General features: G+C 41.7%; 184 protein-coding genes, 1 tRNA gene, 3 pseudogenes, 2 riboswitches and 1 other annotated feature (1 of these 191 cut by a window edge). Of the genes and pseudogenes, 128 read left to right on the forward strand and 60 right to left on the reverse strand.

Features of this window, described 5'->3' with window-relative positions; genetic code table 11:
• The 6 genes from SB660_RS11170 (at nucleotide 1) to tsaD (ending at nucleotide 3,958) form a co-directional block, all read left to right on the forward strand.
• A tRNA-Asp gene (locus SB660_RS11170) sits at nucleotides 1-71 on the forward strand.
• Between the two features lie 274 nt (nucleotides 72-345).
• Nucleotides 346-1,323, forward strand: coding sequence for a thiamine-phosphate kinase (gene thiL / locus SB660_RS11175; RefSeq protein WP_410582563.1), 978 nt, complete (start codon nucleotides 346-348; stop codon nucleotides 1,321-1,323).
• A gap of 22 nt (nucleotides 1,324-1,345) precedes the next feature.
• Entirely contained in the window at nucleotides 1,346-1,813 is a 468-nt protein-coding gene (gene tsaE / locus SB660_RS11180; protein WP_410582809.1) for a tRNA (adenosine(37)-N6)-threonylcarbamoyltransferase complex ATPase subunit type 1 TsaE, read from the forward strand.
• Complete coding sequence (gene tsaB, locus SB660_RS11185; protein ID WP_169057220.1) at nucleotides 1,794-2,483, forward strand: tRNA (adenosine(37)-N6)-threonylcarbamoyltransferase complex dimerization subunit type 1 TsaB; 690 nt, start codon at nucleotides 1,794-1,796, stop codon at nucleotides 2,481-2,483. Before tsaE ends, tsaB begins: the two co-directional genes overlap by 20 nt.
• Nucleotides 2,484-2,508: 25 nt before the next feature.
• On the forward strand, nucleotides 2,509-2,937 hold the full coding sequence (rimI, locus tag SB660_RS11190; RefSeq protein ID WP_003214231.1) for a ribosomal protein S18-alanine N-acetyltransferase: 429 nt from the start codon (nucleotides 2,509-2,511) through the stop codon (nucleotides 2,935-2,937).
• Complete coding sequence (gene tsaD, locus SB660_RS11195; protein ID WP_306011773.1) at nucleotides 2,930-3,958, forward strand: tRNA (adenosine(37)-N6)-threonylcarbamoyltransferase complex transferase subunit TsaD; 1,029 nt, start codon at nucleotides 2,930-2,932, stop codon at nucleotides 3,956-3,958. The genes rimI and tsaD overlap by 8 nt, the downstream gene beginning before the upstream one ends.
• A 271-nt stretch (nucleotides 3,959-4,229) precedes the next feature.
• Here the strand turns inward: tsaD and abc-f are convergent, their stop codons facing one another.
• Complete coding sequence (gene abc-f, locus SB660_RS11200) at nucleotides 4,230-6,152, reverse strand: ribosomal protection-like ABC-F family protein (RefSeq protein WP_169057222.1); 1,923 nt, start codon at nucleotides 6,150-6,152, stop codon at nucleotides 4,230-4,232.
• Nucleotides 6,153-6,291: 139 nt separating this feature from the next.
• On the opposite strand from abc-f, the gene moaC reads away from it, so the two are divergent.
• Genes moaC through tatC form a run of 4 tightly spaced genes read left to right on the forward strand, consistent with a single transcriptional unit; the run spans nucleotide 6,292 to nucleotide 8,430 of the window.
• Entirely contained in the window at nucleotides 6,292-6,783 is a 492-nt protein-coding gene (gene moaC, locus SB660_RS11205) for a cyclic pyranopterin monophosphate synthase MoaC (protein WP_180309483.1), read from the forward strand.
• Between the two features lie 15 nt (nucleotides 6,784-6,798).
• Nucleotides 6,799-7,452: a redox-sensing transcriptional repressor Rex gene (locus SB660_RS11210; protein ID WP_012009076.1), complete on the forward strand. Its 654-nt coding sequence runs from the start codon at nucleotides 6,799-6,801 to the stop codon at nucleotides 7,450-7,452.
• 27 nt (nucleotides 7,453-7,479) lie between these two features.
• Complete coding sequence (locus SB660_RS11215; protein ID WP_058015564.1) at nucleotides 7,480-7,659, forward strand: twin-arginine translocase TatA/TatE family subunit; 180 nt, start codon at nucleotides 7,480-7,482, stop codon at nucleotides 7,657-7,659.
• Nucleotides 7,660-7,665: 6 nt separating this feature from the next.
• The gene (gene tatC, locus SB660_RS11220; RefSeq protein ID WP_410582567.1) at nucleotides 7,666-8,430 is read left to right on the forward strand and encodes a twin-arginine translocase subunit TatC; all 765 of its coding nucleotides are present in this window, start codon (nucleotides 7,666-7,668) and stop codon (nucleotides 8,428-8,430) included.
• A 42-nt stretch (nucleotides 8,431-8,472) separates the two neighbouring features.
• Here tatC and SB660_RS11225 read toward each other — a convergent pair whose 3' ends face one another.
• The 3 genes from SB660_RS11225 to SB660_RS11235 are packed head-to-tail and all read right to left on the reverse strand — an operon-like array spanning nucleotide 8,473 to nucleotide 10,078.
• The gene (locus tag SB660_RS11225; protein ID WP_410582569.1) at nucleotides 8,473-9,096 is read right to left on the reverse strand and encodes an NUDIX hydrolase; all 624 of its coding nucleotides are present in this window, start codon (nucleotides 9,094-9,096) and stop codon (nucleotides 8,473-8,475) included.
• A 56-nt stretch (nucleotides 9,097-9,152) separates the two neighbouring features.
• Nucleotides 9,153-9,347 carry a YdiK family protein gene (locus tag SB660_RS11230; protein ID WP_058015561.1) on the reverse strand — a complete coding sequence of 65 codons (195 nt, stop codon included), beginning with the start codon at nucleotides 9,345-9,347 and terminating at the stop codon, nucleotides 9,153-9,155.
• On the reverse strand, nucleotides 9,344-10,078 hold the full coding sequence (locus tag SB660_RS11235; RefSeq protein ID WP_410582571.1) for a CPBP family intramembrane glutamic endopeptidase: 735 nt from the start codon (nucleotides 10,076-10,078) through the stop codon (nucleotides 9,344-9,346). The genes SB660_RS11230 and SB660_RS11235 overlap by 4 nt, the downstream gene beginning before the upstream one ends.
• A gap of 230 nt (nucleotides 10,079-10,308) precedes the next feature.
• On the opposite strand from SB660_RS11235, the gene groES reads away from it, so the two are divergent.
• Entirely contained in the window at nucleotides 10,309-10,593 is a 285-nt protein-coding gene (groES, locus tag SB660_RS11240; RefSeq protein WP_003214120.1) for a co-chaperone GroES, read from the forward strand.
• Nucleotides 10,594-10,648: 55 nt separating this feature from the next.
• Complete coding sequence (gene groL / locus SB660_RS11245; protein ID WP_034320371.1) at nucleotides 10,649-12,283, forward strand: chaperonin GroEL; 1,635 nt, start codon at nucleotides 10,649-10,651, stop codon at nucleotides 12,281-12,283.
• Between the two features lie 473 nt (nucleotides 12,284-12,756).
• On the opposite strand, the gene SB660_RS11250 is transcribed toward groL, so the two are convergent.
• A complete protein-coding gene (locus SB660_RS11250; protein WP_180310827.1) occupies nucleotides 12,757-13,269 on the reverse strand; it encodes a DUF3231 family protein in 513 nt (170 codons plus the stop codon).
• A 706-nt stretch (nucleotides 13,270-13,975) separates the two neighbouring features.
• Between SB660_RS11250 and SB660_RS11255 the strand changes: the two genes are divergently transcribed.
• A complete protein-coding gene (locus SB660_RS11255) occupies nucleotides 13,976-14,392 on the forward strand; it encodes a hypothetical protein (protein WP_410582574.1) in 417 nt (138 codons plus the stop codon).
• 45 nt (nucleotides 14,393-14,437) lie between these two features.
• On the opposite strand, the gene SB660_RS11260 is transcribed toward SB660_RS11255, so the two are convergent.
• Together SB660_RS11260 and SB660_RS11265 are read right to left on the reverse strand one after the other, a co-directional pair.
• A complete protein-coding gene (locus SB660_RS11260; protein WP_180309479.1) occupies nucleotides 14,438-14,905 on the reverse strand; it encodes a hypothetical protein in 468 nt (155 codons plus the stop codon).
• 320 nt (nucleotides 14,906-15,225) lie between these two features.
• Complete coding sequence (locus SB660_RS11265; RefSeq protein ID WP_169057230.1) at nucleotides 15,226-15,900, reverse strand: hypothetical protein; 675 nt, start codon at nucleotides 15,898-15,900, stop codon at nucleotides 15,226-15,228.
• A 210-nt stretch (nucleotides 15,901-16,110) separates the two neighbouring features.
• Between SB660_RS11265 and SB660_RS11270 the strand changes: the two genes are divergently transcribed.
• The 3 genes from SB660_RS11270 (at nucleotide 16,111) to SB660_RS11280 (ending at nucleotide 17,839) form a co-directional block, all read left to right on the forward strand.
• Nucleotides 16,111-16,479, forward strand: a complete 369-nt coding sequence (locus tag SB660_RS11270) for an RlpA-like double-psi beta-barrel domain-containing protein (protein ID WP_003213878.1) — start codon at nucleotides 16,111-16,113, stop codon at nucleotides 16,477-16,479.
• Between the two features lie 73 nt (nucleotides 16,480-16,552).
• The gene (locus tag SB660_RS11275; RefSeq protein WP_410582577.1) at nucleotides 16,553-17,602 is read left to right on the forward strand and encodes a WD40 repeat domain-containing protein; all 1,050 of its coding nucleotides are present in this window, start codon (nucleotides 16,553-16,555) and stop codon (nucleotides 17,600-17,602) included.
• 114 nt (nucleotides 17,603-17,716) lie between these two features.
• Nucleotides 17,717-17,839, forward strand: a complete 123-nt coding sequence (locus SB660_RS11280; protein WP_257474570.1) for a hypothetical protein — start codon at nucleotides 17,717-17,719, stop codon at nucleotides 17,837-17,839.
• Here SB660_RS11280 and SB660_RS11285 read toward each other — a convergent pair.
• The 3 genes from SB660_RS11285 to gabP all read right to left on the reverse strand — a co-directional run bounded on the left by SB660_RS11285 (nucleotide 17,819) and on the right by gabP (nucleotide 21,498).
• Entirely contained in the window at nucleotides 17,819-18,193 is a 375-nt protein-coding gene (locus SB660_RS11285) for a carboxymuconolactone decarboxylase family protein (protein WP_058015553.1), read from the reverse strand. The two genes, SB660_RS11280 and SB660_RS11285, sit on opposite strands and share 21 nt — an antisense overlap.
• A gap of 288 nt (nucleotides 18,194-18,481) precedes the next feature.
• Nucleotides 18,482-20,011 carry a multicopper oxidase family protein gene (locus SB660_RS11290; RefSeq protein WP_061406972.1) on the reverse strand — a complete coding sequence of 510 codons (1,530 nt, stop codon included), beginning with the start codon at nucleotides 20,009-20,011 and terminating at the stop codon, nucleotides 18,482-18,484.
• 98 nt (nucleotides 20,012-20,109) lie between these two features.
• Nucleotides 20,110-21,498: a GABA permease gene (gene gabP / locus SB660_RS11295; RefSeq protein ID WP_180309476.1), complete on the reverse strand. Its 1,389-nt coding sequence runs from the start codon at nucleotides 21,496-21,498 to the stop codon at nucleotides 20,110-20,112.
• Nucleotides 21,499-21,980: 482 nt separating this feature from the next.
• Between gabP and SB660_RS11300 the strand changes: the two genes are divergently transcribed.
• The 5 genes from SB660_RS11300 (at nucleotide 21,981) to guaA (ending at nucleotide 29,075) form a co-directional block, all read left to right on the forward strand.
• Nucleotides 21,981-22,880: a cation diffusion facilitator family transporter gene (locus SB660_RS11300; RefSeq protein WP_044141457.1), complete on the forward strand. Its 900-nt coding sequence runs from the start codon at nucleotides 21,981-21,983 to the stop codon at nucleotides 22,878-22,880.
• Nucleotides 22,881-22,983: 103 nt separating this feature from the next.
• Complete coding sequence (locus tag SB660_RS11305; protein ID WP_410582581.1) at nucleotides 22,984-23,946, forward strand: AAA family ATPase; 963 nt, start codon at nucleotides 22,984-22,986, stop codon at nucleotides 23,944-23,946.
• Between the two features lie 101 nt (nucleotides 23,947-24,047).
• Nucleotides 24,048-25,133, forward strand: a complete 1,086-nt coding sequence (locus SB660_RS11310) for a DUF58 domain-containing protein (RefSeq protein WP_410582583.1) — start codon at nucleotides 24,048-24,050, stop codon at nucleotides 25,131-25,133.
• Nucleotides 25,134-25,142: 9 nt separating this feature from the next.
• Complete coding sequence (locus SB660_RS11315) at nucleotides 25,143-27,347, forward strand: transglutaminase TgpA family protein (RefSeq protein ID WP_410582585.1); 2,205 nt, start codon at nucleotides 25,143-25,145, stop codon at nucleotides 27,345-27,347.
• A gap of 186 nt (nucleotides 27,348-27,533) precedes the next feature.
• Nucleotides 27,534-29,075 carry a glutamine-hydrolyzing GMP synthase gene (guaA, locus tag SB660_RS11320; RefSeq protein ID WP_211063803.1) on the forward strand — a complete coding sequence of 514 codons (1,542 nt, stop codon included), beginning with the start codon at nucleotides 27,534-27,536 and terminating at the stop codon, nucleotides 29,073-29,075.
• Nucleotides 29,076-29,155: 80 nt separating this feature from the next.
• Here guaA and SB660_RS11325 read toward each other — a convergent pair whose 3' ends face one another.
• The 5 genes from SB660_RS11325 to SB660_RS11345 form a co-directional block, all read right to left on the reverse strand.
• Nucleotides 29,156-29,641, reverse strand: a complete 486-nt coding sequence (locus tag SB660_RS11325) for a YbaK/EbsC family protein (RefSeq protein WP_410582587.1) — start codon at nucleotides 29,639-29,641, stop codon at nucleotides 29,156-29,158.
• 15 nt (nucleotides 29,642-29,656) lie between these two features.
• The gene (locus SB660_RS11330; RefSeq protein WP_410582589.1) at nucleotides 29,657-30,739 is read right to left on the reverse strand and encodes a helix-turn-helix domain-containing protein; all 1,083 of its coding nucleotides are present in this window, start codon (nucleotides 30,737-30,739) and stop codon (nucleotides 29,657-29,659) included.
• Nucleotides 30,740-32,401 carry a 2-isopropylmalate synthase gene (locus SB660_RS11335; protein ID WP_410582591.1) on the reverse strand — a complete coding sequence of 554 codons (1,662 nt, stop codon included), beginning with the start codon at nucleotides 32,399-32,401 and terminating at the stop codon, nucleotides 30,740-30,742.
• 56 nt (nucleotides 32,402-32,457) lie between these two features.
• Nucleotides 32,458-32,723, reverse strand: a binding site (T-box leader).
• Nucleotides 32,724-32,966: 243 nt separating this feature from the next.
• Entirely contained in the window at nucleotides 32,967-33,854 is an 888-nt protein-coding gene (locus tag SB660_RS11340) for a helix-turn-helix domain-containing protein (protein ID WP_410582593.1), read from the reverse strand.
• A gap of 372 nt (nucleotides 33,855-34,226) precedes the next feature.
• Nucleotides 34,227-35,444 (reverse strand): MFS transporter, encoded by a 1,218-nt coding sequence (locus SB660_RS11345; RefSeq protein WP_058015546.1) that lies wholly within the window; start codon nucleotides 35,442-35,444, stop codon nucleotides 34,227-34,229.
• Nucleotides 35,445-35,663: 219 nt separating this feature from the next.
• Between SB660_RS11345 and SB660_RS11350 the strand changes: the two genes are divergently transcribed.
• Nucleotides 35,664-36,107 carry an Lrp/AsnC family transcriptional regulator gene (locus SB660_RS11350; RefSeq protein ID WP_144525949.1) on the forward strand — a complete coding sequence of 148 codons (444 nt, stop codon included), beginning with the start codon at nucleotides 35,664-35,666 and terminating at the stop codon, nucleotides 36,105-36,107.
• Nucleotides 36,106-36,445: pseudogene (locus SB660_RS11355) on the forward strand (GNAT family N-acetyltransferase); the annotation flags it as partial. The gene SB660_RS11350 and the pseudogene SB660_RS11355, both read left to right, overlap by 2 nt.
• A gap of 113 nt (nucleotides 36,446-36,558) precedes the next feature.
• On the opposite strand, the gene SB660_RS11360 reads toward SB660_RS11355, so the two are convergent.
• From SB660_RS11360 to SB660_RS11385, 6 genes are all read right to left on the reverse strand, one after another.
• Nucleotides 36,559-37,386 (reverse strand): hypothetical protein, encoded by an 828-nt coding sequence (locus tag SB660_RS11360; protein WP_410582596.1) that lies wholly within the window; start codon nucleotides 37,384-37,386, stop codon nucleotides 36,559-36,561.
• Between the two features lie 17 nt (nucleotides 37,387-37,403).
• Nucleotides 37,404-38,132, reverse strand: a complete 729-nt coding sequence (locus SB660_RS11365; RefSeq protein WP_410582598.1) for a CPBP family intramembrane glutamic endopeptidase — start codon at nucleotides 38,130-38,132, stop codon at nucleotides 37,404-37,406.
• A gap of 95 nt (nucleotides 38,133-38,227) precedes the next feature.
• Nucleotides 38,228-38,638: a hypothetical protein gene (locus SB660_RS11370; RefSeq protein ID WP_058015543.1), complete on the reverse strand. Its 411-nt coding sequence runs from the start codon at nucleotides 38,636-38,638 to the stop codon at nucleotides 38,228-38,230.
• A 5-nt stretch (nucleotides 38,639-38,643) separates the two neighbouring features.
• Nucleotides 38,644-39,096: a LytTR family DNA-binding domain-containing protein gene (locus tag SB660_RS11375; protein ID WP_410582600.1), complete on the reverse strand. Its 453-nt coding sequence runs from the start codon at nucleotides 39,094-39,096 to the stop codon at nucleotides 38,644-38,646.
• A 5-nt stretch (nucleotides 39,097-39,101) separates the two neighbouring features.
• Nucleotides 39,102-39,662, reverse strand: coding sequence for a GNAT family N-acetyltransferase (locus SB660_RS11380; RefSeq protein ID WP_410582602.1), 561 nt, complete (start codon nucleotides 39,660-39,662; stop codon nucleotides 39,102-39,104).
• Between the two features lie 4 nt (nucleotides 39,663-39,666).
• Nucleotides 39,667-39,852 carry a Fe3+ hydroxamate ABC transporter substrate-binding protein gene (locus tag SB660_RS11385; RefSeq protein WP_410582604.1) on the reverse strand — a complete coding sequence of 62 codons (186 nt, stop codon included), beginning with the start codon at nucleotides 39,850-39,852 and terminating at the stop codon, nucleotides 39,667-39,669.
• A gap of 179 nt (nucleotides 39,853-40,031) precedes the next feature.
• Here SB660_RS11385 and SB660_RS11390 point away from each other — a divergent pair, with 179 nt between their 5' ends.
• Nucleotides 40,032-40,577 (forward strand): sigma-70 family RNA polymerase sigma factor, encoded by a 546-nt coding sequence (locus tag SB660_RS11390; RefSeq protein WP_410582606.1) that lies wholly within the window; start codon nucleotides 40,032-40,034, stop codon nucleotides 40,575-40,577.
• A complete protein-coding gene (locus SB660_RS11395) occupies nucleotides 40,546-41,991 on the forward strand; it encodes a DUF4179 domain-containing protein (protein WP_180309466.1) in 1,446 nt (481 codons plus the stop codon). Before SB660_RS11390 ends, SB660_RS11395 begins: the two co-directional genes overlap by 32 nt.
• 18 nt (nucleotides 41,992-42,009) lie before the next feature.
• Here SB660_RS11395 and SB660_RS11400 read toward each other — a convergent pair whose 3' ends face one another.
• Entirely contained in the window at nucleotides 42,010-43,197 is a 1,188-nt protein-coding gene (locus tag SB660_RS11400; protein ID WP_410582608.1) for an MFS transporter, read from the reverse strand.
• Nucleotides 43,198-43,298: 101 nt separating this feature from the next.
• On the opposite strand from SB660_RS11400, the gene SB660_RS11405 reads away from it, so the two are divergent.
• From SB660_RS11405 to ablB, 22 genes are all read left to right on the forward strand, one after another.
• On the forward strand, nucleotides 43,299-44,195 hold the full coding sequence (locus SB660_RS11405; RefSeq protein WP_410582610.1) for a LysR family transcriptional regulator: 897 nt from the start codon (nucleotides 43,299-43,301) through the stop codon (nucleotides 44,193-44,195).
• A gap of 1,074 nt (nucleotides 44,196-45,269) precedes the next feature.
• Complete coding sequence (locus SB660_RS11410; RefSeq protein ID WP_410582612.1) at nucleotides 45,270-46,121, forward strand: hypothetical protein; 852 nt, start codon at nucleotides 45,270-45,272, stop codon at nucleotides 46,119-46,121.
• 70 nt (nucleotides 46,122-46,191) lie between these two features.
• Nucleotides 46,192-46,944, forward strand: a complete 753-nt coding sequence (locus tag SB660_RS11415) for a S8 family serine peptidase (RefSeq protein WP_410582614.1) — start codon at nucleotides 46,192-46,194, stop codon at nucleotides 46,942-46,944.
• A 7-nt stretch (nucleotides 46,945-46,951) separates the two neighbouring features.
• Entirely contained in the window at nucleotides 46,952-47,755 is an 804-nt protein-coding gene (locus SB660_RS11420) for a hypothetical protein (protein ID WP_410582616.1), read from the forward strand.
• A gap of 20 nt (nucleotides 47,756-47,775) precedes the next feature.
• Nucleotides 47,776-48,327: a hypothetical protein gene (locus tag SB660_RS11425; RefSeq protein WP_288160829.1), complete on the forward strand. Its 552-nt coding sequence runs from the start codon at nucleotides 47,776-47,778 to the stop codon at nucleotides 48,325-48,327.
• Nucleotides 48,328-48,555: 228 nt separating this feature from the next.
• A riboswitch (purine riboswitch) is annotated at nucleotides 48,556-48,657 on the forward strand.
• A gap of 144 nt (nucleotides 48,658-48,801) precedes the next feature.
• Nucleotides 48,802-50,127 carry an NCS2 family permease gene (locus tag SB660_RS11430; protein WP_410582619.1) on the forward strand — a complete coding sequence of 442 codons (1,326 nt, stop codon included), beginning with the start codon at nucleotides 48,802-48,804 and terminating at the stop codon, nucleotides 50,125-50,127.
• A gap of 218 nt (nucleotides 50,128-50,345) precedes the next feature.
• Nucleotides 50,346-51,146, forward strand: coding sequence for a hypothetical protein (locus SB660_RS11435; RefSeq protein WP_339165092.1), 801 nt, complete (start codon nucleotides 50,346-50,348; stop codon nucleotides 51,144-51,146).
• A gap of 408 nt (nucleotides 51,147-51,554) precedes the next feature.
• Nucleotides 51,555-52,109, forward strand: a complete 555-nt coding sequence (locus SB660_RS11440; RefSeq protein WP_024424505.1) for a DUF2179 domain-containing protein — start codon at nucleotides 51,555-51,557, stop codon at nucleotides 52,107-52,109.
• A complete protein-coding gene (locus SB660_RS11445) occupies nucleotides 52,106-52,306 on the forward strand; it encodes an NETI motif-containing protein (protein ID WP_012009137.1) in 201 nt (66 codons plus the stop codon). Before SB660_RS11440 ends, SB660_RS11445 begins: the two co-directional genes overlap by 4 nt.
• 79 nt (nucleotides 52,307-52,385) lie before the next feature.
• A riboswitch (purine riboswitch) is annotated at nucleotides 52,386-52,487 on the forward strand.
• A gap of 169 nt (nucleotides 52,488-52,656) precedes the next feature.
• Nucleotides 52,657-53,145, forward strand: coding sequence for a 5-(carboxyamino)imidazole ribonucleotide mutase (gene purE / locus SB660_RS11450; protein WP_058015578.1), 489 nt, complete (start codon nucleotides 52,657-52,659; stop codon nucleotides 53,143-53,145).
• Nucleotides 53,138-54,280, forward strand: a complete 1,143-nt coding sequence (purK, locus tag SB660_RS11455) for a 5-(carboxyamino)imidazole ribonucleotide synthase (RefSeq protein WP_410582622.1) — start codon at nucleotides 53,138-53,140, stop codon at nucleotides 54,278-54,280. Before purE ends, purK begins: the two co-directional genes overlap by 8 nt.
• Nucleotides 54,277-55,572, forward strand: a complete 1,296-nt coding sequence (gene purB, locus SB660_RS11460; RefSeq protein WP_058015533.1) for an adenylosuccinate lyase — start codon at nucleotides 54,277-54,279, stop codon at nucleotides 55,570-55,572. The genes purK and purB overlap by 4 nt, the downstream gene beginning before the upstream one ends.
• A 72-nt stretch (nucleotides 55,573-55,644) precedes the next feature.
• Entirely contained in the window at nucleotides 55,645-56,367 is a 723-nt protein-coding gene (gene purC, locus SB660_RS11465; protein WP_061406993.1) for a phosphoribosylaminoimidazolesuccinocarboxamide synthase, read from the forward strand.
• Nucleotides 56,360-56,614 (forward strand): phosphoribosylformylglycinamidine synthase subunit PurS, encoded by a 255-nt coding sequence (gene purS, locus SB660_RS11470; protein WP_003214349.1) that lies wholly within the window; start codon nucleotides 56,360-56,362, stop codon nucleotides 56,612-56,614. The genes purC and purS overlap by 8 nt, the downstream gene beginning before the upstream one ends.
• Nucleotides 56,611-57,294 (forward strand): phosphoribosylformylglycinamidine synthase subunit PurQ, encoded by a 684-nt coding sequence (purQ, locus tag SB660_RS11475; RefSeq protein WP_058015531.1) that lies wholly within the window; start codon nucleotides 56,611-56,613, stop codon nucleotides 57,292-57,294. Before purS ends, purQ begins: the two co-directional genes overlap by 4 nt.
• The gene (gene purL / locus SB660_RS11480) at nucleotides 57,278-59,509 is read left to right on the forward strand and encodes a phosphoribosylformylglycinamidine synthase subunit PurL (protein WP_339165098.1); all 2,232 of its coding nucleotides are present in this window, start codon (nucleotides 57,278-57,280) and stop codon (nucleotides 59,507-59,509) included. Before purQ ends, purL begins: the two co-directional genes overlap by 17 nt.
• Complete coding sequence (gene purF, locus SB660_RS11485; RefSeq protein WP_339165100.1) at nucleotides 59,485-60,915, forward strand: amidophosphoribosyltransferase; 1,431 nt, start codon at nucleotides 59,485-59,487, stop codon at nucleotides 60,913-60,915. The genes purL and purF overlap by 25 nt, the downstream gene beginning before the upstream one ends.
• 95 nt (nucleotides 60,916-61,010) lie before the next feature.
• A complete protein-coding gene (gene purM, locus SB660_RS11490; protein WP_061406996.1) occupies nucleotides 61,011-62,051 on the forward strand; it encodes a phosphoribosylformylglycinamidine cyclo-ligase in 1,041 nt (346 codons plus the stop codon).
• Nucleotides 62,048-62,617, forward strand: a complete 570-nt coding sequence (purN, locus tag SB660_RS11495; protein ID WP_339165102.1) for a phosphoribosylglycinamide formyltransferase — start codon at nucleotides 62,048-62,050, stop codon at nucleotides 62,615-62,617. Before purM ends, purN begins: the two co-directional genes overlap by 4 nt.
• A gap of 15 nt (nucleotides 62,618-62,632) precedes the next feature.
• On the forward strand, nucleotides 62,633-64,171 hold the full coding sequence (purH, locus tag SB660_RS11500; RefSeq protein ID WP_058015526.1) for a bifunctional phosphoribosylaminoimidazolecarboxamide formyltransferase/IMP cyclohydrolase: 1,539 nt from the start codon (nucleotides 62,633-62,635) through the stop codon (nucleotides 64,169-64,171).
• A gap of 12 nt (nucleotides 64,172-64,183) precedes the next feature.
• Nucleotides 64,184-65,458, forward strand: a complete 1,275-nt coding sequence (gene purD / locus SB660_RS11505; RefSeq protein WP_410582627.1) for a phosphoribosylamine--glycine ligase — start codon at nucleotides 64,184-64,186, stop codon at nucleotides 65,456-65,458.
• Nucleotides 65,459-65,788: 330 nt separating this feature from the next.
• Nucleotides 65,789-66,634 carry a putative beta-lysine N-acetyltransferase gene (gene ablB / locus SB660_RS11510; protein ID WP_339165105.1) on the forward strand — a complete coding sequence of 282 codons (846 nt, stop codon included), beginning with the start codon at nucleotides 65,789-65,791 and terminating at the stop codon, nucleotides 66,632-66,634.
• Here ablB and SB660_RS11515 read toward each other — a convergent pair.
• Nucleotides 66,629-68,287: a PucR family transcriptional regulator gene (locus SB660_RS11515; protein ID WP_339165107.1), complete on the reverse strand. Its 1,659-nt coding sequence runs from the start codon at nucleotides 68,285-68,287 to the stop codon at nucleotides 66,629-66,631. The genes ablB and SB660_RS11515 overlap by 6 nt on opposite strands.
• Before the next feature lie 190 nt (nucleotides 68,288-68,477).
• On the opposite strand from SB660_RS11515, the gene SB660_RS11520 reads away from it, so the two are divergent.
• Genes SB660_RS11520 through SB660_RS11535 form a run of 4 tightly spaced genes read left to right on the forward strand, consistent with a single transcriptional unit; the run spans nucleotide 68,478 to nucleotide 72,462 of the window.
• Nucleotides 68,478-69,842: an aspartate aminotransferase family protein gene (locus SB660_RS11520; protein ID WP_410582630.1), complete on the forward strand. Its 1,365-nt coding sequence runs from the start codon at nucleotides 68,478-68,480 to the stop codon at nucleotides 69,840-69,842.
• A 12-nt stretch (nucleotides 69,843-69,854) separates the two neighbouring features.
• On the forward strand, nucleotides 69,855-70,541 hold the full coding sequence (locus SB660_RS11525) for a CoA transferase subunit A (RefSeq protein WP_339165111.1): 687 nt from the start codon (nucleotides 69,855-69,857) through the stop codon (nucleotides 70,539-70,541).
• Nucleotides 70,517-71,182 (forward strand): 3-oxoacid CoA-transferase subunit B, encoded by a 666-nt coding sequence (locus SB660_RS11530; protein WP_180309454.1) that lies wholly within the window; start codon nucleotides 70,517-70,519, stop codon nucleotides 71,180-71,182. Before SB660_RS11525 ends, SB660_RS11530 begins: the two co-directional genes overlap by 25 nt.
• Nucleotides 71,183-71,196: 14 nt before the next feature.
• Complete coding sequence (locus tag SB660_RS11535; RefSeq protein WP_410582632.1) at nucleotides 71,197-72,462, forward strand: peptidase; 1,266 nt, start codon at nucleotides 71,197-71,199, stop codon at nucleotides 72,460-72,462.
• Between the two features lie 35 nt (nucleotides 72,463-72,497).
• Here SB660_RS11535 and SB660_RS11540 read toward each other — a convergent pair whose 3' ends face one another.
• A complete protein-coding gene (locus tag SB660_RS11540) occupies nucleotides 72,498-72,719 on the reverse strand; it encodes a YgaP family membrane protein (RefSeq protein WP_058015517.1) in 222 nt (73 codons plus the stop codon).
• Between the two features lie 124 nt (nucleotides 72,720-72,843).
• Here SB660_RS11540 and SB660_RS11545 point away from each other — a divergent pair, with 124 nt between their 5' ends.
• Both SB660_RS11545 and SB660_RS11550 read left to right on the forward strand, forming a co-directional pair.
• A complete protein-coding gene (locus SB660_RS11545) occupies nucleotides 72,844-74,586 on the forward strand; it encodes an adenine deaminase C-terminal domain-containing protein (protein WP_410582635.1) in 1,743 nt (580 codons plus the stop codon).
• A gap of 549 nt (nucleotides 74,587-75,135) precedes the next feature.
• Entirely contained in the window at nucleotides 75,136-75,450 is a 315-nt protein-coding gene (locus tag SB660_RS11550; protein ID WP_058015515.1) for a YerC/YecD family TrpR-related protein, read from the forward strand.
• A 116-nt stretch (nucleotides 75,451-75,566) separates the two neighbouring features.
• Here the strand turns inward: SB660_RS11550 and SB660_RS11555 are convergent, their stop codons facing one another.
• Both SB660_RS11555 and SB660_RS11560 read right to left on the reverse strand, forming a co-directional pair.
• Complete coding sequence (locus SB660_RS11555; protein ID WP_180309452.1) at nucleotides 75,567-76,076, reverse strand: DUF3916 domain-containing protein; 510 nt, start codon at nucleotides 76,074-76,076, stop codon at nucleotides 75,567-75,569.
• Between the two features lie 101 nt (nucleotides 76,077-76,177).
• Nucleotides 76,178-77,758 carry an FMN-binding glutamate synthase family protein gene (locus SB660_RS11560; RefSeq protein ID WP_180309451.1) on the reverse strand — a complete coding sequence of 527 codons (1,581 nt, stop codon included), beginning with the start codon at nucleotides 77,756-77,758 and terminating at the stop codon, nucleotides 76,178-76,180.
• Between the two features lie 140 nt (nucleotides 77,759-77,898).
• Here SB660_RS11560 and SB660_RS11565 point away from each other — a divergent pair, with 140 nt between their 5' ends.
• A complete protein-coding gene (locus SB660_RS11565) occupies nucleotides 77,899-78,129 on the forward strand; it encodes a hypothetical protein (RefSeq protein WP_058015512.1) in 231 nt (76 codons plus the stop codon).
• Here SB660_RS11565 and SB660_RS11570 read toward each other — a convergent pair.
• On the reverse strand, nucleotides 78,110-78,523 hold the full coding sequence (locus SB660_RS11570) for a DUF2283 domain-containing protein (protein WP_410582638.1): 414 nt from the start codon (nucleotides 78,521-78,523) through the stop codon (nucleotides 78,110-78,112). The two genes, SB660_RS11565 and SB660_RS11570, sit on opposite strands and share 20 nt — an antisense overlap.
• Before the next feature lie 272 nt (nucleotides 78,524-78,795).
• Here SB660_RS11570 and pcrB point away from each other — a divergent pair, with 272 nt between their 5' ends.
• The 19 genes from pcrB (at nucleotide 78,796) to SB660_RS11665 (ending at nucleotide 128,405) form a co-directional block, all read left to right on the forward strand.
• Nucleotides 78,796-79,488 (forward strand): heptaprenylglyceryl phosphate synthase, encoded by a 693-nt coding sequence (pcrB, locus tag SB660_RS11575; protein WP_058015577.1) that lies wholly within the window; start codon nucleotides 78,796-78,798, stop codon nucleotides 79,486-79,488.
• A gap of 57 nt (nucleotides 79,489-79,545) precedes the next feature.
• The gene (gene pcrA / locus SB660_RS11580) at nucleotides 79,546-81,768 is read left to right on the forward strand and encodes a DNA helicase PcrA (protein WP_410582640.1); all 2,223 of its coding nucleotides are present in this window, start codon (nucleotides 79,546-79,548) and stop codon (nucleotides 81,766-81,768) included.
• Nucleotides 81,769-81,812: 44 nt separating this feature from the next.
• A complete protein-coding gene (ligA, locus tag SB660_RS11585) occupies nucleotides 81,813-83,819 on the forward strand; it encodes an NAD-dependent DNA ligase LigA (RefSeq protein WP_410582642.1) in 2,007 nt (668 codons plus the stop codon).
• 15 nt (nucleotides 83,820-83,834) lie between these two features.
• Nucleotides 83,835-85,022, forward strand: a complete 1,188-nt coding sequence (locus SB660_RS11590; RefSeq protein WP_061418215.1) for a CamS family sex pheromone protein — start codon at nucleotides 83,835-83,837, stop codon at nucleotides 85,020-85,022.
• 133 nt (nucleotides 85,023-85,155) lie between these two features.
• Entirely contained in the window at nucleotides 85,156-86,355 is a 1,200-nt protein-coding gene (locus SB660_RS11595) for an MFS transporter (RefSeq protein ID WP_257474566.1), read from the forward strand.
• Nucleotides 86,356-86,446: 91 nt separating this feature from the next.
• Complete coding sequence (locus SB660_RS11600; RefSeq protein WP_410582645.1) at nucleotides 86,447-90,916, forward strand: amino acid adenylation domain-containing protein; 4,470 nt, start codon at nucleotides 86,447-86,449, stop codon at nucleotides 90,914-90,916.
• The gene (locus SB660_RS11605; protein ID WP_410582647.1) at nucleotides 90,913-92,454 is read left to right on the forward strand and encodes a serine hydrolase domain-containing protein; all 1,542 of its coding nucleotides are present in this window, start codon (nucleotides 90,913-90,915) and stop codon (nucleotides 92,452-92,454) included. The genes SB660_RS11600 and SB660_RS11605 overlap by 4 nt, the downstream gene beginning before the upstream one ends.
• A complete protein-coding gene (locus SB660_RS11610) occupies nucleotides 92,417-93,397 on the forward strand; it encodes a C39 family peptidase (protein ID WP_058015508.1) in 981 nt (326 codons plus the stop codon). Before SB660_RS11605 ends, SB660_RS11610 begins: the two co-directional genes overlap by 38 nt.
• The gene (locus SB660_RS11615) at nucleotides 93,394-94,104 is read left to right on the forward strand and encodes a thioesterase II family protein (RefSeq protein WP_410582649.1); all 711 of its coding nucleotides are present in this window, start codon (nucleotides 93,394-93,396) and stop codon (nucleotides 94,102-94,104) included. Before SB660_RS11610 ends, SB660_RS11615 begins: the two co-directional genes overlap by 4 nt.
• Nucleotides 94,101-94,958 carry a 3-hydroxyacyl-CoA dehydrogenase family protein gene (locus SB660_RS11620; protein ID WP_180309444.1) on the forward strand — a complete coding sequence of 286 codons (858 nt, stop codon included), beginning with the start codon at nucleotides 94,101-94,103 and terminating at the stop codon, nucleotides 94,956-94,958. The genes SB660_RS11615 and SB660_RS11620 overlap by 4 nt, the downstream gene beginning before the upstream one ends.
• A gap of 14 nt (nucleotides 94,959-94,972) precedes the next feature.
• Nucleotides 94,973-96,028, forward strand: coding sequence for an HAD-IIIC family phosphatase (locus tag SB660_RS11625; protein WP_410582652.1), 1,056 nt, complete (start codon nucleotides 94,973-94,975; stop codon nucleotides 96,026-96,028).
• A 27-nt stretch (nucleotides 96,029-96,055) separates the two neighbouring features.
• Nucleotides 96,056-96,325 carry an acyl carrier protein gene (locus tag SB660_RS11630; protein WP_003214412.1) on the forward strand — a complete coding sequence of 90 codons (270 nt, stop codon included), beginning with the start codon at nucleotides 96,056-96,058 and terminating at the stop codon, nucleotides 96,323-96,325.
• Nucleotides 96,312-97,454 (forward strand): acyl-CoA dehydrogenase family protein, encoded by a 1,143-nt coding sequence (locus SB660_RS11635; protein WP_410582654.1) that lies wholly within the window; start codon nucleotides 96,312-96,314, stop codon nucleotides 97,452-97,454. Before SB660_RS11630 ends, SB660_RS11635 begins: the two co-directional genes overlap by 14 nt.
• A 19-nt stretch (nucleotides 97,455-97,473) precedes the next feature.
• Entirely contained in the window at nucleotides 97,474-106,563 is a 9,090-nt protein-coding gene (locus SB660_RS11640; RefSeq protein WP_410582656.1) for an amino acid adenylation domain-containing protein, read from the forward strand.
• 20 nt (nucleotides 106,564-106,583) lie between these two features.
• Complete coding sequence (locus tag SB660_RS11645) at nucleotides 106,584-109,253, forward strand: non-ribosomal peptide synthetase (protein ID WP_410582658.1); 2,670 nt, start codon at nucleotides 106,584-106,586, stop codon at nucleotides 109,251-109,253.
• A complete protein-coding gene (locus tag SB660_RS11650; RefSeq protein ID WP_410582660.1) occupies nucleotides 109,246-113,751 on the forward strand; it encodes an SDR family NAD(P)-dependent oxidoreductase in 4,506 nt (1,501 codons plus the stop codon). The genes SB660_RS11645 and SB660_RS11650 overlap by 8 nt, the downstream gene beginning before the upstream one ends.
• An 18-nt stretch (nucleotides 113,752-113,769) precedes the next feature.
• Nucleotides 113,770-121,002, forward strand: coding sequence for an SDR family NAD(P)-dependent oxidoreductase (locus SB660_RS11655; RefSeq protein ID WP_410582662.1), 7,233 nt, complete (start codon nucleotides 113,770-113,772; stop codon nucleotides 121,000-121,002).
• Nucleotides 120,995-127,405, forward strand: coding sequence for an HAD-IIIC family phosphatase (locus SB660_RS11660; protein WP_410582664.1), 6,411 nt, complete (start codon nucleotides 120,995-120,997; stop codon nucleotides 127,403-127,405). The genes SB660_RS11655 and SB660_RS11660 overlap by 8 nt, the downstream gene beginning before the upstream one ends.
• Entirely contained in the window at nucleotides 127,398-128,405 is a 1,008-nt protein-coding gene (locus SB660_RS11665) for a phosphotransferase enzyme family protein (protein WP_061407032.1), read from the forward strand. The genes SB660_RS11660 and SB660_RS11665 overlap by 8 nt, the downstream gene beginning before the upstream one ends.
• A gap of 42 nt (nucleotides 128,406-128,447) precedes the next feature.
• Here SB660_RS11665 and SB660_RS11670 read toward each other — a convergent pair whose 3' ends face one another.
• The 3 genes from SB660_RS11670 to putP all read right to left on the reverse strand — a co-directional run bounded on the left by SB660_RS11670 (nucleotide 128,448) and on the right by putP (nucleotide 132,305).
• Entirely contained in the window at nucleotides 128,448-129,854 is a 1,407-nt protein-coding gene (locus SB660_RS11670) for an alkaline phosphatase (protein ID WP_339165152.1), read from the reverse strand.
• 113 nt (nucleotides 129,855-129,967) lie between these two features.
• A complete protein-coding gene (locus tag SB660_RS11675; protein ID WP_050945740.1) occupies nucleotides 129,968-130,660 on the reverse strand; it encodes an MgtC/SapB family protein in 693 nt (230 codons plus the stop codon).
• A 163-nt stretch (nucleotides 130,661-130,823) separates the two neighbouring features.
• Nucleotides 130,824-132,305, reverse strand: a complete 1,482-nt coding sequence (gene putP / locus SB660_RS11680) for a sodium/proline symporter PutP (protein ID WP_339165154.1) — start codon at nucleotides 132,303-132,305, stop codon at nucleotides 130,824-130,826.
• Between the two features lie 398 nt (nucleotides 132,306-132,703).
• On the opposite strand from putP, the gene gatC reads away from it, so the two are divergent.
• Genes gatC through gatB form a run of 3 tightly spaced genes read left to right on the forward strand, consistent with a single transcriptional unit; the run spans nucleotide 132,704 to nucleotide 135,910 of the window.
• The gene (gene gatC, locus SB660_RS11685; protein WP_003213898.1) at nucleotides 132,704-132,994 is read left to right on the forward strand and encodes an Asp-tRNA(Asn)/Glu-tRNA(Gln) amidotransferase subunit GatC; all 291 of its coding nucleotides are present in this window, start codon (nucleotides 132,704-132,706) and stop codon (nucleotides 132,992-132,994) included.
• 14 nt (nucleotides 132,995-133,008) lie between these two features.
• Nucleotides 133,009-134,466, forward strand: coding sequence for an Asp-tRNA(Asn)/Glu-tRNA(Gln) amidotransferase subunit GatA (gene gatA / locus SB660_RS11690; protein WP_050945742.1), 1,458 nt, complete (start codon nucleotides 133,009-133,011; stop codon nucleotides 134,464-134,466).
• A gap of 13 nt (nucleotides 134,467-134,479) precedes the next feature.
• Nucleotides 134,480-135,910 carry an Asp-tRNA(Asn)/Glu-tRNA(Gln) amidotransferase subunit GatB gene (gatB, locus tag SB660_RS11695; protein ID WP_061407034.1) on the forward strand — a complete coding sequence of 477 codons (1,431 nt, stop codon included), beginning with the start codon at nucleotides 134,480-134,482 and terminating at the stop codon, nucleotides 135,908-135,910.
• Nucleotides 135,911-136,092: 182 nt separating this feature from the next.
• Here gatB and SB660_RS11700 read toward each other — a convergent pair whose 3' ends face one another.
• On the reverse strand, nucleotides 136,093-136,938 hold the full coding sequence (locus SB660_RS11700; protein ID WP_058015495.1) for a TetR/AcrR family transcriptional regulator: 846 nt from the start codon (nucleotides 136,936-136,938) through the stop codon (nucleotides 136,093-136,095).
• Nucleotides 136,939-137,069: 131 nt separating this feature from the next.
• Between SB660_RS11700 and SB660_RS11705 the strand changes: the two genes are divergently transcribed.
• Nucleotides 137,070-140,270, forward strand: a complete 3,201-nt coding sequence (locus tag SB660_RS11705) for an efflux RND transporter permease subunit (RefSeq protein WP_339165157.1) — start codon at nucleotides 137,070-137,072, stop codon at nucleotides 140,268-140,270.
• A gap of 82 nt (nucleotides 140,271-140,352) precedes the next feature.
• Here SB660_RS11705 and SB660_RS11710 read toward each other — a convergent pair whose 3' ends face one another.
• A complete protein-coding gene (locus SB660_RS11710; protein ID WP_339165159.1) occupies nucleotides 140,353-141,306 on the reverse strand; it encodes a nucleoside hydrolase in 954 nt (317 codons plus the stop codon).
• Between the two features lie 181 nt (nucleotides 141,307-141,487).
• On the opposite strand from SB660_RS11710, the gene SB660_RS11715 reads away from it, so the two are divergent.
• The 3 genes from SB660_RS11715 (at nucleotide 141,488) to SB660_RS11725 (ending at nucleotide 148,472) form a co-directional block, all read left to right on the forward strand.
• Complete coding sequence (locus SB660_RS11715; protein ID WP_058015492.1) at nucleotides 141,488-142,396, forward strand: diacylglycerol kinase; 909 nt, start codon at nucleotides 141,488-141,490, stop codon at nucleotides 142,394-142,396.
• A gap of 60 nt (nucleotides 142,397-142,456) precedes the next feature.
• Nucleotides 142,457-143,842 (forward strand): 23S rRNA (uracil(1939)-C(5))-methyltransferase RlmD, encoded by a 1,386-nt coding sequence (rlmD, locus tag SB660_RS11720; RefSeq protein WP_339165161.1) that lies wholly within the window; start codon nucleotides 142,457-142,459, stop codon nucleotides 143,840-143,842.
• Nucleotides 143,843-144,086: 244 nt separating this feature from the next.
• Nucleotides 144,087-148,472 (forward strand): NACHT domain-containing protein, encoded by a 4,386-nt coding sequence (locus tag SB660_RS11725; RefSeq protein ID WP_410582671.1) that lies wholly within the window; start codon nucleotides 144,087-144,089, stop codon nucleotides 148,470-148,472.
• Between the two features lie 142 nt (nucleotides 148,473-148,614).
• Here the strand turns inward: SB660_RS11725 and SB660_RS11730 are convergent, their stop codons facing one another.
• Together SB660_RS11730 and SB660_RS11735 are read right to left on the reverse strand one after the other, a co-directional pair.
• Nucleotides 148,615-149,184 carry a hypothetical protein gene (locus SB660_RS11730; RefSeq protein WP_339165165.1) on the reverse strand — a complete coding sequence of 190 codons (570 nt, stop codon included), beginning with the start codon at nucleotides 149,182-149,184 and terminating at the stop codon, nucleotides 148,615-148,617.
• A gap of 57 nt (nucleotides 149,185-149,241) precedes the next feature.
• Entirely contained in the window at nucleotides 149,242-149,724 is a 483-nt protein-coding gene (locus SB660_RS11735) for a hypothetical protein (RefSeq protein ID WP_339165166.1), read from the reverse strand.
• Nucleotides 149,725-150,074: 350 nt separating this feature from the next.
• On the opposite strand from SB660_RS11735, the gene SB660_RS11740 reads away from it, so the two are divergent.
• From SB660_RS11740 to SB660_RS11750, 3 genes and pseudogenes are all read left to right on the forward strand, one after another.
• A complete protein-coding gene (locus SB660_RS11740) occupies nucleotides 150,075-151,211 on the forward strand; it encodes a response regulator aspartate phosphatase (protein ID WP_339165168.1) in 1,137 nt (378 codons plus the stop codon).
• A gap of 406 nt (nucleotides 151,212-151,617) precedes the next feature.
• Complete coding sequence (locus SB660_RS11745) at nucleotides 151,618-152,589, forward strand: tRNA dihydrouridine synthase (protein ID WP_339165170.1); 972 nt, start codon at nucleotides 151,618-151,620, stop codon at nucleotides 152,587-152,589.
• 110 nt (nucleotides 152,590-152,699) lie between these two features.
• Nucleotides 152,700-153,149 (forward strand): annotated as a pseudogene (locus tag SB660_RS11750) (SMI1/KNR4 family protein); the annotation flags it as partial.
• Nucleotides 153,150-153,281: 132 nt separating this feature from the next.
• Here the strand turns inward: SB660_RS11750 and SB660_RS11755 are convergent.
• Nucleotides 153,282-154,046: a MurR/RpiR family transcriptional regulator gene (locus tag SB660_RS11755; protein WP_268497721.1), complete on the reverse strand. Its 765-nt coding sequence runs from the start codon at nucleotides 154,044-154,046 to the stop codon at nucleotides 153,282-153,284.
• Nucleotides 154,047-154,194: 148 nt separating this feature from the next.
• Between SB660_RS11755 and SB660_RS11760 the strand changes: the two genes are divergently transcribed.
• The gene (locus tag SB660_RS11760) at nucleotides 154,195-155,784 is read left to right on the forward strand and encodes an alpha-glucoside-specific PTS transporter subunit IIBC (protein ID WP_410582674.1); all 1,590 of its coding nucleotides are present in this window, start codon (nucleotides 154,195-154,197) and stop codon (nucleotides 155,782-155,784) included.
• Nucleotides 155,785-155,801: 17 nt separating this feature from the next.
• Nucleotides 155,802-157,127, forward strand: a complete 1,326-nt coding sequence (locus SB660_RS11765) for a 6-phospho-alpha-glucosidase (RefSeq protein WP_268497719.1) — start codon at nucleotides 155,802-155,804, stop codon at nucleotides 157,125-157,127.
• 115 nt (nucleotides 157,128-157,242) lie between these two features.
• On the opposite strand, the gene SB660_RS11770 is transcribed toward SB660_RS11765, so the two are convergent.
• Nucleotides 157,243-157,614: a hypothetical protein gene (locus tag SB660_RS11770; RefSeq protein ID WP_024718616.1), complete on the reverse strand. Its 372-nt coding sequence runs from the start codon at nucleotides 157,612-157,614 to the stop codon at nucleotides 157,243-157,245.
• A 182-nt stretch (nucleotides 157,615-157,796) separates the two neighbouring features.
• Here SB660_RS11770 and SB660_RS11775 point away from each other — a divergent pair, with 182 nt between their 5' ends.
• Together SB660_RS11775 and SB660_RS11780 are read left to right on the forward strand one after the other, a co-directional pair.
• Complete coding sequence (locus tag SB660_RS11775; RefSeq protein ID WP_268497718.1) at nucleotides 157,797-158,234, forward strand: Rrf2 family transcriptional regulator; 438 nt, start codon at nucleotides 157,797-157,799, stop codon at nucleotides 158,232-158,234.
• A gap of 65 nt (nucleotides 158,235-158,299) precedes the next feature.
• Nucleotides 158,300-159,214, forward strand: coding sequence for an NAD(P)/FAD-dependent oxidoreductase (locus tag SB660_RS11780; protein WP_169057295.1), 915 nt, complete (start codon nucleotides 158,300-158,302; stop codon nucleotides 159,212-159,214).
• Between the two features lie 10 nt (nucleotides 159,215-159,224).
• Here SB660_RS11780 and SB660_RS11785 read toward each other — a convergent pair whose 3' ends face one another.
• A complete protein-coding gene (locus SB660_RS11785) occupies nucleotides 159,225-159,425 on the reverse strand; it encodes a hypothetical protein (protein ID WP_323641426.1) in 201 nt (66 codons plus the stop codon).
• A gap of 113 nt (nucleotides 159,426-159,538) precedes the next feature.
• On the opposite strand from SB660_RS11785, the gene SB660_RS11790 reads away from it, so the two are divergent.
• Complete coding sequence (locus SB660_RS11790) at nucleotides 159,539-160,186, forward strand: DUF3885 domain-containing protein (protein WP_410582678.1); 648 nt, start codon at nucleotides 159,539-159,541, stop codon at nucleotides 160,184-160,186.
• Between the two features lie 32 nt (nucleotides 160,187-160,218).
• Here the strand turns inward: SB660_RS11790 and SB660_RS11795 are convergent, their stop codons facing one another.
• Nucleotides 160,219-161,547 (reverse strand): 6-phospho-beta-glucosidase, encoded by a 1,329-nt coding sequence (locus SB660_RS11795; protein WP_410582680.1) that lies wholly within the window; start codon nucleotides 161,545-161,547, stop codon nucleotides 160,219-160,221.
• 199 nt (nucleotides 161,548-161,746) lie between these two features.
• On the opposite strand from SB660_RS11795, the gene SB660_RS11800 reads away from it, so the two are divergent.
• The gene (locus SB660_RS11800) at nucleotides 161,747-162,478 is read left to right on the forward strand and encodes a MurR/RpiR family transcriptional regulator (RefSeq protein WP_180309425.1); all 732 of its coding nucleotides are present in this window, start codon (nucleotides 161,747-161,749) and stop codon (nucleotides 162,476-162,478) included.
• Nucleotides 162,479-162,495: 17 nt separating this feature from the next.
• On the opposite strand, the gene SB660_RS11805 is transcribed toward SB660_RS11800, so the two are convergent.
• Nucleotides 162,496-163,695, reverse strand: coding sequence for an MFS transporter (locus SB660_RS11805; protein WP_410582682.1), 1,200 nt, complete (start codon nucleotides 163,693-163,695; stop codon nucleotides 162,496-162,498).
• Between the two features lie 145 nt (nucleotides 163,696-163,840).
• Here SB660_RS11805 and SB660_RS11810 point away from each other — a divergent pair, with 145 nt between their 5' ends.
• Nucleotides 163,841-164,320 carry an aminoacyl-tRNA deacylase gene (locus SB660_RS11810; protein ID WP_058015478.1) on the forward strand — a complete coding sequence of 160 codons (480 nt, stop codon included), beginning with the start codon at nucleotides 163,841-163,843 and terminating at the stop codon, nucleotides 164,318-164,320.
• Nucleotides 164,321-164,353: 33 nt separating this feature from the next.
• Here the strand turns inward: SB660_RS11810 and SB660_RS11815 are convergent, their stop codons facing one another.
• The gene (locus SB660_RS11815; protein WP_061407054.1) at nucleotides 164,354-165,262 is read right to left on the reverse strand and encodes a LysR family transcriptional regulator; all 909 of its coding nucleotides are present in this window, start codon (nucleotides 165,260-165,262) and stop codon (nucleotides 164,354-164,356) included.
• A 103-nt stretch (nucleotides 165,263-165,365) separates the two neighbouring features.
• Here SB660_RS11815 and SB660_RS11820 point away from each other — a divergent pair, with 103 nt between their 5' ends.
• Nucleotides 165,366-166,565, forward strand: a complete 1,200-nt coding sequence (locus SB660_RS11820) for an MFS transporter (RefSeq protein WP_410582685.1) — start codon at nucleotides 165,366-165,368, stop codon at nucleotides 166,563-166,565.
• Nucleotides 166,566-166,629: 64 nt separating this feature from the next.
• On the opposite strand, the gene SB660_RS11825 is transcribed toward SB660_RS11820, so the two are convergent.
• Together SB660_RS11825 and SB660_RS11830 are read right to left on the reverse strand one after the other, a co-directional pair.
• Nucleotides 166,630-167,709: a DUF3900 domain-containing protein gene (locus SB660_RS11825; protein WP_012009211.1), complete on the reverse strand. Its 1,080-nt coding sequence runs from the start codon at nucleotides 167,707-167,709 to the stop codon at nucleotides 166,630-166,632.
• Nucleotides 167,710-167,907: 198 nt separating this feature from the next.
• On the reverse strand, nucleotides 167,908-168,057 hold the full coding sequence (locus SB660_RS11830) for a DUF1540 domain-containing protein (RefSeq protein WP_003213883.1): 150 nt from the start codon (nucleotides 168,055-168,057) through the stop codon (nucleotides 167,908-167,910).
• A 354-nt stretch (nucleotides 168,058-168,411) separates the two neighbouring features.
• On the opposite strand from SB660_RS11830, the gene rfbF reads away from it, so the two are divergent.
• From rfbF to SB660_RS11855, 5 genes are read left to right on the forward strand one after another with little or no spacing between them, the layout of a single operon-like run.
• On the forward strand, nucleotides 168,412-169,176 hold the full coding sequence (rfbF, locus tag SB660_RS11835; protein ID WP_169057302.1) for a glucose-1-phosphate cytidylyltransferase: 765 nt from the start codon (nucleotides 168,412-168,414) through the stop codon (nucleotides 169,174-169,176).
• A gap of 4 nt (nucleotides 169,177-169,180) precedes the next feature.
• Nucleotides 169,181-170,152 (forward strand): GDP-mannose 4,6-dehydratase, encoded by a 972-nt coding sequence (locus SB660_RS11840; RefSeq protein ID WP_041816148.1) that lies wholly within the window; start codon nucleotides 169,181-169,183, stop codon nucleotides 170,150-170,152.
• A gap of 12 nt (nucleotides 170,153-170,164) precedes the next feature.
• Entirely contained in the window at nucleotides 170,165-171,076 is a 912-nt protein-coding gene (locus SB660_RS11845; protein WP_306011825.1) for a putative nucleotide-diphospho-sugar transferase, read from the forward strand.
• A complete protein-coding gene (locus tag SB660_RS11850; protein ID WP_410582689.1) occupies nucleotides 171,073-172,263 on the forward strand; it encodes a glycosyltransferase family 2 protein in 1,191 nt (396 codons plus the stop codon). The genes SB660_RS11845 and SB660_RS11850 overlap by 4 nt, the downstream gene beginning before the upstream one ends.
• Entirely contained in the window at nucleotides 172,264-173,193 is a 930-nt protein-coding gene (locus tag SB660_RS11855; RefSeq protein WP_410582691.1) for a putative nucleotide-diphospho-sugar transferase, read from the forward strand. It begins immediately after the preceding gene.
• Nucleotides 173,194-173,228: 35 nt separating this feature from the next.
• Here the strand turns inward: SB660_RS11855 and SB660_RS11860 are convergent, their stop codons facing one another.
• The gene (locus SB660_RS11860; protein WP_410582693.1) at nucleotides 173,229-174,467 is read right to left on the reverse strand and encodes an MFS transporter; all 1,239 of its coding nucleotides are present in this window, start codon (nucleotides 174,465-174,467) and stop codon (nucleotides 173,229-173,231) included.
• 134 nt (nucleotides 174,468-174,601) lie between these two features.
• A complete protein-coding gene (pbp4, locus tag SB660_RS11865) occupies nucleotides 174,602-176,641 on the reverse strand; it encodes a penicillin-binding protein PBP4(5) (RefSeq protein ID WP_410582695.1) in 2,040 nt (679 codons plus the stop codon).
• 259 nt (nucleotides 176,642-176,900) lie between these two features.
• Between pbp4 and SB660_RS11870 the strand changes: the two genes are divergently transcribed.
• Nucleotides 176,901-178,316, forward strand: coding sequence for an SLC13 family permease (locus tag SB660_RS11870; protein ID WP_410582697.1), 1,416 nt, complete (start codon nucleotides 176,901-176,903; stop codon nucleotides 178,314-178,316).
• Nucleotides 178,317-178,321: 5 nt separating this feature from the next.
• Here the strand turns inward: SB660_RS11870 and SB660_RS11875 are convergent, their stop codons facing one another.
• On the reverse strand, nucleotides 178,322-178,666 hold the full coding sequence (locus SB660_RS11875; protein WP_061410220.1) for a hypothetical protein: 345 nt from the start codon (nucleotides 178,664-178,666) through the stop codon (nucleotides 178,322-178,324).
• 92 nt (nucleotides 178,667-178,758) lie between these two features.
• Between SB660_RS11875 and SB660_RS11880 the strand changes: the two genes are divergently transcribed.
• The gene (locus SB660_RS11880; protein WP_058015468.1) at nucleotides 178,759-178,986 is read left to right on the forward strand and encodes a hypothetical protein; all 228 of its coding nucleotides are present in this window, start codon (nucleotides 178,759-178,761) and stop codon (nucleotides 178,984-178,986) included.
• Here the strand turns inward: SB660_RS11880 and SB660_RS11885 are convergent.
• Complete coding sequence (locus SB660_RS11885) at nucleotides 178,967-179,446, reverse strand: Hsp20/alpha crystallin family protein (RefSeq protein ID WP_058015467.1); 480 nt, start codon at nucleotides 179,444-179,446, stop codon at nucleotides 178,967-178,969. The genes SB660_RS11880 and SB660_RS11885 overlap by 20 nt on opposite strands.
• 65 nt (nucleotides 179,447-179,511) lie before the next feature.
• On the opposite strand from SB660_RS11885, the gene SB660_RS11890 reads away from it, so the two are divergent.
• The gene (locus SB660_RS11890) at nucleotides 179,512-179,769 is read left to right on the forward strand and encodes a hypothetical protein (RefSeq protein ID WP_012009223.1); all 258 of its coding nucleotides are present in this window, start codon (nucleotides 179,512-179,514) and stop codon (nucleotides 179,767-179,769) included.
• Nucleotides 179,770-179,775: 6 nt separating this feature from the next.
• The gene (locus SB660_RS11895; RefSeq protein ID WP_058015466.1) at nucleotides 179,776-180,009 is read left to right on the forward strand and encodes a hypothetical protein; all 234 of its coding nucleotides are present in this window, start codon (nucleotides 179,776-179,778) and stop codon (nucleotides 180,007-180,009) included.
• A gap of 36 nt (nucleotides 180,010-180,045) precedes the next feature.
• On the opposite strand, the gene bcaP is transcribed toward SB660_RS11895, so the two are convergent.
• On the reverse strand, nucleotides 180,046-181,437 hold the full coding sequence (bcaP, locus tag SB660_RS11900; RefSeq protein ID WP_058015465.1) for a branched-chain amino acid transporter BcaP: 1,392 nt from the start codon (nucleotides 181,435-181,437) through the stop codon (nucleotides 180,046-180,048).
• A 185-nt stretch (nucleotides 181,438-181,622) separates the two neighbouring features.
• The gene (locus SB660_RS11905) at nucleotides 181,623-182,696 is read right to left on the reverse strand and encodes a tetratricopeptide repeat-containing glycosyltransferase family 2 protein (protein WP_058015464.1); all 1,074 of its coding nucleotides are present in this window, start codon (nucleotides 182,694-182,696) and stop codon (nucleotides 181,623-181,625) included.
• Nucleotides 182,697-182,829: 133 nt separating this feature from the next.
• Between SB660_RS11905 and SB660_RS11910 the strand changes: the two genes are divergently transcribed.
• From SB660_RS11910 to SB660_RS11920, 3 genes are all read left to right on the forward strand, one after another.
• Complete coding sequence (locus SB660_RS11910) at nucleotides 182,830-184,713, forward strand: ABC-F family ATP-binding cassette domain-containing protein (protein WP_410582701.1); 1,884 nt, start codon at nucleotides 182,830-182,832, stop codon at nucleotides 184,711-184,713.
• A 162-nt stretch (nucleotides 184,714-184,875) separates the two neighbouring features.
• A complete protein-coding gene (locus SB660_RS11915; protein WP_061407069.1) occupies nucleotides 184,876-185,301 on the forward strand; it encodes a MerR family transcriptional regulator in 426 nt (141 codons plus the stop codon).
• A gap of 56 nt (nucleotides 185,302-185,357) precedes the next feature.
• Nucleotides 185,358-186,548, forward strand: a complete 1,191-nt coding sequence (locus tag SB660_RS11920; RefSeq protein ID WP_410582704.1) for an MFS transporter — start codon at nucleotides 185,358-185,360, stop codon at nucleotides 186,546-186,548.
• Nucleotides 186,549-186,594: 46 nt separating this feature from the next.
• Here the strand turns inward: SB660_RS11920 and SB660_RS11925 are convergent, their stop codons facing one another.
• Nucleotides 186,595-188,148 (reverse strand): ABC-F family ATP-binding cassette domain-containing protein, encoded by a 1,554-nt coding sequence (locus SB660_RS11925; protein WP_061407071.1) that lies wholly within the window; start codon nucleotides 188,146-188,148, stop codon nucleotides 186,595-186,597.
• A gap of 152 nt (nucleotides 188,149-188,300) precedes the next feature.
• Between SB660_RS11925 and SB660_RS11930 the strand changes: the two genes are divergently transcribed.
• Nucleotides 188,301-189,443, forward strand: coding sequence for a DEAD/DEAH box helicase (locus SB660_RS11930; RefSeq protein WP_410582706.1), 1,143 nt, complete (start codon nucleotides 188,301-188,303; stop codon nucleotides 189,441-189,443).
• Nucleotides 189,444-189,476: 33 nt separating this feature from the next.
• Here the strand turns inward: SB660_RS11930 and SB660_RS11935 are convergent, their stop codons facing one another.
• Nucleotides 189,477-190,481, reverse strand: a complete 1,005-nt coding sequence (locus SB660_RS11935) for an NADP-dependent oxidoreductase (RefSeq protein WP_058015459.1) — start codon at nucleotides 190,479-190,481, stop codon at nucleotides 189,477-189,479.
• Nucleotides 190,482-190,589: 108 nt separating this feature from the next.
• Nucleotides 190,590-190,979 carry a YfmB family protein gene (locus tag SB660_RS11940; RefSeq protein WP_058015458.1) on the reverse strand — a complete coding sequence of 130 codons (390 nt, stop codon included), beginning with the start codon at nucleotides 190,977-190,979 and terminating at the stop codon, nucleotides 190,590-190,592.
• 221 nt (nucleotides 190,980-191,200) lie between these two features.
• Here SB660_RS11940 and SB660_RS11945 point away from each other — a divergent pair, with 221 nt between their 5' ends.
• The 12 genes from SB660_RS11945 to SB660_RS12000 all read left to right on the forward strand — a co-directional run bounded on the left by SB660_RS11945 (nucleotide 191,201) and on the right by SB660_RS12000 (nucleotide 207,356).
• Nucleotides 191,201-191,548 (forward strand): YflT domain-containing protein, encoded by a 348-nt coding sequence (locus tag SB660_RS11945; RefSeq protein ID WP_058015457.1) that lies wholly within the window; start codon nucleotides 191,201-191,203, stop codon nucleotides 191,546-191,548.
• A 972-nt stretch (nucleotides 191,549-192,520) separates the two neighbouring features.
• Entirely contained in the window at nucleotides 192,521-193,177 is a 657-nt protein-coding gene (locus SB660_RS11950; RefSeq protein WP_058015456.1) for a class I SAM-dependent methyltransferase, read from the forward strand.
• 278 nt (nucleotides 193,178-193,455) lie between these two features.
• Nucleotides 193,456-194,181: a GTP cyclohydrolase II gene (locus tag SB660_RS11955; protein ID WP_058015455.1), complete on the forward strand. Its 726-nt coding sequence runs from the start codon at nucleotides 193,456-193,458 to the stop codon at nucleotides 194,179-194,181.
• Between the two features lie 33 nt (nucleotides 194,182-194,214).
• Nucleotides 194,215-195,018 (forward strand): formylglycine-generating enzyme family protein, encoded by an 804-nt coding sequence (locus SB660_RS11960; RefSeq protein ID WP_169057314.1) that lies wholly within the window; start codon nucleotides 194,215-194,217, stop codon nucleotides 195,016-195,018.
• 4 nt (nucleotides 195,019-195,022) lie between these two features.
• On the forward strand, nucleotides 195,023-196,780 hold the full coding sequence (locus tag SB660_RS11965; RefSeq protein WP_410582710.1) for a WD40 repeat domain-containing protein: 1,758 nt from the start codon (nucleotides 195,023-195,025) through the stop codon (nucleotides 196,778-196,780).
• Nucleotides 196,781-197,056: 276 nt separating this feature from the next.
• Complete coding sequence (gene ribD / locus SB660_RS11970) at nucleotides 197,057-198,142, forward strand: bifunctional diaminohydroxyphosphoribosylaminopyrimidine deaminase/5-amino-6-(5-phosphoribosylamino)uracil reductase RibD (RefSeq protein ID WP_410582712.1); 1,086 nt, start codon at nucleotides 197,057-197,059, stop codon at nucleotides 198,140-198,142.
• A 111-nt stretch (nucleotides 198,143-198,253) separates the two neighbouring features.
• Complete coding sequence (locus SB660_RS11975; RefSeq protein WP_410582714.1) at nucleotides 198,254-200,635, forward strand: exosporium glycoprotein BclB-related protein; 2,382 nt, start codon at nucleotides 198,254-198,256, stop codon at nucleotides 200,633-200,635.
• 142 nt (nucleotides 200,636-200,777) lie between these two features.
• Nucleotides 200,778-202,373, forward strand: coding sequence for an ATP-binding protein (locus SB660_RS11980; RefSeq protein ID WP_180310826.1), 1,596 nt, complete (start codon nucleotides 200,778-200,780; stop codon nucleotides 202,371-202,373).
• 3 nt (nucleotides 202,374-202,376) lie between these two features.
• Nucleotides 202,377-203,075 carry a response regulator gene (locus SB660_RS11985; protein WP_180309407.1) on the forward strand — a complete coding sequence of 233 codons (699 nt, stop codon included), beginning with the start codon at nucleotides 202,377-202,379 and terminating at the stop codon, nucleotides 203,073-203,075.
• A 2-nt stretch (nucleotides 203,076-203,077) separates the two neighbouring features.
• Nucleotides 203,078-204,055 (forward strand): tripartite tricarboxylate transporter substrate-binding protein, encoded by a 978-nt coding sequence (locus SB660_RS11990; protein ID WP_410582717.1) that lies wholly within the window; start codon nucleotides 203,078-203,080, stop codon nucleotides 204,053-204,055.
• A 191-nt stretch (nucleotides 204,056-204,246) separates the two neighbouring features.
• On the forward strand, nucleotides 204,247-205,545 hold the full coding sequence (gene citM / locus SB660_RS11995; RefSeq protein ID WP_410582719.1) for an Mg(2+)/citrate complex secondary transporter CitM: 1,299 nt from the start codon (nucleotides 204,247-204,249) through the stop codon (nucleotides 205,543-205,545).
• 179 nt (nucleotides 205,546-205,724) lie between these two features.
• Nucleotides 205,725-207,356, forward strand: coding sequence for a M14 family metallopeptidase (locus SB660_RS12000; RefSeq protein ID WP_410582721.1), 1,632 nt, complete (start codon nucleotides 205,725-205,727; stop codon nucleotides 207,354-207,356).
• Between the two features lie 145 nt (nucleotides 207,357-207,501).
• Here the strand turns inward: SB660_RS12000 and SB660_RS12005 are convergent, their stop codons facing one another.
• Nucleotides 207,502-207,987 (reverse strand): phenolic acid decarboxylase, encoded by a 486-nt coding sequence (locus tag SB660_RS12005; RefSeq protein WP_025206914.1) that lies wholly within the window; start codon nucleotides 207,985-207,987, stop codon nucleotides 207,502-207,504.
• Between the two features lie 112 nt (nucleotides 207,988-208,099).
• On the opposite strand from SB660_RS12005, the gene SB660_RS12010 reads away from it, so the two are divergent.
• Both SB660_RS12010 and SB660_RS12015 read left to right on the forward strand, forming a co-directional pair.
• A complete protein-coding gene (locus SB660_RS12010; protein WP_410582723.1) occupies nucleotides 208,100-208,657 on the forward strand; it encodes a PadR family transcriptional regulator in 558 nt (185 codons plus the stop codon).
• A gap of 104 nt (nucleotides 208,658-208,761) precedes the next feature.
• Nucleotides 208,762-209,868, forward strand: coding sequence for a nitric oxide synthase oxygenase (locus SB660_RS12015; RefSeq protein ID WP_410582725.1), 1,107 nt, complete (start codon nucleotides 208,762-208,764; stop codon nucleotides 209,866-209,868).
• 28 nt (nucleotides 209,869-209,896) lie between these two features.
• Here the strand turns inward: SB660_RS12015 and SB660_RS12020 are convergent, their stop codons facing one another.
• Entirely contained in the window at nucleotides 209,897-210,169 is a 273-nt protein-coding gene (locus tag SB660_RS12020; protein ID WP_169057323.1) for an acylphosphatase, read from the reverse strand.
• A gap of 122 nt (nucleotides 210,170-210,291) precedes the next feature.
• On the opposite strand from SB660_RS12020, the gene SB660_RS12025 reads away from it, so the two are divergent.
• The gene (locus tag SB660_RS12025) at nucleotides 210,292-210,942 is read left to right on the forward strand and encodes an MOSC domain-containing protein (protein WP_410582727.1); all 651 of its coding nucleotides are present in this window, start codon (nucleotides 210,292-210,294) and stop codon (nucleotides 210,940-210,942) included.
• Nucleotides 210,943-210,983: 41 nt separating this feature from the next.
• On the opposite strand, the gene SB660_RS12030 is transcribed toward SB660_RS12025, so the two are convergent.
• The 3 genes from SB660_RS12030 to map form a co-directional block, all read right to left on the reverse strand.
• Entirely contained in the window at nucleotides 210,984-211,121 is a 138-nt protein-coding gene (locus SB660_RS12030) for a YflJ family protein (protein WP_003214303.1), read from the reverse strand.
• A 134-nt stretch (nucleotides 211,122-211,255) separates the two neighbouring features.
• On the reverse strand, nucleotides 211,256-211,417 hold the full coding sequence (locus SB660_RS12035) for a hypothetical protein (protein WP_003214360.1): 162 nt from the start codon (nucleotides 211,415-211,417) through the stop codon (nucleotides 211,256-211,258).
• Nucleotides 211,418-211,539: 122 nt separating this feature from the next.
• Entirely contained in the window at nucleotides 211,540-212,289 is a 750-nt protein-coding gene (map, locus tag SB660_RS12040) for a type I methionyl aminopeptidase (protein WP_008341769.1), read from the reverse strand.
• 187 nt (nucleotides 212,290-212,476) lie between these two features.
• On the opposite strand from map, the gene nagE reads away from it, so the two are divergent.
• Nucleotides 212,477-213,841: an N-acetylglucosamine-specific PTS transporter subunit IIBC gene (nagE, locus tag SB660_RS12045; protein WP_410582730.1), complete on the forward strand. Its 1,365-nt coding sequence runs from the start codon at nucleotides 212,477-212,479 to the stop codon at nucleotides 213,839-213,841.
• A gap of 18 nt (nucleotides 213,842-213,859) precedes the next feature.
• Here the strand turns inward: nagE and SB660_RS12050 are convergent, their stop codons facing one another.
• Nucleotides 213,860-214,618 carry a DUF817 domain-containing protein gene (locus tag SB660_RS12050; protein ID WP_410582732.1) on the reverse strand — a complete coding sequence of 253 codons (759 nt, stop codon included), beginning with the start codon at nucleotides 214,616-214,618 and terminating at the stop codon, nucleotides 213,860-213,862.
• Between the two features lie 194 nt (nucleotides 214,619-214,812).
• On the opposite strand from SB660_RS12050, the gene SB660_RS12055 reads away from it, so the two are divergent.
• Nucleotides 214,813-215,316, forward strand: a complete 504-nt coding sequence (locus tag SB660_RS12055) for a DoxX family protein (protein WP_061407092.1) — start codon at nucleotides 214,813-214,815, stop codon at nucleotides 215,314-215,316.
• 45 nt (nucleotides 215,317-215,361) lie between these two features.
• Here the strand turns inward: SB660_RS12055 and SB660_RS12060 are convergent, their stop codons facing one another.
• Nucleotides 215,362-215,949 carry a YjgB family protein gene (locus tag SB660_RS12060; protein ID WP_410582734.1) on the reverse strand — a complete coding sequence of 196 codons (588 nt, stop codon included), beginning with the start codon at nucleotides 215,947-215,949 and terminating at the stop codon, nucleotides 215,362-215,364.
• Nucleotides 215,950-216,049: 100 nt separating this feature from the next.
• Entirely contained in the window at nucleotides 216,050-218,029 is a 1,980-nt protein-coding gene (ltaS, locus tag SB660_RS12065; protein ID WP_410582736.1) for a lipoteichoic acid synthase, read from the reverse strand.
• Nucleotides 218,030-218,608: 579 nt separating this feature from the next.
• Between ltaS and SB660_RS12070 the strand changes: the two genes are divergently transcribed.
• The 7 genes and pseudogenes from SB660_RS12070 (at nucleotide 218,609) to SB660_RS12100 (ending at nucleotide 227,107) form a co-directional block, all read left to right on the forward strand.
• Complete coding sequence (locus tag SB660_RS12070) at nucleotides 218,609-220,267, forward strand: pyridoxal phosphate-dependent decarboxylase family protein (protein ID WP_180309400.1); 1,659 nt, start codon at nucleotides 218,609-218,611, stop codon at nucleotides 220,265-220,267.
• 31 nt (nucleotides 220,268-220,298) lie between these two features.
• Complete coding sequence (locus SB660_RS12075; protein ID WP_410582738.1) at nucleotides 220,299-222,023, forward strand: methyl-accepting chemotaxis protein; 1,725 nt, start codon at nucleotides 220,299-220,301, stop codon at nucleotides 222,021-222,023.
• Nucleotides 222,024-222,154: 131 nt separating this feature from the next.
• A complete protein-coding gene (locus SB660_RS12080; RefSeq protein WP_058015720.1) occupies nucleotides 222,155-222,541 on the forward strand; it encodes a DnaJ family domain-containing protein in 387 nt (128 codons plus the stop codon).
• A gap of 164 nt (nucleotides 222,542-222,705) precedes the next feature.
• Complete coding sequence (gene treP, locus SB660_RS12085) at nucleotides 222,706-224,142, forward strand: PTS system trehalose-specific EIIBC component (RefSeq protein WP_003213824.1); 1,437 nt, start codon at nucleotides 222,706-222,708, stop codon at nucleotides 224,140-224,142.
• Nucleotides 224,143-224,157: 15 nt separating this feature from the next.
• Complete coding sequence (treC, locus tag SB660_RS12090) at nucleotides 224,158-225,858, forward strand: alpha,alpha-phosphotrehalase (protein WP_410582741.1); 1,701 nt, start codon at nucleotides 224,158-224,160, stop codon at nucleotides 225,856-225,858.
• 19 nt (nucleotides 225,859-225,877) lie between these two features.
• Entirely contained in the window at nucleotides 225,878-226,606 is a 729-nt protein-coding gene (gene treR, locus SB660_RS12095) for a trehalose operon repressor (RefSeq protein ID WP_012009259.1), read from the forward strand.
• A 66-nt stretch (nucleotides 226,607-226,672) separates the two neighbouring features.
• A pseudogene (locus SB660_RS12100) lies at nucleotides 226,673-227,107 on the forward strand (terpene synthase).
• A gap of 39 nt (nucleotides 227,108-227,146) precedes the next feature.
• Here SB660_RS12100 and SB660_RS12105 read toward each other — a convergent pair.
• Nucleotides 227,147-230,686, reverse strand: partial view of a multifunctional 2',3'-cyclic-nucleotide 2'-phosphodiesterase/3'-nucleotidase/5'-nucleotidase gene (locus SB660_RS12105; protein WP_410582743.1) — the 3' portion only. The gene runs 744 nt beyond the window's last position; only the last 3,540 of its 4,284 coding nucleotides appear in the window; its start codon lies off the right edge, out of view — the gene reads right to left on this strand; it ends in the stop codon at nucleotides 227,147-227,149.

A 230,686-nucleotide genomic window follows, 5' to 3' on the forward strand; every position in this document is an offset into this window, starting at 1 on the left:
GTAGTTCAGTTGGTTAGAATGCCTGCCTGTCACGCAGGAGGTCGCGGGTTCGAGTCCCGTCCGGACCGCCATTTTTATGACTTGTAAACGAAAACGTATAGTTTCGTTTTTTTTTATGTCTTTTTCTTTTCATACGTATCCAAGATACATTGAATGGGTTTGTGTTTGGCTACACGTTATGTAAAAAAAGATAGATCACTTCAACCCAGCCTGGTTTTTTCATACCAGGCTTTCTTTATATCATTTTTAATTGAAACTGAAACTCATATTGGCTTACACTAATACTAATTATGTCTGACATCGTGTCTATTCAATCAATTGATTGCATGAAGGGGCTGTCTTTTTATGGATGAATTTGATCTTATTCGCCGAATTACACCAAAAGAAACACATCAGCGTTCTTTAATTATGGGCATCGGAGATGATGCAAGTGTTTATCAACCTCATTCACATTGTGAAGAGGTCGTTTGTGTTGATACAATGGTGGAGCATGTCCATTTTCGCTTTGATTTTTCCACACCTTTTGAGATTGGCTTTAAAGCACTAGCGGTCAATGTCAGTGATATCGCCGCAATGGGAGGAACCCCAAAGTATTATCTTGTATCAATTGCGATTCGGCCTCATGGTGATGAGACGGTCGTTTCAGCTCTTTACGAGGGAATGAAAGCACTCGCTGATACTTATCAAATGGATTTGATTGGTGGAGATACGGTGGCCACTCGCAGTGACTTTGTCATTACAGTAACGGTCATTGGCGAAGTACCAAAGGGAAAAGCTTGTTATCGTCACAGTGCTCAGACAGGAGACGTCGTCTTTGTCACAGGTGAGCTGGGTTCATCAGCTGCTGGCTTATCACTTTTAATGAACGAAGTAGCCCCTCCCAAGGCAGTCGACACAGCTTTTTTTCTTGAGCGTCATAAAAAGCCTCAGCCACACATTGCTGCTGGTCTCATTTGCTCAAGCTTCCCGCGGGTCGCCTTGAATGATGTGAGTGATGGATTAGCGAGTGAGCTGAATGAGATAGCCGAAGCGAGTCATGTGACGATAGAAATAGAAACAAACAAGCTCCCCATACATCCAGTTTTACCAGTGCTGCGTAAAGACTGGCTGGAATGGGTGTTATTTGGCGGGGAAGACTTTGTATTAACTGGTACGATTCCAGAGGCTGATTGGGAAAGCTTTGAAATGCAATGCAGAAAAGCACACATTTACATCACCCGTATTGGACAAGTCAAAGGTGGCCAAACAGCAAGTGTTCTATTAAAAGACAATGAACAGCAAACAATGTTAACGAAAAAAGGATATAATCATTTTAAGAAATGAGGTGACATCCACAGTGAAATTAATGTGGACGACAAAAGGTGCGGATGAGACGAAACGAATTGCCGCTGCATTGGCCAAACTTGTGATGCCAGGCGATGTTTTGACATTAGAAGGGGATTTAGGCGCAGGCAAAACGACTTTTTCAAAAGGTTTTGCAGAAGGCTTAGGGATTACCCGTATCGTCAACAGCCCTACCTTTACGATTATTAAAGAATATACCGAAGGCAGACTGCCACTTTATCATATGGATGTGTACCGCATGGAAGATGCGGAAGAAGATATCGGGCTCGAAGAATATTTTGAGGGCGAAGGTGTATGCTTGGTTGAGTGGGCACATCTCATTGGACCTCAATTGCCTTCCTCCTATTTGAAAATAGAAATACTAAGAACAGAACGTGAAGAAGAACGTCATCTCACGTTTAGTGCAAAAGGGGACCGCTATGAGGCTCTTTGTAAGGAGATGAAAGAATTTGACCATACTGGCAATTGATACGTCAAACCATACACTAGGAATTGCCCTTGTCAAAAATTCCACAGTGATTGGTGAGAGCATTACGTATTTAAAAAAGAACCATTCCGTCCGAGCAATGCCGACTGTTGAGGCATTGATGAAAGAATGTGGTGTAGCCCCAAGTGAGCTATGTAAAATTGTTGTAGCGAAAGGACCTGGTTCCTACACTGGTGTTCGAATCGGTGTGACCATTGCAAAAACACTCGCATGGACGCTGTCTATTCCGATATCGGCTGTTTCGAGTTTAGAAACACTTGCGGCAAATGGTCAATACTTTGATGGATGGATCTCACCACTATTTGATGCGAGAAGAGGACAAGTTTATACTGGACTATATACGTTTGAAGAAGGAAAGATCCAAGAGATCAAACAAGACCAAAATATCTTGCTCACGGATTGGCTTCATGAGCTGAAGCAGACAGGAAAGCCTGTCCTATTCCTTGGACAGGATGTGCATCTTCATGAAGAGAGCATTCGCTCCATTTTAGGAGAAACGGCTGTGATAGCAGAGGGAGCTTTTCATAACCCAAGACCTTCAATGCTTGCGTTTTTAGGGGCAGATCGTCCTGCTGAAGATGTCCATCAGCTTGTTCCTAACTATATTCGTATGGCAGAAGCGGAAGTGAAATGGCTTGAAGGACAAAAATAATCTCAACATAACCGAGATTCGAAAAATGACGGTAGCGGACATTCCAGAGGTGTATACGATTGAAGTGCATTCGTTTACTGCCCCTTGGAAAAAAGAATCATTTGTCTATGAGATTCTTCATAACCAGTACAGCCATTATTTCCTCATTGAAGAAGATGAGCAGCCTGTTGGGTATTGCGGGGTCTGGATCGTCATGGACGATGCACAAATTACGAATATTGCGATTCTCCCTGAGCATAGAGGAAAGGGTTACGGGGAAGCATTGCTGCGATATGTCATGGAATTTTGTAAAGAAAAAAAGACAGATCATCTTTCTTTAGAGGTGCGGGTTTCAAATACACCTGCACAATCCCTTTATGAAAAGCTTGGTTTCAGACCAGCTTCTATTCGAAAGAATTATTATACGGATAATGGAGAAGATGCATTGGTCATGTGGGTGAATATAAATGAATGAACAAACAGATCGATTCATATTAGGTATAGAGACAAGCTGTGATGAAACAGCTGCATCTATTGTGAAAAATGGAAAAGAAATAGTAGCGAATGTGGTCGCATCACAAATAGAAAGCCATAAACGGTTTGGCGGAGTTGTGCCAGAAATTGCTTCAAGGCATCACGTGGAGCAAGTCACCATCGTGTTAGAAGAAGTAATGGCACAGGCGAATATGAGCTTTCAGGATTTAGATGCCATTGCTGTCACAGAAGGACCAGGCTTAGTTGGTGCCCTTCTGATCGGTGTCAATGCAGCCAAGGCACTGAGCTTTGCCCATCAAATTCCTCTTGTTGGTGTCCATCATATTGCGGGGCATATTTATGCAAACCAACTTGTAGATGAATTGCAGTTTCCGTGCTTGGCTCTTGTTGTCTCTGGTGGACATACTGAGCTTGTGCTAATGAAAGAGCACGGCTCTTTTGAGGTGATCGGAGAAACATTAGATGATGCGGCAGGAGAAGCTTACGATAAAGTGGCCCGGACGATGGGTCTTCCGTATCCAGGCGGACCTCATATTGATCGGTTAGCACATGAAGGAGAGCCAACGATTAAGCTTCCTCGTGCATGGCTTGAAGAAGGTTCCTATCACTTTAGCTTTAGTGGATTAAAATCAGCTGTTATTAACACACTACACAATGCATCTCAAAAAGGAGAAACAATTGCTCCAGAGAATTTGGCAGCAAGCTTTCAAGCAAGTGTCATTGAGGTGCTTGTTGGGAAAACATTAAAAGCGGCTGAGGCCTATGGCGTCAAGCAGGTTGTCCTAGCTGGTGGAGTCGCTGCCAATAAAGGACTGAGAGAAGCCTTAACGACAGCACTCACAAAGCTTCCTGACGTGAAGGTCATCATTCCACCGTTATCTCTTTGCACAGACAATGCAGCCATGATCGCTGCTGCTGGAACCATTGCGTTTGAAAAAGGTATAAGAGGCGATATGGCGATGAATGGCCAGCCGGGCTTACCGCTTGTCTCATATGAATGAAAATTCCTGTGGATACACAGGTTTTTTTCATTTTTAATGAAAGCGATTTATTCACATGTAAACGTGATATATCCACAATTATTAGAAAATTTCGTTTTAAAATGAAGTGTATGTGCACAAATATGGTCTTTCATGTGGATATGTGATTAAATCTCTGTGGATAAAGTGGATAAGTCCAATTTTTAAAAGAATAATAAAGAAGTTATTGTGGATACTAATGTGGATAATAAATTTTCACTAAAAGAAAAAAGAGCACCCATTAGGGCACTCTTTAAGATTCGGATAGCTCTTCCCACTCTGCGAAAAGGGATTCCAGCTCTTGATGAAGCGTATCATTTTCTGTTTGAATGTTTTGGACCTTCTCGTGATCTTGAAAAATGGCAGGATCACATAGAAGCTCTTCATTTTCACCAAGCTTCGCTTCAATGTTAGCAATCCGCTCTTCAATTTCCTCGATTCTGCGCTGCTTTTGTCTTTCTTTCTTTTTCAGTTCTTTTTCTTCCGCATAAGAAAGCTTTGCCGTTTCAACGGGCTTTGCTGCTTGTTTTTTAAGCGCCTCATTTTCTTGAATCGCCTCAAGCTCTAATTGTTCATTTTTCTTTTCAAGGTAGTAGTCATAATCACCGAGATACTCTTTTGTTTCTGTTGGCGACAGCTCGAATACTTTCGTTGCCAGACGGTTGATAAAATAACGGTCATGCGAGACAAATAAGATGGTTCCTGGATAATCAATCAGTGCATTTTCTAGAATTTCTTTACTATCTAAGTCCAAATGGTTCGTAGGCTCATCAAGTATCAGGAAATTGGCTTTTTGGAGCATCAGCTTTGCCAGGGCAAGGCGCGCTTTTTCTCCGCCGCTTAATGCATGAACGGGCTTTAAGACGTCGTCACCGGAAAAGAGGAAGTTCCCTAAACATGTCCGAATTTCTTTTTCATTCATATGAGGATAGTCATCCCAAAGCTCATTAAGCACTTTTTTGGAGGATGTCAGTTTGGCTTGTTCTTGGTCATAGTAGCCGATTGTGACATGAGATCCAAAGGTGATGTCTCCTTTTACAGGCTTTAATGTGTTCGTTAACGTTTTTAAAAGGGTTGATTTCCCGATTCCATTAGGACCAATGAGTGCTACGCTATCCTCGCGTTTGATCTGAAAAGAAAGAGAGGACAGAAGCGGTGTTTTTTCATCATAACGAATGTCGAGATCATGTACTTTCAGCACATCATTGCCGCTTTGTCTCGTAATATCAAAATGAAAGTTTGCCGATTTTTCATCACCTAATGGCTTATCTATACGATCCATCCGTTCCAGCTGCTTGCGTCTGCTCTGAGCGCGCTTTGTGGTTGATGCTCTGGCTAGGTTGCGATCTACGAAATCTTGAAGTTTTGAGATTTCTTCTTGCTGCTTTTCGTAAAGCTTCATATCGCGCTCTAGCTGCTCAGCTTTCAGATCAAGATACTTACTATAGTTGCCTGCAAACTTTTTCATAGCAGTTCTTGAGACTTCATATACATGATTCACCACTTTGTCTAAGAAGTAGCGGTCATGGGATACGATCAGAATGGCGCCTGTATAATTTTGCAAATACTGCTCCAGCCATGATAAGGTATCAATATCTAAATGGTTTGTCGGCTCGTCCAGAATTAAGAGCTCCGGTTTCATTAATAAGAGCTTTCCAAGTGCTAGACGGGTTTTCTGGCCGCCGCTTAAGGATTGAACGGTTGTCTCATCTTCAAAGTGACTAAAGCCGAGTCCATGAAGAATGGAGCGGACGTCTGCTTCGTATTGATAGCCGCCTTGATCTTTAAATTCCTGCTGCAGCCTATCATAGGTTTTCATGAGGGAATCAAGCTCCGAACTTGTGGAGGAAGCCATTTTCTCCTCGATGGTTCTCATCTCTTGTTCCATCATTTTCAAATGATCAAAAACCGATAATAATTCGTCTTTTAACGTACGTGTAGACGTCACATCGGTATGCTGTGCTAAATAGCCAATCGATAGGTCTTTCGGTTTGATGATCTCACCTTGCTCGTAAGACAATTGACCGGCGATGATTTTCAAAAGGGTGGATTTGCCTGCGCCGTTACGACCTACAATGGCAATCCGATCCCTTGCTTTCACTTCCAATTTTATATTCGTTAAAACGGTATCAGCACCAAACGATTTGGACAGCTGATTCACTTGTAGAATCATCATGTAACTTCACCTCTGCTATAATATGTTAAGTGTAGCTTATCAGCAGTAAACCGGCAAATGATACATACAATCGCCATATTCAAATGAAAGACAGATAGGAAAAAATAGTGTATCATTTGAGTGAGGGAGCGTTGAAAAGATGAGTCAATTTAGCCACTTTAACGAACAGGGAAGAGCAAAGATGGTCGACATTAGTGACAAATCGTCTACCGTGAGAACCGCCATTGCTGTTTCAAGTGTTCGTATGATAAAAGAAGTGTTTCATAAAATAGAGCAACGTGAAATTGGAAAAGGCGATGTGCTGTCTGTTGCACAGGTTGCTGGCATCATGGCAGCAAAGCAAACATCTACCATCATTCCAATGTGTCATCCGCTTGCACTAAAAGGTGTGGATATCTCCTTTGATTGGGAGGAAGACGGAAATGCGCACATTCTGAACATACAAGTACAAGTGAAAACAAAAGGAAGTACGGGTGTGGAGATGGAAGCGCTCACTTCTGCTTCAGTATGTGCACTGACTGTTTACGACATGTGCAAAGCGATTGATAAAGGCATGATCATCGGTCCTACCTATTTAATTGAAAAGACAGGCGGGAAAAACGGTGATTTTCACAGAGCATCTGATATTTAAGTTGGAGGACCTTATATGAATATAGATCAGTCAAAAATTCCACAAGCGACAGCCAAACGTTTGCCGCTATATTACCGTTTTTTAAAAAATCTGCATGCATCAGGAAAACAAAGGGTGTCATCAGCAGAGCTTAGTGATGCAGTCAAAGTGGATTCTGCTACCATTCGCCGAGATTTTTCGTACTTTGGTGCACTTGGGAAGAAAGGGTATGGCTATAATGTCGATTACCTATTGACCTTCTTTAGAAAGACACTTGACCAAGATGAAATGACCAATGTCATGCTCATCGGTGTCGGGAATTTAGGGACTGCATTTTTACACTATAATTTCATCAAAAACAATAATACAAAAATTTCAATGGCTTTTGACGTCAATGAGAGTAAAATAGGAAGTGAGATAGGCGGAGTGCCTGTCTATGATTTGGATAAGCTTGAAGAGCATGTTCAAGAGGTAGGAGATATTCCTGTTGCCATTTTGACAGTACCTGCCGTAGCAGCTCAACCCATTACAGATCGTTTGATTGCCCTTGGCATCAAAGGGATCCTTAATTTTACGCCGGCCCGATTGAATGTGCCGGAACACATTCGAATTCATCATATAGATTTGGCGGTTGAACTTCAGTCTCTTGTGTATTTCTTAAAGCATTACTCTATTACACAGGAGGATTGACGAAAAGGGGTAAAGGGGGTGGAGCAAATGGGTCCGATTGGTCCTGGAAGTTTGGTTCTGATTGCGATTGTTGCGCTCATTATTTTTGGGCCGAAAAAGCTTCCTCAATTAGGAAGAGCAGCAGGAGATACATTACGTGAATTCAAAAATGCCACAAAGGGTTTAGCTGATGATCAGGAAGAAAGTAAGAAAAAAGAAGATCAGTAGAATAGGATGAGCTTCATGAATGTCAAAGATATGCCGCTTATGGAGCATATTGTGGAACTGCGAAAACGTTTAGTGATCATTGCGATGTTTTTTGTCGCCTTTATGGTGGCTGGTTTTTTTCTTGCTAAGCCGGTCATTGTGTATTTACAAAATACCGATGAAGCGGCCACACTGACACTAAATGCATTTAAGCTCACAGATCCGCTGTACGTGTTTATGCAGTTCGCATTTGTCATTGCTTTGATTTTGACGTGTCCCGTGATTTTGTATCAGCTTTGGGCGTTTGTGAGCCCCGGTTTATATGAAAAAGAAAGAAAGGTGACACTTGCTTATATTCCGATTGCACTGCTTTTATTTTTGAGCGGTGTGGCTTTCTCTTATTTTATTTTGTTTCCGTTTGTCGTTGATTTTATGATACGGATGTCGAATGATTTAAATGTAGAGCAAGTCATTGGGATTCATGAGTATTTTACATTTCTGATGCAGTTAACACTTCCATTTGGCTTTTTGTTTCAGATGCCAGTTGTGTTGATGTTTCTCACAAGACTTGGCATCATCACACCGATGTTTTTATCAAAAATACGGAAGTATGCCTATTTTGTCCTCCTTGTCATTGCCGCACTCATTACACCGCCAGAGATCGTTTCTCACCTCATGGTTACTTTGCCGATGCTCGTTTTATACGAAGTGAGTATCGTCATTTCGAGAGTGACCTATCGCAAAATGCAGCAAACAGAGACAGAGGAGAAAGAAAGTTATGATGTCACATAAAGAAGCATCGTGATCCAAAAAAGGGTCACGATGCTTTTTCTATTATGAAAGGAATTGATTGATCGCTTGAAATAGATGCTGATAATAGGAAGGCTTATGCGGTACAAAATCTTGTATACAGACTACTCTGCTTTCCTCACATCGTTCTCCGGTTTCATCAATTTCAAAGCCCTCCAGCTGCATGTTTTCACATTTTCTTGTGAAAAGCTGCTGTGCATCCATTAGCTTTGCTCTGTAAAGTCCAGCGACTTCTTCTTTTTGTAATTGAATGTTCATCTGCTCTTCTTGATGGACATAAAGATAGACATGGCAAAATTCACGATCAGTCAAATCGGATAGATGGATTTCATCCTGTATAACTCCTGCAAAGGTCAAATCCTCAAAAGGTATAGTAAGACCAATCTCTTCTTCTACCTCTCTCATACCGTCAGAAGGCTGTTCATTTGCAAGAAGGTGACCTGCTGCGGTGATATCAAAAAGAGAAGGGAAATCCTTTTTGGCGGGACTTCTTAGCTGAAAATAGAGATACATGGTGTCATGTTCCTTTTTGAGAAGCCAGAAATGAAAGGTTTCATGCCAAAGGCCTTGGGCGTGGATATCTGATCGTGCAGCGACTCCAATCGTTTCATGCTGCTCATTTAAGATGTTCAGTTTTTCTTGTTCCATGAAAACTGGTCCTCCATAAAAAAACCATTTTCCATGTTCGGAAAATGGTTTTTGATTTATTTTTGCTGCTGTTTTTTAAGTTTAACAGAGAAAGCAAACATTTTGAGCGAGATATTAATATTATAGGCCGCAAACACCATCAGCAAAATGCTGTAAAATGACCACATGTCACCTGGATTTTGAATGGCCATATAGGTGAAAGCCACACCTACGGCAAAATAAATGATGCCCCATACAACAGGGTTTCTCATGAGAAAAAGCCTCCAATAATCATTTGCATTGTTTGAGATTGTTCTTCAATCATTTTTCTTACTGGCTCAATCTGCACAAGAATAACGAGCGAGTTCATCAGCATATGAGCACCGATTGGAACAATGATTCGTTTTGTTTTCGCATATAAAAAGGCAAAGGTAAAGCCCATTGCGGTATAGAGCAAGATGTGGGGAAAATCATTGTGTACAGCAGCGAAAACCACTGAACTGACAAGTGCTCCAATGAAAAAATTCGTTTTTTCATAAACCACCCCAAAGATGATTTTTCGAAAAATAATTTCCTCTAATATCGGTCCAATCAGGGCGATGACGATCACAAGCCATGGAACTGCATCCATAATGGCTAAAATGTTTTGAGTATTTTCGGATTCTCGGCCAATGCCAAATGCATATTGTTCAATCGCCCCCGCAATTGATTGTGCTAAGAGGGAAAGAAAGAAACCGACAATGATCCAAACGATTGCCGCGCCGGTTGAAACCGGTGCTTCATTTCGAAGTGAAGCTCTTGGTACAGTCCGAAGGATGAGCAGAATAATGATTAATCCGACACAGAAGCTGATGATTGTCCATGTACCTGACAATTTAGAGAGCTCTGCTTGTGTCATCGGTGTCTGAATGTAACCTAACCACTTCATGATGAACACATAAGGAATCGCAGAAACCTGCACCAATATATACGTTAAGATGATATACCAATATTGTTTTTTCAAGTAACGAAAACCCCTTTACTAAAAGAACTAGATTTATTGTAACACAAGTCTTCTTTTTCGATGAAAAGGAAAGAATCTGAGTTGAAAAAAGATCATGAAAGCGTAAAAATTTTTAAAGGTTTTTACTTGAAATTACAGAAGACATTCTTTATTATAATAAATGTGTTAGCACTCACTGGTGATGAGTGCTAAAAAAAGACTACATATAAAAATTGAGGAGGTTGTTTCTTATGTTAAAGCCATTAGGCGATCGCGTAATCATTGAACTCGTTGAATCTGAGGAAAAAACCGCTAGCGGTATTGTGTTACCGGATTCTGCAAAAGAAAAACCGCAAGAAGGTAAAATTGTTGCAGCAGGTTCAGGCCGTGTACTTGAAAGTGGTGAGCGCGTTGCGTTAGAAGTAAACACAGGCGACCGCATTATCTTCTCAAAATATGCAGGCACTGAAGTGAAATATGAAGGCAAAGAATATTTAATCCTTCGTGAGAGCGACATTTTAGCTGTTATTGGTTAATCACATAAAAAACATTGAGATACATTTTTAAAAAGACTGAGGAGGTTTCGTTATTATGGCAAAAGATATTAAGTTCAGTGAAGAAGCACGTCGCGCGATGTTACGTGGTGTAGATGCACTTGCAGATGCTGTAAAAGTAACTTTAGGACCTAAAGGACGTAACGTGGTTCTTGAGAAAAAATTCGGTTCTCCACTTATCACAAATGATGGTGTAACGATTGCAAAAGAAATCGAATTAGAAGATGCATTTGAAAACATGGGTGCAAAACTTGTGGCTGAAGTTGCAAGCAAAACAAACGACGTAGCTGGTGACGGTACAACGACTGCAACAGTTCTAGCTCAAGCGATGATCCGTGAAGGTCTTAAAAACGTAACAGCTGGTGCAAACCCTGTTGGCGTTCGTAAAGGGATCGAAGAAGCAGTGAAAGTAGCACTTGAAGGCTTGCACGAGATTTCTAAACCAATCGAAGGTAAAGAATCAATTGCTCAAGTTGCGTCTATTTCTGCAGCAGATGAAGAAGTGGGAAGCCTAATCGCTGAAGCAATGGAGCGTGTAGGTAACGACGGCGTGATTACAATCGAAGAATCTAAAGGGTTCACAACTGAGCTTGAAGTGGTTGAAGGAATGCAGTTTGACCGCGGATATGCTTCACCATACATGGTGACGGATTCTGATAAGATGGAAGCAGTTCTTGAAAATCCTTACATCTTAATCACGGATAAAAAGATCACAAACATTCAAGAAATCCTTCCTGTACTTGAGCAAGTTGTACAACAAGGAAAACCATTGTTGATCATTGCTGAAGATGTAGAAGGCGAAGCACTTGCAACACTTGTTGTGAACAAACTTCGTGGAACATTCAACGCAGTGGCAGTAAAAGCACCTGGATTCGGTGATCGTCGTAAAGCAATGCTTGAAGACATCTCTGTTCTAACTGGCGGAGAGTTAATCACAGAAGACCTAGGACTTGACCTAAAATCAACTGAAATCGGTCAGCTTGGCCGCGCGTCTAAAGTCGTTGTGACTAAAGAAAACACAACGATCGTAGAAGGCTCAGGAGATTCTGCTCAAATCGCAGCACGCGTCAACCAAATCCGTGCGCAAGTTGAAGAAACAACTTCTGAATTCGATAAAGAAAAATTACAAGAACGTCTTGCAAAACTAGCTGGTGGCGTCGCTGTCATCAAAGTTGGTGCTGCAACTGAAACAGAACTAAAAGAGCGTAAACTACGTATCGAGGATGCCTTGAACTCAACTCGTGCAGCAGTTGAAGAAGGTATCGTATCCGGTGGTGGTACAGCACTTGTGAATGTATACAAAAAAGTCGCTTCAATCGAAGCAGATGGTGACGTTCAAACAGGTGTAAACATCGTTCTACGTTCTCTTGAAGAGCCAATCCGTCAAATCGCTCACAACGCAGGTCTTGAAGGATCAGTCATCGTTGAGCGCTTGAAAAACGAAGAAATTGGCGTAGGCTTCAACGCAGCAACAAACGAATGGGTAAACATGATCGAAAAAGGAATCGTTGACCCAACAAAAGTAACTCGCTCTGCACTTCAAAACGCAGCTTCTGTTGCAGCAATGCTTCTAACAACTGAAGCAGTCGTTGCTGACAAACCAGAAGAAGGCGGCTCAGGCGGCGGAATGCCGGATATGGGCGGCATGGGCGGCATGGGCGGCATGATGTAATAAGGGTTTCAAAACCTTGTTATATCAACGCCTGAAATGATAATATGCTTTTCTTGTCCAAGGATTTACCTCGTTTTTAATAAACAAGGCAACCTGTGACAAATAAGCTAACTATAGGAGAAGGTCTTTCATCAGTTTGCTAACTGTTGGGAGGCCTTTTCTTCCATATTACCAGTCTTTTCAGTCTAGATATTCATCGTTGTAGTCCACCACGTGCTACAATTGCAAGGACGAAGCTGCTATTAATGTTTAATACAGTAAAGTGAGCTTTTAAATCTGAGAAGATATTTTAGGGAGATTAAAGGAATGATCTTCTAGGGCTAGATGATATAGGGACAGAGACAATCGATGGAAATAGTAAAATTTTGAGGCTATAGAGAGAAGGAGAGTTTTCATTTTGTAGAAAGTTCAAGGCTTAGCAAGAAAAGAGTAAACCCTAAAGGTCTACTCTTTAATGTTTATTCATCATATGATTAGCAATCTTCTGCTTTGCTATGATGAAGAGGTGGTGGAATTAACCATCCTTTTTCTTTATTAAGTCTAAGGGCTTTTGCTCCAAATGCTGCCTTTTGAGTATGAAACTGTCCAAACATCATAGCAATGTCTTCTCGAATGGATTGCCCCATAATTGTGCTACACGATACTAATCCTGACGCAATGTTCGCCGAAAGACCAGCGGCTATTTCTGGATCTTGAAAACGTGCTCCTACTGGAATATCGTCTATACAAGCTTTAGGTCGTTCAGGAGGTGTTGGAGGTAAGCCAATTCCATTTTCTTTTAATAAAGTTTCAATTTCTTTGATTTCTTGTTGCGCACCTTGAATAGCTTCTTCAATTAATTTTTGTAAGTCTTCGTCACCTGCATGGTTTAAGTGGGTTTGATAACCAGCAACTAAACCTTTAGCTACCATCAAGTAAGACCATGTACCAAACACTTCACCATAGTGCATAGGTTCATCCGTTGGATTTCCACTTAAAATTCCCATTGTCATCCTCCCTAATTGTAAAATATTCATTAAGCGACCTCCCTTTCTTGACGATTGGTCACCTTTTTATAGTTCCTAAATTAAACCATGATATTCATCATTTTAAATGTTGGTTGTCAAAAGTATAAATTCTAATTTCAACCTATGTGGACTTCTTACGAATAGTGGCTAATAAAACTGGAGATGATGTTATGAAAGAGGAAGGGAACTGTAGATTTAGCAAATTAATTATAAGGATTTATTTAAGCAGTTTTTTCAAAAACCAAGATTAGGTCGATATTTAAGCCTTGGAGAACGCGAAGACTTTCTATCAAAAGCTTGGGCTTGTTCAGTCAGGGGTACTCGCCTTCATTATGGGGAAGGAGAGCAAATGAAAGGCATTGTAGGCTCTAAGATCATCATTGATAAAGTTTAGGCTGCCTTTAAGCTAAGCCAAAATCGCCACGAAAAGGATTAGCTCACATCATTGAAAAGATGAAGCAGAGGGTGGAGTGGAAATGGCTGAGGCGATGAAAGAAAGGTTATAGGAAGTATGAGAAAAGCACTCTTATGATCAAGAATGCTTTTTTGTTTTGAGAGAAATGAGATACCTTGGCTTAGAATGTCACATTTTCTTTAAAATTACATAAAAAAATCCACTATTTCCATAAAAAATCAGATCGATTCCTTATAATAAAAGTATCTGAGAAATGGGGAGTGAGTCGAGATGGACCAAAACTTGCTGCAAATGAATCAAGTGAGATCAGAGGATGAATTAGCGATTGTGAATATATCTTCTACAGAAATTGGGGCGCTGTCAAAGGAAGCGGCTGAGCGGATTTTACAATTGAAGGATACGGATAATATTCATCAACTGATGTATGTTCCGATTGAAAAGAAAGCAGATTTGCATTGGCTGATTCAACGTGTTGGACAGGCATTAGAAGTTGAGGATAACGATATCGTTGCGCTTGAATTGGCTGATTTGCTCTATTTCTTTGTCATTCCATTTTATAAGGAGTATATTTTGAGGGAACGTCATTTGTATGAGTGTATAGATGATTTGTTGGTACGATTAGCATCATGGGCTCACTCAGATATTCACACACTGGTCGATGCGATGAGAGACGATTTGTTTGTATAAACTTGAAAAAAGCTTGTAGAGCGATCCTCTACAAGCTTTTCTAAATTACTGTGCTCTTTCCCAAGTGATCTTTGTTTCATTTGTTTTTTTCGTTCCTTTTGCCAGCACTTTACCGTTTTCTTGTTTCACGGTGATGTTTAGGTCGTAAAAGGAATAGAGGGCGCCAAGGCTGTCATTTTCGGGTTTGTGCAGGTTGTTTTCTTTTTCAGTTGATGCCCCAATGGCCAGCGTCTTGGCAAAGTTTAAACCGATGACTTCAGCGTAATCACTATTGGTATCAGAAGAAGCTGTTACATGTAAAGAAATGACTTTTTTCTGTTGATCAACAGTGATATCAGTGTCTTTTATAAGTTTAGACTGCTCCATCACTTCTTTCGTTTCTTTTTGAATGCGTTCATTAATCGTTGGAAGTGCCTTCGTTTCTGTTTTTTGTTCGTTTGCCGTATTTGAGCAAGCTGCTAGCATGAAGAGACTTGCAACTAGGCTCATGAAAACAAGTAGACTTTTTTTCACGTTCGTTCTCCTTTTTTCTTCGAAGTATGTATGTTTATGTTACCACGAATCCTTGATTTGATTAAAAGAGAAGTGTTGATATGCTGTGAACAATAAAAAACACCCAAAAAGGGCGCTTCAGCGTGTAGACAAACCTTCGCATTCGTTGTCAGGTCTGCGCTCCGGTGCTCACGAATGTCAAATTCGCTCCGCTCCGATGCTCGTCCTTCCTAGACTTCAAAGGTTTTCTATCACGCTGAAAAGAAAACAAAGGGCTAAAATAAAGTTCATTTTAGCCCTTTGTCAACAATCTGAAGCACCCAAAAAAGGGCGCTTTTTTCTTATTGTGCTGAAAGGCTTGTACTTAATGGAACAGAAGAAATGACGGTGAATTTAGGAGCCGCAGCACCAGACTCTAAATTTTTACGTAAAAGCGATGATTTGATGGATCCATCCCATTTTTTATAGACGCTTCCTGAAGTATTTGCACGAAGCTGTACATTTGAGAAGCTTGCTTGTGAGTAGCTGTTTGTTCCATTATCTTGTACACCGTGTACCATCTTGACGACATCGAGGTTTTTCAGACGGCTAGGGTTGTAAACAGGCTGTTTATAGCGCAATGTCCCATTGACGTATAGTGACACTGTGCCATCACCATTATTGATGAGCTTTAAGTTGACGCGTGCGCCATCCTTAATGCTCTTATCGTATTCGCTGTTCCAGTATTTGCTGCCGCCTTGTGAGCCGCTGCCCAGAAAGACCTTGTAGCCAGAAGACGTTTTTGAAATACCGCTCTCTACAACGGCAGAACCGAGGCCGAGATACCAGTCCGCATAGCCATTTTTAATGGTAGCTGTTTTCGGTAGTACAATATCAGCTGAGATACCCGACCATTTGGCCTCATCCGTTTGTGTCACAATCGCGCCGTGACGTGGGCTAGCTGCAGATGCTGGGATAGTTGATAGCATCAAAACAAAGGTCAAACTTACACTCAAAACGATAAACCACTTTTTCATGAAAACTCCTCCTTATAATGGGTTCATTTTTATTATATAAAATCAAAAGGGGGGATCTACTTACAATTTTATGGATGGTTTTGGTAGTAATTATGAAAAAAACCGGTCATAAAGTGGTCAACTTGTATTCGAATTGTAACGTGTCTGTAAAATAAAAGGGTGCATCTTCATGTATAATGAGTTCAGAAACCAAATACGGAGGATTTTTTAATGAATAAAAAGCTTATCGCGACAATCGTAACAGTAGCTAGTTTATTTTTGGCGTTTAGTTTCTCACATGGAGCAAGTGCAAAAAAAGTAAGCGGCAATATTACTTGGTATAATGGTGTCGGTAAAAAAGGCGCAGATGGAAAAAAACTCGGTCATTGGGATGCAGCAACTAAAATGGGATTTGACGTACCGAAAAAAGGTACAAAATTAAGAGTGACAACTAAAGCGAAACCACATAAAGTGATTACAGTATATAAATATGATGTAGGTAGAATGCCAAACGCTGTATTAGACGTTAGTCCAAAAGCATTCAAAGCACTTGGGTATAAAACAAGTAAAGGTGTCGTAAAAGGACATTACACTTATTAATACATAGGCATGCAAAGAAGCGGGAAAAGTTCATTTTCTGGCTTCTTTTCTTGTAGAGAGGGTCTGAAAGGCAATGAAAAAATCAACATGGTGGATCATCACGGTCATCGGAGTCGCAGTGATTGCGGCCGTCATTTTCTTTATGATGAAGCCGGATCAAGAGACGAAGCATGCGGGAAAAGTGAAAACAAATCAGGATGCAAAAGACGAATTACTCGTTTCATTTACAGATCAACAGTTAAACAATACGTATTATCTGCATGACCGGGCGCTTCATACGGAGAAACTGACAGCATATCCTTCGATTGCTTATGATTCTACGAAACAGCTTTTATATTACACGTATACGGATGAAGACACGCAAAAAGTGAGTATTCGAGAACTGAATGTAAAAACGGATGAAGAAAAAACGTTATTTACGAGTGATGATTCCATCGACAGTATGAGGCTGTCTGGAGACGGGAAACAGTTATATCTTAGATATAATAAGGATTCTGGGGAACAATTTTATGTCGCTATGTTTGATGTCAACACACACAAAGTGGATGTATTGTATCCAGAAAAAAGCAAGGATGACACGGTAAGTTCTTTTGCATATGATCCGGCGTCAAATCTTCTGGCAATCCAGCATTATTCGTTAAAAGAAGATTACAAGAAAACCGACGAAGCGAATGAAAAGGGAAGAGATCCTGAACCAACGACCATGAAAATCACCCTTCAAACAGGCGCGAAGGGGAAGCGAATTGCACGCATCTCGCAAACGATTAATGATATTTCATTTTCACCAGATCATAAGACATTGATTTATACAGAAGTGAAGGTGCGAAATGAAAAAGAAGTATCCTCTATTAAAATGCTAGATGTAGAAACAGGAAAACAGGCAACACTTGTTAAGAACAGTAAGGATGTGCATATTTTAAGTGCCGCACAGCCGCAATTTTCTACGGATGGGTCTTCTGTTTATTTCTTAGGTGTTGCTAAAAACGCAAAGGAATTAAAGGATGACACCGGACGAAAAGCAAAGGTAAGAACGATTTTTGAATACGATATCAAGAAAAAAACAGTGGAAGCCGCATGGGAGAAGGATGGCGGGATTGTTAACAATTTCACTGTCAATCGATAAAAGGTACGTTCAGTTATTTTTATATAACTGGACGTTTTTTTATTTTGACGTTTGACATGTTGCAGAAATTGAGGAATTTATGTAAGGAAAATCAGTTTTTAAGGTGGGAAATGTGTGGTATTTTCGTATTTTGCTTATGTGACAGAGGAAAAGAAAGAGAGTAATATGAATGGACATAAAAAACGAGAGGACAGATGGCTTCTCGTTTTCACTGATTTATTTGGTGTTATTGTCTAATAAGTTTTGAAAGATAAACAGGGCATTAATGGAGTGAGGGAATCCAGCAACTTTTGTACAGTGCTTAATAATCTCCATGATCTCTATGACAGAAAGTCCGATATGTAATGCTTGTTCAAAATGAGTCTTTAATTCTTCATCACAATCGCCTTTTGTAATGAGGGCAGATAATGTGCTGATGGCCTTTTGTTTTTCATCTAATATGAAGTGGTTGAATTCTTTTTGTTCACCGAGTTCAATTGTTAGCTGTTCAATATTTGACCGAATGCTCTCGTTTTTCTGAATTGAAAGCTTCTCTATGTTACCTGCCGCTGTTTCTTGTGTGATCTGGCAAGTCTCTTTTTCTTCATTCAAATTGAACTCCTCCGTTTTTTATCGCAATTTTCCATTTGTTCGTTCATTGTGGCAAATGTGCCTTTTGATAGATGCAATGGGTATATAGTAGTATTATCGGTTTGCTGCGTCAACTTTTTAAGTGTTGAATGTACAAATAAATGCCATTTTAAGTCATGCTTTGTTTTATTTTAGAATGCTTCAATGAAAAGGAAGGAAAGGGCTAATATATCGCTGTCTGTTAGCCCTTCGTAATGATTTACTTAATACATGTTTTTACGTATGTGACGGAGGATCGGTTTCATGTTACTAAATAATATCCATCGGCCGCATCATGTCATAATCTTCGTGCTCTAATATATGACAATGCCACACATACCTGCCGCTGTATGGAACAAAGCGAGCGATGATTCGAATGACTTCACCGGCATGCGCTTGAATGGTATCCTTGTATCCTTGTTCATGTAAAGGAGGGGCTTCGTTCGGTCCTGTATACACAATGTCCCCTGTCGATTGATAGACCTCTGTATCAAATGGTCTTCTGTCTATCACCCTAAATTGAACAAGGTGTAAATGAATGGGATGTGTACCCCTTGTTGGATTGACGATGGACCAAACCTCTACACTGCCCAGCCGAGGATTTTCCGTGACGGGGTCATTCCAAAAATGGTTATCCAGCAATAAAATGGGGCGTCCGTATTTATCCTGTGTACCCGTAAGAGTGAGCGTGCGCTCTTTATCAGCTCGACTAGGCCGGAGCGGTGGAAGCGGTTTGAAAATAGGCCTTAATGTTTTAGGCGCTCTTCCTTTTAGCGGACGTGTGACTTTAAATTGCATGATGTTGGCATCTGTTTCAGGATTTACTTCCTGTCCGCAGCCGGCTTTATTTTTAAGGATAATCGTTTTGTTTTCGTAAGCTGAAAAATCGATGATGACATCAAATCGCTCAGCAGGAGCAATGCTAAAGGATTGATGGTGAACAGGTCTTGGCAAAAAGCCGCCATCAGATCCAATTTGCAAAATCGTCGCATCGTTGTCTAGATGCAGCTCGTAAGTTCTTGTATTGGATGCATTTAAAATACGAAAACGGTATTTTCGTGGTTCTACTTCTAAATATGGCCATACTTTTCCATTGACCAAAATGGTTTCTCCGCAAAAGAAGGGCACGATGGACGGATCTGGTAGGTCACTGTCTTCTGGCGTGTTGTTTGGTCTGCTTGGATAAAACAGAGAGCCATCCTCCTGAAACGTACGGTCCATAATCATTAAAGGAATGTCATAGTCATCTTTCGGCAGCTCTAAGGACTTTTCAAATGCATCTGAGATCAAATAAAACCCAGCTAAACCGGCGTACACATTTAGTCGTGTCAATGCCATCGCATGATCGTGATACCACAATGTGCAGGCTTGCTGATGATTTGGGTATTCGTACACTTCTCGTTCAAAGAAGGGGCCGGTTGCTTCAAAGTCTCGTGAAAACCAAGCCTCTGGATAGCCGTCACTGCTTGCTGGTGTGACACCTCCATGTAAATGAACGACGGTTTTGACTTCTGGTTCATCATGATGGCCTTCGTGAATGGTGTGATCGACCGGTAGAAAATGCTTAAGTGGCAATTTGTTCATCCATTTCACTTTGACTTTTTCATTTCGATTCGCATGAATGGTTGGACCAGGCAAACTGCCATTATAGGTCCATAGTTTGGTTGGGGGCAGGTCTCTATGAACTTTTAGAAATACCTCCTCCATAGCAATTTCATAATACGTTTGTCTTGGGTTCTTTTTGATGGGCTCCGCAACTTCTGGAATTGGCAGCTCATCAACAAATTTTTCTAGGTTCATGTTGTCTAATCCTCACTTAAAATCCAATTTGATACAGTATAAGTGCGGACATCAAAATAGGTGAATAAAATAAAAAAACCCGCTTTTCAGCGGGAACATTACGGATGTTTATTTTCAAGCGCTGCATTTGCAGGCACTTTTTTATTCGGTTTAAAGATGAAATAAGCAGCAAGCACACCGAAGGTAATGATACTCGTCAAAATGAGCTGTGGTCTCATTGATTCGATAAACAGCATTGATGCCAAGATGGCGCAAATGACCAAAATGGTAAAGTACGTGAGATATGGGAACAGCCACATTTTGATTTTGAGCTGTTCTGGATTTTCTTTTTCGATTTTACGGCGCATTCTTAATTGTGAAACAGCAATGACCAAGTAGACAAGTAGGGCAATCGCGCCGGATGCATTGACTAAGAACAAAAAGATGGTTTCAGGATAAAAGTAGTTCATCATGACGGCAATGTAGGAAAAGAAGGTGCCAGCAACTGTAGCCGCTACAGGAACACCACGTTTGCTGATTTTCATAAAGCGTTTCGGTGCTTCGCCTCTTTCTGCCAATGAATAAAGCATTCTGGACGTTGTGTACAATCCGGAGTTTAAGCAAGATAGAACGGCTGTTAAAACAATGACGTTCATGACTTGAGCGGCTGATGGAACCCCGATGTATTCTAATACCGCCACGAACGGGCTTGTTAAAATACTTGCTGAATTCCATGGAAGCAGGGTGACAACGACAGCGATTGATCCGACGTAGAATATGATAATACGCCATACAACAGAGCGGGTAGCTGTTGTCACAGACTTGACCGGGTCTGCTGATTCTCCGGCCGCTATTGCCACAATCTCGGTTCCCATGAAGGAAAAGATGACAACGACAATTCCGAGTAAAACAGAGCTGAATCCATTTGGAAGGAAACCGCCGTTCCCCGTTAAATGAGCAAGACCTACAGTATGATGACCACCAAAACCAAAGATAAATGCAAAACCGATGAGTAGAAAGAGAATAATGCTGACGACTTTTATTAATGAGAACCAATATTCAAATTCGCCAAAAGATTTAACAGAAAAGATATTTGTTAATGTTAAGAGGATCGTGAGGATAAGACTTGTGAGCCAAACAGGTGCATCTCCATACCAATACTGAATAATGGCAGCACCAGCAATGGCTTCGATGGCGATGACAATCACCCAGAAGAACCAATAAAGCCAGCCGATTGTAAAACCGGCCCATGGACCGATGGCGTCGCTCGCATATTGTGAGAAGGAACCGCTTGTTGGATAGGCGCATGCCATTTCTCCAAGCATTCTCATAATAAAGATCACGAGAAGTCCGGCAAAAGAATAGGAAAGAATGGATCCAGGCCCTGCAGAATGAATGACAGCGCCGCTACCAACAAATAGCCCTGCGCCAATAACCCCAGCAATGGAGATCATTGAAATATGTCTTGTTTTAAGATTTTTTTGAAGACCGTTTGTCATGTTGGACATGTCTTTACCTCCAAACATTTCTCCTTATAGAGAATTTGTTTTTAGAATATTTTAAATTTTATCACACTGAATTGTCATTCAGCATTGGACAGGTTATCAAACTGACATTTCAAACCTCTTAACATGATGTTAAAAAGTATAAAGGATTTGAGAGATTATGTTCCCTCTTTTTCCTCTGTTCATTCTTAAAAATAGCATAAGATCGGATGAAGAGAAGTTGTGTCTTAAAATAAAATTTTTCTGACAATTTACTAGTAAGAGTGATATTGCCCATATGATCCTCGCAGAGTGAATTGGAAAAAGGTTGATGGGAGTAGGTCTTGAGGTCAATTGACCTTATAAAAATAAGTTTACTTAGGTCAACACATTTCTATGTAGCCTATTTTGCTGACACAAGCGAATCATGTTGCTGTAGACCCACACGGGCTTTGCTTTGTAAGATAAATAATAGAAAAGTGATGTGTGAGGAGGCGCGGTTCGACATGGAGCGCTATAACGAATTAAGACAAGGTGAAACAGGTGCTTGGGTCAGCATCATTGCCTACGTGATCTTATCTGCGGTGAAACTTCTGATTGGGTATACGTTTCATTCAGAAGCCCTTTCGGCAGATGGATTGAATAATACGACGGATATTATTGCATCCCTTGCAGTGTTGATTGGACTTCGTATTTCTCAAAAACCGCCTGATGAAGATCATCCATATGGTCATTTTAGAGCAGAGAATATTGCGTCTCTTGTGGCGTCCTTTATTATGATGCTTGTTGGACTTCAGGTTCTGCTGAGTGCAGGCCAGTCGCTCTTCTCGTCTGAGCATCAAACGCCTGATATGATCGCAGCTTGGACGGCAGCAGGAAGTGCTGTGGTGATGTATGGTGTGTATATTTACAACCGCAATCTGTCCAAACGGATCAATAGCCAGGCTCTTCATGCAGCAGCAGCTGATAATAAATCAGATGCGTATGTGAGTATCGGAACATTTGTAGGGATTATCGCCTCTCAATTTCAACTGGCATGGATTGATACGCTTGCAGCGTTTGTGATTGGCCTCATTATTTGTAAAACGGCGTGGGAGATTTTCAGAGATGCCTCTCATTCGTTAACGGACGGTTTTCATATAAAAGACATGTCCAAATATAAAGAGACCATTGAAGCAACACCTGGGGTGGGCGATTTGAAAGATATTAAGGCACGGTATCTCGGAAGCACGGTTCATGTGGATGTAGTAGTGGAGGTCGAGCCGCACTTGAACATTGCAGAAAGCCATGATATTGCAGATGAGATCGAACGTAGAATGAAGAAGGAACATGATATTCTTCATTCTCATGTTCATATGGAGCCAGCAGGTGAGCCAAAAGAAGAGAAGAAGTCTTTTCCATCGTGAGAAGGCTTCTTTTTTTCTACGTGTTGATGTTATATGCAATTGCGCGTTGTATGGTAAAGTTAGACTATATGAAATTTAACGGAAACGTGATAGGAGGATCAGGATGGCATTTGATGAACCAATGCATTCAGATTTTAAAAAAATCGTAGATAACATCAATAAAGTCATGGTTGGGAAGAAAGACATTGCGATATTAAGCCTTGTTGCGATTTTGGCGAAGGGGCATGTGCTGCTAGAGGATGTGCCTGGTGTTGGAAAGACGATGATGGTTCGTGCTTTGGCAAAATCGATTGGCTGTGAGTTTAAGCGAATCCAATTCACTCCTGACCTTTTGCCATCTGACGTAACAGGTGTGTCGATTTATAATAAAAAGACAAATGAATTTGAATTTAGGCAAGGACCCATTATGGGACAGATTATTTTGGCTGATGAGATCAACCGGACCTCTCCAAAAACACAGTCTGCATTGCTCGAAGCGATGGAGGAAGGCAGTGTCACAGTGGACGGAGAAACAATGCTGCTTGCTGATCCTTTTTTCGTCATGGCTACGCAGAATCCAGTCGAATATGAAGGGACTTATCCACTGCCAGAAGCACAAATGGACCGTTTTTTATTCAAGCTGCAAATGGGGTATCCGACCATGCTGGAAGAGCTGGAGGTACTCAACTTGCAGGAAAAACAGTCCCCGATTGATACGCTCCAAGCAGTGATGACAAAGGATCATATCCATGCGCTGCAGCAAACGGTTCAGACCATTCATGTGGATGCATCCATTAAAGAATATATTGTGGAAATTGCACAAGCGACTCGTCAGCATCCATCTGTTTATCTAGGTGTGAGTCCAAGGGGATCGATCGCCCTCATGAAAGCGGCTCAGGCGTATGCACTGTTGAACAGGCGAGATTATGTGATTCCTGATGATGTACAGTATTTGGCGTCTTATACATTACCGCATCGAATGATTTTGACATCAGAAGCGACGTATGAAGGGAAGAAGGCGGAGACACTGCTGCGACAAATGCTTGAGCAAATTGGCGTGCCAGTTCAAAAGTCGATGAGTCAATGAAATTAGGTCATCGTTTCGCTTTTACATTATGGTTACGGGTGATGATGCTCATCATTCTCACTGCCGCAGTCTTTTGTTATGCCATGTTTCAGGGAGGATTTGTGAGTTGGTTCCTTTTTTATGCATTTTTACCATATGCATTGTATGCTTTGCTGTTTGCGCTCGTTCCGCTGAGAGTGACAGCGAAAAGGACTTTACAACAAGCTCACTTGAAGGCGGGAGACGTGCTGCCTGTTGACCTTGAAATCAAGCGGACAAATCTATTTCCATACGTTTACGTCTTGATTGAGGATGATCCGCCAGACACCTTTCATTTACAGGAACAAATTGAAATGAAGCAAATACTGTTTCCTTGGTTTCGGAAAACGTGGCGTTTTTCCTATCAATTGAATGATGTCATGCGCGGGGAACATCATTTGTCAGCAGTTCGAATCAAAACGGGTGATATGTTTGGTTTTGTGGAGAAAGAAGTCATCATCCCGTTAGAAAAAAAGCTGCTTGTTTATCCGAAAATGCTCGATCTTCAGGTGGAGTCTGCTGAGTCATTGAATGAAAATGGAGGCAAAGCGGTTCACTCGTGGTTAAATGAACCGACCCATGTGACAACAGGTGTAAGGGAATATCAGCAAGGCGACCGTTTTGCCTGGGTGGACTGGAAGACGACAGCTAGAAGAGGCCAGCTGATGACGAAGGAGTTTGAACAGAATCAAACAAAGGATCTTGTCATGTTTGCTGATTTTACCGATGAAGCGGTTTTTGAGACCGTCGTGTCTATTGCAGCGTCTGTCCTCCAATCGGCAGTGAAAAAAGGGGTTCCGGCAGGCCTTGTCCCACTTGGTGATCAGCGTGTCTTTCGAGTGGATCAAGGAGAATCTCATTTGCAGGACATGCTTTACTTTTTAACAAGGGTGCAGCATCATCCTTCTCGCGTACTCGAATATAAAGCGTTCGCGGCGCGTGAGTACCAATACGCTGGAAAATATGTCATTACGGGTCATCTGCATGAAGAGCTTGCTGCGAGCCTCTTTGGAAATCGACACAGAAAGAACATCACTGTTCTTTTAGTGAAGAGAGCCGTGGATCGATTCACGACAAAAGAAAAACAGCTTGTAGACCGGCTCAAGGCATCTGGAATATGCACGACCGTTTTATTTGAAGACCGGCTGCACGAAGGAACTGTGAGGTGACAAACATTTATGCTGCATACGCATCAGCGGCAAAGCCGTTTTGAGTTGTTCATCTATTATGCTGTAGCATTCCTGCTGCTTTGGGAGTGGCTTCGACCGCTTCAAGATTTTACAGAGACGAGTCATACGTCTTATTTCATCATTTTTATAGGGCTTACATGTTTGTTTACATTCTTTCGTTTGAAGTGGTATGTGACGTTTCCTATTTGTACCGGCTTGATTTTGCTCGCCTTATATTTGATTTTTTATCAAGCAGAGCCAAGCTATCCGGCTCCATTATTTGCTGATATCAAAGATAATATCACCTTGATGAGCACAGGCATGTGGAGTGACATGTATCCCTCCTTCCGCACATTATTGTTTTATATTTTGCTATGGCTGCTTGTCTACTTGCTGCATTATTGGGTGGTCTATCAGCAGCGTATCTTTTTCTTTTTACTTATGACGATTGTGTATGTCACGATTCTGGATACGTTTACGCCATATGATGCAACCTTTGCGATCGTTCGTATTATGGTGTTTGGTTTTTGTTTGCTTGGGTTGCTGTATTTCGATCGACTGCGTTCGACTGAAGGCATTCGGGTATCACAGAAGGCGCGTCTAAAGTGGTTTTTGCCTATGCTGGCGCTCGTTCTTCTGTCAGCGACACTCGGCGCTTCTTTACCAAAGTCTGATCCGAAATGGCCTGATCCTGTCCCATTTTTTAAGGCGGTGACGAATCAAGATGGCTCTGCCGGACAGAATAAGGTGGGATATAGTACAGATGATTCATCGCTTGGCGGACCATTTAGTGAGGACCGCACACCGGTCTTTAAATGGAGCGGGAAGGAACCCTCCTACTTTCGTGTCGAAACAAAGAGCATCTACACCGGAAAGGGCTGGGAGGATGCCTCAAATGATACGAAACCTACGCGGCTAAAAGAGGACAGTGTACCGAATCGCTGGTTTACCGAGCGTGTAAAAACAGAGATGCACGAAACGAGAGTCGATATGGAATCGAATTATCGTTTTAATCATGCCGTCTATCCGATTGGGACAATCACACTGACGCCAATGGAAAACATTCCGCTGCAAATGATGGGGAAAACGGAGAAAATCGTCCCATCCATTCAAAATCCGCCGAAAAATTTAGGGAACTACCAAGTCACCTTTTTGTCTCCTACATTTATCCTTGAGGATTTGCAGAGAATCAAAGTACCGACAAAGAAGCAGGTCAATCAGGAGGTTGGCCGTGAATACTTACAGCTTCCTTCCTCATTGCCAGAGCGTGTGAAAACATTGGCAAACAGCTTAACGGAAACGAAGGATAATATGTACGATAAGGCTAAAGCGATTGAGGATTACTTAGGATCTGCGAAGTTTTCATATGAAACGCAAAATGTTGCTGTGCCTAGTCGTCAAGAAGATTATGTGGATCAATTTTTGTTTGATACGATGATCGGCTACTGTGATAACTTTTCAACCTCTATGATTGTACTGCTTCGTTCCATTGGGATTCCGGCGAGATGGGTGAAAGGGTACACGTCAGGTCAATTATATGAAACACAGATGGATGGAAACAATGTGTATGAAGTGACCAATAACAATGCGCATTCATGGGTAGAGGTGTATTTTCCAAATAGAGGCTGGGTGACCTTCGAACCGACAAAAGGTTTTACGAACCCAGAGACCTTTACAAATGAATCGGCTTCAAGTGATCAAGCAGATGATGATCAAAAGGAAGAAGATCAGTCTAGCTCCGATGCAAGCGAAGATCAGCAGGCCGAACAGCCGCAGCAGCAGGAGACAGCGCAGACGGCTGAACCAAAGAAACAAACAGCGCAAGCGAAGCCTAATATGGTACATGTTGGTTCAATCCTGGGTTTTGCGGCAGGAGCTATGATCCTTCTAGGCTTGATAAGCTGGATGCTTTATCGATTCAGAGCAAAATGGCTGCCATTCTTTATTGTGAGAAAGGTGAAACGTCTGCCAGAGGAGGAAGCATTCTTCTATGCGTATGCTGCGCTATTAAAGCAGCTGAAGCGCAGGGGAATTGAGAAAAAACCTGGCATGACGCTAAGAGAATTCGCTTCTTTGATCGATGACAGGGATGGAGATCATCGGATGTCAGAGCTGACGCAGCTCTATGAACGGGCACTCTATCGAAGAGAGGATGCGTCGGTGCTTTGGGGGCAATCCGCAAAGTTATGGGAAAATTTAATAAACAGGAGATAGTCTTGACCCCGTACCTTCCTGTTGTTAGAATAGGTGAATATTAAAACCTTCTAAAATACATGAAATTGAAGCGTTCGGATGTGAGTCTGGGCGCTTCAAAAGCGTGATTCACACTGAGAGCAGGTTTTCTCCTCTCATTTTTTCTGTGCGTTTATAAAAAACTATATTGGACATAGAGGTGACACCATGACAAATTTAGTAAATGAAATGATTTTGGTTCTAGACTTCGGCAGTCAGTACAATCAGTTGATCACACGCCGTATTCGTGAATTTGGTGTGTACAGTGAGCTTCATCCGCACACTTTAACTGCTGAAGAAATTAAAGAAATGGCGCCTAAAGGAATCATCCTTTCTGGCGGACCAAACAGTGTTTATGATGAAGGATCTTTCCGCTGTGATGAAAAGATTTTTGATCTAGACATTCCGGTTCTAGGCATTTGCTACGGCATGCAGCTTATGACTCACTATTTAGGCGGGAAAGTAGAAGCAGCTAGCCAGCGTGAATACGGAAAAGCAGATATCCACATTAATGGAACGCCTGCTTTATTCAAAGACCTTCCGACTGATCAAGTCGTTTGGATGAGCCATGGTGACCTCGTTGTTGAAGTACCAGAAGGCTTTACAGTTGATGCAACAAGTGCACATTGTCCAAACTCAGCGATGAGCTTAGCTGAGAAGAATTTCTATGGCGTTCAGTTCCACCCAGAGGTACGTCACTCTGAGTACGGAAATGATCTATTGAAGAACTTTGTCTTCGGCGTATGTGAGTGCGATGGCAAATGGTCAATGGAGAACTTCATTGAAATCGAAATGCAGAAAATCCGTGAAACAGTAGGCGACAAACAAGTATTGTGCGCACTAAGCGGCGGTGTAGATTCATCTGTTGTGGCGGTATTGATCCACAAAGCCATCGGCGATCAGCTGACATGTATTTTCGTTGACCACGGTCTTCTTCGCAAAGGCGAAGCAGAAGGGGTTATGAAAACATTTAGCGAAGGTTTCAACATGAACGTGATTAAAGTAGATGCGAAAGATCGCTTCTTAAACAAGCTAAAAGGTGTGTCTGATCCTGAGCAAAAACGTAAAATCATCGGTAACGAATTCATCTATGTATTCGATGACGAATCGGACAAGCTAAAAGGAATCGACTACTTAGCACAAGGAACACTTTATACAGACATCATTGAGAGTGGTACAGCAACGGCACAAACAATCAAATCTCACCACAACGTTGGCGGTCTTCCAGAAGACATGCAGTTTGAATTGATTGAGCCTTTGAACACGCTATTCAAGGATGAAGTCCGTGCCCTAGGTTCAGAGCTGGGTATTCCTGACGACATCGTCTGGAGACAGCCATTCCCAGGTCCAGGACTAGGTATCCGTGTACTAGGTGAAATTTCTGAAGAAAAACTAGAAATCGTCCGTGAATCGGATGCAATTCTACGCGAAGAAATTGCCAACTTCGGCCTTGAGCGCGACATCTGGCAATACTTCACGGTTCTCCCAGACATCCGCAGCGTAGGTGTCATGGGTGACGCAAGAACATACGATTACACAATCGGTATCCGTGCTGTTACTTCGATTGACGGTATGACGAGTGACTGGGCAAGAATCCCTTGGGATGTACTTGAAAAGATCTCCACTCGTATCGTGAATGAAGTGAAGCATGTGAACCGCGTGGTGTATGATATTACGAGTAAGCCGCCTGCTACGATTGAGTGGGAATAGTTATAATAGAGCTAGAAACCTTTGTGTATCAAGGGTTTCTAGCTCTTTTTTATTTTTAATTGCACTTTCTCCTTCCGTTTTTAATGTGTTAATGAATCGTTCCATCCTTTACACACATCAATCCATTGTGAATAACCGGAGTATTTTTCTAATTGTTTGATTGTGAGTTCAATAGCGCTGTTACTGCTCCCGCAAGCCGGATAGACTGTCTCAAAACGTTTGAGTGAATGATCTAAATAAACAGATACGCCATTCTTTATAGCAAAAGGACATACTCCACCAATTTCATGACCGACCAAGTCAACGACCTCATGAGGAGAAAGCATTTTAGCTTTTGTTTTAAAATATTCCTTGAATTTTTTGTTATCAACTTTTGCATCACCAGAGGTCACAACTAAAATAGCTTGTCTATTTACTAGAAAGGAGAGTGTTTTTGCGATTCTTTCAGGTTCGCAGCCCAATGCAGAAGCAGCTAAGTCTACGGTTGCACTAGATACTGAAAATTCCTGAATCCGAGTATCCATATCATATTGTTTAAAATAATCTTTTACTTTCTTGATCGACATGATGATTTCTCCTTTTTATGAGTATTGATTTGAAGTTTGCTCGACTTTATTATTTAAACGATATTGATGTGGTGTTATGTGAAACTTTTTCTTAAATAAACGAATGAAATGCTCTACATTTTGATAACCAACAGCTGTCGCAATATCATCTATTTTTAAATCACTACCAGTGATCATTTGGCAGGCTTTCTCCAATCTTATTTCTTGTCGGATCTCACTAAATGATTTGCCAAGTTTACGAGCTATATATTTTGACAGATACGATTGTGAAAGGTTAAATTCCTCTGCCATCTCTTGTATTGTTATATGCTCACAACATTGCTGAATATATTGGAGCATTTGAATCATACGTATATCACTATATTGTTTGACCTGATTTACGTTCATATGACTTGGTTTGAATCTTAATAAGAGACATAATAAGATCTCAAACAAATTATTCATAATCAACTGGTAACCAGGAAACCGATTGTGATTTTCTGTAAATAGTTGAAGAGAGCAGTCTAGCAAATTTTTATCCAAGCGACTATGGAAAATAAGAATATGTTTATTTTCTTTTATATACAATGCATTCAAAAAGAACTCTGATATGACATGATTGCCTTTTAACATTTTAAAAAACACTTTTTGAAAAGTACTTTTACGGATCATGATTTGGATTGCGATTGTATTCTCCATTACAATTGGCTTGTGTATTGTGTCAGGTGGAATAAAGACAATATCTCCTGATTTTAAAGCCAATTTTTTATCTTCCACTTCTACATACATCTCATTTTCTAGAACATAGATCATCTCAAAAAAATCATGGATAGCCGACAATTGAGGCATAAAACGGCTATACTTTCTCACTTCGATATCATTCTCCTGACCTAACCACATGGTATCCTCTTTTTCAAATTCGTTCTGCCCTTTTAGCAAAAATTCTTCTATATATATTTGTTTATGCATGAAATTGTTTTGATCATAATCCTTCAAAAATAATTGCAATGATTGATTGTCATGCTTTTTCTGCTGGTATTGTTGATAAAAGATTTCTTGCTCGTTATATTCTCTTAAAAATCGCATTGCTTCATGTTTTTCAAGTTTATCTTTTTCCATCTACATCCAAACCTCTAGTCTATTTACTGCAACCACCAGGGCCTTCACTGTTGCTTCTATAATATCTTGATCAATCCCAGCACCCCAATGCATTTTTCCTTGATATGAAATACCAATCTGTGCACAGGCTTTTGCTTGAGAATCCTTGCCCAAAGAATTCTGTTCATAGACTTCCAAAACATACTCGAGATGAAAGTGTGCTTTTAACGCATGACTGATTGCATCTAAACTTCCAGTGCCAGTTCCTTGTATTTCAATTTGTTGATGATCTCTCAGCAAAGTTAAGGTGACTTCCAGCTTCTCTCCTTTATAAAATTGATAATCAAGCAGCTGGAAATGAGGGTGGAAATCAACATACTGCTTTTCAAAAACATGATATATTTCTTCGACAGACAATTCCCTATTTGTCTGATCAGATACTTTCTTTGCTGCATATCCCATGGCTTCATTCATTTGATAAGGAAGTTGAATGCCATAATTTGTTTCTAGTATATAGCCTATGCCACCTTTTCCAGACTGGCTATTGATTCGAATCACATCCGTTTGATAATTCCTCCCCAAGTCAACTGGATCTACTGGGATATACGGAACGTCCCATTTATCAACATGATTTTCCTTTCTATATTTCATACCTTTAGATATCGCATCTTGATGTGACCCAGAGAATGCGGTGAAAACCATTTCCCCAGAATAGGGCTGCCTCTCAGGAACAGTGATTTTTGTTAGTTTTTCATATTTTTTACGAATCGCTTCTAGGTTATTGAAATTCAATTTTGGATCATAACCTTGTGAATACATATTCATCGCCAAGGTAATCAAGTCAACGTTCCCTGTACGTTCACCGATACCAAATAATGTACCTTCGACTCTTTCTGCGCCAGCCAGAACACCAAATTCTGCATCACTCACCCCAGAGCCGCGGTCATTATGAGGATGAACAGATAATGTCACACTGTCTCGGTAAGACAGATTTTTGTGTATATACTCAATCTGACTTGCAAAGATATGAGGCATTGAATATTCAACTGTTGTCGGAATATTGATGATTGCTTTATGAGTTGGTGTCGGTTTCCAAATATCTAAAACACTCTTACATATATCTAACGCATAATCCACTTCTGTTCCTGGAAAGCTTTCAGGACTATATTGAAAATAAATATCGCTTTCTGTTTTTTCGGCCAGTTCTTTTACTAAAATAGCTCCATCAATTGCAATTTGTTTAATTTCATCTTTTGATTTCTTAAATACTTGTCTGCGCTGCGCTTCTGAAGTCGAATTATATAAATGAACAATCGCTTTCGGTACCCCCTTAATGGCTTCGAAGGTACGGCGGATAATATGCTCTCTCGCTTGCGTGATCACCATAATCGTGACATCGTCTGGAATCATATGTTGATCAATCAGTGTCCGTAATAGCTTAAACTCCGTATCAGAAGCAGCTGGAAATGCGATTTCAATTTCTTTAAAACCTATCTCTACTAGTAACTGGAACATTTCCAATTTTTCTTCTAAGTTCATAGGAATAGGTAATGCTTGATTTCCATCCCGTAAGTCCACACTGCACCATATCGGAGCACTTTCTAATGTTTCGTTCTTGACCCAATCATAAGTAAGGTTCGGTGGCAAAAAGTATTTCTTTTCGTATTTTTTGTGGTTAAACATCATCGATTCCTCCTGTAATTGGAATATAAAAAAAGCCTATCATCTCCAAGATTTAACTTGGAGACGAAAGACTTCTTCTTACGCGGTACCACCCCTGTTTCATGATAACCATACATTATCATGCCCTTATTCGGATACAGATTGTTATATCTTATATCCTTCCCATATAACGGTGGGGTGCCGACCTTAACTACATCAATCCTTTTTCATTTCGCTAAGGCTACTCTAAGGTGAGTTCCCTGCCTTTTTGTAATTGCTTCTCATCAACCAGCAACTTTCTGAAAACATTTCGGCAAGTACTATTCCTTATCATCGCATTCTAATTTTTCTGATTTTTTCTATTATACCAAGTTTACAAAAAAGAGATAGTGGTAGGGATATCTTTTTTAATTGATTTTTTTTGTCCTATGGGTGTCTTATCTTCATTTTACTTCTGCTTTAATGTGGTATCCTCTTCACCAAATAAAAATCCGAGGCCACAAATAAAGGTAAGTGAATTCACAGCGAACAATAAAATCGCACCAATTTTTTTCATGGCAATCAATCTCCTCTTCACTTCAGTCTGTTAGCCTTCAAAATTTAAATTCACTGGTTCATCCTCTAAATGATCCACAGTATTTTGTTCTGTCACTGGCACACTTTCATCTACAATTTTAAAACTAAGTTCGTCCATCCAAATTTGACCTGGGCCTTGTAGTAATATGCCAAACGCAATGACTTCACTTTTTACTGGAACATCTAGTACGACACTAAAATGATTCCATCCATTTGTTCCTGTAATGGGACGGTTCATCATGTTGTCAAACGCAAGAACTTCACCTGAAGAATGGTCAATCCTCATCCATAAACCAGCTGAGCCTTTCACATCTTCGCTTTTAACAAAAGCAGAAAATTGAAGCCGTTCTCCTCGATAACGATCAGACTTAATTTGCTGCATCAATGTTGCGAAACCTCCAGCTTTTTTATCTTTTGATTTTAAATAAGCGGAGTTAGTCCCACTGTGTACAATTTTGTTATCCAAACCTGTTTCATAGTCAGATGGGGTATCCCCCGTCATAATCCAGCCAGTAGGTGTGTTCTGATGATCAGCCATATTTGTTTCCTCCTCATTAATCACATTTCTTAATAATTTCCGATAACGTGCGGGTGACATGTCATATATCTTCTTAAAGGCTCTAGTGAAGGATTCCTGAGAACTAAATCGATACTGCAATGCGATGTCAATCGCCCGTTGGTCTGTATGAATTAAATCCTTCGCCGCTTGGGTCATCCGTCGTTCCCGTATATAATCAACCACTGACTTCTTAATCACTTTTTTGAACATACGATGAAAATGAAACCTAGAATAACCAGCATGTTTCGCTAGAGTTTGTAGCGGTAAATCGTCTTTTAGATGTTGTTCAATATAATTCAATGTTTCTTGAATCGTTTTTTCATGTTCTTGATAGGACAATCGAGCACCTCCTTGCTTTACGAGTTTAGTATAGCGGAAATCATCTTTTAGAAACTTGACTTTTTGTGCTATGTTGCAAGATCAAAGAACGGGGAAAAGCATTTTAAGAAATAAATAAGAAAATTTTGTACCTTCCTGTTGTTCGTATAGGTGAATATGAAAGCCATCTAAAATACATGAAATTGAAGCGTCGGATATGAGTCTGGTCGATTCAAAGTGTGATTCACGCTGAAGGCAGGTTTTTTCTCTTATTTATTCTGTCAAAACGATATGGAACAGCAACGTAGGCATCTAAATCTCAATCGTATCGTAAATGAAGAGAAGTATATGAACCGATATGAAGGTGAAGCCACTTACTGAAATAAGAGGATTCTAACTCTTTTTCGTTTTTAAAGGAAATCCATAAACATTTGCACGAAACACTACTAGTAATCCAAGTGCAATGAGGAATACCATGACCAATGGAATAGAACTTACGTCAAATGATTCCATCAGAATGGCTCCAATTGCACTCCCGCCGCCAATAGCCAGGTTCCAAACAGTAACAAGCATAGATTGAGCAAGATCAGTACCTTGTTTCGCATGATCTGCTATTGCTGTCTGTGTGAGTGTTGCTGCTCCCCCAAAGGTTAATCCCCATAAAGCAACCGCAACATAAATGATTGCAGGCTGACTAATTCCGATACCTAACGCTAATGATGCCAATCCAAACCCAGCAAGACTCATTAAAACCAAAGTACGTAATATTCGTTCAATGAATATACCTATCATCCAGATTCCAATTAAAGATGTAACGCCAAAAATGAGTAAGACCAAATCAACCCGCTGGGAAAGGCCTGCTTCTGATAGATATGGTGCAATGTAAGTATAAAGTATATTATGGGAAAGTACCCAAGCCAACACAACAAATAGAATGGGACGAACACCAGGAGTAATAAACACCTTGAATAGGCTCGTTCGCTTTTCTGAAGTTTGTCCAGGGAAGTCTGGTATTTTCCAGAAAATCCATAAAATTGATAATACAGCTAGTAATGACATGATACCAAAGACAGTTCTCCAACCAACAAGGGAGCCAAGAAATGTCCCAACAGGTAGACCAAAAGCTAATGCAAAAGAAGTACCAATCATAGCTATAGCCATAGCTTTACCTTTCAATGACTTCGGTGCCATCAGCCGTGCGTATCCCGCTGTCATTCCCCACAGTATTCCCGCCGTTACACCCGCAAAGAAACGAACGATTAGAGTTAAAGTCAGACTAGAAGAAAGGGCTGTAATCGTGTTAAATACAAGGAATCCAGTCATACATAAAAGAAGCAATGGTTTCCTACGCCAACTTTGTGTTGCTGCTGTAAGTGGAATAGCTGCAATGAGTGAGCCCAAAGCATAAGCCGTAACAAGTTGACCTGCTAGGGATTCTGACACACCAAGTCCTTCACTGATCGGTATCAATAGACCTGCTGGCATTGTTTCCGTAAGAACACATATGAATCCAGCCATAGCAAGTGCAATTAAGCCAGCCCAAGGTAGACGTTCTGAAGGTGATGTATAAGGTTTTTGATTTGGTTTAGTTAAATTAAAATGGTTATCCATTTGTAAAAGCCCTCCTGATTAGTTAATGAAATCAATTATACTAACAGGTAGTTGAGTTTTACATATGATAATCAAGGTATTAGTATGTATTTAACTTTGAAATTAAGGAAATTCAATGATATTGGTTTTGAATTATTATATAATGATTTTTAGAGCTTATCATTCTAAATAGTTATGGTGAAATGTCAGTATCATCTAATGATATGGAGGGATTATTACATGGATAGTATTGATAGAAATATATTAGAGTGTTTACAGTCAGATGCTAGGTTGTCAATGACTTCCCTTGGAAGATTGATAGGGCTGTCTCAACCAGCAGTTACGGAAAGAGTGAAAAGATTAGAAGAGCAAGGGGTGATAAAGGGGTATAGTGCTGTCATTTCAAATGAGAAAATTGGAAAACCCATAGTGGCTTTTATCCTTTTCCGAACCACCACATGCAATCATTTTGTTGATTATTGTAAGGAGGCTTCACAAGTAGTAGAATGTCACCGAATTAGCGGAGAATTCAATTATTTGATTAAAGTAGTAGCCGAATCTATAAGGGATCTTGAATTATTTGAAAATGAGAGTATGAAGTATGGGAATTCCACTACATTGATTTCCTTATCATCACCCATAGAAAGCAAACCTTTGATACCAAATTTAATAGAAAATATTTAAGGACAAGCCTCATATGCTAGCTGGCATAATCGAAACAACGGACTTCAATCAAAAAATGAATGCGGTGACGATTGGTTATTTCTTGGCGGAGGAATATTGGGGTAAGGGCATTGCAACAGAAGGGGGTCCCTAAACTAGTGAAATTTATGTTTGAAGAGATTGATATCAATAGAATTCAAGCGGAGGTCAAGCCGGCAAACGAGGTATCAAATAAAGCCCTTTTGAAAAATGGTTTTATCAAAGAAGGGCTGCTTAGACAAGCTGTTTTATGGTCTGGCAAAGAGGTTGTTGATTGGGAAATATATAACATAATAAAAAAAGATTACATGAGTGAATAAGCACGGTAACATGATGTTAAGTATATCGGCTTTTTGTTATGATCTAATTTTTCTGTTTTTCGGACCTCCTTTTAGAAAATAAAAAAGCGAACACTGAGCTCGCTCATTAAGGTTTATTTCATTTCGTTTGAAAATCGAATTTGTTTATCTTTTAGTTCATTATAAAATGTGAAATGTTGTAACTTCAATTCTTCACAGACTTTTTTGATGATCCATTTGCCTCGTTCTTCAATCCTAAGATTTACTTTATGTAGGTACTCACTTAATTCTTGTTCATTTTGAGGTTTTAAATGATTGTAATTTCCTATGCTATCAAAATGTCCTTTCCAAAATTCACTCACTGTCCATTCTTCATCATTATTCACATAAGGTTGAAGGAAATATCGTTCGACGAACTGTTTCCAACATCCTAATGGTTGAAAGAATTCAAAAAGTGAATACATCGTCACATCCCAATAATCTTGAGAAAATAAATAACGACCCGAATTCATCCAATGTGGTAATACGGTGAAATTTCCAATGCAGTGGGTGGAAGTAGCGAATTTTTCAAACTCAAGTTTGAGATGACTATCCGAATTTATTTTTTTAGAATGATTGAAAGTCGTAATGAACGAATTCATTGTTTCTCCACGGAGCAAATTGTGACGATCTAAAGAAAGCTGAGATTTAGGCTTTGGCTCATATTCCGTGCTCCAAAGTAATTGATAAATATAAAAAGGTTCTTTATCACAGTCAGCTTTGCGACCAGCTTTTTTGGTGACATTACAGATCCCAATTTCTTTGAGTTTACGACTTTTATAATCTAGTATTAACTCAATTGATGATTTATCTTTTGATATCGGTTCTTTGATATAACTTTGTTTAAAATCCCATTCCCATGGCTTGGTTTCAAGTTCTTCGCATTTTTCAAACCAGCCTTCTATCCATGTGTTTTTCTTCATTTTTTCTCCTCTTTTCCTTATCTAGCGAACACTTTTTCCATTCTTAATCTTCTCCACAACACCACCGCAAGCACAAGCAAGATGACACATTGAATGGATAGTAAAAGCATTTGCATTCCAACAGGCGTATTTCCACTTGTCATTTGATCCACGATATTATGCACCGCGTGCCACATGATGACCCATTGCAGGCTGTTAGTGAGTGCCACAATTTCAGCTGCAACGAATCCAAATAAAAAGGCGAATAAGATTTGTGCCACTGTTAATGTGAGGCTTTTTCCGCTTAGTAGATTAGCAGAATGACCAAGGCCGAATAGTACGGCAGATCCCCAGATGGCGGTACTCAGATTGATCTGTTTTAAATATTGGAACAGGATGCCTCGAAAGATTCCTTCTTCAAACAGACCGACACACACCATGAAGAAACAAAGTGCTATAAAGGAAGAAAGGGTTAGATCCTTATTTAATCCAGCAATAAATGGAATGGCCTCGATGATAAGGATGGGAAATATCCACATACCAAGAGACCCTTTTCGAAACCCTATTTCTTTCAAGTGAAAACGACTTTTTTGAATAATGAATAGAAGTAAAAGACACCCAGCCAGCATCGCACAGCCATTGATGAGATAGATGTTCGTTGGATCGGTTACTTCTTTGATGGATATATAGACGCCTGCACTTGTTGGGATGATTAAAGAAAACAACAGTAGAAGTACTGATTTTCGAATGATTGTGATTGGTTTCATGTTTTGATTCCTCCTCTAACGTCAGAATAGTGGAATCAAGCAGAAGTCACAATTAAATCTTCCTAACATGTCAATATTTAGCCCTAAGATGCACTTTAAGATGTTGTTCGTTTCTTTCGCTGCTTTAAAAGTTCGTTGATTTCCTCAGCAGTTGCTTGATCTTTTTTATACAATAGGTACTTCATCAAAAAGAATAATGCCATGACCACAAGGAAATTCACGATGAACGAAAGGAGACTGATTTCAGCGCTGACGATGATGATGGTGGTCATAATCATACACATCACAAGGACGATATATAGAATTTGTTGAAAAAGAATCCGTTTATGACTGTACGTTTGTTTTGGATATAGCAAGAAGGTCAGGGCGCTTGAAAAAAAGGAACTGAACATGATGGCTTGTAAAATATAGATGGGCATCGTTCCAAACGTGAAACAGTAAATCAATACGAGTGCAGTAAAGATCATACAAAATGTGATCAAAAGATTTGTGATATAACGTTTCATCCTGTTCACTTCCTCCGTAACCCAAGCTTCTCTTTTAATGCTTGAATATAAAAACGTGAAATCATCACTTTTTCTCCATTTGTCAGGTTTGCTTCGAAACGGCCGCTCGTTTTAGGAGAAATAGCCGCGATATAATCAATATTAAGAATCATCGATTTCGAAATCCTGACATAGTCATGCGCCTCAAGTTGCTCTTCGAGTTCAAATAACTTTTCTTTTATGAGAAACACCCCATCTGTCGTATACAAAAACGATCTTTTATCCACGCTTTCTATATATAAGATGTCGTAATAATAAATCTTTTTCGTGTTTTCTTTCTCAGGATCTTTCGCTAGGAAGAAGGGGGCTGATTGCTCCACTTGCTGGACAAGCTTTTCAATCGTCGAACTAAGCTCATAAATGTGAAAAGAAACATATTCTGATTGCGGCTTTTGAATGAAATGAATATCCGTTTTCATTTGTTTTATTCGTAGTCCTTCTTCAAAATCGCATACATATACACATCATCAAACCCATTCTGACCAAAATCATACTCTCTCAATAAACCTTCTCGTACAAAGTCAATCTTCTCCAATAATTGAACAGAGGACGTGTTTGCTGGATCAATGATGGCTTCAATCCGGTTCAGGTTCATCTCCTGAAATCCATATCGTAACACCGCAGCAATCGCTTCCTTCATGATGCCTTTTCTCCAATGATCGTGGTGTAATTCATAGCCAATTTCGGTGCGGTAGTGCTGTTTTTCTAGATTGAGAAAGCCGCAGCTGCCGATGATCGCAGGATCTTCTTTTAAAGAAATGCCCCAGCGGATGCCTGTTTGTTCTTTGAAGATATTGTCATACCACTTGATTTCTCCTTTTGTGTCTTCGATGGATTTATGAGCATCAATGCCCATGTAGCGGCACACGGTTTCATTGGATAAATAGATATGCATATCCTCAGCGTCTTCGATCGTTGCTTGTTTTAAGATTAGTCTTTCGGTATGTATGGTTGGAAATGATTGTGGAAAGTTGATTTTGTTCATTTGGTTATCCTCCATGAGATGTCTTTTGTTCTGTACATGCCTGACAATAAAAAACCCCTTCATTTCTCAGCCAAGCCTTCACCTCTGTCATTCCTCTTCTCTTTGGATAGATCAGCTTAACGTACACTTCTTCGTTTCCTTCTATCTTTTTCTTACAGCTAGCACACGTGGGTTCTTCGAATCGAAACAATCGACATACTCCTTTTTGTAGATATTTCTTCCATTATATCAAAAGTTCAAGTTGCACTTTCGACTCCAATCTTCACTTTCTCTATTTTTATCCGACATATGCTAAGTAAAAGAAATTTCCGTTTGTTGAAACCGTTTGAGAGAAAGCTTGCTCTAACAGGTGTAGGAGGTGTGAGTGAGATGAAGCATGTGCGTCTAATTAAAAAAGCACAAAAAGGGAATGTCCCGGCATTTGAGAAATTAATGCTGATGTATCAGGAGCGTTTATATAAAACGGCTTTTCTCTACACAAGAAATAAAGAGGATTCGTTAGATGCTGTTCAGGAGACGGTATTTAAAGCGTTTAAGCATCTATCTGGCTTGAAAGAACCAGCTTATTTTTCTAGCTGGCTGACTCGGATTTTGATTCATACAATTTTTGCGATGAAGAAAAAGCAGCAAGATGTTGTTCCGTTTGATCAGCAGCACGAAAGCGTTGAGCGGAATGATTTTCTGGAAGACAAGCTAGATTTAAAACATGCACTTGATGTGTTAGACGAGCAATACCAGATTGTGATTCAGCTATTTTATTTTCAAGATTATTCGATTTCGATGATTTCTAAACAGATGGGGTTGCCTGAAGGAACGGTCAAAACTCATTTGTATCGAGCAAGAAAGTTATTAAAGCAAACGTTGGAAAAGGAGGAGAGTGTCGATGGAACGAAAAGAAATGAAAAAGCTTTATGATGAGATTGAAGTACCAAAGGTTGAAGTAACCTCTGCAATTCGCCAAGCAATAGGAGATGTGAAAGCGGAAAAGAAAAGACGTTGGTTCACATGGAATTGGAGAACGCCAATATATTCTGTCATCATACTAATCGTTCTTTATTTTTCATCAGGCTTCCTTTTTCCTTCTCTTAATACAGCGATGGCACGTGTCCCGATTATTGGACAGTTTTATATGATGTTTCACGATAAAGTAGGAATGTCTCTTTTTCAGAGTGATTTGGTGAAGCACGTCAATGAGGGGGCTGAATCAAGAGGGGTTACTGTGAAAGTAAACAGTGTGTACTATGATGCAGGGCGGCTTGTTTATACGTTTACTGTGGAGAATTTCCATACAAAAGAAGATGTTGTATCGTTTAGAGTGAATCCAGAAAAAATCGATGGAAACTTTCAACTGAATTTTGATAAAACAGAGTTAAAAAAATTAAAAGATGGCCGCTATGTTGGGCAGACGGAAGTCTATACAAATGGACAAACGATCAAACAAGGTCAACAAGTACCGCTTGTTATTTCGAAGATTGGGGATATTGTAGGAAATTGGCGCTTCAAGTTACCTGTGGTCAAGCAAAAAACCACTTTATTAGCGGGACAAAAAGACGTGTCTATTTTAAATGGACGTTATCAAATAAGAAACGTAAAGGTAGAAAATGGAGTGAATGGCTCTGCTATTCAATATGCCATTGATTACAATGGTTTTGCCAAAGATGATAAAGTCAGTATAGATGGAATGAAAGATAATTTAGGAAATGAGTATCAGCTTGAGATTGGAACCGTTTTAAGAAAGAAACAACTGACTTCTGACAAAACTAGAAAAGATCATTTGACGATTTTGAATCAACCGATTAATCCAAAGGCGACTGAATTGACATTTTACACGGATGTGAGAAACGAACGAGAATACAGCCACATCATTCCTCTTCAGACAAAGCTGCCTATTCAGTTCAAAACAAAACACCATGGCATCGGAATCAAAATCAATAAGATAGAGCAAAAAGACCGTTCTGTGATCGTTGATTATCAATTTACTGGAGTAGATCAAAAAGAATTAGATCAGGATGTGATGGAGAATATAGGTGAATTCATTGGATTAGGCGATGTTGAAAAGATGAAATCATGGCCCGATCCACAAGCAGACTATGAAAGCGGATATTACTTGAAGGGGAACCATGCGAAAGTGACGAATTTAAAGACAGCTTCCATGCAATCCACCTTTGAATTTGATGATAAGAATCTAGAGACTTTATCATTAAACCATTTTTCTTTTAAAGAATATGGTCTTTATCTTGATTTGTCAGAACTGAATATGTTGGCACCGCACAAAGAAATAAAGGTAACCATTCCAGTCAAAAAAGAAACATCAAAAGCTAGTCAATAAATAAAAGAGCGAACATGGTTATACATGTTCGCTCTTTGTCTGCTTTTGGACCAGCCGATGACGATGGAACGAGTACCGAATCAACATGAATGCGACAAAACTGGCTAAACCGCCAATCCAGCTTAAGTTCGTGACATTTGTATATTGTATAATCACACCGCCCATTGACGATCCGAGCATCATGCCGATATTCATAATCGCTGTATTAAAACTCAGCACGGTTTCTGATGCTTGGGGTTTTAGAGAGATGAGGTAAAACTGTTTCGCCGGAGTTGTCGTCCATGTAGCGATGCCCCATATGGCAAGCGTAATCAAGATGCTTATTGTAGAGAATTGCGTAAAGAATATGGCAAAGAGAGCGAGCATCTGGATCATGATGCTGATCGAGATGGTTCGGCTTGGTCCCCATTGATCAACGGCGAAGCCGCCAAATCGTGAGCCTATAAAAGCAGCGATTCCTAAAATGAGTAAGGCGATACTTGTCATTTCAAGAGAGAAGCCAGCAGTCTGTCGTAATAAAGGCGAGATATAAGCGAATACCATTGTGTAGCCTAAGATCCAAAAGACGGTCGTGGCTAATCCGCTGATCACCCTGCGATCTTGAAGGAGATGTAATTGCTGCTTCAATGGCAGATGTGAATGTCCCTCCATGCGTGGCAGTAATTGATAAAGCAGTAGTAAAAGACAAGCAGTACCTAGTGCAATGATGAGAAAAATATAGTGCCAATCCACATGACCTGATAGAAATGTGCCAATAGGGACACCAAGTACGAGTGAAACGGTAAAACCAGTAATGACCGTTGCCATCGCACTTCCCTTTTTTTCTGGAGGGGCGATCTGCGCTGCATAATTCGTGGCGACGACAATATATAAGCCGCCACTCATGGCCATGATGACTCGGGATAGCAGGAGCAGCACAAAGTGTTGACTAAAAAAGGCGACCACATTGCCTAAAATAAACACAAAAATAGCCGATAACAGAACCTTTTTTCGGTTCAATTTCGATGTTGCCATGACTAAAAAGAGAGCACCTACTGCATAAAAGAGAGAGTAAATGGTGATAAGCTGCCCGGCAGCAGGAATAGAGATGTTTAAATCAACAGAAATCATATCAAGAATGCCTGACACGACGAATTCTGACGTGCCTGTGACGAATGAACCGACAGCTAAAAGAATAATCAATAGCTGATAGGATGTGTTTTTCATTTTTGAACCCTTCCTTCAATTTGATACGTTGTATTTAGTTTAAATTCCGTGCTAACATAAGTAAAATTGATGTTTTTCATGAAGGAGATGAGGGAATACTCATGAGCTTTGTTCGCTTTGATATTATCGCAAAAGTGGTCGAGCTTGGCAGTTTTACCGCAGCAGCTGAAGCATTAAATATGACGCAGTCCGCGGTAAGTCATGCGGTGGCGAGTTTAGAAACGGAGTGGGGGGTGTCCTTATTCATTCGTGATCGAAAAAAGGGCATCATGCTGACAGATATTGGTCAAACGCTTCTCCCGCATATTAGAGAAGTGTTAAATAGGGTGGAGAAGATCCAGCAGGAGATTGCGTTAACGAAAAATATCGAAACGGGCTTGATTCGTATCGGAACTTTTGCCAGTGCATCAGCTTGTTTATTGCCTAAGCTGCTTGTGAGCTATCAGAAAAAGCATCCGAAAATCGATTTTAAATTTTATGAGGGAACGTATGAAGAAATATTGGAGTGGTTAGACTCTGGCATCATTGATGTTGGTTTTGTTGTGAAAGGTCATGCAGATGAAGCCTTTGACTTGCTGCCGCTGATCAAAGATGAGATGGTGGTCGCCTATCATCCAAATCATCGTTTTCACCAGCAGTCCATTGTAGACATCACAGATTTGGCGGATGAACCATTTATTATGCCGACTGGCATGTATCAATCACATGTAGAGGATATTTTTTCTGAGGCTCAATTGAAGCCAGCTACTTTATTTGAAGTACACGATTGTACGACCATTGCTCGTATGGTTGGGGAAGGGCTTGGTGTCACGATAGGTCCTGAGCTGTTTTTAAAAACGCAGCAGCTTGTGCACATTCGACAGTTGAATGTCTCTCATCATCGTGAGGTTGCGCTCGCCTGTCCGTCTCTCTCCCAAGCTTCTCCGGCAGTGAAAGAGTTTTTTCGTGTAGCTGAAACGGTATTTGCAAAAGAGAAGGATTTGGGGAAGGGTGTATAAAGAACTAGATGTGATTTTCCAAATTCGTGTAATAAGACGAATGAAGCGGACATTTCTTTGAAAAATTTTCGCTTTTCGTATTGTGTTTTAAAAATGAAGTTGGTATTTGAATCAATAGACATAGAATTAAAAAGAAGAAGGAAACATTGTTCGACGAACTTTTTCTAGAAGCGTAATTATTGAAAGAATTCAAGTGGTAACATCTCAATAAACTTGAGAAAATAAATAAAGACCCGAACTCAACTAATGTGGTAATAGTGAAATTCCATTACATTGGGTGACAGTAGGGGATTTTTTAAACTTATGATTGATATGGATATCAGAAGTTTGTTTTTTAGAATGATTAAAAGTAATAATAAAGAAATTCATTTTTTCCACAGAGCAAGTTTTAACGATCGAGATAAAGTTGCGGTTTAGAATTTGGTTCATAATCAGTGCACCAAAGTAATTGCTGAAATAAAAAGGTTTGTTATCACAGTCAGCTTTGGGATCAGCTTTTTTTGTGACATTACATATTCCATTTGCTGGTCAAGCTTATCAATCGAATTAAGCTAAGCAACATAATCTGAATGCGGATTTATAAATGAAATAAATATCAGTTTTCATTGATTTTATTTGTAATCCTAGTATTAATGCCACTTTGGTGGCACGCGGTTTCATTTTGATAAGTAGATGTGCGCTTGTCCTCAGTATCTTCGATAGTTGCTTGTTTTAAGATCAGTCTTTCAGCATGTGTCGCTGGAAAAAGATTGTTTATCCACTATGCGATGTTTTTTGTTCTGCACATGCATGCTTTACAATAGAAAATTCCTTCATTCCTCAGTCAAGCCTTTATTTTTGTCATTCTTCTTTTCTTTTTGGAGGGATTTCTTGAATATAAAAATATTGATGGTAAATTATAATAAATTATATTGTTGTAATCCTTATTTTTATTAAGCGGATTATTAAAGTAATACGTGATAATATACATAGTAATCAAAGTGAGATAATATAGATTTTATTTAAAATTTACCCAAATAATGTTGTTTTTTCAAAAAAATGATGATATTGTAGATTTAAAAATGTGAGGTTAGTATGATTAAAAAAATTCATTATGTTATTGAAGCGTGTTTATTAGTAGTTGTTCTAATTTTAGGAGGGATGATACTTAAAAATTATAAAAAAGAAAATCAAGTGGTAGCTAAAATAGGCGAGGAAGAATTAACAATGAAAGATGTTCAAAAAAAATTGCTAGGCAAACCCTATGATACAGCAGTTGATAATCTTATCAACTCTAGTTTAATTGATCAGCAATTCATAAAAGAAAAAGGCGAAATAGCGGATAAAGATAGAATTCTTCAGTTTCCTTACATAAAATTAGCTGATTCTACAAAAAAAAACCTATCTGACAAAGATACAAAAGAATATGTAGATGAATATCTCAAGGTTAAATTCCTAGCTCAAAAATTTCAGTTAATAACAGAGGAAGAAATTGAGAATTTTTTGGAAGAGGAAAAACAATCATTTGGGACAAAGATTTCTAAAATAAAGGTTTTTGAAGGAGAGCATAATCAACTTTCGGAGTTTGAAAGTGAATTAGAGAAAGGGAAACAAATAAACAAAATAGCTGAAGATTTAGATATAAATGGAGAAAATGAAGAAGTTTTTTCTAGTTATAATGAATATGGAATAGATTTCACCGAAATGAAGCAAGGTGAATACAAACATAATATGAATGATTCGAATATTAGTCATGAATCATCGCATAACCACGGTAGTAAACATCAAATTATATATTTATACAAAACTCAAAGTGTAAATAAAAATTTATATAATGTGAAAAAAAACAAATCAATGATATTAAATGTTTACTTCAGTAAAAACTATAATAATATTCGTGCTAAACTTTTAAATAATTTAATGAATAATTATGATATCAAAAAGTAAAATATTTTTTTTTATATTTGTATTATTTGTTGGTAGTATCGTCTATTTAAGTTTTAATGAAAGAGATTTAGTGAAGTTAAAAAAAACTCAAAAAGTTGGTGGGATTGAAAGTCTTGAAATGCCTAGTTGTGAAAATGAGGAATATATCAGAGTTGCAATTCTAGATACACTTAATAGTATAGAAGGAATTAATTATGCTGATGAAATAAATATAGATACTTCTCTAAAAAGCAAGACACATTCTGATGAGATATTGTCTATTGTAAGTTCTCTCACAACAAAAAATACTAAAATTGATTTATTTGTTATATCAGATGAAAAAGGAAAAATTTCAAAAGATTTGGTTTGGGAAAATTTAAAAACAATTCTTGGTAAAGACTATGATGTTGTGAATATGAGTTTTTATTTAAAATCTGGAGATTTAAAAATTGATCAACTCTTAGAGCAGCTGTATAACAAAAATGTCGCACTTGTAAGCTCTTCTGGAAATCAAGGTCTAAAAAAAAATAACTACCCCTCATCTAATACAAAAGTTTTAAGTGTTGGAGGCATAAAAGATACAGGAGAAAAGTGGATTAATTCAAATTATGGTTATATAGATTTTGTTATGCCTGTTCAAATTAAAAGTTATATAGATGGAGAGCAAATAGAGGGAACTTCTGTTTCAGCTGCTATTTTAACAGCATTTATAGCTAATATGAAGAATTGTTTTTTCATTAAAAACAATACTGAATTATATAAAAAATTAGTAGTTCTAGCAGGAAAAACAGAAAGAGATTCACAGATTGGTTATGGTCAACCGAATTATAAAAATATGAGGTGAAGTATGTATGTCTAAACTTAAGTTTTTAATATTAATTATATTTTTATCAGGATTGTTTTTACCGCTAAATGTAAACGCAGAAGAAGTAAATGGAGTAGAATTAAAAGTTAAAAAAATTGTTAAGCAAATTCTACCTATTGAAGAAAGTATGCCAGAGTCTGTTATTAAAACTTATACTGATGGTGGATGGAGCTTAAATGAAGATTTAAAACAATTAGAAAGAGTAGTGACTTATCAAGGTGAGGAAATTGAAGTTGATGGTGAAAAAGCAAAAACTGATTCTAATGGAGAAGCTGTTTTTGAACTAAATGATACAGAAGATGTTGATGTGTCTGTTAAAAATATCCTTACAAGTGATGTAAAGACCAAGTCAATTGAAATTAATAAACAAAAAAACGAAACAGTTATTTATGAAAATGTTGACTTAACTGGTATAATAAAGAATATGGGGGGCGAAGAAGAGTCAATAGAAGAGCAGGTAGAAGGAGACGGTGAAGTACAAATTGGTGGACTGAAAAACGGACAAAAACCTAAGCGTGGAGCATATGTACATTGTAATAGGTTTAATGGATTTACTGGAGATGGTAGATATTACAGTAAAACGAAGCATCCTGTTAAAGCAAACATCAATTTTTTTCAAAGTGATTGTGATGTAGCATTAGCTAGAAGTTTTAAATGTTTAAAAGATTATACCAATAGCCCTTACTGCTCGACTAAGAATAAAAGTACAGCTGGAAAATGTTCTCCTAATATTGCTAAGCATTCAAGACTCTATCATAAACATACAGGTTGGTTCTCACCTAGTAAATAACAAGGAGGAAGATCAGAATTTTGGGAGTTTTTATTATTACAGGTTTAGTATTAATATTTTTAATTTCTTTTATGTTTTTTAAGAAGTTTTTAAGTTTGAAATTAATTTCAATAATAAGTGTTTTGTTTTTAACAATAATAATTGTTCTTTATGTATTATTTTTTGTGAATTTTCATTCAGTATCTCTTAAAGACGAATCATTAGGCGGTTTTAAAATTGGGCAAGAGATTGATAATCATATACTTAAGAAAAGTGATCAATTTTCATCTGATAATGAATTCGTATATTCAAAAAAGGGGGATGAGGATTTTTTAGTAACATCTAATAAAGATGATAATATAATCTCCATTACTAACCAATCACAAGACCAAAAAATTAAAACATCTAAAGGTATTAAGATTTTTGATACGTTTCAGGATGTAATAAAAATGTATGGGAAAGAATACAAAAACCTTTGGTTTGTAGAAGGGTATGAAACAGGTATTCAGTATCAAGATAAAGATGAACAGCTTCTCCTAGAATTTTTCTTTAATGAAGATAAATTGTACCGTATTGAATTAATTAAAAAGTGATGCGCTAAATTTTTGAAATAGTATAGCTTGATTTTTTTCCTGTTAGAAAGTTTATCTTTTTTCATGCTTTCTATGTTTCTTAGCAATTTCGAATATTTAGATAAGAAGTAACAAGAACTAGATGTGATTTTCCAAATTCGTGTAATAATACGAATGAAGCGGACATTTCTTTGAAAAATGTTCGCTTTTCATATTGTCTTTTAAAAATGAAGTTGGTACAATAGACACAGAAATCAAATAGATAGAAGTCGTATAATGGCGGGGATATGGCCCGCAAGTTTCTACCAAGCTACCGTAAATAGCTTGACTACGTCAATTCACACTCGTTTGATATAAATCATGCATTGTTCTTGTTTTATGTCATCGTCTGAATTCACATATGTAGTCAAGCGTCCCAAAACTGTTGGGGCGTTTTTTATTTGACTTGTGAATGGGGCAGACTAAAGCAAAAGGACATGAAGGGAGTCAGTTGGCTTGAAACAGTTTTTTCAATTTGATGAGTTAGGAACGAATTACCGCAGAGAAATCATCGGTGGTTTAACCACATTTTTGTCGATGGCTTACATTTTGTTTGTCAATCCGATCACACTTGCTTTAGTGTCGGTACCGGATTTTCCAGATAAATTACGAATTGATCAGGGCGCTGTCTTTACTGCGACGGCGTTAGCCTCTGCCACAGGGTGTATTCTGATGGGGCTGATTGCCAGGTATCCAATTGCGATTGCCCCAGGTATGGGCTTGAATGCCTTTTTTGCCTTTTCGGTTGTTCTTGGCATGGGCATCACATGGGAAGCAGCACTTTCTGGTGTATTTGTTTCAGGATTGATTTTCGTTGCCCTTTCTTTAACAGGTTTCCGTGAAAAAATCATCAATGCCATTCCGGCTGAGCTAAAGCTGGCGGTTGGTGCAGGTATTGGTCTATTCATTACGTTTGTCGGTCTGCAAGGCTCTGGCATAATTGCCAATAACGATAATACGCTCGTTTCCATTGGGAACATTCATAGTGGTCCTGTCTTATTAACGGTTTTTGGTATCGTGGTGACTGTCATTTTAATGGTTCTGCGAGTGAATGCAGGTGTCTTCATTGGGATGCTTGTGACAGCTATTGCAGGAATGATTGTTGGTCTTGTCCCAGTACCGACGCAAATTGTGGGAAGTATTCCAAGCTTATCTCCAACCTTTGGACAAGCCTTGATTCACTTGCCAGACATCTTCTCGATTCAAATGCTTGTCGTGATTTTAACGTTCTTATTCGTTGGGTTCTTTGATACAGCAGGAACGCTTGTGGCTGTTGCAACCCAAGCTGGTTTAATGAAAAATAATGAGCTGCCGCGTGCAGGAAGAGCACTTCTAGCGGATTCATCTTCAATTGTTGTAGGTTCTGTTCTTGGAACATCGACGACAACATCTTATGTTGAATCTAGCTCAGGTGTTGCTGCTGGTGCGCGTTCAGGATTTGCAGCTGTCGTGACAGGTATTTTCTTCTTGCTTGCGATGTTCTTCTCACCGCTTTTATCCATCGTTACATCGAATGTGACAGCACCTGCTTTAATCATTGTTGGTGCACTGATGGTCGCTCCGCTTGCGAAGATTGCATGGGATCGTTTTGAAATCGCCGTACCAGCATTCTTAACGATGATTATGATGCCACTCACATACAGTATTGCAACAGGGATTGCGGTTGGCTTTATTTTCTACCCGATTACGATGATCTTTAAAGGGAAAGCCAAAGAAGTACATCCGATTATGTACGGATTGTTTGTGATCTTTATTCTCTACTTTGCTTTCTTAAATCATTAATGGTTCGCCTGAAACAGCAGCTCATGGAGCTGCTGTTTTTTTGTTTTGCCCTAATTTTCTTGCCATTTTAAAACCTCTGATGCCCTTTAGCCGTCTATTCGTATGAACGTCAAGGAATCTTGACTGAACAGAGAGACTCCGCTACTTTAAGAGGAGTCATCCTTACAGGTCATTCGTATGAGCCTGTAAGGATTGTGCTGGATAGGAGTTGATATGAGATGTTAGAAAAAGATGAAGAGCAAAGTACATCAGACGTAAAAAATGAAGAGCCATCAATAGATCAAGAAACGAGACAATCCCGTCTTAGCAGAAGCGCCGCAAAACGTGGAAGAACGTCGAAAGTAAAAGCGGCAGCGGATGATGAGCGTTCTACCATTCAGCGCATGCTGCAAGGTGTAGGAGGCGCGTTTAAGCGCTATGGCTCATATGGACTTGCGATGTTAAAATCACCGAGCCGGGCCATCAATCAAGCGGAAACATTACGGATGAAGTACGCCTGGATCTCGATTGTGTTATTCAGCGTGTTTTTTGCTTTAGGCAACTATGTTCAATTAAAGGCGTCAAAGACTCGTTTATTAGGCTTTGGCATTCATTACTCTTTTGGTGACGCCTTTTTGAGGGTAGCGGTTTTTACACTCATTCTGCTCACATTGATGATGCTGACCGTCTGGTTACTCGGAAAATACATGTTAAAAGGAAACATATCACTGAAAGAAGTGATCATGAAGTTTGGTGCCGCACTTGTACCGGTTTTGGTTTTATCGATCCTTTGGCTTGTATTTGCCATGCTGAATATTCCATATGTGACGGTCATTTTATCTGTGATGATGTTTTTTGGTCTCCAGTTGATTGCGGTCGTGCTGTTTCGCTCAATTCAATCGGAGCATGAAGCGGTGCGCGGTGATTTGATGTATGCCGGCTGGATCTTTTTATTGGTGGAGCTTGTCATCATTGCATTGCTCTGGGGCATTGTCGGAGAGTATTTGATTCCTTCACTTGTGCCTGTTCGATTTGGATAATACACAGACTGAAAACCTCCTTTTATGAAAAAGGAGGTTCAGCGTGTAGACAAACCCTCGCATTCGGTGTCAGTCCTGCGTGCTGGTGCTCGCGAATGTCAAATTCGCTCCGCGCCAGTACTCGTCCTTTCTAGACTGCAAAGGTTTTCTATCACGCTGACAAGGAGACAAAGGGCTAAAATCAAGATCATTTTAGCCCTTTGTCAACAATCTGAAACCTCCTTTTTTGAAAAAGGAGGTTTTCATGTTGAGAAGAGGAAAAAACGGGTAAACTCTTGGTAACAAAGACCACCGTTCTTGTCGAAAGATATATGTGTTTTTCTCGCGCAAATTTGATTGTATCAAGGTATGTTCTCTAGTAGAATATGGGGTGCTTTATTTGATTTTTTAGTGCAGGGGGTTCGAATCGTGCTTCAACAACTTTTATCCAATGCGTTTACCATGGTTTTGATCATTTTAGTGATTAATATTGTCTATGTCTCTTTTTCCACCATGCGTTTGATTTTAACAATGAAAGGCAGACGGTACGCAGCAGCTTTTGCTGGTACGATTGAAATGCTGATTTATGTGATTGGATTAAGTATCGTACTTGATAACTTAGATCAAATCCAAAATGTCATTGCGTATGCGTTAGGTTATGGGATGGGGATCATTGTCGGGATGAAAATTGAAGAGAAGCTGGCACTTGGCTACACAACTGTTAACGTGATCACAAAAGAATTAGATGTCGATCTCCCAAGGCAATTGAGAGAAAAAGGATATGGTGTCACCAGCTGGGTAGCAGGCGGTCTTGAAGGAGACCGGACAGCATTGCAAATTTTAACACCGAGGAAATATGAACTGCAATTATATGAAACGATTAAAACGCTGGATTCAAAGGCATTTATCATTTCATATGAGCCCAAATCGATTCATGGCGGCTTCTGGGTGAAGGCTGTGAAGAAAAGGAGAATTAAAGAATGACCGCAAAACCAAAGAAGAAGAAATTCTATGTGGAAGACAACATGACGATCGATCAAGTGTTGTCCCAGATGGCAGCGGAAGGCTACTCGCCTGTCCGACGAATGGAGGAGCCCATTTTTCAGGAAAAGAAGGAAAATGGGTCGATTCAGATCATTCCGATTGGGAAAAAAATCGTATTTGAAGGAAAAATAGTCTAAATCCGAACATTAAAACGACGACTTCATAGATTGTTCGATAAATCCGTTGACATCATGAACATCCGTTGTTAAGATAAACATGAAATCAAAACACGAACCTCATATAATCTTGGGAATATGGCCCATAAGTTTCTACCCAGTTACCGTAAATGACTGGACTATGCAGGATAGTGAACAAAACTGACATGGCGTTTCAAAAGCGAACAGCGCTTACCATGGCCCGGTTTGTGTTGCTTCCTAACAATGCAATGCAAATCGGGCCTTTTTGTTCGGCGTTTGACAAGCTGCTTAGGTTTGGGAAGCGTGTCAAACGATACAAAATCGAATATCAGCTTAAAGGTGGGGACAAAATGAAGCCGCTTGTAGGTGTCATCATGGGAAGTACATCTGATTGGGAAACAATGAAAAATGCGTGCGATATCTTAGAGGAATTAGACATTCCCTATGAAAAACAGGTAGTATCCGCACATCGGACACCTGACTTGATGTTTGAATATGCGGCAGAAGCAAGAGGTAAAGGACTAAAAGTCATCATTGCCGGTGCTGGAGGCGCAGCACATTTACCGGGGATGGTCGCAGCAAAAACGACACTGCCGGTCATTGGTGTGCCCGTACAATCAAAAGCACTAAATGGGCTGGATTCCTTATTATCCATCGTTCAAATGCCAGGCGGTGTACCAGTTGCGACAGTGGCGATTGGCAAAGCCGGTGCAACAAATGCAGGCCTTCTAGCCGCACAAATGATTTCAGCTTTTGATGAAACAATCGCTGCTCGCCTTGAGGAAAGAAGAGAGCAAACAAAACAGACTGTACTAGAAAGCAGTGATCAGCTTGGCTAAGCAGACCATTTTTCCAAACGCAACCATCGGTATTATCGGCGGAGGACAGCTTGGCAGATATATGGCCGTCAGCGCAAAGCAAATGGGGTACCGGGCAGCTGTATTAGACCCAGTCGCACAATCTCCCTGTGGACAGGTTGCTGATACAGAAATCACAGCTGCATATAGTGACCTGGATGGAATCAGACAGCTCGCAGAAATCAGCGATGTCGTGACATATGAATTTGAAAATATTGATTACGATGCACTTAATCAATTGAAGGAAGAAGCCAATTTACCGCAAGGAAGTGAACTTCTTCTTTTAACGCAAAATCGTGAAACGGAGAAAAAAGGGATTGTAGATGCAGGCTGTGAAGTTGCGCCTTATCGCATCGTTCATGATGAAAAAGAGCTGGAAGACGCAGTAACCGTACTTGGTTTGCCAGCCGTTTTGAAAACATGCAGAGGCGGCTACGACGGAAAAGGGCAGTATGTGATCAAGGAAAAAGGACAGCTTCACGAAGCATCTGAATTGCTTACACATGGAACATGTATTTTAGAAAGCTGGGTCCCATTTCAAATGGAGCTCTCGGTGATCGTCACTCGTTCTATTCACGGGGAGATTGCGGTATTCCCAGTCGCTGAGAACATTCATAAGCACAACATTTTGTTCCAGAGCATTGTGCCTGCAAGAGTTGATGAAAGCATTCAGGAGAAGGCAAAAGTGCTGGCAACGACACTGGCTGAAAAGCTGGGGCTAGTGGGTACACTTGCTGTAGAACTGTTCCTGACAAACGAAGGAGAACTGCTCGTCAATGAACTGGCGCCTCGCCCGCATAATTCTGGTCATTATACGCTCGATTTATGTGAGACGAGTCAGTTTGAACAGCACGTTCGCGCGATATGCGGTTTACCGCTTGGCGGCACAGCCCTTTTGTCAGAGGGCATGATGGTGAACTTATTAGGCAATGAAGTAGACATCCCAATAGAGCATCCTGAGCTTCTCAAAGAAGCGAAGCTTTATCTATATGGAAAGCATGAAGTAAAAGCCGGCCGCAAAATGGGGCATATGACATTTATGAAACAGCTTGATGATGAATGGATGACAAACATCACAAAGATATGGACTGAAAGAGATGGAGGAAACGGGAAATGATCGAACGTTACGCACGACCAGAAATGTCAGCAATCTGGACAGAGGAAAACAAATTTAATGCATGGCTTGAAGTAGAAATTCTCGCTTGTGAAGCTTGGGCAGAGCTTGGTGTTATTCCAAAAGAAGACGTTGTGACTATGCGTAAGAATGCAAGCTTTGATATTGATCGTATTTTAGAGATTGAACAAGACACGCGCCATGACGTGGTTGCCTTTACGCGTGCTGTATCTGAATCTCTAGGAGAAGAAAGAAAGTGGGTTCATTACGGGCTAACATCTACAGACGTAGTGGATACGGCGCTTTCATATCTATTAAAGCAGGCAAACGATATCTTGCTCAAGGACATTGAGAGATTTGTTGACATCCTAAAAGAAAAAGCGAAAGAGCATAAATACACTGTCATGATGGGACGTACACACGGTGTACACGCTGAACCGACAACATTTGGCCTGAAGCTTGGTCTTTGGTACGAAGAAATGAAGCGTAACCTAGAACGTTTTAAACAAGCAAAAGCCGGTATCGAATTTGGTAAAATTTCTGGGGCTGTTGGCACATATGCGAACATCGACCCGTTTGTTGAGCAATATGTATGTGAGAAGCTTGGCATCAAAGCTGCACCAATCTCCACCCAAACCTTGCAGCGTGATCGTCATGCCGATTACATGGCTACTCTTGCACTCGTCGCAACAAGCATTGAGAAATTTGCTGTTGAAATCCGTGGTCTTCAAAAGAGTGAAACACGTGAAGTAGAAGAGTTCTTCGCAAAAGGACAAAAGGGATCATCAGCAATGCCGCATAAACGGAACCCAATCGGTTCTGAAAATATGACGGGAATTGCCCGCGTCATCCGTGGATATATGCTGACAGCTTATGAAAATGTACCACTTTGGCATGAGCGTGATATTTCTCATTCGTCTGCTGAACGCATCATTTTACCAGATGCAACGATTGCACTGAACTACATGCTAAACCGTTTCTCAAACATTGTGAAAAACTTGACGGTCTTCCCTGAGAACATGAAACGCAACATGGACCGCACACTTGGCTTGATTTACTCACAGCGTGTTCTTCTTGCATTAATCGATACAGGCATGGCACGTGAAGAGGCATATGATACGGTTCAGCCAAAGGCAATGGAAGCGTGGGAGAAGCAAGTGCCATTCCGTTCATTAGTAGAAGCGGAGGAAAAAATCACATCACGCTTAACACCTGAACAAATCGCTGACTGCTTCGATTACAACTATCACTTGAAAAATGTCGATATGATTTTCGAACGTCTAGGTCTTGTGTAAGAAAAGGGCCACCTGCTTGTCAGGTGCCCAATCCTGAAAATTGCCAACATTCAAATTAGGAGGCCAACCTGAATGACTGTGAAACAAGAACTTCTCTACGAAGGCAAAGCGAAAAAAATCTATCAGACCGATGACGAGCAAATTTTATATGTTGAATATAAAGACTCAGCGACAGCATTTAACGGCGAAAAGAAAGCTGAAATCGAAGGCAAAGGCAGACTGAACAACGAAATTTCAAGCTTAATCTTTCAAATGCTGCATGAGAAAGGGATCAACAATCACTTTGTGAAACGCCTTTCTGAAACAGAGCAGCTCATTCAAAAGGTACAGATTGTGCCGCTTGAAGTGGTTGTGCGAAATGTGGTGGCAGGCAGTATGTCAAAGCGCCTTGGCATTCCAGAGGGAACAAAACTGGATACACCATTGATCGAGTTTTACTACAAAGATGATGCACTCGGCGATCCGCTCATTACAGAAGATCATATTCGCATTTTACATGCAGCGACACCAGAGCAGGTCGAGGAAATGAAACAGATCACAAGACAAGTCAATGAAGAGTTAAAGCAAATCTTTTCAGACTGCCATGTGAATTTAATTGATTTCAAGCTTGAATTCGGAATAGATCACGAGAATCGTATTTTGCTAGCTGATGAGATTTCACCTGATACGTGCAGGCTTTGGGACAAAGAGACAAACGAAAAGCTTGATAAAGACGTGTTCAGACGAAACCTGGGCGGCTTAACAAATGCATACGAAGAAATTTTCAAAAGACTTGGAGGCCATAAACATGTATAAAGTGAAAATTTTTGTCAGCTTAAAAGAGAGCGTTCTTGATCCACAAGGAAGTGCCGTGCAGCACGCCTTGCACAGCATGTCTTATCAGGAAGTAAAGGATGTCCGTATCGGAAAATACATGGAGCTTGTCATTGAAAAATCAGATCGTGATTTAGACACAGTCGTCAAAGAAATGTGCGAAAAATTACTGGCCAACACGGTGATTGAAGATTACCGCTATGAGGTGGAGGAGGTTGTCGCACAGTGAAGTTTGCAGTGATCGTCTTGCCTGGCTCTAACTGTGATATCGATATGTACCATGCGATTCAAGATGAGTTAGGTGAACAAGTTGAATATGTATGGCACGACGAAACGAGTCTAGACGGATTTGACGGTGTACTCGTACCAGGCGGTTTCTCTTATGGGGATTACTTAAGATGCGGTGCGATTGCTCGCTTTTCAAACATCATGCCGGCGGTGAAAAAAGCAGCTGCGGAAGGAAAGCCTGTTCTTGGTGTTTGTAACGGGTTCCAAATTCTTCAGGAGCTTGGCATTCTTCCAGGTGCGATGAGACGAAATAAAGACTTAAAATTTATCTGTCGTCCAGTTGAACTCATTGTAGAGAACAACGAAACGCAATTTACAAGCGGCTATCTAAAAGGCGAATCCATTTCGGTTCCTGTAGCGCACGGTGAAGGAAACTTCTACTGTGATGAAGACACTTTAGCGAAGCTTATTGAAAATAACCAAATCGCTTTCACTTACGGAGACGATATTAACGGCAGTGTCAATCGAATTGCAGGTATTACGAATGAAGAGGGCAATGTACTCGGCATGATGCCGCACCCTGAGCGCGCGGTGGATTCATTACTAGGCAGCGCAGACGGACTTAAATTGTTTCAATCTATCGTGAAAAATTGGAGGGACACTCATGTCACTACTGCTTGAACCAAGTCACAAGCAAATTAAAGAAGAGAAATTGTATCAGCAAATGGGATTGAGTGATGAAGAATTCGCTTTAATCGAATCCATTATTGGCAGGCTGCCAAACTACACAGAAACGGGTATTTTTTCTGTCATGTGGTCAGAGCATTGCAGTTATAAAAACTCAAAGCCTGTTTTAAGCAAATTCCCGACAAAAGGAGAGCATGTTCTTCAAGGTCCAGGGGAAGGCGCTGGAATCGTTGATATTGGAGACAACCAAGCGGTTGTATTTAAAATCGAATCACATAACCATCCATCTGCGATTGAACCGTATCAAGGAGCAGCTACTGGTGTCGGCGGAATTATCCGTGATGTATTCTCCATGGGTGCGCGTCCAATTGCTGTACTAAACTCTCTTCGTTTTGGTGAACTGACTTCACCGCGTGTGAAGTACTTGTTTGAAGAAGTAGTGGCAGGGATCGCAGGCTATGGAAACTGTATCGGAATTCCTACAGTCGGCGGAGAAGTTCATTTTGATCAAAGCTATGAAGGCAATCCGCTCGTGAATGCGATGTGTGTTGGTTTAATCAATCATGAGGACATCAAAAAAGGGCAGGCAAAAGGTGTCGGCAACACGGTGATGTATGTTGGTGCTAAAACGGGACGTGACGGTATTCACGGTGCAACATTTGCGTCTGAAGAATTTTCTGATGAATCAGAAGAAAAACGTTCAGCGGTTCAAGTCGGTGATCCATTCATGGAAAAACTTTTGCTTGAAGCGTGCCTTGAAGTCATCAAAAACGATGCGCTCGTTGGAATTCAAGATATGGGAGCGGCTGGCTTAACAAGCTCAAGTGCGGAAATGGCGAGTAAAGCAGGATCTGGGATTGAGATGAATTTAGACCTCATTCCGCAGCGTGAAACAGGCATGTCCGCATACGAAATGATGCTGTCTGAATCACAAGAGAGAATGCTTCTAGTCATTGAAAAAGGCCGTGAGCAAGAAATCATTGATATTTTCGAAAAATACGATCTTGAAGCGGTATCAGTCGGTCATGTGACAGACGATAAAATGCTTCGTTTACTCCATCAAGGTGAAGTGGTGTGTGAGCTTCCTGTTGACGCTCTTGCAGAAGAAGCACCGGTTTATCATAAGCCGTCAAGTGAGCCTGCATACTATCGTGAGTTTTTAGAAACAAAAGTGGAAGCTCCAGCGATCACAGATGCAGCACAGACATTAAAGCAGCTCCTTCAGCAGCCAACGATTGCAAGTAAAGAATGGGTCTATGATCAGTATGACTACATGGTTCGGACAAATACCGTCGTTGCACCGGGCTCTGATGCTGGCGTTTTAAGAATCCGCGGAACGAAAAAAGCCCTAGCGATGACAACAGATTGTAACGCGCGCTATCTCTACCTTGATCCAGAGGTCGGCGGGAAAATCGCCGTCGCAGAAGCAGCACGTAACATTGTCTGCTCAGGCGCTCGTCCGCTAGCAGTGACAGATAACCTAAACTTCGGTAACCCAGAGAAACCAGAAATTTTCTGGCAAATTGAAAAGTCTGCTGACGGGATTAGCGAAGCTTGCCGCACGCTAAGCACACCAGTGATCGGTGGGAACGTCTCTTTATATAACGAATCAAGTGGAACAGCGATTTACCCAACTCCAGTTATTGGGATGGTTGGTTTGGTTGAAGATACTGCTCATATTACGACTCAATCGTTCAAGCAGGCTGGCGATGTGATTTTCGTCATTGGTGAGACAAAAGAAGAATTTGCAGGCAGTGAGCTTCAAAAGATGACAGAAGGCCGTATTTACGGAAAAGCACCAGAAATTGATTTGAACGTAGAGCTAGCGCGTCAAGAAGCTTTGCTAGCTGCGATTCAAAACGGTCTCGTTCAATCAGCACACGATGTGTCTGAAGGCGGACTTGGTGTAGCACTTGCTGAAAGTACATTTGGAACTGACGGACTTGGTGCAGATATCCAAATCGATTTAAACAGCGAAGCTTCATTATTCAGTGAAACACAGTCACGTTTTGTTGTCACAGTGAAACCGGAGCACCGCGAAGCGTTTGCTGCGGCTGTCAAAGATGCGAAAGAAGTTGGAACGGTGACAAATGATGGTGTGTTTACTGTCAAAAATCAAGAAGGACAACAATGGATTCATGCAGCGGTCAACGAGCTTGAACGTGCATGGAAAGGAGCGATCCCATGCTTGCTGAAATCAGAGGCTTAAATGAAGAGTGTGGTGTCTTTGGGGTTTGGGGACACGAAGAAGCCCCGCAAATCACATATTACGGATTGCATAGCCTTCAGCACCGAGGACAAGAAGGTGCGGGAATCATTGCAACAGATGGTGAGAACCTGACGTCACACAAAGGCCTTGGACTGATTACGGAAGTCTTTCAAAACGGTGAGCTAAAGGATTTGAAAGGAAAAGGTGCGATTGGACATGTTCGGTATGCGACAGCAGGTGGAGGCGGCTTTGAAAATGTGCAGCCCCTCTTCTTCCGTTCGCAAAACAATGGCAGCCTTGCCCTTGCTCATAATGGAAACTTAGTGAATGCAACGCAGTTAAAGCAGCAGCTAGAAAACCAAGGGAGTATTTTTCAGACCTCTTCTGATACCGAAGTGCTGGCTCATTTAATTAAGCGCAGTGGGCATATGGAATTAAAAGAGCAGATCAAAAATGCACTGTCCATGCTTAAGGGAGCCTATGCTTTCTTAATCATGACGGAAACAGAAATGATCGTGGCGCTTGATCCGAACGGTTTACGCCCGCTTTCACTTGGTATGCTTGGGGATGCTTATGTTGTCGCTTCTGAAACTTGTGCATTTGATGTTGTCGGTGCCACGTATTTACGTGATGTGGAGCCTGGCGAAATGCTGATTATTAATGATGAAGGCCTCAAATCTGAGCGCTTCTCGATGAACATTAACCGCAGCATGTGCAGCATGGAATACATTTATTTCTCAAGACCTGACAGCAATATTAACGGTATCAATGTGCATAGTGCGAGAAAGAATCTTGGCAAAAAGCTTGCTGAGGAAGCACATGTCGAAGCAGATGTTGTGACAGGTGTACCAGATTCCAGTATTTCTGCAGCGATTGGATATGCCGAAGCAACAGGTATTCCGTATGAGCTCGGATTGATTAAAAATCGTTATGTCGGCCGGACATTTATCCAGCCGTCTCAAGCATTGCGTGAGCAGGGCGTACGGATGAAACTGTCTGCTGTACGCGGTGTAGTCGAAGGAAAGCGTGTCGTGATGGTGGATGATTCCATCGTACGCGGGACAACAAGCCGCAGAATTGTCACGATGCTAAGAGAAGCGGGTGCGACGGAAGTCCATGTACGTATTAGTTCACCGCCAATCGCACATCCATGTTTTTATGGGATTGATACATCCACACACGAAGAGCTAATTGCGTCATCTCATTCAGTGGAAGAAATTAGACAGGAAATCGGTGCAGACACCATTGCATTTTTATCTGTAGACGGTTTAATGGACGGGATTGGCAGAAAGTATGATGATCCGCAGCGCGGTCAGTGTTTGGCATGCTTTACTGGGAAATACCCGACTGAAATATATGAAGATACGGTTCTTCCGCATGTGAAGGAAACGGTCCTGACGAAATAATCGAATAAAGGAGCAGCAGTCAAGATGAGTTGATATGCTGCTCTTTCATTCTGCCGAAAATACATGGAAAGCAGCAGCTAAAAGGAGTGAATGGGATGTCAGAAGCATATAAAAACGCCGGTGTCGACATCGAAGCAGGGTACGAAGCCGTCAAACGAATGAAAACACACGTTGAACGTACAAAACGAGCAGGTGTTATGGGCGCTCTAGGTGGATTTGGCGGTATGTTTGATCTATCTGAGCTGCCATACAAAAAGCCCGTTCTTGTTTCAGGAACAGATGGTGTCGGAACGAAATTAAAGCTTGCCTTTTTAATGAATAAACACGATACGATCGGCGTCGATGCCGTGGCCATGTGTGTCAACGATGTGCTTGCACAGGGGGCAGAACCGCTCTTTTTCTTAGATTACTTAGCCGTTGGAAAAGCAGATCCGGTAAAAATTGAATCGATTGTCAAAGGTGTGGCTGACGGATGTGAGCAGTCTGGTTCAGCACTTGTCGGCGGTGAGACAGCCGAAATGCCAGGTCTTTACACAGAAGAAGAATATGATATTGCTGGTTTTTCGGTAGGTGTCGTTGAAAAGGACGAAATCGTGACAGGAAACAGCATCAAAGAGGGACATTTGCTTATTGGACTCAGCTCAAGCGGAATTCATAGCAATGGATACTCTCTCGTTCGTAAAGTCTTGCTGGAAGACGCTGGTCTTGATTTGCATCAAACGTATGCACCTTTTACAAGACCGCTCGGTGAAGAGCTTCTTGAACCGACAAAAATTTATGTGAAGCCCGTTCTCAAACAAGTAAAAGCCGGCAAAGTTGACGGCATGGCACATGTAACAGGCGGCGGTTTTATTGAGAATTTACCACGTATGCTGCCTGAAGGTCTTGGCGTTGAGATTGATAACGGCTCATGGCCAGTACCACCCATTTTTTCCTTTATTCAAGAAAAAGGTCAGTTAAAGGCAGAAGAGATGTTCAACGTGTTTAATATGGGCATTGGCTTTGTCTTAGCTGTAAAAGAGGACGATCTTGTTAATGTGATTAGAGAGCTTGAACAGGATGGAGAGAAAGCATTTCTCATCGGACGTGTTCAAAAAGGAGAAGGTGTCACATTCGGCGGTGGAAGCCTCTCATGAAGAAGTTTGCGATCTTCGCCTCTGGAAGCGGGACGAACTTTCAAGCCATTATAGATACGTTAAAAGAAGAAAAGTGGCAGGCTGAGGCCGCCATTGTGATTTGTGATAAACCGGGTGCAAAGGTGCTGGAGCGTGCTGAGAAAGAAGGCATTCCCTCCTTTGCTTTTACCCCGAAGGCTTTTCCAAATAAAGCCGCTTTTGAACAAACGATCATCGAACAACTGAGGCTTCATGAAGTAGAATGGGTTTTCCTTGCGGGGTACATGAGACTGATTGGTCCGACATTACTTGAAGCATACAGAGGGAGAATCGTGAATATCCACCCATCCTTGCTGCCAGCCTTTCCAGGTCTTGATGCCATCGGACAAGCCTATCAAGCAGGCGTCAAAGTGGCAGGCATCACTGTCCATTTTGTCGATGAAGGGATGGATACAGGTCCGATTATTGACCAAGCCGCGATTTATATTGAACAAGGTGAAGAGCTTGAATCAATTGAAAAAAGAATGCATGAACTAGAACACACACTATATCCAAAAGTGATCAAATCACTTTTAGAATTATCTTAATGAGGTGACGAAGGCATGACGATCAAACGCGCATTAATCAGTGTTTCCGATAAAACGAATCTTGTACCTTTTGTGAAAGAATTAACAGAACTTGGTGTTGAAGTCATTTCAACTGGAGGTACTCATAAGCTTCTTCAAGAGAATGGCATTGATGTCATTGGGATTTCTGAAGTCACTGGATTCCCTGAAATCATGGACGGACGACTCAAAACGCTCCATCCGAACATTCATGGTGGATTATTGGCAGTGAGAGAAAACGATGAGCATATGGCACAGATTGAAAAGCATGGCATTCAGCCGATTGATCTTGTTGTCGTGAATCTCTATCCTTTCAAAGAGACGATCTCAAAAGACGATGTAACGTATGAAGAAGCAATTGAAAACATTGATATTGGCGGACCGGGAATGCTTCGTGCGGCATCGAAAAACCACCAAGACGTCACAGTGATTGTCGATCCTCGTGATTATGATACAGTCGTTCAGCAAATCAAAGAAGGCGGCGTGTCACTTGAGAAAAAACGTGAGCTTGCGGCGAAGGTATTCCGTCATACAGCTGCTTACGATGCCCTCATTGCGGATTATTTAACGAATTTTGTTGGCGAAACAGAGCCAGAACAGTTCACCGTCACGTTTGAGAAAAAACAATCCCTTCGTTATGGAGAAAACCCGCACCAAGCGGCGACTTTCTATGAAAATGCTCTTCCAAGCAAAGGTTCTTTAGCTACTGCAACGCAATTACATGGAAAAGAACTTTCCTACAACAACATTAAAGACGCAGATGCAGCTCTTCAAATCGTACGTGAATTTACGGAGCCAGCGGCTGTTGCTGTAAAGCATATGAACCCGTGCGGCGTTGGTACAGGAGAAACGATTGCAGAAGCATTTGACCGAGCATTCAAAGCAGATGAAACTTCTATTTTTGGCGGCATTGTGGCGCTTAACCGTGAAGTAGACAAGCAAACGGCCGAGGTGCTGCATACGATTTTCTTAGAAATCGTCATCGCTCCATCGTTTAGCCAAGAAGCGCTTGACGTGTTAACAGCGAAAAAGAACCTTCGTCTATTAACATTAGATGTAGAAGCAGATCTTGGGAAAAAAGAAAAGCAACTGACAAGTGTTCATGGCGGACTGCTTGTGCAGGATATTGATACGTATGGCTTAGAGGAAGCAACGATCTCTATTCCAACGAAAAGAGAACCTACAGAAGACGAATGGAAAGACTTAAAGCTTGCATGGAAAGTCGTCAAGCATGTGAAATCAAATGCGATTGTTCTCGCGAAAGATCAAATGACAGCAGGCATCGGCGCTGGTCAGATGAACCGCGTCGGCTCAGCAAATATTGCGATTGAGCAAGCAGGTGAAAAAGCGAAAGGAAGCGCACTAGGCTCTGATGCGTTCTTCCCAATGGGCGATACAGTGGAAGCTGCTGCAAAGGCAGGCGTCACAGCGATCATCCAGCCAGGTGGTTCCATTCGTGATGAAGAATCAATCCAAAAAGCAGATGAATACGGCATCGCCATGGTCTTCACTGGCGTTAGACATTTCAAACATTAAGGGGATGACAGTGTGAACGTATTAATTATCGGCAGAGGCGGAAGAGAGCATACCATCGCATGGAAAGTGAACCAAAGTGAACTTGTCAGCCAAGTATTTGTCGCACCCGGCAATGATGGAATGACAGATGCTGCGAAGCTTGTCCCAATCGACGAAGGTGATCATGAGGCATTAATTCATTTTGCAAAAGACAATGAAATCGGCTTAACGATTGTCGGTCCAGAGGTTCCTTTAATTGCAGGTGTCGTCGATGCATTTGAAGAGGCAGGTTTAAAGGTATTTGGTCCAAATGCAAAAGCCGCAGTCATTGAAGGCTCAAAGGAATTTGCAAAAGACTTAATGAAAAATTATGAGATCCCGACAGCCGCTTATGCCACCTTCACATCATTTGAAAAAGCGAAGGCATATGTGGAAGAAAAGGGTGCCCCAATTGTCATTAAAGCCGATGGTCTCGCAGCAGGAAAAGGCGTGACAGTCGCAATGACACTTGAAGAGGCGATCAGCTGCCTGCATGACTTTTTAGAGGATGAAAAGTTTGGCGATGCGAGTGCATCTGTCGTCATCGAGGAATTTTTAACAGGTGAGGAATTTTCATTGATGGCCTTTGTCAATGGAGAAAAGGTGTACCCAATGGTGATCGCGCAAGATCACAAACGTGCATTTGAAGATGACAAAGGACCGAATACCGGCGGGATGGGCGCTTATTCACCAGTTCCGCAAATTTCAGATGAAGTCGTCCAAAAAGCGGTGGAAGATGTCGTCAAACCGGCGGCTCGCGCAATGGTGCAGGAAGAGCGTCCGTTTACAGGCATTTTATATGCAGGCTTAATGCTTACGCCAGAAGGCTCAAAAGTCATTGAGTTCAACGCACGCTTTGGCGATCCTGAAACGCAGGTGGTTCTTCCTCGTCTTGAATCAGATCTAGTTCAAGTTTTCCTCGATATTCTAGACGGAAAAGATGTGGACTTACAGTGGAAAGACACTGCGGCTGTCAGTGTAGTTCTTGCATCAGAAGGATACCCTGAGGACTACGCAAAAGGTACGCCAATCGGCGCTTTGCAAACGACGGTGTCTGATGTCGTGACCTTCCACGCAGGAACAAAAAAAGAAAACGATCAATTCGTCACAAATGGCGGCCGTGTAGCGAATGTGACCGCATTTGACAACACATTTGAAGCGGCAAGATCAAGAGTGTATGAAGCGGTTGAAGAAATCATTCAGCCAGGTCTATTTTATCGCCGTGACATTGGCGCCCGTGCGCTGAAGGCTGCGGGGAAATCCGTTTAATCAAAACACCTTTCTATCTGATGAGATGGAAAGGTGTTTTTTGTTCATGAGAAGGGATGCCGATTGAATATGAAGAAGTAGTATGGGATCACGAATAGATATTGGGAGGAAACATGGAAATCATAGCATTTATTATCTTTGCAATCGTCATACTTATTTTATTTCTCATAACTATAAATAACGTCATGTTGATTGCCATTAAGCAGAATAAAATGAAAAAAGCCTCAGCCATTAGCTATATGATCATTTCAATTTTTTCTGGCATTGCTATTTCTTCATTTCTAATTTGGACATTCTTTATTAGCTGATTCATAGGAAAGGAATGAGTATATGGTGCAATTGAAGGAACTTGCGAACGAGCGTTTTTCTGCCTCGATCTGTATTGATTCATTTAATGAGCGAATCCGTTTGGATGACTACAGCGGCAGGGTGCGGGATGTGATTCAGTCGGTTCTAAAGGAAGCGGCGGACTGTAAGGCTTCTAAGGTCATTGTGAAAGTAAGACGTGAGCATGTGCCGCTTTTTTTAGAAAAAGGCTTTCGGCTTGAAGGGGTGTTTTCTCATTATTTCTTTGGAAGTGACGCTTACGGTATGTCGCTTTTTCTCACTGAGGATCGAATGAACAGTTCGTATTGGCTGGAGGAAGATGAGATCGTCGCATCCATTCAAGCAAAAGTAATCAAAAAAGACCAAGGCACATGGCAGGATGAGTATGTGATGAGAAAAGCCGATCCAAAGGATATTCACAAGCTGGCAAAGCTCTATGATACCGTCTTTGAAACGTACCCTACGCCAATGAACGAGTCAGATTATATTCAAAAGGTAATGGAGGAAGGGACCATTTTTTATGTTGTTGAACATGAGGGACACATTGTGAGTGCAGCATCCGCTGAGATCAATGCGCCGTATGGTCATGCAGAATTAACAGACTGTGCGACCCTTCCTTCATATAGAAAACTAGGATTCATGCATCATTTGATTCTAGCCCTTGAAAAAGAACTCCAGTCGATGCATATCTATGTCTTTTATTCTCTTGCCCGTGCACTGTCCTATGGAATGAATCAAGTATTTTATCAGCTCGGGTATACGTACACTGGGCGCTTTCAAAACAACTGCTATATTTTTGACAAAATGGAAGATATGAATCTATGGGTCAAAACGCCAAATGAATCATGAAATGGTTCTCATCTGATCAAGCAGACCAGATAGGCGGTACGCCATGATACTAAGCTGCAGCTTCATCCGATCATCAGTGGATTTGAGGCTGCAGCCTGTTCTCGTTTCAATTTGTTTCAGCCGGTAGCTTAACGTATGTCTATGAATAAATAATTCTCCCGCAGATTTTTGAATATTTTCATTGTGCGCCAAATACACTTCGAGTGTATGAATCAGGTCAGCCCCTTGTTTTTTCGTATATAGCAACGGACTTAACAGCTCCACGTAAAAATCATGCAAATTCATACCCGCTTCATTCATTTCAAGAAGCATCCCATATAAGCCGAGCTTTTGATAATGAATGATGCTCTCGTCTGTTTTTAAAAGCGGAAGAAGCCTAGCTGCATACTGCGCTTCCTTCGCGCTTTTTGCAAAGAGACTGATCTGGTCATAGGCTCTCCCGATACCAATGACAATCGGATGGACGGGGAAAAAATAAGACCAAGTGCTCCGGCATTCCTCTGCTGCGCGATACCACTCCGCTTCTTGAAACGCTTTTTTTCCTGCTGGTGTTAGGACAAAAATGGAATCGAGCCTTGTCTTTAGCAAAAAAGGAATATGTCTGCGTTCAAAGATCGACGTGAGTAATTGCGATAGACGCTGCATCATTTGGTGATCGAGCTGTGTGTGCTGATGCTGGAATTGAAAATAGATCACCACCTGCTCATCGCTCATATCATATTGTAGCTTTGTTGCTTGTTCGACCACGTAGTTTTCTTCTGTATATTGCTGCTGCAAAATATCATCTAACAAATGTCCCTGCATTTGGTTTTCTGTATCTTGAATGGCTTTTTGCTTCAACCATTCAATCGCATACACTGCCCCGGCATGCTCGATGGCAATCGCGTCGAGATGATGCCACGTATCCTTTTTCTTTAAAGACACAATAAACCCAAAAATATCACCCATCGCAATCACCGGACATGCGGCGAGGACGAACGCTCCGTACGTGTCATAGACGAGCCGCCCTTTCTCCTCTGCCTGCTTGAGAAGGGGCATGGTATCAATTGGTTCATGATCTGTCAGAAAGCCAAAAGCAGGAGAGTATGTCACTTCATCTTTGATGAGATGAGCCGCTGTTTGATGTAAAAAGACATCAAGAACGACAATGTTCGCTGCAGTGAGATGTGCCAGTTCCTCTGTAATTTGCGTTACATTTTTATTTCTTACATTTAATTGGGTCAGTCTTTGATGAATCGCGGATGAATATTTAAGCTGATGAAGCTGACTACTCACGATTTGTTCTAAGACGGCTTTTGTAATATCTGAGAAGTTGATGTGCGGCGGAATCTCAATGAGCGGAATGCCGCTGTTTTTCGCCGCTTGAATGAGTGATGCTGGAATGTCGCTTAAGTACACACCTTTATAAATCGCGATGGCTGATAGCCTTTGAGATTGAATCAATTCCTCAAGCCGGTCGCGTCTTTCTTGATTGTCCGCGAGTCCGAATCCGGTTGTGACGAGCAATTCTCCATCGGAAAGCCTCGACGTGTCTTCGATAATTTCAACGATGGTCACCCACTCAATGAGTCGGTCCAGTCCATTTTCTCCAGCAAGCAGCTTTGTTCCCTTCATGATATCGAGCGAAAGTGCATCTTTGACGAGAATCGCCATAGGCTCATGACCTCCTTTTGAACACTCTTATACACGATGTATAAAAAATGCGTCTGAAATTCGGGCATGTGGCGAATGGAGGATGACTGCCCTCTTGATTAAGCTAATCTTATAACAAGTATACAAAATTTTCTTGCGATTCATGAAAAAGAAAGAGGCAGCTGCTGACGAGAGAGGGAGGAATGGCAAAGTGGAGACTCGGGATTACTTAATCAAACCGATATTGAATCAGCATTATCCTGTGGCTGTGAAAGGAGAGGGAATATATTTATATGATCGGGATGGAAAAAAATATATAGATGGCTCATCGGGGGCTGTCACGGCAAGTATTGGACATGGCATACGTGAAATCATTGATGCCATGACCGAGCAAGCGGAAAAAGTGAGCTTTACGTACAGATCACAATTCACAAATGAACCAGCAGAAGAACTTGCTTATGAATTGAGTACGCTTTGTCCAGGTAACCTGAACTGGTCTTTTTTTGTCGGAAGTGGTTCAGAGGCAACGGAAACGGCTATGAAAATTGCTATTCAGCATTGGCAGGAGCAGGGAAAGGCTGAGAAGAATCACATTATCTCACGATGGATGAGTTATCACGGCATCACCCTCGGTGCACTGTCGATGTCAGGACATATTGCAAGGAGAGAGCGCTTTGAACCATTGCTCGAAAAGAATCCAGTGCTGTCTCCGCCATATAGCTATCGTTCATGGCTGCCGAAGGAAGAGGGCAAGCAGGTTGAATGGTATGTCCAGGAATTTCATACCGTCATTCAGCGTATAGGAAAAGAGAGGATTGCCGCTTTTATTGCAGAGCCGATTGTCGGAGCATCGGGAGCGGCGCTAGTACCGCCAGACGGATATTTTGAAGCCATGAAACGTGTCTGTGAGGAAAACGATATTTTAATGATTGCAGACGAAGTCATGACAGGCTTTGGACGAACTGGGAAAATGTTTGCGATGGAGCATTGGGGAGTTGTTCCAGATATTATGGTTCTCGGCAAAGGGATGAGTGCTGGCTATTCGCCGATTGCGGCAGCCGTCTCAGCAGATCATGTCATCGCGCCGATTCTGAGCGGTTCCGGATCTGTGATGGCAGGTCATACCTATAGCGGCAATCCGCTTTCAGCAGCCGTCTCACTGGCTGTTATTCGATATATGAAAAAACATCAGCTTCCTGAACGAGCGGATCTGTCTGGCCGCTATTTAATGAATGCATTAAAGGATTTACAAACAAACCATTTCATCATAGGAGATGTGAGAGGAAAGGGACTGCTCATTGGCATCGAGTTTGTCGCAGACCGCTTATCGAAAACCCCATTTCCTGCCCATGCTCAAATGACGCATTTAGTCGTTGAGACAGCCAAGCAAAACGGCTTGCTCGTATACCCAGCAAGCGCTGGCGAGGATGGAGTAGGAGGTGCAGCGGTCATGATTGCACCGCCGCTTTCTATCACGCAGCAGGAGATGGATGAACTCATTCAATTATTTGAGCAGACAATCACGCAGGTCGAACAAGAAGTCATCAACAGGGGGTTTTTCCCATCTGCGATGTAGGGAGGAAAGATGATGAACAAAACAGTGAATGTAGGTGAAGTGATCACGCATTTTAGGGACGGAATGACCATCATGTTTGGCGGGTTTGGCGGCGTAGGGTCACCGCCATCATTGATCGAGGCCATTTTAGAAGCCAATATCAAGGACCTGACATTGATCGGAAACGATGCAGGCTTCCCGAAAATAGGTGTTGGCCGGCTGATCACAGAAGGAAGAGTCAAGAAGATCATTGCTTCTCATATTGGCTCAAATCCAATAGCCGGACAGAAAATGCAGGCAGGTACACTAGACGTTCATTTTTACCCGCAGGGCATTCTAGCAGAAAAAATACGAGCAGGCGGGATGGGCTTGGCAGGCATTGTGACAGATGTCGGCATGGATAGCCTCAATCTCGATAAGAAGCAGCTCGTGCCGTTAAACGGAAAGACCTATATCGTTGAGCCTGCGCTGACAGCGGATATTGCCATTGTGAATGCCCTCAAAGCAGACGAAGCAGGAAATCTGATATTTGATAAAAGTGCACGGAATACAAACCCGATTGTGGCGATGGCAGGAGACTGGACCATTGCGGAAGTGGAAGAGATTGTGCCTGTAGGTAGTCTACATCCAGAGGAAATCGTGACACCAGGCGTATTTGTGAACCAGATTGTGCAATCAAAAGGAGTGAACTGGACATGGGCATGGGAGACAACGATATAAGACACCGCATAGCCAGACGGGCGGCGCAGGAAATTGAAGATGGCATGATCGTCAATCTTGGGATCGGCATCCCAACCCTTGCGGCTGATTACATTCCAGCGCATTACAACGTATGGCTGCATGCTGAAAACGGCATTATGGGGGCAGGCGCCTCACCAGTACAAGGGGAAGAAGATCCTAATTTGTGCAATGCCGGCGGCTTTCCTATTACGTTAACAAAAGGCGGCTCATACATGGACAGCACGACTGCTTTTGGCATCATTCGAAAAGGCATGCTGGATATGACCATTTTAGGTGCACTTGAAGTAAGCAGTCAGGGCGATCTTGCGAATTGGATTGTGCCAGGTAAACGAGTACCTGGGATGGGCGGAGCGATTGAGCTTGCGCAAAAGGCGAAAAAAGTTGTGGTGGTGATGAGCCACCTCGATAAACACGGTGAGTCAAAGGTGAAATCAGCCTGTACACTTCCTTTAACTGCTAAGTCTTGTGTGGATCTGATCATTACAGATATGGCAGTCATTGAGGTCAAATCGCAGCTGCTCATTTTACGTGAAGTCATGCCGCCGTATCAGCCGGAAGATGTCATAAGGGCGACAGAGGCACCTTTAATTTTAGCGCCTGATGTCAAATCTGTTGTGTAGAAAGGATGAATGACTTGCAGCCAATCACACGTATCAGAAGCTGGATGAGAGAGCACCAAGATGAAGCGATTGCGCTTCTTCAGCAAATGGTGCAATGTGAGAGCACCCAAGGAAATGAACAAGGTGTGCAGCAAATCGTAGCAAATAAGCTGTCCGCCATTGGTTTTGATGTAGATGTATGGGACATTGGCGGAGAAGACCTGCTCGAACATCCGTATTTCTATTCCCCGAGGCGTTCCTTTAAAGGAAGTCCCAATGTCGCCGGACGATTGAAGGGAAAAGGGGGCGGTCAATCCATTTTATTAAATGGGCACGTCGATGTTGTGCCAGCAGGAGATACGAAACAATGGACATATCCACCCTACAGCGGGCATATCATAAACGGGAGACTTTATGGACGCGGGGCAACAGATATGAAAGGCGGAAACGTTTCTTTACTCTTTGCACTAGAGGCACTGCATGCGCTCCAGATTCCGCTGAAAGGAGATGTCGTGTTTCATAGTGTCGTCGAAGAAGAGAGCGGCGGTGCAGGCACCCTTGCAGCCATACTTAGAGGGTATACAGCAGATGCGGCCATCATTCCAGAACCAAGTCATATGAAAATCTTTCCGATTCAGCAGGGATCTAAGTGGTTCAGACTGCATATTAAAGGAAGGGCAGCTCATGGAGGAACAAGATATCATGGCGTTTCCGCTATTGAAAAAAGTATGATCGTTCTTTCGCATATAGCAGCACTTGAAGAAGAACGAAATCAGCGCATCACCGAGCCGTTATTTCAGCATATCCCGATTCCAATCCCTATCAACATAGGGAAAATTCAAGGCGGTGACTGGCCGTCCTCTGTAGCGGATCTGGTCACAATGGAGGGCAGACTTGGTGTGATGCCAGGGGAGACGGTTGAGCAGGCAGAGAAGGAATTAGAAAATTGGATGACGGGACTTGGGGAAAAGGATGAATGGTTCAAAGAGCATCCTGTCGAGGTCGAATGGTTTGGTGCAAGATGGCTTCCAGGCTCAATTGATACGGACCATCCACTTTTAGATCTATTGAAGGAACAATATGAAGCGGTCAAGAAGGAGCCGCCAAAGATCGAAGCCGCTCCTTGGGGAACAGACGGCGGATTACTGTCACAGGCGGCAGGTATCCCGATCATCGTATTTGGACCTGGAACAACGGAGCTTGCCCATTTTCCGAATGAATCCATCGACATTGAGCATGTGATTGAAGCCGCAGAAATTATCGCAGGTACGATGGTGGAATGGTGTGAAGCAGCGGAGTGATGACAGAGGTGGAAATCATAAAAAAGAAGGCTGTTTCAATCAGCCTTCTCTTTATGTGTGTCCTGCTGCTCACACATATACGTCACTGGGCAAAAGCGAAGAATGCCAGATGCCAGTTTCATCCCGCCGCACATGATGCTGAAAAGCAGCATGTTACTCCATGGTTTTCTAGCATATAAAGAACCAGCCACAGTACATATTGTCATTCCACAGGCAATTCGAATGAGCGCTTCCATTAAGCCGAGATTAGGTTTCATTGAAGGTAAATCTCCTTTTTTAAATATTTTAAGTGTGATTTCAAGAAATTGTAACGTTTCATTAATGCGTAACGTGGTTCGTTATGTTACGATAGGGCTAATACAAATGAAGGAGAGTATGTGAATGTCCGAACGTACTTTTAATTGGAGAAACAATGACATCCGCACACAAATCGATGTAGTCGACTCAAAAATAGTTCCAACACTCCTTTTAACGAATGGACTCGTGCTAAACCCGTTTTTAAAACAATGGGTGAAGGCAAATATTTGGATACATGATGATCGAATTGTTTATGTCGGAGCAGAGCTTCCTCAAAATAAATCAGCTAAACGTGTGATTGATTGTGAAGGGAAATACATTGTGCCTGGGTATATAGAGCCTCACGCGCATCCGTTCCATATTTATAATCCCCAATCACTTGCAGAATATGTGTCTCAATTTGGCACAACAACAATGGTCAGTGATAACTTATTTCTTCTTTTGCAGAGCAATGAAAAGAAAGCGCTTTCCACTCTATGTGAATTAAAACAGCAGCCATTTCAGTATTTCTGGTGGTCTAGATACGATCTTCAAACCGAGGTCAGATATGAAGATGAGATGCTTCCTATCAACTATCGCAAGGAATGGATTGATCATCCTGACGTTCTTCAAGGCGGCGAATTAACAAGCTGGCCAAGATTGATGGACGGTGATGATCTCATTTTATATTGCATGCAAGAAACGAAGAAGCAGCGGAAACGAATTGAAGGGCATTTCCCCGGAGCTTCTGAGAAAACGCTAACAAAAATGAAGCTGTTTGGCGCGGACAGCGATCATGAAGCGATGAATGCAGACGATGTGCTAAAACGCTTGTCCCTTGGCTACCATGTCTCACTTCGTCATTCTTCCATCCGCCCAGATTTAGTGAACATTTTAAGAGAGCTGCACGAGCGTGATTTTAGACACTATGATCACTTCTTCTATACAACAGATGGAGCAGCGCCTCATTTTTATGAGGAGGGTATGATTAATCGTTTGATTTCAATTGCCCTTGAAGAAGGCGTGCCTATCATCGATGCATACAATATGGCGACCTTTAACATTGCGAAATACTATCAAATTGATGACCTATTAGGTGTTGTCGGTCCTGGCCGATTGGCTTCTTTGAATGTGTTAGATGACCCAATGAATCCAAATCCTGAAACGGTCATATCTAAAGGGGTTATCCTCAAGTTAGATGGCGAGAACCAGCATCAATTTCATGAAACAAAATGGGAAAATGGCGGGCTTGTTCCATTAGATCTAGGCTACGATCTAACGTCGAGTGATTTGCAATTTTCCATGCCGCTAGGTGTCAAAATGAGAAATGCAGTCATCATGGAGCCTTATACAGTGGAGATTGATAACTCTGTGAATCAGCTGTCATGTGATCATGATCAAAGTTTCTTTAGCCTGATTGACCGAAAAGGCGAGTGGCGTGTGAATACGATGCTCAAAGGGTTTGCAAACAAAGTGCAAGGGTTTGTCAGCTCATTTTCGCTCACGGGTGACATTTTGGTGATCGGGAAAAATAAAGAAGATATGATGCTGGCACATAAGCGAATGAAAGAAATCGGCGGGGGGATCGTCCTCACAGAGGACGGGAAAATTTTGCATGAAATTCCGCTGCAATTATCAGGCTGTGCATCTGCTGAACCGTTTGAGACTGTTCTTCAGCAGATACAAACCTTACGCGAGCTGCTCATTGAGCGAGGCTATCCGTTTGATTGCCCAATTGATACACTTGTCTTTTTCCAAAGTACACATTTGCCGTATATTCGAGTGACACCAAGAGGAATATTTGATGTCATGAAAAAAACTGTACTCTTTCCGTCTATAATGCGTTAAAATATAACAGAGTGGAGCTGTATCATCTTTGCCACATTTCTGACAGCTGTTATAGGTCAGACGTGAGCAGTGGATCTCTTCACTGACATGTAAGTGAAAATGCTTATGTGGAGTTGTTGAAGCAGAGGGCTTTGACATGACGAGTGAAATGCCCTGATTGAAAAATGAATCTGTCGGTTACGCTGGCCGACCAACATATTTTGAATAATTGATGAGCAAGGCGGGGCGCATGTTGGTCTCGCCGAGCTTTCCGCACAGCCTGTATTTTTAGGGCAGACCTAATCAAGCAGAAGTGATCTGGATATCGGAAGCAAACAAGTTTGTCAGATTGTCGAACAAGGAAAATGACAGAACTTGTCGAATTTGTATACGATAAAGAAGCTTCGGCTTACGAAAGAACTGACGGCATTTCCAGCGTATAACCAAACCTGTCATGATTCGTTCAAAGCTCATTGCTGAGGTTGAAAAAAATTAGTCAGGAAAGATACCGCTTTCTCCGCAGATTGTCGTGCGAAGCGGTGCCAATAGTAAAGGAGAAGATGTATAAAGATGCAAATTGATAAATTAAGGGGCAAAAGCTTAGATCAGTTATTCAACTCCATCTTATCCCTTAAAGACCTGGAAGAATGCTATCGATTCTTTGATGATTTGTGTACCATCAATGAAATCCAATCTTTATCACAGCGTCTTGAAGTAGCGCGTATGCTTCGCGAGGGGAACACGTATCATAAAATTGAGACGGAGACAGGTGCGAGCACTGCAACCATCTCACGTGTCAAACGCTGCTTGAACTATGGAAATGATGCCTATACGATGGCACTTGACCGCGTAGCAGAACAGCAGACAAATGACGAAACAAAATAAAGCAGCTTTCACTGTAAACAATCCTTTTCAACAAGAATAGAGTTGTTTACAGTTTTTTTTATGAAGAGCGCTGAAAAGACAAGCAAGGACTGGCTGAGTGAAGCGGGTCCTGTTTTTTATTTTAGCTCGCCGATAAACCATCTTTCGCCTTCGTAAGAGATGCCATCTTCGTCAGCGATGATGTCTTTAAAACCTATGATTTGCCTATCCTTTGGCACAGATAAACCCCATTCCTTTTGAATGTTTCTCGCACCGGAAAGAGGCAGCCAACTCTGATCATCATCATGTCTATTGAAAAAGTCTTTAAAATAGGAATCTCCTTTAAACACAATGATTTGTGAACCCCATAATTTAGTGGCATCTACTGCAACCACGACACGATATACTTCTCCATCAATTGGCTTCAAATCAATGAGATGTTCAGCTCTATTTATCAGTGTCTGGATGGACAATCGCTTGATTTTTTGAGGTGTTTTGCTTGTACAAATAAAATCATAAGCAACCGGTAGAGGCAGATGCCAATAACTTTGTTCAATATCTGCCGGGAACTCTCGTGTACTTTCCTCAATTCTTGTCACCATCTCATTCGTCTTCCGTTTCATCCCGCGAACCTTTTTCTCACGCATCCTCCAACTCTCCAATTCCTGGTCATTTGTCTAAGTTCTTTATACGCGATTGAGCCAAAATGTCAATTGAAAAAAAGGTGCAAAAACGCACCTTTCTCAAACTATACGGATGGCTGTGTTCCTGTAAAGATAGGCACTTCACTTGTCTGACCATCCTCTTGTCTATAGACAATATGTTTCTCATTAAAATGAATGGGAGATTCAATTCCAGCGGCTGCGGATAAGTTAAACAAGCCTTCTCTTAGAGAAAGGATATAATTGCAAACTCGGTATTTCTTTTCTTCAATTGATAAACCCTTTTGCAGCTTTGGATCAGTTGTGGCGACCCCGACTGGGCATTTATTCGTGTGGCACACTTGGGCGCGAATGCATCCAACTGAAAACATGAGTCCCCGTGCGATATTGACAAAGTCAGCACCCATGGAAAGGGCAATTGCAATTTTATCAGGTGAGAGAAGTTTGCCAGAAGCAAAGAGTTTTACTTGATCTCTGACACCGTATTCCTTCAATATTTGATGAACCATTGGGAGTGCCGTGAAAATCGGCAGCCCTGCGGCATCTGCCAATTCATGAAAGGATGCACCAGTGCCGCCTTCTCCGCCATCCACTGTAATGAAATCAGGATGCTTTCCGCTTTTTTTCATGTACGCTGCAAGCTCTTCAATGTTTTCTTTATGTCCGACCACAAGCTTGATGCCGACAGGCTTTCCACCTATACTTCTCAGCTGTTCAATGAAATCAAACATATCCGGAATGGAGTGGAACATCTCAAATCGGTTTGGGCTGTCAATGGATTGGTGGGGCGGCAATTGACGGATATTCGCAATTTCTTCGGTGACTTTTTTGCCGTCAATATGACCGCCGCGTGTTTTAGCTCCTTGTGCCAGTTTCAGCTCAAAGGCTTTGACTTCCTCATGCTCGCTTTTTTTCTTAAATTCTTCAAAGGAAAAAGCGCCATCCTCTGTTCTTACGCCAAATAGACCGGGCCCAATTTGGCATATGATATCGGCTCCGCCTTTGAGGTGATAGGGAGAAAGCCCGCCTTCACCTGTGTTCATCCACGTACCGCCGGCCATCTTTAATCCAGAGGATAGTGCTGTAATGGCCCTGTCGCCTAAAGATCCGTAGCTCATGGCAGACTGTCCAATCAGGCCTTTTACACGGAAAGGCTTTTGACATGTGTGCTCGCCAATCACTTGGACATCGTCTTGATGGAGATAGTAAGGTTTTGCTTCAACCTCTTTGGTATGTTCACTTCTTCGCAGTAAATTGTCTTGATCAATCTGGTACACTTTTGTTTGGATTTTTTCAGATTGATCGATGCGTAACTCATCTCGCTGCTTTGGAAATAGAACGTTGCGAATGTAGTAACCAGGCTTGTCAAAATCACGTTTTGATCCAAAGCCCATCGTCCGGCTTTTGTACTTCCCAGACATGACAGCTTGCTCGTATTCTCTTCTTGAGAAAGGAAGTTCCTCCCGATCATTCAGAAACAGATATTGGCGAAGCTCAGGTCCTATTTTTTCAAAAATAAACCGCAGCTTTCCAATGACCGGATAATTTCGCAGGACAGAATGCTCTTCCTGTTTTTCATCTCGCACCCAAATCCAGATGAATAAAATGATTGGTATGATGAAACAAATCACTAATAGTGCGCCAATGACAATGAAAGTTGTTGTCACGAAGATCCCCTCTTTTCTCTATCATTGCTGTTGTTATTCCACTTTTCATTGAAAGAGAAACCACTTCAACAGATTGTAACGTTTTAGAAATGAAAAGGCGGGGTAACTTACAAATAAGATCATAAGGGGAGGGAACATACATGAATAAGCGTCCGAATGGGTATGTACTTGCAGGATTAGGGGTTGGTGGTGCAGTGTTATTAGCAGTGAAAAATAAACAGCATCTCAAAAAATGGGCAAGCATGTTCCGCTCAGATGAAAAGATTCCTGAAAAAGCTGGACACCCTGATCCATTAGATATTCAAGACAACAAAATGGTCGATGAAGGGGCCATGACATCCGTCCATTATTTTAATGAAGTGAGACAATAGTTTGGAAAAACCGTTTTGACCATTCAAAACGGTTTTTTCTTGTCTTTCTTTTGATGTTATATCGAAGAGGATCGACAATCGTAAAACCGATCAGCCCTTTGTGTTCAGGCGTCGAGAAATGAAATTCAATGCCTGATAAATGACAGGTTGAGAGAACGTCCTGATCTGTAAAACGTAACGAAAGCTCATCCTCATAAACAGGTGCATGCTTCAAAACCTCGGCTTCTTCTGCGAATAACTCCAGACCAGCTACTCGGCCCTCTTTGTCGATATCTGCGTTTACACATTCATTCACATCTAATTCAATGGTTTTTTTGATTGTCCCAATTCCCACAGGCAGGAGATAGATGTATCCGATGTCGATCGTTTGATCATATGTGATGGTTCTTTTCAAGTGGGTCACCTGCTTTATGTATGGTTTTTTGATCAATAGTAAAATGTCCCTTTATTGTATAATAACATGTGGTGATACAAAGCTTTCCTATCAGTGAACGGTTAAAGATCAGCCCTCTCAGCTCCTAGATGTTTTCAGCATTCTATCCTAAAGTCACGAACACCATTTTCAAAAGAATGAAACTTTTAGCTGAAGGAGGTTACCCATTTTTTGCGGTCACTGATTTTGTTATAATATTTAAATGGAATGAAACGAATGGAGGAACATTTTTCATGTATGATGTTACCGAGTGGAAGCACGTCTTTAAACTCGATCCAAATAAAGAAATATCCGATGAACAGCTAGAAGCGATTTGTGAATCTGGTACGGATGCTATATTGATTGGCGGCAGTGACAATGTGACAGAGGACAACGTGCTCCAGTTGATGTCAAAGGTCCGCCGGTTTCTTGTGCCATGTGTGCTCGAAATCTCAACACATGAAATGATTGTGCCGGGCTTCGATCTGTATTTCATCCCGACCGTCTTAAACAGCTCTCACCCTGATTGGATTGTTGGGCTTCACAAGGACGCGATGAAGGAATTCGGTGATTTGATGTCAATGGAAGAGATCGTGCCTGAAGGCTATGTTATTTTAAATGAAGAATGTAAAGCGGCCAAGCTCACAGAAGCAAATACAGCGCTGGACATCGATGACGTAAGAGCGTATGCAAGAGTGGCAGAGCATTTGATGAAGCTGCCCATTTTTTATCTAGAATACAGCGGAACGCTTGGAGATATAGAGCTTGTGAAAGAAACGAAAGCAGTGCTTTCTGATACGGTTCTTTTTTATGGCGGAGGCATTGAAAACGAAAAACAGGCAGAAGAATTTGCGCAGCATGCGGACGTGGTTGTTGTAGGAAACGTCATTTATGACAATTTTAAAGAAGCATTAAAGACAGTGAGCGCAGTCAAAAAATCATCATAGTCAAACAAGACGAAACGGGTTAAAATAGAACATAAGTTCGAATTGGCGGTGAATGGAATGAATGAAATATCGAATCATCTATTAGAAGGGCTGAATGACGCGCAGAAAGAAGCGGTCAAAGCAACAGACGGTCCGCTACTCTTGATGGCAGGAGCAGGGAGCGGAAAGACACGGGTGCTCACACATCGAATTGCTTACTTAATGGCAGAAAAGCATGTGGCTCCGTGGAACATTTTAGCGATTACGTTTACAAATAAAGCAGCACGTGAAATGCGTGAGCGTGTACAAGCCATTTTAGGGCCTGGTGCGGATGACATTTGGATCTCTACGTTCCACAGCATGTGTGTGCGCATTTTACGACGCGATATTGACCGTATTGGGGTAAATCGCAACTTTTCTATATTAGACACGTCTGATCAGCTTTCAGTCATTAAAAACATTTTAAAAGAACGAAATATCGATCCTAAAAAGTTTGATCCACGCAGCATTTTAGGTTCAATCAGCAGTGCAAAAAACGAACTCATTGACGCAGAGGAATACGCCAAAACAGCCGGTGATTTCTATGATCAAGTGGTCAGCGACGTCTATACAGATTACCAAAAACGATTACTCAAGAACCAATCACTCGATTTTGATGATCTTATTATGATGACGATTCGTCTGTTTGAGCGCATCCCTGAAGTATTGGAACACTATCAGCGAAAATTTCAATACATTCATGTCGATGAGTATCAGGATACGAACAGAGCGCAGTACATGCTTGTGAAACTGCTCGCTCAACGTTTTCAAAATATATGTGTGGTCGGTGACTCAGATCAGTCCATCTATCGCTGGCGTGGAGCGGATATTACAAACATTCTCTCCTTTGAAAAAGATTATCCTTCTAGTGAAGTGATTTTGCTTGAGCAAAATTACAGATCAACTAAACGCATACTGAATGCCGCAAACACGGTGATTCAAAACAATTCAAACCGTAAGCCGAAAAATCTTTGGACAGAAAATGATGAAGGAGCAAAGATTGCCTATTACCGTGCAGATAATGAATTCGGTGAAGGACAATTTGTTGCTGGAAAGATTCATCAGCTTCATCAGAGTGGCAAGCGTAAATTATCCGATTTTGCGATTCTTTATCGGACCAATGCTCAGTCTCGTGTGATAGAGGAAACATTATTGAAGTCAAACATTCAATACAACATTGTCGGCGGCACGAAGTTCTATGATAGAAAAGAGATCAAGGACATTTTGGCGTACTTACGCCTAGTAGCTAACCCAGATGACGACATTAGCTTTGCACGAATTGTGAACGTACCAAAGCGCGGAATCGGTGCTACATCTGTTGATAAAATTGCGGCATATGCGGAGATGAATGACCTGTCTATGTTTGAAGCACTTGCTCAGGTAGATTTCATTGGACTCAGTGCAAGGGCAGCCAATGCGCTTGATGAATTTAAACAGCTCATTGATCAAATGACAAATATGCAGGATTATTTAACTGTCACAGAATTAACAGAAGAAATCCTAGAGAAAACAGGCTATCGTGAAGCACTGAAGGTAGAAAAAACAATTGAAGCACAAAGCCGTCTAGAAAATATTGACGAGTTTCTCTCTGTGACTAAGAACTTTGAAGAACAAAATGAAGACAAGTCCCTTGTGACCTTCCTGACAGATCTCGCCCTTGTCGCAGATATCGATAAGCTGGATGAAAATGAGGAAGAAGATCAGGATGCGGTCATTTTAATGACGCTTCACGCCGCAAAAGGTCTAGAATTCCCTGTTGTCTTCTTAATGGGCATGGAGGAAGGTGTCTTCCCGCACAGCCGTTCATTAATGGAAGATGCAGAGATGGAAGAAGAGCGCCGCCTTGCTTATGTAGGCATCACACGGGCGGAAGAAGAGCTCTATTTATCAAGTGCCAAGATGAGAACACTCTTCGGCCGGACAAACATGAACCTTGAATCAAGATTCATTCGAGAAATACCAGCCGATTTATTGGACAACCTAAATGAGAAAAAAGAAACAAAAACACCATTTGGCCAAACAAGAGAAAGACCGCAAAGACGGGGACCTGTCTCACGTCCGCAAACTCAAACCATTCAAAACACAGGCGGCGGAAGTATTGGCTGGGCTGTGGGCGATAAAGCGGCTCATAAAAAATGGGGCGTTGGAACGGTTGTCAGTGTAAAAGGCAGTGGAGACAGTACAGAGCTTGATATTGCCTTCCCAAGCCCTACAGGCATTAAGCGTCTTCTCGCAGCATTTGCGCCAATTGAGAAGCAATAAACCGATAGGACTTATAAAACGGATGAATTGAAAGGAAGAAGCAGATGGATAAAGAAGCAGCGAAACGCCGGATCGAGGAACTGCACCAGATTTTGAACCAATACAACTACGAATATCATACACTTGATCGTCCAAGTGTTCCTGACGCTGAGTATGATGCGCGGATGCGTGAGCTGATCTCTTTAGAGGAAGAGCACCCTGATTTAAAAGCAGCGGACTCTCCCTCGCAAAGAGTAGGAGGCGCTGTGTTAGACGCCTTCCAAAAAGTGCGTCACGGCACACCGATGCTCAGCCTTGGGAATGCATTTAATGAACAGGACCTTCTTGATTTTGACCGCCGGGTTCGTCAAGCAGTCGGTGACGATATCTCATACAATGTCGAGCTGAAAATTGACGGACTCGCTGTTTCTCTCCGTTATGAAAATGGCGTGTTTGTCCGAGGTGCCACACGTGGAGATGGGACAACGGGTGAGGATATTACTGAAAACCTCAAAACCATTCGTTCCATCCCGCTCAAAATCAAACGTCCTTTGTCAATTGAAGTGAGAGGCGAGGCATTTATGCCAAAACCTTCTTTTGAAGCATTAAACGAAAAAAGATTACAAAACGAAGAAGAGCCGTTTGCAAACCCGCGTAATGCGGCGGCAGGCTCACTTCGTCAGCTTGATACAAAAATTGCGGCGAAACGAAACCTTGATATTTTCGTCTACAGTATAGCGGAGCTTGATGAAATTGGTGTTGAATCGCAAAGCGAAGGACTTGATCTTCTCGACGAACTTGGCTTTAAAACGAACAAAGAAAGACGGACGTGCCAAACGATTGAGGAAGTGATTGAGCTCATTGAAACACTGAAAACGAAGCGTGCCGACTTTTCATATGAAATCGATGGAATTGTGATCAAAGTCGATTCGTTAGCACAGCAAGAAGAGCTCGGCTTTACAGCAAAAAGTCCCCGCTGGGCGGTTGCGTACAAGTTTCCAGCTGAAGAGGTTGTGACGAAGCTGCTTGATATTGAACTAAGTGTCGGGCGTACAGGTGTCATCACACCAACGGCGATCCTTGAGCCTGTCAAAGTAGCAGGAACGACAGTGCAGCGTGCTTCTCTTCATAATGAAGATTTGATCAAAGAAAAGGATATTCGCCTTTTTGATCAAGTGATTGTGAAAAAAGCGGGCGATATTATTCCGGAAGTCGCAGGCGTACTGATCGATCAGCGTACAGGAGAAGAAAAGCCGTTTCACATGCCGACTGAATGCCCAGAGTGTCATAGTGAGCTTGTGAGAATTGAAGGCGAAGTAGCTTTACGCTGCATCAATCCAGAATGTCCTGCCCAAATACGTGAGGGACTCATTCACTTTGTTTCCCGCAATGCAATGAACATTGATGGGCTTGGCGAGCGTGTCATTACACAGCTTTTCCAAGAACAACTTGTCTCTCGTGTGTCCGATCTTTACCGATTAACGAAAGAAGAGCTCATTCAACTTGAGAGAATGGGCGAAAAATCTGTCGATAATTTACTGCGTTCGATTGAGCAATCGAAAGAAAACTCTTTAGAGCGTTTACTATTTGGACTCGGTATCCGATTTATTGGCTCCAAAGCGGCAAAGACCTTGGCGATGCATTTCGGCGATATCGATCAATTAAAGCAAGCGACGAAAGAACAATTACTCGAAGTCGATGAAATCGGTGAAAAAATGGCTGATGCTGTCGTCACGTACTTTGAGAAAGAAGAAATACTCAATCTGCTAAATGAACTAAAAGAGCTTGGGGTCAATATGACCTATACAGGACCAAAACCGGTGAAGGTTGAAGAAAGTGATTCCTATTTTGCAGGCAAAACCATTGTGCTGACAGGGAAATTAGAAGAAATGGCGCGAAACGATGCAAAAGAAGCGATCGAAGCATTAGGCGGTAAACTGGCAGGGAGTGTAAGTAAAAAAACAGATTTAGTCATTGCTGGAGAAGCAGCGGGAAGTAAGCTGACAAAGGCAGAAGAACTCAATATTGAAATTTGGGACGAAGCTAAAATGCTCGAGGAGCTAAAGAAATAAGAGGAGTGTTTTCTATTGAAAAAGTTGTTATTGCTGCTGACAATGCTCACACTGGTATTGTCAGCGTGTGCACCTTTTGGGGGAAAGGATGAGGAAGAGGTCACACAAAAAACGGATGAAACGAAGGAAACAGCCATCATCCCGATGTACAATATCTCTGACTCTTATTACAAAATGGTGCTGCCGTTTAAACAAGGAGCTGCGAGAGGATTAACAGCAGAGCGTCTCAACACACGCTTGGACATCGATGAATTTGAAACAGGACTCATGCGTCTCGCAACAGAGTCATTTAATACAAACGACTACCTTTTCCAAGAAGGACAGCATTTAGATGAGGACACCGTTCTCAGCTGGCTGGCGCGCAAAAAAACAGGCAGTGATCTGAAAAAGGCAGAAAAAGAAGATAAGGACTTTAAGAATTTAGGCTTAAATCCTGCTCTCCCGAACTCAGGTTCAACAAAGTCTAAAAATGAAAATAGTCCAATTTACTTAGCTTCGATGCTAGAGCATAATTACTTAATTCGAAAAGATAAAAACAGCTTACAGCTTGGTGGAGTTGTCATTGGACTTGCGCTGAACTCTGTTTATTATTACCGTGAAAATATCGGTGATCCGCAGCAAGAAGTGACGATCGATTCTTCGAAAAATTCAAAGAAACTACTGTCAGAAGGCGAAAAAATTGCTGAACAAGTGATCAAACGAATTCGTCAAATGGATGGGCTGCAAAAAGTGCCTGTCATGATTGCCCTTTATAAGCAAGCACCAAAATCATCTATCGTGCCAGGAAACTTTATCGCCAAAACAGATGTGAAAGCAGGCTCAGCTGATATTGGCAATTGGGATACGATCAAAGAGGAGAATGTCTTCTTCCCTTCAGATAATGCGAAAGGCAACTACAAAGATGATTCCGAGCGATTTGACCGCTTCAAAACAAAAGTCGAAGACTACTTCCCGAATTACACGGGTGTCGTAGGAAAAGGCTTTTACAAAAACGGGAACCTGCAAAAAATGAAAGTCGAAATTCCAATGCAGTTCTACGGAAAAACGGAAGTCGTAGCCTTCACGCAATATTTAACAGGTGAAGTGATGGATTACTATAAGAGTACCAATATCGAAATTAACATCACATCATCAGATCAACAAGAAGCCTTGATCACGAAAAATGCTGAAGACAAAGAACCAACCGTCCATATATATGACTAAATAAAAACCGCCTTTTGGCGGTTTTTTAAATTAGGAAAAATGTATCAAATTATGAATATATTGTTATAAAAAGTAGAAGTGTAGAAAATAATGTATTATTATGGGTGATAATGAAGAGAAAATGGAGACAAATATGAAAAACAAATCATTTTACTTTTTATTAGGGGGACAATCCTTAGCTAATTTTGGGGATTCGTTATATGTCCTCGTTTTAACCATCCTGACATATCAATTAACAAATTCTACACTGATTGCTTCAATGGTGGCTGTCTCGCAGTTTGTTGGACAAGCACTTGGGGCGGTACTTATTCCTTTCTTTATGTACCAATTTAAGCTAAAAAGACTCATTATCTATTTACAAATGTGTCAAATTGCTTTCTTCGGCTGCTTGATTTTCATTTATATTCTACAATTATCAACTTTTACTATTCCTTTCTTTTTTATTATTGTATTTTTCCTTTCTTTGATAGATGGAGGAACGATTCCTGTTCGAAATTCGATGATCCCGCGTTTAGTAGAAAAGAACTTTTTACTAAAAGCTAATAGTTACATCTTAACTTCTGACCAAATGGTCCTTTTACTAGGCTGGCTGTTAGGAGGGCTGTTTATTGGCATTCTTGGACCACAGTTTCTCCTATTGACGACACTTGTTTTATACAGTTTGTCGCTCGTATCTATGCTCTTTATCATTGATACTGGGGCTGCAGCTAAACAAGAGCAACAGTCTGTATCATTTACTACAAGGGTCTTTTCAGGATGGAAGCTCATGTATGCAAAGCCTACTATTCGAACATTAACGATTTTAGAAATGCTATCCATGAGTGGTAGAAGTATATGGACTGGTGCCATTATTCTTGTGTATGTCACAGAAGTCTTACACCAGCCAGAAACATGGTGGGGATTTATTAACGCAAGCTATTTTGGCGGGACCATTCTAGGCGGCCTGCTCGTACTGCGGTTCGCAAAACATGTGGAACAGCGTTTGTTTGATCACATTTTTTACAGTTCGGTGATCGTTGCTGTGCTAACCCTTTGTTTAGGATTGAATCATTCTGCATGGATGAGTTTGTTGTTTGTCTTTTTATTAGGGCCAGCCTTTCAGCTTCGCAGCATTTCCATTCGGACCTATGTACAAGATACACTGAGTGAAATTGAATTGCCCAAAATACTATCAGCTCAACATACACTATCAACTTTTATATACGGGATGTCCATTCTCGTTATGAGTACCATGACCGATCTCTTTGGGGCAAGAGTCGTCTTTTTTATAAATGTCGCCCTGTTTACTGTGTCGGCCTTCCTAGCGTCTAGATTAAAAAATGAACAAATTTAGACATTTTATCTCAATTATTTACAAAAATACTATTATATGCTTTAATATGTTCGTAGAAATGTTAACTATATGAAAAGTAGAGGTGGCGTAATTGACTAGTAGTTTAGTATATTGGCCATTAACACATCCGCAGCGGCGCGTGATGAACATGGAAACATTTTATCCAGAAACACCGATCAATCATATTGGCGGGATCATTTTCGTCAATGGGCCGTTGCAGCTCGATAAACTGAAGCAGGCCATTGCATCTTGTATCATAATGACAGAATCACTTCGTCTCAAGCTAATAGAGAAAGATGGTGAAACGCTTCAATACGTTGACCCAAACGCCGATCACACTATTCCTACCTATGAGTTTTCCACACATGAAGACATGCTAGAATGGGCCGAAAAAGCCTTCAAAACACCATTTCAATTAACAGAAACCTCTCTCGCCGAATTTGCGGTACTAAAAATCGGTGAACAACAATCCGGTTATTTCATCAAATGCCATCATACAGTAGCAGATGGATGGTCGATGAAAGTAATCATCGATAAAATTAGCCAGCTTTACACTGCTCTTACCCAAAGCTCCTCTATCGAACAAGAAGCAGACAATCATTCTGTATTTATTGATAAAGAATCAAAATATAGGAACTCCCCAAGATTTAAAAAAGATCAGCAATTTTGGAAAGAAGCATTATCTGATGTGTCTAATAGTTATTTGGTACAGGGAACGGACCAAATCAAAGGCCATCGGCAAAGCCATTACCTTGATCGCCAACTCTCAGAACGAATCTATGAATTTATAGATACCCATCATTGTTCAATCAACTCTTTATTTACTTTAGGACTTTTCATTTACTTGCATAAAAGATACCAGCAAAAAGATTTTATTATTGGGACGCCAGTTCTCAATCGTTCCGGACAAAAGGAAAAAGCCACGTCCGGTATGACCGTGAGTACAATGCCATACCGAATGAAGATGGATCCTCATCTATCTTTGTTAGAAAGTTTAACAGACGTTCAAAAAAGCTATAAGGCTTACTTCCTGCATCAGCGTTATCCCTATGATGCACTTGTCAAAGATTTAGAGCTTGCAAAAGCAGGGTATGATCAGCTTTTTCAAATCTATATCAACTCCTACAGCACAAATATGGTGCAGGAGATGGAAGGATACAAAGTTGAATACATAGAGCTTTACAATGGCTTCCAGCCCTATGGCTTACAAGTTGCTGTGAAAGAATGGGATGAAAAAGGGCAAATCGAGCTTCAATATGACTACAAGATCTCAGATTACAGCAATGAAGACATCGACTTTCTGCACGAAAGAATGCTTCTCTTTGTCGAAACCATACTTGCTCAGCCAAAGCAGCTGTTAAAAGACGTACTTCTCATGACAGAAGACGAGGAACATCGGGAGCTATATCAATGGAACGATACAGGCGTGCAGTTTCCACAGAAACAAAAAATCCATGAATTGATCACAAACATGTCAACGTCTTCTCCTGATCGGATTGCACTTCAGGACGGATCTCATAGCATGACATACGGTGAACTTGAGAGAAAAACCAATCAAATGGCGCATTTTCTTCAAACACATGGCTTACAAAGACATGACTTTGTTGCCGTATGTATGAATCATTCACCAGAACTGATTGTGCTGCTGCTGGGGATCTTAAAGGCTGGAGGCGCATATGTACCGATTGATCCTGAGTATCCAGAGGAACGCATTCAGTTTATTTTGGATGACAGCCAGGCAAAGCTGTTTTTCACAAATGACGCATCTGCATACCAATTTAATGGCGATACGTACAATATCAACAGCGTGTGGAATCAGCTGGATCAGTATAATCCGGAACATCCATTCACTGGGAATGATGAAGACGTCGCATATATGATTTATACGTCTGGCTCTACAGGACAGCCAAAGGGAGTCATGATTGAGCACGGAAGCTTAGTGAACTATATTATGTCTGCTAAAACACACTATACTGATTCACCAGATGATCATTTTGCCTTGTATTCATCCATTGCATTTGATTTAACTGTGACATCCATTTATACGCCATTGGTCATTGGCAGTACAGTGGTGATCTATCGTCAAGAGGATCAGCCAGGCTTTTTATTAGAACATATTTTGTTTGATCAAAAAGCAAAAGTCATCAAGCTGACACCAGCTCATATGGCACTGTTAACTGATGCTGCACTTTCTCAATCAGTTGTGAAACGGATGATTGTGGGCGGAGAACAATTATCGACCGCTTTGGCAAAAAGAATCACAGAGGCAAGTGATGGAAGGATATCCATCTTTAATGAATATGGACCAACTGAAGCAACCGTTGGCTGTATGATTCATCAATTCCATCAAGATGATGGAGGGACATCGGTGTCAATTGGTGTGCCAATGCCCAATACAGAGATCTACCTTTTAGATGAGAATCAGCAAGCTGTGCTGCCTGGGACAGTGGGAGAAATCTATATTTCAGGCGCAGGGGTTGGCAGAGGGTATTGGCAAAGACCTGATTTGCAGGAATCACGCTTTCTGCCCAATCCATTTGTAAACGGCCGCCGCATGTATCGAACAGGTGATATCGCCAAACGAGCAAATGATGGAAAGATTGAATACATTGGCCGGATTGATCATCAAATCAAGCTGCGAGGCTACCGGATTGAGCTCGGTGAAATTGAACTTGCATTGATGGCACTTGAAGAAGTTGATAAAGCAGCTGTTATTGATCTAACCGATGAATCAGGAGAAAAACAGCTTGCTGCCTATATTGAATTAAAAGAAAAAAAGACGACGTCCTTTTTACTGAGAAAGAAATTATCAGATCAGCTTCCAGCTTATATGGTACCTGCCTATTTTGTTGTACTAGACGAGCTCCCGCTCACTCAAAACGGAAAAATCAATCGGACAGCACTGCCTGATCCATTGCTGTCTCAAGTGGAAACAGCTGTTGAGTGGTCCAAGGAAACAGCGGACATTGAAGAGATCATCGTAAATACAGCAAAAGACATCTTAGGGCATGAAACAATCGAACCGGCTGATCATTTTTATCAGCTTGGCGGAGATTCTATTAAGGCGATTCAATTTATTGCGAAGTTAAAAGACAAAGGACTTTATTTAAAAACCAAGGATCTTTTTACTTATCCCATTTTTAGAGAAATGGCACAAGTGGTTCAGCAGGAACCTGTCATACATATCTCACAAGAGCAAGCTGTGGGTGATGTGAAATCGATCCCAATTATCGAATGGTTTTGGTCCCAGCGGTTAAAAGATGAACATTTCTGGCATCAATCCATCATTGTTCATTCAAAGAAAAAGATGGATGAAACTATCGTGCAGAAAGCTTTCAAAGAGCTCGTCATTCACCACGACGGACTAAGGTTAAAAGTACATGAGGCAACAAACACACTCTATTATGATGAACACATTCAAGAGATTCAACTGATGATACACGATTTCACAGCACTGTCAGAAGAGAATGTGGAAGAAGCGTTACAAGAAGTAGGATATCAGGTCAAGCAACGGACTCATCTTTATCAAGGACCATTGATTCAGGCAGCGCTATGTCAAACTGATTCTCAATCACATCTCATCTTTGCCGCCCATCATCTATTAGCTGACGGTATGTCTTGGCAAATTCTTGTGGAGGACTTGATTCAATTATTGCATGCAGAGAAGGTTACAGCTGAAGTACTTCCGTCTAAAACCCATTCCTATCAAACATTTGCCGAGCGGGTGAATCAGTATGCAGGATCAGAGGGTGTAAAAGAGTCGGTCAGCTATTGGCAAAAAGCGGTGCAAAATATTCAGCCTCTGTATCCAGTTTCCTCAAATGAGGGATATGTCAGAGACGAAATCAAATTAACAAACGCATTATCAGTGGAACTCACGAATCAATTGCTCAATCAAGCGAATCAAGCGTATCAAACGCAGCCGCATGAACTGTTAATTTCAGCCTTGACGCAAGCCTGTTATCAGCAAACGAATCAAGAGCGGATTTCTTTGGAATTAGAAGGTCATGGCAGGGATGCTGTAGAGGATGAGATCGATGTATCTAGAACGTTCGGCTGGTTCACCACCATGTATCCTGTGAATGTTCATGTGTCTGAATCTCTTTCAGATCACATACGTGTTGTCAAAGAAACGATACGAGAAGTGCCAAATAAGGGTGCAGACTATGGGCTGTTGTCACTCATCAATCAGCAGCTTCCTCGTCATTCAGCACCACAATTACGTTTTAACTACCTAGGTGAAATTGATCAAGTGCTTAAACAATCATCTGATTATGAGATGTCTTACTTTACATCGGGGATTGACTCGTCATTGGATAATCCATTAACAACCGTCATCGATATGGTCGCTACCATCAAGGGTGGTCAGCTGATTTTCCATCTTTCTTTCAGCGGAAAACAGCTGTGTGAAACAGACATGACGCAGCTATTGCAAGCGGTAGAACAGCAAATTGAGCGTCTTGTACAGCATTGCTTAGAGAAAGAAGGAATCGAATTTACACCGTCTGATTTTGAAACAGTGGATATGTCCCTTGAAGAAATGGATTCATTATTTACATGAGGAAAAATCAGTATGTTATGTATCTTTCATTTTTATTAGCGATCTTATGGATAAGCAGCTTTGCCGGGGGGATACATGCAAAAGCAGTGATTTCATCTAAAGCCATTGATCAAGTGATAGAGCAACAGATGGAGCTTGGACGCATTCCAGGCATGTCCGTTGTGGTTGTAAAAAAGGACGAAGTGGTGTACCAAAAAGGCTTTGGATATGCGGATCGAAAGAAAAAGAAGCAAGTGACAGCCAGCACTTTCTTTGAAATTGGATCTACATCAAAAGCGTTTACCGCTCTTGCGATTGTGGAGTTAGAGAAGCAAGGAAAACTTCATTTAAAAGACCCGGTGAGCAGCTATATTCCAGGTTTTTTTCCAACATACAATGGAAAGCCTCAGCGTTTAACGGTGGAGCAATTAATGCATCACACAAGCGGCATTCCCTTTCAATCTATTGCGCTGATCCAGCCTGATACTACGAAGGATGCATTGAAAAAAACAGTTGATCAGCTAAAATCAATCGAGCTTAATCGTAAGCCAGGCAGTTCCTTTGAATATGCGACCATCAACTATGATGTCCTTGGTCTCATCATTGAAAATGTAACAGGAACATCGTATGAGGCTTATATGAAAGAGCTGTTTAAAAGGCATCATCTTGACCAAACGGAGGCTGGGCTAAAACGGATGAAATCCGGTGCTGTCTCAGAAGGATTTAAACTTCAATTCCTTGCTCCGCATGCTTTTAAAGCACCAGAATATCGAGGTAACACCCCTGCAGGCTATATTGTGATGAATAGTCAGGATGTGGGGACTTGGCTGCAATATCAATTGACCGATTCAACTTGGTCTCGCTTTGTAAAAAATCCTGATCACTTAACTGTGAATGTCCCAGAAGAAGGGAAGCATGTCTATTACAATGCCGGCTGGTATATACAAAAGGCGCATGAGCAGGTGGACTCGCTTTTTCATGCAGGCTCTAACCCAAACTATTCATCATTTTTTCTGATCCAGCCAAAAGAAGGGATTGCGATCGGAGTGTTAGCAAATATGAATAGCAGCTACACAGAGCAAACGGCACGTCTAATTGCCAAAACGATCACAGGTACAAATGAAGAAGCAGAGTCATCAATGGATCCTTTTCAGCTCATTGATCAATTGAGCCTTGGTGCCACATGTCTGTTCATTTTGCTGCAAATAGTGTCTATCGTGCGTTTTATCAAGTGGAAAAAGCGTGTAAGAAACGGCGCTTTAGTTCGCAGGGACATGTCACTGCGCGTCTGGCTGAAAAGTAGCGGCTGGGTGCTGCTATTAATTGGGATATTGCTCCTGCCAATGATTGTTGCGCAGCTAGCCTTTAATGGTCTGCCTTGGAAAATGACTTTTGTATGGGGACCTTCCTCTCTCATTGAATTAGCGATTTCTTATTATTTGTTTTTCATTTGGTTTTGTACGATTGGTTTCATCAAAGGATTTATGGTGACATCTCCTGCTGGAAAGAGAGGAAAAAAAGATGACCGTCAAACAGATTTCGGGCATTCATCCTTATAATGATTTGTTTTATCGCAGCTGTTTCTTCAATTGCTTTTTTCCAATTGTGAAGCTGCATAATCAAGAAGTTGCTCCATACTTACTAAATGATCAATTTGCCTACGTGCTTACAGAGAATGGCTTGCTACAGATTGACTGGATGTCGGCACACGATCCAGAAAAAATTATGAATGCACAAGGCATTCAAGTCGAAAAAATGGCGTATTGTCCCAACCTCATTGAAAAGGTCAAGCAAGATGTGACATGTGACCGCCCGGTAATCGTTTGGGTAGACCCTTACGTTCAGCGAGGCAGAAAAGAGTATTTGACAACCCATAGCCGTCATTCCATTTTAATCACTGGATTCGATGAAAATCAGCAAATCTTTCACGTATTAGAGAATCGGCATTTAGATAATTTGTCTTACGAGCATCAAGTGCTGTCATTTAAAGATGTACAGAAAGGGTATGACACCTTTCATGATCATTTTCAGCCGAATGATCAATTTCATTCCTATGCGGCTTTCTACTTTGATCCAGACAAGCTCTCGACTGAGTTATTTAATCAAAAAACGACTTATTTCCTGAGAAATATGCATGGTCAGATAGACGCAATAGAAAAAGGAATCACAGCTCTTGAAACATTTTATGAGCAGTTTTCGCAATGGGATGATATTGAGAGGCTCGTGGCGTCTTTCAATCAGATCATCAATACGAAGAAAGTGGAGCTGTATCGACTGAATCTCATCAAAGACGATCTACCTGAGCTGGTGGGATGGATGGAACGTATTTTAGCAGAATGGGAGAAAGCGAGGCATCAGGCAGCGAAACTCCTTTTTTCAGGTGAGATGTCTAGTAGGTACCAAGCCAATATCAAAGCTTCTTTAGAACAAATCATTCATGATGAAAAACACTGGCTGGAGGAATTGGAAATGAAATGCAAAAGGGAGTGTGGCGTATCGTGAAATTATTTTGCTTACCGTACGCAGGTGGAGCAAGTACCGTATTCAGTACGTGGAAATCTTATATAGACCGGTCGATAGAAATTTATGCCCTTGAACTCCCTGGGCACGGGACAAGAATGACAGAGTCTGTTCTAACCGATTTACAGCAGGTCGCAGATGATCTCTATGACCAGGCATCATCTTCCTTAAAAGAAGGAGAGCCCTATGCCATTTTCGGTCATAGCATGGGAGCCGTCCTTGCATATGAATTACAAAAAAGAATGAAAACAAGGTTAAACAGAGAGCCTGTCCATGTCTTTTATTCTGGGCGCTTCCCGCCACATATTCCAGAAAAGAAAGTCTATCATCAGCTGTCAGATTCCAAATTAAAAGAGGCGATCATTGCGATGGGAGGCGTTCCTGAGGAACTTGCTGATAACCATGCAGTGCTTGATTTCTTTCTGCCGATTTTAAGAGCAGACTTTCAGCTTTTGGAGACCTATTTGTGTGATGAAGTCGTTCCAGCTGCTTGTCCAATTTCTATTTTTTATGGTACGTGTGATTTGCCTTCTGTGCTGTTTGATTTAGAGGATTGGGATCAATATACAAGCGAAGATTGTGCGTTTTTCGAATTCGATGGAGATCACTTTTTTATTCATTCATTAACAAATGAAGTCGTAGAAAAAATCAATGTCATTTTAAAGCGAATTGGAGTGTTGGAGAAATGAACACGAAGCACGTAGGCGTGATTGGAGCAGGTGTCATGGGGGCTGATATGGCATTAGACCTTTCAGCAAATGGCTATCAAGTCACATTAGTTGATGTCACAGAAGAAAAGTTAAACGAAGCGCTGGAAAAAATCAAGAAGACCTATCAACTGGTTCAATTTGTGCGAAAGAAGAAAATCTCATTGTCTTTAGAGGATGTTCTGTCTCAAATCCAGCTGTCAACTTCACTTGAAGGCTTACATGATGCGCATATCGTCATTGAAAATGTGACGGAAGATTGGGAGATAAAAAAACCTATTTATGAAGAGCTGCGAGATATTTGTGCGAAAGAAACCATCTATTTTGTAAACACAAGCTGTATCTCGATCACAAAGGTAGGGTCCCTTATGCATCATCCTGAGAATGTCATTGGGGCGCACTTTATGAACCCTGTTCCTCTTAAAGCGTTAGTTGAAGTGATTAGAGGAAAAGCCACTTCTGATGACACAGTGGAAACGGCAAAAGGTTTCTTGAAATCGTTTGATAAAACACCAGTTGTGGTGCATGATTTTCCTGGATTTGTTTCCAACCGTGTGCTGATGCTGACAATCAATGAAGCGATTTGGGCGGTGCAAGATCAAGTTGCCACGCCAGCGGATGTCGATAAAATTTTCCGCGGAGGTTTCGGTCATAAAATGGGACCACTTGCGACAGGAGACTTAATTGGGCTTGATACGATTTTGAATTCATTGCTTGTTTTATACGAGAGCTACAAAGATCCGAAGTTCCGCCCATGTCCTCTGCTTGTCAAAATGGTTGATGCAGGCGAGTACGGCAAAAAATCAGGCAAGGGCTTTTTCCAATATGACATGTGAGAGGAGAATAACCAATGGCTAAGCAAATCAAGTGTGTTGTCTGGGATTTAGATCATACATTATGGGATGGAATTTTACTTGAGTCAGATGAAGTGACGTTAAAACCATCGATGAAGGAAGTACTAACAGAGTTAGATAAGCGCGGCATCCTTCTTTCTATAGCAAGCCGGAATGATGAAGCAGCCGTGAAGGAAAAGCTTTCTGCCTTCGGAATTGAACATTTCTTTCTCTATCCAGAGATTCATTGGAATGCCAAATCTAGTTCATTAGAGAGAATTAGTGAGCGCCTAAATATTCATAAAGATACCATTCTCTTTATTGATGATCAGCCATTTGAGCGGGAAGAAGTGAAGGCTGTTCATCCAGAGATTACGTGCTGGGATGCAGTGGATTATCTGTCATTACTCACTGATGAGCGCCTGCGTCCAGTCTTTATCACAGAAGATGCTAGACGACGCAGAAGAATGTACTTAGAAGCGGACAAAAGGCAGCAGGAAGAAGAGAAATATGAAGGGCCGCCTGAGAAATTCTTGGCGTCTTTACAAATGAAATTCGTGATATCAGAAGCAGGAGAACAAGACCTCCAGCGCGCTGAAGAATTGACCGTCCGTACCAATCAATTAAATGCGAGCGGGAAAACCTACGATTATGAAGAGCTTGATTTCTTCCGTCAATCAGATTCCCACTTGCTGCTTGTCTGTGAACTTGAAGATAAATTCGGTTCCTATGGAAAAATTGGACTCTCATTAATAGAAGAAACAGGTGACACATGGCATGTCAAACTGCTGCTTATGTCTTGCCGCGTCATGTCTCGTGGTGTCGGGACCATCTTACTCACAACGATTTTGCAAGAAGCGAAAAAGCGAGGAAAGCGGCTTGTCGCTGATTTTAAACAAACCGATCGAAACCGTATGATGTACATCACATATAAGTTTGCCAATTTCAAAGAAATTGAGAAGGGGGAGGATGGCTATATCTTGTTTGAAAATGATTTAAGCATGATACAGCCTTTCCCAGAATACGTAGATGTCAATATCGAATTAAATCAGAAAGACCCAGCCAAACAATAAAAAAGCGAAAAGCGAGGAGATTAAATCATGAACCTACACGAACAAGTAAGAGCCTATATCGAGCAAAACCTAGTGGTATTTGATGAGGAAATTGAGCTTGGAAATGATGATCATATTTTTGAACAAGGCTTTGTGAATTCTCTATTTGCGATGAAACTAGTGAACTATATCGAACATGACTTTCAATTCCAATTAGACAACGAAGACCTCGACATTGCTCATTTTAGTACGGTCAATCGCATTGTCGCCTTAATTGAGAGAAAACAACAGGGGGCGGCTCTTCATGAAAACAGCTGAACAAACGATCAATGCCATTGAAGACATTCGCCAGTATTGCGATGAACATATCCGTCCGTTTGCCAATGAATTCGATGAGACGGAACATTTGCCAGAGTCACTGATTCGAGATATGGCGAAACGAGGCTACTTGGCAGCAGGTATCCCTTCTTCCTATCAAGGGCTGGGGCTTGATCCGATCGCATATGGACAGTTCACAGAACAAGTGGGAAAAGCTTGCTGTAATGTACGCACATTATTGACAGTAAATTCACTTGTAGGAGAAGCCATTCTTCGTTATGGAACAGAAGATCAAAAACAAGGCTGGCTTGTTGAATTAGCTAAAGGAGAAAAAATCGGAGCCTTTGCTTTGTCAGAGCCGAATATTGGTTCAGATGCCAATCATGTTGAAACAAGCTATCAAAAGGAAGGACAATCCTATGTATTAAGTGGGACGAAAAAATGGATTTCCTTTGGAGCGATTGCCGATTTCTTTATTGTGATTGCAAGAGACGGTGAACAAGTCACGGCATTCCTTGTCGATCGCGATCAGCCGGGTGTAGAGATTGAGAGAATTACAGGAATGATGGCCAACCGAGCGTCATATTTAGCGGAAATGACCTTTGATCATGTCCGGGTGCATGAAGACTGTGTCTTAGGACCAGTTGGGGGCGGATTTAACCATGTGGTGTCACTTGCATTAGACCATGGAAGATACAGTGTCGCTTGGGCAGGGCTTGCCATCGCACAAGAAGCTGTTGATTCTCTTGTCACGTATTCGCGTAAAAGAACACAGTTTAATGAAAAATTGTACAAGCATCAAATGATCAAAGGCATGATCGGGGATGCAGTGACTCAGCTCCATGCAGCGAGAGCTTTATGTCTAAAGGCCGGGGAAATGAGAGAAGCGAATCATCCTGATGCGATCACAGAAACATCCATTGCAAAATATTTCACTTCTAAAATCGCTGTTGACATTACAAATACAAATGTCCAAATTCATGGCGGAAGTGGATTTAGCCGGGAAAACTCAGCTTCAAGACTATATCGTGAAGCGAAGGTGCTTGAAATTATTGAAGGGACTTCGCAAATTCAGCAGCAGGTTATTGCTAACTATGGTTTACGCCATTATTTCGTGAAACATTCTTAGAGAGAAAGGAGATGAGCCCATGGCCTTACAGCCGCAGAAGCTGGATAAACAGAACATTGAAAATATGTTAGGTATCACTACGATCCAAGAAGGACTGCTGTTTCATCATTTAATGGAACCGAACGGAACAGCTTATTTTGAACAACTGCTGATCGAAATAGACGGACCAATAGATCGAGACATTTTTGAACAATCATGGACGAATGTCACCAAACAGCATGAAATGCTTAGAACATTGTTCAGATGGCAGGAACTCGCAAGACCAGTACAAATTGTGATGAAGCAGCATCAGCCAGACATTCGTTATCGTGATTTGACACAAGCGAAGGAGCCTCTTCATGTGCTGAAAGAAGAGGTAACGGCACAGAACCGAGAAGAACGCTTTGATCTGCAGGAAGTCCCATTTCGCCTGACGTTATGTGAAGTGAATGATGAAGTCAGCTGGGTTCTCATTAGCTTCCATCACATTTTATTGGACGGCTGGAGCCTTGGGATTGTATTAAGCGATTGGATGAGTGCATATGAGCGCTTATCGAATGGGGACAAACCTCTTCTGGAACAAAGACCATCCTACCAATCCTTTGTCAAATGGCAGCAGAAAAACCTTCAACAGACTGAAGCACAAGCCGCCTATTGGAAAAATGTTTTCAACGGCTGGAGTTATGCAGAACTGCTTCCGAAGTCAAGCGGCGCATATGAACATTCAGAAGTGTTTCATCAATATGAACATCAAGTGGATACTTCCGTTGCCGAGAGCCTGAGCAAATTCACGAATCAATATGACGTGACGCTGGCATCTGTGATGTATACGCTGTGGGGAGTTTTGCTATCTAAGTATGCCAACCAAGATGATATTGTGTTTGGGACAACAGTATCGGGGAGAAATGCAGATGTCCCTCATATTGAAAAGATGACTGGGCTGTTCATTAACACATTACCGCTGCGGGTCTCATTCGAACAGGAACGGCCAATTCTTGAACAGATACAGGAAGTGAGCCGTGAGATCGCTGTAAGAAATGAATATGAACATACCCCGCTATCTGCCTTAAAGAATTATGCAGGAATGACTGCAGAGCAATCATTATTTGATTCAATCGTCGTCATTGAAAACTATCCATTAGATCAAATGCTCACGAAAAACGATCAGCCAATTCGTATTCGTGGATTTGAGATGACTGAGCAGACAGAATTCGATCTCACGCTTAGTGTCCAGGCATTTGATGATCAGCTGCACTTTTCATTGGTGTATAACCCCGTCAGCTTTTCAGCTGAGCAAATCGAAAAGTGGTGTCAGCATTTTCTTCATCTCCTGTCTGATGCCTGTGCCCATCCGCACAAAACTGCTGCTCAACTACAGCTGCTATCAGAAGAAGAGAAAGAAAAGCAGTTGGCGGTCTTCCGGCAATATGGCGGAGCAACATCTAGCAATGAGCCAACGGTGATTGACCTATTTGAAGCACAAGTAGAGCGAACGCCAGCAGCAGCTGCAGTTGAGTTTGGCGATACGACGGTTACATATGAACAACTCAATAAGAGAGTGAACCAGCTCGCACATTATTTACAAAACAAAGGGGTCAAACAGGAGCAGCGTGTCGGCATTTTAGCAGAGCATTCCATTGAAATGGTGATAGCATGCTTAGCGATCTTAAAAGCTGGCGGTGCATACGTGCCGATTGATCCTGAATATCCGCAGGAACGAATAGAATATCTATTAGAAGACAGCGGAGTGGAATGGCTCTTAACTCACCCAATAAAAGGGCTCACCTACGCCTATCATGGAGAAAAAATCGATATCACGCAGCCGGATCTATATACCGGACCATCAGACAACTTGGCAGAAGCCATCACCTCAGACCAAACAGCCTACTGCATTTATACATCAGGAACGACCGGAAGACCAAAAGGTGTACTCATTCATCATCTTGGCTTAGCCAACTATATTGAATGGGCGAAGCAAGTATATGTTCGAGGAGAAACAAGGCATTTTGCTTTGTACACTTCACTGTCCTTTGACCTGACGGTTACTTCTATTTTCACGCCGCTCATTTCAGGAAATACCATCATGATTTATCACCATGAAAACCGGCAGCTGCTTGTCGAAGACATCATAAAAGACAATCGCGTGCATGTGATGAAACTGACACCATCTCATTTACAGTTTATTAAGCATTTGTCTTTCCCAGACAGCCAAATGAAATGTTTCATTTTAGGCGGAGAGCAGCTGGAAACATCTTTAGCGAAAACCATTCAGCAGTCCTTCCCGCAGCCAATTGAAATTGTGAATGAATATGGACCAACTGAAACGGTCGTTGGCTGTATGATTCATCAATATGATCAGGATCTTGATCAAGACGTGTATGTACCGATCGGAAAGCCTGCACAGCATACAGATATTCTTCTGTTTGACAGACATATGAATCTCATGCCGGAAGGAGCCGTCGGTGAATTATATATTGGCGGAAAAGGTGTCGCAAAAGGCTATTTGAATCGCCCAGAACTAACCGAAGAAAGATTTGTCAACCACCCTTTCCAGCCAGGTGAAAAAATTTATAAAACAGGTGATGCAGCGCGCATTCTCCCTAATGGGCTCATTCAATTTTTAGGTCGAAATGATGATCAAGTGAAGCTGAGAGGCTACCGGATTGAAACTGGTGAAATTGAATTTTGGCTGAATGAACAGCCAGGAATAAAAGCAGCAGCAGTTGTTGTAAAGCCAGATGCTTCTGGTACACCATGTTTGGCCGCATATGTTGTTACGACAGCCATACTTGATCAAGCGGCAATAAAACAAGCGTTGGCTGATCAACTGCCGGATTATATGATCCCAACTCACTTTGTTCAATTGGACGATATGCCATTGACTGCAAATGGCAAACTAGATAAACGAGCTTTACCTGCTTTGAAACAGGCGCAGCAAACGAAAAAACAGGCGGGATCTGCCAATCTTTCTGATACGGAGAAAGTTATTCAAGACATTTGGAAAAAAGTCCTCGGTTTAGATGAGGTAAGTGTCCATGACAAATTCTTTGACATTGGCGGGCATTCACTCAATTTGATCCACGTCAATCAACAGCTCGCTAAGCAATTGAATCAAAGCATTCCGATGGTCGAAATGTTCCGCCGCCCAACGATTAGAGAGCTTGCCGCATATTTAAGTGGCGATTCAGAGCAAGTAGCGGCAGACGCGCAGCCTGTAAAACAAAAGACAAGAAAAGCCAATGAGCCGATTGCCATTATTGGAATGGCTGGTAAATTCCCAGGTGCGAAAAATGTTGAGGCATTTTGGCGAAATTTGAAGAATGGAGAAGAATCAATTTCCTTCTTTTCCGATGAAGAACTGCTAGAAGCCGGTATTGACCGTCAAACTTTCGAACGATCCGATTATGTGAGGGCAAAAGGTGTCATTGATGGACCTGATTTATTTGATGCATCCTTCTTCGGCTATTCGCCAGGTCAGGCAGAAATGATGGATCCTCAAATACGTCTCCTGCATGAGTACGCCTATAAGGCGCTGGAAGATGCGGGGTATGTGCAAGAAGATTATACGGGTAAGGTCGGGTTGTTTACTGGGTCCACATCGAACTTCCAATGGATTCAGCGTTTTGCCGCTTCCCTTGATAGCAGTATGTCAGAGCTGTTTGAAGTGGGTTCACTCAATGATACGTACACCGTAAGTACAAGAATTGCCCATAAATTGAATTTGAAAGGACCGGCGCTTACGCTGCAAACCGCTTGTTCAACTTCTTTGGTCGCCTTGCATTTGGCCTGTCAATCCATTGCGAATGGTGATTCAGATGTAGCTCTTGCGGGAGGTGTGTCAATCCTGCACCCAGTGAAATCAGGCTATGTTTATCAACAGAACATGGTGAAATCAAGTGATGGCCACTGCCGCGCCTTTGACGATCAAGCGGATGGAACTGTTGGCGGAGATGGTGTTGGTCTTGTTGCTTTAAAAGCACTTAGTGAAGCCATAGAAGATGGCGACCATATTTATGCAGTCATTAAAGGCTCTGCCATCAACAATGATGGTGATCAAAAGGTTGGTTTCAATGCTCCAAGCGTCGAAGGACAGACACGTGTCATTCAGGATGCCCTGCATCAAGCAGATGTTTCACCAGATACGATTGAATATGTGGAAACACATGGAACTGGCACATCACTTGGTGATCCGATTGAAATAGAGGCGCTCACAAAGGCTTTCGACACAGAGAAAAAACAATTTTGCCGCATTGGGTCTGTGAAAACCAATATTGGACATTTGGATGCAGCGGCAGGAGCAGCTGGCTTGATCAAAGCTGTGCTTTCGCTTCAGCATCACACATTTGTACCTAGTCTTCACTTCAAAAAAGCCAATGAAAACATTGCATTTGATCATAGTCCTTTCTTTGTCAATACTGAGCTGACCGACTGGAAGCAGCCAGCTTCCCATTTGCGGCGGGCTGGGGTGAGCTCATTTGGAATGGGTGGAACGAATGCACATGTCATATTAGAAGAAGCGCCACAAAGAGACCGTCAGCAAATGCCTCGTTCTGCTGAGCTGCTTGTTCTTTCAGCAAAGAGCAAAACGAGCTTGGAACGAATGAAAGCCAAACTCGCAAGCCAAATAGACAACACGCCTTCTATCAATTTGGCAGACGCAGCTTATACGCTGCAAACAGGAAGACAATCCTTTGGTTTCCGTCAGACATTTGTTGCGGCAAGCAGAGAAGATGCTTTACGCGTATTAACAGAAAAGCAAGGCAAGGGCATTGGAAAGCTCATGCATTCGCATGTGGAGAAACAAAAGATTATTTTTATGTTTTCTGGACAAGGCAATCAATATCTCAATATGGGATTAGATCTGTACCGGGAAGAGCCTTACTTTAAGAAGCAAATGGATGCTTGTTTTCAAGCATATGAAGAAGCAACGGGGCGAAGTCTTGCACGTATTCTGTACCCATTAGCGGCTGAAACAGAAAAGGCGCGTGAACAATTGGCAAGTACTCAATATGCACAGCCAGCCATTTTTGCCATTGAATATGCCTTATCCATGCTTTTCATTGAATGGGGCGTTCGTCCTGATGCAATGATCGGCTATAGCTTTGGCGAATTAACGGCAGCCGCCATATCAGGGCTATTCAGCTTAAAGGACGCAATGTCCATGGTCGCCTATCGTGCGAATGCGATGCAGTCGTCACCAGCTGGCGTCATGATGAGTGTTCCATTACCTGAGGCAGAGCTCAAACCGATGCTTCCAAAAGATATTTCTCTCGCGGTTGTCAATGATTCATCATGTATTGTGTCAGGTCTAGAAGAGGCGATCAGTGAATTTGAACAAGAGCTGAAAAGCAACAGATTGATGTGTATGCGATTAGGTGGAACCATTGCCGCCCACTCACATGTCATGAAGGAGGCAGCTGAGCAATTCGGAGAAAAATTAACACATATGAAAGCCGAGTCTCTTCGCATTCCATTCATTTCGAATTTGTCAGGAGATTGGATGACAGATACGAGAGCGAAGGATATGTCTTATTGGAAAAGGCATATGACCGATACAGTTCGTTTTGCTGAAGGGATCACAAATATTTTACAAGAGGACAATATTCAATTAATTGAGATTGGACCAGGACAAGATTTAAGCGTGATGGTCAATCGGTCGCTGAACGGCCTGAACCAGCATGTATGTCATGTGTTAAGGCATGCAAAACAAGATGTGACGGATACTGAATTTTTACTTGGTCAAATTGGACGTCTATGGACAAACGGATTATCTATTGATTGGGATAGGTTCCATTTAAACCGTCAGCCGCGGAAAATGCCGCTGCCAACGTATGCATTTGATCAAACCTCCTATTGGTATGATGCAGCAGATCGTGTGAAACAAGACAAACCAAAGCAGTCTGGACGAAAGCAGCAAATGGATGAATGGTTCTATACCCCTCATTGGGAAGCGGATCTTTTACCTTGCGTGCCATTAGAAGATACGTCTGACGGAGCCTTGCTTTTGTTTGCAGATCCATCTGCATTTGGAGAGAAGGTTACGGCTGAGCTCCTGACGAAACGGAACGAGTCCGTCATGGTTCGTAAAGGAAATGAATTTACGAAGCATGACGAAAAAAGCTATACCATTCGGTCACAAGAGCCATCTGATTATGAAAGGCTCATATCAAATCTGGCAGATGACGAAATCAACGTGTCAAAAGTTTGCCATCTATGGGGGCTTTCAGAAAGACAGCCATCTCAAACGGAAGAAGAATGGGTGAAGCAAACGCAGCAAGAAGCTTATTACTCCTTGCTTTACATCGGCCAGGCACTGAAAAAATATGTGTTGGACCAAAAGGTATCGATTACAGTACTTTCCTCATTGACGTATGCCGTTGGCGGTGAGCCTGTACTTTATCCTGAAAAAGCGGTCCATCTAGGGCCTGCCATGGTGATTTCACAAGAAACACCGAACTTACGTTACCGCATTCTTGATATTGATCGTCCAGTGGAAAATGGGGTTCAAGAAAAGAGATTGCTAAAGCAAATAAGCGATGAGCTAGATCGAGCGTCTGGACCGCTTCTCACGGTCTATCGACGAAATAAACGATATGTGAAAAAGTACGCGAAAGGTTCAGTTCCCGAAACGGGACATGCTCATTTGGCTAAAAAAGATGGTGTGTACATTTTAATTGGCGGACTTGGGTTTATTGGATTGAATATCGCCCAGACTTTGGCCGAGCAAACACAGGGAACATTGATCTTAACGAGCAGATCTGGACTCCCTGATAGGAGCAAGTGGCAAGAATGGCTGTCTACGCATGATGATCAGGATCCAACAAAGAAAAAAATACAAAGGGTCATGGCACTGGAAGAGGCAGGCGCAGACGTTCTTATTCAGAAAGTAGACGTTCGTCACAAGGAAGATATCCAGCAATTGATCAACACAGTGGATGCGTCATATGGACAGATCAATGGCGTGATCTATGCAGCTGGAGTGACAGGCGACCAATCCTTCCAGGTGATGGAGCAAACAGATGTCACTTTTTCGGAGCCGCATTTTGAAGCGAAGATGAATGGTGTACTTCATCTTGATGATGCCTTAGGTGATCGATCCCTTGATTTCTGTTTTGTCCTGTCATCTTTGTCACCGATCTTGGGCGGACTCGGCTTTACAGCTTATACAGCTGTGAATCATTTCATCGATGCGTACGTGTATGAACGCAATCTACGTTCAGAAACACAGTGGTCTGTCATTAGCTTTGACGGCTGGGAATTTGAGCAAGGGAAGCAGCTTGATCTTCCAATCGGAGATGATGTCACCGAAACGTTAATTACAGAAAAAGAAGGAAGAATGATCTTTGAACGATTGCTTTCACTGGATCAAGTGGAACAAATGGTTATTTCAACAACATCTTTACATGATCGTATTCACCGATATGTAGACCGTTTATCCCTTGAGGAAGAGAGCGGCGGTGAGCATGAACAAGATGGCAATTTGTATTCTCGTCCAGCGCTTTCCACGAATTATGCGGCACCAGAAACGGAGCTGGAGAAAGCATTAAGTCAACATTGGCAAGCTTTCTTTAAGATTGATGAAATTGGCATAGATGATCATTTCTTTGAAATGGGTGGAGATTCTCTAAAGGCGATTACCTTCATTGGTATCATTCATCGTGCATTTAGTGTAGAGCTGACGCTTCCACAATTTTTCCAAATACCTACGATACGATTAATGGCAGCATATATCGATCAAGCAGATACTGCTGCTTATCATGCGATTGAAAAAGCCGAAGTGAAGGAGCATTATCCTTTGTCGTCTGCGCAAAAACGGTTGTATCTCATGCAGCAAATGGATGTAAACAGCACAGGATACAACGAGTTTAAAGCGGGACGAATCAAAGGGAAACTCGATATTAGCAGGTTGGAATGGGCATTTCAGCAGCTTATTAAGAGACACGAAAGTTTGCGGACTGCGTTTGTATTAGAGAATGGTGTCCCTTATCAAAAGATTGAAGAAGAGGTACCATTTGCAGTCACATTATTTGACCTCACTAAGGGATCGACACAAGGATCTGAGGAAGAGCAAAAACAAGTGATTGAACAATTTTTGACTGCCTTTACGTTAAGTGAGGCTCCATTGATGAGAGTCGGTGTGATGAAGCTGGCAGAAGAGGAATTCGTGCTCATGCTGGACATGCACCACATTATTTCAGACGGTCTTTCTCAAGATATTTTGGTCAATGACTTTATGCAGTTATATGACGGCAGGACGCTTGAGCCTCTCGCTCTGCAATATAAAGATTTTTCAGAATGGCAAAATGACCTGCTAGCATCAGAAGCACTGAAAGAATCGAGTGATTACTGGAAAGATCGGTTAGAGGGTGCCCCCCTCCTTGATCTGCCAACAGATTTCGATCGACCAGTGGTGAGACAATTCCGCGGCGGGCATTATACGTTCCGTATAGAAGAAGCGGAGCTAAACGCATTTAAACAGGTGATTTTAAAGGAAGACGCCACACTGTTTATGGGCTTGTTAAGTGTATATCAGATTTTGCTTCACAAATTAAGCGGACAATCAGATATCACGGTCGGGGTTCCGGTAGCAGGGAGAAAACAAGAGGAGCTGCAGCAAGTGATCGGTATTTTTGTCAATATGCTGCCACTTCGTTTGTATCCTAAAGCAGAGCTGACGTACCAGCAATTCCTAGAGGATGTGAAAGCACACGTCATCGATGATTTCGGACATCAAGACTATCAGTATGAACAAATGGTTCAAGACCTTCAGTTAAGCCGGAGTGTCAGCCGGAATCTATTGTTTGATGCTGTGTTCGCCTTGCAAAACATGAATCAGCCAGAACTGAAGGTAGGCGGTTTAACCTTTAGTGATTATCCGTATGAGACAGGAACGTCACGCTTTGATTTACTCTGGATTGCGTATGAGCAGGAAGACGGTCTTTCTTCAACGATCGAATATAATACTGAGCTTTTCACAGAGGAAACCATAGAGCGGATTGCGGGCTTGCTGAAAGACATCATGCGGGCTGTTTCAATAGATGCTGTAAGAATAGAGGAGATCGAACTGACTTCTTCGTTCCAGCAATTAGATGACGTATCTCTTTTCGAATTAGATGACTTGAAAATATAAGTAAAGAGGTGAATGGAAGAGTGATTGAACATGATGATTTTCAACTGAAAGCAGCGGCGAAGGAAAGGGTGAGGGAAAGAGCCTACTGGACATCGATCTTATCAGGTGTCCAGCTTGATGGCCGCATTCCTCATACGGTTTCAAAGGCCGAACCTGCTGCAATGAACCGATCGCTTCATTCGTCCTTCCCTGTGGCTATGAATCATTCGTTAAAACAATTATGCGGAGATTCTGATTTGCGGCTGTTTATCGTGCTAACCACAGCAGCTTTTGGCTTGCTTCAACGTTATAGCGGAAAAACTGAGTTGATGGTGACTGTTCCTACAATGGAACAGTCTGCCAATCAATCCGCCATCAATCATATGCTGCCGCTTAAGGCAGAGATTGAGCCTCATATGAGCTTTAGCGCAGGGCTAGAGGCAGTGAAACAATCGTTTCAGGAGGCAGTGCGTCATCAAAACTATCCTGTTCAAATATTAATGGATGAGCTTTGGCGTTCAGTAGGAGAAGACAAGAAGCGTGTCAATCTGGCATGTGCATTTGAACCATTGCATGGGCATGCTGACCGAGAGCAGCTGCATGCGGATGTGCTTATTGTTTGGAAGAAAGAACAAGATCACCTTCATGCTGAAGTTCACTGGGATGCTTCCATTTATGATGACCACATGATGGAGCAGTTCTCCAATCATTTCATGGGATTCACAGAGCAATGTCTCGAAACGCCTGAGCAAATGATGAGCACACACTCATTTTTATCTGATGTAGAGAAAAGTCAGCTGTTTGATTCGTTTCAAGGGGAGTCGCTCGCTTATCCAGTGGACCGTGATATTGTGTCTTTATTTCAACAACAAGTTCAATTGCATCCAGCACGAACGGCTGTTGTGTTTGGTACTACCTCCTATACATATGAAGAGGTTGATCATTTATCTGATCGCATTGCGCTTAGACTGTCTCAAAGTCAGATAACACGTGAGACTCCTGTTGGACTCAAAATGTATCGATCTGCTGAACTAGTCATTGCCATTCTTGGCATCTTAAAGGCGGGCTATGCTTATTTACCGATTGATGTCCATCTGCCGATCGAAAGAATTCGGTATATGCTCAAAAACAGCGGCGCTGCAGCTATTGTCTCGGATGCAGAAGGACACGAAGGATTGGATGTCGAGGTTCATGTGATTCAAGACATGCTTCAAGAATCATCAATAAAAGAGAATCTGACTTGGTCTATCTCGCCTTCCGATATGGCGTATGTCCTGTATACATCAGGTACAACAGGGCATCCGAAAGGTGTCGTTATTGAACATCGTCATGTCATAAATTTGGTATATGGAATGAAAACGCGCTTTTTTGATCTACTCCCTGATCCTTTGCAAGTAGGGATGCTAGCTTCACACATTTTTGATGCGTCTGTTCAAACATTGTTCCCAGCATTGCTCCTCGGACATACGCTGCATATTGCCAAAGATGAAGTCCGTATGGATGGGCATGCGTTATGGTCGTTTTACCAAGAACATCACATTCAGCTGTCTGATGTGACCCCCTCCCACTTGAAGCTGATGAACAAAGCAGCAGCGCAATCAAGACAAGACCTGCCTGCGTTGAACATGTTGCTGGTTGGCGGAGAGGTGTTCACAAAAGAGCTGATGGATCAATTTTTACAGCATATATCAGGTGAAAAACCGATCATGATTAATGCGTATGGGCCGACTGAATGTACGGTTCAGTCATCATCCTTTTTGATTCCCCAAGACTGGGATGAGCAAGTCATTCCTATTGGACAGCCGATGCCGAATGAGCATATTTTCATATGTGATGCGCAAGGAGAGCCAGTTCCGATTGGCGTCTTTGGAGAGTTATATATAACAGGCGATGGTGTAGGTCGTGGGTACATCAATCACCCTGATCTGAGCAAGGAGAAATTTATTGAAAAACCAGAGCTCAGCAGCGGGATGTTATATGGTACGGGAGACCTTGCAAGATGGCGGTTTGATGGTTTATTAGAATTTGCAAAGAGAAACGACAGTCAAGTGAAAATTAGGGGATATCGAATTGAGCTAGAGGAAATCCGCAGAGCGATTCTTGATGACCCGCATATGCAAGGATTGATTCAAGATGTCATTGTCATTCCTAAGGAAACGCAGGATCAGGACCAATACATTTGCGCATACATGATGGCAAAACAAGTGATAGATCAGCGCGCGCTTCGTCAGTCTTTAAGTGATAGATTACCAGGTTATATGGTGCCGAGACATGTCATCCAAATAGAGCAATTTCCTTTGAATCTATCAGGGAAATTGGATATCCAAGCACTGCCGAATCCAGAAGATCAGCTGGTAGACAATCAAGAGCCTATGACCATTCAAGCACATAATGAAACAGAGCAGAAGCTTATTCGTATTTTCGCCTCTATTTTACAAGTCCCTGCTTCGCAGATTCGTATAGATGAACCGTTTTTTGACTTAGGCGGGAACTCTTTTAATATCGTTGAGTTGTCCAATAAAGTGAAAGAGGAATTTCAGCAGGAGCTGACAGTGATGGAGCTGTTCCAATTTACAACTGTTTCACAAATAGCTGCTCAAATAAAAAACAAAGCATCAGGGCAAGAGAAACAAATCGAAGATGATGGAGAAAATGAAGCGGATGACTTAGAAAGTGCCGCTCAACTGTTAGGCGGGATGATAGATGAGTAAGTTCACAGGATTAGAGGTTGCAGTGGTTGGGATGGCCTGCCGTTTTCCAGGAGCAAAGAATATTCATCACTTTTGGGACAACCTTGCAAATGGAAGAGAGTCTATTACGTTCTTTTCGAAGGAAGAGCTGCTTGAGGCAGGGGTTGAGAAAGAAGCATTGGATCATGAGCAATATGTACGTGCCAAAGGAGCAGTTGATCAGCATGATCATTTTGATGCAGATTTCTTTGGTTATTCACAGCGTGAAGCAGAAGTAATGGACCCGCAGATCCGCATGTTTCATGAGGTGGCGTGGGAATCTCTTGAAGATGCAGGCTATAACCCTGAAACCTATCAGGAACCAATTGGTTTATTTGGAGCCGCCTCTGCTAATTTATATTGGCAAGCTGCTTCCATGCTGATGAGAACGAATCACTCATCCGAACAATTTGCGGCTGTTCAGTTAACAGATAAAGATTTCATGAACACAAAGGTATCTTATAAATTGAATTTGAAGGGGCCGAGCGTAGCTGTTGATACAGCTTGTTCTTCCTCTTTGACTGCCATTCATATGGCGGCACGCGCCTTAATTACCGGAGAATGTAAAATGGCTCTCGCAGGCGGCGTCACCATTACGACCCCTCACAAAAAAGGATACATGTATCAAGAGGGGATGATCATGTCGCCAGATGGGCACTGCCGGGCTTTTGATGAACAGGCAGAAGGTACCGTAGGCGGTGAGGGCTGCGGCGTTGTTGTGCTCAAATCATTAAAGCAGGCACTAAAAGATAAGGACCATATCTATGGCGTGATTAAAGGTTCAGCCTATAACAATGACGGCGGGCGGAAGGTTGGCTACACAGCACCAAGTATAGAAGGACAAAGCGAAGTGATTAAAAAGGCACTCAACATCAGTCGTGTAGAAGCTGAGAGTATTTCTTATATTGAAGCACATGGCACAGGTACAACTCTTGGAGATCCGGTTGAAATTGAGTCACTAAAGAAAGCCTTTCAAACGGATAAAAAACAGTTTTGTGCGATTGGGTCTGTGAAAACCAATATTGGTCATCTTGATTCAGCCGCAGGGGTTGCAGGTTTTATCAAGACAACGCTTAGTCTGTACCATCAGATGCTGCCGCCTAGCCTTCATTATAAAAAGCCGAATCCGAAAATTGATTTTGAATCAAGTCCATTTTATGTCAATACAACACCCGTACCATGGACGAAAACAGAGCAGCCGCTGCGTGCCGGAGTTAGTTCATTTGGAGTCGGTGGAACGAATGTACATCTGATCATGGAAGAGGCACCCGCCGCCGACAAACCGTCAGTAGAAAGAGATCATGAACTAATGGTGATTTCTGCAAGATCGAAGCAGGCGGTTCAAAAATCTGCTGAACAAATGACATCTTATTTAAAAGATCAAAAGCGTGTCACACTATCCGAGGCTGCCTTTACACTGCAAGAGGGAAGAAAGCATTTTCCTTATCGACAAGCTTTTCTTGCAGGTCCTGACCGCACATTCCAGTCAGCGGGACAGCCGCAAAAGGCCTTTCAACAGCCTGCAGTCGTCTGGATGTTTTCTGGACAAGGTGCTCAGTATGTGAATATGGGCAAAGATTTATATGAGAAAGATCCTGAATTTAAACAAATGCTTCAGAAATGTTTTGCCATCATTTTATCTTTATCAGGTGTTGAGATCGAGAACGTGTTATACCCAACAACCGAAGAAGAGTTCATAAAAGCAGAACAGCTCATGCAGCAAACATCATATACACAAATCATCTTGTTTAGTTTTGAGTATGCGCTCGCATCGAAGCTGATGGGACTAGGCATACGTCCGCATTATTTCATTGGTCATAGCATTGGAGAAATAACAGCTGCCTGCGTGGCCGGTATTATTCACCTTGAAGATGCAATCCGTATCGTTTTAAAAAGAGGCAGTTTGATGCAAAAAATGCCTCGGGGTGAAATGGCCGGAGTGTCACTCTCTGCCGAAGAGATTGAACATGATCTTCCTGAAGGTGTCGAGCTTTCTGCGGTGAATAGCTCGCAATTATCTGTTGTTTCCGGTCCTTCAGAACGATTACAGATCTATCTCGAACAAGCTGAAAAAAGAGGAGCTTCTGTCCAAACATTGAAAACCTCTCACGCCTTTCATACGAGTATGATGGCTGAAGCGTCCGAACAGTTTAAGCACGTTCTCTCGGAAATCACCTATCAACAGGGCGAGATTCCGATTCTTTCGAATGTGACAGGGAACTGGTTAACAAATGAGCAAGCATCATCGCCTGATTACTGGGCATCTCATATCAGGCAGCCTGTTTTATTTAGTCAAGGATTAGAGACGTTACTTGGACTTGGAGAAGTGGTTTTCATTGAAGTGGGGCCAGGTCATACGTTGACTCAATTTGTGAAACGACATGAGGACTATGATGTGAACAAAGCAGCAGCTGTTTCATTGGTGAGACACCCAAAAGAACAAGCTGATGATGATGAATATATGAAAAAAGCTATAGGGAAGCTGTGGAGTTTTGGAGTGGAACCGAACTGGAGCGCTGTCAGAAAAGAAAAGGCCCCATATCGAGTGTCACTGCCAACATATCCATTCGAGCATCAAATATTCCCCTCTCCGCAGTTTAAAGCAGATCAGCTGATGACCGCTATAGCGCCATCAGAAAAGGGTGAGAAATTCTCCGCTGATTTTGAAGACTGGTTTTATATACCGGTGTGGGAGCGCTCTGCACCTGTACTAAAAGAGCAGCATCATCAAGGGAAGCGTATCTTGGTTTTTGAGAAAAGTGGTCATATTGGCGACTATTTGAAAGAACGGCATGCAGAAGTTGTCAGCGTCTGTCAAAGTGATCATACGATCAAAGAAAATGACCAGTTGATGAAGGCTGACGTTCATATGCTGTCACACTTAGAGTGGGTTATGGCTGAACTGCACCAATCTGGGTTTATACCGGAAGAGATCATCTGGATGCATGATGAACTGACAGAAGATACAGGTGATCAGCCAAACTACTTATCTGTACTCGATCTCGTCAGGCTCATCAGTCAGCATCATAACACAACCATCCGTCTTCATCTTGTGACAAATCAAGCGCATGATGTCATCGGGATGGAGAAGGTCAATCCTCTTCAAGCAACATGCACTGGACTAGCTCTGACCATTCCTCAAGAATATCAGCATATTGCGTGTCAGCACGTTGATTTATGTCAGGAAACAAAGGCGGACTGGCCGCTATTTCTTTCATATGAGGTGGCAATGCACGATCAAGAGGCGCTTGTGGCGTATCGGGGGAACAGCAGGTGGGTTCGAAAAGCTTCAAGTACACCTTTAAGTAAAGAGGAATCGTCCACGCAGCCTTTCAGGACTCATGGTGTTTACCTCCTGACCGGCGGTATGGGAGGCATTGGCTTCACACTAGCTCAACATTTAGCAGAAACGTATCAAGCAAAACTTGTGTTCCTCAGCCGATCACAGATACGTGAACGCTCTGCATGGCATGAGCTGAGTGATGCAGATGGGAAAGAAGCTGAAACCGTGAAAAAGCTGATGACTCTTGAAGAGTTAGGAGCTGATGTACTAACTGTACACGGTGATGTGTCGGATAAAGACGCTGTGCAGAAAGCGGTCCAGCTGGCTCATACAACGTTTGGCGATTTACATGGTGTCATCCATGCGGCAGGAGAAGCAGATGGGAAGATCATCCAAGCAAGAACAGCAGACGATGAAATTCGCATGTGTCAGGCAAAAATCAACGGGACCTATGTGTTGGATGAAGCACTCAAGAATGAAACGCTCGACTTCGTTTTACTTTGTTCATCCCTAGTGTCTTTTCTTGGAGCGGCTGGACAAGTGGCTTATGCGGCTTCCAATGCTTTTATGGACAGCTTTGCTCATGCGAAGAGGCAGGAAGGAAAGCCAGTGATTTCTTTAAACTGGGATCGATGGGAAAAAGTCGGCATGGCACACGACTCAGCATTAGCGGCCAAAGTCAATGACATGATGGCGCTCGAGGAGCAGCCGGGAATTTCACCAGAAGAAGGAATCAAGGCCTTTCAGGAAGTGCTTCGTCTAGACTATCCACAAATTCTTGTTTCTGTTCGAGACATGGGTGAGAGAATAAAGCACCGCTTAACACCTATGCAGGAGGAAAAAGAGTCGTCGCAACAAATATCGCAGGTCATAGATGATCGCCTAGAAGTCTCATTGAGTGATGCACTCAGCTCCTTTTTTCCTCATGAACCGGATGTGAATGAGAACTTCTTTGAAATGGGTGCGACATCCCTTGATTTGCTGCAGATGAGCGGTCATATTAAATCAATTTATGGGATAGAGGTTCCAGTGGTCATGATGTATAGTCATCCAACGATCGCGTCATTGGCTGCAGAACTGAAGAAGATACATGGCGTGAAGGAAGAAAAGCAAGCTGTCACTGAATCATCTAATCTCCGCAAACAGGCGATGGCAGATGGGAAAAACCGCCGTAAACAGAGATTAAAACGAAAATAGATGGGAGAAATGCAGCGTATGTCTGATCAAGAGCAATGGAGCGAATCTGGACTTGAAATTGCAGTTGTAGGATTAGCAGGTACATTTCCTGGGGCACCGAATGTGCAAGCGTTTTGGGAAAATGTGTCGCAAGGGAAAGAATCCGTTACGTTTTTCACTGATGAAGAATTAAAGGCAGCGGGTGTAGATGAGACGCTGCTAAAACGTTCTGATTATGTCAAGGCAAAGCCATATTTAAAACAGGCATCATCATTTGATGCAGACTTTTTTGGCTACTCTCCGCGAGAGGCATCGATTATGGACCCGCAAATTCGATTGATGCATGAATGCACATGGCATGCGCTTGAGGATGCAGGCTATGAACCTGAGCAATACGAAGGTTTAATTGGTCTTTATGCCGGGGCATCTAGCAATCTATCGTGGATGGGGCAGCATATGTCGTCACTTGCAAAGAACGAAGATGTGTTTCAAATCATGCATCTCAATGACCCATCCTTTGCTTCTCGAATTGCCTATAAATTAAATCTAAAAGGTCCAAGCGTATCGGTGCAAACGGCTTGCTCCACATCGCTTGTTGCGATCCATATGGCCTGCCAAGGATTAATCGGCGGTGAATGTGACCTTGCTTTAGCAGGAGGTGTCACACTCCATCAGCCGCAAATCACAGGCTATCAATACCAAGAAGGAATGATTTATTCTCCTGATGGTCATTGCCGTCCGTTTGATGAAAAAGCAAAAGGAACCGTTTTTGGTGAAGGTGCAGGCGTTGTTGCACTAAAACGATTAAAAGATGCGATAGAAGATGGAGATTTTATTTATGCTGTCGTAAAAGGATCTGCAACGAACAATGATGGAAGTAATAAAGTCGGCTATACAGCCCCAAGTGTGAGTGGACAGGCAAGTGTTATTGAATCTGCGTTAGAAATGGCTGAGACAGAACCAGAGACGATTTCTTATATCGAAGCACATGGAACGGGTACGCCTGTTGGAGATCCGATTGAGATTGAGGCGCTTACTCGTGCTTTTCAAACAGATCAACAAGGCTATTGCCGAATTGGATCAGTCAAAGCCAATATTGGGCATTTAGATGCCGCAAGCGGCGTAGCTGGTTTTATCAAAACAGTCATGATGCTGCATCATCGTCAATTTGCCCCGATGCCGCACTTTGAGAAGCCGAATCACCGTATTTCTTTTGATCAAACCCCATTTTATGTTGGGACAGACAAAGAGGAGTGGAAGACATCTCAATTGCCAAGGAGAGCTGGAGTCAGTGCCTTTGGTATAGGGGGAGCAAATGCTCATGTCATCTTAGAAGAGGCACAGCCGAGAAAAACAAACAGCAAGGCCTCGTCCAAAGAATTAATTGTGCTCTCAGCTAGATCAATGCATGATCTGAAGAACATGACAAAAAACTTAAAGGAATATGTCTCCTCACATCCTGATCTCTCACTTGGTGAAGCAGCTTATACCTTACAAAGTGGAAGAAAGGCTTTCAAATATCGAAAAGCGTTTGTCTGTTCCACGCGGGAAGAGTTATTAGCGGAGCTGCAATTGCTGAATGAAGAGACAGCAGGCAGAGAAAGTCATCTTTATAAACGGATCAACATGAAGCTGAAGGGGTACCATGAGTCAGGTTTACGTGATTACATCGAGCTGTATGAGAAAGATCCTTCTTTCAAAACAGAAGTGGATCGAATCGTAAGCCTCGTCCAATCCGCTGTACCTATCAAAAAAGATGAGCTGTTCCATCCTAAACAAAGCCGTCAATCAGAAGTGGCGATGCTGATCATGACATCGGCTTTTGCTAACATGCTAAGATCAATCGGAGTTGAACCAGATGGCTGGATTGGAGAAGGCAGCGGAGTCTGGACAGCTTTATATGCAGCAGGCGGCCTTGAGCTAAATGATGTGGTATCTATTGTGTATCATCTTCATGACACCGAGATGGTTAATCAAAGGCTGGCTTCCCTGCCTCAGAGGACACTAAAGCAGCCTGTTTACTTGCAGCAAACCGGGGAGGAACTAATCACTTTCGACCCATCGTCTGCAAAAGGTCTTCTTAATATGGATCAGCCTGTAAAATCACCAATGATTGAGCAAGAATCACCAGCTTTGATCATTGACCTTTCAATGAAACAAGGGATTGTATTTGAAAAGGGAGCAGAAAAAACAACCGAACCACTTGATGGAGACATGCTTCAAATCGCAGGTGTTCTTTGGGAAATAGGAGTCGGCTTAGCCTTCCCTTTAACAGATGAGAAGAACAGGCAGCGTATTCCGCTGCCTGGGTACCCATTTCATAAAACCGATTTCTCTGCACAAACAAATACGATGGCAGCCATTGAACCGCAAAAGCCGCAGAATGAACAGCGTGTCTTTGCTTCACTCGCTTCTTTACAAAAAGAGATTCACGACATTGTGCAAACTCATTTTGGGTTTGATCAAATGGATGATGAATCGCCATTTTTTGAATTTGGTGCGACATCCCTTGATATTTCTCAGCTTGCAGCGAAAATATCTGAGCACGTGGACAAGCAAATTGACACTGTGCAATTGTATCGGTTTGCGACAGTGGCAAGTCTTGCTGAATATTTATTTGAAGAACAGTCAGAACAGGTTCAAACGCCTGCTTCTCGCCCAGTAAAAAACACGTCCCAGGAGCATACGGATATTGCGATTGTCGGAATGGCTGGAAGATTCCCAGGAGCTTCATCGCTAGAAGACTTTTGGCAGCGTCTTGTGAATGGCGAGGAAATGATTCACTTTTTCACAGAAGAAGAGCTCAAGAAAGCAGGGCTGGATGCGTCTGTCTACCAGCATCCGAATTTCATTGGAGCAAAAGGTCGTTTACAAGAGATCGAAGGCTTTGATGCAGACTTCTTTAACTATTCTGCTAGAGAGGCAGAGCTAATGGATCCGCAGTTCAGGCTCTTGCATGAATGTGCTTGGGAAGCGCTGGAGGATGCTGGCTGTGACCCCGATCGAATGGCAGGGAAAATTGGCGTTTATACAGGAACGAGTCCAAACCATGAGTGGCTGACGCGCTTTGCCCATCAAATGGAAGCAACTGAGCAGTTCAGCGCCATGCTGTTAAATGATCGTGAGTTTTTTAGTACGCAGCTTTCTTATAAATTGAATTTGCACGGGCCTAGTGTGACCATGCAGACAGCTTGTTCGACCTCACTTGTCAACATAGGCATGGCCTGTCAAGCATTATTGAATCAAGAATGTGATGCCGCACTGGCTGGCGGTGTGACGGTCAGTTCTCCAGAAAATATCGGCTACATCTATCAAGATGGGATGATTCAATCAAAAGATGGACATTGCCGTCCATTTGACCAAGAGGCGAGCGGAACCATTTTTGGAGATGGAGCGGGGATTGTTCTATTAAAACGTTATGAAGATGCGATGAGAGACGGCAACCCGATTCATGCGGTCATCAAAGGGGTTGGTGTGAACAATGATGGCAGCCGAAAAGCTGGTTTTACCGCTCCGAGTGTGGAAGGACAAGCAGAGGTTTTAAAAGAAACGTATGAAAAATCAGGTATCGATCCCGCGTCTATCGGTTATATAGAAGCTCACGGTACGGGGACAAAAATGGGAGATCCAATTGAGGTATCCGCTCTTAGCCAAGTGTTCAAAGGGACAGAACCGCTGACGATTCCGATCGGTTCTGTGAAAAGTAATGTCGGACACTTAAATAGTGCGGCAGGGATTGCAGGTCTGTTTAAAGCCATTTTGGCTCTCCAGCATAAAACGATCCCGCCAACCATTCATTATGAATCACCCAATCAGGAAATTCCTTTCAAAGATACACCGTTTTATGTGAATCAAAAGGCGTTGTATTGGAAGGAAGCAGATGGTCCGAGAAGAGCGGGAGTCAGCTCTTTTGGTATCGGCGGAACGAACGCTCATATGATCATAGAAGAGGGCATACAGGCGAAGCAAAAACCAGCTTCTACCCAAAAGCAGCTGCTCGTCTTATCTGCTAAAACAGATACTGCTTTAGCGAAAATGACAGAGCAATTAAAGCAGTATGTGATCCAGCATCCTCAAGTCCCGCTTGAAGATATTGCTTATACATTGCGGTATGGCAGAAAGCAGTTTCCATACCGAAAAGCGATCGTACTCGCGTCTGCTAATGAATGGATGCAGCAGAAACAGCTTGAAACGAGTGTGTTCCGAAGCCAAAAATGGCGCAAAGCAACCTTTATGTTTTCAGGTCAAGGCGCTCAGTATGCTGGTATGATGCGCGGGTTATATGATGCAGAGCCAGTGTTCAAATGGGAAGTAGATAGATGTTTTAATTATGTAATGGAAACGGAGCAAGTGGATTTAAAGGGCATTGTTTTTTCCGAGGATGAAACGAACGAAGACATCACAAAAACGTCAAATGCCCAGCCGCTCCTCTTTATATTTGAGTATGCATTAGCCAAATTGCTTCAACATAGCGGTGTTGAGCCAGAATCAATGATTGGACACAGTATCGGCGAATACGTTGCCGCTTGTTTGTCAGGTGTCTTTTCTCTCGAGTCTGCATTAACACTCGTGATGGCAAGAGGAAGATTAATGCAAGACATGGAAAAAGGCGCGATGCTTAGTGTGCAATTACCAGAGGCGGAACTCGTCTCGATGATCGATGAATCGCTTTCTGTTGCTGCTGTCAATGCAAAAGACCTTTGTGTCGTTTCTGGAAGAGAAGAGCATATCGCTGCATTTGAAAAGAAACTGCAAGACAAAGGAATTATCACAAGACAGCTCCATACTTCTCATGCCTTTCATTCCTACATGATGGAGCCAATGCTTGAGGCGTTTCAACAAATCGTAGAAAAAGTAGAATTGCAAGAGCCGGTGATTCCGTTTATATCGAATGTCACAGGCACATGGGCGACAAGAGAAGATGTGATGACAGCATCTTATTGGACGAACCACCTGCGTGGAACCGTTCGTTTTCATGAAGGTCTATCTCAGCTGTTAACCGATGAAGTACGAGCACTCATTGAAGTTGGACCTGGAAACAGCTTGACGGCATTAGCGAAACGTCATGAAAACAAAGAGTCACATCATGATGTCCTGAATATGGTGAGGCATACGAGAGAACAAGCGGATGACCATGCATATTTCTTAAAGAGAATAGGAGAGCTATGGGCAGGGGGCTACGAGGTCAAAGCGCAGCAACATCCAACTCAAGAGGAACGTCAGCTCGTATCGCTGCCGACCTATCCATTTGAGCGGAAACGATATTGGATTGAAGCAGGAAAGTCCGCGTCTCCGCAGCTATCCGCCCCTAAGGAAACGAAGAAGAAAGAGATGGAAGAATGGTTCTACCTGCCTTCATGGGAACAGCAGCCGCTAAAACCAGTTTTCGAAAAAGAAACAGAAGAACAAACGTGGCTCATTTTCAGGGAACAGGATGCTTTTCATGAACTGTTTACCCATTCATTTAAGCAAAAAGGGATCAAGGTCATTTCTGTCACAAAGGGTGAAGCTTATCAAGTGCAAGATGATTCGTTTACGATCAATCCGGCAGAAGGCCAGCACTACCGAAATATGCTAGATTCATTGTCTAATAGAGGCATCAATATCCAGCGGATTCTGCATTTATGGGAAGCTGCGAAAGAAGATGACAACTCGAATCGTCAAGCTGCTTTTCAGGCGCACATTGAAAAAGGCTATTACAGTTTAATTTTCTTATCTCAAGCGATTGCTGCCCAAAAAAATATTCGAGAATGCCGTCTGTTTACGATCACTAGCGGAATTCAGCCAGTCACAGGCAATGAGACGATATGTGCAGAGAAAAGTGCAATGCTTGGACCATGTAAAGTCATTTCACAGGAATACCATCATATTAAGTGCTGGAATATCGATGTGGAAGACGTGCCAGAAGTCATGTCTTGGAAGGAACAAGTCCTTGTCGATCTTATTTTGCAGGAAATCATGCAGCCTGGAAAGGACCAGCTTGTGGCGTATCGTCATCGAAAGCGCTGGGTAGAGAGCTACAAGCATTTGCCGCTACAAAAAGAAGATGGACTTCCGAAGATGATCAGGCCAAATGGTGTGTATCTGATTACAGGGGGTTTAGGTGGTATCGGATTTGTTCTGTCAAAGATGCTGGCGAAGGAAGGAAATGTACATCTTTATTTAACTGGAAGAACGGCATTGCCGCCAAGAAATGAATGGGCGTCATATGTTCAACAAGCAAATGCCGATGAAGCGCAACGCACGAGAATTGAAAAGGTGCTTGAGCTCGAACGATTAGGGGCAACAGTAGAAGCGGTGCAGGCGAATGCAGGAGATCTTGATCAGATGAAACGTGTATTTGATGCCATTCGCAAAAAGCATGGCGGCGTTCATGGTGTATTCCATGCAGCAGGATTACCAGGAAGTACATCCTTCCGTGCAATCAAAGATATCCCTTCTACACTGGCGCAGGGAGAGGATCAATTCCAATCAAAGGTGAAAGGGCTTGATGTGCTAGAGCAGCTGCTGGAACAAGAACAAGCAGACTTTTGTCTTCTCTTTTCTTCCATTAGTGCATTGCTTGGGGGCTTAGGATTCTCTGCTTACTCAGCGGCTAACTTATATATGGATGCATTTGCAGCTAGACTTAATCAACATAGTCAAACCCCGTGGATGTGTGTGAACTGGGATGCATGGAATTTCTGGGGTGAGCTAGAATCCACAATTGGTGAATCGATCAATGAGCTTGCGATTTTACCAGAAGAGGGTGCTGAGCTGTTCCAGTATGTTCTGTCTAACCGGCAGAATCGACACATGCTTGTGTCCACAGGAAATCTTGATGAACGGATAGATCAATGGCTGTCACTAGAGTCTAAGACCGCACCAGATGAGGATTCATATGAAGTGTCTAAGCACGAAAGACCAGAGCTGGGCAATCCATATGTGGCGCCTCGAAATGAAACTGAAAAAGCGATCTGTCAAGTATGGCAGGATTTTATGGGCATGGAACAAGTGGGCATTCACGACAATTTCTTTGATCTCGGCGCAAGCTCGCTGGATATTGTTCAAGTCACCAATCGGTTAAATCAAGCACTTCAAACAAATGAAGCGGTTGTGACCTTGTTTACGTACCCTTCTGTTGCAGAGCTTGCGAAATATATCCAGCCTTCTGAGGAATCGAAGGAAGAAGCGATGGAAGAAGAACTAGCCGTCGTCACTTCAGGTGATCGAAGAGCTCGTTTTAAACAGCAACGGAATAAAAGATTGAGAGGCGGAATCGAGAATGAATGATACAACGAATCACTATCATGGCGCAGAAATTGCTGTTATCGGTCTTGCAGGTCGTTTTCCAGGGGCCAAAAATGTAGATGAGTACTGGGAGAATCTGAAAAAGGGAAAAGAAACAATTTCTTTTTTTACAGAGGAAGAATTACGGCGTGAAGGTACAGATGAAGCTTTATTAAAAAACCCCCGTTTTGTTAAAGCAAAAGGAATGCTAGATGATGTGGATTTATTTGATGCAGATTTCTTTGACTATACACCAAAGGAAGCGGCTATGATGGACCCGCAGTTTAGACTGTTTCATGAATGTGTTTGGACGGCGCTTGAAGACGCTGGGTACGATCCGTTTGAATATAAAGGGCAAATCGGTCTTTATACAGGTGCAGGGATCAATACAGAATGGGTCATGAGAGCACTTCAAGGGGCGGCACAAGGTGAAGATTCGAAAACACTGGAAGCTGCCGTTCTGAATATGCGTGATTATTTAGCGACGATGATTTCATATAAATTAAATCTGAAGGGACCGAGTATGGTGGTACAAACCGCCTGCTCGACCTCGATGGTATCGATTCATTTAGCCGTTCAGGCTTTATTAAGCGGCGACTGTCATATGGCAGTTGCAGGCGGCGTGTCCATTCGCCTGCCGCAAAAATCGGGCTATCTGTATCAAGAAGGCATGATCCATTCATCTGACGGACATTGCCGCGTCTTTGATAACAAAGCCGATGGAACCGTTTTTGGTGATGGTGCAGGTGCTGTTATTTTAAAAAATTTAGAGGATGCCATTGAAGACGGCGATCACATTTATGCTGTCATTAAAGGATCATCTATTAATAATGACGGAAATAGAAAAGTAGGATATACAGCACCAAGTACGAAAGGTCAAGTTTCAGCGATTAAGACAGCACTTCGAATGGCTGAGGTGGAACCTGAAACCATTTCGTACATTGAAGCACATGGAACCGGGACAACCCTCGGAGATCCGATCGAAATTGAAGCGCTCAAGCAAGCATTTGATACAGATAAAAAAGGCTTTTGCCGCATTGGGTCTGTCAAATCGAATGTTGGTCATTTGAATGATGCATCAGGTGTCGCGGGCTTTATTAAAACCGTTTTAAGCTTAAAGCATCAAGTGATTCCGCCGACCATTCATTTTGAAACACCAAATGAAAAAATTGAGTTTGCCGATTCGCCTTTTGTTGTAAACACAGATTTGACGCCATGGAGCACGCAAGAATCTCCTCGCCGGGCAGGTGTAAGCTCATTTGGGATAGGTGGAACAAATGCTCATGTCATTTTAGAAGAAGCACCTGCTGCACGTGTAGCAACAGATAGCCCTGAGGAGAGTGAACTTCTTTTATTATCTGCCAAAACACCAGCAGCTCTTGAAAAAATGACGGATCGTCTTGCGGACTACTTACTCCAGCATCAGCAGCAAGTCCGTCTAAGTGACGTTGCCTATACGCTGCAAACAGGGCGCCATCATTTCCCGCATAAACGTGTCATTCTTGGAAGTAACACGGCTGACATGCTGCAGGCGCTCAGTCAAAGGTCAAAAGAGGTGGTCAAGACGGCCAGCTCCCAAACATCGAGCCGTCCAGTCGTCTTTCTTTTCCCAGGCCAAGGATCTCAGTATGTAGACATGGGGCGTCAGCTTTATGACAAATATCCAGTCTTTAAGGAAGCGCTGGATCAATGCTTGAATCAATTCAAACAGCATGTCTCAGTTGACCCATTTCGTCTTTTATTTTCAACAGAAGAAAGTGATGATCGTCAGCTGATCAACCAAACAGAATACACGCAGCCGCTTCTATTTAGTGTGGAATATGCTTTGGCTAAATTGCTGATTCATTTTGGCGTCAAACCGCAGGCACTGATCGGCCACAGTATTGGAGAATACACGGCTGCTGCGGTATCTGGTTTACTATCTGTTGAAGATGCCGTAGATCTTGTGGCTTATCGCGGACAGCTCATTAGCCAGCTTCCAAAAGGCTCTATGCTGAGCGTTCCTTTGAGTGAACAGGACGTGCTGCCATACTTAACAGATGATCTTTCACTTGCAGCAGTAAATGGTCCTGAATTGTGCGTAGTGTCAGGTGAGACCGCAGCCATTGATGCACTTGCTGAGAAGCTGGAGGCTGCTGGACATGGGTGTAGAAAGCTTCACACTTCTCATGCCTTCCATTCTAAAATGATGGATGACATCTTGCCATCATTTAAAGAAAAGGTCGCCGAGTATCAATTGAATGCGCCGTCTATCCCGTATATTTCTAACGTCACAGGTACATGGATTGACCATGAAGCAGTGCAAGACCCGGCATATTGGGCTGATCATTTGCGGCAAGCAGTTCGTTTCCGTGATGGAGCGGAGACATTATTAACGGAGCTTGATCCTATTTTCGTTGAAGTCGGGCCAGGGAATACGTTAAGTGCCTTTATTCGCCAAGCTTCAAAGGAACATCATCAGCAGCCGATTCCATTAATGCGTCATCCAAAAGAAGAGGCAGCCGACGACCGCTACCTGCTGGGAAGATTGGGTGACATCTGGCTTCAAGGGGTGCCGGTTGACTGGACAAGATTGCGAAATCAGACATCAAATCAAAAAGTATCCTTGCCAACCTATCCGTTTGAACGACAACGATATTGGATTGAAAAGGTAGATACAGCCGCATTATCTTCATCTTCAGGTGTGCAAATGGTGGTGCCAAAGGAAAACAAGACACAGGAAATAGAAGAAAACAATCAAGTCCATGCCGCCGCATCGAATGACATTGAGGCAACGTTACAGCGGATGTGGAAAGACATTTTAGGAATTGAAAAGGTGGAAAGAGACGACCATTTCTTTGAGCTTGGGGGACATTCGTTAAATGCCACCGGTCTCATTTCTCAAATTCACAAAGAGTTTGGTGTAGAGCTAACGCTCACAGATATGTTTAACAATCCGACGATTGAAAAGCTCCAAGCATTCATCGAGAAGGCTGAGAAGCATCAATATTTCAAGATTGAACCAGTCGAAAAGAAAGACACGTATCCATTATCTGCTGCTCAAAGACGGACATTCCTCATTCATCAGCGTATTGGTCAAGTGACCTCATACAACATGCCGATGGCACTAAGATGTAAAGGGGAAATTGACGTCGAGCGCTTTGAGCAGACCTTCAAGCAATTAATTGATCGTCACGAAACCTTGCGAACGACCTTTGAATTAAAAGATGGTGAACCGGTTCAGCGGGTCCATGATGACTTCCAGTTTGCTGTTGAATTGACAGAGGCTGATGAAGAAGGATTAGAAGCACAAATCGATGAATTCATTCGTCCATTTGACTTAAAGGCTGCACCATTGATCCGTGTGCGTTTTGTGAAAATCGCAGCACATGATCACCTCTTATTAGTCGATATGCATAATATTGTGGCGGATGGAGCGAGCATGAACATCTTTATTAAAGAATTTACTGAGCTCTATCGAGGGGAAACCTTGCCGGAACTCACTGTTCAATATAAAGATTATGCAGAATGGCAAGACAAATATTTCCGCAGCGAGATGTTCCAAAAGCAGCAGGATTATTGGAAGCAGCAAATTGGCTCAAATGTGCCAACTTTGACAATGCCATATGATTTTGAACGGAAGGAACAATCCTTCTTAGGAAGAGCGATCAAATTCAACATTGAACCGCACATCGTGGAGAAAATTGAACAGCTTGCTGAACAGTATCAGCTGACAAATAACGTCATCTTGTTCCAGCTCTATGGACTGCTGCTCTCACGTTATGCAGATCAAGAGAAGCTGATTGTTGGGTCACTTGTGGCTGGAAGACGTCATGCAGATATCGAGCATACAATTGGCATGTTCACAAACTTCCTGCCTATTAAACTAGACATGGTACAAGACGCAACCTTTACAGATCAACTGGCGCAGACAAAGCAAGTGCTGCTGGATGCGTATGACCATCAAGAGTACCCATTTGATCAAATGGTCGAGCATCTGAATCCAAAAACAAGACCGCATCGCAATCCATTTTTTGATACAATGCTCATTTACCATAATGAGTACGATCCGAATATTAAAATCGAAGCCGATGGACTAACATTTGAAACACATGAGTTTGCAAAGGGAATTTCCAAACTCGATATGAAAATGGATGTTGTTAGAGAAGTAACAGGTGAGTTAAAGTGCGTCCTTCAATACAATCTTGCACTGTTTAAACATGAGACAATGCAAGCGTTCGTCAAGCACTTCGAGCACTTGGTCGAACAGGCTGTTCAAACACCTGATCAATTGCTCAAGGATTTCGCTGTTCTTTCACAGGAAGAAGAACAGGCAGCAAAGGAGAAAAGGGAGCGTGCAGAGGAAAAAGCACCGCTCGTACTAACGGTCAGCTCGACATTTACAGCAGATCCGATCGCACCTTACATTCAGTACTGGACCAAACAGTTTGACGTGCAGCTGGATGTTCAATTTGCACCGTATGGGCAGGTATATCAGGAATTATTAAATGAGCGCAGCCTTATCTCACAGAAGAAAAACGGTGCGAACCTTCTGCTCATTCGTTTAGAGGATATTACAGGCCCAGCTCATCTTTCACTGGAAGAAAAGAAAAAACAGGCTGCAGAGCATGCTGAAGAACTTGCAAGCGTTCTGAAATCAAAAACGAAACATAACCTATATTTTGTTGGGATTCTGCCGATAAGTGCTGCTCTTAAAGACACGCTGCAAGATGTGGAACAAGAGTGGATTACTCAATTATCTGAGATAGACGGTGTTCAATTGATTGATTGCCGTCAGCTTGCGCAGCAATATCAGATGAATGACATCTTTGATGCAAAAGGAGAGCAAGCCGCACATCTCCCATTCACAGAAGTCTTTTGTGGAGCCATCGGAACAAAAGTCGCACGTGAGTTCATTGCATGGCAAGGCGCACCATTTAAGGTAGCAGCCATTGATTGTGATCACACGCTTTGGAGAGGTGTCGTTTCAGAAGACGGTATAGAAGGCATCGATATTACGCCAGAACATCAAATGCTTCAGCGCTTTTTAAAACAAAAGCAAAAAGAAGGTCTCTTGCTTGTCTTAAGCAGCAGGAATAATGAAGAAGATGTGTGGCGCGTGTTTGAAAACCACCCAGATATGATCTTGCAAAAAGACGATATTGTCGACTGGCGGATCAATTGGGAAAGTAAACCGGCACATCTCAAAGAGATGGCAGATTCACTGAATCTTTCATTATCTCAGTTTATTTTCTTAGACGATGATCCTGCTCAGTGCTTGCGTATGAATGAAGAGCTGCCTGAAGTGATGACACTGCTGTTACCTGCCAATGAAAAAGCGATTCCATTATTCGCCCAGCATGCTTGGGCATTCGACCGCTATGATATTACAGATGAAGATAGAGGGCGAACAACGAGCTACAAGGCTGAAAAAGCTCGTCAAAAAGAGCAAGCAGAATCGCCGTCTATGGAGCAATTTTTACAAGATTTGAATTTGAACATGAGTGTAACAGAGTGGGAAGAAAAGCACCTTGCCCGCGTGGCGCAAATGAGCAGCCGCATTAACCAATTCCGCTTAAATGATCAGCGCTTTGATGAACAGCAGCTAAGAGAGCGATTGGAAAATGAGCGTGTTCAGGGCTGGATTATTGAGTCAGCGGATCGCTTCAGTCATGAAGGAATTGTAGGGGCGATCTTGGCTCATCATGCAGGCGACACCTTGATCATCGATGCATGGATGCTAAGCTGCCGTGCGCTAGGGAAAGGGATTGAGCAAAAATGTCTGACATGGCTCGCTGAGTATAGCCGTCAGCACCAGATTTCTGCTATTGAATTCACATTTGCATCGACTGGACGTAATGAGCTGTTCAAGTCATTTATGAAAGAAAACAAGATGCAGGAGATTGAGGAGCAGCAAACATACCGTATACAAGTGGAAGAAATCGGTTCACTAAGTGATCACATTCAGATTGTTGACCACCTGTCACCTCGTCAGCACCCGGCTGAAGAAATAGAGGGTCAAAAGGTGGAGACAGTAAGTCATTCAGCTTCTGGAGGTTACACATGGGAAACGGTTCAAACAGATCAAACGCTGCACAGCGGTTATGTAAAAGCCCTTAAGGTACATGATCAAGAAGGTCTGCGATCATTATTAAAGACAGAACTAACGCAGGATCAAGGACTTTACGCACAGCCCACTAATGAACGCGAGGCATTGCTTCTTGAGATTTGGTGTGACATTCTTCATGTGGAAAAAGTAGGAATTGACAACGACTTTTTCGATTTGGGAGGAAATTCTTTACTTGCTGTCAAAATGGAAGTAGAGATTGAAAAGAAGGGTTGGTATGTTGATGATTTGAATTTTGCTGAAAAACACACCATTCGAGAATTAGCAAAATATATGAAGAGGGAGAATCAGCATGCATAAAGATGTAAAAGCCATATATGAAGAATCAAAAATTTTAGATGAGGCCACTCATTTATACGGAGTCCAGCGAAGTGACATCCACTTTATCGCAGATGCAGAAAACTATGTGTATGAACTTAAAAAAGACGGAGAGTCTTTCATTTTAAAAATTACCCATACCATCCGCAGATCACCTGATTATATTTTAGGTGAAATGGAATGGCTCCATCACTTAGCGAAGGGCGGACTTTCGGTTGCAAAACCAATTGCTTCATTAAATGGCCGTGATATCGAGCAAGTAGACGATGGGCAAGGTGGTTCATTTTTGCTGCGAGTCTATGAAAAAGCACCAGGTCATAAAGTTGAAGAGGCAGACTGGAATGATGAATTATTTTATGCGCTTGGACAGTACACAGGCCGCATGCATAAACTGACAAAAAGCTATCAGCTGTCAGACCCGCGATATAAAAGACAAGAGTGGGATGAAGAGGAGCAGCTTAAATTACGTAAGTATGTACCAGCCGATCAGACGCTTGTGTTCGAACAAGCGGATCGGTTGATGGAAAAGCTGTCAAAGCTGCCGAAAAATCAGGATACGTACGGATTGGTTCATGCGGATCTTCATCACGGAAACTTCCACTGGGATCAAGGCAAAATTACGACCTTTGATTTCGATGATATCGGGTACAATTGGTTTATGAATGATATTAGCATTTTGCTATACAATGTGTTGTGGTACCCAGTCATTCCATACGAAGACAAAGCAGCTTTTGCAGGAAACTTTATGAAGCAATTCCTTAAAGGCTATCGTGAGGAGAATGAGCTTGGGGATGAGTGGCTTGCCTACATTCCTGACTTCCTTCGCTTACGTCACGTGCTGATCTATGGCTTGCTGCATCAAGCATTTGATTTGGCTACCATCGGAGAAGAAGAGAAGGCCATGCTCGCTAGCTTCCGCTCCGACATTGAGCAAGCAGCGCCGATTACAACGTTTGACTTTACAAAGCTAAGTCAATCTTAACTTCAAAATCCCCGCCTCTGTAATAAGGCGGGGATTGTTTTTTTATGGGCGATAGGTGGACGGTGATTCAATGATGTGAAACAGATTCTTTCCTTGCTTTGTATTATCGATCCAGCCTTGAAATGCTACTTTCCCAGGTCCATATGCATAGACAGGGACATCCTCACCTGTATGAGCAAAGGTTGTCCAGCCTGAGAAAGAACGTTGATCAAAGATGTGTTGAATGCTGAGTTGAATCGTACTGGCCTTCCCTGATTGTGCCGCTTTTTCCACCTGTGAGATTTCCTTTTTTGTGAGTGAGAAATCAATATTGGTGTGAAGGACATCACGTACCGATTGGCCGTCTGCGATTTTCTTTGTCATATACACAGGTGTTTTCTTAGCAGCTAGAATGGGTGCTGGGTCCCATTTATAGCCGGTTTCACTTGTCATGCCATCTGCACCAAACGAAAAGCCGCCAGTCGCATGATCTGCTGTGATGACGACGAGGGTTTCTTGATCCTTTTTAGCGAATTGAAGAGCCGCTTGGACTGCTTTCTCAAAATCCTCCATCTCACTCATGGCGCCGACCACATCATTTTCATGTCCAGCAGAATCAATGGTACTGCCTTCAAGCAGCATGAAAAACCCATGCGAATTGTCTTGATTTAATTGGGTCAATGCTGCCAGTGTCATGTCTTTTAAAGTAGGCACATGCTTTGGACGATCGATGGCTCGATCCAGCTCGTCCTCTTGGAATAAGCCGAGCATTTTCGAAGATGATTGGGAAGTTAAATCATCTTTTGATCTTAGAATGGAATATCCGCTCTTCTTAAATTCTTTCACAAGATCACGGTCTTTTCGGTCAAAATATTGCATTCCGCCACCTAGAAGGATATCAACTTTGTGCTCTCCACCTATTTTCTCATCAAAAAAGTGGTCTGCAATTTGTTCTTTGTTTTTTCGGGAGACGTTATGTGTGCCAAAAGCGGCAGGTGTCGCATCGGTGATGTCAGATGAGACAACAAAGGCTGTTTTCATTTGTGCTTCCTTTGCTGCTTCAACGACACTTCTAAGAGGTTCTTTATCTTGGTTGACGGCGATGGCATCATTGTATGTCTTTTTTCCAGTCGCCATGGCCGTGGCTGCGGCAGCTGAGTCGGTAATATTATCTCGAGGATCATCTGGGTGTGTGGTCTGCATCCCGACTAAATGCGGGTCCCAGACGGTTTGTGCTTTTGGAGAACCAAGCTTTTCTTGCTTGAATGTGCGGTAGGCTTTGATCACGGGCATCCCCATTCCATCGCCAACGATAAAAATAATATTTTTTGGTGTTTTCGTTTGTTTCTTGTCTGCTGCATTTGTTGATACGGGAGTGACATAATGTGAGGTCAATAAAGCAGCGAATACGAGTACTACTAGAATTCCACTCATAAGATAAATACGTTTTTTACGATCCATAGAGCCCATGAAAAATCCCCTTTTATCATTTATTTCATAATTTGTATTTTATTTGAATGAAGGCGATGGTTCAACCCCTTTTCCCATAAAAAAAGGTGATGAGACTTTTGCCTCATCACCTTTTATACCGTATCACACTTGACGCCAACGACGCCTTCTAGATCTTTAATATCAAAATACACATCAGTTGTATAGCGATCTTTATGCACGCGTACACGTACTTCCATAATCGGATAGTTCTTTTCTGTTAAATCATCAATACGAACAGAATGAATGCGAATATTGAGGGCTTTCATTTCTTTTAAAATATCCGTCATACGGTTTCGATCAGAAAGAGACATTCTGATGCGTATTTCTTTTTCCTGTAAGCGAATCGGTCCGATCCGCTGGAAGAGCCACGGTAGAAATTCGACACTAACCAGAATAAAGAAAAGACTGAGGAAGGCTTCTTTATAAAATCCTGCACCTGTTGCAACCCCAAGTCCTGCTGCTCCCCAGATCATCGCAGAAGTCGTAAGACCTGAGATGACATCATTGCTTTTTCGCAGAATCACACCTGCTCCAATAAAACCAACACCAGATATAATTTGCGCCGGTAACCTGAGTGGGTCCATTTGAAGCCTAGAGACTCGAGGGAAATTGTAGGCTGCATCAATGCTGATGATGGTTAACACGCAGGAGCTGACAGCAATGACAATACACGTTTTTAAGCCGAGCGGCTTTTTCTTCAGCTCTCGTTCGAGCCCAATAATCAAACCGATTAAGGTGGCCACGGCTAACTTTAAGACTGTATCCCATTCAATCGTCCAAAACATGCGTATCGCTCCTTCACTTCATGTACGTTTCACATCATGTATATGATCTTCTCACAGCCCATATGGCTGCACAACTTCTATTTTATTCAGAAATGGGAGAAAGAAAAGCATTTTATTTAAAAAAGAAAGTCATCCGCTTAAGGCAGATGACCCCTCATGTTCTTTATTTTGATTCTTCTTCAAGATGATTTTCCATTTTGGTAAACAGCTTTTTAGAAGCTTTAGATGGTTTGTTGGTCAAGAGGCTGACAATGATGGCAGTCAAACCACTTAAAATAAATCCTGGAACCATTTCGTACAAGCCAGTTGTATTATTCAAGCCGGTTGAAATCCATGTTAAGACTACAACTGCCCCAACAACCATTCCTGCTAGTGCACCGTGATGGTTCATTCGCTTCCAATATAGGCATAGAAGGATGACTGGACCAAATGAAGATCCAAAACCTGCCCAAGCATAACCAACAAGGTCAAGAATGGTATCACTTGGATTAAGTGAAAGACAAAGCGCGATAATGGCAACGACCAATACAGACATACGTCCAATCATTACTAGTTCTTTGTCTGACGCTTTTCTTCTAAAGAAAGTCCGGTATAAATCCTCTGTCATTGCACTTGCAGTCACAAGCAGCTGTGAAGAAATCGAACTCATAATCGCAGCTAAAATAGCAGAGAGTAAAAATCCAGTAATATACGGATGGAATAACACCTTAGAAAACACAATAAAAATGGTTTCTGGGTCTGCTAAAGTGGTACTAGTCTCATGTACATAAGCGACACCGACTAATCCAACAGACAGTGAACCAATAACAGACACAATCATCCAGCTCATACCGATACGACGTGCTGGTTTTAAATCTTTTACAGTCGTAATGGCCATGAATCGAACAATAATGTGTGGCTGTCCAAAGTAACCAAGCCCCCATGCTAAGAAGGAAATAATGCCAATGACGCTCGTTCCTCTGAATATATCAAGCAATTTTGGATCAATTTGTTGGATATCTTGATACGTGGCAATTGGGCCACCTAATTGAGTAAAGGCAACGATCGGCACGAGCACTAATGCTAAAAACATAATGGCTCCTTGAACAAAATCAGTTAAGCTAACTGCCAAAAAGCCGCCGAATAAAGTGTATAAGATCACGATACTAGAGGTTAAAATTAAACCAAACATATAATTGGCACCAAACGCAGATTCGAATAAACGACCGCCAGATACCATACCTGATGAGGTGTACAGTGTAAAGAAAATCATAATAATGACAGCCGAGACAGCTTTTAATAAAGTAGAAGAATCTCTAAATCGTTTGTCAAAAAAGTCTGGAATGGTGATCGCATCATCAGCAACCTCAGTATACGATCGTAAGCGAGGAGCTAAAAATAGATAATTCAAGTAAGCCCCGCTAATCAAACCAACAGCAAGCCATCCTGACGAAAGCCCTGTTGTATACATCGCGCCTGGAAGTCCCATGAGCATCCAGCCGCTCATATCTGAAGCACCAGCAGATAGAGCTGTCACGTAAGGACCCAGCCCGCGTCCGCCCAACATATAATCATTCAAGTCATTTGTTTTTCTAAATGCATACCAGCCAATGGCCAGCATTCCAATAAAATAAATAGATAGAGAAATTCCAATTTCAATACTCATGTTTCCATATCACCTTTTTCGTATTAATTTGACATCACCTCATTCAAAATATACAAGAACATCCAATTCGTTTGTCTGCTCACTGCTATGGTTACTTAACCTAACAGAGTATTCCCTGCTGATCAACCTTCTTAAACCTCTTTCTTACATAAAAAAATGCGTAAATGATTGATGGGAATCTATATGTAAGCGCTACCAAAAACATTTAAAAGAAAAAATTTTCTGATAAATATTCAACCTCTGATACAAATTATTTTCATAGTTTCTAGTTTGGGGTGAATGGCTACCATCTCAAGCCTGCGTAAAGTTGCTTTAGAACAGTAAAATTTGATATGATAAAGTGTATATGACTTATGATCATGACCACGAACACGTATCATTTTTGGAGGTGAACCTGCATGTCTAGAATTTCAATAGAAGAAGTAAAGCACGTGGCGCATTTGGCACGGCTTGCAATTACAGAAGAAGAAGCTGAAATGTTTACTGAACAGCTTGATAGCATCATTTCATTTGCAGAGCAGTTAAACGAGGTAGATACGGAAAACGTTGAACCAACAACACACGTATTAAAAATGAAAAACGTCATGAGAGAAGATGTTCCGAATAAAGGTCTTTCCATTGAGGCAGTTATCAAAAACGCGCCTGATCATAAAGACGGCTATATTCGTGTGCCATCAATTTTGGACTAAAGGAGGCCTGAGGCATGTCACTGTTTGATCACAAAATTTCTGAATTAAAAGAGCTTTTACATAAAAAGGAACTGTCTGTTTCTGATTTAGTGGACGAGTCTTATAAACGAATCAATGAAGTAGACGGGAAAGTACAAGCATTCCTTGCACTGGACGAAGAGAAAGCTCGTGCGTATGCAAAGGAATTGGACGAGGCAGTTGGTGAAAAGGACGAGCTTGGTCTATTGTTCGGTATGCCAATCGGTGTGAAAGATAACATCGTCACAAAGGATTTACGTACAACAGCATCTAGTAAAATCCTGCAAAACTTTGATCCTATTTATGATGCAACGGTTGTCAATCGTCTAAGAGATGCGGAAGCAGTTACAATCGGTAAATTAAATATGGACGAATTTGCAATGGGATCTTCTACAGAGAACTCAGGCTACAAAGCAACGAAAAACCCTTGGAATTTAAACACTGTTCCAGGTGGATCAAGTGGTGGCTCAGCAGCTTCTGTTGCAGCAGGTGAAGTACCATTTTCACTTGGATCAGATACGGGCGGTTCGATTCGCCAGCCGGCATCATTCTGCGGCGTTGTGGGTCTGAAACCGACGTATGGCCGTGTATCTAGATACGGCTTAATCGCATTTGCTTCTTCATTAGATCAAATCGGACCGATAACGCGTAACGTAGAGGACAACGCATATGTTCTTCAAGCGATTGCTGGGGTCGATCAAATGGACGCAACGAGTGCAAATGTCGACGTCCCAGATTTTCTTTCTTCATTAACTGGAGACATCAAAGGCATGAAAATTGCTGTGCCAAAAGAATACCTTGGAGAAGGTGTTGGCGAGGAAGCAAAAGAGTCTGTTCTTCAAGCATTAAAAGTATTAGAAGGACTTGGTGCAACATGGGAAGAAGTGTCTCTTCCGCATTCTAAATATGCGCTTGCGACTTACTACTTACTGTCTTCTTCAGAAGCATCTGCAAACCTTGCGCGTTTTGACGGCATCCGTTATGGCTACCGTACAGATAATGCAGACAACCTAATTGATTTATATAAAAATACTCGTTCTGAAGGCTTTGGAAACGAAGTGAAACGCCGCATCATGCTTGGCACATTCGCTCTTAGCTCAGGATATTATGATGCATACTATAAAAAGGCGCAAAAAGTCCGTACATTGATCAAAAAAGACTTCGAAGATGTTTTTGAAAAGTATGATGTCATTGTAGGACCAACAACACCAACTCCTGCATTTAAGATTGGTGAAAAGACAAGCGATCCACTGACGATGTATGCGAACGATATTTTAACGATCCCTGTGAACCTTGCAGGCGTTCCAGGAATCAGTGTGCCTTGTGGATTTGCTAACGGTCTTCCGTTAGGACTGCAAATCATTGGCAAGCACTTTGATGAAGGAACGGTTTACCGCGTGGCTCACGCTTTCGAGCAAGCAACAGATCATCATAAAGCAAAACCTGAACTGTAAGGGGTGAATCAGAATGAACTTTGAAACGGTAATTGGACTTGAAGTCCACGTTGAGCTAAAAACACAATCAAAAATTTTCTCCAGTTCGCCGACACCTTTTGGTGCAGCTGCCAACACGCAAACAAGTGTCATCGACCTTGGATATCCTGGTGTACTGCCTGTATTGAACAAAGAAGCGGTGAACTTTGCAATGAAAGCAGCAATGGCGCTAAACTGCGAGATCGCAACAGATACAAAATTTGACCGTAAAAACTACTTCTATCCTGATAACCCAAAGGCGTATCAAATTTCTCAATTTGATAAACCGATCGGTGAAAACGGCTGGATTGAAATTGAAGTAGAAGGCAAAACGAAACGAATCGGTATTACGCGTCTCCATTTGGAAGAGGATGCAGGTAAACTGACGCATACAGGCGACGGATATTCACTTGTCGATTTCAACCGTCAAGGCACACCGCTTGTTGAAATCGTATCTGAGCCAGACATTCGCACACCAGAAGAAGCGTATGCTTACTTAGAAAAACTAAAATCCATTATTCAATATACAGGCGTATCTGACTGTAAGATGGAAGAAGGCTCGCTTCGCTGTGATGCCAACATTTCACTTCGTCCGATCGGCCGTGAAGAGTTTGGAACGAAAACAGAGCTCAAGAACTTGAACTCATTTGCTTTCGTCCAAAAAGGCCTTGAATTCGAAGAGAAACGCCAAGAGCAAGTATTGCTTTCTGGCGGCTTGATCGAACAAGAAACTCGCCGCTATGATGAAGCGTCTAAAAAGACGATCCTCATGCGTGTCAAAGAGGGTTCTGACGATTACCGCTACTTCCCAGAACCAGATTTAGTGGAGCTGTACATTGATGACGAGTGGAAAGAACGCGTAAGAGCATCGATCCCAGAGCTTCCAGATGAGCGCCGCAAACGCTACATCGATGATCTAGGGCTTCCTGCGTATGATGCGATGGTGCTGACGCTGACAAAAGAAATGTCTGATTTCTTTGAAGCAACCATTTCAGAAGGTGCAGAAGCGAAGCAAGCTTCAAACTGGCTGATGGGTGAAGTATCTGCCTACTTAAACTCAGCTCAAAAAGAGCTGGAAGATACAAAGCTAACGCCGCAAGGCCTGGCTGGCATGATTAAGCTCATCGAAAAAGGAACGATTTCTTCTAAGATTGCCAAAAAGGTATTCAAAGAGCTGATTGAAAATGGGGGAGACGCAGAAACAATCGTCAAAGAAAAAGGACTTGTCCAAATTTCTGACGAAGGTGCCCTGCTCAAACTTGTCACAGAAGCACTTGATAACAACCCGCAATCCATCGAAGACTTTAAAAATGGAAAAGACCGCGCGATTGGTTTCTTAGTCGGACAAATCATGAAAGCATCGAAGGGACAAGCAAACCCGCCGATGGTCAACAAGATTCTCCTAGAAGAAATCAAAAAACGCTAAATAGCAAAAAACCGCCTCATGAGAAGAGGCGGTTTTTTTATTTGAACTGACAGGGTCTTATCATAGATTCAGACCACCGCCGTATATCAATTCGGGGATTCTTTTCTTATAATGAAGCGTAAGCGAAAGTGCACATTCGAAGGGGGATAAAGGTGAACGAATCGGAAAAACAGCGCGTAAAGTTATGAAAGAAACAGCTTCAATTGTTCGACTACTCTTATGACAGCAGGGTCCTCACACTTTTCTAAATTCGTCAGCATCCCTTGAATGACTGGCTTACGAGGCTCAGCTTTCGCCAGTTCTTCCTCAATGACTTCAATGGATACAAGGGTATCATCAGAAAGTAAATGCTCAAGCTTTAACAAACGAAGCTCCTCTTGAAGGGAAGCAGCACTCGGCGCTTCATCGTCCCAAATGGTTGGCTTTAAGATCGGTTTCGTCTGAGAACGAAGCATGCCTTGAACCAAATCATCAAACCGTTCGAGTATAAAGGAAGAGAGCTCATCAAATGATAATTGCAGCTGATCTTGTAAAAGCAGCACCTGCACATACGATTGGATGATTCCTTGAATCATGACTGACAGGTCAGTTATATATGGTTCGATCTCCTGTCCATAAGTGGTCAAGATGGAAATTTGGATTTCCTCATTCATTTGCTTTTTCACAGTTTTTGAATACTTTTTAATTTGCTGGTTTTCTGGAATAATGTTCTCGCTGAGGATCAAAATGATAAAATCCTTGTTCTCAGCAAAATGCTGAAACTGTTCAGCGATTTGCTTCTGGAAGATCTCTCTCGGCGCGAGATGCTGATTCTCTTTTCGAATCGTTTCAATACTTTGCATGGACGTGTCGATATAATATTCAAAGGCGCGATTGAAAAGCTGTTCTTTTGATTTGAAATGTAAATAAAATGCGCCTTTTGATATTCCGCACTCATCTGCAATTTCCTGAATGGTCGTAGAAGAAAAACCCTTTTTCGCAAACAACTGGATGCTTGCTTTAATGATTTTTTCTTTTTTTTCGTTCATGAAATAAGGCCCCTTCAGCTTTAGAATGTTACGTCAAACGCAAGTGAAATGGTTGACGGCATTGTATATCACCGTTTATTATGATATAGAATGACCAGTCAGTCAATACATAAAGGAAAATGGAGGACATAATGAATTCGATCATCAATTTTGTATTAAAGAATAAGTTCGCTGTATGGCTCATGACGATTATCGTAACAGTTGCTGGTCTATATGCCGGATTGAATATGAAACAAGAATCAATCCCGAATATCAACACTCCAGTCATTACGGTTTCTACAACGTATCCTGGCGCAACGCCGGACGAAGTATCAGATAAGGTGACCGACCCGATTGAGAAGTCTATTCAAAACCTCAACGGAGTCAATGTTGTCACATCCAATTCATTTGAAAATGCCTCATCTATTCAAATCGAGTACGACTACAAGAAAGACATGGATGAAGCAAAGAAGGAAATTGAAGATGCGATTAGCAATATCAATTTTCCGGAAAATGCAGAAAAACCAAAAATCGCACGCTTTAGCATTAACGCAATTCCAATCTTAGCGATCAGTGTCTCTGGTGATAAAGAATCATTAGAAGACCTTACACAGAAAGTAGAAGACGACCTTGTTCCTTCCATTGAAGGATTAGACGGTGTCTCTTCTGTCGAAGCTTCAGGACAGCAAATCAAAGAAGTAGAATTTTCTTTTAAACAAAAGAAATTGAAAGAATACGGTTTAGATGAAGAAACCGTTCAAAACATGATCAAAGGCTCTGATGTCAATGTACCATTAGGTCTATACACGTTTGGTAACAAGCAAAAATCAGTTGTCGTGGACGGCAATATTTTAAGCGTCAAAGATTTGAAAAACATGCGAATCCCTGTCACACCAAGTGCAAGCGGCGGTGCGGGAAGCGCTGGAGCTGGAGCACCATCTAGCGGCGCTGAAAACCCAGGTGCGCAAGGTGCGGAGCAGCAGGCAGCAGCTCAGCAGCAAACTGGTGGAGGTGCAGCAAGCAGTCAATCTGTAGAACTGCCAACGATCAAGCTTTCTGAAATTGCGGATATTAAAGTAGTAAAAGATGCAGAATCGATTTCTAGAACGAATGGAAAAGACAGCATCGGCCTGCAAATTGTCAAAGGTTCTGATGCCAACACTGTGAGTGTGGCAGAAGAAGTGACGAAAGAGCTTGAGAAATTCAAAAAAGACAATAAAGGAATCAAAGTCAGTACGACATATGATCAAGCAGAGCCGATTAAAGAATCTGTCAGCACAATGCTGAACAAGGCGATCATCGGAGCAATCTTTGCGATCATTATCATTATGTTGTTCCTTCGAGATATCAAATCAACATTAATTTCGGTCATCTCCATTCCGTTATCCTTGTTGATTGCTGTTTTATTATTAAATCAGCTGGATATCACATTAAATATCATGACACTTGGTGCCATGACCGTCGCCATTGGGCGTGTGGTCGATGACTCGATTGTGGTCATAGAAAATATCTATCGACGAATGGCGTTAAAGGATGAACCGTTAAAAGGCAAGACACTCGTCAGAGAAGCCACAAAAGAAATGTTTATCCCGATAATGTCTTCGACGATTGTGACTATTGCAGTATTCTTACCGTTAGCATTAGTGGGCGGAATGATTGGTGAACTATTCATCCCATTTGCATTAACCATTGTGTTTGCTTTAATGGCGTCACTGCTTGTCGCTATTACGATTGTTCCAATGATGGCACACAGTCTATTTAAAAAGAACCTGTATGGCACAGCGAAAAAAGTAAAAGAGCATAAACCAAGTAAGCTTGCCGGCGGTTATAGACGTGTACTCAATTGGACACTGAACCATAAATGGATTACATCAGGAATTGCGATTCTTATGCTTGTCGGAAGCTTATTCTTAGCACCACTTGTCGGTGTCAGCTTCTTACCACAGGAAGTAGAAAAGACGGCGATGGTGACATATACTCCTGAGCCGGGACAAACGAGAGAACAAGCAATTGATGAAACGAAAAAAGCAGAAGAATATTTGATCAAGCGTGACCATGTCAATACTGTTCAATATTCACTAGGTTCTTCAAATCCTATGACAGCAAGTGTAGGGGGCAACTCTAACGGTGCGTTATTCTTCGTACAATATGACGATGACACGCCAAACTTTGATAAAGAAAAAGATAAAGTGACGAAAGCCCTGCAAGACAAAACGTCTAAAGGGGAATGGAAATCACAAGACTTCTCGTCTGCTGGCGCAAGCAATACCGTAACGTACTATGTCTACGGCGACAAAGTAAGCGATATTGAAGGCACAGTAAAAGATGTCGAGAACATCTTAAAAGATGAGAAAAATTTAAAAAATGTCAGCACAAGCTTATCTGAGAAATACGACGAATATACGTTTAATGCAGATCAAGAAAAACTGGCGAAGCTAGGTCTAACTGCTTCACAAATCGCTCAAGTGATTGCCCCTCAAAATAGTGAAACAACACTAACGAAAGTCACAGAAGACGGCAAAGAACTTGATGTGAAGCTTCAAACCGAAAAAGACGAATATAAGAGCATAAAAGATGTAGAAAATAAAAAAATCACAACACCTACAGGACAAGAAGTTCGAATTGGTGATGTCGTAAAAGTAAAAGACGGTACGACAGCAAATACAGTGACAAAGCGTGATGGGAAAATCTACGCAGAAGTGTCTGGTGACATGACAACAGACAACGTCTCAAGTGTAACGCAGGATGTTCAGAAGAAAGTCGACAAGCTTGATGTGAAATCTGGCGTAACGATTGACACAGGCGGCGTAAGTGCGGATATTGAGGAATCCTTTACACAGCTTGGTCTCGCAATGCTTGCAGCGATTGCCATTGTGTACCTCGTTCTCGTCATCACATTTGGCGGAGGTCTTGCACCATTTGCGATTCTATTCTCACTTCCATTTACAATTATTGGCGCGCTCGTTGGATTGTTTTTAGCAAAAGAAACCATTAGCTTAAACGCCATGATTGGACTGCTCATGCTGATCGGAATTGTTGTAACAAATGCGATCGTCTTGATTGACCGAGTGATTCATAAAGAAAAAGAAGGTCTTTCAACAAGAGAAGCTTTACTTGAAGCAGGAACAATAAGATTACGTCCAATCTTAATGACGGCACTCGCAACGATTGGTGCACTGCTGCCACTCGCATTAGGATTTGAAGGCGGAAGCCAGATCGTATCAAAAGGACTTGGCGTCACCGTCATTGGCGGTTTAACAAGTTCTACACTTCTCACATTGGTCATCGTCCCAATTGTGTATGAAATTTTAAGCAAGTTCAGACGTAAGAAGAAGTACGCTGAAGAAGAATAAGAGGAAGCCAAAGGGCTGAAATAAAGATCATTTCAACCCTTTCTCACTCATTTGAAAGCCCCGTTTATTGGCGGGGCTTTTTTTATGTTGAAATCTGACAAACAGCTTTTCTCATGAGCTCTTCAAATGCATGGAAAAAGGCATCACGATCGACATGGTCAATGACTTGTATTGACTTTCCATCTGAATGTTCTTCGGTACGTCCTTGCTTTGGCGTGTCGGTATAAACGATTGCGTTCACTTCTTTTGAATGGGTAAATGATGAAGAAGCAAGCGTCATCGTGGTGAGTACGTCCCATAAGTAATACGTCGAATTCGTTTCATGATGAATGAGTGGTGGACAAAAGGCATAGCACTGCCCAATAAAATCAATTCCAATGTGAGAACGAAGGGAAGCCCAGCGCTGACGCACATCAAGTGTAAGCGGCACTTGATTCGTGCTTTCAAGTGCGACTATCTCAATAGGAAAGCGTTCCTTGAAGACGGTGCTGACAGCATAAGGGTCCCAAAATGCATTCCATTCTGCTGTCCCATCATGCTCGGGTTCCTCCACATTTCCCTTTTCAAGAAACGTACCGCCCATCCATACCAATTTTTCAATTTTATTAGAGATGGAAGGATCCTCTTCTAAAGCCCGAGCAAGGTCTGTGAGCGGGCCTGTAAAGAGCAGCGTGACAGGTTCTGCTGCCTTTTTAACGGTTTCAATTAAATGAAGGTGTGCTGGAAGCTTGGATACGTTTGTATCAACAGTGCCTTTCTCGTTTAAAAGAGGTAAGGCGTCTACATAAAAAGCATGCATGCGCCACTCTTTCGGAAAAGGATTGACGCCTCTAGAATTTGAAGCAGCGACTTCAATTTCATAAGGGCTAAATCGATCGATAATTTTTTGAGACGCACTGAGAGCTGGCTCTAAATAACAATCAGCAGGTATGACAGACGTCCCGATCACTTTCAGGTGTTCCATTTGAAGGAGAAGAAATAATGAGACGAGATCATCAACACCACCATCATGATTAAAATAGACAGGCTTTTTCATCGCAAACCATCCTTTACAGCGTTTTCTTTTATCTTATCAGAATGCTTTCTTGCTGAGGGAAATGTGGCAGGAGATTTCTAATATTAGGTGGTTGTTCTGTTGCCATTTTCAAATCTCATAGTATAATTAAAGGTTGTTAGTGGTGAAAATAGATTGCATAATGAATATAGGATGATGATGAATGAAACGTGCTCGAATTATATACAATCCGACATCTGGGCGTGAACTCTTCAAGAAGAATTTGCCGCAGGTTTTGCAAAAATTTGAACAAGCTGGCTATGAAACATCTTGTCATGCAACGACATGTGCAGGAGATGCGACACAAGCAGCTGAGAATGCCGCACAGCGAGACTTTGATTTAATTGTAGCAGCAGGTGGAGACGGCACGATCAATGAAGTTGTCAACGGACTAGCCCCGCTTGAAAAAAGACCAAAACTAGGAATTATTCCCGTTGGAACAACAAATGACTTCGCAAGAGCACTTGGCATTCCACGAGAAGGTGTTTTAAAAGCAACAGATGCCATTATAGAAGGTGTAGCGAAGCCGCTTGATATCGGTAAAGTCAATGGACATTATTTTATTAATATTGCAGGAGGCGGCCGGTTAACAGAGCTCACTTATGAAGTGCCTAGTAAGCTGAAGACAATGCTTGGACAGCTTGCGTATTATTTAAAAGGCATGGAGATGCTTCCTTCGATCCGCCCGACAGAAGTCGAAATTGAATATGACGGTAAGTTGTTTCATGGAGAAATCATGCTGTTTCTTGTTTCACTCACAAATTCAGTAGGCGGCTTTGAAAAGCTAGCGCCAGATTCCATTTTAGATGATGGAATGTTTGACCTGATTATTTTAAAGAAGGTCAATTTAGCAGAAGCCATTCGAGTAGTCAGCCTTGCACTTCGAGGCGAGCATATTCATGATAACAATGTCATCTACGCAAAAGCGAATCGCGTGAAGGTAGATGTAAAAGATAAAATGCAATTAAATTTAGATGGCGAATTCGGCGGCATGCTGCCAGGTGAATTTGAAAACCTGTATCGTCATATAGAATTTATTGTGCCAAAAGCAACAGCTGAAAAAATAGGGTAGAGATTGAACTTGGTTCCTTATGGCGCCAAGTTTTTCTTTGCAAATGAGGTGATAAAATTGGTGAAAATGAAACCGCCTGTTGAAAAGAATGAATACTACAATGTAACCTTCGAAGACTTAACGCACGAAGGTGCAGGTGTAGCGAAAATTGAAGGATTCCCTGTCTTTGTACCGAATGCCCTTCCAGACGAACAAGGGAAAATCAAGGTCACACGTGTGAAAAAAGGATTTGCTTTTGGGCGACTCATGGAGCTGACAAAGGAAAGTCAGCACAGGCAAGATGCGCCATGTCCCATTTATAAGCAGTGCGGAGGCTGTCAAATTCAGCATATGAGCTATGAAGGCCAGCTGCTATTTAAACAGAAACAAGTAAAGGACGTTTTAGAGCGGATCGGCAAGCTTGATATGAGCCGTGTAAAAGTTCATCCTGTACTCGGCATGGAAGACCCTTGGAATTACCGAAACAAAGCACAAGTTCCAGTTGGCGAACGCGAAGGCGGACTTGTTGCAGGATTTTATCAGCAGCGTACCCATGAAATCATTGATATGGAAAAATGTCTGATCCAGCAGTCAGAAAATGACGAAGTGGTACAGGCAGTAAAAGACATATGCAATGCGTTTGGCATCAAAGCATATAACGAAGAGCGGCACAAAGGCTGGCTGCGTCATGTGATGGTTCGCTACGGGATTGCAACAGGTGAAATGATGGTTGTGTTTGTCACTAGAACGGCTGACTTTCCGCAAAAGCAGCAAGTGATTGACCAGATTATAGCACGCTTCCCACACATTCGGTCAATTGTGCAAAACGTGAATTCGAAGAAAACAAATGTCATTTTCGGAGACGAAACGACTGTTTTATGGGGAGAAGAATACATTTATGACACAATTGGCGACATCAAATTTGCTATTTCAGCCCGCTCGTTTTATCAAGTGAATCCAGCTCAAACAAAGGTGCTTTACGACAAAGCGCTTGAATATGCAGAGCTGCAAGGCGAAGAAACCGTGATCGATGCGTATTGCGGAATAGGTACGATCTCCTTATTTCTCGCACAAAAAGCAGGCAGAGTCTATGGCGTGGAAATTGTGCCAGAAGCAATTGAAGATGCAAAACGCAACGCTGACTTAAACGGAATCAACAACGTCGAATTCGCGGTCGGCGAAGCAGAAACCGTCATCCCAAGCTGGTACAAAGAAGGCATCAAAGCAGATACGCTAGTTGTCGATCCGCCAAGAAAAGGCTGTGATGAAGCACTGCTTGACACCATTTTAAAGATGAAACCAAACCGAGTTGTGTATGTGTCCTGTAATCCGGGGACGCTAGCTCGTGATTTGCGTATTCTTGAAGATGATGGGTATGTGACAGAGGAAGTGCAGCCTGTGGATATGTTTCCGCATACCTCACATGTGGAATGTGTGGCGCAACTTATTTTAAAAGAAGGCAACTAACCCGTATGGGTGTTGTCTTCTTTTTTTATAGTAGGGGGATTAACAAAGTTTTAGTTGAAGAGCCCTCAAACTCTTTGTCGGTAACTGCTGGTACTTAATCAGACAATTCACAGAAAATTTATTTTAACTTTTTGATATAATAGAAATATGAATAAAATGTAAAATTGGTAATTAAAAGGATGATGAGAAGGTTTGTTATTGGAATATAAGAAAAATCATGGTCGTCGATTAGGGGGGAATAATAGTGAGCATTTTAGCATATATAGCAGGAACTTTGATAGCCCCAAATTTTGCGGGTTATCTTTTGTCAAAAGGTTTAACAAATCGAGGTGAAAAGAGATTAATTAAAGACATAGAAGATACAGTTAATGAATTTAATCGTAAGTTTGATAATACTGAGGTTGATAGTAACTATTTTATAGAGTTTCTTCAACAGAGCAAGACTGTTGAGACAATAATACAAAGAGTATTTTATGCATATAACACTACAAAGGAAGATTACCAAGATATATTTAAGAAACTAGCACAAGAAGCGGTCGAATTTGTCAATATTAAAAAAGATGAATTTAAGCATACACCTATTAAGAAACCGAGTGATTTTGAAGAGTACTTCTCTGAGTTATTTGAAATACTAGTAAATTTTCGAGAGTCGTTATTAGATATTAAAGACAAGGCAATTGTATCAATGGTTGATGAGTCAATTGGTAAATCAGAAGGGGAAATTATAAGAACAATTGAGGAGCTAAGGGCCGATTATTTGTTAGGAGGGAATAAACACCTTTCGTCTAATGAACAAATCAAGCCTAGGCTAGAGGAGTTGAATTGCGAATATAAATCAACTTTTATTCCGTTGGACAACAGTCTTATAAAGAGAAAAGAATTTTCTTTATGTAGAGAAGCATTAGATTCAGAGAAATCTTTAATAATACATGGAAAGGCTGGAAGAGGGAAAAGTGGATGTACAGAAGATGTTATCAATTATTGTGAAGAAAATGAGATACCATATTTAGCAATTAAATTAGATAAACGAGTTCCCAGTATGACTGCCGAGAAGTGGGGAGAAGATTTAGGATTACCTGCATCAATCACTCATTGTATTCACAGTGTTTCTAAAAATGAAAAGGCAGTAATTATTTTGGATCAGTTGGATGCCCTACGCTGGACTCTTGCTCATTCTAGAGATGCTTTATTAGTATGCTCTCAGAGTATTAATCAAGTAGAGACATTGAATAATGATAGAAAAAACAAGATATCTGTTGTTTTTGTGTGTCGAACTCATGATTTGGAAAACGATAATAATATTAGAGCATTATTTAAAAAAGATGATTCAAAAGAGGACGTTATTCAATGGGATAGGGTTCAGGTTAATGAGTTGGACGAGGAATTAGTTGAGGGTATTGTTGGAAAGCGTTATGAGCAACTAACAAGTAAATTGAAAGAGATACTAAGAATTCCAAGCAATTTATATATTTGGAAACAGCTAGACCCTGGCAAAGTATATGCAGAATGTTCTACCGCAAGCCATTTGATCTCAGAATGGTGGGGACAGCTGTCCGAAAAATGTTTTGAGTTTGGATTGAGAGAAGACAATCTAACTCAGATTAAAGATAAGATGGTAACTTTTTTAGAAAAGTCTAGTAGAATATTTATTCCTTTAAGTATATTAAACGAAAATAAATCAACCTTAGAATTCTTATCTTCAAATGCTTTCTTAATAATTCAGGATAGAAAAGTTTCATTCGCTCATCAGTCTATATTAGACTGTTTTTTAGCAGATAAGATGCTTCATAGATATTATGATGGTGAAGATATCGTAGATATTATTGGGGCTAAAGATAAACAAACACCTGGTAAAAGATATCAAGTGCAAATGTTTATGCAAAATTTATTTGAAATTGATAGCCATGATTTTATTACTGTTGGACAAAAAATGTTTGAAGCAAAACAAATCAGGTATTTTGTCAAATTTGTTTTCTTCGAGGTGTTAAACCAGATAGATAATATAGATGAAAATATACAAAATTTTATTGTGAATAACTGCGAAAATGAAATATTCGGTAATCATATTATTAATAATGTTATATTTTCCAAGCCCAATTATATTAAGTTGCTTAGACAATGTGGCATTTTAGAGAAATGGTTTAACACCCCATCTAAGAAAGATATAGTTATCAATTTGCTTGTAAGTATGAGTCCTAATTTTGAAGCTGATGATATTACCTTCATTGAAAAATATTCATTTAATTCACAGGAAGACGATAATAAATTCTCTAAATGTTTTTTGCGCGATATAAATCAGGATACGGATGAGTTATTTGAATTAAGAATGAAATTTTATAAGCGATATCCGCGAATGGCTGATAACTATCTTGATTTTAAGTCGATGCTCAAAAATAGTGAATTAAGAACAATACGGCTGTTAGCTTTTTTATTGAAAAATAAAATTAAAAGCGGGGGTAAACAAATTTATTATTACGAAGAAACATTTCTTTATGAAGACTCTGAAATTTTAATAAATAATGGAGAAGAGGTTCTTAATTTATTATTACCATTCGTTCCAATAGATAAAGACGCAAGTTTTATTTATAGTGAGTGGTCTGGATTTTATATTCATAAAAGAGGTCTAGAAAGGGCTTCTATTCAAATTATAAAGAAAGCGAATGCAGCAATAATTTCTCAACAACCGGAAAAATTCTTTGATTACTATAAAAAATTCATGGGGAAAGGTAATGATATATTTAATGAAATTATATTGGATGGATTATCTAAATTGTCAGGAAGTTATAGTGATGTTGTAATTAATTATTTATGCAGTGATTTCAACAGTAACGCATTCGATAATACAAGTGGAAATGGTGATAAATTAATTCTTGCCAAACAAATATTAGAAAAGCATACGAGATACTGCAGTGAAGTTATTTTTAATTTATTGGAAGAGAGAGTTCTAACGTATCTTTCTCCACAAGCTAAAGATATATATCGACGTAGAATTAATTATAATAAAGAAAAAAATGGTCATACAGTTTATTGGAGTTTTTGGGGAGATTTTCAAAAAGAAATTTTAGAGGTTCTCCCCTATAATCGATTGAGTACTCAAGCAAAAAATTTGCTGAGTATTTTAAGACGTAAATTTCCTGAAGGGTCAAAACTATATAAATATTCAAATGGGCACAGTGGGTGGGTAAGCTCACCCGTGACAGGGAAAAAATTAAATAATAAAAGATGGCTAGAGATTTTAACTAATACAAAACTTATTCACAAAGATCATTCCCAGTGGAAAGAAGTTTCAGGAGGGTTTATTCATAATTCTATTGAAGAGTTTGCAAGTAGCTTTAGCAATGCTGTTTCTGAGGAACCCGAAAGAATGATAAATCTAGTTCTTTCAAATAAAGAGAAAGTTCTGGAATCATACGTAGAATCCTTATTTAGTGGCGTTGCATCTAGTAAGGCATTGAGTAATGTGCCGGTAGAGTTATTGGAAAAAATGATTTTGACCTATCCATATGATTATACCTCATATCGAGCGAACGACATTTGCTCAATCATTAGAAACAGGAAAAACGTAAATTGGTCTCATGAGATTTTGGATACTCTAAAGGATATTGCGATCAACCATAATAACCCAGAATTAGGAGTTGTAAATGTAACTAATAATGAGGATAAAGAAATGCGTAGCTTTGAGATGTTACAAAGTAATGCATTAAACTGTGTAAGAGGTAACGCTGCTCAAGCAATAGCAGAGTTATTATGGAATGAAAGAAGTTTGTTTATACAGTTTAAAGATACAATTGAAAAGTTGACATTAGATGAAAATGCGGCTGTCAAATTTGCTAGTTTATTTGCATTATGGCCTTCATATAACATTGAAAGAGATTGGGCATCAAAATTATTTTTAATTCAATATGAGCAAGATTATAGGCTAGCGGGCTTCTTTGGCACGAAAAATATGCTCTTTTTACTATATCCGAAATATCGCGAACAAGTATTAGAAGTTATTAAAAAATGCTACAAATCTGAAGATGAAAGATTAGTTGAAATGGGTGGACATTGTCTTTCAGAGATGTTTATTCTAAAAAAAGAATTTACACAAGTAATGAATAATGTTGATAAAATGAGTGAAGTACAAGCAAAAGCAATTCTCCATATGACAATTAATTATTTCAATAAAGATGAATTTAATTCATCAGCAAAGAATATAATGCTTAAATTTAAGGCAAGTAAATTAGATTTGGAGATTCCGATTTCAAGGTTATTTTATGATAATCTTATAGATTTAAAGAGAGATAAGGATTTTATGATTGAAATAATGAATTCTGGTTTAAACCGTAGAATAGTACATGCATTTGTTCATTATCTTGAAGAAAAATCAAAATCAATAGTTGATTACAAAGATATTATATTTTCAATGAGTCACCACTTACTTGGAAACGAAGTTGGTAAGTTTGAAGAGATTTGGGGGATAGAAGATGAAATTTCTAAATTAATCATTGGATTATATGACGAAACCTCTAACTCAACTATTCCTGAGATAAAAGCTATTGCAAATGAATGTCTTAATATATGGGATTTGATGTTCGAAAATCAATTTGGTCAAATTAGGTCCTTGAGTCAAAAACTAATGGAAAGATAAGACGTTGTTGCATAACTATTATGTGCATCATTTTACACCTTTAGATCTTTTAAGTAACTATCAGATATCTCGTGTAATCTATATTCGCATCTTTATGTTAACTGGATAAATTTAGAATTCCATATATAAATAACCCCCTTGTCTAGATAGGGGGGTCTTCTTCTATATTTTGATTTTTTTGATCAAGCGCAGAGGATATAATATCAAGACCAATGTATAAAAAGCTAACAAAGAAAGATAAAATCAATACACCATTTCCCCATATAGAAACTTCAACTATCTCCATATTTAGTACATATTTAATTGAAAAGTAAATAAGAGCCCACGAAGCAAAAAATTCTAAAATATAAGTTATCCATTTTGGGACCTTCAACAAAAAAATGATTCCTTTCCCTATAAATAAAACTATAAATGACCAAAAAATTACGATGATGCTAACTAACAAAGAAAAGGTCACCAAAGAGAAAAATGAATCATAAGTTATGTATTCGCCGAAAAGAAAATTTACTCCCAATGATACTAGGTAAAGCATGAAAGTCGGAATAGCAATAACGAAACCAAGGGAAAAACATATTAGTAAAATAAGAAGAACGGCAGCAATAGCACCTGGGGGTTCATCTACAACATTTTTTTTCCTTAAAAAAGTATAAAATATGATAGAAACTAAAAGAAGTATTAAAAAAGTCAATGAAATCACATAAGAAAAAGACAATATATATACCCTCCATAAAAAAGCGCTATTAGAAAACTAATAGCACTTATTGTTTATTTAAATAAGAGTAATGATGAATTTTGCCAAAGTTTTAGCAACATCTTTAGGTGCACCCATTTTAATAAAAGCTGTTACAAACTGTTTTTCTGTCCACTTTTCCCCTTTATCCATTACCTTTGCGATTTTAGCAGATTTCTTTCTGATCCAAGCAGCAGCCTTTGGATTAAAGGGTTTCAATGCTTTTGATAGTAACCATCCACCAGAACGTAAAGCACCTCGGAATGCTTTATATGACCATGAAACAGCACCTTGAGTAGAAACTTCCCCGTTTGTGGCTTTTTGAGTTGTTAAAGCATTTGACTGAATAGGGCTAGTGCTGTTATTTGTTGCGGCTTGTTGTAAAGATGTTTTATATACCTTCGTATGTACTGGTGCTATTGATTTAGTTGGCTCCGCTGCAAACGCAGTAGTCGCACCAAGACCGGAAGTTAATAAAGTTGCGCTTAATAGTACAGGAACAAACTTCTTTCTAAAAGTCATAGTAATTTCGCCTCCGAAAATTTAATGAAGAGGCTGTTTATAGTGCTAAAAAAATCTTGTTGTTCAAGCCTCAATTATAAAATACATCTTGAGAAAAAACAGTGGCATATGTCTTGAATTCTTATAGGACTTTTATATAAGATAATCACTCCTTTCTTGATTTACATAAAAATTGTAATAACAACCAAATTAAGGGTAAATAGTATTTTAATACTGTATTTTCACAACGTTATATATTTGCTTGTCTATATAATTGTATTTTTTTTATGGAAAAATTGCGGTTTCTTTTCGGTGTGGAAATATTTCGAAAATGATAATATATGTCATTATAGGGAATAGCAAGAAAGGGGATGGTAGGAGTGGAGAAAATTCTTTCTTCTCAAGTTGGTATATTGATAAATGATTGGTATAGATTTATAAGGACATTCAGCGTGCCGGACGCAGAGATTTTAAAAGAACAGGTTGAAAGAGAAATAGAGGACATGGAAGAGGATCAAGATTTACTGCTATATTATCAATTAATGGAGTTTAGGCATCGACTCATGCTTGAAAGTCTTGTGCCTATTGAAATGAATCAACAACGCCCCACTTTACCCGATTTACTCAGAGAAATAGAGAACAAACAGCCCCACGTCAAAGGAACGCTTGACTACTATTCAAACTTCTTTAGAGGTATGCACGAATTCCACCAAAAAAATTATGTTGCTGCTATAAATTTTTACAAGGCTGCTGAAGAACATTTAAAGAATGTTCCCGATGATATAGAAAGAGCCGAATTTCATTACAAACTAGCTGATGCATATTATCGCATTGATCAACATTTCGTATCGTTAAACCATTTGGAAAAAGCAAAAGAAATGTATTCAACAAGCGAGTTTTACAAAGCGAAAGTAGTCGGTTGTAATATCAAATTTGGAGCGAATATGTACGACTTATACCGCTTAGATGAGGCAGAATCTTATTATAGGGAAGCCTTGAGCTTGGCTCAAGAGCTTAATGAGGAAACAGCCCAACGGATTATTGGTGTAATACATCATAATTTAGGTTTAGTGAAAAAAAGAGCCGGAGAAATTGAAACCGCAGAAAATGAATTTCTAAATTCAATTCAAATAAAAGAACATGCCGAAACGATCTCGGGAATTAGAACACTTTATATGTTGTCCTGGGTATTCTACGAACAAGATAAAAAAGATAGAGGAAACCAATATTTCACCATTGGCTTTAATAGAGCTAACTTTGCAGACGATCAAGAATATATAGCTAAATTAAAAATCATTTATGCGCTTTTTGAAGAATATAATGAATCGGAGGTAAATGAAAGCCTCAGTTATTTAGAAAGCAAAAGTTTGTGGCAAGATGTAGCGGAGTTATCAGATAAACTCGCAGATTATCATTATCAAAAAGGGAATTTTGAATTGAATAGAGAATATCTAAAAAAGACCATTAAAGCACAACAACAAATACTAAAAATGGCGGAGGCGTTATGATGAAAAAGTTATTTATCAGTTTAACAATTTTTTCTGTGTTATTCGCTGCCGGTTGGTCACTTGATAAAATCATTACTTCTAACACTTATCATGTAACAGAAAAGGCAATTACAATTTAAAGAGCCCCTGCATAGGGCTTTTTTATTTGAATATCTTTTCATTAGTTTGCCGGATGCTGTACCTGCTGCCCGTCGCGTGACATGTTTACCTGAAGTAGCTTTTTGAACGGCGTTTACGTCTCCTCAAATTTTTGATATTTTATAAAGTGCTGATAGTATTTTGTTCATTTTATACTCCTTTTGCGTTGAATCCTTACTAAAGTATATAATGATAAAAATTGCTGAAAGACTTTATAGAAGGACATGCCCTTAAAAGGCGCTATGTCATGAGAGGAATTGGATGAAAGATGAGTAAAAATTTCTGGCGTGATTTACCGCGGCCATTTTTTATATTAGCACCAATGGAAGAAGTGACAGATGTTGTGTTTCGTCATGTTGTGAGTGAGGCGGCGAGACCGGATGTGTTTTTCACAGAGTTTACGAATAGTGAGAGCTATTGCCATCCTGATGGGATTCAAAGTGTGAAAGGGCGTTTAACGTTTACAGAGGATGAGCAGCCGATTGTTGCTCATATTTGGGGAGACAAGCCTGAGAACTTTAGACAGATGAGCATTGGAATGGCGGAATTAGGTTTTCAGGGGCTTGATATTAATATGGGCTGTCCTGTCCCGAATGTTACGCAAAACGGGAAGGGCAGTGGATTGATTCTTCGCCCAGATGTTGCGGCAGAGCTGATTCAAGCGGCAAAAGCAGGGGGATTACCTGTCAGCGTCAAAACAAGACTTGGTTTTACAGAGGTTGATGAATGGCACGATTGGCTCAGACACATTTTGGAGCAAGACATTGTGAACTTATCGATCCACCTTCGTACTAGAAAGGAAATGAGCCAGGTGGATGCGCATTGGGAGCTCATTCCTGAGATCAAAAAACTTCGTGATGAAGTAGCACCTGATACGCTTTTGACGATCAATGGTGATATTCCTGATCGTCAAACAGGCTTAAAGCTCGCTGAGCAGTATGGAGTGGACGGAGTGATGATTGGGCGCGGAATTTTCCATAACCCATTTGCCTTTGAAAAAGAGCCGAAAGAGCATACGAGTGATGAGCTACTAGGTCTTTTAAGATTGCATCTTGATCTTCACGATCAATATTCATCACTAGGTTTGCGTCCATTCAAGGCACTGCACCGTTTCTTTAAGATTTATGTAAAAGGGTTCAGAGGAGCGAGTTTTCTAAGAAATCAATTAATGAATACATCATCAACAGATGAAGTGCGTGCAATGCTAGATGAATTTGAAGCGAGAAATCAAGAGCAATAACCATTGAAAAGAGGAGGGGAAGCCCTTCTCTTTTTTCTATGAATAGGACTATTAAACTAGTTGCTCCAAATGGTAAAATGAGATAGAAATAACAATTGGAGGTATTATATTTGAAATCATTTTGGGATAAAGACATAGAAAGTGAAGAGACATTTAAGAAAATCAATGAGAAAGGCATTGCAAAAGCGGAAAAGAAGCTAGGCATCATCCTGCCTGATACATATAAAAAACTGATTCTTGAACAAAATGGCGGTTATACCCTGCATAATGCTTTTCCAACGGACCAGCCGAATGGATGGGCAGAGGATCATGTACAGTTCAACCATCTAAGAGGAATTGCCAAAGGCGAAGGTATTATGGATAGTGATTATTTAATAGAAGAATGGGAATTGCCTGAAGGACTTGTGCTTATTTGTGGAGATGGACATACGTGGATTACATTGGACTATAGAGAAACAAAGGAGCATCCGCCGGTTCATTACTTTGATTTAGAATATGAGACGGATTTCAAATTAGCGGATTCGTTTGATGAATTGATTGCGGGGCATTATACTGCTGAATAAGATTGAGCAGTCATCACTTATTTCAGAAAAATGTTTTGGTGTTTTTTGAGAGAGACAAAAATGTCTCTCTTTTTTATGAAGCAATATGGATTCTTTCACCATTTCACTCCAAAAATGTACCTGTTATTTTTAAGTCCTATTATTCAATTGATTCCATTTCCACTCACTAAATTTTCTGACGATCATATCTACCACAATGTAAAATGGTAGAAAGCTTGAGTTGTCCACTTTGTTATACAAATGAAACGGGGTGCTGCTTACATAGATGTTAAACATGGCATTTTGTGCAAGGAGGTTATTTCTCAATGTGGTCATACTGATAAATTTGATATGTCTCGTTTTCACTAATTGAATGATTTCATCTAGATTCTTCGATTCACCCGATAAAGAAATGATAAATAAAAGGTCATCCTCACCAAATTCAATGATTCCATCTGTTAAGTCTCGCTTGCTTCGTAATACTTGAGATTTCTTATGCAGTGACCATAGCTGCCGTTGTACATCATTGGCCAAATCGAGCTGTGCAGTTCCTGTACCATAAATATAAATATATGGTGCGCGGTCAATCAGTTGATTTAATTGATGAAAGTCCAGCTGCTCCATATATTTCCTTGTCTGGTTGATATCTTGATCGAGTAGTTTCATTAAATCCTGTGTTGATTCTTCAGTAAGGTGATTTAATTTCACATAAGACTTTAAGTCACTATAGCCGTCGAAACCTATTTTTTTGGCAAGTCGATGGATGGAGGAGATGGAAGTATGAGCATAACGAGCAAGATCCTGAATTTTCATTGTCTTCATTTCTTCAAGATGATCGTGAATCGTTTTAATAATGTGCAGGTCATTCTTATTTAAATCTTCGAAGTATTCATTTACCAGCTTGTCCAATATCATGCGATGTGCCCTCCAACATGAAAATATTTTCTTCCTGTGAAAATATAATCTAATGTTACAACTTGATTTCTAAATACGTCAATCCTATTGGTTTTTGTAAGCGCTCCCTTTACAGTGGTGTTATGGATCAAACAAAGGGGTGATGCTTATGAATGCAATCAAGCGATTTGGCAGTGCTATGGTAGTTCCAGTCCTTTTATTCGCGTTTTTTGGTATTGTTGTCGGCCTTGCGACTTTATGTAAGAATCCAGCGATTATGGGGGATATGGCTGCAGAAGGTACGATGTGGTATAAGGCTTGGACACTGATTGAAAGTGGAGGGTGGACGATTTTCAATCATATGGAGCTGGCATTTGTGATTGGCTTGCCGATCTCTCTTGCAAAAAAAGCGCAAGCACGTGCGACGCTCGCAGCTTTGATGATTTATCTTGTGTTTAATAATTATATTCATGCTATTTTGACACTTTGGCCGTCCACTTTTGGTGTTGATTTATCGCAAGGAGTCGAGAACGTAGCGGGTGTAAAAGAAATTGCGGGTATACCTACGCTCGATACAAGTATCATTGGTGCGGTGATGATATCTGGAATTGTGATTTGGATTCATAATCGTTTTTATGATCAAAAACTGCCTGAAATGCTCGGGATTTTCCAGGGGCTTGTCTTTGTTGTCATCATCGGATTCTTTGTGATGATTCCTATTGCTTTTGTCGTTGCTTTTGTATGGCCTTATGTTCAGCAGGGAATTCAATCTCTCCAAGGGTTCATGGCACAGTCTGGTTATATTGGTGTCTGGCTGTTTCATTTTTTGGAAAGGGTGTTAATTCCAACAGGACTTCACCATTTTATTTATACACCTTTTGAGTTTGGTCCAGCGGCTGTAAATGGAGGGTTAAAACCATATTGGATTGCTCATTTAAATGAATTTGCGACCTCAACTTCCGATTTGAAGGATCTTTATCCATACGGATTTTTACTGCATGGAAATATTAAGATGTTCGGCTGTTTAGGGATAGCTCTAGCGATGTATTTTTCTACCCCGAAAGAAAACAGAAAAAAGGTTTTGGCATTGGTATTACCCGCCACATTAACAGCGGTATTTGCCGGAATTACAGAACCACTTGAATTTACATTCCTATTTCTCGCGCCTTATTTATTTGTCATACATGCACTTCTTGGAGCAACCATGGTGACCATCATGAATATGTTTGGTGTTGTCGGAATGATGGGTTCCGGGCTTATTGAAATAGCTGCTTTGAACTGGATTCCGCTCTCTTCAAATCATGGAGGGATTTATCTGATCCAAGCCACAATTGGATGTCTATTTACAGCATTGTATTTTGTCATATTTAGATGGGTGATTGTGAAATTTGATATTCCATTACCAGGACGAAAACATGAGGAGGAGACGAGGCTATATACAAAACAAGATTATGAGAATGCTAATAAAAAGGATCATAACAAAAAGGAAGTGCCCGTTTATGCGTCTGAGTACGAAGAGAAAGCCGTTTATTTCTTAGAAGGCCTTGGCGGTAAAGAAAACATTAAAGATGTGACAAACTGTGCCACGCGTCTGCGTATTACAGTGATTGACCCTAGCTTGGTGAAAGATAGAGAATACTTTACAAAAAATAAACTGGCACACGGAATGGCTAAGAGTGGTCAAAGCATTCAAATCATCGTTGGCTTAAGTGTACCGCAAGTGAGAGAGTCCTTTGAAACAAAACTTTCATTAGATTGAAAAAGGAGCTGGATATCATGAAAACATTTAATATTACGATCGCTGGAGGCGGAAGTACATTTACACCGGGAATCATTTTGATGCTGTTAGACTATTTAGATGAGTTCCCAATTCATACAATTAAACTTTATGATAATGATGAAACTAGACAAAAGACAATTGCAGATGCTTGTGAGATTATGTTAAAAGAACGAGCGCCAGAAGTTCGACTGCTGGCAAGTACTGACCCAGAAGAAGCCTTTACTCAAGTCGATTTTGTGATGGCACATATCCGTGTCGGCAAATATGCAATGCGTGAATTAGATGAGAAAATTCCATTGAAGCATGGAGTCGTTGGACAGGAAACATGCGGTCCAGGGGGAATCGCTTACGGTATGCGGTCCATTCCAGGTGTCTTAGAACTTGTCGATTATATGGAAAAATACTCTCCTAAAGCTTGGATGTTAAACTATTCTAACCCTGCAGCAATAGTAGCAGAGGCAACACGTAAGCTAAGGCCGAATGCCAAAATTTTAAACATATGCGATATGCCGATTGGAATTGAAGAATTGATTGCAAAGAATTTAGGCTTATCTTCACGTAAAGAACTGGAAGTAGATTACTATGGTTTAAATCATTTTGGCTGGTGGACAGATATTCGAGATAAAAAAGGAAATAGCTTAATGCCTGAGGTCATTCAGCATGTAAGCCAGCATGGTTATGCAACAGATGGAACATCTGAATTAGAACAGCAAAAGAGCTGGAACAGCACATTAAAAAAGGCTAAAGATATTCAAGCACTTGATCCAAAAACGGTACCGAATACGTATTTGAAATACTATCTATTTCCAGATGAAGAAGTGGCACATTCAAATATAGAGTTCACACGTGCCAATGAAGTGATGGAGGGACGGGAAGCCTTTGTTTTTAGTGAATGTCAGGCTATCATTGATAAAGGTACTGCAAAGGAAACACAGCTAGCCATTGATGAGCACGCTTCCTATATCGTTGATTTAGCAAGAGCCATTGCTTTTAATAAAAAGGAACGGATGCTGATGATTGTGGAGAACAATGGCGCAATCAGGAACTTTGATCCAACAGCTATGGTCGAAATTCCTTGTATCGTTGGCAGCAACGGTCCAGAAAAGTTAGTGGTTGGAGAAATTCCTAGATTTCAAAAAAGTCTCATGGAGCAGCAAGTTGGCGTAGAAAAATTAGTAGTAGAAGCATTTGAAGAAGGGTCCTATCAAAAACTATGGCAGGCTATTACATTATCGAAAACGGTGCCGAGTGCTAAAGTAGCAAAAGATATTCTAGATGACTTAATTGTGGCAAATCAAGCCTTTTGGCCAGAGTTAACATAACACGAGAATAAGCAATATGGGCGTGACAATGCTCATATTGCTTATTTGTTTTTTCAATCGATGGCTTGTGAAGGAGACGAAAAGCCCCCTTTTTCAAAAAGGGGGTCACATTTCCTTACTCCGCACTCTCCTCAACCTCACGGCTATCCTCTGTTTCGCCAATATAAATAGGACCGTTTGCGTGGTCGATTCGGATGGGCCATTCATATGGGACTTGCAGGCGTCGTGCGATGGCTCTCCAAAACTTTGCAGAATCAAATTCTAGTTCTTGAAAGTCTTTGAGCAATTCTTTATAGGAAGATCCGTCAAATTGAATGTACGAGTCTTGAAGACGCATAAAGGCGTAATGTCTCACTTCTAATGCTGCCGCAGCTTCCATTTCTTCTTCTGTTGCTTCACCAATGATTGTTCCTGCGGGTGGAAGCATGTCATATACGTTAAATTCCTCTTCTTCTTCGTGTGCTGCATTATGCTGTTGATCTGACATTTTGTTCACTCCTTCTAGTTTTCATCAAAATTTGATTCGTGCTTACCTCTATTATCGGAAGGAAATGCGAAATGTGGAATGAAAAAAGAAGCAGATCCACAAGACTTGCTTTTTCTTCTTGAATCTTTTATGATCAATTACAGATATAAAAGGTCTATAATAGATAGAAAGGGATTCGTCTGATGAAATATTCTAAAGCAACCAACTATGCGCTTCATACGATGGTATTTTTAACCCTTGCACCAAAGGGGAAAGCAATTGGCGTTGAGCCTCTCGCCAAGATGCAAGACCTTTCATCCACTTATTTATCCAAAATCTTAACAAAGCTTGTGAAGGCAGGATTGATTGAATCAACACCTGGTGCAAAAGGTGGTTACACCATTCTGAAAAAGAAAGAGGACATTTCATTTTTAGACGTCATTCAGGCGGTAGAGGGACAAACCAATTTATTTCGTTGTTCCTTAGAACATGATTCTTTTATGCCTCATGATGGTTGTTTGATTGAACAAGCCATGCAGGATGTTGAAATGAAAATGCAGGAAGCGCTAAGTCAAAAGCGGTTAGTTGATATCGCTAGCCAAATTGAGCAGACAGAAAAAAATCCATTTTTCAAGATGTGATTTTTTTTGAATAAATTATAGATATTAAGAGTCTTTAAAGTCTTTAATAAAAAGGAGAGATTTATATGTTATTAGATTGTGCCATTATTGGAGGCGGACCAGCTGGATTAAGTGCAGCACTTGTTGTGGGACGGGGCAGAAAACAGGTCATTGTATTCGATGACAAGATGCCAAGAAATCGAGTGACTCAGGAATCACATGGGTTTATTACAAACGATGGGATGACACCGTTTGAGATCAGACAAGCGGGTGAAGCAGATCTTCAAAACTACCCCAATATCCAAATCAAACGAACTAGAATTGTTGAGATACAAAACAATGAGGACAACTTTGCGTTACTGACACAAGAGGGAGAAAGATTTGAAGCGAAGAAAATCATATTGGCAACAGGACTAAAGGATATACTGCCAGAGATGAAGGGGATTCATGAAGTGTATGGAAAGACGTTGTTTAGCTGTCCTTTCTGTGATGGCTGGGAGCTAAAGGACAAGCCGCTTGCTCTCATTGCTGAGAATCCACGCGCCTTGCATATGGCTAAACTTCTTTCCAATTGGACAAAGGATTTGATCGTGTTTACGAATGGACAGCAAGTGTTTGCTGAAGAGGAGAAGGCATTGCTATCAGCACATTTTATCCAAGTCATTGATGTACCGATTATGTCCATTCATCATGAGAATGGGCAAATGCACTCTATTCACCTTGCGAATGGGGAAACGGTGAAGAGAGAAGGCGGATTTGTCGCAAGTGAATTCAAACAGTCAGCTCCATTTGCTGAAAAACTAGGCTGTCAAATGACGAAAAATGGCGGTATCGAAACAGATATTCTTGGACGTACAACCGTCAGCGGTGTCTTTGCATGCGGTGACAATTTAGGCGGGCCAGCTCAGCTTGTCCTTGCCGCAGCAGCTGGAAGCCAGGCAGGAATGGGCGTCATTCATGAACTTGTGCAGGAAGAATTTCAACAAAAAACATCTCTATGAAAAGAGATGTTCAGCGATGAGCAGTTTTCCTTTTTGCTAAGACGTGAGCTGTCCATTCAAAAAGTGCGTAGATAACAAAGAAGATCAGGATCCAACTGCTGGCATCGACCCATACATTGGTGATATGAATGATGTTCGCCTGATCAAGTCCAGCCTGTATCCACATAGTGATCAATGCGGTGAGGAACACCTGTAACAACCATTTTTTCAATTGGTCACACCTCCATCTCTTTCTATCATATAAGAAATGACAGTTTATTTCCAATTTTATTTCCATCAGTTTCAACGGTAAAATAAGAAATAAAACCAATGGAAGGACATGACATGAGCGATCAAACGAATAGTTTTTTAAAAAGTCATTTTTCTAATCTTGTCCTCACGCCGCCTCTTTTTTATGAATGGCCTTTTGGGCTTCGCTTTGAAGTGGCAGATTGGTCATTAGGAGAAAAATCAGTTGTATTAGAAAAAGCAGGAGATCGTGCTTTGAAAATTGTCAGATATGCTTTTGATCCAGAAGACGATATTCTATTTGTCACGGATGTCTATACGCAGCATGAACATGAATTGATGAAGCAAAAGCTACTAGTCTATCAAAAATATGTTCGCCGGCAAGTACGCAAACGATTGCGTCACGAGCTTTTGACCTATGTCAGATCAGAACTAGATGAGCCCCTGACATTGGAGAGATTTACGTTGACTTGCCAGCTGCAAGATATACGCTTACGCCCACTTCTGCATGCCATATGCCAAGAGGATTTCTATGCACCGAATCAAATCTTGAATGGGAAGCTTGGTTATGAAATTTATCTCATCAATCTCTCAAAACAGATGATTTTCCACTTATATGATGATCGAGGCTGTGATCTTATTGCGGCAGATGCTGAGCGTCTTCGGCCAGTCTATGAGGGCTTGCAGCACTGGCTATTAGACTATGATCGCCCTCAGATGGACCAGCTGTTTACAGAGAAATAAGAAAACCGCACTTTGACAAGTGCGGTTCTGTTTTATGCTTCTACTTTATTGAAGAATTGTGGTAAATATTCTTTGTGTGCTTCTAGCATCTCATCGAGGATGCTTTTTGCAATCGCATCTGATGGGACGAGCGGGTTGATCGTCATTGCGACAAGTGCGGTGTTGTAATCTCCTGTCACGGCTGCTTCAGCGGCAACACGTTCAAAGGATTTAATTTGAGAAATCAGTCCTTTGACTGCGACTGGCATTTCGCCAACAGCGATTGGTTTAGGACCGTCTTTTGTGATGACGCAGTTCAGTTCTACAGCAGAATCATTTGGAATGTCACTGATGGCACCATTGTTGATCGTGTTTACAGGCTGAATATCATGCTTGTCGTTATAAATCGATGCGATCAAGTTACACGCTGCATCACTGTAGTAAGCACCGCCTCTTTTTTCAAGCTGTGGCGGCTTAATATCAAGATCAGGGTCTTTGTAAAGCTCGAATAGGTCATTTTCTAGTGCACGAACGACTTCTGCACGAGTTCCTTCATTCTCTGCTGCTTTCTTCTCTTCAGCCAGCATATCACTTGTTTTGTAGTAGTAGCGGTGATATGGACAAGGAATCACGCCAAGCCCTTTTAAGAAATCAGCATCCCACGGAATGGCTTGAATGTTGTTCATCGACATCGTAGAGTTTGGATCTGCCATGTCTTCGATGACTTGATCCATAATGCTTTTACCATCTAAGAATACGTTGAGTCCGAAGACCATATGGTTTAATCCAGCAAAGCTGACCTCGACTCTGCTTGCATCGACATCAAGTCCTTTGGCGATTCCCATGCGAATGCCGATTGGCACGTTGCATAAGCCAACGACTTTGCAATGGTTTGAATAGCGAAGAACAGCTTCTGTGACCATACCAGCTGGGTTGGTGAAATTCACAAGCCATGCATCTGGGCATAGTTCTTCAATATCTTTGACAATATCTAGAATCACTGGAATGGTACGAAGTCCTTTGAATAGACCTCCTGGACCATTTGTTTCCTGACCAATGACATCATATTTTAAAGGAATGCGTTCATCCTTCATACGTGCTTCAAGAAGTCCGACACGGAATTGTGTTGTGACGAAATCAGCGCCCGCAAGCGCTTTTCGGCGATCTAATGTTAAATGAACCTCGATTGGAAGTCCTGCTTTTTTCACCATTCGTTTGGCAAGATCGCCGACGATTTCAAGCTTTTCTTTTCCTGCTTCAATATCGACAAGCCAAAGCTCGCTAATCGGAAATTCATCGTACCGTTTAATAAATCCTTCTACAAGCTCTGGCGTATAGCTTGATCCTCCGCCAATTGTGACAACCTTTAATCCTTTTGCCATGTGCTGCACCTCCGAATAATGTAACGCGCAATGTTATAATAGAGAAAAGCCAATTCTTTTGTTTGTACATCTATAGCTTATCGTGAGAGCATCTCGTGCGTAAATGACTTCAGCGTCTTTAGGCAAGGGTGCCCTATTTAGAGATTTGTTACATAAAAGAAACACATTGTGACATGCTGTTGGAGAAAGGGGAAGTCAGATGTTTTCAAGTGAGGTCATTTCCAGCTTTAATGAATTAGAAAGCGCTTTATACCGATATATCATGGAAAACAGTGAAAAGGTCGTGTATATGAGAATTCGGGACTTAGCAGATGCTGCCCATATTTCCACCTCGTCTGTCCTTCGCTTTTGCCGAAAAGTGAATTGTGAAGGTTTTTCAGAGTTTAAAGTGAAACTCAAAATGTATTTAGAATCAGAGCGGACACCTACTTTAAAAAGCACCCAGCACTTTCTATATGAATTTATTGAACGTACACTAAAAGGTGACTTTGAAGGGAAGATTAAAGAGGCAGCAGGGCTCATTGCCGATGCGAAAAATGTGCTGTTTATTGGCACGGGCAGCTCTGGTATTTTGGCGCAGTATGGGGCAAGGTACTTTTCAAGTCTTGAGAAATTTTCATTTTACATCAATGATCCGTTTTTCCCGATGAATATGCAGTATTTAGACAATAGTGTCACCATTGTGCTGTCGGTATCAGGGGAGAACAGTATTACGATTGATCATATTTCGAAGTTAAAAAGAGAAGGAAGCAAAATCATTAGTATTACAAACAATCAGCACTGCACGATTTCGCGCATTTCAGATTTAAACATTGCTTATTACGTGACAGACGAACGGGTTCACAGAGCCAATATCACGACACAGACGCCCGTTGTGTATATTTTAGAAGCGATGGCGCGTGATATGTTCGCAATGTTAAAGGAAAAGTAAAAGAGCCGCTGCATGAATCATCCGCTCTTTTTTTTCTGCCTCATAAAAGAGAGGATGGCAATACCGGAACAGATGAGCACAAACAAACCGCCCAGCAAATACACAGTTCTCGCTCCGAATGCATCTGCAATCAATCCAACAAAGAAAATAGATAAACCGACAGATACAGAGGAAAGGACGTAATGAGCCGAATACACCTTTGATAAATCTCGGACTGGCGTTTCCGTTTGAAGAATAGTCTGCTGCGAAACATCCCGAATTTGATAGGCAGGCCCCATTAAAATACAAAGCAGCAAAGCAAGCCACGGCAGGCTGTTCAGTGAGTAGACAATGGTCAACACTGAATAAATGAATGAACCAGCTGCCATAAAGAGAAGAAGCTGCTTTTGAATGAATCGGCTTATCCACGCCGCCAAGAGCCCGCCTAGAATGGCGCCGGTATAATAAGCGGCATTGATAAACCCCCACCAATCCTCACTTTTGTTTAAATCTTTTGTGACAAAGGCAAGCGTAATCGCCCCGATCCACACAGCGCCTGCTATATTTTCACACACATCCATAAAGGTCAGGGTACGAATTGTTTTGTTTGTCCAAATGATCGTCCAGCCATCCTTGAAACTGTTCATTTTATTTACTTTTCGAACGGGTTCTTCTTGCTGAAGAAGAGGAAATATAGGGAAGAAAAACATATAAGATAACACTATCATCAAACAAGTGATCCACATTAAATAAAAGGGACCAATGAACAGAACGAGCATTCCAGTAAACGAATAGCCGGCAATTTGAACCGTTTGTTGAAAAATGGAAGCTGTACTGTTTGCTTTCACAAGCTGATTTTCTGGCACAAGCATCGGCATGATGGCCTGTAATAAAGGACTAATGAATCCGCCTGTGATGGAAATGAGAATGAGTGCAACAAATAGCCAAACCATATGCTGCTGAAAGAAATGAAATTGGGCTGTAAACACGATAAGCATCCCAAGACGTAAAAGCGGGACCCATTTCAACAGCCGGCCTGCTTGAAAGTGATCTGCCAACACAGGAGAGAGGAGCCCAGCTAATAGCTGGCATAGTGTTCTTATTAGCGGAAATAAAGCCGCATACGCAACAGATTGTGTATCTTGATAGATCACAAATGTGATCGTCATGACAAATAGAATATCACTTAGCATGAGAAGGCTTTTACTGCCTGTATAACACCAAAACTGATTTCCCATATCCAACCGGCTCCTTTCCAAAAACAAGTTCAGTATAGCATGGTGAAGAAGGACCCACATGCTTTTCATTGAAAAATACATCTTAAGGATGAGAGGATTGTGATAAGCTAAATGAAAGACATCATAAGGAAAGGGGTTCAAATCAATGAAAGTACTGCCAGCACATGAATTCTTGAATCAGCACGGCATCCCATATGAGATCAAAACATTTTCTTCCGAAACAGAGAAGGGAGCCGCAAATGTAGCAGCAGCCCTTGGTTTTCGTGAAAGACAAATGATTAAGACATTGATTTTTGAAACAGGGGAAGGGGAGCAGCTGCTTGTGATGGTTGGCGCAGACCAGCATATTAAGTCAGGGAAACTAAAGAAAGCGGCTGGCTCCCGCAATATTAAAATGGCATCACCAGAGAAGGTTCTAGAAGTGACAGGCTACCGAATTGGTTCAATACCGCCGTTTTGCTGGCAGCCAGAAGGTTTCCGCACCATCATCGAAGCTTCGCTATTAGAGGAAGAAATATTAGGCGTTGGAGCAGGTGAATGGGGAAATGAAATACTGATCACACCAGAACAATTAGTGAAAGCCTCAAAGGCTGTACCGTATGACATCGTGCAGCCAGCAGAATAGAAAAAAGTGCCTGTTTCTCATACAGGCACTTTTTTAATTTGCAGCCGGCTCCTTAAATGGACCGATACCCTTCATTTGCAGGAAGGCATCCACGGTTCTATTTTCTTCAAGGTCATTCGTCCGTTTACAGATCACAACAGGTCTGACGATTTCTATGCCTTCGATATATACTCGCCCAATCTCTTTCCGCTTGAGACTGCCCTGAACCGCATCACGGGGAACAAGCGTGATTCCATAGCCAGCTTTGATCATTTGAATCGCTTCATGAACACCGCTGAATTGTAAATCAACAGTCGGCTTTTTAATTCCTTTCGAGGTGAACAGGGAAAAGAGCTTATCTCTAGTGGAACTGCCTTCTTCACGCATCAAAAAAGGCTCCAGGCTCAGGCGCTCTAGCGGAACGGTTTTTCCGTTCAACGGATGGTCTGCTGGCACAATAAAATCATAGTTTAAATTCGTCAAATGAGAGGTAACGATCTCCTCATGATGCAAATCTTCAATTACAGCGATGGCGACATCTGATTTGTATTGAAGCAGGCTCTCTATCACTTGAGCGGAGTTTCCGCTTTTTAATTCAATTTCTGTCTGTGGAGCTGACGTTTTAAATGCAGCCAGCCAATCAGGCAGTAAAAAGTTGAGTGGTACGTAGGTAGAAGCGATGCGGAGGCGCCCCTTCTTCCCGTTTTGTAATAGCGTGATCTGATATTCTACTTCCTTTTCAGCCTCAAACACTTGCCGGGCATAAGGTTGCAGCATTTTTCCCATTTCTGTGAGTGCAATGCCTCGGCCGTTTCGTTTAAAAAGGCGAAATCCGATCTCTCGTTCAATGCTTCTAAGCTGAGCCGTCACAGCTGGCTGTGTTAAAGATAGTGCATCTGCAGTTTGTGTGACGCTTTTTGTCTCTGCGACCTTTGCAAAAATCCGAAGGGCGTGTAAATTCAACTTTGCACCACCTATCAATTATTTTGATAAAACAATCAAAAACATTCATTAGATTTATTATAAGGCATCCCTTATCGTAAAGGTAGCGAAGGGGGAAGAAAAAATGGATCGTCGTCAAAAGCAAGTTGTGTCAATATCGCTCATCACAGCATTTGCACTTATTGGGGATTCAATGCTCTATATTGTTCTCCCGGTCTATTGGAAAGAGATTGGTTTATCATCCATTTGGGAGGTCGGGTTACTGCTGTCCATTAACCGATTCATTCGTATCCCGCTAGCACCTGTCGTATGGTGGCTCTATCGATATATCCCAATGAAGACAGGCGTATTGATCGCGATTTTGATCGCGTCAGTGACCACGATATTATATGGGATGAGCGGCTTTTGGCTGCTATTGATCTGCCGCTGCGCATGGGGGCTTGCTTGGACATTACTCCGTATGAGCGGGATGAGGGTTTTGGCTGAAATGGACGAAGGCACACAAGGACATTTGACGGGGCTTTATAATGGGCTTTACCGGCTCGGCAGTTTATTTGGCATGTTATGTGGCGGAATCTTTGCCAGCTTGATCGGCTTCCAGTCCATGACGCTAGTCTTTGGTTTACTCACATTGATGGGGTGCATTTTTTATGTATCGTTGGATGAAATTGAAAAGAGAGAAGGCATGCAGGTGTATCAGGGCATCAAACAGAAGTGGTTTACACGAGATGTGGTTAAAGTACTGATAACAGGCATGCTGATCGCACTGATCATCCAAGGTTTATTCGCATCCACGCTGAGTCATGTCATTGAAGCAAAGATCGACCAAAATCAATTGACTCTGTTTGGCTTTGTCATCGGAGCTTCGGCATTAAGCGGTGTGATTCAAGCAATCAGGTGGGGATGGGAACCCTTTGTCGCACCGAGAACGGGTAAATGGTTTGATCGGCTTGTGATGAAGGAACGAATGCTATGCTGGATGTTTCTTTCATTTGGAGGGCTCAGTTTTCTTGGGGTCATGCTGAAGGTAAGCGGCTGGTTCCTATTGATGCTGCTTTTGCTTCAGCTGCTGGCAACGATTGTCACAACCTTCACCGATACACTTGCCTTTCAAAAAGCCTCTGCTCAAACAGATAAGAACCGCTTTCTCGCCAGCTATTCTTTTGTTCAAGATATGGGGGCTGCTTTAGGACCTTTGTGTGGGTATACATTGATTCAGTTTTTCGGAACAAACAGCGTTTTTTGGCTGATGCTCGTCATAAGCTTCATGCTTGTCAGCATGTGGGTAAAAGGCGGGCAGCATGTTTCTTCTAGTGCAGCGTAAAAAAATAAAGCGCTATATAAAAAACTGCCTCATGCAGCTGATCGCAGGAGGCAGTCATATTCTCTTATTCTAAGTCTGAATCGTAGGCTTTTTGCGTGAGCTGGCTGACAACCTCTTTTAACCCATTTGGTTTATGGAATTCAACAGGTGTGCTTCCTTTTTCAAAGACGATTTGGTCTGCTTCAACGAGCACGACATATCGATTGTTGACCTTTGCAATATGGATCGAGTGGCCAAAGTCGGCTAAAAGTCCTTTGATTTCTGTTTCACCTAGACGCATTTTCATTGTGATGTCAGGAGTTTGTTCCACAATGTGAGAAGCTGCTAGTGTGACCTGTTCTGTATCGAGTGTTTCTCTAATTTCTCGCTTTTCACTCGCTTCCCATATTTCAAGATCCTCTTCGAACTGCTTTAATTCTTCACTTTCATCCTGTAATGTTTCAAATACTTGTTCCTGCACCATGTTCATGACCTGGGATTTCATGATTTCAGGCATAGATTCTCCGTATTCGACGAATTTCAGAAAGTCCTCAAAATAACGAGCGTGTGAGGATTGGTGAATTTTCACTTCAGCTTCCTCTGTCATGCCCTCTTCTGGCATAAACGGGTATTGAATCGATTTCATATTTTTTGTCGTAATCGCCATTTCTACTTTTTTGATCAAGGTAGATGTATCAGCGATAGAAGCGACTTTCTGTTCAAAATCGCATTTCATAATAAAGACAAAGGAGTCATCGAAGTACTTTTTAGGAACGGCAGACGCAACTAAAAAAACGCCGCCTCTGACAGCACTTGTATCTAAATATGTGCGAACAAACTGTTCACTGCATTCATTAAATACTTCTTTTGTATCGGCAAACCTCGTCTGATGAAATAAATTGTAGTTTGGATTTGAATCGAGTTCATGACCGGGTTCGACAATGAATCGGCCAATTTTGGTTGGTACTTGTTCAGATTTAGGGTGTCTGTCCACTTTTCGTTTGACGATTTTTTTTAGCTCACCATCTAAAAAGTCCTTCAGCTCACTTTGTTCAAATTCCTCTTGATCTAATGTTTGATAATGCTTAAACCGTTTATTTGCTTGTTCATCTTTGCCTTCGATTTCTACGACAAAGAATGATAGAAAACGTATCGTAAAATCCATTGATTGGTCACCACTTTTTCTTCTTCGGATATGTTGAGTATAGAAAAAGGAGTGAAAATCGTCAACGAATGGAGAAATATCGTGTCATTATTTCCCGAGAAATGTTTAGTGAAAAACACTTGATAATAATTATCATTCTTGATAGAATGATAAAAGAAAAGAAGGAACCTGCCAGTTCCTTCATCTCAGAAAAACCACTTATTTTGTTTCAAATGTTTCGCAATCAGTTTCAGCATTGCGAGTCACATCAGTCATTGTGTTTTTACCAATTTTAATGGTAGAAGCCGTACAGCTGTTATCAGCCCAAAAACGGCAAGAGTTCACTTCACAAAGTACGTTTTGTGCCATGGGAATTCACCTCCGTGATTCATATTGAGAATGAAGCAAGCTGCCACTTGAATTCATTTCATCTAGTAGTCTCTTTATAAAAAGAGGCTGTTTGTGCTGTTGATGCACATGTTTATCATACCATCTACCCTGATAATATACAATTTAAACTTTGAAAGAGCGAGAATACAAATCTCGCTCTTTTTTATTTGTAAAAATAGTTAAATGCTAGGTGGCACCCTCTCTCATTTCGACATATGAATAGAGTAGATTCAAAACCTGATGTCGGACAAAGTATGAGGGTACATGTACTGATTTTCCGCATAAAGATAAGGTTTTCAATCAAAAATTTTCATAGAGAGATGAGGGGAGAAGATGAAAGCAGTCATTCTCTGCGGAGGAAAGGGAACGAGAATGAGTGAGGTCACACAAGCGCTTCCTAAACCACTTGCTATGATCGGAGATCGGCCTATTCTATGGCATATTATGAAAATCTATCAGTATTACGGAGTAGATGAGTTTATCTTATTGCTTGGATATAAAGGAGAGAAGATCAAAGAGTATTTCCTGAACTATGACTGGCGGCATCACAGCATGAAGCTGGATATGGCGACAGGGGACATGAAGCTCTTAGGAAAGTCAGAGAACTGGAAAATCACCTTTTTAGATACGGGTGAGAATACGATGACAGGCGGACGGTTAAAGCAGGCACAGGACTACATTGGGGATGAGACATTCATGATGACGTATGGTGATGGACTTGCCAATATTAATATGTTTCATCTGCTGAAGCGTCATCAGGAGCTTGGGGCAGCTGCGACTGTCACAGGAATTGAAAAGAAGTCACAGTATGGGACGTTGAAGGTATATAACGGGATGGCACAATCCTTCTCTGAGAAGACAGACAGTATCGGGATGATCAATGGAGGATTTTTTGTGTTGTCTCCAAAGGTATTTGACTATTTGACTGACGATGACCAATGTGTGTTTGAAGCGGAGCCTCTTCAAAATTTGGCGAATGATGGAGAGCTTGCGGTTTATGAGCATCACGGATTTTGGACAGCGATCGATACGTACAAGAACCTGAAGGAAATCAATGGCATGTGGACAAATGGAAAACAACCATGGAAGGTTTGGTGACGGCATGAGCGGTTTTTGGAATGGGAAAAATGTATTTGTGACTGGATGTACAGGACTATTGGGAAGCTATCTCGTCAAGGAATTGATTGATCAAGGGGCAAACGTAACTGGACTTGTGCGTGATCAGGTGCCAAGGTCGAATTTATATCAAGGCAGTCAATTTGAAAAGATGAATGTGGTGCAAGGTGCACTAGAGGATATGCAAACGATTGAACGTGCGTTAGGAGAATATGAAATTGATACTGTCTTCCATTTGGCGGCGCAGGCCATTGTTGGGGTTGCAAATAGACACCCTGTTTCTACATTTGAAGCGAATATTTTAGGGACATGGAATGTGCTGGAGGCTTGCAGAAGACAGCCGCTGATCAAACGAGTCATCGTGGCATCAAGTGATAAAGCATACGGCGATCAGGAGCAGCTTCCATACGATGAAGACATGCCGCTAAATGGGAAACATCCGTACGACGTATCAAAGAGCTGTGCAGATTTAATTTCTCACACGTATTACAACACATATGGTCTTCCAGTTTGTATTACACGCTGCGGCAATTTATACGGAGGCGGGGATTTAAATTTCAACAGAATCATTCCGCAAACCATCCAGCTTGTGCTGGAAGGAGAAGCGCCTGAAATTAGAAGTGATGGGACTTTTATTCGTGATTATTTCTACATTGAAGATGCGGTTAAAGCTTATTTGCTGCTAGCTGAGAAGATGGAGGAAAAAGGGCTCGCCGGAGAAGCATTTAACTTTAGTAATGAAATTCAGCTGACGGTGCTTGAGCTCGTGGATAAGATTTTAAAGGCAATGGGCAGTGAACTGAAGCCTCGTATTTTAAACCAAGGAACGCATGAGATTAAGCATCAATATTTGTCGGCAGAAAAGGCGAGAAAGCTGCTTGATTGGAAGCCTGACTACTCCATTGATGAAGGGTTAGAGAAGACGATTGAATGGTACCGCGAATTCTTTCAAAAATAGAGGTGTAAGTAGATGAACAGCATATATTGTACGGTTCTATCAAGTGGAAGACTTTATCAAGCCGTTGCGTTTTTCTTATCATTGAAGCAAGTAGAAGATGATGCTGTCATCAAGACGTTATGTATGGATGATGCTGCATTTGATCTGCTTCAACAAATGAATTTTCCTCATGTCGATCTCGTTCATGTACGGGAGCTCGAAACCCCGGAGCTGCTGGAGAAAAAAGAGGAACGGGATGCCTCTGAATATTGCTGGACGTTAAAGCCGATGTGGATTGAGTGGTTATTTGAACAGGAGCAGGCAGAGGGCGTAACCTATCTTGATGCGGATTTGTTCTTTTATGAGAGCCCGCAAGTGATTTTTCAACATCAGCCGGAAGCCTCTGTTTTACTTTCGAGAGGGGATATTGTAATTCCGAGCTTCGATCCTGAGGAAGTGAAGATGCTTCAGAAGCTTTTAGGCCGCTATAACTCAGGCTTCCTGCATTTTAAAGGAGATGAAGCTGGCCGGAAATGCCTTAGTTGGTGGAAGGAAGAATGCTTGAAGGAATGCAAAAATGCGCCCGGCGAAGGAAAGTTTGGCGATCAAGGATATCTCGATCATATGCCGAAGCTGTTTGAAAAAGTGGAAGATATTCAAACAAAAGGCGTGAATATTGGTCATTGGAACTATGGGCAGCATTCTTATCGGGAAGAAAATGGACGGATTTTGCTGGATGATGGGCATCCGCTCATTTGCTATCATTTCAGCGGCTTTCGCATCGTGAGCAAGGATGAGATGCAGCAAATCCATGAGAAGGGAAGAGATGATCTGCCGTTTTTCCAAGAAGCCTATCGAAACGTGCTGCGCCATGTGATTGAATCTGTTGAGCAGATCGATCCGCTGTTTAACGGCTATGCCAAATTGGAGGAGGATGGCGCATGAATGAAAAGCCAAAGGTAAGCGTCATTATTCCGAGCTATAACGCTAAGGAGCGTTTAGAAGGAAGTCTTTTTTCCTTAACGCTTCAGGATACGGATATTCCGTTTGAGGTCATTGTCGCCGATAATGGGTCAACGGACGGCACGATGGAAATGCTGGAGAACATTGAGGTGAATTTCCCATTTAAAAAAGTACGTATTCCTGTGAATCAAGGGATTGCCAAGGGTCGCAATCATGCCATTCGCGAGGCGGAGGGAGACCTGCTGATATTCCATGACAGCGATATGCTGGCAGAGCCGCAATTTATTCAAAAGCATGCGGAGGCACATGCTGATCAAGAGGACCTTGTCATTTGTGGTGTATGCTGGAAGCGGATTTATCGTTATTTTTACGAAGCATTTGATAAGGATCATATCAAGCGATTGAAAAAACAAGGCTTGTATGAGCGGAAAATGAAAGATAAAACGCCTCTTTTATCCATGCAAGAAGTGGAGAATGGTGCATTTCTAGAGAAAAGCTTTGATTTGCAGTCTGAGTTTATTGATATTCTCAAAGACATTTTGCGCACGTACAATTATGATTTAGGCTCTTATGAGCTGCCGTGGCGATTTTTTATTACGAATAACTCCTCTGTCAAACGCAAGCATGTCATCGCGCTCGGAATGTTTGATGAACATATCGTTCGGTACGGGTTTGAAGATTATGATTTAGGCATTCGTCTGCATCAGCTTGGTCTCTCCTTTGAATTGCGAGAGGATATCATGAGCGTGCATCAGGAACATCCAAGTAATTTAACTTCATTTGATGACATCAAATATAACATTTTGTATATGTGTGAGAAGTACAACAATATTGATGCCATAGATGTCCATCTGGCTTTCTCTGGTCCGTTTTCACACACCGTCACAAATGACATTGTAAAAGAGGCCCGGCAGCTGCGTGAAAATCCAGTATTCGATGGTCTGCTCTCTTATTTTTTAGAGCTGCTGCATTTGATTACAGAGCGGAATGTGGGCGTCAAACGCGATAATAAAGATCAGCTAACCGCTAGACATGTCCCTTTGAAAAAGCTGTCAGAGGCAGCGCAGCTTGCACGGCACGAATATGGCTGCACAGTGCTTGTAGAAGCCATTCAAGGGCTGACGAAAGAGCTATTACGCGTTGATTTGTTTCAAGTGGATGTGCTGTAGATGGCGTCTTATCATTTTACAACCATTGTGTCGAATACCCATGTTTTTAAGCTTTTGGCGCTCATTCATTCGCTTGAACAAACCGCTCATTCATTTAAGCTGTCGGTTTTATGTGCAGACCCTTTGGCTTACAAGGTGTTAAGTGAATTTCCTCATCCGCACGTTCAATATGAACAGCTTGAAGATATTGAAGATGCCAAGCTGCGAAAGGCAAAGGGTGATCGGACGTTCCATGAGTATTGCTGGACGTTAAAGCCAGCTTTTCTGCTCAAAATCCTTGAATCCTCAGAAGCAGATTATCTCGCCCATTTAGATACGGATTTGTATTTTTATCATGATCCAGAGGCGATTTTTGCTGAGAATCCCCTTGCTCATTTATTTTTGACGGATCATATGAATTCTGAGCGGTTCTATCATTTTTATGAGTTGTCTGGCCGCTTTAATACTGGATTTGTCGGCTGCCGCAACACAGACGTTGCCAAACAGGCGGTCACACAATGGAAGGAAAACTGTCTTGCACACTGTACAGTCGAAATGGATACAAAAAATAAGACGTATGGAGATCAGCGGTATGTTGAAAGATGGATCGATGATTTTGAAAGGGTCCATGTCGTGACCTCTAAAGGAGCCAATGCCGCGATTTGGAATATTGAAAACTACAAGCTTTCCGTTGTAAAAGGGGATATGTATCTCGACGAATGTCCACTCTTGTTCTATCATTTTTCTGCCTTTACGATCATTGATGAGAACACCTTTAATCTGAATTGGTATTATTATATGACAGAACAAAATTTAGTGGATCATCTCTATATTCCGTATGCTGATTTAATTCATCAAAAAATTAAACAGGTGCAAAAGGTCTTTCCAGAATTTCAGCAAGGGTTTATTGCAAAGAAGCACGTTCCTGATACGCATTTTTATGAGATATGAAAAAACCGCTCAATCACTGAGCGGTTTTTTCCTTTTTATGATTCATTCCATTTGGAGATGGTTTGATCACTAGGTAGTAAGAAGGCCAGGATGCCTAATATCGGTAAAAAAGCGACTCCGATCATGGTAGGCGTTAAACCGAAGGCATCAATGAATGAGCCTAGAGCGACCGATCCGATTGCACCCATACCAAACGCAAGCCCAACCGTTAAACCAGACATTGTGCCAATTTTCCCGGGAAATAGTTCTTGAGCATAAACGACTGTGACAGAGAAGCTTGACGTCAGAATAACCCCAATTAATCCAAGTAAAACATAAGCAAAAACGGGTCCTGCAAATGGCAGCAGCAAGGCAAGTGGAAAGGATGCCAATAAGGAAATTAAAATGACGGTTTTCTTGCCGAAGCGGTCTGCAAGCGGCCCGCCTAAAAATGTCCCAATTGCACCTAGAATGAGAAATAAGAAAATATAAGTCTGTGATTCTTTAATCGTCAATCCATATTGTTCAATCGCATAAAACGCATAGAAATTCGATATCGCATTTCCATACCAAGAGCGGGCAAAGATGAGAAAGACGATAATGCCAAGTGCTGTAAGTGCTGACTTGCGGTGAATATCGGATCTTGCAGCTTTTGCTGGAGCTTTTTTCGCTTGAGCTCGAATGGTTTGAAGTCTTCCTGCGTACCATCTTGAAATATAAAGAAGGAAACCGACAGCCATCATTCCAACAATCGTAAACCAAGCCACGCCTGACTGACCGAGAGGGACGAGCATTAATGCAGCGATCAGCGGAGCAAAGGCTTGACCTGTATTTCCGCCTACTTGATAGATGGACTGTGCAAGTCCTCGTCTTGGACCAGCTGCCATATTGGCAACACGAGAGCCTTCTGGATGGAAAATGGCAGAGCCGAGTCCGATAAAGACAACGCAAAGCAATATGGTGGCAAAGGAAGGCGCAAATGCAAGCCCGAATATACCGACAGCACTAGAAAATAAAGCAATCGGGAGTGCATAAGGCATCGGCCTTTTATCTGTGTACCACCCAATAGCGGGCTGCATCACAGAGGAGACCATATTTAATGTAAAGGCAATCAGCCCTAATTGTGTAAAGGTCAGCCCCATTGAGCGTTCTAAAATAGGGAACATCGCAGGAATAACGGCTTGCAAAGTGTCATTGAGCATATGACAAATGCCAATAATCAATAAAATGGGATAAACCGTTGATCCAGTGACAGAATGTTGAGGTTTATCCTTTGTACGAGCAGCAATAGCCAATGAGACTTCCTCCTTTCATTCAACTGTTTTCAATTTTGCATTCTTCTCATTTTATTCATAAGGTGAACTATAAAACAATAGCAAATTGTCATGATTTAGAAAAAAGAGACACAAGTGCTTGTGTCTCTAAACGGTTACTTATAAAAAGATGCGATGACAGGCTTCATTTTTTGAATGACGAGTCCACTACCGCCGCGGTTTTTTACATCTTCAATCATACCGACGAGGACGTAATCTTCTTTTTTAGGATTAAATGCAAGTAAAAATCCATTTTCAGAACCGTCTGTTGCTCCTTGCTTGCTCTTCAGTTCTGCCGTTCCTGTTTTAGCGGCGATATCAGCTCCTTCAATTTGTAAGGAGTGAGCTGTACCGTTTGGACTCGTCACGACCTGAGTGAGCGCGTCTTTTACTGTATTTGCCGAGTCTTCTTTGATGATTTGTTTTGATGATGCTGTTTTCTCATCTTGAACGACTCGAGGGTAGACAAGCTTGCCTCCAGTTGCAAATGGAGAATAGGCATGTACTTGTTCAATTGGTGACATGAGTAATTCACCTTGACCGTATGCTGAGTCAGCAAGTAAGATGTCCGATTGAATGCCGTCGTTCGATACTTGTGCTGGTTTCATTGTAAATGGCATATGCAAATCTTCGCCAAATCCAAATGTCTTCACTTTTTTCTCATAGGTATCTTTGCCAATTTCCAGTGCTTCTTGTCCGAAGTAAATATTATCTGAGTACACGAGGGCATCAACCATATTTACGTTTTCTTTATCGTGAACCCGTGTAATTCGATAATTGCCCCAAGATTGATCCTTTTGCCATTTCAGTCCATGGATGGTGCGTACTTTATTAGGCTTTGTGACACCTGTTTCCAGCCCAATGGCTGCTGTAATGGTTTTGAATGTAGACCCTGGTGCATACCGGCTCGCATACCGGGCTTGGAATGGGAGATCTGGGTTTTCACTGTATGCCTGATATTGCTTAGGTGTAATCCCGTTTGTCATGAGATTGACATCATAGGAAGGAGAGCTGACAAGCGCTAATAGATCCCCTGATGATGGATTCATGATGGTAACGGCCCCTTTTTCACCTTTCAGCTGTTTATAGGCTTTTTTCTGTAAAGAGGCATCAATGGTCAGCTTCACTGTTTTTCCATCTTGTCGATCTGACTTTTGCAATGTTTCTTCAATGCCTGTTTCATCATGGACGATCAAAATGCTTCCGCCATCTTGTCCGCGTAAATTTTTGTCAAATGCGAATTCAAGGCCGGTTTTGCCGATGATTTGATCTGCTTTTAATGCCGGATTTCTTTTGATATCATCTGCATTTGCTTTCCCGACATAGCCGGTGAGATGGGCGGCGGCTTCGTTATAAGGATAGTAACGCATTTCCTTTGATTGATAGGTGACGCCTTTTATATCCTTTGGAATCGGCTTCTGTTCTAACATTGATTTGAGCGGGACAAATGTGTCGTCTGTGACCCATGCTTGTTTTAGCTGATTGTCGATTAGTTCTTCATCTATATCAAATGCCTTGCTGATTTTTTTGATATTGCGTTCTTTTTCTTCCCCTGTGCCAAGCTTTCCTGGGATGATGCCAAGTGCGCTTCCACCAGTTGTTTCTGCTAGGGTACGTCCTTTTCGGTCGACGATATTTCCGCGGACAGCAGGATCTGATTTGACTTTGATGGTATCTCCCTTCTCCATTTGCGGGAAGATGAGATTTGGCTTCCAGTCGACTTTCCATTTGTCATCTTCTTCTGAGAGAACGCCCTTGTAAGAAAGCTTGTGCAGCTTGCCAAATGACGTTTTCATTGTTACATCATAGGAAAATTGATACCCATTTCCTTTGTCCTGTTTTTCGACGTTAAGCTTTGATATGTTCAGATCATGAGCACCAATTCCGTTGAAGATATTGTCGTATTTTTCGGCTAGTTGTTTTTTTGAGAAGTCATTGGCTTTCAAAGACGCACTTGTCACCTCATCAGCCAGCTTTGTAAAGTCTTTCTTCTCCAATTGTTTTGTAAAGGATTGAGCCGCTTTTAAAGCTTCTTTTTCTTTTGAGAAAAGAGAATCTTTTAAGAAAAAGGAAGCAGCAGCAACTACGATGATACTAAGAATGGGGATGATGACTTTTTTCTGTTTCCAAATTGATTTTCGTTGATCTGTATACAATGAAAACACCTCAATTTTTGATTAGATCTTCTATATTTTACAGTGATTGCACATGATTTGTATAGTTTCTCCTATGAAAATAGACCAAGGCACGATGTCATGGTTTTGGGAAAGGGATGAAAATGATAGCTGTTTCTATGTAAGATATCTTCATTTTTTCTTATGATTTAAAGGATTTCTTAAGAGATCATCGAATGTGGAAAATAGAAAAATATACAAGCGCTTTCAATAGGGGGGAATTGTTATCGTTTATAAAAAGGTGAATGTGATTGGACTTGTTCTTGGACCGGCACTCTTCTTGCTTATTCTTTTTCTCATACCTGAAAATGAATTGACCTATGCTGCGAGGGTAGTCTTGGGCATTACCGCTTGGACGGCTACATGGTGGGTGACAGAAGCACTGCCCATCCCTGCAACATCTTTATTGCCCATCATCCTACTGCCGACACTTGGCGGGCTTTCGATGGAACAGACATCAAGAGCTTATGGAGATCCGATCGTTTTTATGTACATGGGAGGATTTATGATCGCAATTGCCATTGAAAAATGGAATCTGCATAGAAGAATGGCCTTACACATTTTAAGGGTGATTGGCACACGAAGTGACCGCATTATATTAGGAGTCATGATCGCGACTGCTTTTTTATCTATGTGGATTTCAAATGCAGCGACAGCCCTGATGATGCTCCCGGTGGCACTGGCTGTGATTAAAGAGGTCAAGGCTAATGATATCTTAGCTGGTCCATCTCTTGAGCGATTCAGTAAAAGCATTTTATTGTCGGTTGCGTATTCAGCGTCAATTGGTGGTCTGGCAACACTTGTCGGATCTGTGCCAAATGCTGTGTTTGCTGCGATGTCAAAAAATCTATTAGATCGGGAAATTATGTTTTTTGAATGGTTTTTGTTTGGATTTCCTGTTGCGATGATTCTGCTCATTCTCTTATTTCTGTATTTGACCAAGGTACAGTTCAAGGTAGAGCACACAGGTGAAATGAGTGTAACGTTCATACGAGAGGGATTAGAGAATTTAGGGAAAATGAAACAAGAGGAGAAATGGGTGTTTGCTGTTTTTCTCATGACGGCGTTTTTGTGGATTTTTAAACTCTTTTTGTTTGGAGGAGCCGCCGTATCCGATACATCCATCGCCATTTTTGGTGCCATGCTATTATTTCTCATTCCAGCAACAAACGGTGAGAGAATATTAGAATGGCAGGATATGAAACAGCTGCCGTGGGGGCTGTTGCTTTTGTTTGGAGGTGGGCTTTCGCTCGCTACGGGCTTTGCAGAAACCAATTTAACAGGGTGGATCGGGGAAAATCTACAGCATTTAAATGGCCTTTCTTATCTCATACTATTGATCATTTTAACGGGAGCGATTTTGTTTATGACGGAGATTATGTCAAATACAGCTGTTGCCAATATGATCATTCCGATTACGGTAGGGCTTGGGCTTGCGATTGGTATCGAGCCCTATGGGTTAATGGCTGCGGCTGCTTTGGCTTCTTCTTGTGCGTTTATGCTGCCGATTTCCACACCGCCAAATGCCGCTGTTTTTAGTGCAGACGTGCTGAAAATATCAGATATGGTCAAGGCGGGCTTTTGGTTAAATATCATGAGTATTGTGGTGATTGTCCTTGCGGTGTATTTCTGGCTCCCGGTTGTGCTTAAAAGTTGAGCGGGTTACGAAGGTGGCTTTGATCGAATCGAGACCGTTGGTGTTTTTGTTTCTTTTGGCTTTGGTTGTGGTGTTGATTTTTTGATGTGAGTGTCCTTTGGCGTGTAATAGGTTGCCCCAATATTGAGTCTACCTTGAAGCTGGTCAATGGAAAGCTCACCAAACTCCAAATGGTAATCAATTTTGTCCACATGCAGGGATTCAATATGAATGTGTGTATCCTCTGAGACAGGGGAAGCTGGTGCAGACATTTTTTGCTCGAGAGCGGTGAGCCTTTTTTCCAGCTCGCTGACAGAGGAGGATGGACTGGATTCAGTTTTTTTAAAGAGTGATAGAATGAAATGTTTCAAGTAGACCACAACCTTTTCTTCTGCCTTGATCTAGTCTATGGAAAAGCTGTGAGATATATACTTATAGAGATGACAAGAAAGGGGAGAAGCACATGCTGCCTACTCATATACACATTGCCCATATGAAAACGAACTCGATGGGCACAGGATCGTCCATGACGTTTGGTTCGACGTTTGTTTGTAATCATTGCAGTACGATTAAAAGAAACAATGGCTTTGGGGAACAGAATGCTGATGGCGTGATCACGATCCTGCCGATTGAATCGATTGATGATCGTGATCAAATCGACGCCGTGAGTATCAATATTCGTCATCTATGATAATAGCAGTCGCTTTTCCTTCATCTTTTTGCAGCCTGATATAAAGCACACCGTCTTTAAAGGCTGCATTCATTTGGCCAAGAATCATTTCTGGGAGCCGAATTTTCTTTTCAAACGGACCATACTTCCCCTGCTTTTGGCGAAAATCCTGCTCATTAAAAAAGGAAAAACGCTGTCCTTTCACAACCAAATATTCGCCATATGATAACACTTGTACATCTTCCTTTCGGTAGCCAGGCAAATAAATTAAGTACTGAATTTCTGTCGCGGTTTCCACCATGTCGATTGGTGGGAACGACGCATCTGGGCCGCGCTGATCCTGCTGCGTGAACGTAAATGGAGATGGACCATTTGCCATAAAAGGAGATCTTTGCTCATCATCGAAGATCATTTTCCAAAAATCGTCCCCATGCATTTGCTGGGCAATATCCATCCACTGCTTCATTTTTTCGAAGTCCATGTAAAGACCTCCTGTTAACATACTTGATGGGTGCTTGCATATACCTATAAAAAGGAGGTTTATCTGTGGTTCAACCAACTCCGTATATCAATATTAATATTTTCATGTTAAAAATTAATTCCTTTGAAAATGCGTCGGCGGTGAATGTCGGACAAAATTTGTTAGCAGAGTGGCAAAACTCAGATAAAAAAAATCAGGGGTACGGACAAAATTTTGGAGATGCCAGCGGTTTTGTCGGGACAAAAAGCCATGTAGATGATCGAGATCAAGTGGACTCACCTGCCTCTTTTTCACCAACTGCTAAACCCATTCAAAGGAAGTGACGTGTGATGTTATTCTCACCCTCAGTCGTCAATGTCGGTGCTTTTAAAATCAATGCAATGGATCGGGGTGCATCACTGACGCTAGGTCCTTATCAGCAGATCGATTATTTTCTCTCGATGAAAATGAACCAAGGATTTGGAGAGGACAATGGAGATTGTTCACCGCTTGTCATTCCGATTTCAAGCGTGTTAGATCCAGATATGGTGGACTCAAATTCAGCCAAAAACAGCGTGATTTAAGCAAAAAAAGAGACCGGGAAACCCCGTGTCTCTTTTCTAATGTGTTTCATTCAGATGACTTTTTCGTCTTGCATAGGTGAAATAAACAACGACACCAATGGCCACCCAGATCAGGAAGGCTCTCCATGTCTCCCATTTCAGTGTAGCAGCCAATATCATACAAATGACCGCACTAATAATGGGAAGGTAAGGTACAAAGGGTACTTTAAAAGCTGTGTTCATATTCGGATGTTTTTTCCGTAGGACGATCACAGCGATAGAGATCACCGTAAAGGCTGCAAGTGTACCGATGCTGACTAAATTCGCTAGCGTAGATAAGTTGACGAATCCAACGATACATGCCGCAACAGCACCTGTGAGCCAAGTGTTAGCAACCGGTGTTTTCGATTTTGGATGAACGTTTGAAAAGATTTTCGGCATGAGTCCATCTCGGCTCATGGCAAAGGTTAAGCGAACTTGAGCATAAACAAGTGCAATTAACACTGTCGTAATCCCAATAATAGCACCTGCGGATATAATGCCCGCCACACTATTCAGGCCAACGACTTGAAGAGCAAATGCGACAGGGTCACTGACATTCAGCTTCGTATAGTGAACCATGCCTGTTAAGACGAATGAAACACCGATGTATAAAATCGTACAAACACCGAGCGCACCGATGATTCCGATTGGCATCGCCTTTTGAGGATTTTTGACTTCTTCAGACGCATTAGCGATTGCATCAAATCCAAGGTAAGCAAAAAAGACAGTCGCCGCTCCAGCAATCACGCCGTGGAAGCCCATCGGCATAAAAGGTGTCCAGTTTTCAGGTTTGACGTAAGCAAAGCCTGAAATGATAAAGAGAAGGACAATGGCAATTTTAATCAGCACAATGATGTTATTCAGCTTCGTGCTTTCTTTGACGCCTCTTGAGACGATAAAGGTGATAAGCAAAATAATGAGTGCGCCTGGAAGGTTAAAGACGGCCCCATCAGCGGCTCCAGGTGCAGCTGATAAAGCCTTCGGTATGTGCAGACCGAATCCACTGAGCAGTGATTGGAAATAGGACGACCATCCGCTTGCTACAGCAGAGAGCGCAATGACATATTCAAGCATAAGATCCCAGCCCATTAAGAAGGCGAGAAATTCCCCAAGTGTAGCATAGGAATACGTATAGACGCTTCCTGATACAGGAATGGATGAGGAGAATTCAGCGTAGCAAAAAGCAGCAAGGGCGCATGCGATCGCAGCTAAAATAAAAGATATAATAATCGCGGGTCCCGCATCCTTTGCCGCAGCAACCCCCGTAATCACAAAGATACCAGTCCCGACCACGCAGCCAATGCCAAGCAAGATTAAATCAAACGTATTTAACGATCGGCTGAGCCGCTTCGTTTGACTTTCAAGCATGAGCTGGTCGAGAGACTTTTTTCGAAATAAAGAACTCATGTTGACCTCCTAATGGATAAATCTTTTCGTAAGACGAGTGTTAGTATATGCTGAAATGACAATTTAGTCAATTGGTTGAAGAACGCTTTAAACCACTAAAGTATTAAACGCCACAATCGAATTTTTGCTAAAAAAGAGACATCCGCCAAGAGATGGAAGGCGGATGTGGTGATAGATAGTTTAGTTTATGTCTGTTCAGCAAATATTTTTTCATTATACAGCACACTTGGATGAGTTGGGTGATGGGCGGCGGAGGCAAGATGATGTGTTTTGGCTTTCTCCAAATCGCCGAGCTGATAATAACAATAGCAAAGCTGAAGGTGAGGATACCACGTTTTATAATGTGTGAGTGTGAAGGCTGCTTCGTTTTCAGGAGCCTTCAGCGCCTGCTCATACCAAAAGATTGCTGCCTGATGTTTATTTTGAATTTTTAGATGATCCCCGATTCGGCAGCAAAATTCTGGCCGAGGCTGATCATATAAGAAAGAACGTAATAATGAGGATAAAGCCGCTTCCTCGAAACCTACCGCATAATAGCAGTCGGCTAAATATTGGCATGTGCGAATTTCATCCTCAATCCAGCACTGTTTTGTCGCTAAAAACTCATGATAAAAACGAATTGCTCTGACATGCTGCCTGTTATCTCTTAATTCATTGGCAAAATAAAAGAGATCACGGGGCGTCATGTCCTCTCCCCTTGCCAGCATGTCTTCATAAATTCGCAGGTTGCGCCCTGGTTCACCAGCGGTTGTTTTCTTACGCTTTTGATGTGTGACGGCTATATCGGCTGGTAAGATGTTTCCATACACCTGAAGAAACTCATGAACGGCCCCGTACCACTGAAAGTTCAAGGCACGCTTCACAAGGCGATTTCTTCTATATTTAAAATTCACCTGACCGTCTTCATCGAATCCTACATGATAAAACATCGAGACAGCATCCACAGAAGGATCGAGTGTCTCTTTGAGCTGAAGAAATTTTTGACGGTCTTCTTCAAGCAGAACATCATCTGCATCAAGCCATAAAATATACTCTTTCGTTGCACGTGAGAAAGCGAAATTGCGGGCTTTGGCAAAATGCTGAACCCATTCAAAATCAAGTACCTTGGCTGAAAAAGAGTGAGCAATCTCTTTCGTACGATCTGTTGAGCCTGTATCAACGATGATCATCTCATCGACAATGTCTTGGACAGAGGAAAGGCAGTCCGCTAACACCTCCTCTTCATTTTTCACGATCATACATAAGCTAATGGTTACCATCTTTAGATCACCTCTTCATAGTGTATCGAGCAGCAAAAGGAAACATTCTTTTCAGCTGCGGGTTTTTTAAAACTAGTTTTCTGTAACTGGCTGATTTAAAATAAAGGAAGAATCTATGTAAGGGCTGATAAAAATGAGTTTATTGAATGTTGAAGGATTATATAAAACCTATGGCGAGAAAACGCTGTTTGATCATATTTCTTTTCATATAGAACCAAAGGAACGCATCGGATTGATTGGACCAAACGGAACAGGAAAGTCAACGCTCCTAAAGGTCATTGCAGGACTTGAATCGTTTGAGGAAGGTGACATCACGAAGGCAGGGACACTTGATATCGAATTTCTTGAGCAGGACCCCGAAATGGACGGGGATGAAACGATTCTCGATTACATTTTTTCTGGAACAGCACCCATAATTCAAACGATGAAGGCATATGAACAGGCACTCGCCGATTTAGAGCATGATCCGCAAAATGAGGCAAAACAAGAGGCGCTCATGCGCATGCAAAATCGAATGGATCAGGAAGACGCATGGGATGCGAACCTATCAGCAAAAACGATTTTGACAAAGCTTGGCGTCAAAGATGTGAGCCGCTTTGTTCATGCTTTATCAGGCGGACAGAAAAAGCGTGTCGCGATTGCTAAAAATTTAATTCAGCCCGCAGGATTGCTGATTTTAGATGAGCCAACCAACCACCTCGATAATGCAACGATTGAATGGCTCGAAGGATATTTGAGTCAATACAGCGGTGCTGTCATTCTGGTGACGCATGATCGTTATTTCCTCAACCGGGTGGCCAATCGGATTTACGAATTGAATCAAGGACAACTCTATACGTATAAAGGAAATTATGAAGTCTTTTTAGAAAAAAGAGCGGAACGAGAAGCCGAAGCTCAGGTAAAAGAAACGAAGCGTCAAAACTTGCTCAGACGCGAGCTTGCATGGCTGAGAAGAGGGGCAAAAGCAAGAACGACGAAGCAGAAAGCACGTATCGGCAGAGCCGAAGAGCTGATGGATCAAAAAGGGCCTGATGCGAAGGGAGAGCTGGATTTCGCCATCGGTTCCCATCGCCTAGGAAAACAAGTCATAGAGGCAGAAGACTTGTCGATTTCATTTGCTGGCCAGAACCTTGTGGAGCGGTTTACAGACTTAGTCGTGCCGGGCGACCGGATTGGATTTATCGGACCGAATGGAGTCGGAAAAACGACGCTTCTCAACTGCCTTGCGGGTAAAATTGAACCGACTTCAGGACAATTGACAATTGGACAAACCGTTCGTATTGGCTATTACACGCAGGATCACAAGGAAATGGATGAAGAGCTGACGATCATTGAATACATCAAGGAAACAGCTGAGATCGTTAAGACATCTGATGGCGCCATAGTGACAGCAGAGCAAATGCTGGAACGGTTCCTATTCCCAAGATCCATGCAGCGGACGTTTATTCGCAAACTGTCAGGGGGAGAACGCCGCAGACTGTATTTACTGAAAGTCTTAATGGAAGAACCGAATGTTCTCTTTCTAGATGAGCCGACGAACGATCTTGATACGGAGACACTTAGCATTTTAGAGGATTATTTAGAACAGTTTCCTGGCGTTGTCATGACCGTATCGCATGATCGGTATTTCTTAGACCGAGTGGTTCACCGTCTGCTTGTCTTTGAAGGAAATGGCCGCGTTTCACACTACCAAGGTGCTTACAGCGATTACATGGAGCAAGAAAAAGAAGCGAAGCGCACAGAGACAAAGCCTGCTGAGAAACAAGTAGATGCGGCGCCTAAAAAGAAAAAAAAACTTTCTTACAAAGACCAGCTTGAATGGGATGGAATTGAAGAACGGATTCAGGCATTAGAGGAAAAACATCAGCAGCTTGAAGCAAGCATTGCAGAAGCAGGCAGTGATTTTGGGAAAATTCAAGAACTGATGGACGAACAAAAAGCCGTTGCTGAAGAACTAGAACAAGCAATGGACCGCTGGACAGAACTGTCGATCATGATTGAGGAATTAGAGGGTTAATCCTAATAAAATGATTGAAATAAAAAAACCTGCAGAACATTTTGCAGGTTTTTTTTATTTTCATCAAAACACGAGAGAATCAAGAACCCAAACATTTACGTTTACGTTAAGGTTATGAAGGTGTATAATAAATCATGAATTGATGAGCAGGAGGCACTGGCAATGGAATGGATGAAAATTGATCAAGTGGCGAAAAGAAGCGGACTGACCAAACGGACGATTCGTTTCTATGAAGAGATTGGTTTATTATCAGCACCAAAGCGGACAGAGGGCGGTGTCAGGCTGTACTCAGAGGACGACATGGAAGAACTAGAAAAAGTAATGCAGGCAAAAGAGGTACTCGGCTTTTCTTTACAAGAGCTTCAATCGTTTATGGAAATAGGGAAGCAGTTAGAGCTGAATAAAGAAGGCTATTTGCTGTCGCTTGATCCGAAGGAACGATTAGAAAAACTGTTAGATATTGAGGCGCAGCTGACTGTGCAGCATCAATTGATTACAAAAAAGCTTGAAACGATTCAATCCTTTAAAAAGGATCTTGAAACGATGAAAGATAGAGCGGCTCATGCGATTGAGCAATTACAAAAATAAACACCTCAGTGTGTTTATTTTATTTTGTGAACATATGAAGGAAAGGTTCTGATGGAATGAAGGAAGAAGAAGTGTTAAAACAGCGTACAAGTCTGCTTAGGCAGCCGAAGGCCGTCTGGGCTGTTGCCTTTGCATGTGTGATTTCATTTATGGGGATAGGACTTGTGGACCCGATTTTGCCTGCCATTGCATCACAATTAGATGCATCTCCAAGTCAGGTCTCTCTTTTGTTTACGAGCTACTTACTTGTGACTGGTTTTGTGATGTTTTTTACCGGCTTTATCTCTAGTCGGATTGGTGCGAAATGGACGTTATTAATCGGACTTATTTTTATTATTGTCTTTTCTGCTTTAGGGGGTACCTCTTCAACGATTAATGAATTAATCGGCTTTAGAGGGGGATGGGGCATTGGGAATGCCTTATTCATTTCAACGGCTCTCTCTGTCATTGTCGGCGTGTCTGTTGGAGGAAGTGCGAAGGCCATTATTTTATACGAGGCTGCACTAGGTCTTGGGATTTCGATTGGACCGCTGCTTGGCGGAGAGCTTGGGACGATCTCTTGGCGCGGTCCATTCTTTGGCGTTGCGGTGTTAATGCTTGTTGCTCTTTTAGCCATTACGTTTATGCTTCCACCGATGCAAAAACCTCAGAAAAAGGTGAAATTATTCGAGGCTGTCGGGGCGTTAAAATATAAAGGACTTTTAACGATGGCTTCTGCCGCTTTCTTATACAATTTTGGTTTCTTTGTGCTTTTAGCGTATTCGCCATTTGTGCTTCATCTGGATGAGCATGGTCTTGGTTATGTCTTTTTTGGATGGGGACTATTTTTAGCTGTGACTTCCGTCTTTTCAGCGCCGGTCATTCATCGCAAGCTTGGAACATTGACTTCTCTTGTGGTTCTGTTTGCTTCGTTTGCTGTGATTTTATTCGGTATTGGAATCTGGACTTCACATGTTGTAGTCGTCATCTGCGGTATTGTCATTGCTGGGGGTATTCTTGGTATGATCAATACTGTGCTCACGACCGCAGTGATGGGATCAGCACCGGTTGAGCGTTCCATTGCTTCATCCTCTTACAGTGCCGTGCGGTTTATTGGGGGCGCGATTGCTCCTTGGATTGCCGGCGTACTTGCTGAAGCTTTTACTGCAAGCACCCCTTACTATGTTGGGGCGGCTGTCGTTCTGTTAGGCATGATCATCCTGCTAATTGGCCGGAAACATCTCATCAATATTCAAGCAGGTCATTAAATAGAAAAAGCCTTATATCTGCATGAGATATAAGGCTTTTTTGTGATTATAATACTTTGGTCGTCCAAGATTCGCAATTCCAAGTTTCAGTGGCTACATCTTGATAAAATTCAGGTTCGTGAGAGATCAATAAGACACTCCCTTTGTATTCTTTTAATGCACGTTTTAGTTCTTCTTTCGCATCGACATCCAAGTGATTGGTCGGCTCATCGAGAACAAGGAGGTTGGTTTCTTCATTGATCAGCTTACAAAGACGGACCTTTGCTTTTTCTCCACCGCTTAAAACAGACACGCGGCTTTCAATATGTTTTGTCGTTAATCCGCATTTAGCAAGAGCAGCTCTCACTTCATATTGCGTGTAAGAAGGGAAGGTGCCCCATACTTCTTCAATACAGGTGTTGCTGTTTTGCTCTTTTACTTCTTGCTCAAAGTAGCCAATATGAAGGAATTCTCCGCGTTCCACCTCACCAGAAATTGGTGAGATTTCTCCAAGGAGACTTCGCAGCAATGTCGTTTTTCCGATGCCGTTAGCGCCGTATAACGCAATTTTTTGCCCGCGTTCCATCTTCAGATTTAAAGGACGAGAGAGCGGTTCATCATAACCAATGACCAAATCTTTTGTTTCAAAAATCAATTTTCCAGAAGTCCGTGCCGCCTTAAAATTGAATTCAGGCTTTGGCTTTTCTGCTGCGAGTTCAATCATATCCATCTTATCTAGTTTCTTTTGACGGGACATCGCCATATTTCTTGTGCTGACACGTGCTTTGTTTCTTGCCACAAAATCCTTTAATTCAGCCACTTCCTGCTGCTGCCTTTTATAAGCTGCTTCAAGCTGCTGCTTTTTGACTTCGTACACTTGTTTAAATTGATCATAATCACCAACATAGCGTGTGAGCTCTTGATTTTCAACATGATAAATCAAGTTAATGACGCTGTTTAAAAACGGAATATCATGTGAAATGAGGATAAACGCATTTTCATATTCCTGTAAATAGCGCTTCAGCCACTCAATATGCTGCTCATCTAAATAGTTGGTCGGCTCATCGAGAAGGAGAATTTCTGGCTTCTCTAACAGCAATTTCGCAAGCAATACTTTTGTACGCTGTCCGCCGCTCAGCTCCGTCACATCACGGTCCAGCCCAAGATCTGTTAACCCAAGACCTCTCGCAATTTCTTCGACCTTGGAATCAATGATATAGAAATCATTGTTTGTGAGCGCATCTTGAATAACGCCCACTTCCTCTAACAGCTTTTCCAGCTCATCAGGATCGGCTTCACCCATTTTGCCGTAAATGTCATTCATCGCTGCTTCCATTGAAAATAAATAGTGGAAAGCATCCTGAAGCACTTCGCGGATCGTTCTGCCCTTTTCTAGCACAGTGTGCTGATCCAGGTAGCCGACACGGACATTTTTTGCCCATTCAACTTTTCCTGCATCTGGCTCCAGCTTGCCAGTAATAATATTCATAAACGTTGACTTTCCTTCACCGTTGGCGCCAATTAAGCCGACATGCTCGCCTTTTAATAAACGGAAGGAGACTTCGTGGAAAATGGCTCTGTCGCCAAAGCCATGGCTTAAATCTTTAACAGATAATATCATTTTTTACACCTCAAATAGATTCAAAACGGCTAGTGCCTCTCATGATTATATCGAACTGTCCGGCTTGATAAAAGCATCAAAAGAAAAATTGCGTTTCAAAGCTGATTTTGAGATACTAAAGGATAGATTGAATGAGGATAAAGGAGATCGACATGATAGAAAATTGGGCATTTTTGAAAGAAGCAAAGCCATTTATTCAAGAGAACTTCCAAGCGGCTGGCTTCGAAAAACCAACAGCTATACAAGAAAAAACAGCAGAATGGATTACGGAGAAGCGTGATGTGATCGCAGAATCGCCTACGGGAACGGGGAAGACACTGGCGTATGTGTTGCCTCTTTTAAATAAAATCGATGTGAATATCAAGCACCCGCAAGTCTTAATCTTGGCACCATCAAGAGAGCTTGTGATGCAAATTTTTGATGTTGTGCAAGAGTTCAAACAAGGATCAGACATCAAAGCGGTCTCCTTGATTGGTGGAGCGAACATCAAAAAGCAGCAGGAAAAACTAAAAAAACACCCGAACATCGTCGTAGCGACACCAGGCCGCGTCCAAGAATTAATCAAAATCAAGAAACTGAAAATGCACGAAGTCAAAACAATCGTGCTAGATGAAGCAGATCAGCTTCTTGTGCCAGAGCATATGAAAACGATCCAAGCGATCATTAAATCCACACTAAAAGAAAGACAAATCCTTTGTTTTTCTGCGACCTTAAAAGACGAAACGGTTCAACTGATTAAAGAAATGACGTCTGAACCAGAAGTATTGAAAATTGCTAGAAGTGCGGAAGAAGCGCAGAAAGTAGGACACTATTATCTGTTATGTGACCAGCGTGACAAAGTAAAACTACTGCAAAAGCTATCACGGCTTGAGGACATGCATGCGCTCGTCTTTGTGCGTGATATTACGAATCTAAGCATTTATGCAGAGAAATTAGCGTATCACCATGTCGACCTCGGTGTTCTTCATAGTGAAGCGAAAAAAGCAGAGCGAGCTATCATCTTAAAGGAATTTGAACAGCGTGAATTCCCGCTTCTTCTTGCAACAGATATCGCAGCAAGAGGGATCGATATTGACGATCTGCCTTACGTGATCCATGCCGACCTGCCAAACGAAGAAGGCTATATCCACCGTTCAGGCAGAACCGGCCGCGCAGGAAAAGAAGGAGCTGTTATCAGCCTAGTCACACCTCAAGAGCATTCAATGCTTAAAAAAATGGCGAAAAAGCTAAATCTTTCGCTTCAGGAAATTGTTTATAAGCAAGGTCAGCTGCACCTTGCGCCCAAGCAAGCATAAAAAAAGGACCCCCACATGGAGGGTCCTTTCTTTTTATGAAATTTTGACAAGCTGTTTTCCGACATTTTCCCCTTTGAATAGTCCGAGGAATGCATCAGGAATGTTGTCAAAGCCTTCAATGATTGTTTCTTTATAAGTCAGTTTATCTTCTTTTACCCATTGTGCGAGATCTCTTGCTGCTTCTTCAAAACGATCTGAATAGTTGGCAACAATGAAGCCTTGCATCAATGCGCTTGTTTTAATGAGTTTTGTTTGCACACGCGGTCCAATGTCCTCGCTTGCGCTAATGTTATAAGACGAAATCGCACCGCACACTGGAATACGTGCGAAGCGGTTCAAATGATTCATCACGGCATCAGATATTTCGCCGCCTACATTGTCAAAATACACATCGACGCCGTTAGGGCACGCCTTTGCAATAGCATCATCTAAGTCTTTTGTTGTTTTATAATTAATTGTTTCATCAAAGCCCAGCTCTTTTAAATAAGCCAGCTTATCATCAGATCCCGCAATCCCAACGACGTGAGCGCCTTTGATCTTAGCAATTTGTCCCACAACGGAACCAACGGCACCTGCGGCTCCAGAAATGACGACGGTCTCGCCTTCTTTTGGCTGGCCAATTGCAAGAAGACCGAAATAAGCGGTTTGCCCTGGCATGCCTAAAATGCCTAAATAATAGGACAATGGCGCGATAGATGGATCAATTTTAGTGAGAGATTCAGCTTTGGCCGTGGAATATTCTTGCCAGCCAAGGAATCCGAGAACAAAATCACCTTTTTCAAATTGAGGCGATTTAGACTCGACAACTTCTCCGACAACACCGCCCTGAATCACTTCATTTAGCTTGAATGGAGGTGTATAGGATTTTGTATCCTGCATTCGTCCTCTCATATAAGGATCTACAGAAACGTATTTCGTTTGAATCAAAACTTCACCATCTTGCGGCACAGGTATATCGACTGTTTCAAAATGAAAAACATCTTTTGTAGGTAATCCTTGTGGACGTTTGGCTAATTGAATTTGCTTTTGCTGACTCATGTCAAATCCTCCCTTTCACTTGCAGCCTAGATTTACATTAACATGATGCTTCTTTTCATTCAAAACATACGGTCTATTTCAAACACATACAAAAAAGCAGCCGCCATCTCATAGATGAGGACTACTTTTTTGAAAGTCAACAGAGAGGAGCGGCGGTAGACAGCCAAACAGCTGATATACGTCCGCATCACGTTCTTTTAACAAATATTCGTTCGCATTTTGCATGGAGGCTTTCATCATATCGCGCGTCACAAAAGGAAAAAGGATATTCAAGTATGAGGACAACAGGTCTTGTGGATCTTGTTCAATTGACTCGATATCTCCAATGTTAATAATGATGGAAAAGAGATAATCAATGGAGATGCGAAAGTGCTGTTCAGCAAACAATGTAAGCGGCTCTGCTTTTGCTTCTTCAGGATTCCACTTTTGAAAAAGCTGTTTCACCAAATCACTGACAACCCAAGCATTAAACTGCTGCTCCGCTGAAAAGTAATACATCAGCTCTACCTCATTTCTAGCCTCCAGTACAAGAATTGTACAACAAAACAGCAGGGATGAACACAATATTTCAGAAAATTTAGTCATTTTTACAGGATTTTTGTCAAAAATAAGTCAATAGGCATGGTTAGTACTCAATGTAAAATGGATGTGCTCAAGGAAGGTTTAATGATAAAAGTGACGGGTAAAAGATTCGTAAGACGCTAAAGGAGGAATATAAAATGAAACCTGTTGTAAGAGAGTATTCAAATGATGAAACACTTCAAAGAGATGTAGAGCAATTAAAATCACTCGGTGTTGCAAGAGAGGACATTTATGTTCTGTCCCATGACGATGATCGTACAGAGCGTATTGCTGGGAATGCAGATGCCAATACGATAGGTCCAAGAGAAGTTGGACTGAAACATGCTGTTGGGAACATCTTTAGTAAAAAGGGTGATGAGCTCCGAAATAAAATCCATGAAATTGGTTTCTCTAAAGAAGAAGCTGAGAAATTTGAAGAACATTTAGATGAAGGAAAAGTCCTTCTGTTTGTGACAGACCATGAAAAAGTGAAAACTTGGGCATAAACGCCAACTGAGAAAAAGCCTCTTACTTTTGTAAGGGGCTTTTTTTCATGCCATCATCTTTGAAGGAGAGGTTGCATCTTTTTTACTATATTTAGAAAAAATAGCAGATTGGAATAAACAGTAAAACATCTAATTGAAAATGCAGATATACCAAAGAAAAAGATAGGAAATGAGAAAAGAATAGTAAAAATTTCACAAAAAACCATTCGGGAAATAATCATTGTATCTTTCGATTTTGTTTCAAAATGTAATAAAAATCTTGTGTAATTTAGTAGATAAATTTCTTAGTTCTATTGGTTTATGTTGTATTTTTGTGTAGAAATAAGTGTTTTGAGGTCAAAAAACCACGAAAAATACCTGTATTTTCAATTAGAAAATTCATTTTAATGTTTAGGAAATAATTTGTTGACAAAATAATCTAAAAACAATATATTTGGCTTATTCCAGTCATTATGGAAGTAGTTGTTAAAATTCTGAAGGGTTTATTCAAGGCTAATTCTAGTGAAAGGTGGTGTCATAAAACCAAGGTATAAGTGCTTTTAAGAGAAAAAGCTTACTCGGAATATGTCTACTAACACATAAGAAAACGGTCTTTTACTTGAAGAAAATATGGCAGCCGATCTAAACAGTAGATTGACCTTTCTACTATGATCACTTTGCAAGAGATATAGAAAAGACGTTATGTTTTTGTACAGAGGAGAAAGCGGTTTCAAAAAAGGTTGTGAGTTGATCGAACGGTGAAGGAGGTGAACTCATATGAAAAAAAGAGAAAACAAGCTGATGCGCTTCAGCTTTCAAATGGCTGCATATGAGGATGCATGCTGAAAAAGAAGAGTGAACATGTGGGATGCTTCTCTTCTTTTTCAGAAAACAGATTTCCTAAAAAATCCATCTTTTATTTTAACATAAGGTTTTTGGCTTGGAAATGACCTTTGCCCGAAAAGTCGATTTTAAATAGAAGGAGGTCCTGTGATGAAAAAGGCTTTATACCATGAAGACAGTGGGTTGTATCTAGAAAAAATGCGTATGGCATTTCAAGAACATTATGAGAAAAGAACAGATATGTGGTCTACTGATCCATCCTTAACAGATGCAGCCGTGATGTCATTAAAAGCTTGGCGTTCAAGGGAAAAAAATGCACTTGCTTCTGTGCTCGATATCGGATGCGGGAACGGCCGGGCACTTGAACATTTAAGCGGACTTTCCGAATATGTCGGCATCGACCTGTATGAGCATGAGGAGTGGGGAGGGTTACAGAAAAGAGAAACGGTCCCTGTCTATTTTTTTCATCAAGATTTTATGTCCTGGTCGATGGATCAGGGACGGGAAAAGCAGTTTGATTTAATTTTAGATCATGGCTGCTTTCATCACCAGCACCCTGATGATCATGAGCGTTATTTAAAACAGGTGTCCTCTTTGCTTCAAGAAGGCGGAGTCTTCTCACTTGTTGTATGGGGAGAAGAGTGGAGAACAGGGTTAATCGGAGAAGATGGCCGTTTCCACTTTTCATTTTCAGACTCTCAGCTTGGAGAAAGAATTTGTTCATCAGGTCTGGAGCTTGTATCGATTACACCATTAAAAGCAAAAGCCGGCATAAGCCAGCACCATGTCATTGCCGTCAAAATCTAGTACAAAGGTGAACACTCAGACGTAGCAGAGGTGTTCATTCTAAGAAAGAGCCTGCGCGCATCATGTAAGAGAAAGGCGTGATGAACCCAAAATTCTGCTCCTTTGTACTGGAAAAGACCTAGATTGAACTATCGCTAGAATAGGTGGAATCAAGGTCTGAACGATGAGAGGAAACGCATATCCATGTTCTTTTAAGCCATGAGTGCGGACACATATTCACCACCATCACTGCGCTTCCTGAGTCGATTTGGGTGCAGCGATGAATAGGGGGGAGACAAATGAATAAGTTTGTAGATGAATTACAATCAATGATTCATCATTTTACCTTTCAAGAAAAAAACTATTTGCTCGTGGGGCCAGTGAACCTGCCAATCTCCATTCAACATGAAGAAGTGTCATTTAAGTGGTATGCCTTCGCACCTGTTGAAGGGGAGACAAAACCAACGATCGAATCTATTGTCCAAATGAGTACCGCGCAGCAAACCTTTTCCTCTTGTCTCTTATTTGGCGACTTTGAAAATGAAATGCCGCCGCTTGTGCGAATTCATAGTGTCTGCCAAACAGGGGATGTGTTTGGGTCACTGAAATGTGACTGCGGTCCACAGCTTGCGTTATCGCTGAAAAAAATCACCGATTACGGAAAAGGCATGCTTGTCTATATGGCCAATCAAGAAGGGCGGTCAATTGGGCTGATGGCGAAAGCATTGACGTATAAATTACAGGAAATGCAGCTGGATACGTTTGAAGCCAACCGCCTGATTGGATGCGGCGATGATGACCGGCATTACGAAGAGGCAGCGGCTGTTCTACACTATTTAAACAAAGGGAAACCAATGCATCTCCTAACGAACAATCCAGATAAAGTCGATTCCATTGCTGCCTACGGTCTTCCTGTTTTGCGGTTTGATCATACGGTCGAAGCCTCTCTCTATAATGAAGCCTATTTAAAAGCAAAAGCAGCCTCAGGGCATATGGTCGATGAGAAAAAATTAATTAATCAGTAGATGAGTTTACTTTAAAGAAGGCGGGAGAAAAGTGTGAAACCTGAAATCAATTGGATTCAAATCCCAAGCGGCTATGCAACAATCGGAAGTAATGAAGAAGATATGAAAAAGGCATCAGAATTCTGGAAGGACAAGCTTCTCAATCCAACTTACGGCCGTGAGAAAAAATTTCAAAAATGGCTGTACAAAGAATTTCCATCCTATCAGCCGTATATCAATGAATTTTTCATTTCAGATACGGTCGTCACCAATGAATGGTATCAAAGCTATTGTGATGAAACAGGCCAGTCGTACCCTGAGAGCTTAACGAATCAAGAACTTGGCGGCGGGAAAGATCATCCGGCTTGGGGCATGGAGATCGAGGAAGCCTTCTCATTCTGCCAGTGGCTAAGCGGGAAACTCGGGATAGACGTGTCGATTCCTACGGAAGAAGAATGGGAATATGCTGCCCGGGGTAATACGAGAAATCAATATCCTTGGGGAGATGAGTTTGACCCTTCTTACTGTAATACGTACGAATCAAATATTGAAAAAACGACACCTGTCCGCCATTACGAAAAGGGAAGATCCTTATTCGGACTTTATGATATGGGGGGCAACGTCGAGGAATGGGTCAACAGCAAATATCATGTGTACGAAGGTGGCATTGAGGTTGTAGATGATTTAACGGAAACGCTTGGCAGTGATTACTACATTTTAAAAGGCGGCTCCTTTGCAAGAGGCGGAGATTTATGCAGAGTTGCCAGAAGACATGGGAAGCATCCAGACCCTGTTTTTCGATTTACTGGCTTTCGTGTAATGACTCGTCAAAAACAACATATAAAGGTGGGAGTGTAAAATTATGCATAGAGGACCAATTACATCTGTTTTATCAACTCAGCAGGACCAAATTGTTTACACTGGCGGCTATGACCGCTGTATTTATCAGTGGAACCGGGCGACAGGAGAAGGAACGTTTATTGGAAGTCATGAGCATATCATTAACTCTTTATCTCTTTCTGAAAACGGAAAGTACTTAGCCAGTGCTTCGTCAGACTACACCATTCAATTGTATGATACAGGCACACATACTCGAATTCGCACCTTGTTTGGTCATGCGGATGATGTAGAAGCCGTTGCTTTTGCGAAGCAGGATACCTTGCTTGTCTCGGTGTCCAGAGATAGAAGATGCTTAGTCTGGGATATCGAAACAGGAGCCATTCTAAGAGAATTTCATGGACATAGCAAAGATGTATTAGCTGTATGGATACATGGCGATAAAGCTTATACAACAGGTGATGACGGCTACGTTCTTGTATGGCTGTATGATACAGGAGAAATTGTAGGGGAAATCGGTCCGTTTGATTATGAGCTGGACACAATAAGCGGCAGCAATCAAAAAGAAGTGTTCGCACTTGGCAGAGACGATGGCACCGTCATTATTTATGATGCGGTGACGTTACAGGAGAAAAAAATCATTAAAGCTCATTTACAGGGAGTCAAGCGGGTGAACTTTTCTCCAAGCGGCAATTACTTGCTGACAGCAGGCTATGACCATTTAATTAAGCTGTGGAATTACGAAACAGGGGATTTAGTCGATACGCTGCTGCCTCATAAATATCAGTGGGAGCGCTCGCTTGTCTGGACGGAAGATGAGAAATCTATCCTAGGAGCCAGCTTTGGAAAAACGTATTGTGAATGGTCTATTGAAAAGGGGGAAGTTGTATCAGATGAGGTCGAAATGGCGACACCATCTATTAATGATATTGCACTGACTGAGGCAGGAGATATTATCACAGCATCAGATGACGGAAAATTCAGAAAGAATGGGATTGAAATCACTAAATCGACAGGCGTTTTAACAAATGGAGTGGCTGTCGCTAGAGATGGAAGCTATTATGCGTGGGGAGATCATGCAAGTCAGGTGCATATTGTTCATGAATCATTACAGCAAATGGTTTCGTTTGATCTCAATACAGGACCGGTCAACAGTGTGTATTTCCACGAGGAGGACAGGCAATTTTATATTGGAACTTACGGCGGTTATGTACATGTCATTTCGACAGAGCATTTAAAGGAAGTTGGCCGTTCCAAAGCACATGATTGTGCTGTGAAAGCATTAAAAGTAGAAGGGGATCATATCATCACAGCTGCGGTAGAAGGCACCATCTGTCTTTTAGATAAGAAGAGCTTGTCTTTAAAAGCCAAATATATCGGGGCGACAGAGCTGTTAAATGACGTATTCATTGATAGCAAAAGAGACCGTATTGCCATTGTCAGCCGTGACAAGAATGTGAGATTGTTTGATTTGCATACAGGAAGAATTTTAGACCAGCATAATGAACACCAGTATTCGATTAAATCGGTCTCTGTCACAGACTCTGGCTATATTGTGAGCGGAGATTATTGGGGCTATATCGTAGTGTGGAATCCAGAGCTAGGGGTCAATACCGGCCCGATTAGAATTGCTAAGAATGGGATAAGTGCCATTAGACAATTAGGCAATGATGTATACGCAAGCTCGTATGATGGTGGGATTTATCATATTCGAGAAGATGGCACGTATACCGAAGTACTGCGCTTATTTGAACAATTTCCAAAAGAAGTAATCTCTCATTAAGAAAAAGAATGTAAGCGGGGGATTCTCATGATAAGTGTTTGCAAGGAACATATGAAAAAAGGCCTAACTGTACTCAATTGTCCGCATGTGCTCCTCATTAATAAATATGAATGTCGCAAATGCTGTTTTTGTAAACAACGAGCATCATATAAACTTTTTTATTCCTTGCCTTACTATGATCGTTCTGAAAAGAAACGGATGGAAAAAATATGAGAATAGAACTCCTTCATTTCCTGAAGGAGTTCTTTCCCTTGAAAGAGAAGAAAGGAGACTCACATGAAAGACGATGTGTTTTATATGAAACTGGCGATTGCCAACGCCAAAGCAATGAAAGGGCAAACCTCCCCAAACCCGCTTGTCGGTGCCGTCATTGTACAGCAAGGTGAAATTGTTGGAATGGGTGCTCATATGAAGGCGGGCGAACCTCATGCTGAAATCCATGCACTGCAAATGGCAGGAGAAAAGGCAAAGGGAGCTCATCTGTATGTCACGCTCGAACCTTGTTCACATCATGGGAAGACGGGTCCTTGCACAGAAGCGATTATCAAAAGTGGTGTGAAACGAGTAGTCATTGCGACCCAAGACCCGAATCCGCTTGTAGCAGGCAAGGGAATGACCATGTTGAAACAAGCCGGGATCGAAGTAGAAGAAGGAATATGTAAACAGGAGGCAGAGCGCTTAAACGTGCCTTTTTTTCATTTCATTCAATCAAACCTTCCTTATGTCATATTAAAATCAGCGATTTCAATAGATGGGAAAATTGCAACGGCTGATCAAGAAAGCAAATGGATCACTGGAACAGAAGCGAGAACAGAAGTGCAGCAATTGCGCCAAGAAGCAGATGCTGTGATAACTGGTGTCGAAACGATTATTCAAGATGATGCGGGTCTTATTGTGAAAGATTCAATCATGACCCAGCCCATTCGTGTCATTTTAGATTCCACATTAAGGATTCCGCTTCATGCGAAATGTTTAACAGATCGTATGGCGGAAACCATTATTTGCACCTCGCATATGTATGATCAGAAAAAGTATGAACAGCTTATAGACAAAGGGCATCAAATTTATGTCACAAGCGGAGAGCGGCGGACGGATATTCACGAAGTGTTACGCATGCTGAAGGAACGTTCTGTCATGTCAGTTCTTGTTGAAGCAGGAGGGAATGTGAGTGCTTCCTTTTTAGAAGCATCACTTGTCAATGAAGCTGTCATTTATATGGCACCTTTATTAATCGGAGGCAAGAGTGCGCCTACTTTTTTTGAAGGAGATGGGGTAAAAAAACTAAAAGAGGCGATTCGTCCAGCAGATGTTAAATATAGTATGGTAGGAAAAGATATCAAAATAACAATGAAATTTCAATAAATAGAAGACCTTGTGCATCGAGCGCGAGGTCTTTTCAATATTTTTAATAAAAATAAAAATGTACATACACCTTTCCAAGGAACGATGAATACGATGGATGGGGGTGATTCCATGAGAAGATGTAGACAATGCGGAAAGACATATCCAACTCATTCGACAGACCACTACCAAAAAGGAAGCTGGTATGATGCGTATAAGGATGATGGCTGGGAATGTGATAGTTGTAAGAAAGGAAGATCAGGTAAGCCAGGAAAATCAGTGAAAAATCCTTGCTGCGGAAAAGATCCTTGTGTTTGTGTGATTCAAGGTCCGCCAGGCGGGAGAGGAAGAAGAGGCCCAGCAGGTCCAGCAGGTCCGGCGGGTGCAGTAGGTCCAGCGGGTCCAGCAGGCCCGGCAGGAGCAACCGGAGCCACAGGAGCCACAGGAGCCACAGGCGTAGGTTTAACTGGTATTGTGGCATTTGATCCAGCGGTAGCACCTACGTATCCAGTAGGTCAAGTCGTGACATTCGATGGAAGTACGTATGTAGTGAATACAGCGTCGCCTACAGGTACGCCAGGTACATCACCAGATTATACATTGTTAGCAGCTGCTGGTGAAACTGGTGCCACAGGAGCCACGGGAGCAACAGGTACAGGTGCCACCGGAGCCACCGGAGCTACAGGAGATACAGGCGCCACCGGAGCAACAGGAGCCACGGGAGCAACGGGTACCGGAGCGACTGGTGCCACAGGAGATACAGGAGCAACCGGAGTTACAGGCGCCACCGGAGCAACAGGAGCCACGGGAGCAACGGGTACCGGAGTGACTGGTGCAACAGGAGATACAGGTGCCACAGGAGATACAGGCGCCACCGGAGTTACAGGCGCCACCGGAGCAACAGGAGCCACGGGAGCAACAGGTACCGGAGTGACTGGTGCAACAGGAGATACAGGTGCTACTGGAGTTACAGGAGCCACGGGAGCAACAGGTACCGGAGTGACTGGTGCCACAGGAGATACAGGTGCTACTGGAGTTACAGGCGCCACCGGAGCAACAGGAGCCACGGGAGCAACAGGTACCGGAGCGACTGGTGTCACAGGAGATACAGGTGCTACTGGAGTTACAGGCGCCACCGGAGCAACAGGCGCCACGGGAGCAACAGGTACCGGAGCCACAGGAGATACAGGTGCTACTGGAGTAACCGGAGCCACAGGAGATACAGGTGCCACCGGCGTCACAGGAGCGACCGGAGCCACAGGCGCCACAGGAGATACAGGTGCCACCGGCGTCACAGGAGCGACCGGAGCCACAGGAGATACAGGCGCTACCGGAGTTACAGGTGCCACAGGAGATACAGGTGCAACTGGCGCCACGGGAGCAACTGGGGTAACGGGTGATACAGGCGCTACCGGAGTTACCGGCGCCACCGGAGCAACTGGAGTAACGGGTGATACGGGAGCAACCGGCGTAGGGTTAACCGGCATTCTGGCATTTGACCCAGCAGCTGCTCCAACCTATCCAGTAGGTCAAGTCGTGACATTTGAAGGTGGAACCTATGTTGTGAATACAGCACCACCAACAGGTACACCAGATACGTCACCAGACTATACGTTATTGGCAGCCGCAGGTGTTACCGGCGCAACAGGAGATACAGGAGCAACCGGCGCGACCGGTGCAACAGGAGATGCAGGAGCAACCGGCGTCACAGGAGCGACCGGAGCAACAGGAGATACAGGAGCAACCGGCGCGACCGGTGCAACAGGAGATACAGGAGCAACCGGAGCGACCGGAGTAACAGGAGATACAGGAGCAACAGGAGTTACAGGAGTTACAGGAGCAACCGGAGTAACAGGAGATGCAGGTGCGACCGGAGTAACCGGAGCAACTGGAGCAACAGGAGTTACAGGAGCAACCGGAGTAACAGGAGATACAGGTGCGACCGGAGTAACCGGAGCAACAGGAGCCACCGGCGCCACAGGTCCAACAGGTGTGACAGGATCGAGTGCAATTATTCCATTTGCATCTGGTACGCCAGCTGTTGTAACCACAATCGCAGGCGGTCTCGTTGGAACATCTAGCTTGGTCGGATTCGGTAACTCAGCAACAGGTGTCAGTATTGTAGGCGGAATCATTGATTTAACCGGGGCAGCAGGAACATTACTAAACATGGCGTTTTCAGTGCCGAGAGATGGAACCATTACGTCATTTGCTGGCTATTTTAGTACGACAGCCGCGCTTTCTTTAGTTGGCACGAGTATTACTGTAACAGCTAGTCTGTTTGCTTCACCGACACCAGATAACAGTTTCACGCAAGTAGCGAGCGTCACATTGGCTCCAGCGTTAACCGGTATTTTAACGATAGGTGCTATTTCAAACGGCATTGCTACTGGTTTGAACGTACCAGTCACACCAGAAACAAGATTGCTCGTTGTCTTCTCTGCAACAGCTACAGGTCTATCATTAGTGAATACCGTAGCAGGCTATGCGAGTGCTGGTTTATCAATCACGTAATGAACACATTGGGATGACTCAATCATGAGTCGTCCTTTTTTGTATGGAATGAATTTTCTCTTAACTTAGTGAGAAAAAGTGATATGATTTTCTTAGAGTCTATTCGGGTGAATCTACTGAATTAGGGGTTGTGGCGGTGAGGATGGGCAAAAGGAAAGTCACTTTACAAACAAAAATTTTTGGGTTAATTATTGGTCTTTTACTTGTTGTTATTGCCTTATTGACCATTTGTTTTGGTTTTTTGCAGACATCAGAAAGGCAGAGCCAAGCTGAACAGCTGGCGGTGCAAACTGCTAGAACGATTTCATATATGCCGCCTATTAAAACATCAGTGGCTACAGGAGATTCCCAAAACGAAGAGCAGGCTGTACTTGAGCAAATGAAGGAGCAAGTAAGAGCGCATGCCATTTTTATCACCAATCAAAAAGGAAAGGTTCTTTTTCATACAAATCATGAGGATGTAGGGAAAACCATCAGTGTGTCGGAAGGAAGAAGTACCCTGCTATTTGGAGGAACCTCCATATCAACGGGTGATTCTGATGGTGAAACCGTTGTCAGAGGCAGTGCCCCAATTATGAAAGAAACAGGCAGTCATGAAGAAATTATTGGGACAGTCAGCGTCGAATTTTTAAAAAGAGATATCGACCAAGCGACAGCCCATCAACTATTCAAATTAAGTTATATTGCCCTTCTTGTTTTGCTGCCTGGGGTTTTTGGCGCCATTTTTTTAACAAGGAGTATTCGAAAAGATATATTAGGGCTTGAACCGCATGAAATTGCCTCATTATATCGAGAAAGAGAAGCGATGCTGCACGCGATTAAAGAGGGAATCATTGCATTTGACCGTAAAGGTGCAATTACAATGATGAATACGTCAGCTGAACAGATGCTGCGGGTCTCTTCAACGCTGCCTCTTCATATTGATCAAGTGTTGCCAAATGCCAATCTTCTATCCTATCTAAAGGTAGAGACGATTGAACCTAACATAGAATCAGTCGTCAATGATAAAACCTTTGTGTTAAATGTCAAAAAAGTGGTGCAGGACAATCGAGTATTTGGAGGAATTGTGAGCTTCAGGGAGAAGACCGAGCTGACGAAGCTCCTGGATACATTGACAGAGGTAAGCCAATATTCAGAAGACCTTAGAGCGCAAACACACGAATTTTCGAATAAGCTGTACGCTATTTTGGGCTTGCTTGAGTTACAGCAAGTGGATGAAGCCATTGACTTAATTAAAGAAGAATATACTCTTCAAAATCGCCAGCATGATTTACTCATGAAGCAAATTCGCTCTCCGAAGATACAAGCCATTTTACTTGGGAAGTTAGGAAAGGCATCTGAGAAAAAAGTTCATTTTCACATTGATGAAAATAGTTCATTGGAGCCGCTCCCAGTCCATATGAGTTTATCTCACTTTATCACCATCATTGGCAATCTCGTAGACAATGCGTTTGAGGCCGTATTGAATCAGGAGAAAAGAGACGTAAGCCTGTTCATCACAGATATTGGATTTGATATTATCATAGAGGTGTCTGATTCAGGAGATGGTGTCAATGAAGGAGCCATTTCACAACTTTTCACAAGAGGACATTCATCAAAGGGAGAAGGGCGAGGCTATGGACTTGCCAATGTCAAAGAAGTGCTGGAGGAACTTGGGGGCTGGATTGAAGTTGCGAACCAAAAAGAAGGCGGTGCCATCTTCACTGTTTACATACCGAAAGGCACAAAGGGGGAATAGGTTGTGATGAAGGTACTCATTGCGGAGGATGATTTTCGAATTGCTGCGATTCATGAATCTTATATACAAAAGGTACAAGGCTTTCAAGTTGCCGGAAAGGCAAAAAGTGCAAAGGATATGTGGGAGGCACTTCAAAAAGAACAGGTGGATCTTATTTTACTTGATGTGTATATGCCTGATGAGCTAGGCACGAACCTTTTGCCGCTTTTAAGAGAGCGCCATCCTGATGTGGATGTGATCATTATCACAGCTGCAACGGAAACGATGCTGCTAAGAGACGCGCTTCATTATGGAGTGGTTCATTATTTAATCAAACCGGTGACGGTCCAAAAATTCACTCAGGTTTTAACCGAATATAAAGAGAAGAAAGAGTTAATCAATTCAAAAGATGAAGTCAATCAAACGATGATTGATCTGTTTTTTGGTCAGATGCAGGAAGAATCGCAACAAAAGGATGACCGAGACTTGCCAACAGGTATTAATTCACTGACTTTGGACAAAGTGAAAACATTAATGGAGGAAGAGATTAGCGGAATTACAGCGGAAGAACTCGGAGAAAAAATGGGTGCATCACGTACAACAGCAAGACGATACGTAGAGTATCTTGTGACAACGGGAGAATGCCGGGCAGAGCTGGCATATGGAATCATTGGCAGACCAGAACGAAAATATTATCCTGCTAAAAAACAAGCGGAGTCATAAAAATGAAAAAAGGAATACTCCTTATCATCTTGGTCTGCCTTTGTACGACGCTCACCTTTAATGAAAAAACAGCAAGAGTTTCTTTCCTGGAGCACAGCCCGTTATACATTGTGGTATCAGGTGTACCCGACGGCGGATTTGACCAAACGGCCCAAGTGATGAAAACCGTGCTAGAACAAGAAAAACTGGTGAAGCAGCCTGTGAATATTCTTTATCAAAGAGGCGGAACGGTTGATAAAGGATGGACATATATGATGGAGCGAGATGCCAATTATATTAGTTTAAATTCAAGCCTATTATTAAGCCGTAATTTACTGGGTAGCAGTAACGTGACCATGAATGATGTCACCCCGCTCGCCATTCTTGCTGAAGAGTGGCAGGTCGTTGCAGTTCCTGTTGACTCTCCTTTCTCAAATGGGAAGGAGTTATTACATGCACTAAAGAAGAAACCGGATTCCTTAAAAATCGGGTTTGCCCCAGACTTTGGAAATGATGATCAAATCTCATTCGCACGGGCTGCCGAAATGGCAGGAATTGATCCATACCGCATTCAGTTTTTGAAATTTGACAGTGCAGATGATTTATTTCAAGCACTCATTGACCATGAAGTAGATGCGGCAACCACGACGATTACAGAGGTTCGTCATGATTATGAAAAGAAAAGACTGAAGCTTGTCGCGACCACAACGAATCAGCGCTTAGATGGATTCAAAGACGTTCCCACTTGGAAAGAGCAAGGGATTCCGCTTATCTTCTCTCATTGGCGTGGTGTGATGGGGCCAAAGCAAATGAATCAGCACGACATTCGAGAATGGGATCAGCTTCTTTATCAAATGACACAAACGAAGTCCTGGAAAAAGCAAATGAAGCAAAAAGGCTGGACAAGTCGTTATATGAACAACAAAGAGGCAAAGATCTTTATGGAAGATCAATTAAGGCGATATGAGCAGTTTATCCAAGGGGAACAAGCGGTCGAGTAAGACCGCTTTTTTTCATGGAATTCATCAAAATCAAGGTTTGAACAAAATGAACAAAAAGCATTTATCGCCCGAAAAAGAATTAAAATTCATAATATTTACTTCAATTCAGGCGTCAGATATCATGACAGAAAGGGTTGGAAATGGGATACCAACATTTAATGAAAGCGTATACAACATAAGGGGTGAACAAAGTGTTAGCAATCTTAGGATTTCTTATGATGGTTGTATTTATGGTTTTGATTATGACGAAACGTATGTCTGTTTTAACGGCATTGGTATTAACACCAATTGCATTTGCTCTTATTGCAGGTTTTCATTTTACTGAAATTTCTGACATGATTGTCAAAGGTGTACAGCAAGTCGCACCGACAGCGGTCATGATCATGTTTGCGATTTTGTACTTTGGCATTATGATTGATGCTGGTTTATTTGATCCGATGGTGGCGAAAATTTTAAACATTGTCAAAGGCGATCCTTTAAAAATTGTCGTTGGAACAGCTGTCCTGACCATGCTTGTTGCACTTGATGGTGATGGGACAACAACGTACATGATTACAACAACAGCGATGCTTCCATTATTTACGCTGCTTGGCATCCGTCCAATTATTTTAGCGGGGATTGCCGGAGTCGGCATGGGGATTATGAATACGATTCCATGGGGAGGAGCCACACCTAGAGCGGCAAGTGCACTTGGCGTTGATCCATCACTTTTATTTGGTCCGATGATTCCAGTCATTGGTGCAGGGGTTTTGAGCATGATTGTGGTGGCATACTTTCTTGGGAAGTCTGAAAGAAAGCGTCTTGGTGTCATTGAGCTCGAACAGCCGATTCATGCAAATGAAATGGCAGCGGCACTACAGGATGACATCAAGCGACCGAAACTTTGGTGGTTTAACCTAACGCTTACGTTGTTATTGGTACTCCTTCTCGTCTCAGGAAAAGTCAGCTTAACGGTCCTATTTGTTCTTGCCTTTTGTGTAGCAATTATCGTGAACTATCCGAACCTTGAACAGCAGCGTGAGCGGATTGCGGCTCATTCAACTAACGTCTTAGCGATTGCTTCCATGATCTTTGCGGCAGGGGTTTTTACAGGCATCTTAACTGGCACGAAAATGGTTGATGAAATGGCGATATCGATTGTTTCTGCCATTCCTGAGCAGCTTGGCGGCTTTATTCCAGTCATAGTGGCGTTAACGAGCGGGATATTTACGTTCTTTATGCCGAATGATGCATACTTTTACGGGGTCCTGCCGATCCTATCAGAAACAGCGGCAGCATATGGTGTTGATAAAATTGAAATCGCGAGAGCCTCTATTATTGGCCAGCCGATTCATATGTTAAGCCCACTTGTTCCATCCACTCATTTACTTATTGGACTTGTTGGTGTATCACTAGATCAGCATCAGAAGTTTGGGATGAAATGGGCTGTGCTTGCAGTTGTTGCCATGACGGTCATGTCGGTACTCATTGGGGCCATTTCCATTTGGTAAATAAAAGAGTGTCTGCTACGTGAGCAGGCACTTTTTTAGTTCATATTGCCGAGCAGGCTCGATTCATTTGCCCTATACAATAAGCATTCCTGTTCCTCCAAAAGATATATTTTTGAAAAATACTGACACTTTTACTGTTTTTTTCTTTATAATGCAAATCAACGAAGGGAGAGGATAGCATGTCCAAACGAAAAGGCACGATTCTTTTTTCTGCTATATGTCTCATAGCAGGAAGTTTGTCGATGGTGAGCCCAGCTTCAGCTCATGCAGATACCCCTTATTATGGAAAAAATTATGAACAGCCAGCCCCAGTGAAGAAGCTATACCCTGAGCCTGACGAGACGTTCGATACCCCCGCATTTCAGAAAAAAGGAGAAGCCTTCACCACACAAGAAGAGCTTCAACAATTCTTACGTGACATTGTCCGCAAAAGTCCTTATGCTTCGCAGAAACAGATTGGAACATCCATTGAAGGACGGTCCATTCCAGCCCTCTACTTTACAAAGGATCGTCATATTTCTCCACTTTCAAAAAAGCCAACGATCTGGCTTCAAGCACAAATACACGGAAATGAACCGGCCTCCGGTGAATCGGCTCTCGTCATCGCAAAACGATTAGCAGGTGATGAAGGAGAGCGTATACTCAGCCATGTCAACGTCATTATTGTCCCAAGAATCAACCCTGATGGTTCTTATGCGTTTGACCGCAGGCTTGCAAACGGAATGGATGGGAACCGTGATCATATGACATTAGAATCTCCAGAGCTGACAGCCCTGCATCAAGAATTTAATTGGTATGCACCAGAAGTGGTTATTGATGCCCACGAATACGATGTAGGACAAAAGCAGTTTGAGGATATCGGCTCAGCGGGTGCACTCAAATATCACGATTTATTGATCTTATCAGGGAAGAACTTGAATATTCCAGAAAGCATCCGGCTCACGTCAAATGAATTATACGTGAGCGGCGTCCGTGAAACGCTGACAAATCAAGGATTTTCAAATGATTTATATTATACAAGCACAAGAGGAAAGGATGGAAAGATCGATCTCTATGAAGGCGGAACGGATGCACGAATTGGCCGAAATGGCTTGGCGCTCTCGCCAGCACTATCCTTTCTTGTAGAAAGCAGAGGGATTGGAATTGGAAGAGAAGACTTTACCCGCCGCGTCGCAGCACAAGTCACCACTCATGAAAAAATCATTGAAACAACGGTGAAACATTCAAAGCAGGTGAAGCAGCAAATGGTGACGGAGCGTTTGAAGCTGGTGAAAAAAGGTCTCCAATCGAATGATGACGATCAAGTGGTCATTCAAGATGATTTCAAAGCGCCGGTGGAAGATTCGCTTGAAATGGTAGATATTGAAAAAGGACAGACCATCAATGTCCCTGTACGCTTTCACAGTGCGAGCGACGCTGTTCCTGTCATGTCGAGAGAGCGACCGACAGCCTATCTTGTTTTACCTGGGCATGAAGGGGTAGAACGGAAGCTGCAGACCTTAGGGTTAAAAAGTGTCACATTACCTGCCAGTGTAAAAGTACCGGTACAAGCCTATCAAGTAACAAAACGAGACGAAAAGAGTCAAACAGATATTCAGCTTGAAACAGAACTCATCCAAAAGAAACGTCAGCTGCCAAAAGGGACAAAGGTATATGTCACAGCGCAGCCGCAAACGAATTTGTTGTCACTTGCCCTTGAGCCAGAATCAAAAGACAGCTACATGTCATCTGGATTGATTGCTTCAAAAGTAGGCGATGAACTGCCAGTGTACCGGTTCTTGCTATCTAACAGGACGTTAGGCATAAAATAAAAAAGCGCTAAAATGATTTTAGCCCTCAACGTGTCCTATACTGCAAAGATTTTCTATCACGCTGAAAAAAAGACAAAGGGCTAAAATCAACATCAATTTAGCCCTTTGTCTACAATTTAGAAGCGGCACAGTGCGTGCTGCTTTTTTATTTTCGTCCTGCTCTTATTTCATCAGTCAAACCTTCATATGGTGCTTCGGCTATAATGGTTTCGTCATTTACACCTGCATGATGAATATACGTAATGTCCGCAAATTCTGGAACAACATATTTCGGATATGTTTCGTACTTTTCACGAGATTCTTTCATGAGATCGATGTAGTCATTTTGATAGCAAACGGTGATATCTGGACGTTCATGCACCCATTTTGGGAAGAAGATGACGCCATGCATGCGTTTTTCTTCAGGCATAAAGTTCAGAGAGACGTCTGTCCCAGTTGGTTCCGTCCAGGAAACTTTGTATACCCCTTTTGTCAGTTTCACAATATTCACTTCTTGATCACGAACCCAGCGGCCTCCAACCATTCCGCTATGAATGCGGTAATCAATGGTGTGATCATTTTTAATGTAAATCTCATATTCCCAGCCATTTTCATACGTATAAATCATATGAAGTCCAACGAATTGATCCATGTTTATTCCTTCTTTCATTAGAATGATGTTGTTTCAAACATGTCGTGATTTACATGTTTATTTTAAGGTCTATGGTATACTATTGTCAAAGAATAAGCGTTGGAGGCAGATCATGAGAGTTTTGAAATATGCCATTCTTGGCTTACTAGATCAGTGTGAGCTGACTGGATACGATATCACTAAGCATTTTAAGGATTCCCTTGGACAGTTTTGGAGTGCGAAACATAGCCAAATTTACCCTGAGCTGAAACGGCTCACAGAAGAAGGGTTTATTGAATTTGATGTTCGTATTCAAGGAAAGAAGCTGGAGAAGAAGGTCTATCAAATCACAGAGGCAGGGCAAGCAGCATTACATCAGTGGTTAAGGACAAAAGACCCGATCCCAGAAACAACAAAGGATGAATTCATGCTCAAAACATTTTTCATCTCCTCCATGGACAAAAAAGAAGCGACCGACCTGTTTACACATCAACTGCTAGAGCGCACGAAGAAAGTAGACATGCTAAAGCAGAAACTGCACGCGTTAATAGAGGATGATCCTGGTGCTGAATCGCTTCATTCAGCGCAATTTGGGCATTATTTAGTGCTGACAAGGGCAATTGAAAGGGAAAAAGGCTATGTCCGCTGGCTCGAGCAAACCCTTAAACGGATTAATTCATCCACGCTCTAAGGACAATGGTCGGATGATATGATAAAAAATGGTTTGAAACTAGTGAATTTATAAATAGAAACCGCTACAATGGATATATTCGTATTAAAGTGAGGCGAGTATGTTTGAATAATCAAGAAGCGTTGTGGAATGAAGCAGAAGCTTTTATTTCTGTATGCTATGAAGAATTGGGCAAGACAAATGAAGAGAAAGCAGCAAGGCTGCATGAAATAAAACAAGAAATTGACTCTAAAGGGACGTATACTCACACACAAGAGGAATTGGCGCACGGGGCGAAAATGGCATGGCGCAACAGCAACCGCTGTATTGGCCGTTTATTTTGGTCCACCCTGCATGTTCACGACTGCCGTCATGTGAAGACAGAAGAAGAGGTGAAAGAGGCACTCTTTCATCATATTGAGTATGCGACAAATGATGGGAAAATCAAACCATCCATTACGATCTTTCCTCCAGAAAATGATGCTCAAAAGGAAGTCATCATTTACAATCATCAGCTCGTTCGTTATGCAGGCTATGAGACAGAGTACGGCATCATCGGAGACGAGGCTTCTCTTGAATTAACAAAATTGTGTGAAGCCCATGGCTGGAAAGGGGAGGGCACGCATTTTGATATCCTGCCTCTCATGTTTCAGCTAAAGGATCAACCGCCAGTTCTGTATGAGCTTCCGAAGGAAATCGTTCAAGAAGTCGAGATCACCCATCCGGAATATGAAGGATTTCGTGATTTAGGACTGAAATGGTACGCCGTTCCGATTATTGCTGATATGAAATTGGAGATTGGCGGTATTCATTACAATGCAGCGCCGTTTAATGGCTGGTATATGGGCACAGAAATTGGCGCACGTAACTTAGCCGATGAAAATCGCTACAATATGCTGAAAAAAGTCGCTTCGATTTTAGGACTGGACACGACTAAGAATGCGTCGCTTTGGAAGGACAAAGCCATTGTGGAGTTGAATGTGGCGGTTCTTCATTCTTACAGGGAAGCAGGAGTGACCATTGTTGATCACCATACAGCAGCACATCAATTCAAGCAGTTCGAAAAGCAGGAAGAAAAGGCTGACCGTAAGCTGACTGGAGACTGGACTTGGCTGATTCCACCGGTCTCACCAGCTGCTACCCACATCTTCCACAAGCACTACGACAATACCATTGTGAAGCCGAATTATTTTTATCAGGAAAAGCCCTTTCATGGAACAGAAAAAGCCTAGCGAAAGCTAGGTTTTTTTTATGAAAACTTCATCCCTTGATACGAAAATCCTGATAATAAGCTAATTCAGTGAGCGGCTCCATCTGCATATCTGTGACCTTAGAAAAAGGGCTTCCTTTCCGGACAGTCTTTAAGAAATCAAGCACTTCCTGCTGCTCACCCTCTACCTTTAACTCTACATGCCCTTCATCTGTGTTGCGTACCCAGCCTTTTATCCCGCGATTGACGGCTTCTCCTTGTACAAAATAGCGAAAGCCGACTCCTTGCACCCGTCCTGTAACAATGGCATGATAATGAATCAATGTCATCTCTCCTTTTTTCTCATCGTACCATAGCATGTAACTGACCTTCACGCATCGACTATGATTTCATTGTCTAAAGATGTAAAATAATAGCCATGAGACAATCAAAGGAGATGGTCATCGTGGGACAGATGAAATACGACATAGTAGGAATCCAAGTAGGACAACCCATCACGACCTATGCAAACGGAAAAGAAATCAAAACAGCCATCAACAAAAAGCGAATACATGAGCCTGTCTATTTGAGTAAGGTCAATTTTGAGGGAGATGGTCAAGGTGATTTGGTTCATCATGGAGGATATGATAAAGCCGTCTGCGTCTTTCCATACGATCACTATGCTTATTTCGAGCAGTTTTTAGGAGTTCCGTTACAGGAAGCTGCCTTCGGTGAGAATGTGACTGTGCACCAACTAGTTGAAACAGAAGTGAGGATTGGCGATGTATTTCAGCTTGGAGAAGCACTTGTTGAAGTGAGTCAGCCAAGACAGCCATGTGTGAAACTATCTTTTAAGCATGGCAACATGAAGCTTGTAAAGGAAGTACAGCAAACGGGGTATACCGGCTTTTATTTACGGGTGCTGAAAGAAGGCTTAGTGCCTGATGATGCTTCTCTTGTATTAGTAGAAAAAGCATCTCATCACATTACAGTCCATGAAGTGAACGAGGTCAAATATCGTCAAACAAGTCCAGAGAGGTTGAAAGCCGTTCTTGAAGTAGATGCCTTAGCAGATGCCGTGAGGAAGTCTTTAGAAAAGCGAGTTCAGCCCATTTAAAAAAAGCCGTACATCAGCATAAGATGTACGGCTTTCACTGCTTATGAGCTAGGTTTCTTTTGCTCAAGAAGATTTGCAAGGAAATATGTTTTTAAGCTTTGAAGCTTTCTTCCTTCATGCTTGGTCACACCAAGCTTCTTTAATTCTTCGACATACCAGCCTTTGCTACCATAATGCATGATAGAAAACTCCTTTCAATTGAAACTGCCTGCATTGTAACATCTCAAAAAAGGACGTGAAAAGTGTGCAGGTATGAATAAATGAAAACTGATTCTATCTTCCTATGATCCATGTATATGCTGGAAATAATCATTTATGAATTTGGTGGGTTGAGGGTAACAATGATCATGCCGACCGTCATAATCATGATGACAATACCAAGGTAAGTCATCATGGATTGTTTTTTCTTAATACCTACAACCGTTAAGATAATACTTTCAATCAAAAAGATAACGCCGATGATGATGAACCACATATCAAATAAGACCCCTTTCGCATATCTTTGCCTATTTTACCACAGGCATTTTTGTTTAGTCGTGACAGATTCGTGAAAGGGAAATGAAAAATCCCCTCCAATGAAGAAGGGGATCAGCTTGCTTACAGCTTCGTTAATATAATTGGTTCGTCTTTTGTGATCACAATGGTATGTTCAATCTGTGCGACTAGGCTTTTATCTGGTGTTTTAAAGGTCCAGCCATCATCAGCCTGATAAATCGATTCAGCATTTGTAGAAATAAAAGGTTCAAAGGCAATCACGGTGCCATTCTTAAACAAAGCATTATCGAATGGATCATAATAGTTCAAAATATGGTTAGGTGCTTCATGTAGACTTTTCCCAATGCCATGTCCTGTCAGGTTTTTAATGACAGTAAATCCTTGTTCTTTTGCTGTATTGTAGACCGCACGGCCAATTTGGTTTTGTCTCTTGCCGGCTTTTGCATGCTTTAATCCTTCAAGGAATGCATCCTCTGCACACTGGCATAAAGCTTCAAGACGAGCATCACCTGTACCTAATACGAATGAAATACCAGTATCGGAATAATAGCCGTCCAGCTCTGCTGAAATATCAATATTGATGAGGTCGCCCTCTTGTAAAATGGTTTTTTCACTTGGAATACCGTGAGCAACTTCATCGTTCACGCTGATACAAGTCGTTCCAGGGAAGTCATATTCTTTTTCAGGTGCTGAGTTCGCCCCATGTTCTTCTAATATTTTTTTCCCAATCAAATCTAGTTCTTTTGTAGACATGCCTGGTTTCGCTTGGCTTTTCATTTCTTCTCTTGCCAAAGCGACAATTCGGCCGACTTTTTTTAAGGCTTCTAACTCATGATCATGTTTGACAATCACTGTTCATTCCCGCTTTCTATAACTTCATTCTATTCAATAGCTTACCACATTTCACGCCAAAAGAGTAAAGAGCGGAATTCAAATGAATGTGGACAAATTGGTATAGATAACTAGATGTGTATATGATATATTTTTTATGAACATCATGGACGTTTCGTCATGATGATGACAAAGGGGGAGAAAGCAAATGGTGTTTCAATTTCTTCAAAAGCTAGGCAAATCATTTATGCTTCCAATCGCTGTGCTTCCAGCAGCTGGAATTATTTTGGCTATTGGGCGGAAGGATGTATTTGATATCCCGTTTATTCATGCGGCGGGAAATTCCATTTTTGAAAACTTGGCTTTGATTTTTGCAATGGGGATAGCGATCGGTATTGCAAAGGATGGCAACGGGGCAGCGGCATTATCAGGAGCGATTGCTTATTTTATTTTATCAGCTGGTACAACATCGATTAATTCAACGAACAATATGGGGATATTTGGCGGTATTTTATGCGGCCTACTGGCAGGTTATGTGTACAATCGATTCAAGGATAAAAAACTACCCGAATATTTAGGGTTCTTTAGTGGAAGACGGCTTGTGCCTATAATGACTGCACTTTTCACCATTTTATTAGCAGCTATTTTCGGTTTTGTATGGCCTCCAATTCAAAGCGGGATCAATGGATTAGGGGAATGGATTTTAAGTCTTGGTGCAACGGGTGCAGGACTATTTGGTTTCTTTAACCGCTTGCTCATTCCTTTAGGACTTCATCATGTACTGAACAACTTATTTTGGTTTCAATTCGGGGAATTCAGCGGAGCAACAGGGGATTTAGCACGATTCTTTAAAGGAGATCCGAGTGCAGGTGTCTTTATGACTGGGTTTTTCCCAGTGATGATGTTCGGTCTGCCAGCGGCATGTCTAGCCATGGTTGTGACGGCAAAACCTGAAAAGCGAAAAGCAACCGCTGGTTTGATGATTGGGATGGCGCTGACGTCATTTATTACAGGCATCACTGAACCTATTGAATTCTCCTTTATGTTTTTATCTCCACTCTTATATGGTGTCCATGCTGTGCTGACAGGTCTCTCGCTCTTTATAGTGAATATCATAGGGATTCATAGCGGCTTCACCTTTTCGGCAGGAGCGATTGATTACATTTTAAGTTTTGGTATCGCCCAAAAACCACTCATGCTACTTGGAGTTGGCGTGCTTTATGGCATTTTGTACTTTGTTGTTTTCTATTTCCTCATTAAACTGTTAAAGCTTAAAACACCGGGCAGGGAAGATGATGAGATTGAAGATATTGCAGCCGATGATACGAAGACAGAAGGGGCAAGTATTCTTCTAGAGGGACTTGGCGGCAAAGACAATATCACTACGATTGATCATTGTGCCACTCGTCTACGTTTAACAGTAGAAGATACACAATTATTAAATGAAAGTACTTTGAAAAAAGCAGGTGCCAAAGGGGTACTGACTTCAGGAAAAAACTCCGTACAAATCATCATCGGAACGAATGTAGAATTTGTCGCAGATGATCTTCGCAAGGAAGTCGATCGGGATTAAAAAAAGCGTTCAGCCAGGTCAAATGGGCTGAACGTTTTTTTGTTTGCGCTGTTCGATGACGAGCACAATACTGATGACAACAAGTAAAAACCAAGAACTGATTTTCCCAAGATGGACGAGAGACCAAGCCTGCTGTTGATTTGGATACTGCCATGCCCCTAAAAAGGTGGTGACATTTTCGGCAATCCAAATAAAGAAACCAATCAGCAAGAATGAGACGACAAGCGGCATTCGAAAAGTAGAAGAACCAACCTGAAACGAGACGGACGTTTTTCGAAATACGACAACAAGCAGTAATGTCAGCCACCATCTCAGGTCATAGAACCAATGATGCGTAAAAAAATTGAGATAAATACACAAACTGATCCCGATCGAAAGAAACGGATGAGGCCATGAGCTAACCTGCACACGAAGCCGGGACAGTGCCTGATAAATATAGCTTGCTACACTTGCATACATAAATCCGCTATAGAGCGGAACCCCAAAGACCTTCGAATATGCTTCTTCAGGATAGGACCAAGAACCCATATGAACTTTATACATTTCTAAGCCAATACCTATCAGGTGAAATAGACAGATCACCTTCAATTCATTCAATGTCTCCAGCCGAAGCGTCAGCATGAGAATTTGAGCAAGAAGGCAAAGCAGTAGAATGAAATCATACCGGTGTAGATAAGGAATCGTCACCACCTTTGATAGAGCAAGCGCCGCAAAGATCATGACGGGGAATAGACACGACACCGCCTGTAAGTAAGCAAAATGGAATAATGTTTTCATACAAAATGAAACCTCTTTTCTTTGTCTGAAATGACTAAGACGGATTTAGCAAGGAAAAAGTTATCTCAACTAGATATTCATGAACAATTTGTGAATACATATGTGAAAAAGATCACAAATTAGTTTTAACGTAGTATAATAAGATCATAAAGAAAATGTGAAAAAATTCACATAAATTAAAGGGAGGCATCATCATGTTTACAAAATTCTTACAAACGAATGTATGGGCAGCGGTTATCCTTTTGGCAGCAAGACTTTATATCGGTTGGACTTGGCTCACATCTGGTATAGGAAAACTAACAGGCGGATTCGATGCATCAGGATATTTACAATTTGCGATAGCTGAACCTGTTGTCAAAGATGGACATCTCGTGTATCCGTTCTATGTATGGTTTTTAGAAAATGTCGCTTTGCCGAATGCTGGACTATTCAGTGCCATGGTCATGTGGGGAGAAATTTTAGTAGGTCTAGGATTAATTGTTGGATTATTCACAACAACGGCAGCCTTTTTCGGAAGCATGATGAATGTCTCTTTCTTACTAGCTGGTACCGTCTCTGTCAACCCGCTTCTTCTAGTCATTGCTATCGTCATCATGGCTGCGAAAGGAAATGCTGGCAAATTTGGACTTGATTATGTCGCAGGACCAGTCTTGAAACGAAAAATGAAAAGAAAGCCGCATTTAGAAGTGGCTTCATAATAAAGAAAAAGCATCCTCAGCTTCTGCTCAGGATGCTTTTTTTATTTAGGCATCAGCTTTCACCAGGTTAATATGCAGGACGGTGAGCTTCTGCTGATTTATATCTGGGTCATTTCCGGCGATAAATTCCAGCTCATAATCTCCAGTACGATATACGTATTTTTTCTCTTTTGTCTGTGGAATGGTGCTGACCGAATCCGCTTGTCCAAGTTGTTTCTTTAATAGGGAAGGGGTCATTCCGCCGATATTCGTTTCTTTTTCTACATTTGTACCGAAATAACGGATTTCGTCAATTTTGCCTTTTGCATCATAATGAAAAGCAAATCCCGGATTCCCCATTTCAGCATGATACAAATCAAAGCTGCTTTGACCTGTTTCTGGATAAGGATTTCCTAGTTTATGATGGACATCCTTCTTTGTTTGAACACCAATTTTAAGACCTTTTGCATAATACGGCATTTGTCCTTTATGTGCCAGTTCATAAATGCTATTTAATGCGGTATTCGGACCTTGAGGAACGGATTGTTTGATTTCTGTTTTGGTCATGGCGTGTGCTGAGACTGCAGGACTGAATCCAATGAGGGCGGACGTAGCAAGTGAAGCAGTCATAACAAAAGCGGTTGTTTTCTTCATGATAAAATCCCTCCTTCTTCTATCTATACCCGGTGCAATAGCAGTCAAACGTGAAAAGAACCAGCTGATCAGGGATCGGCTGGTTCTTAAAGTGAGAAAGTTATTTTGATGAAGAGCTGGATTCATCTTTGGCGGAAGAGGAATCTTCTTCATCCTGTACTTTCTTTGTATAGTCATATTGATTGCGGTCAATCGGTGTAAAGCCTTTAGGCTTGTAGAAACGGAGTAAATCTTCGGTGACAATCTTATCAGATGTCTCAAGCATCTTTTTCACCGTTTCATTTTCTTGTGATGCCTTATCAGTCGGCTCGATTTTCTCACCTGTTTTGTTGCTGTAATAGTTATTGCCTACTTTTGTGTAATCCTTAGAGACGAAGTCACCATTTCTAAATGGCACTAGCTCCTTGAAATTTTTCGATAAGATATCAGAACCAGACATTAAATAGTTCTTCGTATCATCGCCAAGCAGGTGCAGAAGGGTTGGTGCGACATCGACTTCACCAGAGTATTTATGAATCTGTCCGCCTTTTACGCCTGGTACATGAATAAAGAGCGGTACACGCATGAGCTGCGCATTTTCATAATCTCCGATTTTTTGTCCTGTCACTTTTTCCATCGCTTCATTGTGGTTTTCAGAAATGCCGTAATGGTCTCCGTACATAATGACGACTGTATTGTCATAGAGACCAGATTTTTTCAGGTCGTTGAAGAACTGTTCGATGGCTTCATCTAAATAATGAGCCGATTGGAAATAGTTGTCGACGACAGAGTCTCCGAAGTCGCCAGGTTCGAAATCGGTATCCCCTTCATCCATTCCAAATGGGAAATGGTTCGATAACGTAATGAATTTCGAATAAAACGGCTGCTTTAAGTTTTCAAGCATTGGCATAGATTCTTTGAAGAATGGTTTGTCTTTCAGCCCATAGTTCTTCGTATCTTGCTCATTCATATCGTAGTACTCAGAATCGTAAAATCTGTCATATCCAAATGACTTAAACATTTCATTACGGTTCCAGAAGGTTTTCGTATTGCCGTGGAATTCTGCTGACGTGTACTGATCCTTCTTCAGGATGCCAGGAATGGCTTGATACGTGTTTTGCGCTTTGTTAATAAAAACAGAGCCTTGTGATAATGGGAATAGCCCAGTATCCATCATAAATTCAGCATCAGACGTCTTTCCTTGTCCTGTTTGATGGAAGAAGTTATCAAAGTAAAACGTTTTGTTGTCGTGTGCCAATGAATTAAGGAAAGGCGTCACTTCTTTTCCGTTTACTTTGTAATCAATGACAAAGTTTTGCAGAGATTCAAGAGAAATCGTAATCACGTTCATGCCTTTCGCTTTCCCGTAATAAGCCGGGTTAGGATCAGCGTTGTTCGCTTTTAAATAGTTCTCTACATCTGTCACGTCACTTGAATTTGCCAGAGCACGCTGGCTGTTTGATTTCACATTTTGAATGGCATCAAACACAGTAAAGTTATAAGCACCTAAATATTTCACTAAATAATTGCGGTCAAACGATCTTGATAAAAGCTCTGGACGATCAATCTCTGCAGCGACTAAATTCATCACAAAGATGACAACAGAGGACACAAGGACGAGTCTAAACGATTTTGACTTTTGAACAGGTACAGTAGCTGTACTTGTTTGCTGCTTTTTCATGCGGACTGCGAGTACGATCAAAATGATGGTATCCATAAAGTAAAACATATCAGTCCAACGCATGAGTGAAAATGCACTATCACCTAATTGTCCGCCATTCGTTCCTGCCTGCATCACGGTAGGCAGCGTGATAAAGTCATTGAAGAATCGATAGTACACGATGTTTGCGTATAGTAAAAAAGACATGAAAAAATGAATCACAATGATAGCGGCAGGCTGCCATTTTTTCTTGAACAATAAAGCAAAGCCAAGAAAGAACAAGCTGGAGCTAATAGGATTCACGAAAAGCAAAATATGCTGAAGCACATTTGATATACCAAGTTTAAATTCAATTAAATAGGCTGAATACGTTTTGAGCCAAAGTAAGATGGCTGCAATAACAAAGAAGCCGAGGCCTCGTTTTTGAATAAATGTTTTCATAAAAACACTCCTTTTCTCCGATACACGGAAGAGGCGGAACGAAAGAAAACGAACCATTAGAATATACCATGAAATGATCAAATAGAAAAGTGATAACCGGCGAAGAGTGTCTAGCAGCTCGTCCCCGCCATAAAAGGGGAGAAAACGAAAATTTTCGCTCTTCGAAAAACTTTTTGTGAAATTCATCCTATTATTAACAGAAAATTCAGCAATTTTCCAGTTGCTATATCAATAAAACAGGTAAAATGGCACGAGTCTAAAGAATTAATTTAGTTTCTACAATGATCATTTAGAGAGTATTTCCAGTGTTTCTTAATGTTTATGCAGGTTAAGTAAAAAAAATGAGAAGAAGAACGGAGGAAAGGCATGGATGAAATTTCCTGTTCTGAGATATATCAATATATTTTTTTGTTTCATCGACATAATGGTTTTGATGTGTTTTGTAAGGGTTTTATTTATTTTGATGAATGAACAAATTATCTAAATATACTTAAGTGAACATTTCGAGACTATAAACTTTTGAAATGGGGTCGATATAGACTTTGACAGGAAATCTTCCATTGAAAGGATTGATAGTATATGACTGTACGAGCAAACAACCTCGTTCAGAACTGGTTTCCGAGTGAGGACGGAAATGCAGCAGAGCGTAAAGAACTCATCAAATTGATGGAGCAGATTGTTTCAGGGGTCGATCACCTGAAAGATCCGAACCGTGCTCACCTAAAGGGTGAAAAGAATCGTGAGGAGGATTTTTATCAAAAGCTCACTGAAACAAGTCAAATTCCGGTGAACGGCCAACAAGCGGAACTTGTGAATGAAGAATTACTGAAGCTTTTACATAACCATCCTTACCACACAAAGTATTTCTTCACGAACATTTTGCCGATGGCAAGTACACCAGGAATTCTAGGCATGCTGACGGCGATGCTGGTAAATGGAAACAACCTATGGGATGTGTATGGACCAGCAGGAGCGGAAGCTGAGGTCAGAGTGGTCTCAATGATGTCTAAGCTCATCGGATATGATCCAAGTGTGAGCGGGGGATATACAACATGGGGAGGTCAAGGAGCCATTTTCTCAGGACTGCGTTTAGCGATTGCAAAAGTTGCGCCGGAGTCACTGCGAAAAGGAGTTCCGCAAAACCTTTATGCGTTTTGTTCTGATGCGGCACATTACAGCTTATTTAAGTCAATGGAAGCAACAGGACTAGGCACAGACAACTTGATCAGAATTAAGACGAATAAAGATCATTCGATGGATATGGAAGATTTGCGTTGTCAAATGGAACGTGTTGCACAAAATGGCGGAATTCCCGTTTATATTGTCGCAACAACCGGAACAACAGATGCCATTGCAATTGATGATGTAAAAGGGGTACGTGAAACAGCAGAAGCCATTGCTGAGGAGTATGGTCTAAAGGTGCCGCATATTCATGCAGATTCAGCGCTCGGCGGATTCTTTGCTTTCTTTAATGAGTATGATCTAGCTGAAAACCCGCTGCAATTCACAGACGGTGTTCTTCGTATGCTAAAAGAAATCAAAGCGAAATTCCAGCATCTTTCTCTTGCTGACACGATGTGCTTTGACTTTCAAAAGCTCGGCCAAACACCTTACACATCTAGTTTATTCTTAGTGAAAAACGCAGCAGACCTAAAGCGTTTAGATCTGGAAGAACAAGAGACACCATACGTTGGTCATAGAGGCTACGGCGAATACCATACGGGTTATACACTGGAATGCTCAAGAATGGGAAGCTCAATTAGTATGCTGAGTGTGCTGTTAACGTTTGGGATTGAAGGCTACCAGCGCTTGCTCGGTCAATTCTTAGAGGTGAACCTTGCCTTCAGAGAAGCACTCAGTCAAGAAATTCCGCAAGCAGAAGTCGTGAATGATGACAACGTCGGAATGGCTACATTATTTAGAATTTACCTAGATGGCTCACCGCGCTTTCAAGAAGAAATTTCAGGCGAAGCGACGGCAATGGAAATTGAGCGGAACAATGAATTGAACAAAATGCTGTTTGAAAAGCTTGGAGAGAAACGAGACGAAATGTTCTTTGGGGATACAACGAAGTTTTTACTTGTAAATGCAAAAGAAGGACAAGAATTCTATCTAAGTGTTAGTAAGTTTTTTGTCATCTCACCTTATACGTTACCAGAGCATATCCCACATATCGTATCTTATTTAAAAGATGTGATCGCATCTGTTTGTGGACAATTTGAACATGTACATGCTTAAATCAAATCTGAGAGTGGAGATGTAGGAAAAAATGGCGAAACAAAGGAAATTTGGAGGATACACGATATCCTCTAAAATCATGTCAGTCGTTGTCGTAACATTACTAGCAACCGTTGCACTATTCGTTCTAACATTTTATCTAGTAAGCCAGGATTTATCATCCCAGCTATTAAAGCAATTTGATTATCGATTAACAACAGATATTGATACAGCGAAGAAAGAGATCGATCATCTGGATGGAAACGTCCTTGGTGTTAGCGGGAAAGATGATCCCCTTTATGTGGAGGTCAAAAAGAAATTCACAGAGCTTCAAGAAGATCATACGCTTGAGAACTTATATGTGCTTTCTAATAAAGGCGGCAAAGAAAGAATAATTATCTTAACCGGAGAAGAAAATGATTTTGATCAAGATTATGTCTTTTCAGATGAGATGAAACAAGCGCTCTCTGAAGATAAAATGGTCAAAAGTGATATTTACAAAGATTCATTTGGTACACATAAATCAGTCTTTTTGCCAATCAAGGATTCAGGCGGTGAGCTGACAGGGATTTTAGGGATTGATTTAGATGCATCTGTCGTGCCTGAAACAACGAAGAAGCTGACGATCTACATTACAGTGGCATCTGCCATTGTGCTCATCGGTGGATTACTCTTCTCATTCTTTATGGGAAGAAGAATTGCGAAACCAGCACGTTCATTGATGGAATCAGCGAACCGAATTGCTGACGGTGATTTAACTGGTATGGTAGAGGTTGAAAGTAAAGACGAGATCGGCCAGCTTGCCGCATCCTTCCAAAAGATGCAGGGACGGATTAAAGAGCTCATTTCGAAAATCTCAAACTCATCTAGTGAAGTGTCGAAAATGTCTTCACAGCTTCGTACGGTGACGACCGAATCGAGTCAAAGTGCGCAGCAAGTATCAGAAGCTATGACGAATATGAGTGAAGGAATCAATGATTCTGTCGCAAATATTACGGATTGTACGACATCCGTTGCTGAGATCGATACTCAAATCGAAGGCGTCACCAAAGAAGTTGATGAAATGAAATCTGTTTCATCTGACGTACAAGAGCAATCAGAATCTGGTCAAAAATTAGTCAACCATGTGCTTGATCATCTGAATATGCTACATGATAAGATGACCAACTCAAAGCAGGCAGCAGAAGAATTACAATCTCATTCAACGGAGATTGAAAGTGTCATCTCGATTATTACGGACATTTCAGCCCAAACGAATCTGCTTGCACTGAATGCTTCAATTGAAGCGGCACGTGTTGGAGAAGAAGGAAAAGGGTTTGCTGTTGTGGCAGATGAGGTGCGCAAGTTAGCTGAGCAATCAGCGGATGCGGCTAAAACCGTTTCAGACCTCGTCATTGGTACACAGGAAAACAGTCAGCGCGTTCTTGAAAGCGTAGAGGAAAGCAGTAAAGCAGTGGAAGAAGGACGTGAGCAAATGGAAGGCACGTCACAAAACTTCGCATTGATTTACGACGGTGTGTCTCAGTTTTCAAGAAGAACGAACAATTTGCTTGCTTCTATTAAGCAAGTTGAGCAAGCATATCAAACGATTTCTACATCGATTGAGCAAATTTCTGTTGTATCGGAAGAACATGCAGCCAGCTCTCAAGAAGTAGCGGCAGCAACAGAACAGCAAAGTGCTGGAATGCAGCAAATTTCAAGTGCGATTGAACAGCTATCTGATATGTCAGAGGACTTAGCACAGATGGTTTCTACTTTCAAAATCGACAATAAATAACGAGAAAGGGCTAAAATGATTTTGATTTTAGCCCTTTGTCTTATGTTCAGTGTAGCTGAAGCTGACTCTTGTGAGAGAGTCAGCTTTTTTGCTATGCTTAATCAAATCGTTTCAGACGAAAGGAGAACGCCATGGATTTTGCACAGAGATTATCAGAAGAACGGATTAAAAAAGCGATGGATAACGGGGCTTTTGATGGTTTATCTGGCTTTGGCAAACCTCTGCCTAAAGATGACGCTGCTCATGTGCCTGAAGAACTAAGAATGGGCTACCGGATGATGAAAAATGCTGGCTTTGCTGGGGAAGAAACAGCATTGAAAAAAGAACTCATGACCGTCAAAGAGCTGCTTCACTCCAGTATAGACGGAGAGGAAAGAAAAAAGCTTTCTCTCATATGTGAAGAAAAACAAAAACGACTGGATGAACTCACATCTAAGCGCCAAACTTTTGCCCGTCCAGCCTCCTCCTTTTATAAAAACAGGGTCTACGAAAAATTAACGGAGCATAAAAAAAGATGATGACACGAAGCCTCTCCTGAGCACATTGAGAGGGCTTTTTTTATGAAAGCGCTACATTTTGTTGTTGACTACATGTATATACAAATATAAAATAAGACTCAAACATGTATATACAAGTTTTTTGGTTCTTTTTTCTTATAAAAAACGATCTCGGAGGGGATAGCATGGCTGATTACCAGGCAGCAGCAGATCAGATTGTGAAAGCCATCGGCGGCAAAGAAAATATTGATCAAGCGACACATTGTGTGACAAGGCTGCGCTTTGTACTGAAGGATGAAGGAAAGGTTGATGAGAAAGCACTTGAACAAATAGAAGAAGTGAAGGGATCTTTCTCAGCGAACGGTCAATACCAAGTGGTGATTGGCCAAGGAGTCGTCAATCGGGTATATGCCGAAATGGTGAAACAGACAGGGATTGGAGAAGCCACAAAAGAGGACGTGAAGCGTGCCTCTGATCAAAAATTAAATCCATTGCAGCGTGCTGTGAAAACGCTTGCGGATATTTTTATTCCGATTCTTCCTGCCATTGTCACCGCCGGTTTATTAATGGGGATTAATAATATTTTAACAGCTCCTGATATTTTCTTTGATCAAAAATCGATTGTAGATGTGTATCCGGCATGGGCAGATTTAGCGAATATGATCAACTTGATTGCAGGCACTGCCTTCACATTCCTGCCCGCATTAATCGGCTGGTCAGCCGTGAAACGGTTTGGGGGAAATCCGCTTTTAGGGATGGTCCTTGGACTCATGCTCGTACACCCAGATTTATTAAATGCGTGGGGCTATGGAGCGGCTGAAAAGTCCGGTGAGATTCCTGTCTGGAATTTGTTTGGACTTGAAGTGCAAAAGGTAGGCTATCAAGGACAGGTCCTTCCGATACTCGTTGCCTCGTATTTATTAGCGAAGCTCGAATTGTTTATCACAAAACGGACACCTGAAAGCATCCAGCTATTAGTGGTTGCACCGATTACGTTATTAGTCATTGGCTTTTTATCCTTTATCGTCATCGGACCGATTACATTTGCAATCGGTAACGTGTTAACATCTGGACTTGTCGCTGTATTCCAGCAGTTCGCAGCACTAGGCGGTCTATTATATGGCGGTTTGTATGCGGCGTTAGTCATTACAGGAATGCATCATACGTTCCTCGCTGTTGATATTCAATTAATTAATTCAAAACTGCATGGCACGTTTCTATGGCCAATGCTCGCACTGTCTAATATTGCACAAGGATCAGCCGCACTTGCGATGATGTTTGTATTGAAAGATGAAAAGCAAAAGGGTCTCTCGCTCACATCAAGTATTTCCGCTTACTTAGGAATTACCGAGCCAGCGATGTTTGGCGTCAACTTGCGCTACCGGTTCCCATTTATTTTTGCACTCATTAGCTCTGGTTTAGCTGGTATGTTTATCGCCTCTCAAGGGGTGCTGGCAAGCTCAGTTGGTGTTGGAGGCATTCCAGGAATCTTCTCTATTATCCCGAAATATTGGGGCGCATTTGCGATAGGGATGGTCATTGTTCTCATCGTCCCATTCATCGGAACCCTTTTGTATGCAAAGCTAAAAAAGAAGAAAGATGTTTCACAAGAACTTAACTAGTGGTGGTGGATGAAATTGAAACAACAAACAAACGAACCGTGGTGGAAAAAAGCGGTGGTTTACCAAATTTATCCGAAGAGCTTTTTAGATACAACGGGCTCAGGTACAGGCGATATCAATGGGGTGACAAAAAAGCTCGATTATATCAAACAGCTTGGGGCGGATTGTATTTGGCTCACGCCAATGTATGAGTCCCCGCAGCATGACAACGGCTATGATATTAGTGATTATACAAAAATCCATGACATGTACGGCACAATGGCAGATTTTGAACACATGCTGAAGGAAGCCCATGATCGAGGCATACGAGTCATCATGGATTTAGCCGTCAATCATACATCCATTTTCCATGAGTGGTTTCAAGCATCTCGCGAGTCAAAGGATAATCCTTATCGAGATTATTATATTTGGAAGGAGCCTAAAGCGGACGGATCTCCGCCAAATGATTGGCAGTCAAAATTTGGCGGTCCAGCATGGGAGCTAGATGAAGAAACAGGAGAGTATTATCTTCATTTATACGATGTCACCCAAGCGGATCTTAATTGGGAGAAGGATGAGGTTCGCAGGCAAGTATACGACATCATGCATTTTTGGTTTGAAAAAGGAATTGATGGATTCAGGCTGGATGTCATCAACAACATCTCAAAGGATCAACGCTTTTTAGATGACGCGGGACAATCTGTACAAGGAGACGGCCGAATGTATTATACGGATGGCCCAAGAATTCATGAGTTTCTGCACGAAATGAACCAAGAGGTTTTTTCGAAATATGACAGCATGACAGTTGGAGAAATGTCTTCAACGAATATCGCAGACTGTATTCGGTATACAAGACCGGATCGGCAGGAGCTGGATATGACGTTTAATTTCCATCATTTAAAGGTCGATTATCCAAACGGAGAAAAATGGGCCCTCGCACCATTTGATTTTCAGGAATTGAAGTCGACTCTATCTGAGTGGCAGACGAAAATGCATGAGGGCGGCGGCTGGAATGCGCTCTTCTGGTGCAATCATGATCAGCCGCGTATCGTCTCAAGATACGGTGATGATGAAACGTACCATCAGCAATCAGCGAAGATGCTGGCGACCACCATTCATCTCATGCAAGGGACGCCATATATTTATCAAGGGGAAGAGATTGGCATGAAGAATCCTCAGTTTGAGGACATCTCGTCTTACCGCGATATTGAATCACTCAATATGTATGAAGCCATGCTTGAAAAAGGAAAATCAAAGGAAGAAGCGCTCGCCATTTTACAGGTCAAATCAAGAGATAATGCGAGAACACCGATGCAGTGGACCTCAGAAAAGAACGCTGGTTTCTCAAAAGGAACACCATGGATTGAGCCAGCCAATAACGACATTTCGGTCCAAGCTTCATTAAAAGACAAGACGTCTATTTTCTACCACTATCAAGCCCTTTGCAAGCTGCGTAAAGAACTTGACGTGATCACATATGGAAGCTTCACCTTACTCTTAGCAGATGACCCGAAGGTTTTTGCTTATGTGAGAGAAAGCGGTGAGGAGAAGCTTCTTGTGATCAATCACTTTTACGCAGGAGAGACGGATTTTACGCTTCCTGATGAGCTTGTGCAGGCTGTAGATGAGATGGAAGGGCAAGTGCTGTTATCCAATTATGAGGATGTGCCGGCAGATATGAAGGGATTTACGTTGCGTCCATATGAGTCAATCGTTTATCATTTAACCAAACGCTAGAAAATGGGGCGGAGGGAAAATGAAAGAGAATAAGTTTCGAGTGATTTATGATCAGCTCGCAAAACGAATTGAACAAGGTGAATGGCAGGATAAAGGCATTCTGCCATCAGAGCATGAGCTGTCCTTGATGTATGACACATCCCGTGAGACGGTAAGAAAGGCATTAAATATCCTTGTGCAAAATGGCTATATCCAAAAAATCCGCGGCAAAGGCTCTGTCTTGCTGAATCGAGAGAAAATGCAATTCCCAGTCTCAGGTCTTGTCAGCTTTAAAGAACTTTCCCAAACGCTTGGCCGAAAGACCGTTACGACGGTTCACGAATTTGGTTTAATCAAACCGGATCAGTATATTCAGTCTCAGCTGAAAATTAGTGGGCAGGAGGATGTCTGGGAAGTCATTCGATCTCGTAATATTAGCGGAGAAGAAGTGATTTTAGACAAGGATTACTTTTTGCAAAAGCATGTGTCAGTCTTGTCGAAAGACATATGCGAAGGATCCATCTACGAGTATATTGAAGGAGAGCTCGGTGTATCAATTAGCTATGCCCAAAAGGAATTTGTGGTAGAGCCATGTACAGAAGAGGACGCCAAGTATCTTGATTTGAACGGGTTTGACCATGTCGTCGTCGTGAAGAATTACGTGTTCTTAGAGGATACAAGTTTATTTCAATACACTGAAAGCCGTCACCGATTAGACCGCTTCAGATTCGTCGATTTTGCAAGAAGAGAAAAAGTGGACAGAGCATAGGCTCTGTCCTTTTTCAGGTTTTGGGAAAAGTAGACGACAAATAGATCACCATTTTCAGGAGGAAAGATGATGAGATTAAATAGACCATTAAAATTACGGGATTTAGAAATTTTCAGCGTGATGAAAGATCAGCAGATTTTATGTTATGTCATCATTGAAGATACGCGAAAACCGTTTACGGAAGAAGACAGAAGGCTATAGCCATTATGTTATATGGATGAGGAAGATATACAAGCGATATTGAATGTTTTTCATATTTCCATTATCAATGATGAAAAATTAAGTGAAGAGGATTTAACGATGGTAAAAGGTTTTTTTGCTGATTTTGTAAATCATACGAACTTAACGAATTTTATTATAAGAGATTATGTTCAAGAGGATTTATATGCCGTCGATGATGAAGATGACATCACGTTCTTTAATAGAATGCTGCGTCATATAGGGTCAGATGATGTGAAAGAATTTGATAAGCGCAATTGGATTTATTTATCCCAAGATTGAGATGAAAAAAGGACAGAGCATAGGCTCTGTCCTTTTCTTTTAGGATGAAACATTTTTTCTTGTACGCTTGCGCTGGTAGTAATATAGGATACCTCCTGAGGCAAGCATGAGTACGCCAATCAATACAGCTGTATACATCATTGTGGCTGTATTCGGCAGTGTGCCGCCTGGGAGGCCGGTTCCATCTTGGTTTGGATCTGTGCCTCCGCCTGGTGCTGTTGTTCCGCCGTCTCCGCCAGTTTGATCTGGGGTTGTTCCAGCTGCCTCGCTTTGGTTGAGGACGGTATATTCGCTGAAGTGCTCAGTTTGACCTAATACGACTCCGTTTTCAAATGATCCATTACTTGTTTTGGTGTAACGATTTTTCTTGCGATCCACATAATACACACTAGGTTTTTTCGCTTTTTGCGGCTCGTCTAGTGTAAAGGATAGTGTGACCGGGTCTTTAAAGGTCGAAACCTTTTTCTTGTCTTGTTTGATTTGGAAATCATACGTATCCGTTAATGCGTTTTTCACTTTATCCGTTTTTGTCATCCATATATCTGCGTTTTTCTCGGACAAATTTGAGAGCGGTAATGCGAGTCCCACTTTGTCATGATAGATGGTGACGTTTGGATCTTGCTCTCTTTTCTTCAGCTCGGCTACTTGTGCTTTTGATAGAGACAATTGAACGTTTTTCGCTTTGCTTGCTTTGTCTAAATAAAGCAATGCTTTGTTTGTATGCTGCACATATGTTTGGAATTTCTCATCATCTTGAATGTCATAAGCGCCTTTTCCTTTCACGCGAGGAAGGAACACTTCTTTCACCCTGTGATCGATGACAGGCGAAATCTTCCCATCTGCCTTCTCAATTTGCTCTTTGAAGATTTCATAGTCGACATACCCTAAGTCTTCGCCGTGAGAGGCTTCTGTGAAGACGCTGTAGCCGTCGCCGCCTGTGCCGACAAATGCGTTTGTAGCTACGCGGTATGTTTTCTCATCATCAATGTCTGTCAGTTGACCCTTTTGGTCTTTCAGTTTCACATCAATCAGTCTGCTGCCAGCTGGTTTACTGAGTGTAAACGTATATTCAATGCCAGCTACATGAGGGAATGCGCCTCCGCCTTCCTCAATGCCTGACAGCCCCTGTTCGAGTGCTTTTTTAATTTGACTGCCTTTTAAATCTGCGACATAAAGGGTATTTCCGAAAGGCATCACTGTTAAAATATCACCTAAAGTGATATCACCTTTTTCGATGCTTCCACGAATACCGCCGCCGTTTGTGATGGCAAGGTCAGCTCCAGCAGATTCTTGCGCTTTCTGCAGCATGCCGTCAGCAATAAAGTTCCCAAGATTCGTTTCCTTCGCACGGACATGCTCACGCTGGCCATCTAAAAGGACATCTGTATGGCCGACTTTTTCTGTTTTTAAATCTTGAATATCTGCTTTGTATCCATCAAGGATCGCTTTTGCCTCTGCATCTTCTTTGACAGAGTCATCAATCGGGATTAGGTCAAAAGAAGATTCTTTTGGCTGGACGACACCTTTTTTGTCAAAGGCCACGTCTACTTTTCCTAAAAATTGTCCGTAATCTTTGACTTGAGCGACGATCGTAGGTTCTTTTTTCTTGATAACCTTTAATTTTTCGACAAGGGTGTGTGTGTGACCGCCAATGATTAAATCAATTCCGTCTACTTTTTGAGCGAGCTCAAGATCACGGTTGTAGCCAATGTGTGTTAACGCAATGATTTTATTGATTTTTTCTTTTGTTTGAATGGTGTTGACTGTTTCTTTTGCTTTCTTGTACGCATCTTTAAATTGAATGTTAGGGCCGCTGCTGGATGTAATGGCTGTGTCTTCAGTCGTTAAACCGAATACGGCGACCTTTTCACCGTTTACATCGAGCAGGATGTAAGGGTAAATTCCGGCTTCTTTTTTCTCACCAGCTTTAAATGAGGCTGGTTTTTTCATTAAGTTACTCAATTGTTTTTCCTTCGAGACATCCACGTTTGATGACACGACCGGGAATTGAGGCTTTTCAAATTGATGACGGTTTTTCGGATCGACATCTGATGCATCACCTGTCAGGAATTGACGGAGTACAGAAGGACCTTTGTCAAATTCATGATTACCAAACGTCATGGCATCGTATTTCATTAAGTTCATCAATTTTAGATCGGCAAGTCCTTGCCACTTTGTGAAGTACAGGTCACCAGAGAAGACATCTCCAGCGTCTAATAGTATATTGTTCTTATTTTCAGCACGGATTTCTTTAATCTTTGTTGCGCGTCTTGCCGCATCATCAAGGTGTGCGTGTGTATCGTTCGTATGCATCACTGTTAAATTCCAGTTATCTGATGAAGGCGGTTCTGTTGTGCCATCGTCTTTAAAGGCTAGCTTGTACACACCAAGACCATCTGTGCTTGCGTTACGAATAAAGTCTACGCTGCTTGATTTCTCAGCAAACGGTTTGGCTAAAAGAGAAGATTCAAAAGTGACGGTTGCGCCTTTGATCGGTGCAATCGACCAGTTTTGATCTGCACTTGGGTTGATCGTTTTTTGTTCGATAATATAATCCATCAGTACTTGGCGGTTCTCATCTGCTGAGGCAAGCACTACTTTATCTTGCGTCAAATGAGGGAAGCCTCCGCCGCCAGAAGCACGATAGTTATTTGTTACGACTAAAAATTCTTGATTGTCAGAGACGGGTTTCCCGTTGTAAGACAGGTTTTTGATGCGGTTGGCATTGGCGTTGAGAAGTGTGCCTGTTGTGCTGTATTTAGCAGGCTGCGTCACATCGACTTGGTATGTCACGCCATCAATCACATCAAAGTTATACGAGCGGTATTCCTCGTTTAAAATCGGCTGTTCCTTTGCATCGTTCGGTTTGATCTGATTAAACTGGCCGGCAGACATTTCTAACCAGTCTTTCACTTCACTGCCTTTCAGTTTCACAATCTGCACAGTGTTATCGTAAAGGTAGAGATCGCCGATGTTCTTAATCGCTAAATCTCCTTTTGCGATATTTGTATAATAGTTTACACCGTTTCGGCCGCCGGCTTTAAACGGAGCACCTGCAGATAAAATCGGTAAATTTTGATACGATGTGTCCTTCATTTTTTCTTGTGCATACCATTTTTGGGCATCTGTCACAATTTGAATCGAAGGGTCATCCATCACTTGAGCGAAAAAGCTGTTAATGTCTGCTTCTGTTTTGCCAACAGGCTTTCTCACGTAATCAAGTGTGTTTTGATGCGTTGTTTGAATGGCATCTTTTACAGTGCTGTTTTGAGATGATACTCCGGCAACAGATTCGATCTTGCCTGTTCCGTCTGTGACCTTCCAGTTGCCTCCATCAGGCTCTAGTGTTAAATCAATGACTCCGAGGTAGCTGCCCCAGTTTTTTGACATGACGACTGGGATGCCGTTGATGGTTCCTTTTGAGACATTGAATTTGTCGACGCCGTTATATTCAGCGCTTGGGAATGTGCCATGCTGGTGGCCTGATACAATGGCATCGATGCCTTTTGTTTTCGTGGCAAGGTCAAAGATCATATTTTCTGATCCTTTAGGTGAAGCGGTTTTTTCAATTCCTGTATG

The organism is Bacillus sp. SIMBA_005 (genome assembly GCF_046535585.1).
GTDB lineage: Bacteria > Bacillota > Bacilli > Bacillales > Bacillaceae > Bacillus > Bacillus pumilus.

What these genes read in the sequence shown, in the direction of transcription:
- SB660_RS11335 (WP_410582591.1), bottom strand. Translation starts at nt 32,401, where the DNA reads ATGTTTAACCACAAAAAATACGAAAAGAAATACTTTTTGCCACCGAAC.
- pcrA (WP_410582640.1), top strand. Translation starts at nt 79,546, where the DNA reads ATGAATGAAATATCGAATCATCTATTAGAAGGGCTGAATGACGCGCAG.
- SB660_RS11215 (WP_058015564.1), top strand. Translation starts at nt 7,480, where the DNA reads ATGGGTCCGATTGGTCCTGGAAGTTTGGTTCTGATTGCGATTGTTGCG.
- SB660_RS11830 (WP_003213883.1), bottom strand. Translation starts at nt 168,057, where the DNA reads ATGGCACAAAACGTACTTTGTGAAGTGAACTCTTGCCGTTTTTGGGCT.
- SB660_RS11270 (WP_003213878.1), top strand. Translation starts at nt 16,111, where the DNA reads ATGAATAAAAAGCTTATCGCGACAATCGTAACAGTAGCTAGTTTATTT.
- SB660_RS11795 (WP_410582680.1), bottom strand. Translation starts at nt 161,547, where the DNA reads ATGGCAAAAGGATTAAAGGTTGTCACAATTGGCGGAGGATCAAGCTAT.
- SB660_RS11650 (WP_410582660.1), top strand. Translation starts at nt 109,246, where the DNA reads ATGAGTAAGTTCACAGGATTAGAGGTTGCAGTGGTTGGGATGGCCTGC.
- purN (WP_339165102.1), top strand. Translation starts at nt 62,048, where the DNA reads ATGAAGAAGTTTGCGATCTTCGCCTCTGGAAGCGGGACGAACTTTCAA.
- SB660_RS11705 (WP_339165157.1), top strand. Translation starts at nt 137,070, where the DNA reads ATGAATTCGATCATCAATTTTGTATTAAAGAATAAGTTCGCTGTATGG.
- SB660_RS11625 (WP_410582652.1), top strand. Translation starts at nt 94,973, where the DNA reads ATGGCTAAGCAAATCAAGTGTGTTGTCTGGGATTTAGATCATACATTA.
- SB660_RS11375 (WP_410582600.1), bottom strand. Translation starts at nt 39,096, where the DNA reads ATGAAAACGGATATTCATTTCATTCAAAAGCCGCAATCAGAATATGTT.
- SB660_RS11675 (WP_050945740.1), bottom strand. Translation starts at nt 130,660, where the DNA reads ATGTTTTGGACGATTGAATGGGATACAGTCTTAAAGTTAGCCGTGGCC.
- SB660_RS11300 (WP_044141457.1), top strand. Translation starts at nt 21,981, where the DNA reads ATGGAGCGCTATAACGAATTAAGACAAGGTGAAACAGGTGCTTGGGTC.
- purB (WP_058015533.1), top strand. Translation starts at nt 54,277, where the DNA reads ATGATCGAACGTTACGCACGACCAGAAATGTCAGCAATCTGGACAGAG.
- SB660_RS11350 (WP_144525949.1), top strand. Translation starts at nt 35,664, where the DNA reads ATGGATAGTATTGATAGAAATATATTAGAGTGTTTACAGTCAGATGCT.
- SB660_RS12000 (WP_410582721.1), top strand. Translation starts at nt 205,725, where the DNA reads ATGTCCAAACGAAAAGGCACGATTCTTTTTTCTGCTATATGTCTCATA.
- SB660_RS11840 (WP_041816148.1), top strand. Translation starts at nt 169,181, where the DNA reads ATGAGCGGTTTTTGGAATGGGAAAAATGTATTTGTGACTGGATGTACA.
- SB660_RS11290 (WP_061406972.1), bottom strand. Translation starts at nt 20,011, where the DNA reads ATGAACCTAGAAAAATTTGTTGATGAGCTGCCAATTCCAGAAGTTGCG.
- SB660_RS11710 (WP_339165159.1), bottom strand. Translation starts at nt 141,306, where the DNA reads ATGAAAAAGCCTGTCTATTTTAATCATGATGGTGGTGTTGATGATCTC.
- SB660_RS12010 (WP_410582723.1), top strand. Translation starts at nt 208,100, where the DNA reads ATGAGAGTTTTGAAATATGCCATTCTTGGCTTACTAGATCAGTGTGAG.
- purS (WP_003214349.1), top strand. Translation starts at nt 56,360, where the DNA reads ATGTATAAAGTGAAAATTTTTGTCAGCTTAAAAGAGAGCGTTCTTGAT.
- SB660_RS11940 (WP_058015458.1), bottom strand. Translation starts at nt 190,979, where the DNA reads ATGTATTACTTTTCAGCGGAGCAGCAGTTTAATGCTTGGGTTGTCAGT.
- ligA (WP_410582642.1), top strand. Translation starts at nt 81,813, where the DNA reads ATGGATAAAGAAGCAGCGAAACGCCGGATCGAGGAACTGCACCAGATT.
- SB660_RS11305 (WP_410582581.1), top strand. Translation starts at nt 22,984, where the DNA reads ATGGCATTTGATGAACCAATGCATTCAGATTTTAAAAAAATCGTAGAT.
- gatB (WP_061407034.1), top strand. Translation starts at nt 134,480, where the DNA reads ATGAACTTTGAAACGGTAATTGGACTTGAAGTCCACGTTGAGCTAAAA.
- SB660_RS11765 (WP_268497719.1), top strand. Translation starts at nt 155,802, where the DNA reads ATGAAAACATTTAATATTACGATCGCTGGAGGCGGAAGTACATTTACA.
- SB660_RS11810 (WP_058015478.1), top strand. Translation starts at nt 163,841, where the DNA reads ATGAAAGTACTGCCAGCACATGAATTCTTGAATCAGCACGGCATCCCA.
- SB660_RS12075 (WP_410582738.1), top strand. Translation starts at nt 220,299, where the DNA reads ATGGCGAAACAAAGGAAATTTGGAGGATACACGATATCCTCTAAAATC.
- SB660_RS12080 (WP_058015720.1), top strand. Translation starts at nt 222,155, where the DNA reads ATGGATTTTGCACAGAGATTATCAGAAGAACGGATTAAAAAAGCGATG.
- SB660_RS11435 (WP_339165092.1), top strand. Translation starts at nt 50,346, where the DNA reads ATGTTAGAAAAAGATGAAGAGCAAAGTACATCAGACGTAAAAAATGAA.
- purL (WP_339165098.1), top strand. Translation starts at nt 57,278, where the DNA reads ATGTCACTACTGCTTGAACCAAGTCACAAGCAAATTAAAGAAGAGAAA.
- SB660_RS11315 (WP_410582585.1), top strand. Translation starts at nt 25,143, where the DNA reads ATGCTGCATACGCATCAGCGGCAAAGCCGTTTTGAGTTGTTCATCTAT.
- moaC (WP_180309483.1), top strand. Translation starts at nt 6,292, where the DNA reads ATGAGTCAATTTAGCCACTTTAACGAACAGGGAAGAGCAAAGATGGTC.
- SB660_RS11885 (WP_058015467.1), bottom strand. Translation starts at nt 179,446, where the DNA reads ATGGACTTCGAAAAAATGAAGCAGTGGATGGATATTGCCCAGCAAATG.
- SB660_RS12060 (WP_410582734.1), bottom strand. Translation starts at nt 215,949, where the DNA reads ATGAAGAAAACAACCGCTTTTGTTATGACTGCTTCACTTGCTACGTCC.
- tatC (WP_410582567.1), top strand. Translation starts at nt 7,666, where the DNA reads ATGAGCTTCATGAATGTCAAAGATATGCCGCTTATGGAGCATATTGTG.
- gabP (WP_180309476.1), bottom strand. Translation starts at nt 21,498, where the DNA reads ATGTCCAACATGACAAACGGTCTTCAAAAAAATCTTAAAACAAGACAT.
- tsaE (WP_410582809.1), top strand. Translation starts at nt 1,346, where the DNA reads ATGTGGACGACAAAAGGTGCGGATGAGACGAAACGAATTGCCGCTGCA.
- SB660_RS12035 (WP_003214360.1), bottom strand. Translation starts at nt 211,417, where the DNA reads ATGTGGTTCATCATCATCGGCGTTATCTTTTTGATTGAAAGTATTATC.
- SB660_RS11210 (WP_012009076.1), top strand. Translation starts at nt 6,799, where the DNA reads ATGAATATAGATCAGTCAAAAATTCCACAAGCGACAGCCAAACGTTTG.
- SB660_RS11400 (WP_410582608.1), bottom strand. Translation starts at nt 43,197, where the DNA reads ATGAAAAACACATCCTATCAGCTATTGATTATTCTTTTAGCTGTCGGT.
- SB660_RS11955 (WP_058015455.1), top strand. Translation starts at nt 193,456, where the DNA reads ATGAATAAGTTTGTAGATGAATTACAATCAATGATTCATCATTTTACC.
- SB660_RS11445 (WP_012009137.1), top strand. Translation starts at nt 52,106, where the DNA reads ATGACCGCAAAACCAAAGAAGAAGAAATTCTATGTGGAAGACAACATG.
- SB660_RS11975 (WP_410582714.1), top strand. Translation starts at nt 198,254, where the DNA reads ATGAGAAGATGTAGACAATGCGGAAAGACATATCCAACTCATTCGACA.
- SB660_RS11620 (WP_180309444.1), top strand. Translation starts at nt 94,101, where the DNA reads ATGAACACGAAGCACGTAGGCGTGATTGGAGCAGGTGTCATGGGGGCT.
- rfbF (WP_169057302.1), top strand. Translation starts at nt 168,412, where the DNA reads ATGAAAGCAGTCATTCTCTGCGGAGGAAAGGGAACGAGAATGAGTGAG.
- gatA (WP_050945742.1), top strand. Translation starts at nt 133,009, where the DNA reads ATGTCACTGTTTGATCACAAAATTTCTGAATTAAAAGAGCTTTTACAT.
- SB660_RS12030 (WP_003214303.1), bottom strand. Translation starts at nt 211,121, where the DNA reads ATGCATTATGGTAGCAAAGGCTGGTATGTCGAAGAATTAAAGAAGCTT.
- SB660_RS11565 (WP_058015512.1), top strand. Translation starts at nt 77,899, where the DNA reads ATGAATAAGCGTCCGAATGGGTATGTACTTGCAGGATTAGGGGTTGGT.
- SB660_RS11325 (WP_410582587.1), bottom strand. Translation starts at nt 29,641, where the DNA reads ATGTCGATCAAGAAAGTAAAAGATTATTTTAAACAATATGATATGGAT.
- gatC (WP_003213898.1), top strand. Translation starts at nt 132,704, where the DNA reads ATGTCTAGAATTTCAATAGAAGAAGTAAAGCACGTGGCGCATTTGGCA.
- SB660_RS11345 (WP_058015546.1), bottom strand. Translation starts at nt 35,444, where the DNA reads ATGGATAACCATTTTAATTTAACTAAACCAAATCAAAAACCTTATACA.
- SB660_RS11800 (WP_180309425.1), top strand. Translation starts at nt 161,747, where the DNA reads ATGTTTTCAAGTGAGGTCATTTCCAGCTTTAATGAATTAGAAAGCGCT.
- SB660_RS11910 (WP_410582701.1), top strand. Translation starts at nt 182,830, where the DNA reads ATGAGTTTATTGAATGTTGAAGGATTATATAAAACCTATGGCGAGAAA.
- SB660_RS11275 (WP_410582577.1), top strand. Translation starts at nt 16,553, where the DNA reads ATGAAAAAATCAACATGGTGGATCATCACGGTCATCGGAGTCGCAGTG.
- SB660_RS11950 (WP_058015456.1), top strand. Translation starts at nt 192,521, where the DNA reads ATGAAAAAGGCTTTATACCATGAAGACAGTGGGTTGTATCTAGAAAAA.
- SB660_RS11360 (WP_410582596.1), bottom strand. Translation starts at nt 37,386, where the DNA reads ATGAAGAAAAACACATGGATAGAAGGCTGGTTTGAAAAATGCGAAGAA.
- SB660_RS11555 (WP_180309452.1), bottom strand. Translation starts at nt 76,076, where the DNA reads ATGCGTGAGAAAAAGGTTCGCGGGATGAAACGGAAGACGAATGAGATG.
- purE (WP_058015578.1), top strand. Translation starts at nt 52,657, where the DNA reads ATGAAGCCGCTTGTAGGTGTCATCATGGGAAGTACATCTGATTGGGAA.
- SB660_RS11330 (WP_410582589.1), bottom strand. Translation starts at nt 30,739, where the DNA reads ATGGAAAAAGATAAACTTGAAAAACATGAAGCAATGCGATTTTTAAGA.
- nagE (WP_410582730.1), top strand. Translation starts at nt 212,477, where the DNA reads ATGGTGTTTCAATTTCTTCAAAAGCTAGGCAAATCATTTATGCTTCCA.
- SB660_RS11845 (WP_306011825.1), top strand. Translation starts at nt 170,165, where the DNA reads ATGAACAGCATATATTGTACGGTTCTATCAAGTGGAAGACTTTATCAA.
- guaA (WP_211063803.1), top strand. Translation starts at nt 27,534, where the DNA reads ATGACAAATTTAGTAAATGAAATGATTTTGGTTCTAGACTTCGGCAGT.
- SB660_RS11550 (WP_058015515.1), top strand. Translation starts at nt 75,136, where the DNA reads ATGCAAATTGATAAATTAAGGGGCAAAAGCTTAGATCAGTTATTCAAC.
- SB660_RS11390 (WP_410582606.1), top strand. Translation starts at nt 40,032, where the DNA reads ATGAAGCATGTGCGTCTAATTAAAAAAGCACAAAAAGGGAATGTCCCG.
- SB660_RS11930 (WP_410582706.1), top strand. Translation starts at nt 188,301, where the DNA reads ATGATAGAAAATTGGGCATTTTTGAAAGAAGCAAAGCCATTTATTCAA.
- SB660_RS11605 (WP_410582647.1), top strand. Translation starts at nt 90,913, where the DNA reads ATGAGGAAAAATCAGTATGTTATGTATCTTTCATTTTTATTAGCGATC.
- SB660_RS11640 (WP_410582656.1), top strand. Translation starts at nt 97,474, where the DNA reads ATGGCCTTACAGCCGCAGAAGCTGGATAAACAGAACATTGAAAATATG.
- SB660_RS11980 (WP_180310826.1), top strand. Translation starts at nt 200,778, where the DNA reads ATGGGCAAAAGGAAAGTCACTTTACAAACAAAAATTTTTGGGTTAATT.
- SB660_RS11250 (WP_180310827.1), bottom strand. Translation starts at nt 13,269, where the DNA reads ATGGGAATTTTAAGTGGAAATCCAACGGATGAACCTATGCACTATGGT.
- SB660_RS11770 (WP_024718616.1), bottom strand. Translation starts at nt 157,614, where the DNA reads ATGTCAGATCAACAGCATAATGCAGCACACGAAGAAGAAGAGGAATTT.
- SB660_RS11395 (WP_180309466.1), top strand. Translation starts at nt 40,546, where the DNA reads ATGGAACGAAAAGAAATGAAAAAGCTTTATGATGAGATTGAAGTACCA.
- rimI (WP_003214231.1), top strand. Translation starts at nt 2,509, where the DNA reads ATGACGGTAGCGGACATTCCAGAGGTGTATACGATTGAAGTGCATTCG.
- SB660_RS11420 (WP_410582616.1), top strand. Translation starts at nt 46,952, where the DNA reads ATGTCTAAACTTAAGTTTTTAATATTAATTATATTTTTATCAGGATTG.
- SB660_RS11850 (WP_410582689.1), top strand. Translation starts at nt 171,073, where the DNA reads ATGAATGAAAAGCCAAAGGTAAGCGTCATTATTCCGAGCTATAACGCT.
- thiL (WP_410582563.1), top strand. Translation starts at nt 346, where the DNA reads ATGGATGAATTTGATCTTATTCGCCGAATTACACCAAAAGAAACACAT.
- SB660_RS11775 (WP_268497718.1), top strand. Translation starts at nt 157,797, where the DNA reads ATGAAATATTCTAAAGCAACCAACTATGCGCTTCATACGATGGTATTT.
- SB660_RS11905 (WP_058015464.1), bottom strand. Translation starts at nt 182,696, where the DNA reads ATGGTAACCATTAGCTTATGTATGATCGTGAAAAATGAAGAGGAGGTG.
- SB660_RS11735 (WP_339165166.1), bottom strand. Translation starts at nt 149,724, where the DNA reads ATGACTTTTAGAAAGAAGTTTGTTCCTGTACTATTAAGCGCAACTTTA.
- purM (WP_061406996.1), top strand. Translation starts at nt 61,011, where the DNA reads ATGTCAGAAGCATATAAAAACGCCGGTGTCGACATCGAAGCAGGGTAC.
- SB660_RS11935 (WP_058015459.1), bottom strand. Translation starts at nt 190,481, where the DNA reads ATGAGTCAGCAAAAGCAAATTCAATTAGCCAAACGTCCACAAGGATTA.
- SB660_RS12070 (WP_180309400.1), top strand. Translation starts at nt 218,609, where the DNA reads ATGACTGTACGAGCAAACAACCTCGTTCAGAACTGGTTTCCGAGTGAG.
- SB660_RS12055 (WP_061407092.1), top strand. Translation starts at nt 214,813, where the DNA reads ATGTTTACAAAATTCTTACAAACGAATGTATGGGCAGCGGTTATCCTT.
- tsaD (WP_306011773.1), top strand. Translation starts at nt 2,930, where the DNA reads ATGAATGAACAAACAGATCGATTCATATTAGGTATAGAGACAAGCTGT.
- SB660_RS11805 (WP_410582682.1), bottom strand. Translation starts at nt 163,695, where the DNA reads ATGGGAAATCAGTTTTGGTGTTATACAGGCAGTAAAAGCCTTCTCATG.
- SB660_RS11365 (WP_410582598.1), bottom strand. Translation starts at nt 38,132, where the DNA reads ATGAAACCAATCACAATCATTCGAAAATCAGTACTTCTACTGTTGTTT.
- purH (WP_058015526.1), top strand. Translation starts at nt 62,633, where the DNA reads ATGACGATCAAACGCGCATTAATCAGTGTTTCCGATAAAACGAATCTT.
- SB660_RS11965 (WP_410582710.1), top strand. Translation starts at nt 195,023, where the DNA reads ATGCATAGAGGACCAATTACATCTGTTTTATCAACTCAGCAGGACCAA.
- SB660_RS11525 (WP_339165111.1), top strand. Translation starts at nt 69,855, where the DNA reads ATGAACAAAACAGTGAATGTAGGTGAAGTGATCACGCATTTTAGGGAC.
- SB660_RS11920 (WP_410582704.1), top strand. Translation starts at nt 185,358, where the DNA reads ATGAAGGAAGAAGAAGTGTTAAAACAGCGTACAAGTCTGCTTAGGCAG.
- SB660_RS11880 (WP_058015468.1), top strand. Translation starts at nt 178,759, where the DNA reads ATGCTGCCTACTCATATACACATTGCCCATATGAAAACGAACTCGATG.
- SB660_RS11370 (WP_058015543.1), bottom strand. Translation starts at nt 38,638, where the DNA reads ATGAAACGTTATATCACAAATCTTTTGATCACATTTTGTATGATCTTT.
- bcaP (WP_058015465.1), bottom strand. Translation starts at nt 181,437, where the DNA reads ATGAGTTCTTTATTTCGAAAAAAGTCTCTCGACCAGCTCATGCTTGAA.
- abc-f (WP_169057222.1), bottom strand. Translation starts at nt 6,152, where the DNA reads ATGATGATTCTACAAGTGAATCAGCTGTCCAAATCGTTTGGTGCTGAT.
- SB660_RS11780 (WP_169057295.1), top strand. Translation starts at nt 158,300, where the DNA reads ATGTTATTAGATTGTGCCATTATTGGAGGCGGACCAGCTGGATTAAGT.
- SB660_RS11405 (WP_410582610.1), top strand. Translation starts at nt 43,299, where the DNA reads ATGAGCTTTGTTCGCTTTGATATTATCGCAAAAGTGGTCGAGCTTGGC.
- SB660_RS11660 (WP_410582664.1), top strand. Translation starts at nt 120,995, where the DNA reads ATGAATGATACAACGAATCACTATCATGGCGCAGAAATTGCTGTTATC.
- SB660_RS11595 (WP_257474566.1), top strand. Translation starts at nt 85,156, where the DNA reads ATGAAAAACAAATCATTTTACTTTTTATTAGGGGGACAATCCTTAGCT.
- SB660_RS11410 (WP_410582612.1), top strand. Translation starts at nt 45,270, where the DNA reads ATGATTAAAAAAATTCATTATGTTATTGAAGCGTGTTTATTAGTAGTT.
- SB660_RS11515 (WP_339165107.1), bottom strand. Translation starts at nt 68,287, where the DNA reads ATGGCGATTCTCGTCAAAGATGCACTTTCGCTCGATATCATGAAGGGA.
- treR (WP_012009259.1), top strand. Translation starts at nt 225,878, where the DNA reads ATGAAAGAGAATAAGTTTCGAGTGATTTATGATCAGCTCGCAAAACGA.
- SB660_RS11230 (WP_058015561.1), bottom strand. Translation starts at nt 9,347, where the DNA reads ATGAGAAACCCTGTTGTATGGGGCATCATTTATTTTGCCGTAGGTGTG.
- SB660_RS11945 (WP_058015457.1), top strand. Translation starts at nt 191,201, where the DNA reads ATGAAACCTGTTGTAAGAGAGTATTCAAATGATGAAACACTTCAAAGA.
- groL (WP_034320371.1), top strand. Translation starts at nt 10,649, where the DNA reads ATGGCAAAAGATATTAAGTTCAGTGAAGAAGCACGTCGCGCGATGTTA.
- SB660_RS11760 (WP_410582674.1), top strand. Translation starts at nt 154,195, where the DNA reads ATGAATGCAATCAAGCGATTTGGCAGTGCTATGGTAGTTCCAGTCCTT.
- SB660_RS11790 (WP_410582678.1), top strand. Translation starts at nt 159,539, where the DNA reads ATGAGCGATCAAACGAATAGTTTTTTAAAAAGTCATTTTTCTAATCTT.
- SB660_RS11715 (WP_058015492.1), top strand. Translation starts at nt 141,488, where the DNA reads ATGAAACGTGCTCGAATTATATACAATCCGACATCTGGGCGTGAACTC.
- SB660_RS11825 (WP_012009211.1), bottom strand. Translation starts at nt 167,709, where the DNA reads ATGGATTTTACGATACGTTTTCTATCATTCTTTGTCGTAGAAATCGAA.
- ablB (WP_339165105.1), top strand. Translation starts at nt 65,789, where the DNA reads ATGGTGCAATTGAAGGAACTTGCGAACGAGCGTTTTTCTGCCTCGATC.
- SB660_RS11670 (WP_339165152.1), bottom strand. Translation starts at nt 129,854, where the DNA reads ATGGGCTCTATGGATCGTAAAAAACGTATTTATCTTATGAGTGGAATT.
- purF (WP_339165100.1), top strand. Translation starts at nt 59,485, where the DNA reads ATGCTTGCTGAAATCAGAGGCTTAAATGAAGAGTGTGGTGTCTTTGGG.
- SB660_RS11745 (WP_339165170.1), top strand. Translation starts at nt 151,618, where the DNA reads ATGAGTAAAAATTTCTGGCGTGATTTACCGCGGCCATTTTTTATATTA.
- putP (WP_339165154.1), bottom strand. Translation starts at nt 132,305, where the DNA reads ATGAGTATTGAAATTGGAATTTCTCTATCTATTTATTTTATTGGAATG.
- SB660_RS11540 (WP_058015517.1), bottom strand. Translation starts at nt 72,719, where the DNA reads ATGAAACCTAATCTCGGCTTAATGGAAGCGCTCATTCGAATTGCCTGT.
- SB660_RS11820 (WP_410582685.1), top strand. Translation starts at nt 165,366, where the DNA reads ATGGATCGTCGTCAAAAGCAAGTTGTGTCAATATCGCTCATCACAGCA.
- SB660_RS11755 (WP_268497721.1), bottom strand. Translation starts at nt 154,046, where the DNA reads ATGATATTGGACAAGCTGGTAAATGAATACTTCGAAGATTTAAATAAG.
- SB660_RS11855 (WP_410582691.1), top strand. Translation starts at nt 172,264, where the DNA reads ATGGCGTCTTATCATTTTACAACCATTGTGTCGAATACCCATGTTTTT.
- SB660_RS12050 (WP_410582732.1), bottom strand. Translation starts at nt 214,618, where the DNA reads ATGAAAACATTATTCCATTTTGCTTACTTACAGGCGGTGTCGTGTCTA.
- SB660_RS11630 (WP_003214412.1), top strand. Translation starts at nt 96,056, where the DNA reads ATGAACCTACACGAACAAGTAAGAGCCTATATCGAGCAAAACCTAGTG.
- SB660_RS11655 (WP_410582662.1), top strand. Translation starts at nt 113,770, where the DNA reads ATGTCTGATCAAGAGCAATGGAGCGAATCTGGACTTGAAATTGCAGTT.
- SB660_RS11265 (WP_169057230.1), bottom strand. Translation starts at nt 15,900, where the DNA reads ATGAAAAAGTGGTTTATCGTTTTGAGTGTAAGTTTGACCTTTGTTTTG.
- SB660_RS11925 (WP_061407071.1), bottom strand. Translation starts at nt 188,148, where the DNA reads ATGATATTATCTGTTAAAGATTTAAGCCATGGCTTTGGCGACAGAGCC.
- SB660_RS12005 (WP_025206914.1), bottom strand. Translation starts at nt 207,987, where the DNA reads ATGGATCAATTCGTTGGACTTCATATGATTTATACGTATGAAAATGGC.
- groES (WP_003214120.1), top strand. Translation starts at nt 10,309, where the DNA reads ATGTTAAAGCCATTAGGCGATCGCGTAATCATTGAACTCGTTGAATCT.
- SB660_RS11610 (WP_058015508.1), top strand. Translation starts at nt 92,417, where the DNA reads ATGACCGTCAAACAGATTTCGGGCATTCATCCTTATAATGATTTGTTT.
- pcrB (WP_058015577.1), top strand. Translation starts at nt 78,796, where the DNA reads ATGTATGATGTTACCGAGTGGAAGCACGTCTTTAAACTCGATCCAAAT.
- SB660_RS11990 (WP_410582717.1), top strand. Translation starts at nt 203,078, where the DNA reads ATGAAAAAAGGAATACTCCTTATCATCTTGGTCTGCCTTTGTACGACG.
- treP (WP_003213824.1), top strand. Translation starts at nt 222,706, where the DNA reads ATGGCTGATTACCAGGCAGCAGCAGATCAGATTGTGAAAGCCATCGGC.
- SB660_RS11700 (WP_058015495.1), bottom strand. Translation starts at nt 136,938, where the DNA reads ATGAACGAAAAAAAAGAAAAAATCATTAAAGCAAGCATCCAGTTGTTT.
- SB660_RS11895 (WP_058015466.1), top strand. Translation starts at nt 179,776, where the DNA reads ATGTTATTCTCACCCTCAGTCGTCAATGTCGGTGCTTTTAAAATCAAT.
- SB660_RS11255 (WP_410582574.1), top strand. Translation starts at nt 13,976, where the DNA reads ATGGACCAAAACTTGCTGCAAATGAATCAAGTGAGATCAGAGGATGAA.
- purC (WP_061406993.1), top strand. Translation starts at nt 55,645, where the DNA reads ATGACTGTGAAACAAGAACTTCTCTACGAAGGCAAAGCGAAAAAAATC.
- ribD (WP_410582712.1), top strand. Translation starts at nt 197,057, where the DNA reads ATGAAAGACGATGTGTTTTATATGAAACTGGCGATTGCCAACGCCAAA.
- SB660_RS11380 (WP_410582602.1), bottom strand. Translation starts at nt 39,662, where the DNA reads ATGAACAAAATCAACTTTCCACAATCATTTCCAACCATACATACCGAA.
- SB660_RS11665 (WP_061407032.1), top strand. Translation starts at nt 127,398, where the DNA reads ATGCATAAAGATGTAAAAGCCATATATGAAGAATCAAAAATTTTAGAT.
- ltaS (WP_410582736.1), bottom strand. Translation starts at nt 218,029, where the DNA reads ATGAAAACATTTATTCAAAAACGAGGCCTCGGCTTCTTTGTTATTGCA.
- SB660_RS11530 (WP_180309454.1), top strand. Translation starts at nt 70,517, where the DNA reads ATGGGCATGGGAGACAACGATATAAGACACCGCATAGCCAGACGGGCG.
- SB660_RS11915 (WP_061407069.1), top strand. Translation starts at nt 184,876, where the DNA reads ATGGAATGGATGAAAATTGATCAAGTGGCGAAAAGAAGCGGACTGACC.
- SB660_RS11740 (WP_339165168.1), top strand. Translation starts at nt 150,075, where the DNA reads ATGGTAGGAGTGGAGAAAATTCTTTCTTCTCAAGTTGGTATATTGATA.
- SB660_RS11225 (WP_410582569.1), bottom strand. Translation starts at nt 9,096, where the DNA reads ATGGAACAAGAAAAACTGAACATCTTAAATGAGCAGCATGAAACGATT.
- SB660_RS11635 (WP_410582654.1), top strand. Translation starts at nt 96,312, where the DNA reads ATGAAAACAGCTGAACAAACGATCAATGCCATTGAAGACATTCGCCAG.
- SB660_RS11545 (WP_410582635.1), top strand. Translation starts at nt 72,844, where the DNA reads ATGTCCGAACGTACTTTTAATTGGAGAAACAATGACATCCGCACACAA.